This is a genomic window from Mycetocola zhadangensis (genome assembly GCF_003668565.1).
Taxonomy (GTDB): Bacteria; Actinomycetota; Actinomycetes; order Actinomycetales; family Microbacteriaceae; genus Mycetocola_A; species Mycetocola_A zhadangensis.
This window is the reverse complement of record NZ_RCWJ01000003.1, coordinates 286,639-450,000: the sequence shown is the minus strand read 5'-3', so window position 1 is coordinate 450,000 and position 163,362 is coordinate 286,639. Positions and strand designations below refer to the sequence as shown.

Here is a 163,362-nt window from a genome sequence, read left to right as displayed (position 1 = left end):
GAACCCGGGCAAACTGTGATCGCTCACAATCTGATAACGGACCACAACTGAGTCATTGCGCTCGACTGATTGTGAGCGCTAACATTCCAGCCATGACCAGAACGCACTGGTCAACCGGCGACAGACACAGCTCTCGTTCGCGTCACGCCGGCCGAACAAGGAGGTTTGGTTGTGAAGAAGATATTTGGTCCAGTGGCTGCCATTGGAGTCCTGGTCCTCGCGCTCACCGGGTGCGCACAGTCGGGTGGCGGCGAGTCTGATGGGCCCAAAGACCCCGGCGACATCGTCGTTGGATTCGCTCAGGTCGGCGCCGAAAGCGGATGGCGCACCGCGAACACCACTGACATCAAGGCGGCGTTCGAAGAAGCGGGCATTCCGCTGAAGTTCTCGGACGCCCAGCAGAAGCAGGAGAACCAGATTAAAGCGATCCGTTCCTACATCCAGCAGGGTGTCGACGTCATCGCGTTCTCTCCAGTGATCGAGTCTGGCTGGGATGCAGTGCTCAAGGAAGCAAAGGACGCCGAGATTCCGGTCGTTCTGACGGACCGCGCGGTCGACAGCAAGGACGACTCGCTCTATGTCAGCTTCCTCGGCTCCGACTTCATCGAAGAAGGCAAGAAAGCGGGCGAGTGGCTCGTTGAGGAGTACGCCGACTCAACGGACCCGGTCAACATCATCCAGCTCGAGGGCACGACCGGTGCAGCTCCAGCACTCGACCGCGCTGAAGGCTTCGCCGACGTCATCGCGGCCGACGAGAAGTTCCAGGTCGTCGCTTCGCAAACCGGCGATTTCACGCGCGCGGGTGGCAAACAGGTCACTGAAGCGTTACTCAAGTCCAACCCCGATGTGAACGTGATCTACGCGCACAACGACGACATGGGACTTGGTGCGATTGAAGCGATCGAAGCGGCAGGCCTCGTGCCTGGCACCGACATCAAGATCATCACCGTCGACGCCGTGAAGGACGGTATGCAGGCGCTCGCCGACGGCAAGATCAACTTCATCGTTGAATGCTCGCCGCTCCTCGGTAAGCAGCTCGTCGAGATTGTGGAGAAGGTCGTCGCTGGCGAAGAGGTGGAAAAGCGAATCATCACTGAGGAAACCACCTTCACCCAGGAGCAGGCGATCGAAGCTCTGCCCGACCGTCAGTACTGATCACATCTATTAGCACACCTCCCACTGCCGGGACCGGGCACTCCAGCCTGGTTCCGGCAGTGCCGAAATCCCACCCCTCAGCGCAGAGAGCAGGGTCATGATCGATCAGCAGCCAGCCGTCAGCATGGAAAACATTTCCATCGAGTTCCCGGGAGTGAAGGCCCTCGACGGCGTCAATTTCCGGATGTTCCCCGGTGAAGTGCATTCTCTTCTTGGCGAGAACGGCGCGGGCAAGTCCACGCTCATCAAGGCGCTCACTGGCGTGTACCGCATCGACAGTGGGGTCATCACGCTCGCGGGGGACGAGGTGTCGTTTCACAGCACGGCAGAGGCCCAGGCCGCTGGCGTCTCGACCGTCTATCAGGAGGTCAACCTTCTCACCAACCTGACGGTCGCCGAGAACATCATGCTTGGCAGGGAGCCGCGCCGATTCGGTCTCATCGACTGGCGTGCCACCCGGGCGCGCGCCGCCGAGCTGCTCACGAAACTGCACCTCGACATCGACCCGAACTCCCGACTCGGCTCTCACTCCCTCGCCGTGCAACAACTCGTTGCGATCGCACGCGCGACAGGCGTCCACGCACGGGTGCTCATCCTCGACGAGCCGACATCGAGCCTCGACGCCGACGAGGTGCAGGAACTCTTCCGCATCATCCGCGAACTCAAGGACGACGGCGTCGCCATTCTCTTCGTCTCCCATTTTCTCGACCAGGTGTACGAGATCTCTGACCGGCTCACCGTGCTCCGAAACGGCAAACTGGTCGGCGAATACCTGACGGAAGAGATCCTTCGAATCGAACTCGTCCAAAAGATGATCGGCAAGGAGTTGACCGTGCTCGAAGACCTCGAGCGCAAGACCCGCCTGCAAAATCTCGACGAGACGGAACTGACGCCGTACGTTCGTGCGATCGGCCTCGGTCGCAAGGGCTCCATTGAACCGCTTGACCTCGACGTTTACGAAGGCGAAGTCGTCGGACTGGCCGGTCTGCTCGGTTCCGGCCGCACCGAACTGGCTCGCATCCTCTCTGGCGTTGATCGAGCGGATGTCGGCACTCTCGAAGTCGAGGGAAAGGCCAAGCGCATTCGTACCCCACGCCAGTCCATCCGAGACCGGATCATCTACTCGAGTGAGAACCGTCGGGAAGAAGGAATCCTCGACGAACTCACGGTCCGCGACAATATCGCGCTCGCACTCCAGGCGGACCGTGGCTGGTTTCGGCCAATCCCGAAAAAACGACAGGATGAGCTCGCGGAGAGCTACATCCACGCCCTGAACATCCGCCCGGCCAATCCGGATGCGCTGCTGAAGAACCTATCGGGCGGAAACCAGCAGAAAGTGCTCCTCGCCAGGTGGCTCGCGATCGCTCCCCGATTGCTCATCCTCGACGAACCCACTCGCGGCATCGACGTCGGCGCCAAGGCTGAGATCCAGAAGCTCGTCTCAAACCTGGCCGAGAACGGGATGAGCGTCGTCTATATCTCCGCGGAACTCGAGGAGGTGCTGAGGCTCAGTCACCGTATCGCCGTGATGCGCGACCGCAGGATGGTGGCCGACATCGAGAACGACGACCTCACCACAGACAATCTGCTCGCGATCATCGCCGACGGTGCCACGACGGAGGCTGTGGCATGAACGTGAACAAGATTATGGCGAACCGGCTGTTTTGGCCGGTTGTGATGCTCCTCGTGCTCCTGATCATCAACCTTCTCGCCTTCCCTGGGTTCTTCTCCGTACAGATTCGTGACGGGCACCTTTTCGGCAGCCTCATCGACATCCTCCGCAACGGTTCACCGACGCTGATGATCGCCGTTGGTATGACGCTCGTCATCGCAACCCGGGGTATCGACCTCTCGGTCGGAGCGGTCTGCGCCATCTCGGGAGCCGTGGCGTGCTCCATCATTCTCGGCTCGAGTGACCCGGCCAGCCCGGCCACCGTCACGGTCGCAGTCGTGGTGTCCCTGCTGATTTCCCTCGTCCTTGGTCTCTGGAACGGCTTCCTGGTCGCGGTCGTTGGGATCCAGCCGATCATCGCCACACTGATCCTCATGACGGCTGGCCGTGGAGTTGCGATGCTCATCACCGAGGGCCAGATTCTCACGGTGAACAGTCCGCCCTTCAAAGCAATTGGTTCAGGGTTCTTCCTCGGCCTGCCGATCTCTGTGCTCATCGCCGCGGCCATCTTCGTGTTTGCTCTCGTGCTCACGCGCCGGACGGCTCTTGGCCTCATGATCGAATCGGTCGGCATCAACCCGGAGGCGTCGCGGCTTGCCGGGGTCCGGGCCAGGGGCCTGCTAATCGCGGTCTACGTCTTCACGGCGCTGTGCGCTGCCATTGCCGGACTCGTGCTCACGAGTAACCAGACAGCGGCCGATGCCAACAACACAGGGCTGTTCATCGAACTCGACGCCATCCTCGCGGTGGTGATCGGTGGCACTTCCCTCGCGGGAGGCCGCTACTCGCTGCTCGGCACACTGATCGGAGCGCTCGTCATCCAGACCCTGGTCACAACGGTCTACACGGTTGGAATCCCGCCGATTGCCACCATGGTGTTCAAGGCCGCTGTCGTCACTGTGGTGTGCCTGCTCCAATCGCCGCGCACCACCGAACTGATCGAGTCTGCGCGGCGCCGAAACGCACGCCGTCGCGGGAAGGCGGTGACGGCATGAGCGCAACTGTTGTCACTCCGTCGTCTCCGATCGCGACCGCGGCGGGGCGGGTCCGTGACTGGCTGACAAACCCGAAATACGGTCCGGTCATCGTCACGGCCGTGCTGCTCGTCGGTATGTTCGCCGTCGGAGCCACGCGCTATCGCGGCTTCACGAATCCACAGGTGATCGCAAACCTGTTCATCGACAACGCCTATCTCATCGTGCTCGCGGTCGGCATGACATTCGTCATCCTCACCGGCGGAATCGACCTCTCCGTTGGGGCAGTCCTGGCGATGTCGACGATGATTGCCGCGAGCCTGCTCCAGGCTGGCTGGGCTCCAGGGGTGATCATTCCGCTCATCCTCTTGGCGACATCGTTCCTCGGCCTCGCCGTCGGGTTGATGATCCACTACTTCCAGATCCAGCCCTTCATAGCGACCCTCGCAGCGATGTTCCTCGCCCGTGGTCTCTGTTACGTGATCAGCAAGACGACGATCTCAATCACTGACCCGGTGTTCACAGCCCTCGCTCAAACCCGGATCCCGCTCGCACCACGGCTGAGCATCACGCCAAGTGTGATCCTCGCCGTGCTGGTCGTGATCGTCGCCGTTGTGGTGCTGCACTATTCACGACTGGGTCGAACTGTGTACGCGATCGGGGGAAGTGAAGCATCCGGTGTCCTCATGGGTCTTCCGATCGCACGCACCAAGGTGCTTGTCTACGTGATCAGCGGCTTCTGCTCCGGTCTCGCCGGTGTGCTCTACAGTTTCTACACACTGTCGGGGTACGCACTCACCGCGATCGGCACTGAGCTCGACGCCATCGCCGCTGTCGTCATCGGTGGCACCCTGCTCGCAGGCGGCTATGGCTTCGTTCTCGGATCGGTTCTTGGAGTGCTCGTGCTCGGCACCATCCAGACGCTCATCACCTTCGACGGCAATCTGACCTCGTGGTGGACGCGCATTTTTATCGGCGCACTGCTCCTGGTGTTCATCTTCCTCCAGAAGGTGCTGACCGCGAGACGGACGTGACCGGGCGGCCACCGTGTTCTTACCGAGGTCCCTCGAACGAGATAATCGAATGAACGGGCGACAGTCGCCAGGCGGGAGCGGGCCCACGTGGTGACGAACGAGGACGAGAAGGCGCGCGTCGCCAACATCTTCGACGTCGCACGCCTCGCCGGTGTCAGCCACCAGACGGTGTCACGGGTGCTCAACGACCTGCCCAATGTTCGGCCGGCGACCCGCGAAAGGGTCGAGAAGGCGATCAAGCAGCTGCGTTACACGCCGTCTCAGGCGGCACGTGCCCTAGTCACCCGGCGGTCGCGCACGATCGGGCTGATCACGACGGGAAACCCCGACTTCGGTCCCTCATCAACGGCGCTCCATTTCAATGACGCGGCGCGTGACGCCAGGTACGCCGTGAGCATGGCCAGCATGCTTGACTCAGACGCTGCCTCACTTCGAGCGGCTGTCGAACTGCTGTTGCGCCAGAATGTCGAGGCCATCGTGCTCATCGCCGCGCACGCTGGCGCACTCGACGCTATCCTCAGCATCGAGCTGGGTGTTCCGCTGATCGCCGTCGACGCCGGCGGGCGCCCTGGTGTGCACAGCGTTGCCCTCGACCAGTACGCGGGCGCGCGGGCCGCTGTCGATCATCTCATCGGCCTCGGTCACACCCAGATCCGACACATTTCCGGTCCACTCGATTCGACGGATGCCACCGAACGCGTTCGCGGCTGGCGGGACTCACTCGCAGCGGCCGGCCTCGTCGCGCGTGAGCACCTCGTTGGTGACTGGACGCCGGCGAGCGGATACCGGCACGGGCAGGTGCTCGCTGACGATCACGACATGACAGCCGTGTTCGTCGGCAACGACCAGATGTCGCTCGGTCTGATCCACGCGCTCACTTCGGCTGGCCGGAGGGTGCCGGGGGACGTGAGCGTGATCGGATTCGACGACATTCCGGAGGCGGAGCACTTCGCGCCGCCACTCACGACGATGCGGCAGGATTTTGACGGCCTCGGCCGAGACATCATGACGGAACTGCTCGCTGTCCTCCGAGATGAAGAAGCCGCCGACCTGCCCCGCATTTCCCCGACTCTCGTGGTGCGCGAGTCCGCCGGTCCGCCGCCGGTCGCGCGCGCGGGGGCCACGCGGCTTTCTGGCACTGTCGACGTATGACACGCCACACCGTTGTGATCGCGCCCGATTCGTTCAAAGGCACCGCGACGGCCATCGAGGTGACAGACGCGCTCGCCGAAGGGTGGGCATCCGCTCGCCCTGGTGACATTCTCATACGGATGCCACTTGCTGACGGTGGCGAGGGAACTCTCGACGCGTTCGAGATCGCTGTGCCAGGTGCCGAGCGGGTACCAGTGACGGTGCATGGGCCTGACGGACGGGCCGTGAACGCCAGTTGGATTCGCTTGCCTGACAACTCTGCGGTGGTCGAACTCGCCGAAACGAGCGGAATTACGCTGCTGAGCCCGCTGCTTCCGGTCGACGCGCACACGATAGGTTTTGGCCAGGCAATCGCTGCGGCGCTCGATGCCGGCGTAGAGCGGGTCTACCTGGCGATCGGAGGAAGCTCATCGACCGACGGCGGCGTCGGAGCTCTGACCGCGCTGGGTGCGCGCTTTCTCGACGCAGACGATGAACCGATCGCCAACGGCGGGCGCGGTCTCGCTGATCTCGCATCGGTCAATCTCGGCGGGCTCAGGCAGCTTCCTTCGGGCGGCGCTGTCATCCTCAGTGACGTCACATCTGAACTGCTCGGTGCTGAGGGGGCCGCAGCCGTGTTTGGGCCGCAGAAGGGCGCAACGCCGTCCGATGTTGCCGCGCTCGACGCCGGGCTGGTCCGGCTGGCCGGGCTGCTGTCCGCCGATCCGGCCACCCCCGGTGCAGGGGCGGCGGGCGGAACCGGATTTGGCATGCTGGCCTGGGGTGCGACGCTCGCGGCAGGTGCGAATGCGGTTGGTGAGGTGGTGCGCGCGGCGGACGCCGTGGCATCCGCTTCAATTGTCGTGACGGGTGAGGGGCGTTTCGATGGCCAGTCCGATGCGGGGAAGGTGCCGTCGTACGTGCGTGCGCTCGCTGCTGCCGGTTCGGCCCAACCGATGCTTGTCGCCGGTGCCATCAGCGCTGAGCCTGTGGGTTTCGCAGCGACCGTGTCGCTGACCGAGATTGCGGGGAGCTCTGACGCAGCCATGACAGACACGCTGCGCTGGCTTCGCGCGGCGGGGGAGCGGCTCGCGCGCACGCTGTAACGTGCTGTGATTTTCCGCGCTACGGCTCGAGTGTTGGGTTTGCGGCGCGGAGAGCCTCGAGCGCCGCATTTGCCACGGGTGCCGTCGTGCTGAGTGTGTTTGCGTTGCTCATGATCCACAGGTTTGCGGTGAACAGGTGGGTTGCGGCCGTTGTCCCTACCTCGTTCTCGCTGGCCATTTCGAAGCTGATGACTCTTTCGAAGGTCACGTTGGAGAATCCCGCGTCGGAGAGCGCTGTCTCGAGAGTGGTTCGCTGGTCTGCCGTCACCTCCGCCACATGCAGCGTGAAGACGCCATCGGAATTGGGCACACCCCACGAGCATTGCGTCGCCTGGGATGCGGTCGCGAGGGTGGCGTCGATTTCTGCGAGAGGGAACAACCCGTTTGGCGCTGCTGGCGCTCGCTCGCCCAGGAACTCGGTGTCCTGGGCGAAGAACGATCGCGCCTGCTCGATCGGAAGCAGCGTCTCGCATCCGACCATCGTCAACGGTTCCGCACTTGGGCTCGGTGTGGGAAGCGGAGTTTTCGACGGGCTCGAAGTCGGACCCGGGGTCGGCTCGGGCTCGGGCATTGTGCACGCCGAGAGACCAAGCATCATCAGGGTGCACGCAACCGCAAGCACGTGTCTCATGGAACGGATGTTAGACCTCGCGAGGCTCGGCGGATAGGGGATCGACGCACTGGCCGGTCACATCACAACCCCGCCGTGTGGTGACCAGTAGTACGACACGTCGGTCGACCTGATGCGCGAGATCAGCTCTAGAGCGAACTCGGTAGTGGTCGGTCAGGTGCGGCCGTGAAACTCAGCGGCCAGTTTGATGTTGGGCACGGAAGAATGTGCTGCGGCACTGTCCATAAGTGGCGTGACCTGGGCCGGTCATGTGCGGCGGAGTCCGCGAGCAGCTGCCACCTCGAGAAGGCAGCGCGGGTCGCTCGTCGACGGATTCGGCGGTTTCTGGGTCGACGGGTGGGACCTTAGGTTCCCGCTCCACCCGATCCATTCCAGCCAGGCGGGCACGCGAGGGCGTGGGCCTCGTCCACCCTCAACTCACGAAGGCCGCCGAGTACGGCCACGGCGAACTGGCGGAGTGGACTGCTCTCATCGGGATCCATTTGACGCACAGCGTCGAGCTCGATGTGCCCGTTGGCCCCAGTTATGGGGAGCGGAGGGTGTATATACCGCTATGTACCCCGGGTACCCGGGTACATGCGTTCGCATCCATGCTGGGGCTCTCATATACTTTCCCCGGTATTGACGCGGCGACCTCCCCCCACGCCGCGATTTTAGTTCGTTTTGGAAGGCCAATAAGTGAACACGCGACACCGATCTGCCCCCCGCCCGAAAACCGCCCGGGGCGTGATCGCCGCGATCGTTCTCGCGATTCTTACGCTTCCGCTCGTCGCGATGCCCGCACAGGCGCAGCACGCCTCGCAGGGAACGGGGCGATACAACGACTCCGTGTTCTGGTTCGAATGGGAAGCGGTCCCCAATACAGGGACGACGCAGACAAATACCACAACGATCCTCGGTCAGCCGTTCGCCGTGACATGTTCCATCGCCAACATGACTCGGGAGCGCGGGACGGGGGCTGGTGACTGGCTCGCTCCGTACCGACCGGGCGTCTATAGCGGCGACATGCTGGACGACCTGTATAACCGTGGCGGCACAGGAACCTCGAACACCATGCCGATCGGGCTATTCACCCAGCAGGCGAACAGCATCGAGTTTGACTTCTCCTGCTCCGCCAGCCTGGAGGGAAGGCCCTACCCACTCGCGGGTCTCGTAATGGCTGACGCCGAAAGCACCGCTCCCAACGAGTTGATTGCGGCGAGTATCGCACCGAGCGGAACCTGGCGAGTGATCGATCGCGCCAGAAGCACCGCATGCGAATCCAACAGCATCCTCGCTAGCCGCACTGTATCCGATACCGAAAACCGGTTGTCTCTTGCCTCAACGGGGGAGTGCACGGCAGGAAGTCCTGTCAACGTCGCCTTCATGGACGGCGTTACCTCCGCCACCGATGTAACTGTTACGGGAAACGGCCGTGAGGCTATCGCGCTGGGCGTCGTGGCATCTTTTGAGGGTTCCGACGCCCCGGCAAGCTACGGCTCGGCTTCACACGGCCTGACCACGACGTTTACCGGTGGTGAGATTCCAGAGGGACCAGCGGTGCGTACGAATGACGCGGCGTTTGAATTGGCAACGCCTCTGCTGCCGACCCCGAGGCTCGGTGCGAGCGTTGACCCCGACGTGCAGCCGTTCACCAGTGCGGACGCCCGAGCAGATGACCTCGATGTTCAGGTTTCGTATGGCAATGTGAATGATGAGGATGCTTTCGCGGCAGGGACCACAATCTCTGTCGTGCCTGGCCAGATCCACCCGCTGTCGGTTCGCTGCGTTGGAACGGGCACCGTTGGCGGTTGGATCGATTGGGACCGTAATGGCACTTTCGACTCTGACGAACGTGCCCAGGCAACGTGCGCGGCTGGAGCAGCCGCGCTGTCCTGGACGGTTCCCGCTGATGTGCAGGCCACTCCGCCCGGGGCATTCACCTTCCAGCGTCTGCGCATCGCCTCCACCGCGGACGCAGTCGCTTCTCCATCGGGAGCCGCGACAAATGGTGAGGTCGAAGACCACACCCTGAGTGTCAACGTGCCGCAGCCGGCCGCGAACCCCGACACCCGAACAACACAGTTCGGAACGCCCGTCTCTGTCCCTGTCCTCGGTAATGATGTGACTGGCGGATCTCCGTTTGATCCCGCGTCTGTGCGCCTGCTCGACGGCGGCACACCGGTGACCTCCCTCGTGACAGACGAAGGTACCTTCACCGTCAACGAAACAACTGGCGAGATCACCTTCGCCCCGGCCGCGTTGTTTGCCGGCGTGACCCCTGCGGTGCCTTATCGCGTCACAGACGAGGCGGGTCGGTCCGTTGAGTCGACCCTCACGGTGACGGTAGTTGCCCCGACCCCCGTCGCGGTCGATGATGCCACCACGGGCGCGCAGGGTGCGAAACAAACCATTGACCCGGTAGCGAATGACACCGCCGGAGCCCGCGAGGTACCGTTGGACGCGTCGACGCTAACTCTGCTCGACGCCGACGGAACACCACAGTCCGAGATCGTCGTGGCCGGTGAAGGAGCTTACGAGCTCAAGGATGGGCGCATCGTCTTCACCCCCGAGGGTGAGTTCCTCGGCACAGCAACGGGGATCCGTTATCAGATTGCGGATGCCAACGGCACGCTGGTGACGGCGGTGTACACGCCGACGGTCACCGTTCGGCCGATCGTTGTGGTGGACGCCATCCTTGCCGAGGCTGAGCGCGGCGACACCGTGAGTGTTGACCCGAGCGACTCGAAGCCCGATCTCGACCCATCTACCGTTCGAATCATCGACGCGGCTGGCGCTCAAGTGACTCGTTTTGAGGTTGCAGGCGAAGGTGTGTGGACCGTCGACGCCGAAAGTGGCGTGATTACGTTCACGCCGGCCAGTGGATTCGACGGCGATCCGACGCCGATCCGCTACACCGCGGTCACCGCTCAGGGAGTAACTGTCCAGGGGACCGTTGAGATCCGATACTCGGACTCACCTTGGTGGGGACTGGCGGCGACAGGCGCCGCCCTGCCGACATGGACGATCCTTGTCGCACTGGTGCTGAGCCTTGCCGGCGTGAGCCTGGTCGCTCGCTCCCGCCGGACGGCCGTGAGGGCACCTGCTGACGCTACCCGCGAGTAAACGGGATGCCTGTGGGAGCCATCAGATGACGGCTCCCACAGGCACCGTGTCTCGCGCAGCGCCGCTGCCGGTCATCCCACCGATGCTTGGCGCCGGTGGGATGAGCGCTGAGCCTGTGGGTTTCGGAGCGGCCGTGTCGCTGACCGAGATTGCGGGGAGGCCTGACGCGTCCTTGACCGACACGCTGCGCCGGGTTCGCGCGGAAGGGGGAGCGGCTCGCGCTCTCCGTCTCTGACGGGCGACAATGCTCAGCTCAGCCAGTCGCTCTCCGTCTCTAACGGGCGACAATGCTCAGCTGAGCCAGGCGCGAAGGGTGGCGGCTTCGCGATTGAGCAGTGCCGGGTCATCATCGGGGAGGAACTCGAGAAGTGCGTCGGTGACGCTTGGGAAGGTGGCGGTGAATGGGAGGGCGCGGGTCCATAGCTCTGAGCGGCTGGAAAGCGGCAGGCGTTCGTGCTGAGGCCACCAGGAGAAGACGTGCACCGTCGACACCCGGGCGGCCAGCTGTGACAACTCAGCCAGCGCAGCATCGTCGTTCATATCAACTGGCGGTTGCCAGTAGCAGGACACGTTTGTCGATGCCACATCGGACAGAAGCGCGAGCGTTGACTCCGCAGTGTCGGCCAGGGTGCCGTTGTGGAACTCAAGGGCAAGTTCAATGCCGTACTCAGAAGCGTGGGATGCCGCGCTGTCGAGTCGCGTCGCGATTTCCTCACGGTCGATGGGAGTGGCATCCGCTGAACTGATCTCGCCTGCCCAGACTCGTATGCGAGGTGCGCCGAGAGCTGCGGCGGAGGAAAGGACGGGGGAGAAATCTTCAGCCAGGTCGCAGCGATAGTAGGAGCCGAGGGATGCCACGTCGAGACCGGCGGCGCGGGTGCGCTCGCCGACAGATTTGGCGGTGTCTGTGTCGCCAGGTGGAACGTGGACGTCCCCACCCCACTCGATTGATTCCAGTCCGGCAGACGCGGCGAGGCTGAGAACCTCATCGACGCTCGACTCGCGAAGGCTGACCGAGCACAGGCCGGGTCGGACGGATGGAGTTGAGCGGGTTCTCATCGGACCCCTTTCGACGGAAACTTGCGTCGAGCGTACTCCGGATCGCTGGCGGCGTCCCCCACCCCGCCGGGTGCTGATTCGGGCGCTGGTTGAGAGTGGTGCCGATGCGGCTCGGTTGAGTCCGGATGGCGCCCTCCGCTCAGCGCAGTCGAGCGAGGGTGGTGCCGATCCTCTCGAACACCTCCGCCGTTACGCTCACTCCCGCTTCCCGAAGCGCGAGCACCGCTGCTCCGACAACCCCGTCCGGAACCCGACGGACCTCGGGTGTGAAGCCCTGTGCACTCAGAGCATGAGTGACGCCATCGCGGATGAGTGGCTGCGCGGTGAGGATACTTCCGCCGAGCACGAGAGGCCCAGCCAGATCGGGCGACCGGATCGCAGAAAAGAGGCGAGCAAGTTCGAGAACCGCATCGTCCAGAATCGCGCGCGCCACAGCATCCGTCGTCGCTTCAAACGCCAGCGGCGCAAATCGCGAGAGTTCGACAGGTCGCAGCGAATACAGTGCTTCGATCACATCACGAAGCGAGGCCGGACGACCGTCGGGACCGGGCACCTCTGAATGCTCGATGCCGAGCGCGGCGACAAGTAACGGCGCCAAAGCGGTGTTCTCACCCCGGCCATCGAGGCTTGCGATGGCGGCATTGACCACGCGATGCCCGATCCAATACCCGGATCCGACATCGCCGAGTAACCACCCGAGCCCGTCCGCCGTTCGCTCGACCCGCCCTTTGCGCACACGAATTCCCGCAGAACCGGTGCCTGCCACTACGGCATATCCGTTTTGTTGCCAGGTACCGGATGAGAAGATCGCCAACAGATCGGATGCCACGGTGACCGTAACGGGGAAGCCACGCGCTGCTAACAGACCGGTGACCCAGTCGGTGGCCCCTGACACGCTCATGCCCGCCATCGCTATGAGGATCTGCTCGACGTCGGCCGGTTGGCGCCCTGCAGAGTCAGTTGCCGCTTCGGCCGCTGCAAGAATCGACGCCGCCGCTCGCTCGGGCCCGGAAGAGACGGGATTCCCGCCACCGGCGAAGCCGTAGCCGAGGCACTGGCCGGTTTGGTCAAGAATGACGGCACGTGTTGAGGTGCCACCGGCATCTGTTGCGAGCACGTTAATCATTTGTTACCACTTCGTGATCTTCGCATCATTGCCCTTCACCGCGAGTAAGAATACTTTTCAACAAAGCTCCAATCCACTGAAACGGATTTTCATGTCAACGATGACATCGGGTAGAGAGGCATTACGAATGTCGTCTCGCATTCAGGCAAACCTGCCACAGATGTCGAGCGTCATGGTGAAAATTGCCGAGCTCTTGCTCGAACACCCGACGCTTCCTCTGGAGCTTTCCATCACTGAACTCGCCGAGAAGGCGGGCACTTCCGCAGCGACTGTCACACGATTCTGTCGCCTCATCGGTTTCAGTGGCTACGTGCAGTTTCGGGTCGGCGTCGCAAGCGACATCGGCAGGGGAGACGCTCACGAATCGTGGCGGGCGGACATTGGACGCGCATTCGCGCCCGAAGACAGCCCAAACGAGGTTCTGGGCACTCTCCTCAACGCCCACATTCGTTCGCTCGAGACCACTGCTCGGCAGATGGACCTGGATGTCGTTGTCGACATCGCCCAGTCGATCGCAACGGCACCCCACATCGACATTTATGGCATCGGAGGCAGCGCCGGGATGGCGCTCGAACTGCAGGGACGTCTGTACCGCATCGGTATCAACGCCCATTGCTGGTCAGAAGTGCACGGCGGACTCACGAGTGCGGCCATCCTCGGAAGCGATTCTGTGGCCATCGGGATCTCAAACACCGGACGCACCGAAGAGACCATCCAAATGCTGTCCCAGGCAAAGTCATCTGGCGCATTCACGATCTCGCTCAGTAACAGCCCGACCACCCCACTCGCTGAGGTGGCTGACGTCAACGTCATCACAGCGGCTCCCGAACAGTTCCTCCAACCCGATGACCTGTCAGCCAAACACTCGCAGCTTTTCGTGCTCGACATGCTCTACCTTCTGGTCGCCCAGCAGGACTCCATTGACACCGCGGCGAAGCTCGCAGCGAGCGCCATGGCTGTGTCGGAGCACCGCCGTCCCGCTCGACGAGAACTCGTCGCCAACGATTCGAAAGGCAGGGCCCGATGACGGATCTTGTTCACGACTTGCTCACGCAGGCGACCTCCCGATTGGACAGAATCGCGACCCTGGCCGGATCCGGTGGTTTGGATCCCGCCGTCGACCTGCTCGTCGATGCGCTCGATGCGGGCGGTGTGCTGCAGGCATTCGGAACCGGTCACTCGCAGGCGTTCGCCATGGAGATCGCCGGACGTGCCGGCGGACTCATCCCCACCAATCGCATCGCGCTCACCGACGTAGTGCTCTACGGTAACCGCGACGTCTCGGACCTTGGCGGCTCCACTTTGGAACGTGACCCAGCCGTCGTGGACGAACTGCTCGATGTCTCAGTCATCCACCCAGAGGATGTGTTCCTCATCGCGTCGAACTCCGGTGTGAACGGCTCAATCGTCGGCTTCGCACTCGCGGTGAAAGAACGCGGTCACAAACTCATCGCCGTGACAAGCCTCGAGCACACCAACTCTGTGGAGCCCAAACACCCGAGTGGGAAAAGGCTGAGCGACGTCGCCGACGTCGTCATCGACAACCTCGCTCCGTTTGGGGACACAACCCTTGAGCTTCCAGGCGGAATCGGTGTCGGTGCAATCTCATCGATCACCTCAGCGTTCATTGCACAGCTCCTCACCGTCGAGGTGTCACGAAAGATTTCCGAGAGGGACGAGGTTCCACCCCTCTACATCTCGGCAAATATCCCCGCAGGGGACGCCCATAACAGCGCGCTCGAAGAGAGATACCGCGGAAAAATCCGCCGGGTCGCGTAATACCCACCCCCACCGCTGATGAGGGCTCGCCCCAAGTTCAGCAAACACAGCGAAATGGAAGGCACCACAAAATGATGAATCTAGATAACGTGGTCACTGATCGTCGAAATGTGCTCAGAGGCGCGATTGCCGCTGCGGTGCTGATCCCCCTCGGCGGTTCCTTGATGTCGTGCGCTACCGGCGGTCCCTCCGGCGGAGGCGCGGCAGGAACGGTGTCAGCGAAGAACCCGTTCGGCATGGCCGATAACTCCACGATCGACTCGGTCATCTTCGACGGCGGTTACGGCGTTGACTACGTCGAGTACGCCGCGAAGATCCTCGAGAAGAACCATGCGGGTTCCACGGCGAAGGTGGCGTCGAGCACGCAGATCGGTACGGAACTCCAGCCGCGATTCGTTGGCGGCAATCCGCCAGACCTGATCGACAATTCAGGCGCCCAGGCAATCGGGTTCAACACAATCCTCGACCAGCTCGAGGACCTGCAGGACGTCATCGACGCAGACAACCTTGAGGGCGACAAGATCGCGGACACGCTCTACGGAGGAGTGCTCACACCCGGCACCTTCGATGGAAAGCTCGCCGCCATCAACTATGTCCTCACCGTGTACGGCGTCTGGTACTCATCAAGCCTGTTCGAAGAGAACGGCTGGACGGTTCCGACGACCTGGGCTGAAGCACTCGAACTCGGTGCGAAAGCCAAGGCTGCGGGCAAATACCTCTTCGTATGGGGCAAGGAAGCGGCAACCTACTACCAGACCCTCGCCATCGAATCCGCGATCAAGGAAGGCGGCGACGAAGTGCGTCTCGCCCTCGAGAACCTCGAGGAAGGCTGCTGGTCGCTCCCCGCTGTGCAGAGCGTCTTCGAAGCCATGCACCAGGTCATCGCCGCCGGCTACATGAAGCCGGGCGGATCCGGTACGCAGTTCACGGCGGCCCAGGCGCAGTGGAGCAACGACAAGGAAGCGCTGCTCTACCCGTCGGGCTCATGGATCGAGAACGAGATGAAGGACAACACCGCCGAGGGCTTCGCCATGAAAGGCTTCCCCGCCATGGTTGTTTCGGCGAACTCGGCCATGCCACCAGAAGCACTGCACTCAACGGCCGGTGAGCCGTTCATTGTCCCCTCGCAGGGCAAGAACGTCGCCGGCGGCAAGGAACTCCTCCGCACCATGCTGTCGAAGGACGCCGCAACGAACTTCGCCAAAACGAAGCTCGCTCCGACGATCGTCAAGGGACTCGTTCCCGCAGACGGCTTCGGATCAACGGCCCTTGTCTCCCAGACCGACATGCTCGATGCCGCAGGCGAAAACATCTTCACCTGGGGCTTCGTCGACCTGTACGGCACCAACGCTGACCAGCTTGTCGTGTGGAACACGTTCCTCGACGGCAAGTCCGATGTCGCAACCCTCACCTCGAGCCTCCAGGCCATCACCGACAAGGTGAGGGAAGACGACTCGGTCGACAAAATCGAGATCAAGTGATCGATACCGCTCTAGCCAACACGACGCCGGGCAGCCAGTCGGCTGCCCGGCCGCGGAAGCGCAAGCTCACGTTCGACTACGTGACCTTCATGGTGGTCTTCCTCGGGCTGCCTCTGGCGATCTTCCTCATCTTCGTGATCTGGCCGTTCATCCAGGCCGTGTTCTATTCGCTCACGGACTGGTCCGGTTTCACGCCCGACATGAACATCATCGGACTGGAAAACTATGTCCGGCTGTTCAACGACGATATCTTCATGACGGCACTGGGAAACAACGTCCTGCTGGCCATCGTCGTTCCGCTCGTCACCATCGTCCTGGCGCTCGCACTCGCGTCGCTAGTCACCGTCGGCGGGCCGAGCCACGGACCCATCCGTGGCCTGCGTAACTCGAGCTTCTACCGGGTGGTTTCGTTCTTCCCGTACGTCATCCCTGCAATCATCATCGGTATCCTGTGGAGCCAGATCTACGACCCGGCTGGACTACTCAACGGTCTTCTCGGGCTCGTCGGTCTGGACATGTTTGAGTCATTTGCCTGGCTCGGCGATGAACGTACGGCCATGGGCGCGACCATCTTCGTGATCGTCTGGAGCTTCGTCGGCTTCTACATGGTCCTCTTCGTCGCCGCGATCAAGGGCGTTCCCGCTGAGACGTATGAAGCGGCTCGCATCGACGGTGCCGGACGCATGCGAACGGCATTCTCGATCACCATCCCGCTCATCCGCGACAACATCCAAACGGCATACATCTACCTCGGAATCATCGCACTCGACGCGTTCGTCTATATGCAGGCGCTCAACCCTGGTGGTGGACCGAACAACTCCACCCTCGTGATGAGCCAGCAGCTGTTTCGCACGGCGTTCAACAAGGGCGAATTCGGACAGGCCAGCGCGATGGGTGTTGCTCTTGCAATCGTCACACTCATCTTCGCGGCCATCGTGTTCACGGTGAACCGCATCACAGGCGGCAAGGAAGAGAAGGGCCGCTCATGACCACCGAAGCCATCACAACCAGGGGCGCCGCCCGGTCGAATCGCGCAGTGACATCCGCGAAGCGCAAACCGGTAAACACCCCGGGCGACAAAGCGGTCGGTGCCGCGTCGCATACCGTGCTCATCATCTGGTCTCTCGTCGTCATCCTTCCACTGTTGTGGACACTGATGACGAGTTTCAAAACAACAAAGGAGATCTTCGCCTCCCCGTTCTCACTTCCCGCGAACTGGAACTTCAACAACTACGTCTCGGCGTGGACACAGGAAGGCATCGGCAACTACTTCCTCAACACGGTCATCGTCGTCGGTTTCGCACTGGTCATCGTCATGGTGCTCGGCGCGATGTGCGCGTACGTGCTCGCCCGCTACAAGTTCTTCGGCAGCCGCGCGATCTACTACCTCATGCTCGCCGGACTCACCTTCCCGGTGTTCCTGGCGATCGTTCCGTTGTTCTTCGTTCTCCGCAACATCGGTCTGCTCAACACGCTGCCCGGCCTCATCCTCACCTACGTCGCGTTCGCGCTGCCGTTCACCGTCTTCTTCCTGTACTCCTTCTTCAAGGGGCTACCGGATGAGATTGCGGAAGCTGCGGCGATTGATGGCGCGGGAGAGTGGCGCACGTTCTTCCAGGTGATGTTGCCGATGGCAAAGCCGGGAATGGCATCCGTCGCCATCTTCAACTTCCTCGGGCTCTGGAACCAGTTCCTGCTCCCAGTGGCGTTGAACACCAACAAGAGCAACTACGTGCTTTCGCAGGGAATGGCCTCATTCGCATCATCGGCCGGGTACGCCGTCGACTTCGGTGCACTCTTCGCCGCCGTCGTCATCACGATCGTTCCCGTGCTGATCGCTTACGTGATCTTCCAGCGTCAGCTGCAGGGCTCGGTCAGTCAGGGAACGATGAAATAACGGATGCCCGGGGCAGGGTCACCGGGACGGCGTGCCTTCCCGCAGAACCACACTAGTTCGAATCGGATCCTTTGCCCCGGCATCCGTTGACAGCGCGAGAGCGACGGCACGCCGGTCGACGTCGATGCCGTGATGGGGCAACGCTCGTCGTGGCTGTCTGGTTGACTCGAGCCATGGCTGACAATGTGACCGGACCGATGGACTTCGAACCGCCAGTTCGCTTGCGTGGCTGGTGGCCCCGAAATGGTGTGCTGGTTGGCGGGATTGTGCTTGTTGTTCTCGGCGTGATCGTGGCGCTGACCGCGCCGGGCTCAGGCGAGCTCGGCGCCCGCTGACGTAATCGGTGCTCGTGGCATCCGCTACCGGAAGCGCGGAGGGTGGGGCGCGCCGGGCGGTGGTTGAGAGCGCTGGGAGGTGTTCGCCGGCTTTAGCGCACCCGGTACTGCTCTCGGATCACCGGACGGAAGTCGACGTCGGGCGCGGCTGCGATCGACAGTGGCCAGTTCGGACGGGTCCCGGTGAGTGCCCACGCCGCCTGCGCAGCGGTGCCAGCGGCCACGTACTCGTCCGGGGTGGGAATGACGACGGGCACGTCGAACACCTGCGCTGCGATCTGCTGCACGGCCGGGTTTTGCGCCGCGCCCCCAATGATGAGGATGCGCCTGGCCTCGACACCCTTGCCCCGCACGGCATCAAGCCCATCGGCGAGACCGCAGAGCAGACCCTCGATGGCGGCCCGCGCCAGGTTCGGCCGGGTGGTTGAGCCCAGCGTCATGCCGAACAGAGTGGCCGTCGCGTCCGGCCGGTTGGGTGTGCGCTCACCCTCGAAGTACGGCTGCAGTACGAGGCCGTCAGCGCCGGGTTCTGCGGCCAGCGCCAGCTGCCCAAGCTCGGCATGATTCACACCGAGAAGCCCGGCAATCGAGTCGATGATCCGCGCGGCATTGAGCGTCGCGATCAAAGGCAGGAACAGTCCAGACGCATCGGCGAATCCGGCAACCGTGCCAGTGGCATCCGTCGCCGGTGTTTCAGTCACCGCGAAAACCGTGCCGCTCGTTCCGATCGAGACGACCACGTCGCCTGCCCCCGCACCCAAACCGAGCGCGGCACCAGCGTTGTCACCGGCACCGGGGCCGACCAGGGTGCCGCTCGTCATCAGGCCCGCCTGTTCGCCCGGGCCGAGAACGCGCGGCAGGACCGCCGAATGACCGAGCGCCCGCTCGAAGAGGTCGAGCTCGTACGTCCCCGTCACGGCAGACCAGTACGCGGTGCCCGATGCGTCTGACCGGTCGGTGGTCAGCTCATCGAGCACAGGACCGAGCTCAGAATCGTCGAGCGGACCGAAGCCGCGCAGCCGCCAGGTCAGCCAGTCGTGGGGGAGCGCAACGGCGGCAACACGAGCCGCGTTTTCGGGCTCGGCGTCGCGCAGCCAGCGCAGTTTCGTCGCGGTGAACGAGGCGACAGGCACCACACCGATGCGTGACGCATAAACATCGGCGCCGACCTCGGCAATGAGGTCGCGCGCGGCCTGGGCGCTGCGGGTGTCGTTCCAGAGCAGAGCGTCACGAATCACCTCGCCGTTCTCATCGAGAACAACCATCCCGTGCTGCTGACCACCGATCGAGATCGCGGCCACATCCTCGAGCCCCCCAGCGTCGGCGATCGCCAACTGCAACGCCTCCCACCAGGCGGACGGCGCCACCTCGGTGCCAGCCGGGTGCGATGCGCGGCCCTGCCGCACGATTCGGCCGGTGTCGGCATCCGCAATCACGATTTTGCAGCTCTGAGTCGACGAGTCGACTCCCGCGACGAGCGTCATGGCGCGCCTTTCGAATTAAGAGTGCGAACCCCGGCGTCTGGTGCTCGCCAACACGCCGGGACCCGCAACTCGATCTATGTAAGTAGAGCGGATGCCACGGCAGGTCACGTTGTGCCCTCTGCCGCGGCACCCGGGCTCGGGGCTACCGAGCGCCAAGCAGGTGCTCGAGTGCCAGCTGCTGCAGGCGGACGAAGCCGAAGCCCTTGCCGTTGAAGTAGGCGTCGGCGTCGAAGTCCTCGAACGCCGTGCGGTCGGCCAGGAAGTCGTCGTAGCTCTCGCCATCGCCGAGGGTCGGGGTGGACAGTTCGTCGACGCGCGACGCGGCGAGTGCTTCCTGCACCTCGGGGTCAGCGCGGAATGCTGCCGCACGCTCCTTGAGCAGGAGGTAGGTGCGCATGTTCGCGGCCGCGGACTCCCAGACGCCTGTTTCGTCCTCGGTGCGGCTCGGCTTGTAATCGAAGTGACGCGGGCCGTCGTAGGCCGGTCCACCGTTCGGGCCGCCATTCTCGAGCAGGTCGACCAGCGAGAACGCGTTCTGCAGGTCGCCGTGGCCGAAGACCAGGTCCTGGTCGTATTTGATGCCACGCTGACCGTTGAGGTCGATGTGGAACAGCTTGCCTGCGTCGAGTGCCTGGGCGATGCCTGCCGTGAAGTTCAGCCCTGCCATCTGTTCGTGGCCGACCTCGGGGTTCACACCGACGAGCTCGGGGCGTTCAAGAGTGTGAATGAAGGCGATCGCGTGACCGAGTGTCGGCAGCAGAATGTCGCCCCGCGGCTCGTTCGGCTTCGGCTCGATGGCGAATCGGATGTCGTATCCCTTGTCGGTGACGTAGTCGCCGAGCAGGTTGACGGCCTCACGATAGCGCTCAAGTGCGCCGCGGATGTCCTTGGCTGCGTCGTACTCCGCGCCCTCACGGCCACCCCACATGACAAAGGTTTTGGCGCCGAGCTCTGCGGCCAGGTCGACGTTGCGCATCACCTTGCGCAGGGCGAACCGGCGCACATCACGGTCGTTCGACGTGAACCCGCCGTCCTTGAAGACCGGGGCCGAGAAGAGGTTGGTCGTGACCATCGGAACAACCAGGCCGGTGTCAGCGAGCGCGCCCTTGAGACGATCGATCTGGGTCTGTCGCTCGGCATCGGTCGAGCCGAATGCGAAGAGGTCGTCGTCGTGGAAGGTCAGGCCGTATGCGCCGAGCTCAGAGAGCTTCTCTACCGCGTGAACAACGTCGAGCGGCGCGCGGGTCGGTCCGCCGAACGGGTCGGCTCCGTTGTAGCCGACGGTCCAGAGCCCGAAGGAGAATTTGTCGTCGCGGGTAGGGGTGAGACTCATGGTCTTGCTCCGATTCAGCATCGTTGATGATTTGTTGGATACGAGAACATATTACACAACGGATGCCGTCCGGCTAGTCCCGCAGGTGGCATCCGTTCGAAAGAGAATCCCCGTGGTCAATCCACTCGAGCTGTTGATCGGAAGAATTCGAGAGCGCGCATCTCGTCGACAATGCCACCGCCCTCGTGCCCATTGAACTGCCAGAGCGACATCGAGCGTTCGCCGCCGTACACGTTGTAAGCGCCGTGCACCGTGGATGGCGGACAGGTGGCGTCCATCATGCTTGCCGAGAACAGGGCAGGTGCCGTCGCGCGCCGAGCGAAGTTCACACCGTCGAAGTAGGGAAGCACTTCGGCAACCGCGCCAACCTTGTGGCGGTGAACGGCCAGGTAATCGCGCACCTCCTTGTATGGATACGCATCCGTCATCGTGATCGCGCGGGGGAAATCGCACAGGAACGGAACACACGGCGCGACAGCCGCAAGCCCCGGAACCAGCCCGGCCACAGCGAGCGCGATGCCACCGCCCTGGCTGATGCCGAACACCGAGATGCGTGAGGTATCAACTCGGGGAAGTTCGCGCACGGTGTCGATGGCGCGAACCGCATCGGTGAACAGGCGTCGGTAGTAATAGGTTTCGCGGCTGTCGATGCCGCGGGTCATGACGCCGGGGTACTGCGGGCCCGTGCCGTCGGGGTCGGGGGTGTCTCCGAGCGACCAGCTGCTGCCCTGCCCGCGGGTGTCCATCTGGAAGTGCGCAAAGCCAGACGATGCGAAGAGGAGGTTCTCGAGAAAGTGCCCGCGCCCACCGCCGTAGCCGACAAACTGCACGATCGTCGGCAGTGGGCCGGTTGTGCCCTTCGGGACTCGCAGCCACGCCTTCACGCTCTGGCCGTCCCAGCCCGAGAATGTCACGTCGAAGATGTCGATCGTCGTCAGGCCTGAGTCGATCGGTTCAATACGAACAGCGGATGCCGCGGCGCGAGCGGCCGTCAGCGTCGCGTCCCAGAATTCATCGAAGTCGACCGGGTCGATCTGGCTGCTGCGGTAATCGGTGAGCTCGGACTCGGGCATATCGACGTACATCGTTGAACCTCTCGGGGATGGCGGAAAGCGGATCAAGACTAGCGAGTGCGCGAGGTGCGATGATGGACGCGCGCGCTCACCTTCAATTGGCGGAACCCCTCTGGCTGTTCGCTCATCCCTACCCTGGGCTGTCCGTCGAGATCGGGCCGGGTCCTCGTGGCCATCCAGAACACCAGGTCTGGTCGTTTCTCGATAACTTCGAGTGGGGATACGGCTACTCCAAGACGTTCGGTATCGTTCGAGTGAACTATGAAACCCTCGAACGCCTGCCCAAAGACAGTGCCCTCTGGTATGCCCAACTTGCCAGCAGCCACAGAATCCCGAGCTGACAGTGAATAATCGCGGCACCAACCTCGACACAGTGCGTCAGTACAACCTGTCGCGCATCCTCGGGCTCGTGCACCGGGAAGGTGCGGTGTCGCGATCGACCCTCACCCGCGAGACAGGACTCAACCGTTCGACAGTGGCCGCCCTCGTGACGGAGTTGGCTGCCCTGAGGCTCGTCGTCGAGGCGGAACCCGACGTCAATCGTGGCGTCGGGCGCCCATCTCCCGTCGTGCGCCCGCACCCCGATTGTGTGGCTTTCGCAGTCAACCCCGAACAGGACGCCATCAACATCGGCGTCGTTCGCATGAGCGGCGAGGTCGTCGACCGGGTTCGTCACGAGATCGACGAGCCGCTCGGAGTCGCCGAAACCGTGCGGGTCACGGCAGAGCTCATTGCGGCTCTCCGCGCCAAACTCCCAGCAGAAGCGGTCATCGCCGGTGTCGGTGTTGCCGTTCCAGGACTCGTTCGCTCCGGCGACGGACTGGTTCGCCTCGCCCCCCACCTCGGCTGGCTCGACGAGCCGGTTGCGTCTTTATTGACGGATGCCACGGGGTACGCGGCACGTGCGGCAAACGATGCGAGTCTTGGCGCGCTGGCCGAGCACACCTTCGGCGCTGGTCGGGGTGTGGACAACCTCGTCTACCTCAACGGTGGTGCGAGCGGAATCGGTGGGGGAGTCATCGTCAACGGCATTCCGCTCGGCGGGGTCGCCGGCTACGCGGGAGAATTTGGCCACAACCTCGTCACAGCGCCGGACGGGCCGGGGAAACCGTCAACAGGGGGAGCCCTCGAGGACGAGGTCAACCGCGGCAGGCTGCTCGAGCTGCTCGAGCTGCGCTCAGCCGATGCGCCGCAATTTGAGCAGGCACTCCTCACCTCGACCTCAGCCGAGCTGCGCGCGGAAGCCGTGCGTCAGCTCGGCATCCTGAGCATCGCTCTTCGTAATGCGATCAACGTCCTCAATCCGGAACTCGTCGTGCTCGGCGGGTTCCTGGCGTCGCTTCACGCGCTCGACCCCGAGCTGCTCGAGTCGCTTGTGGCGGAGCAGACCCTCGCGGCGGCCTTCGAGTCTGTGCGCATAGTTCGCGCCCAGCTGGGGCCGGACCTGCTCCTCATTGGGGCAGCGCAGCTCGCGTTCGAGCCGCTCATCGACAATCCGGCGCGTTCCGGCTCCTAGCCTGACCGGCTCCTCGCGGAAGCGCCTTGGGCGGGAATACCCGGAACGCAAGCGCTTGCCGGTTCCTCTAGACGCGCCTCGAATCGATTCGATAATCTTTCCGATGTGGGGAATAACCCGCCGATCCGACACGGTTACGGTCAGGGTCCCACAGCTCGTCCATGGGATGCTCGGCCCGCTCGCTTCGATTAGGACTCTCTCTCACGTGACTACCGTTCTTCACCCCGGCGACGCGCTCACCCGTCGTCAGCGACTTGTCTACATCGTTGTTCTCGGCGCCCTCACCGCGCTCGGCCCGTTCACCATCGACCTGTACCTTCCGGCATTCCCAGTGCTCGAAAAGGAGCTGGACGTCCCGGCATCCCTCATCCAGCTGACGCTGACAGGAACCACCATCGGTTTCGCCCTCGGCCAGCTGTTCATGGGCCCGTGGAGCGACAAGGTCGGCCGCCGCCTCCCATTGATCCTGGCGACCAGCGTGCACATCGCCGCGAGTGTCGGCGCTGCCTTCGCCCCAGACATCCTCTGGCTCAGTATCTTCCGTGTGCTGCAGGGTGCTGGCGCCGCCGCAGGTGGAGTTGTGGCCATGGCAATGGTTCGCGACCTATTTGGTGGAAAGCCACTCGTACGGATGCTGTCGCGCCTAGCCCTCGTGAACGGTCTCGCCCCGATCCTGGCTCCGGTGATCGGTTCGCAGCTGTTGCTCTTCCTTGACTGGCGTGGGCTGTTCTTCTTCCTGGCCCTTTACGGCATCGTCGTGATGATCGCCGTGTCCATCTTCATCGTGGAGACTCTGCCACCGGAGCGCAGGCATGGAGCCGGACACTCGACGGTCCGTGACCGATACCGTTCGGTTTTCTCCGACCGGGTGTTTGTCGGCGTTGCACTCATCGGTGGCATGAGCTTCTCCGGGCTCTTCGCCTACCTGTCCAGTTCCTCGTTCCTGTTCCAGGAGTTGTACGGGCTCAACGCCCAGCAGTATGGGTACCTGTTCGGAATCAACTCGATCGGAATCGTCATCGGCGTGCAGGTGTCCTCGCGGCTCATGCGAAGCATTGGCCCGCAGTGGATCCTCGCGGTGACAACGGCTGTGCAGGCGCTCTCCGCCCTCGCCATCATCGTGCTGACCCAATCCGGGGCCGGATTCCTCGGCGTGCTCATTCCGCTGTTCCTCTTCATCATGGCCGCCGGATTCGGTTTCCCGGCAGTGCAGGTGCTCGCGCTCGTCAATCACGGCCACGAGGCCGGCACTGCCGCCTCACTGCTCGGTGCTCTGAACTTCGGACTCGCGGGACTGATTTCCCCGGTCGTCGGCGTGCTCGGCATGGACTCGGCGGTTCCGATGGGCGCTGTCATGCTCGTCACAGCTTCCGTGTCGATCCTGTCTCTGTGGTTTATCGTTCAGCCGAATAAGGTGCCACCGCTCGCCGGATAGCTTGCCCCCGTTCGGGGGATGTAGCATCGGAGCTACCGCACGATGTTGTGCGGCGATAGATCAGCACCAACATTGTGATTCGAGGGGTTCCAATGGGCAACGACGCCGACCGCAGCAGGGCCAAACGCAATAGGGCAAGAGGCAATGGTGATCCCGCCGAAGCGGGAGTCTTGCAGCAGGATCCGGCTTTGCCGCCCATCGCCGTTCCCGATCAGGAGCGTGAAGCGGAAGAGCGTCGGTGGACCCCACCGAAGATCATCCTCTGGGTAGCGATCGCGATTCTCGGTGGTCTCGCGTGGGTGATGCTCGCTGTTGTGCGCGGCGAGACAGTCAACGCCATCTGGTTTGTCTTCGCAGCCGTGTGCACCTATCTCATCGCGTACCGGTTCTACTCGAAGTTCATTGAGCGCGTCATCACGAGGCCGGATGATCGTCGGGCGACTCCAGCCGAATACCTCGCGAACGGTAAGGACTACGTTCCCACCGACCGTCGTGTGCTGTTCGGGCACCACTTCGCTGCGATTGCAGGTGCCGGCCCGCTTGTCGGCCCCGTCCTGGCTGCGCAAATGGGTTACCTCCCTGGCACGCTCTGGATCATTGTCGGCGTCATTCTCGCTGGTGCCGTTCAGGATTATCTCGTCCTCTTCTTCTCCACCCGTAGGGGTGGACGTTCACTCGGGCAGATGGCTCGCGATCAGCTTGGCCGGGTCGGCGGCGTTGCCGCGATCATCGCCACCCTCGTGATCATGGTAATCATCGTCGCGATTCTCGCGCTCGTTGTCGTCAACGCGCTTGGTGAGAGCCCGTGGGGTGTCTTCAGCGTCTCGATGACCATCCCGATCGCGCTCTTCATGGGCGTCTACCTGCGGTTCCTTCGGCCGGGGAAGATCACCGAGATCTCGATCATCGGGTTCATTCTGCTGCTGGCTGCGATCATCGGCGGCGGCATGGTTGCCGACACAGCATGGGGTGCAGCGGTGTTCACCCTCGACCGCACCACCATCGCCTGGGGCATCATCATCTACGGTTTCATCGCCGCCATCCTCCCGGTCTGGCTGTTGCTGGCGCCGCGCGACTACCTCTCCACCTTCATGAAGATCGGAACGATCCTGATGCTGGCGCTCGCCATCATCCTGGTCCGCCCGGAGATCACCGTTCCGGCGTTTAGCGAGTTCGCTGGTAACCCGGCCGGTGGACCGGTCGTGCCTGGCTCGTTGTTCCCCTTCCTCTTCGTCACCATCGCGTGTGGTGCGCTGAGCGGATTCCATGCGCTGATCGCATCCGGAACCACACCGAAGCTCCTCGAAAAGGAACGCCAGAGCCGATTCATCGGCTACGGCGGCATGCTGATGGAGAGTTTCGTGGCCATCATGGCGCTGGTTGCAGCGATCTCGATCGACCGGGGCCTGTACTTCGCCATGAACATCTCGGCGGCAAACACCCTCGGCACCGTTGAGGGCGCTGTTGCGTACGTGAACTCGCTCGGTCTCACCGGCGTCAACCTCACACCGGAGCTTCTCGAAGAAACGGCGCGCAATGTCGGCGAAGAAAGTGTGGTCTCCCGTACCGGTGGGGCGCCGACCCTCGCCGTCGGCCTGGCGCACATCATGCAGCAGCTGATCGGTGGCACCGCCCTGATGAGCTTCTGGTACCACTTCGCAATCATGTTTGAGGCGCTGTTCATCCTTACCGCGGTGGACGCGGGCACCCGGGTGGCCCGGTTCATGCTGCAGGACTCCATCGGCAACATCTTCCCGAAGTTCAAGGACGCGAGCTGGACGCTCGGAGCCTGGATCTGCACGGCGATCATGGTTGCAGCGTGGGGTGCGATCCTCATCATGGGCGTGACCGATCCGCTCGGCGGAATTAACACTTTGTTCCCCCTCTTCGGTATTGCCAATCAGTTGCTTGCGGCGATCGCGCTTGCCGTGTGTTTGGCCATCGTCGCGGACCGCGGTCAGTTCAAATATCTCTGGGTTGTGGCCCTCCCGCTTGCGTTTGCGACAGCTGTCACGGTCACGGCGTCGCTGTACAAGATTTTCTCCCCGGTTCCCGCCGTCGGGTACTGGGCGCAGCACAATGCGTTCAAGGAAGCGCTCGCTGCCGGAGAGGAAACCTTTGGCACGGCGACGAGCCGTGAAGCGATGGAAGCAGTAGTGCGCAACACCTTTGTGCAGGGAACGCTGTCGATTCTTTTTGTCGTGCTGACAGTCATCGTCATTGCTGTGGCGGTGTACCGCACGATCAGGGCATTCTCAAATGGTGGTGGGATCAACACCGAAGATCCGGCTGTTGCGTCACGTATTTTCGGCGCCTCTGGCCTGATTACGACGAAGCCAGAGAAGCGAATCCAGAAGCTGTGGGACGCGCTTCCTGCCGACAAACGACGTGAGAAGTCGAGGCACTGATGAACGCCATCACGATTCGTCGGGGACTGGCGTCCGTTGGCCGGTACGTCCAGGCGGTCATGGGCGACAATGCCTACGAGGTGTACCTGGCGCATCATCGGTCTGCGCATCCCGACGTCCCGCCCATGCCGGAGAAGGAATTTTGGCGAGAACGCGACGACGTTCAGGATCGCGAACCGCAGGGGCGGTGCTGCTGAGGGGGGAGCTCCTACACATCACCTCGCGACACGGCCTTTTCCACAGCGAGTGCGCGCAACGAAAGATCGAGTGCTGCAGCCCTAGCGTGGGATGCGATGCGGGTTCACACTGGAAAGGTGCTGACGTTGACCGAGCTTCAGGTCTGGGTGCTGATTGCCGTCTTCTCTGCGGCCATATTCGCCATGATCGGTATCGTGACAACAAGTTTTAATCGGACATTGACGAGCGCGATCGGTGGGCTGCGGGATCGAATGGACGCGAAGTTCGAATCCATAGAAGCCAGATTCGGAGCGATCGACGCGCGATTCGACGGGATTAACGCTCGGTTTGAGATGATCGACCGGAGATCTGAGGCGATCGACCGGAGATTTGAGGCGATCGACCGGAGTTTTGAGGCGATGGCGGCGAATTTCGACGGGCTCAGACGCGAGGTAAATGGAAAGTTCGAGTCAATTGACGTCAAGCTCGAGAACATGGACAGGGACGTTCAGGCCCTTTCTCGTCGTGTGTTCGGCAGCGAAGCTGGCTAGAGCGGGGTCTCGCTTCTTCCTGGGGGCCACGCGAGATGCATGCAACGTTGTAGGTTCGTGATCAGACGACTGTGCCGAGCAGCGCACCGCGAGAGAAGGGATCTCCATGGCGACAACGCTCCATGACGTCGCTATCCTCGCGGGAGTATCGATCAAGACGGTTTCGAACGTCGTCAATGACTATGAGCACATCCGGCCAGCGACGCGGGAGAAGGTGCTGAAAGCGATTGCGCAGCTCGGCTATCAGCCCAACCTGTCTGCGCGAAGTCTGAGGTCGGGACGGACAGGAGTGATCGGTCTCGCATTGCCGGAACTGAGCCTGAGTTACTTCGCTGAGTTGGCGGATGCTGTCATTCGCGCGGCGGAGAGACACCACCTCGTTGTGCTGGTGGAGCAAACCGGGGGAGGCGATCGGGCACGCGAGATTGAAATGCTGTCGAGTCCCCGCCTGCAGTTGACGGATGGACTCATCTTCAGCCCGCGCGGAATGGATCAGAACGACGCCGCCCTGCTTACTGTGCCTTACCCGCTTGTCTTGCTCGGCGAGCGAATTTTCGGCGGTCCGTCAGATCACGTGACCATGCGCAATACGGAGGCAGCGAAAGCAGCGACCAAGCACCTGATCGACGCCGGTCGTCGCCGTATTGCGGTGCTCGGCGTTCACGAAGGAGAGCTTGTCGGTTCAAGCTCCTTGCGCTTGCAGGGTTACCGCGAGGCGCTCGAGGAAGCTGGCATCGACTTTGACCAGCGTCTGATGGCTCCTGTTGATCGCTGGTACAGGGCGGACGGCGCCGAGGCCATGCGAAGTCTGCTCGCGTCTGGAGTTCAATTCGACGCGGTGTTCGGGTTCAACGACACACTCGCTTTGGGTGCGATGCGCGTTCTACAGGAAGCAGGACTTCGCATTCCACAGGATGTGGCGGTGATGGGATTCGACGGCCTGGACGAGACAAAATACTCCCTCCCGACACTGTCGACTGTGGATCCCGGCCGCGACGAGATCGCGGAAACCGCAGTGCGGGTACTCGCCGATCGAATCGAAAACCGGGATGCACCGCCCGAGCAGTACCTGACGAATTTTTCGGTGGTAGCCCGGGAATCGACAGCGACCGGTTAACCCGAGCGTCGAGTGCTGCCTATTGGAAATAGGGTTTGCGGCGGAGCCGCTCGGCGATGGTGACCTTGGGTTTGCCATTGACCATTTCAACGGTGAAAACTCCGGTGTCGATCATGCGGTGGTGGAACCAGCAGAACAGGGCACCGTTGTCGATATCGGTCGGTCCGCCTTGGCTGTGCTCGGTCACGTGGTGGGCTTCACAACCGGTGGCCGGGATCTGACAGTCAGGCATGGCGCAGGTGGGGCCGTCCCGGGCGATCATGCCCATGCGCTGGGTGCGGTTGAATCGGCGTTGATCGTTGCCGAGGGCAACGATCGTGCCGTCTGGGTCGATGAAAACCGGGACGATGCTGGCGTCGCAGAGGATCTGTTTGATGCTGGAGAACGCGACAGGGGCGTTGATGCCGACGATCTGTCCGGTGCCCTTTTCCCGTTCGAGAACCTCGGCCGTGACCGTCACGACCACGGTGGGTGAGGCTCCGCTGACCGTGGGAACGTCCGTGCCGCGGGCGAGGGCGTCGATCATCGCCGCGAATACATCTGCGCGTTTCTGCCCCGCCGTTCGTCGGTCTTTGACCCTGGCGTCGTGCTCCGCCTCGTCGTGCTCTGCCTCGCTGTGCTTCGTCCCGTCGTGTGCCGTGTCTGGGCCGGCAGCCTCAGCATCGAACAGTGCGGCGCTTCCGGAAACTTGTGCATTCCCATCCTGTGGAGTGGCACTTGCCTCATCGTCTTGAATGCTGGTGGGGTCTTCGGGCGGGAGGTAGCGGCAGTCGGTTCGTGGGCTCAGGATCGCATCCAACAAGGCGTGCAGTTTCGTGCCGACGTCGACGGTGACCTGACCGCCGAACTTCACCAGTCCGTCGGGGGTGGTGGTGCGGGCGATCCAGAAGTCGCGTTTCAGGAACGCTTTCTCGGTGCGCGGTTCGATGCCGTCTTCGTCGAGCCGTTCTCGCCACTGCCGTGCCTGTATCGTGATCAGGTCCGCTGAGAGGGGCAGTCCGTCACGCCATCCTGCGCCGGTGGCCTGTTCCACGAGCGCGGTTTCCGCGATCGCGAGGTGCTCCACCTCGGCTCGGGGTGCGGCGAGAGAGAGTTCACGGGTGATGTTCTCCGCAGCGTCCACTCCGATCAAACCCTCATGCAACGCTTTGCTGACGGCCGGGAACAGGGGCGGCAGCGGCAGTCCGGCGTCGCTGACGCGTTGGGTGGTGCGTTGCCCGACCCGGATCAACCGGCCCGCTGTCGCTGACGACAGCCCGGTGATCACCTCGATCAACTGCGACGGACGCTGATAGGTGTGCTTCGCGGCGAGGCCCTCCCCACCACGGACCGGGTCGGACCGCACCGCCACTTCCGCGCTCATCGCCGCGAGCGCGGCTTCACTGCCGCGCAGCACATGAGCAACCTGACTCATCTGCGTCAACAGTTGGTCCCCGCTCAACCGGTCCAAATGATCCAAATCCAGGACAGTGAGAACGTCACCAAGATGCTGCAACAGGCTGGTGAGCGCAGCCTCTCCCTCCGACCCTACGGCCGGGAGAAGATCACTCACCGCGAGAGTCATAACACCCGGTCACCACCGAACACCGAACCAGCAGCACAACCCGGAAAGCAGCGGCACGGCGGGGCGCCCGCAAAGGTGCGGAACCCTGAGTGTCGAACTGCTTCGTTCATGACTTCAGTACACCACCCACCTCTGACATCGGCATCGATGCCGCAAAGACGCTGGCATTGACGCTGGAATCACCCCGACATAGACATCGATGTCGGCATCGACGCTGACGCTGACGCTGACGCTGACGCTGACGCTGACGCTGACGGGTTGACGGGCTGACGCGCTGACGCTGGCATCGACATAGAGATATATGGATATCGACACCGCCGCCTCGAGATGCCCGGTATCGAGATCGTCATCGAGCTGATCATGTCTCAGCAGATCATCACCCGCCGACACTCAATTCGGAAGCGAATAGTCGCGCCAGGTCGACGTTGTTCGCCTCACCCTTGACCGAACCCACTTCTTCCTTCACTATGAGTCGAGTATTTACAACGTTGTAGAGTGAGGAATCCACCCCGTGACCACCGCACGAATCACCGTCGACCGCACAGCCGTCATCGCCCCCCTCAACCGACGCATCTTCGGATCCTTCGTCGAGCACCTCGGGCGCTGCGTGTATGACGGCATTTACGAACCGGGACACCCGACGGCGAATGAGGATGGCTTTCGCCTCGACGTCGTTGACCTCGTCAAGGAGCTCGGGTCAACCACGATCCGCTACCCGGGCGGCAACTTCGTCTCCGGCTACCGCTGGGAAGACGGCGTCGGACCGAAGGAGAGCCGTCCTGTTCGCCGCGACCTTGCCTGGCACTCGCTCGAGTCGAACCAGGTCGGCACCGATGAGTTCGCTCGCTGGTGCAAACTCACCGGCTCCGAGCTGATGATGGCCGTCAACCTCGGAACCCGCGGCATCGAGGCCGCGCTGGATCTGCTCGAGTACGCAAACCACCCGTCCGGTACCGCGCTCAGTGACCAACGCATTGACAATGGATCGCCGGAACCGCATGACATCCGCTTGTGGTGTCTTGGCAACGAGATGGACGGTCCGTGGCAGACCGGTTACATGACGGCAGACGACTACGGCAAGCTCGCTGCCCGCACAGCGCAGGCCATGAAGGCCGCCGACAAAGATCTCGAGCTCGTCGTTTGCGGTTCAAGCGGCTCGACCATGCCGACCTTCGGTGACTGGGAGCGTACTGTCCTCGAGCACAGCTACGAGCACGTCGACTACATTTCCTGCCACGCCTATTACCAGGAGCGTCAGGGAGACCTCGGATCGTTCCTCGCATCGTCACTCGAAATGCAGTACTTCATCGAGACTGTCGTATCCACCGCTGACCACGTCGGTAACAAGCTTCGGAGTAACAAGAAGATCAAGCTCTCCTTCGACGAGTGGAACGTCTGGTATCTGGAAGAGCACCAGGCGTCCAACGAAGTCAACAACGAGTGGCGTTTCGCGCCCCGCCAGCTCGAGGACGTCTACTCGGTAGCGGATGCTGTCGTGCTGGGAAATCTGCTGATTACGCTTCTCAAGAATCACGACCGCGTGGCATCCGCTTCTCTTGCTCAATTGGTCAACGTGATCGCGCCAATTATGACCGAGCCGAGTGGGGGAGCGTGGCGTCAGACCACGTTCTTCCCGTTCTCGGTGACGTCGCGACTGGCGAAGGGTGAGGTGCTTCGCCCGCGGATAGACGTCGGAACATACGAGACCGCGGCCTATGGTTTGGCGCCTCTGGTCGACGCCGTTGCGACAGCGGATTCCGAGTCGGGCACCGGGTCACTGTTTCTCGTGAACCGGAGCCAGACCGAGGCGATCGAGGTGACCGTCAACCTCGCGTCACTCGACGCCACGACGATTACCGAGGCCGTCACGCTTCACGATGAGGATGTGTACGCCAAGAACACGATTGACGACAGGGAGCGGGTCGGGCTGCGAGAGCTCAGCGGTGCCGTGCTTGCTGGCGGGCTGCTCACCGTGACGCTGCCACCTGTGTCCTGGTCGGCTGTGGGCTTCGCCTGTGAGCGGTAGTGAATAGACAAGCGGCTCCCGGCCGGCGTCTCCGCCAGGCCGGGAGCCCCTTCTTGGTTGCTGTCTGACGGCCGAGGGGAAACCCCGAGACCGGTCAGGCGGGACTACCTGGTGTGCGTGTCAGTGCCGTCCGTGTCGAGTTCGACCTCTTCCTTCCGGACGTTCTCCGTGACGGTTTGCTGCTCAGTGACCGTCTCTTTGTCGAGCTTCACGCGCTCGACGGGGACCGTCTCCTTTTCGACAACGACGCGTTCCTCCGTGAGAACGACCTCGTGCTCTTCCTCACTGATGTCCGGCCCGGAGAGGGCATCGCCCACGTTCGCGTCGGTAATCGGCTCGCGCTCCAGCCGCACCTCTTCGTGAGTGACCGGCACCGTGACATTCTGCTGCTCGGTGACGACGTACTTGCGGAGCCGTGCTCGACCCGTCTGGACCTGCTCAGTTCCCACGTGCAGCTGCTCTTCAGAGCGTGTCATCGCTGAGTCTGTGTTGGGCCCGGATGTGTCGTGGCCGACCGTTGCGTCCGTGGTGTGAGCGTCAGTCTCGTACGTTTCAGTCGCTGGGGTGGTGTATTCCCGGCTGTAGTACCCATAGATCCGCTGCTCTTCCTCTGAGCTGAACGCTCCCTCCGGTTCGATTCGGGGAGCATCTTTGACGAAGCTCTTGTCGTAAGAGACACGGACCTGCTCGCCATCGAACGTCGCATCCTCGAGCGGAACAAAGGACTCGGACGTACCGAAGAGCCCGGTACTGACACTCGCCCACTCGGGGTGACCGTCCTGAGGGTCGACGTAAATCTGCCCGATCTTTCCGATCTTGTCCCCGTTGGGGTCGAAAACGGTGGCGCCGATCAGGCTTCCTGTTGCGTTCGAATCAATCATTTCGTTCCCATCTTCTCGTTTGTCCGCAGCCCGGTGTCGGGCGGCGTCCTCCGTTGAGTGAGTTCCAACGGGTCACCCCCGTCCGGCACCTTCTCGGTGCGCATCGGCAGCCCTCAGGCCGCTGGGTGGCTGGGATGGATTCCGTCGTGGTGAGCCAGTATGCGGTCGCAATTTGAGAAAGTTGCGGGGTTGACGACCACGCGTTTGTGACCAATAATCTGCCGGTGGACGTGGTGCTCCCGAGGATGGCAACGGCGCTGGCGAGCGCGCGATGCGAGTGCGCGTCGTCTACAGTGCGGGGGGAGCGGTCGTGGCCCGACGCACCAGCGCCGTCGGGAGCCGGATGTGCATATCGATGGGCTCCTGGCCGTCCATGAGCGTCAGCAGCAGTTCGACAGCGTCCTCTCCGAGCTTCTGCATGGACTGGCGAATTGTCGTCAGCGGCGTGGACAACTGCGCCGCCTCGGGGATGTCATCAAATCCGATCACTGACAGGTCGCCGGGCACCGTGAGCCCCAAACTGGTTGCCCTCTCGATGACCGCGATCGCAGACAGGTCGTTCGCGGCGAAGATCGCTGTCGGGCGTTCGAGTCCACTCAACAGTGACGTTGTGCTCTCCTTCGCCGTGTCCTGCTGGTACAGACCCACTCGAACAAGATCCTGCCTGAATGGAATCCCAGCCTCCTGAAGCCCCTGCCGGTAGCCGGCCTCGCGCAGTCGGGACGAGCGCAAGTCCGGGCGGCCCGCGACAAAACCCACCCGGCGGTGCCCCAACTGAATCAGGTGCCTGGTGGCGAGCAACGCTCCACCGAAGTTGTCGGACTCGACGGTCGGCAGGTCCATGGGTCCGGCGTGCGGGTCGATCGCGACGATCGGAATGTCTGAGGACGCCTTGATCACCGTCGGAGTGACCATGATCGCGCCGTCGATGAGGGTTCCGCTGAGCCTTGAAAGCGACCGTCGTTCCCAGCCAGTACTGTCGCGCTGCCGGGATCCGCTGTACGCAAGAAGGTCGAGTTCAGAATCCCGGAGGGCGAGGCTCACACCCTTGAGTATTTCTGCGCTGAACGGTTCAAAGTCCGCGACCAGCACGCCGATGACACCCGTACGCCTCGACCGCATGCTGCTGGCGACCAGGCTCGAGGCGTATCCGAGCTTTTCGACAGCTTCCATCACGCGGCGCGACGTCTCGACAGCGATTCCATAGCGCCCATTGACCGCCTTCGACACCGTGGCCACCGAGACACCAGCCTCGTGAGCTACATCATGAATCGTCACTCGTCGTGTCATACCGGTGACATTAGCATCCGGATGGAAAAGGTTTTCGAAAACGTTTGACAGTCGCCGCAGCACTTGTAAAACTTCGAGGGTTCGCTCGTCACATCACGAGAACGATCGGCCCGTTTCGCAGATGAAACGGCCGAAGAGTCCACAGCAAGGACCACGGAACACAAACCGGCACCCAGCCGGTGAAGCACCAACGACACCCTCGACGGGGTGTCGCTCAACGAAGAGAACAGGTGAGTAATGAAGGCAAGAAAAGTCCTCGCCGGGTCCGCAGTCATGATGGCTGCCGCACTCGTGCTGAGTGCCTGCGCTGGCTCCGACAATGGTTCCAGCAGTGATGGATCCGTCGAGATGACGCTTTGGCAGAACTCGACAACCGGCCCAGGGAAAGAGTTCTGGAACAAGACGGTTGCCGATTTCGAGAAGGCGAACGACGGCGTCACCATCAAAGTCCAGTCGATCCAGAACGAGGACCTCGACGGGAAGCTCCAGACGGCGCTCAACTCCGGCGATGCCCCCGACATCTTCCTCCAGCGAGGAGGCGGGAAGCTGGCAGCCATGGTGGCAGCCGGACAGGTCATGGACCTCACCGACAAGCTGTCGGACACGGCCACAGAGGAGATCCCCGAGGGGTCGTTCAAGGCCAACACCCTGGACGGCAAGGTCTATGCGATGCCCGTCGCCGTGCTCCCCGGTGGGCTGTTCTACAGCCAGGACCTTTTCACCGCAGCGGGAATCACTGAGACACCGAAGACGATCGATGAACTCGAGACCGCCGTCGGCCAGCTGCGTGACAGCGGCGTTGAGCCGATCGCTCTCGGTGCCAAGGATGCATGGCCAGCAGCGCACTGGTACTACCACTTCGCCCTTCGCGCCTGCTCGCCTGACACCCTGGCGAAGGCTCAGGACGAGAAGGACTTCAGCGCCCCGTGCTGGGAGGACGCCGCTCAGCAGCTTTCCGACTTTGCCGGAACGGAGCCGTTCAACAACGGCTTCCTCACCACCTCCGCCCAGCAGGGCGCTGGAAGCTCTGCTGGACTTATCGCCAACCACCAGGCAGGCATGGAGCTCATGGGTGCATGGAACCCGGGTGTCATCGCTTCATTGACGCCGGATGAGAAGCCGCTTGCGGACCTGGCCTGGTTCCCGTTCCCCGAGGTTCCAGGTGGAGACGGCGAGCCCGGCTCCGTCCTCGGCGGTGTCGACGGTTATTCCTGCGGTGCAAACGCACCGGACGAGTGCGTCGACTTCCTCAACTACCTCGCGACAGCTGACGTGCAGAAGGAGTACTACGCGGCATTCAACGCTCCTCCGGTGAACACGGTTGCCCAGGAAGCGGTCGAGGAGCCGTACCTGAAGCAGATCCTGGAGACATACAACGCAGCGCCGTACGTCTCCCAGTGGCTCGACACCGTGTACGGCCTCAACATCGGTAACGCCCTGAACGTCGCCGTTGTCGACCTGCTCGCAGGCAAGACCGACCCTGCCGGACTTGTCTCCGCCGTGAACGACGCAGCCAAGAAGGGCTAAGGTTCGCCACACTATGACCACTCGCACCTACTCACCTGCAGAACCACAGGTGACCGCGGGTGACGATTCGACCGGGGGCGGCACACCACCGCCCCTGGTTGGTCGGCGAAAGATGAGTTGGGCGACCCGTATTGAGATCGCCCTCCTCGTCGGGCCAGCACTGATCGTCTTCCTCGCATTTGTCATCTTCCCTGTCGTCATGGCCGCGTACTACGGCTTCTTCCGCTGGCAGGGATACGGCCCCGCAACCGATTTTGTGGGCCTCCAGAACTACGTCACGATCCTCCAGGACCCCACCTTCATCGACGCGGTCCGCCACAACGGCATCATCGTTGTCCTTTCCCTCGTTCTGCAGGGACCGGCCGCGATCCTGCTCGCGCTGCTGCTCAACCGCAAGATGCGTGGTCAGTCGATCATCCGGGTTTTGATCTTCGTTCCATACGTGATCTCCGAAGTGGTCGTCGGCACCGGATGGAGCCTGATGCTCCAGTCCAACGGTGCACTCAACGGCATGCTGGAGAAGCTCGGTCTCGGTTTCCTTCAGGCCGACTGGCTGTCGAACCCCGACATCGCCATGTGGACGTTGATGCTCATCATCACGTGGAAGTACATCGGGTTCGCCGTGATCCTCTTCCTCGCCGGTCTCCAGGGAATCCCGGACGAACTCACCGAGGCCGCCCAGATCGATGGTGCCTCGTTCTGGCAGATCCAACGCCAGATCACGTTGCCGCTCCTCGGCCCCACCCTACGGATCTGGGCCTTCCTGTCGATCATCGGATCGCTCCAGCTGTTCGACCTCGTCTACATCATCTGGGGCCAGTACATCGCCTCAACAGCGGGAACCTCGACCATGGCCACGTACATGGTCGCCAACGGTCGGACCTCGGGCAACTTCGGTTACGGCAACGCCGTCGCCGTCGTGCTGTTCCTGATCTCCCTTGCCGTTGCCCTCGTCTACCAGCGCTTCGTCCTGCGGCGCGACACCGACGGTGCCCTGACCGAGAAGAGCAGCACATGACCTCGACAACAGCTGTCGCGCCAGCGCCGCAGCCCATCCTTTCGAAACTGAAGCCCACACTTCCGTGGGGCCACCCAGGCGTCTATGCGCTCGCCGTGGTCGTCATCATCCTCATGCTGGCGCCGATCGCGTACATCGTCCTCGGCGGCTTCCGCACAAACGCGCAGATCTCCACCGACCCGTCCGGTTTCCCCGCTCCGTGGAACATCGGCAACTACGTCGACGTCCTCGTCGGGTCGGTGTTCTGGCGCCAGGTGCTCAACTCAACAATCGCTGCCGGAGCAACAACCATCGGTGTTGTCACCCTGGGACTCATGGCCAGCTACGTCATCGCTCGGTACAGGTTCCAGGCGCGCGGGCTCCTCTACGCGGTGTTCGCGGCCGGCCTGATGTTTCCGATGACCGTCGCGATCACCCCGCTCTACCTGGTGATCAAGAACCTCGGCCTCATGAACAACCTCGGCGGCATCATCCTGCCGCAGATCGCGTTCGCGCTGCCCACGACGATCATCATCCTGGTTCCGTTCCTCCGAGCGATCCCGGACGAGATCGAAGAAGCCGCATTCATCGACGGATGCTCGCGCATCGGCTTCTTCTGGCGCATGGTTGTGCCTCTTGCGGTTCCCGGTGTCATCACAACGGGCATCCTCGCGTTCATCGCCAGCTGGAACGGATACATCCTGCCGCTGTTCATCCTCAACAACGAGGCGTCATTCACGCTGCCACTCGGTGTGCAATCGTTCGCGTCGCAGTACTCGGTCGACACGGCGAAGGTGCTCGCATTCACGTCGCTGTCGATGATTCCGGCGCTGATCTTCTTCAGCCTGTTTGAGCGCCGCATCGTCGGCGGGTTGACCGGCGCGGTCAAGGGATGATCGACGGTTCGACCGCGACGTCGCCGATGGCATCCGCGAATTCAGAAATAAAGGAAGACAACGTAATGGGATATTCGGGCCTGCCTGAAACGTCGAAACGTGTGCGAGAGCTGCACGCACGCATGACACTGGACGAAAAGCTTGCGCAGCTGGTTGGCTACTGGGTCGACCAGGGCCCCGACATTGTCGCGCCAATGCAGGGTGAGATGGCGTCGAGCAACAGATATGCGGATGCCACGGAGCACGGACTCGGACACCTCACGCGGGTCTATGGCACGCGTCCGGTCGAGCCGATCGAGCGCGCGGCCTGGCTGTGGGCCGAACAACGTCGGCTGAGAGAAGAAACGAGGCTGGGGATTCCGGCGCTCGTGCACGAAGAGTGCCTCACCGGCCTGGCTGCCTGGCAGGCCGCAACGTTCCCAACGCCGCTGGCCTGGGGTGCGGCGTTCGACCCGGAACTCGTTGAGGAGATGGGTCAACTGATTGGACAGTCGATGCGCACCCTCGGCATCCACCAGGGGCTCGCACCGGTGCTCGACGTGATTCGCGACCCTCGCTGGGGACGTGTGGATGAGTGCATTGCCGAAGACCCTTACGTGGTCGGCACGATCGCGACGGCGTATGTTCGAGGCCTCCAGTCGGAGGGAGTGCACGCGACACTCAAGCACTTCGTCGGCTACTCCGCATCACAGAGCGGGCGCAACCACGCGCCAGTGCACGCCGGACCGCGTGAGATCGCCGACATTCTTCTTCCGCCGTTTGAGATGGCGGTGCTCGACGGTGGTGTTCGCTCGGTGATGAACTCGTACGCCGAAATCGACGGTATTCCGATCGCCGCGGACGACACCTACCTCACCGACGTACTGCGCGGGCAATGGGGATTCGACGGTGTTGTGGTCTCCGACTACTTCTCGGTCGCGTTCCTTCAGGTCATGCACGCGGTCGCTGTCGACCTGGGGCACGCGGCCGAGCTGGCTCTTCAGGCCGGCATCGACGTTGAGCTTCCCACGGGCGATGCGTTTCTCGAACCTCTGGCCGAGCGGGTTCGCACGGGGCAAACCGACATCGCCATCGTCGACCGTGCCGTTCTTAGGCTGTTGGCGCAGAAGGAAGAGCTCGGTCTTCTCGATGAGACCTTTGACTCACCACCGGAGTCGATCGACCTCGACTCGCCTGCTCATCGTGACGTCGCTAGACGGATCGCCGAGGAATCGGTGGTCCTGCTCACGAACGATGGAACGCTGCCGCTCCGCCATGGCACAGACGGGCCAGCTCGCATCGCGGTTCTCGGGCCAAACGCGAACTCGGCCGAGGCGCTCATGGGCTGCTACTCCTTCGTGAACCACGTGCTCGCGCACCACCCGGAGGTGCCACTCGGGTTGGAGATTCCCTCGCTGGCCGAGGCGTTGCGCAGCGAGCTGCCTGCAGCTGACATCTCGGTGCTGCGCGGCTGCGACGTCGATGGCGACGACACCTCCGGCATCGACGAGGCCGTGAAAGCAGCGGGCGACGCTGAGCTCGCCATCGTTGTTGCCGGGGACCGTGCCGGCCTGTTCGGGCGCGGCACCGTCGGCGAAGGCAACGACGTCGAGAGCCTCGAGCTGCCCGGCGTGCAGCGAGAGCTGATCGAACGCGTGGTTGCCACTGGGACCCCGGTTGTCCTGGTGCTTCTCACCGGTCGCCCGTACGCGATCGACTGGGCGATCGAAGGGCCAAGCGCCCCGCGAGCCGTTGTGCAGGCGTTCTTCCCCGGCGAAGAGGGCGCTGGAGCGATCGCCGGTGTTCTCAGCGGACGGGTCGTCCCATCCGGTCGCCTACCTGTGACACTGCCCAGATCAGCAGGTGCCCAGCCGTACTCGTACCTCCACCCGATCCTGGGCGGCCCGTCGGAGATCACCAGCGCGTCGAGCGCTCCGGTGCTCCCGTTCGGTCACGGCCTCTCGTACACCTCGTTCGAACACTCCGAACTCACCGTCGACGCGCCGGAGGTTGAGGCGGGTGGCACATTCACCGCTCGCGTTCGGGTGCAGAACACGGGCGATGTCGAAGGTGCCGACGTTGTCCAGCTCTACGCCCGCGACGTTCAGGGCAGTGTGACGCGACCGGTCGCGCAACTGCTCGGCTACGCCCGCGTTCCCCTCGCTCCAGGTGAAGCGGTCAGCGTCGAGTTCCAGGTTCCCACGTCCCGACTGGCGTTTTCCGACAGGAAGATGCAGCGCATTGTGGAGCCGGGCTCCGTCGAGCTGTGGGTCGGGCCGTCCTGTGACACGCGCGAAACGGAGTGCGGAGTCGAGATCACCGGTACCTCCGCTGCCGTGACTCCCGCGTCCGAGCGTTATGTCCGGGTCGAGGTCACGCAGCTCAGCCTGGTCGAGACGGCCAGCTGACCACTCGCGCCGGAGCCAGGTGTCTCCCGAGATGAGGGGAAATACATGGCTCCGGGCGCAATGTCAACGGTTTGGGCGCATCCGCACAATTTCGCTGCCCGGGGCATGATTAACGGATGTCAGAGATTCACGCAGACCCGTCAGCCAAACGGATCACCAACCGCTGGCCGTACATCTCCGGTGGAATCGCGCTATTTCTCGGCGTGGTGCTCGCCTTCCTGATCGTGCAGCGCGGCAACACCCTGCCGTTCATGGTCGACTCTGAGTGGAGCGAAGAGGTCTTCGACGAGAACCGGCTGCCCTTCCTCGAGTGGCTTTCCTACGGAATGAACTGGCTCGGCGGCGGGATCTTCGGAACCTATGTCCTGCCGGTACTCATCGTTATCGTTCTGCTGCTCATCAAACGGCCGTGGGCCTCCCTCTTCTTCGCGGTCGCCTCGATCGCGAGCGTCGGCGTTGCCCAGCTGCTCAAGAGCATCGTTGGTCGAGCACGTCCTGAAGAGATGCTCGTGACAAGCGACTTCGGCTCATTCCCGTCGGGGCATGCAGCGAACGCGGCGACCATGGCCGTTGCGCTCGGGATCATTTTTCCGAGGGTTTGGGTCTGGGCGGCCGGCGCAATCTGGGTGGCCCTGATGATGTTCTCTCGCACCTACCTCGGCGTGCACTGGCTCACGGACACCATCGGTGGAGCGCTGCTCGGAGCCGGCGTCGTCCTCATCCTCTGGGCACCGTTCGCGTCGCGTATCTCGGGCGAACCCAAACATAAAAAATCAGCAGCCGTTCCCGATCGGAAGGAACCCGTTCTGTGACGGATGCCTGGACACAGGCACAAGCAGCAGCGGATGCCGCCACAACCGTTATTCGGTCGGCCACGGCTCTCGACGATTACAGAGCCATCGCGCAGCTGCTCGACGACACCTGGGGGAGAGGCGCAGGAGTTGACCCGTCATTTGTCCAGGCCGTCGCCCACGCGGGAAACACGGTGCTGGTTGCGTGCAGGGGTGACGAAACGATCGGCGCACTCGTCGGTGTCCTCGGCTGGGACGGCGGGCTGCACGTGCACTCGCATGTTGCAGCGGTGCGGCCGTCCGCCCGCGGCGGGGTTGGCTTCGCGCTCAAGCTCGCCCAGCGCGCTGTCGCCCTCGATCACGGGGTGACCGAGGTTCGCTGGACCTTCGACCCGCTGATTCGCCGCAACGCGCACCTCAACCTCGAGAAACTCGGCGCAACGGTCCGCGCCTACCTGCCCGACTTTTATGGGACACTCGACGACGCCATCTCCGGCTCCGACTCGAGTGACCGATTCGAGGTGAGCTGGAAACTCGATTCTCCCCGAGTGGCCGACGCGATCGACAGTGCCATCGCCCGCACAGAACCGACGCATGCGAATTTTGGAATACCAGCCCATGGCATCCGCTTTGATTTGCATTCGGATTATGAACGTCTTCGACGTGAGGATCCGGATGCCGCGGCCGAGCTTCGAGCGGCGTCTCGCGCCGTGTTTGAACCGGCGTTCGCTGAGCGCCTTTCGGTGACCTTCCTGCACGGCGGTTACGTTTTCGTCTAGCGAACCGCAACCCCTGTGTCACTGAAACCGCGGTCGGTATCGTCGATCTCTCGATCAGAGGAGATTTCATGGAATACCGAACGCTCGGCCGCTCAGGCGCCATCGTTTCTGCGCAGGCACTCGGCACTATGACATTTGGTGCTGAAGCCGACGAAGAGACCTCCGGCGAGATGCTCACCGCGTTCATCGAGCGTGGAGGGACTTTTATCGATACGGCCGACGTGTATAGCGCCGGTATTTCTGAAGAAATTATCGGCCGCTGGCTCGCCGCCCACCCGACCGAGGCTGGCCAGGTGGTGCTCGCCACCAAGGGCCGGTTCCCGATGGGAGAAGGACCGAACGACGTCGGGTTGTCGAGGCGACACTTGCGAACCGCCCTGGACGCGTCGCTTCGGCGGCTCGGAGTGGAGCACATCGACCTGTACCAGATGCACGCGTGGGACGCCCTGACGCCGGTCGACGAAACGCTGAGGTTTCTCGACGACGCTGTCGCCGCAGGAAAGATTTCGTACTACGGCTTCTCGAACTACCTCGGCTGGCAGCTGACCAAAGCGGTCGCCGTTGCCTCAGCGCACGGGTTCACCGCTCCGGTGACCCTGCAGCCGCAATACAACCTGCTCGTGCGCGACATCGAACACGAGATCGTGCCAGCTGCGCTTGATGCCGGCATCGGCCTGCTGCCGTGGTCGCCCCTCGGGGGCGGCTGGCTCAGCGGAAAGTACGAGCGTGATGTTGCGCCGACCGGACTCACCCGGCTCGGTCAGAACCCGCAGCGCGGTATGGAGGCGTGGGAGGCTCGGAACGCGAACGAGAGGACATGGCGGGTGCTCGACGCAGTCGCCGAGATCGCTGAAGCGCACTCCGCATCGGCATCGCAGGTCGCCCTCGCCTGGCTTGCGGCACAACCGGCCGTGACGTCGGTCATCCTCGGCGCGCGCGCAGTCGAGCAGCTCACAGACAACATGGCCGCCTCAGGCCTCCACCTCGGTGGCGACGAACTGCGGCGTTTGACGGACGCAAGCGCACCGGAGATGGACGATTACCCCTACGGAGTTGCGGGCGTGGGACAGAGGAACCGGCCGATCACCGGAGGCAGGTGACGTTCGGTCAGGCGTTGACCAGCTCATCGATGACGATCTTCTTCTGGCCCATCATCACCTGGATCTGTTCGGGGCGACCGAGAAGCTCACCCATGTTTGCCGGGATGATCTGCCAGCTGAGTCCGAACCGGTCCTTACACCAGCCGCACTGCTCGGCTTCGGGCACGTGGGACAACGCGGCCCAGTAGCTGTCGATCTCCGCCTGGTCGGCACAGGAGATCACGAACGAGATCGACTCGTTGAATGTGAAGGCTGGTCCACCGTCGAGGCAGACGAAGTCGACGCCGTTCAGGGTGAACTGGCCGTTCAGTACCTTTCCGGACATGCCAGCGAAGTGTTCGTCGAGCGACTCGTCAGGGTATTCGTCGATAGAGGTGATGCGGGAGTTGGGGAACACGCTGACGTAGTACTCCATCGCTTCGCGCGCGTTGTCGTTGAACCAGAGGCAGGGTTGAATCGGTGAAAGCTCGGCCATGGTGATCTCCTTGTTCGGTGTGCTGTTTCGCGGTTCACGATAGTCCGATGGCCTGGCGAGGGCGAGGGGCGGTACTGTCGGCAGATGAAGGTCGAATCGATCACGCTGCACCGGATCGGTATGCCCCTCGTGCGCCCATTCGAGACCAGCTTCGGGCGCGAAACCGCGCGCGACGTCCTGCTCGTTCAGGTTCGCACCGATACCGGCGATGGCTGGGGTGAGTGTGTCGCCGGGTCGACACCGAGCTACAGCTCCGAGTACGTCGACGGTTGTGCCCACGTCATCGAAAACCACCTTGCCCCGCTGCTGTTCGGCGCGAGCCCCCTGAGCGCCACCGACCTCGAGCGACTGTTCGCTCCTGTGGTCGGTCATCGCATGGCCAAGGCGGCGCTCGAGGCGGCCGTCCTCGACGCGGAACTGAGAGCATCCGGAACCAGCTTCGCCCGATATCTCGGAGCCGTTAGGTCCGAGGTGGACTGCGGTGTCTCTGTCGGCATCAGCCCGTCGATCAACGAACTGCTCACCGAGGTGCAGGGCTACGTCGACGCCGGGTACCGCCGCATCAAACTCAAGATCAAACCTGGGTGGGACTGTGAACCGGTGAGGCAGGTCCGCGAGCTTATCGGTGCGGATGTGGCTCTGCAGGTCGACGCGAACACCGCCTATTCGCGCGACGATATCGCCCACCTCGGGCAACTCGACGCGTATGACCTGCTTCTGATCGAGCAGCCGTTCGACGAGGAGGACATCGCCTCGCACATCGCGCTCGCGCGGGCCATCACCACCCCGGTGTGCCTCGACGAGTCCATCGTCTCGGTCGGCGTGGCCGTCGACGCGATCGAGCGCGGTGCGACATCGATCATCAACATCAAGCCGGGCCGGGTCGGGGGATATCTCCCGGCCGTCGCCATCCACGACGCCTGCGTCGAGCGACACATTCCGGTGTGGTGCGGCGGAATGCTCGAAACCGGCATCGGCCGCGCCATGAACGTCGCGCTGGCCGCGCTTCCCGGTTTCACACTGCTGGGAGACACGAGCGCGTCCAACCGGTACTACGCCGAGGACATCACCGAACCGTTCGTCCTCTCGAACGGGCGACTGGCCGTGCCGACCGGCCCGGGGTCAGGCGTCACCGTGCGAGTCGACCTGATTCGACAGTGGGCCACCGAGCAGTCGCGGCACCTGTCCGCCTAGGCCTATGGCGTGTTCCCCGCTTGGGCCGCCAGAATTGGGAGAGTCGAACGAAAGGCCCCCGTGACCCTCACCGTCGGAACCAACTGGTCAGCCAACCACGCCTACCGCGCTCAGCGCATCGAAGCGCCGTCGAGCGTCGAAGAGGTGCAGCGACTGGTCACAGGGGCGAGCGCCGTCCGCGCGCTCGGCACCCGGCACTCCTTCAACCCGATCGCTGACTCCGCCGATCTGCTGCTGTCGACAGCGAACCTCGACTTCGCCCCGCACATCCAGGAGCACGGACGCCTCGTTACGGTCGGCGCCGGCATCCGCTACGGCGAGCTGGCCAGCGAGTTGCAGCGTAACGGCTGGGCACTGTCCAATCTCGCATCGCTCCCTCATATCTCCGTCGGTGGTGCGATAGTAACCGGAACACACGGCTCAGGAAACGGCGTGCGCTCGCTCGCGGCATCCGTCGCAGCCCTCGAAATCGTCACCGCGTCCGGTGACATCCTGCAGTTGCGACGCGGAGACGCCGACTTCGACGGAGCCGTCGTCAGCCTCGGCGCGCTCGGCATCGTCACCCGGGTGGCGCTCGACATTCAGCCCACCTTCGAGATCGCGCAAACCGTGTTCGAGCGCCTCCCATTCGACGCCGCGATCTCGAATTTCGACGCTCTCACCGGTGCCGCGTACAGCGTCTCCCTCTTCACCACCTGGCAGAACCCGGACGTGATCGACCAGGTCTGGCTGAAGAGAAGACCCGAAGCGGATGCTCCGGCGCCAGCGAATCTGTTCGGTGCGGTCCCTGCACCCCAAGACCGCCACCCGTTGCCGGGCATCTCGGCGGTGAACTGCACCGCCCAGAAGGGTGTCCCAGGTGCCTGGCTCGACCGGCTGCCGCACTTCCGGCTCGACTTCACCCCGTCCAACGGTGAGGAACTGCAGTCGGAGTTCCTCGTGCCGAGAGAACACGCCACCGCAGCGCTCGCCGCGGTCCGCGACCTGGCGGGTACGATTTCCCCGCTGCTGCAGGTCTGTGAAGTCCGCACTCTCGCGGCCGACTCGTTGTGGCTGAGCTCGGCTTTCGAGACCGACGCCGTTGGCCTGCACTTCACCTGGTTCCGGAAACAGCCCGAGGTTGAAGCCATCCTGCCCGAGCTCGAGGCGGCCCTCGCTCCGTTTCATGCTCGCCCGCACTGGGGCAAGGTGTTCACCGGCGACCGGGCGTCGCTCGAACGGGTCTACCCGCGGCTCGACGACTTCCGTGCGCTCGCCGCGCGGCTCGACCCGAACCACGTTTTCGTGAACGAGTTCCTGGCGCAGAAGATTCTGCCGGCGTAGCCCCGACCGGCGCAGCACCGCAACCCACGAGCTGCGGTTTCGGCGGTGACTAGGCTTCAGGCATGAGCGACGTTGCCCCGAACTCGACAGACCCGCTGAACTCGACAGACCCTTTGGCCGCGGCACGTGCCGAAGCGGAAGCGCTCGCGGCCGCTGCCGTCAAGGCGCAGGCCGCAGCGGCTGCCGCGCTGCAGCGACTGGAGGACGCAGCGGCCGAGGCCAGGTCGAAAGCCGAAGCACAGGCTGACGACGCGCTCGCACACGCTCACACCGAGACGGATGCCGCGACGGATGCAGCTCGGTCGGCTGCTGACGCGGCCACTCACGCGAAGAACCAGATAACGGATGCCGCGACAGACGCGGCGAGGACAGCATCCGTCGAGGCGACCACCGCTGCAGCCGCCACAACGCATGCCGCCCGTGACGCGGCTGAGCGGTCGGCTGCGACAACTACCGAGGCGGCGACCCGATCTGCGGTCGCCGCGACCGCGTCGGTGCCTGAACCCGAGTTGGCGGCGGTTCCGGTGGCCGTCCCAGATGCACCGTCCGAGGTCGAGGCCAAGGCCACAGGGCCGTTGGGAGCCGACGAGGTGGAACGCATCCGGGCCGGCTACGCCTTCGATGGCGCCGCACTCGAGATGGGTGCGCTCGTCAACGGTGAGCCGCTGCCCGACGTACAGGTGCGCATTCCCCTCGCCATGATGAATCGTCACGGCCTTGTTGCGGGCGCGACGGGCACGGGAAAAACGCGCACGCTGCAGGTGCTCGCCGAGCAACTCAGCGCGAATGGCGTTTCGGTTTTCGCCGCAGACATCAAGGGTGACCTGTCCGGCATGGCCGCCGCCGGCGCGGGCAACGACAAACTTCTTGGCCGCACGGCCGGCATCGGCCAGGACTGGACGCCCGACGCTTTTCCGCTCGAGTACTTCTCGCTCGGCGGCGTCGGCAGGGGAGTGCCAATCCGTGCAACGATCGCTGGCTTCGGGCCCCTCCTGCTCAGCAAAGTGCTCGGCCTCAACAACACCCAGGAGTCGAGCCTCGGCCTCGTCTTTCACTACGCCGATCAAGCGGGGCTTCCGTTGCTCGATCTCACGGACCTGCGCGCCGTCCTGACCTTCCTGGCGAGCGAGGAGGGCAAGCCAGAGCTCAAGGAACTCGGTGGACTCTCCGGCGCAACGGTCGGGGTGATCCTGCGCGAGCTCATCACTCTCGCCGACCGCGGTGCCGATGTGTTCTTCGGCGAACCCGAGATCGACACCGCTGAGTTCCTCCGCACAACCGCCGACGGCAGGGGTGTGATCAGCCTGCTCGAGGTGCCCGGTGTTGGGGACCAGCCCGCGCTCTACTCCACCTTCCTGATGTGGCTGCTGGCCGACCTGTTCAACGACCTGCCCGAGGTGGGCGACCTCGATCAGCCCAAACTGGTGTTCTTTTTCGACGAGGCTCACCTGCTGTTCCGGGACGCGTCAAAGGACTTCCTGGCGCAGATCACCCAGACCGTTCGGCTCATCCGCTCGAAGGGTGTCGGCATCTTCTTTGTCACGCAGACACCGAAGGATGTTCCTGGCGATGTGCTCGCGCAGCTGGGCTCCCGCGTGCAGCACCAGCTGCGCGCATTCACTCCAGACGACGCGAAGGCGCTGCGTGCCACCGTGTCCACCTATCCGACGTCGGGTTACGACCTCGAAGAGACACTGACCATCCTCGGCACAGGCGAAGCCGTCGTCACCGTGATGAACGAGAAGGGTGCGCCGTCGCCTGTCGCCTGGACGCGACTGCGGGCGCCCCAGGGACTTATGTCTCCGAATACGGATGCCGCTATCGAGACTGCCGTGATGGCATCCGCCCTGCTCGAAAAATACGGGACCGCTGTCGACCGCGAGTCGGCACGCGAGATCCTCGCCGCGAAAATTGAGGCCGCGAACCGTGCGGCGGCGGCCGAGGAGGAGGCGCTCGCGCGGGCGAAGGCCGAGGTCGAGTACGCGAAGCAGAAGGCCGCGATGGACAAGGCGGTGGCTGCCGCGCAAAAGAAGGCCGACGCGGAGTACGAGCGGTTGTTGCGGAAGTCGCAGGGCACGACGCGACGCACCAGCACCCGCCAGGAGAGGTCGGTGCTTGAGGAGGTGCTGGGTTCACGGGCAACCAGGACAATTCTCACTGGCGTGGTCGAGGGCATTTTCGGCACACGCCGTCGGCGCTAACCGAGGTTGGCAGTCGTACTGTTCCCCGAATTGCTTTGCGAATCGCGCGCGGCACTGTCGTCCTGTCTCGAATGCTGCGTGGTCAGAGCGAGGTCGATCGTCGAAGTGTTATCGACCCAGCCCCTGTCCTTACTCTTCTGGTGAACCGAGTCCACGACGTGTTGCGCAGCCCTGCGCAGCGACGGAACCCCTGCAAGTGTCATCGCCGCTTCAGCGTACGTGTGGCTCACGTTTTGTCTGACCTCGTCAATGCGGGCCGAAGCCCAGTCGGTGTCGACGCGTATTCTGGCGGCGGCCTTCAAGAGGTGTGCTTTGCCTATTCGCGCGAGTGCATACTCGCCGCCAATCTTCATTGCGGATGCTTCTGGTGGCGAGTTCGGCACGCTCGGGTATGGAGCATGCGAAGCAATGTCGTACAGCGGGGCCAGGGTTTGGCGGTCGCCCGCCAGCAAAATCGAGTAATTTTTCGCGTGCGCGTCTGTCGCCCACGCAGCGATGTTGAACAGTAAGCCGTCGAAAAAACGTGTCCGGCTCTCCTCCCGATCCTTTCTGTTTCTGATTTGCGCGATGAGGTCGGCCATGTGAGCGATTCCCGGACCGCCTCTGTCCTGGTATTTGTGTTCCGGGAGAACCGACAGCGCCTGACAAAAGTCTTCCTGATGAATGCGAGACCACGAGCCTTCTCGTTCGCGGCGGTCATAGCGAGTAGAAACCAAAACCGAAAGGGTGTCGTTCACCATCAGAACATCTGTTTGGGCTGCGGGGATGCCGAAGGCGGCAGCCGCTCGCATAGACAGGTATTCATTCACGTCATGGTTCGCGTAGCCCGCTATTGCCGGTTTCAGGATATGAGTGGTGGGGGTTGAGTCGTGTGGGACCCCCAGCTCTGGTCGGGGAATCGGAAGAGGGCAACTTTGCGTTGTGCCCCTGGGAGGCTCCATTTGCCAGACGCAGGAGGCAGTTCAGAAAGATCAGAGGAGCCGGCAAGATTCACGATCAGCTCCGCGAAATCGGAATCAGAGAGGCGAGTGACATTGCCGCGGTTTGTTGCGGCCTCGTTTGCCTCTTCGCCGGCGGGCAGCACCTGGACGGTTCACTGCTGACGTTTTAGTTGACTTTTATGGTTTGTGGTTTTCAGGCCGCGTGAGCGGCTGGTTTGATTGTCTCAAACTCGATCGGGGTAAGCCGACCAAGTCCTCGGGTTCGACGTCGGCGACAGCGAGAACGAGGGCTTCTGGACCAGCTTCCTGCGCTCGTTGAAGACCCGGGGTCTCGACGGAGTCAAGCTGGTGATGTCTGACGCTCACACCGGGCTGAAGAAAGCCATCGGGACGGTCTTCCAGGGCGCCGGCTGGCAGCGCTGCCGGGTCCATTTCATGCGCAACGTCCTCGCCGTGGTCCCGAAGGGATCCCAGGATATGGTCGCCTCGATCATCCGCACCATCTTCGCCCAGCCCGACCGCGAGCACATCGAGAAACAGTTCCAGGAAGTCACCACGATGCTCGGCCGGTCGCACCCGAAAGTCGCCGTCATGCTCACCGACGCGCAACCCGACCTGCTCGCCTTCGCTGCATTCCCCAGGCGGCACTGGCGACAGATCTGGTCCACGAACCCGTTGGAACGGGTGAACAAAGAGATCAAACGCCGCACCGACGTCGTCGGCGTGTTCCCCAACACCACAGCCCTGCTACGGCTGGCGGGGTCCGTTCTGATCGAGCAGCACGACGAGTGGGAAGCCGGCGAACGCCGCTACTTCTCCGAAGCCTCAATGCTCGAGCTGGCCACCATGAACAACCCCGTCGAGGTCATCGACGAGGCGGTGATCCTCCCCGAACTCGCCGCCGCCTAAACTAGAACAACTGACCCGCACGGTGTTGAGAAACTCCACCACTCAGCGGGACGTGACCAACCGGACCCCGAACACAACCCGATCACACAGGCCCAACAGCCGGTGCCCATCCGAGCCTGGGCCCGCTATCCCGAAGCCGTCGCACGCGTTGAAGGTCGCGCGATCGCCTGGACCAGCAGAGCGGTTCAGATCGAGTGGGAAGACCTCGCGGGTACAACTCACCGAGCATGGGTATGGGCGTCCGCCGTTGACAAAATCTAGGACAAGCCGCGCATGAAGGTCATCGCCACAATTCGCCAGGAAACCCGCCACGTCGAGGCCAAAGATCGCGACTACGCCGCCCGTTCGCGACCGGTCCTGGCGGTGTGTTTGAGCTCCTCGAACACCGCGATCTGTGACCCCGCGGGTGCGTCCAGCCGCGTGTTCAAGGAACTTCAAACGACAACTTGGGAGAGGACTCTCCTGTCACTCGCTTGCGGATGTACGTTCGGACGGTATGGGAGAAAGGAAGAGGGCCGAGAGTATCTCTCGGCCCTCCATCATCTTCAAGCAGTAATACTGATTCGTCGATTAGGGAGCGATCTGGATCGACCATCCGGAGGCGGCCGCGATGGCTGCGACATCGGTGCTGATCACGGTCGCACTGCAGGATCGGCCGCCACCGCCAGGGTTTCCAGTGCAGTTCGTCCCTGAGTTCTGCGGGATCGCGGAGATGATAGTGGTCGCGTATCGCGCTGCCACCCCCGACGCGTTAAGGATCACGTAACCAGGGCCGCCACTGTCGCCGTTCCCCGCCGCAGGCTGGCCGGCTGCTTGTTGAGTTATCAACCCCGAAACGCTGTTCAGGTCACCGCTGTCCAAGGCGTAAGTGAAGTTCCGCTGCTGGACAATGTTGCCGCAGACCACTCCGGACTGTGAGCCCGAGTAGCAGATTTCGGCGCCGAGCGGCGCTGTATATTGCCCTTTGATCGCACCGTAAGCAGTGCTGGTCGGCCCTTGTGTCCACATGTACGGTTGCGAGAAGTTGCTCTTCATGATGGCGCCGTCGTATGCCGGGACCCTCTGGTCGGTCGTACCGTAGTTGTACCAAGAGGTATCCCAGAAACTGTCGTAAGTAACCCAGTACTCACCGGTTCCGCCGCAGTGAGCCGCGAACATTGAGCCCTGTTCGGAGCCTCGTTTGACCGAAAAGCCGCTACTACAACCGCTGCCCATTAAATACGAGTGGATGGATGCGCCACCAAGGTGATAACTCTTGTCGTTCTGACGCGTGTTCGCCGGTGCGAATCCGGCCGACTCCTCGATGACTACCGGGAGCGTACTAAGGCTTTGGATGGCTTCTGAATCGCTTCCCGACCGTTTACTCGCCGGCGAGGAAACCGAGACTTTGAGCGAGGAACCATCTTTGGGAGTGCTGACGCCCACCACGCCGAGGTCAGCTCCGTCGGACATGATCTTTTTCGCAGCTGACTTGAGGTCACCGGGAAGGTACATTGTCTGCGCGATGCTCGTCGTTACAAGTTCATCGGGAGCTTCGTTGACTAGTGCGGACAACTGCTCGGATTCTTCCCCATGCCACCACACGATGACATTCTTGCGGTCCTCCGAGATTTCGACGACATTAAATTGGGGGTTTTCTGCGAGCCCTGCTTGTAGGGAGTCAGTGTATTCGGCCACCTCGAGCGGGATCGCCGGAAGCGTCAAAGCCTCGAACTCATCGCTCGAATCCGCAGAATTGATCTGTGATTCAGTGGCATCGACGAGTTTTCCCCTCTCGTCCTCCGTCGCGCTTACAGCCCCGATACTTCCAAGGACTAGCCCAAGCGAACAGGTAATCGCAGCTGCGCCGCGTGCCAGACTCACTTTTTTCATAGCTTCACCATTTCTCTTCCGGTTTCGTTCGTATATTGGTGGGATGACACTCGGTAATTTGGGGATCCCCTTGCATGCAGGAAGTAACAAGACTTCCCGTGGCCTCCGGGCTGTGGCCGGGGTCGCAGGGAGCGGTCTGCTGCTGCTCGTCGTTGGAGTGCTCGTGCCTCGCACGTGTCCGGCGATGATGCAGATTCTCGATGTCAACGAGATCCAGTGTGGATTGCCCGATTATCGGCCAGCCGTCGCCTGGGGTGCTGGCTTTGGGGTGGTAAGCGGGGCCGTCGTTTCGGCTTTCGCCGCTGTCAGAGGACCGACCATAGGACAGAACGGCAGGACATTTCGCATTGGGATCCTGGTATCCCTCATAGCGAGTGGTCTGGGCTTTGTTGTGATGCTGGCATTGGCTTCCGGACTCGCGCTCGGGACTCTTCGCTGACGCTGCGATGCGTTTAGTTCGTCGATGCGTAGCGATGACGGCCCCCCAGGTTGAGCCTCACACTGGCATAAGGCCAAACGGACCGCGAGACACCAGAACTGAGGTGTTGACTCTATGGGTAGTGCAGGATAGGTTTTACCGGTTCGTTAGCATTCTGGTTTCTGCTTGGCGGGACCGACACTTGCCGCAGCGCCCGATGACTGACCTGGTCGCCATCGTGGGGGAGCCGCACCGACGAGGGATCCAGCTCCGGTCGCTCACTGAGCCGTTCGATACAACCACGGCCGGCGGAGAGCTGTTTTTCCACCTCTGCCGCGTTCGCACGAATGAACAGCCCCACGATCTCCGAGCGCACCACGGCCTACCGTGATGACTCCGGGGCGCATCGCGATCCCCTATCGGACGCCACCCCAGCAAGCTCATGCATCTCTTCGACCAATCGATTCATCGGTCGGCCGCCCGGACAATTGAGACATTTTCAGTATCCGAAACATCGCAGGTCCGCTCCCATTTCTTTCGTTTACAAGAAGTGAGAACTGTGGGTTGATTAGCCAACGAGGGGCAGCCGACAGATTGGAACCGAATGAAATTCACCGATCAAATGACTAAAAGGCGAGGCAACGCCCGTCTTCTCCCCACCCTTATGGTGACCGCTTTCCTCTCAGCCTCTCTGGTGGGATTCGGGGTACAACCAGCTTTGGCTGGTACGGCACAAAGCGCTAATGGCTATTTCACGGCCGGCTCTACCCAGTACTACAACTACGCCTTCGTCAGTACCTCCACAAGTAGGGCCTATGCCGCTACCGGAACCTCGAAGCTCAGCGGATCGACGCCCGCCGGGTGGGCCGGTTCACGGGGCAGGCTCTTCAACAGACAGATAAGAGCGAACGGCGTCTGTTCGGTCGCCAGAGGCGCGCGAATTTGGACGAGCCGCGTGAGCGTCGTTACAACGTCCGAGTGAGCCCGGAAGAGGACGCACAGTTGCGGGCGCGTGCGGTGGTTGCGCGGGTGACGGTTCCGCGGCTGCTGGTCGAATCTGCGATGAACGCACACATTGAGACCGACACCGACCGCAAGGAAGTTATCGCCGAGGTGTTCGCTGTTCGCCGACTGATGGCGAACGTCGCGAACAACGTGAACCAGCTCGCCAGGTTCGCCAACACGGAAAGCACGCTTCCTGCAGAGGCGGAGGCGATTGTGCAGGAGTACCGCGCACTTGTTCCGCGACTCAGTGCGGCTTTGGACAGGCTCGATCAGTCATGATGCCGAACATTACGCGCGGGAACGAGATGACCGGTCTTATGGTCTACCTCGCTGGCGAAGGGCGACACAACGAGCACCAGGAGCAGCACTTGGTGGCGGGCGACTCGGCCATCGTGACGATGTACGGATTCGACCAACTGGACAAGGTGACAGCGCTCAGAATCGCTCGCGACCTCGATGAGCCGCGGACACGGCTCGGGGTCAACGTGACCCGTACAGCACGCGTCACAGATCCGGATACCGGCGTGGTGTCAACGACGCAGGTAGATGCCAATGTGTGGCATTGCTCGCTCTCACTGCGGGCCGAGGAAGGCCAGCTGAGTGACGAGAAATGGGGCGCGATCGCTCAGGACTTCGCCGACCGCATGGGCTTCACCGAAGCCAGCGGGAAGGCACCGTGCCGGTGGGTCGCGGTCCGTCACGGACTCTCCACCAACGGCAACGACCACGTGCACATCGCGGTGTCCCTGGTCCGCGAGGACGGCACCAAGGCGACGACTCACAACGACTTTTCAAGAGCACAGAAGGTCTGCCGTGATCTTGAGCGTGACTACGGGCTGGAACAGCTGGAGAGCCGGGAACAGGTCTGGGGGAGCGGGGCGTCAAGCCCGCGGAACGTGCACGCCAGCAACGCACCGGGGCCGTCGAGGTCGACGCCCACCGGCTCGAACGTACCGTGCGCGCTGCTGCTACAGCGTCGGTAGACGAGGGTGAGTTCGTCCGCCGGCTACGGCGCGGCGGGGTCCTCATTCGGCCCCGTTTCGCCGCTGGACGCGACGACGTTGTGGCCGGCTACTCGGTTGCTCTCCGACCTGCCAAGGGGACCGCACCGATTTGGTACGGCGGCGGGCGGTTGGCTCGCGACCTGACGTTGCCGCGACTGCGCGAAGGATGGCCGGACGCACCCGCCACAGCGCAGGCCGCGGCCGACGAGTGGCGCGCGACCAGCAAAAACCCATGGCAGTACCGACCGGTTGCGCCGGGGCGCGAGGAAACCGCTCCGGATCCGCAACTGTGGAAGCAATACACCGACGAACTGGCGCAGCTCCGCAAGCAGCTGAGGGACGTCCCAGTTTCTGACCGTGCGACGTGGGCCCACGTTGCTCGGGAGACTTCTGGAGTGTTCGCTGCCTGGTCGCAGCGGGTTGAGGCGACGCCTGGACCGCTCGCTGAAACTTCTCGCGAGCTGGCCCGGAGTGCGCACGTCAGGGCGCACCAATCGAAGCCGAAACCAACGCAACTCGGCTCTGCAGCGAACGCCGCAATGATCCTCATGCAGGCCGCCAGTGGCGGGCACGGAACTATGGCCGAAGCCATCATGCTCCGCCAGCTCGGCCGGGTGAGCGTCGCTATCCTCGACGCTCACACCGCAGCCGGCGACGCGCGACGAGCCGAACAGATGACGGCAATGATGCGCGGCAAGTTCGCCCAGGTGCAACAGAGCCTGCCCGAAGTCTCGGCGACAACGACCCGCACAGATGACCGGGTGATGACTTCCGAGAACGAGGCCATGCGCCGCGCGACGGACGGACTTGCCGCGCCCGGCACCGGTTCGCCGTTACCTAACAAGCCGCAACCGAGTAAGCCCAAAACGCCAGTCACGCCACGCGAGCGTGGCGGTCACGGAAGGGATTAGGGGACCGACATGGCCGAAGAAACAGACGGAGTAGGCGAATCGTTTGACGACTCGCTGCGCATCGCGATCACCGTGGCATCGCAGTTCGGAGAGCGAATCTCCCGACTGCGCGAGCAGATGAGCCACACGTGAGAGGCTGCCGCACAGCAGGAGTACCGCGAGCTTGAGAACCGGTTTGAGGCAGAACGTGGCGCAGTTCGCGCCAGCCTCGAACCGGTACGGCACGCCGAGTGGTGGGACAGCGCGAAGGTCGAAGACATTGCCCTGGTCCACGAGACCGCGACCGTGTGGAGAAACCACGACGACGTCGCCCGCGATGCCGGCGACACCATTCGCCGCGAAGTACACGCCCGGTACGGCATCGATGTCGACGCACCAGGCGGCGACGCAACAGCTGTGGCCGCAGTGCTGCGCGAAGCCGAACAAGCTCGCGCTGACGCACGAGCCGAACGGCAGAAAGCGGGGGAGGAGCTAACCGCAAGCCAACTACTTTTCGCCAGCGCGGACCGGCGCGAACGGGAAGCCCAGATCCGGTCGGAGAAAGACAGCAGCAACGTCGACGACGCGGACGTCGCAGACTTCAGCGTAGGTATCAATGAGCGGGACCAGAGCGCGCATGATTACGACAGCTCAGAGCGCCGTCAGCAATTCGCTGCCAGTCTCGAAGAAAGAGGGATTGCAAAAGTCGTGATTGCAGCCAGGCTGCTTGCGGACGGCGAGAACGCGAAACATCCGAGCGAAGCGGTCCGAACGCAAACCGGCAAAGCAGCAAAGGTTCGGAGTAGGCCAATTGGATCAGTACAGGAGCGCACGCGAGGCGGACTTGCTCGCTGAGAGAATCTGCGGGGCGCGATGGTTAGAGTTGTCCAGCAGCATGCTGGACAACTACCGATGGCAGGGGATGCTGAATACGTGAGTGCAATCGAACCGTCTGACTACGGGGCACTGCTAGAAGACCTGAAGCGCCGCGTGCACGGAGCCCGCTACCAGGTGCAACGCAAAGCGAACACGGAGCTGCTGCGGCTGTACTGGCAGATTGGTCAAACCCTCCTGCAGCGCCGAGAAGCGGAGGGGTGGGGGAGTAGAGGCGCAACGAACGCGGCCGTGCGACGGCGTGCTGTGCGTAGAATCGGCACGATGATCACCATTCGCCCGTATCGACCGGATGACCGGCCCGACATCGTCGACGTGTGTGTTCGCACCGGCCGGACCGGCCTGGACGCAACGGGCATGTACTCGAGCGATGACCTGCTGCCTGACATCTATGCACTGCCCTATGTCGACAGCGAGCCCGAGCTGGCGTTCGTCGCAGACAACGGCGAGCGGGTGGTTGGCTACGTGATCGCCGCAGCGAACACCCGCGACTTCGCCTCCTGGTTCTCAAACACCTGGTGGCCGTCGGTCGCCGGGAAGTATGACCACCCGACATCCGACGCTGAAGTCCACACCCTCGCTTCGGCGGGCGACCCGCATCGTATGCTCATCGCCGACGTCGACGACTACCCGGCGCACCTGCACATCGACCTGCTGCCTGAGGCACAGGGGCAGGGGCTCGGCCGCCTGCTCATCGACACGCTGAGGGTGGTGCTGGCCGAACGCGGGATCCCGGGGCTCCACCTCACCATGGGCGCTGACAACACGAACGCCGGTGCCTTCTATCGCCGGCTCGGCTTCACCGAACTCGCCTCGAGCACGCCGACGGCGACAACCTTCGGCATGAGAATCGACAAGCCTTAAGCGAGCGGATGCCACGACTCACGGAAAGCGGATCGGTCGCCGTTCGAACCAGTACAGCATCTCAGGACGCGACGTCTGCAGTTCGTCGAGGGTGACCGGGTGGTCGATGTGCTCGATTGGCGCCGAACTCAGCTGGGCTGCGATGCGGTTGATGCTGTTGCGACTCCAGTACTCGCCGCGCATGCGCAGCAGCGGGCGTCCGTTCGAGTCGAGCACGAACATCTGCAGCCGGGACTGCGACGCCATCGTGCGGTGCATCTCGAGCATGATGACCCGCTCGATGTCCTCGATCTTCGTGTGATTCTCGCCGCCAAAGAACCGAACCTCAACCACCGAAGTCGGCGTCACTGTGACACTCGCCCGGGTGTAACGGTACGCGGCGATCAACACGGCAACGAGGACAACAGCCTGTGCTCCGCCAACCCAGCCCCAGGTTCCCGCAGGAATGGTGAGCCAGTACAGCACAATCATGATCGGAATGCTGAGCGCCAGCAGAGCGGCGATCCCCTGCGCGAGGAGGCTTCGACGAACGTGGACCGTCACTGTGGTCGTGTCTGTAGCCGTCATCGTCCCTGCGTCCCCCGGAGTCAGTCTCTCCTGTTGAGTCGAGTAACACTATCCACAGTTTGGGGGACATGCCAGTTCGGGCCGTAACGCAAAACGCGCCCGTCTGTCGACGAGCGCGTTTTCACATGGCGGAGAATGGGGGATTCGAACCCCCGAGGGCGTTAACCCAACACGCTTTCCAAGCGTGCGCCATAGGCCACTAGGCGAATTCTCCTTGTTCGGTATCTTCGCTACAGCGAATCAACCTCAGCTATCCTATCGTGCCTTTGGGCAGCATCCGACCGCATGGCATCGGCCGCATGGTGCTCGAGCGGCAAACAGCACTGTCCAAAGTCTGTAGAATAGGTGCTGGCTCCTCGCGTGGCGCCATCCAGGCCAACTCCCCCAGGACGGAAACGTAGCAAGGGTAACCGGGCTCTGGCGGGTGCGCGAGGGGTCTTTTACGTTTAAGGCGGCCGAACGCCAGCCCTTTCGGTGGTTCACGCGGGTTCTTAGGATGACCCCATGGTCCCTGACACGGTGAACACCGAGATCCTCGCCCGCATCGACGCATGGTGGAGGGCAGCGAACTACCTTTCCATCGGCCAGATCTACCTGCTCGACAATCCGCTGCTGCGTGAGCCGCTCACGAAAGAACACATCAAGCCGCGGCTGCTCGGGCACTGGGGCACGACGCCTGGACTCAACTTCGTCTACGCGCACCTCAACCGGGTGATCACGGAACGCTCCCAGTCGACGCTGTACATCGCCGGTCCCGGCCACGGAGGACCAGGCATGGTCGCGAACGCCTGGCTCGACGGAACCTACTCCGAGATCTACTCACCGATCACCCGCGACGAAAAGGGGATGAAGCGGCTGTTTCGCCAGTTCTCCTTTCCCGGCGGGATCCCCAGCCACGTCGCCCCTGAGACACCCGGGTCGATCCACGAGGGCGGTGAACTTGGCTACGCGCTCAGCCACGCCTACGGTGCCGCATTCGACAACCCCGACCTCCTCGTCGCCGCGGTCGTCGGTGACGGCGAGGCGGAGACCGGCCCGCTCGCAACGAGCTGGCACTCCAACAAGTTCCTTGACCCGCTGCAGGACGGGGTTGTGCTTCCGATCCTGCATCTCAACGGCTACAAGATCGCCAATCCGACGGTGCTCGCGCGAATCCCTGAAGAGGAGCTGCTCGACCTCATGCGTGGGTACGGCCACCACCCCTACCTCGTCTCCGGCGGGTTCGACGGCGAGGACCCTCTGCTCGTGCACGAGCGCATGGCCAGCACCCTCGACACGGTTCTCGACGAGATCGCCGACATCCGTCGCACCGCCGAGGCGCAGCGTGATGCGGGAGAGGACGTCACCCGGCCGCGCTGGCCGATGATCATCCTTCGAACGCCGAAGGGCTGGACCTGCCCGGCCGAGATCGACGGCTTGCCGGTCGAGAACACCTGGCGGGCACACCAGGTTCCGCTAGCCAACGCGCGAGACACGGAAGAACACACGCGGATTCTTGAGGACTGGCTGCAGAGCTATCGACCGGACGAGCTGTTCGACGGGGACGGCCGGTTGCTCGACGACATCGCCTCACTCGCGCCATCCAGCGAGCTGCGGATGAGTGCAACACCGCACGCGAACGGCGGTGTGCTTCGCCGCGACCTTGAGCTGCCGAACTTCCGCGACTACGCCGTCGATGTTCCCTCGCCCGGCGCGACCACAGCCGAGGCCACCACGGTGCTCGGCATTTGGTTGGCGGACGTGATCCGCGACAACCCCGACAATTTCCGGATCTTCGGGCCGGATGAAACCGCGTCGAACCGGCTGGCACCCTCGGTCTACGAGCACACCGGCAAACAGTGGAGCGCAGAGATCCTCCCGATTGACCAGAACCTCGTCCGCGCCGGTCGGGTGATGGAGGTGCTGAGCGAGCACCAGTGCCAGGGCTGGCTCGAGGGGTACCTGCTCACCGGCCGTCACGGCCTGTTCAATTGCTACGAGGCCTTCATTCATATCGTCGACTCGATGGTCAACCAGCACGCCAAGTGGCTCAAGACCGCTGGCGACATTCCCTGGCGGCGTTCCATCCCGAGCCTTAACTACCTGCTGTCCAGCCACGTCTGGCGGCAGGACCATAACGGATTCAGCCACCAGGACCCCGGCTTCATCGACCACGTCGTGAACAAGAAGGCCGATGTCGTTCGGGTCTATCTGCCACCGGATGCCAACACCCTGTTGTCGACATACGATCACGTTTTGCGGTCGGTCGACTACGTCAACGTCGTCGTGGCTGGCAAGCAGCCACAGGCCAACTGGCTGAGCATGGACGAGGCCATCGCGCACTGCAGCCGCGGACTCGGCATCTGGGACTGGGCCGGAACGGAGAAGCCGGGCACCGAGCCGGATGTGGTGCTGGCGTGCGCGGGAGACGTGCCGACCCTCGAGACGCTCGCAGCGGCATCCGTTCTTCGAAAAAATCTCCCCGACCTGAAGGTTCGGGTGATCAACGTTGTCGACCTGATGCGGTTGCAGGCGGAATCCGAGCACCCGCACGGGTTGAGCGACCGCGAATTCGACGCGCTGTTCACCGTCGACAAGCCTGTGGTGTTCGCATATCACGGGTATCCGTGGCTGATTCATCGGCTGTCGTACAAGCGCAACGGACACGAGAACATTCACGTGCGCGGGTACAAGGAGGAGGGGACGACGACGACGCCGTTCGACATGGTGATGCTCAACGATCTCGACCGGTACCGGCTCGTCATCGACGTGATCGATCGGGTGCCTGGCCTCGGAACGCGCGCGGCCGGGTTGCGCCAGCGAATGCAGGACGCGCGGATCGTGGCTCGGCAGTACACCAGGGATCACGGCGAGGACATTCCTGAGGTGGCGACCTGGCAGTGGTCGGCCGAGGGTTCTGCTGGGGTGTCGCAGGAGGACGCCCAGGAGCGTGTCGAAGAAACGGGGAGCTGAACAGCCCGGAAACCGGAGACGCGCTGCTGTCGGCAGATGCGTGAGACGCGCCGTGAGAAATTCAGGCGAGCGCTTCGGTAATTTGTGGCGGCCAGCCCGTTAGATTCAGTATCAACAAGGAGGATTTCCCGTGACTCTCGATTCGCAAGTGATACGACCCGCCCGTCTGGCCTCCCAGCGCATGCACGCCCTCCAGAACGACATCATGGACCTGATCCTTCGACGGAACCTGGATGTCGGGAACGCTATGCCGACGGAGAGCGAGCTCTGCGCCGAGCTCGGGGTCGGCAGAAACACGGTTCGCGAAGCGCTCAAGGTGCTGCAGGCGCTCGGTGTTGTCGAGATTCGTCACGGCTTCGGCACCTTCGTGGCCGCGACCAGTTTCGCGTCCCTCGGATCGAGCCTCGCCTTCCGCGGCCGGCTGTCGCTTCGGCACGGCGGCCAGGAAGCGCTCGAGCTTGTTGATGTGAGGCAGGCCCTTGAGTCCGGACTTGTGGGCTCAGCCATCGACGCGACAACCGAGGCCGACATCGTCATCCTCGACGAACTGGTGACCGCGATGGAGACCCGCGCACAGCAGGGACTCGCCTTCCTCGAGGAGGACCAGGAGTTCCACCGCCACCTCTACACGCCCCTGCGTAACGAACTTCTGTCCAACCTGCTCGAGGTGTTCTGGAACGTCTACCGCCAGATCCACGAGGAAGTCGGTGTTGAGCAGCACGGACTGATCGAGAGCGCTCAGCAGCACCGTGAGATCCTCGACGCCGTGGTGCACCGCGACAAGATTCTTGCCGCCGAGCGCATCAACCTGCACTTCACCGGCATCCGAACGCACCTGACCGCACTCGGAGGATAACCCGGCGCGTGCGCGGTCGGCGTCGGACGACGCCGCGCCGCGTCGTAGTCTTGAACCGTGGCTCAAAGCATCTACATCACGTCCGCTGAAGGACAGACCGGCAAGTCGACCATCGCGCTGGGTACGCTCGACACCCTGTCGCACGAGGTGGAACGCGTCGGGGTGTTCCGACCGATCGCCCGGTCAACCGAGGAGCGCGACTACGTCGTCGAACTCCTCCGGAACCACGACAGTGTGAGCCTCGACTACGACGAATGCATCGGTGTCACCTACGACGAGGTGCACGCGAACGCTGACGCCGCGCTCGCCACTATCGTGCAGCGCTACAAGGCCGTTGAAGCGAAGTGCGACTCCGTCGTGATTCTCGGCTCGGACTTCACAGACGTCGGCAGCCCAACCGAACTCGGCTACAACGCCCGGATCGCCGCCAACCTCGGTGCGCCAGTGCTGCTCGTGCTCGGCGGCCGCACCAGCCAGGGCTCGGGTGAGCGACTCGGCCAGGCCGACCCCCGGACACCCGAGCAGATGAACGACATCGCAGAACTGGCCCTGCACGAACTCCGCAGCGCACACGCCACCCTGCTCGCCATCATCGCGAACCGCGCAGACGAAGAGCGACTGGCCGAGATCACCGCTGCCATCGAAAAGACGAAGCCGGGCGTGCCGGTGTGGGCGATCCCCGAGAACCCGTACCTCATCGCGCCGAGCATGGAATCGATCATGAAGGCGACAGGTGGAACCCTGCTCAAGGGCGACCCCGCACTGCTGTCCCGCGAAGCGCTCGGCGTTGTCGTCGCAGGCATGGGCATGGTGAACGTGCTTCCTCGACTGATCGAGGGCGCTGTGCTCGTTGTCGCCGGTGACCGCACCGAGGTGCTCCTGGCCGCCATGATGGCCCAGAGCTCTGGAACGTTCCCGTCGATCGCCGGTGTTGTCCTCAACGGAGGATTCGACCTTCCAGAGCCGGTCGAACGACTGCTCGACGGCTTGCCGCAGACGCTGCCGATCATTCGTACCGGGCTCGGCACCTACGACACCATTGTGGCGATCACCCGCACGCGTGGGCGGCTCGCGGCCGATTCGCAACGCAAATACGATGCGGCGCTCGCTCTCTTCGAAAAACACGTCGAAGCATCCGCTCTTCTGAAACTGCTCGAGGTCAGTCGAACAGACGTCGTCACACCGCTGATGTTCGAGTACGGGCTGCTCGAACGGGCCCGCGCGAATCAGAAGCACATCGTGCTTCCCGAGGGAAGCGACGATCGCATTCTGCGAGCGGCACACACTCTGCTCGCTCGCGACGTGGCGAAGCTCACTATTCTCGGCGAGACATTTGAGGTTCGCTCCCGCGCCATCGAACTCGGCCTCGACATCTCGCGTGCCGAGGTGCTGTCGTCACACGACCCGGTGCTCGGGCTCAAGTTTGCCGAGGAGTACGCCAGGCTTCGCGCCCACAAGGGTGTCACGATCGACCAGGCGCGAGACCAGGTCACCGACGTGTCGTACTTCGGCACGATGATGGTGCACATGGGGCTCGCAGACGGCATGGTCTCTGGGGCGATGCACACGACAGCGCACACGATCCGCCCCGGTTTCGAGATCATCAAGACGAAACCCGACGTGAACGTGGTGTCGTCTGTCTTCCTGATGGCGCTGCAGGACCGTGTGCTCGTCTACGGCGACTGCGCGGTGATTCCGGATCCAGATGCGTCCCAGCTCGCCGACATTGCCATCTCCTCGACGGAGACCGCCCTGCAGTTCGGTATCGACCCGCGTGTTGCCATGTTGTCGTACTCGACGGGGGAGTCCGGTTCGGGTGTCGATGTTGAAAAGGTGCGTGAGGCGACTGGGCTCGTGCGATCACGCCGACCCGACCTTCTTGTTGAAGGACCGATCCAGTACGACGCGGCAGCGGATGCCGCTGTTGGAGCGTCGAAGATGCCGGGATCCGAGGTCGCTGGTCGGGCAACGGTCTTCATCTTCCCCGACCTGAATACCGGGAACAACACCTACAAGGCCGTGCAGCGTTCGGCAGGCGCCGTGGCCATCGGACCTGTCCTGCAGGGGCTGAACAAGCCGATCAACGACCTCTCGCGTGGCGCTCTCGTGCAGGACATCGTCAACACCGTCGCGATCACGGCGATCCAGGCACAGGGCGAGACGATCGCATGAGCGCCATCCTCGTCGTGAACTCGGGGTCATCGTCGTTCAAGTACCAGTTGATCGACATGGACACCGAGCAGATGCTCGCCACAGGGCTGATCGAGCGCATTGGTGAAGAATCCGGTCGGTCGGTTCACACCATCCCGTGGGACGCCGTGCCATCCGTCGATCGTTCGGACGCGCCGCAGACCACCGAGCGCACCCTGCCGATTCCGGACCACGCCGCGGGATTCCGCGTCATGCTTGATGCTTTCGAGTCGCACGGGCCGTCGCTGGCGCGGCACCCGCTGCTCGCGGTCGGGCATCGGGTGGTGCACGGGGGTAAGCGGTTCTTTGAGGCAACCCTCGTGAACAACCTCGTCAAGATCAACATCGAGGAACTGGCCGAACTGGCGCCCCTCCACAACCCGGCCAACCTGCAGGGCATCGAGGCCGCACAGAAGGCGTTTCCTGACGTGCCCCACGTTGCGGTGTTCGACACGGCGTTTCACGCCACCCTGGAACCGGCCGCGTACAGCTACGCGATCGATGACAAACTCGCGAAAAAGCACCGGCTGCGCAAGTACGGTTTCCACGGTACCTCGCACAAGTTTGTTTCCGAGGAGGCTGCTGCCTTTCTTGGGCGCCCGCTGGAGGAACTCAAGCAGATCGTGCTGCACCTCGGAAATGGTGCATCGGCCTCAGCGATCGACGGCGGCCGTTCGGTCGAGACCTCGATGGGCCTCACACCGCTCGAGGGTCTGGTCATGGGCACCCGCTCTGGTGACATCGATCCGGCAGTGCTCATCCACCTGCACCGCCGGACCGGAATGGGTTTCGACGACCTGGATGTACTCCTCAATCGAAAGAGCGGCCTCCTCGGCATGTCGGGCGCCGGTGACATGCGCGACGTCCTCGAGCGCGCGGCAAACGGTGACGAAAAAGCGACAGCGGCCTTCGACGTGTACACCCACCGGCTCAAGGGCTACATCGGCAACTACATGGCCCAGCTCGGCCGTGTTGACGTCATTTCCTTCACCGCCGGTGTTGGCGAGAATGCCGCGGCCGTGCGGAAGGCTGCGCTTTCGGGACTGGGAGCATTCGGCATCCGTCTCTCCGATGAACGTAACGAAGAGAGGTCGCGGGATGCGCGGCTAATCTCCGCGGACGATTCCGATGTCGCTGTTCTGGTGATTCCCACGAATGAGGAGTTGGAGATCGCCCGACAGACGCTGGCGTTGTTGTGAGCCCGCGCCGCAGCGCTGAGCTCGGTTCGCCGTGGTTGGGATTCCACCCCGGGGTGGTGATCCAGGTTGCGGATGTGCTCATCGTTGCCGGCTGTGTGCTGCTCGCGCTTCTCATCGACCCGGCTGTGCTTGCAACACCGGCGTTCGCGGTTGCCATCACCATCCTCGGCATCGCGACGGTCTTCGCGTTTCTCCTGGGGCGGACCGATTCGGACCTGCTCTACCTCGTGCCCGTCCTGGACATGCTGGCGCTGATTGTCATGCGTCAGGTGCCGGACCAGCACATTCACGCGATTGGGTTCCTGGCCATCCTGCCGGCGCTGTGGCTGGGCTGGTCGGGGCGACCATCGCTAGCGGCGCTCGCCGTTGTGCTGTCGTTGGGTCTGGTCGAAATCCCCGGCGTCAACGATCATTCAGCACTCACCCTTGAGCTGGCTCTGCGTGACTTCCTTACTCCGACGGTTGTGCTCGTCGCCGCGGCGAGCACCTGCGTGGCAGCGCGGAGGACAAACGCGAGTATCCGGTCGCTGGTCGAGCAGGAGAAAACGACGGCAGCGTCGCTCGAGCGGGAGAAGAGTACCTCGCAGCTCCTCGACCGGATTCTTGACACCGTCGATACGGGCATTCTCTCGTACGACGCGAACGGAACCCAGATTCTTGCGAACCGCACCGTGCAGAAGCATCCGGTGATTGAGATCTCAGGGTTGACCCCGCTCGAACTGGAGCAGCAGGGATACATGCTTGAGGCCGACCGTGTCACCCCTGTTCTCGCCAACGACGGACTCATCTCCCGGGCGTTGCGCGGCGACGAGTACTCCAACCGGATCATCTGGATCACCGTTCCTGGTGCACCTCAGCACGCGCTGTCCGTTTCAGCGCGTCCCGTTCTCGGACCCGATCGAGCGTTCGCGGGAACGGTGATCGCCATTGACGACGTCACCGCATACCTCGAGGCGATCTCGGCCAAAGACTCCTTCGTGAGTTCGATCTCTCACGAATTTCGAACCCCGCTTGCCTCGATCGTCGGCTACCTCGAGCTCACTCTTGACGACCCCGCCGTGACAGACGGCACTCGCGAATCACTCGAGGTGATCGAACGCAACGCCAACCGGCTCCAGCAGCTCGTCAGCGACCTGCTTGCTGAGGCCGGCCGTGAGCGCGGCGCCGTGAAACTCGAACGCGAGCTCGCCGACGTGAGCGTGCTCTGCGCCGAAGTCGTCGAGCGATGCGCGACCGCCGCGCGGGCCGCCGGAGTGCACCTCACCGTCGAGGCGGACGAGCCCGCGATGGCTGTCATCGACCAGCGGCGGATTGCCCAGGCCGTCAACAACCTGATCTCCAACGCGCTGAAGTTCAGCCCGCCAGGCGGCACAGCCACCGTGACCGTCGACACCGATTCCGAGTGGGTTCGAATCGTCGTTCAGGACTCAGGCACCGGCGTGCCTGTTGACGAGATGAAGGCGCTGGCGTCACCGTTCTATCGGCCGACCCAGGCGGGGGAGCAGTTCCCAGGGGTTGGCCTCGCCCTCGTCGTGATCAAGGGCCTCATCGAGGCGCATCGAGGAACGCTGTCGTTCAGTACGACGCCGGGCCCAGGCACAACGGTCACCGTTTTGCTGCCGGTGCGATAGACGCGCGTTTCCTGTGGGTCGCGCCCCGCGGCATCCGTGATCGAGAAGACGAAGCCGCCCGTTGACGCCAGAATCGCGCAGGCGTAGGGTGTGCGGCATCAGGTCGAGGAGTTGAGCTCCATGCCAAAAATCACCCGGGTTTTGTTGACCCTCTTCGCGGCTTTCGCACTGCTCTTCGTCGGTGCGACTGCCGCCGTCGCCGACCACAACGCCGGTGCCGATCTCGACGATGGGGGCGACTGCTACTACGGGCAGATGCTGAGCGGGAGCCCCGCTGTCGACATTCGCACGACGAGCTATCGGCTGGTTCGCCACGGCGAATCGCTGCTCGTCGTGTGTTACTTCACGCTGCCGAAGTTCGTCCCAGAGCCGCCGGACTGCGAGGCAGGCTGCTCGGCCGATGGCAAGGGCGACTGGACGGCACCGACCCGGCCTGTCTTCGTCGTCACACCAGGCGCCTGCGTGGCTCCGGGGGCGCTGAGTCCCGGTGGTGAGTGGCCCGACGGCGCCTCTTCTCCGCCAGCGGCAGACGTGAAAATCGTGTTCTATCGCACGCACGCCGTCATGACCTGCTTCTGGGCCGACGATCCCACAGACGACCCGGGTGCGCCTGGTGGTCCGCCTCTGCCGTAGCGCTTCCGAATCGCGCGTGCTCGAGTCGTCAATCTGACCAACGGATGCCATTCCGCACGCGTGCGAAATGGCATCCGTTTTTCCATACAGAATTACACAAGAAGTATTGCACAAGGACTCTTGTGGAAATAGAGTGGGCCCATGACTGCACCGCAGAAACCTCCCGACGCCCTCACGGACCGGACCGCCATGCGAGCGCTCGCTCATCCGCTGCGGGTCCGTCTGCTCGGTGAACTGCGGGTGTCTGGCCCGCAGTCGGTCGGCAAGCTGGCCGACCTGTTCGACGAGGCTCCCGGTTCAGTCAGCTATCACATGGGTGTGCTCGCTCGATCGGGATTCGTTGTCGAAGCACCCGAAAACGCACGGGATTCTCGAGAGCGCTGGTGGCGCGCGGCCCAGTCGCACACCCGGTACGAGCCGACCCAGCTCAACAGCGACCCGGCGACGCGGATCGCGAGCGCAGCGATGCGGCACACCTTCCTGCAGGCGCTCTCTCGCGAGATGGGCGAGTACATTGACCTCGAGCCCACACTGGAACCTGAATGGGTTGCGGCGGCGACGACGGGCGACACCGCAACGTTTCTGACGTCAGCAGAGTTGCGAGAGATGTCGAACGAGATCGAAGAGCTGGTGACGAAGTGGGCCGCGCGGAGTCGACCCGGTGCCGAGGGGACCCGGCCGACGCGGCTCATCTACAGCGCGTTCGTTCGTCCGCGATTCGGCCAGCGGCCGCCGGAGTCCGGCGAGGCAACACAGCCCAGGGACGAACCGTGAGCACCGCCACGGCCCTCCCGCGCACGAGCCGCTCGCTCACGCCGCTTGTCGGGCTCCTCGCTGCCGAGTTGATCTCCAAGGCGGGCAACGCGATCACCATGGTTGCCGTGCCGCTCTACGTGCTCGGTACAACGGGCTCAGCGCTCGCCACTGGGGTGGCCGGCGTCTTCGCCACGGTTCCTGTGGTGGTCGGGGGAGCGCTCGGTGGAGCGGTGATCGATCGGTTCGGCTATCGAAGTTCGAGCATTGTGGCTGACGTCGCCAGCGGATTGACCGTGCTGCTCATTCCGGTGTTCGCCCTGACGAGCGGGCTGCCGTTCTGGCTCCTGCTTCTGCTGGTCTTTCTCAGCGGGCTGCTCGACACCCCGGGCGACACCGCGAAGACCGTACTGCTTCCCGAGCTGGCCGAGCGAAGTGCAGCGCCGATCGCCCGCGCGGCCGGGGCGCAGTCTGCCGTTCAGCGCAGCGCGTCCATGATCGGAGCGTCGACGGCCGGCATCCTGGTCGCGCTCGCCGGTGCGACGAACTCACTTCTCGTCAACGCCGCGACCTTCGTGGTGTCAGCTCTGCTCGTTGCCGTCTGTGTGCCGCGCACCGTTGCTCGCCCGCTGCGGGAGGACGCTGAGGCGTCGTATCTCAGGGACCTGGCTGATGGCATCCGTTTTCTCGCAAAACAGCCGCTGCTTCGCGGTGTCGTGGTGATGGTGATGGTGACGAACGCGATCGACATTGCCGGCATCACGGTGATCAAGCCCGTTTTCGCGACGGGGCACTCGGAGACGGGATCCCTGCTTGGTTTTATGATCGGATGCTTCGGCGCCGGTGCTCTCGTCGGGTCTGCGGCGTTTGCGGTGTGGGGTCATCGGCTCGCCGGCCGGGCGCTGTTCACCTGGTCGTTCTTCTTCGCCGGCGTGCCGCCGTACGGTGCGATGCTGCTCGATCTGCCGATTCCGGTGTTGCTTGGGGTGTTCATGGCCTCTGGTCTCGCGGCTGGGGCGATCAATCCGATGCTCTCGACGGCCATGTATGCGCTCACGCCGCTGCCGATGCGTGCGCGGGTATTCGGTGCGATGACGGCCGGAGTGGCGGCGGCCATGCCGCTCGGCAGTTTTCTGGCTGGGCTGGCGATCGCGTGGATCGGCTTCGGCCCGACCGTGCTGTTCTGTGCCGTCTTGTATGGGGCGCTGACGCTGCTGCCGCTGTTCGGCTCGCGTTGGAAGGGACTCGACGCCGCCAGGGGTGCTGGGGTTTAGTCGTTGCTTTTTCGTCCAACCGAGCCGTGCACAGGCGAGCTTGGCGTCCGCCGGAGACATTCTGCAACCAGCTGAGCATCCCCATAAAACCAGCTGAGCATCCCCATAAACTGAAGTTTCGCGCCCAAACTGAGAGTGCAGATAGCCCGATGAGTCCAGCCCCCGACGCCGAGCTTGACCAGCTCTTCGCTGCACGCGACCGGAACCACATGGCCCCGACGATCGCCGCGCTCTTGTCGATCTATGAACAACACCCGCAGAACCCGCGGGTCCTATACGAGGTCGGTGGTGCCTACGATACTGCTGGAGAAGAAGCCACGGCGCTCGGGTTCTACGAACGAGCGATGGCCGCCGGGCTCGACGGGGACGTGCGTCGCCGGTGCTATCTGCAATATGGCAGCACTCTCCGCAACCTCGGTCGTTGTGACGAGTCGCTTGCGGTATTCGCTCGTGCTCGAGAAGAGTTTCCTGATTCGGTGGCGCTCGGCGCGTTCGAGTCGTTGACGCTGCACGCGGCCGGTCGCGGTTCGATGGCACTTGGGAGCCTTCTGACCCTGCTTGCCGATCATGTGCACGCTGAAGAACTGGAGCGGTACAAGCCGGCGATACGTGGCAACGCCGAGTACCTGACATCACTCGATTCCGCTCAACAGTAAATAGCGGCTAGTTGACCGGAAGTGGGCGTCCGTCAGACGCCGTCCGACGACGACGGTCGAGGATGGCCGCGTGAGGACGCGTGGTCACCAGCCACCGATCTTGGCTGTGGAGAACCTCCGGTCGCTGTCAGCGGCGGCGACTACGATGAGGGAGTGGTTACAGCCCTGTATCGCCGTTACCGGCCAGAGTCCTTTGCCGAGCTGATCGGTCAGTCTCAGGTGACCGATCCACTGATGACGGCCCTGCGAACAAACCGGGTCAATCACGCTTATCTGTTCAGTGGCCCGCGTGGCTGCGGCAAGACGACGTCTGCTCGCATCCTGGCGCGCTGCCTCAACTGTGTCGAGGGTCCGACCGACACCCCGTGCGGCGTCTGCCCGAGCTGCGTCGAACTCAGCCGCGACGGTGGCGGTTCTCTTGATGTTGTCGAGATCGACGCTGCGAGCCACAACGGTGTTGACGATGCTCGCGACCTTCGTGAGCGCGCGATTTTCGCCCCGGCCCGCGACCGTTACAAGATCTTCATCCTCGACGAGGCTCACATGGTCACGCCGCAGGGCTTCAACGCACTGCTGAAGATCGTTGAAGAGCCGCCGGAGCACATCAAGTTCATCTTCGCGACGACCGAGCCAGACAAAGTCATCGGAACGATTCGTTCGCGCACCCATCACTATCCGTTCCGGCTCATCCCGCCTGCGCAGATGCTCGAGTACGTGCAGTCGCTCTGTGAGAGTGAAGGGGTGAAGGTCGAAGCCGGCGTGCTGCCGCTCGTTGTGCGAGCCGGTGGCGGTTCGGCTCGAGACACCCTGTCGTTGCTCGACCAGCTCATGGCGGGTTCCGAGGGTGACACCGTTGACTATGAACGGGCGGTCGCTCTTCTGGGCTACACCCACTCGGCCCTGCTCGACGAGGTCATTGACGCGCTGTCTGCGCGTGACGCCGGGGCCGCGTTCAGCGCGGTCGATCGCGTGATCCAGACCGGGCAAGACCCGCGCCGTTTTGTCGACGACCTGCTCGAACGACTCCGCGACCTCATTGTTGTTGGCGCAACCGGGTCCGATGCTGCCGCCGTGCTCCGTGGCATCCCGCAAGACGAACTTGATCACATGTCTGTCCAGGCAACGAGCTTCGGCCAGGCCGAGCTGAGCCGCACAGCCGATATCGTCAACACCGCCCTCAGCGAGATGACCGGTGCCACCTCACCTCGCCTGCATCTCGAGCTCATGATCGCGCGCGTGCTCGTTCCGTCGATGGATGACTCGGCGCGCGGCGCGCTCGCTCGTGTCGAACGGCTCGAACGGCGCGTCGGTATGGGCGACAGCGTTCTTGCGCCTCCGGCACAGCCAGGGGCGGCTGCAGCTCCAACGGCTCCGGCCGCATCGGCGCAGCGCTCGTTCGACGAACCCGTGGCGCCGGCGCCAACGCCGAGCCGCTCAACAGCGCCGTCTGCTCCCGCACCTGCGGAGCCTCCCTCTGCCATAGTCCCGGACGAGCCGGTCACCGTTCGCCCGATCGGACCGGTGTCGCTGCAGCAGCTCAAGGATGCCTGGCCCGAGATTCTCGAGCGGGTGGCGAAGGCCAAGCGGTCGTCTTGGCTCGTCGCGACAACGGCGACGATCCGTGGGCTCAGCGACGACCATGTCCTACGCCTGGCGTTCCCCAGCCAGACCGACGTTGACGACTTCAAGAAGCTGACCGCGGGTGACGGTGTCTCATCGCACGTACGGCAGGCGATCCTCGATGTGCTCGGTGTCACCGTGAAGTTCATCGCCCAGGTCGCTCCGCCCGGTGACGGTCCCGGAGGTCCCGCGAGCACGCCGCCGGCCACGCCGCCGGCGAATGGTATACCTCCGGAGCGCCCGGCTCCTGAGATTCCGAGCGGTCCCGGGCGCGCTGACGTCGCACAGGTTCCTGCTGCCGCGGGTTCCACTGCAACTGGCCCTGCCGCCGCAACCACTGCAACGCCTTCGACGGACAAGGCACCGCCGGCCTGGCCGACCGCCAAAGCAGGCAGCCTTGGCCCTGTCGGGGCCGACCCCGAGTCGCGCGCAGCACGCGACGCCATTCCCACCGAGTGGGTTGTTCCCGGAGTTCCACCGCAGCGGGCGCCCTCACCAGGGAACAACGCCGACGTTCCGGCTGGCAGCCCAACCGTCGCCCGGTCGGCTGCACCGATACCGCCAGCAGCCCAGGTACCGTCCGAGCGGCGCGAGATTTCCGCGGCGACTCGCGAGCCGCAGGCCGCACCGGCGCCAACACCCCAGGCCGCTCCCGCGCCGATGTCGGCGCCGGTTGATGCGAACGGGGGATGGGCCGTTGTCAAGATTCCCAACTCCGTCCCCGCTGAAACCTCCACTGAAGTGCCAGCTGCAGCGGTTCCGGCCACTCCGGCGACCGCTCCGACTCGCTCGGCACCTGCACAACCTGCACAACCGGTTTCTGCTCCGGCGCGCCCCGTCGACCCCTCTCTGCCGAGCGACAACGACGCACCTCCCGCCGACGACGAACCGCCGTACCCTGACCCGTACGGCGACCCATACGCCGAACCCGTCGCGATTGGCAACATCGCCGCTGGCATAGCACCCAGCGTCACCCGGCCAGCACAGCAAGCGCCGAGCGTTCCGAACCGGCCCGCGCAGGCAGCGCCCGTCCAGGCAGCTGCCCCTGCGCGGTCGCCGCAGACGCGTGTCACCACGCCGGCGCACCCCAAAGCATCCACTCGCTACGGCGAATCGGTGGTCCGCGAGATCCTCGGTGCCAGCTTCATCGAGGAGCAGCCACACACACCACCCACACGTTTCAACAGGGACTAATCACTCATGTACGAAGGCATAGTCCAAGAACTGATCGACGAATTCGGACGTCTCCCCGGCATCGGACCGAAGTCGGCGCAGCGCATCGCATTCCACATCCTGCAGACCGAGACGTTCGACGTCACCCGGCTCGCCGAACTCCTCACCGAGGTGCGCGAGAAGGTGCACTTCTGCGAGATCTGCGGAAACGTCGCCGAACAGCCCACCTGTTCGATCTGTCGCGACCCACGCCGCAACCCGGCGAGCATCTGCGTGGTCGAAGAGGCCAAGGACGTCGTTGCAATTGAGCGCACCCGCGAATTCCGCGGCCTCTACCACGTGCTCGGCGGCGCTATCAGTCCGATCGACGGCGTCGGCCCCGACGACCTGCGCATCCGCCAGCTGATGCAGCGCCTCGCTGACGGTGTTGTGCAGGAAGTCATCATCGCAACAGACCCGAACCTCGAGGGAGAAGCGACCGCAACGTACCTCAGCCGCCTGCTCACCGTCCTTGAGATCCGGGTCACCCGGCTGGCCTCGGGGCTGCCGGTCGGTGGAGACCTCGAGTACGCAGACGAGGTCACTCTCGGCCGTGCCTTTGAGGGTCGCACCGTCGTTTCGCGTTAACACGCGACGCCTCAGGAACGACACGGTCGCTGAGGCGACACATTGCGTCGTCGGATGAGCCGCTGGACCACGATTTGTGGCAGCTCGGCGCTGCAATCGTGCCCGTCGCGTTGCGACGAGCGTTAGGGAACGGACGACCTTCTGCACGGATACCGTAAGGATCGCCTCCGGCGACCGTCACATAGCATCGCCGGAATACTGCCGCCTTTAGAATGAGTCATCGGGTATCACCCGATCCATTCCCCTCAGGAGTACACGTGAGCCTTATCGTGCAGAAGTTCGGCGGGTCGTCTGTCGCGGATGCTGAAAGCATCAAGCGCGTCGCCAAGCGCGTCGTCGAGACGCACAAGGCCGGAAACGAAGTCGTGGTCGTCGTGAGCGCCATGGGCGACACAACTGACGAGTTGCTCGATCTGGCCGCAGCGGTGTCGCCTCTTCCGCCCGAGCCGCGAGAGATGGACATGCTGCTGTCGAGCGGCGAACGCATTTCGATGTCACTGCTCGCGATGGCCATCAAGAATCTCGGCGTCGACTCGCGTTCATACACAGGGCTCCAGGCCGGAATGCGCACCGACAAGCACTACGGCTCGGCCCGCATCGTCGACGTCAACCCTGTACGCGTGCGCCAGGCCCTCGACGACGGGCTGATCGTCATCGTCGCAGGCTTCCAGGGCTTCAACGACGAGACCGAAGACATCACCACGCTTGGTCGTGGCGGTTCAGACACCACGGCTGTCGCTCTCGCAGCGGCGCTCAACGCTGAGGTCTGCGAGATCTACACGGATGTCGATGGCATCTTCACCTCGGACCCTCGCGTCGTTCCCCTCGCACGCAAAATCGACACCATCACGAGCGAAGAAATGCTCGAGCTGGCCGCGAACGGCGCGAAGGTGCTCTACATTCGCGCCGTCGAGTATGCCCGTCGACACGGTGTCACCCTGCACGTACGATCATCGTTCAACAACAACGAGGGAACCCTCGTTCTTAACCCGAAAGAGGGCGAACAGATGGAACAGCCCATCGTCACCGGCGTCGCAATCGACCTCACCGAAGCCAAAATCACCGTCGTCGGCGTGCCGGATATTCCAGGTAAGGCCGCGCAGATCTTCAAGATCATTGCGTCGACCGAAGCCAACGTCGACATCATCGTGCAGAACGTCTCGGCGGCAGCAACCGGCCTGACAGACATTTCCTTCACCCTCCCGCAGGACGAGGCTCCTCAGGTCATCTCCGCGCTGCTCGAGCGTAAGGACGACGTCGGCTTCGAGTCGCTGCAGCACGACGACCAGATCGGCAAGCTCGTTCTCGTCGGTGCGGGCATGAAAGCCAACACCGGTGTATCCGCTCGCCTGTTCGAAGCGCTGCACCTCGCCAGCATCAACATCGAGATGATCTCGACAAGTGAGATTCGTATCTCGGTGATCACCCGTGCTGACAACGTGAAGGAAGCAGCACGCGTCGTCCACGCCGCGTTCGATCTCGACAGCGTCGAAGAGGCCGTCGTCCATGGCGGCACCGGTCGCTGAGACCCCGCAGCTAGACACTGACAGCCCGGTCGGACCGGAACCGCGCACCAGGACAGAAGGAATTTCAGCATGAGCAACGGAGTGAACGTCGGAATCGTCGGCGCTACAGGACAGGTCGGCGCTGTGATGCGCACACTGCTCGCCGAACGGGACTTCCCCATCGCGAGTATTCGGTTCTTCGCATCGGCCCGCTCTGCCGGGACCACGCTGAATTTCCGAGGTGAGGAGATCGTCATCGAGGACGCCGCAATGGCAGACCCGACCGGACTCGACATCGCACTGTTCTCAGCGGGAGCAACCACCAGCCGCGCGCAGGCCGAACGGTTCGCCGCTTCCGGCGCACTGGTGATCGACAACTCGAGCGCATGGCGTATGGACCCCGAGGTGCCGCTCGTCGTCTCCGAGGTCAACCCCCACGCAATCGATGAGGCGAAGAAGGGCATCGTCGCCAACCCGAACTGCACCACCATGGCCGCCATGCCGGTTCTCAAGGTGCTGCACGCCGAAGCCGGCCTCGCGCGACTCATCGTCAGCACCTACCAGGCGGTTTCCGGCTCTGGCCTCGCCGGAGCACGCGAACTCGCCACCCAGGTGCGCACCGCCGTCCGGGACGAGAACCTCCTCCAGCTCGTGCACGACGGATCCGCTGTGTCCATGCCGGAGCCCACCATCTACGCCCGCCCGATCGCCTTCGATGTTGTCCCGCTGGCAGGTTCCATCGTCGACGACGGCGAATACGAGACCGACGAGGAAAAGAAGCTTCGCAACGAGAGCCGCAAGATTCTCGAGCTGCCGGAGCTGCTCGTCTCTGGCACCTGTGTGCGCGTGCCCGTTTTCACCGGTCATTCGCTCTCGATTCACGCAGAATTTGAGCGCGACATCACCCCCGAGCGCGCGACCGAGTTGCTGTCCGACGCTCCAGGTGTTCAACTTGCCGAGATCCCCACGCCGCTCGAAGCAGCAGGCAAGGACCCCTCGTTCGTCGGACGAATCCGTGCAGACCAGAGCGCACCGAAGAACAAGGGCCTTGCCCTGTTCATCTCGAATGACAACCTCCGCAAGGGCGCAGCACTCAACGCTGTTCAGATTGCCGAACTGGTTGCGGAAAGACTGCGTGCTGCCGCGAACGCCTGACCGGTTGGTTGAGGTCGACCCCCTTCGCGCATCTGCGGTCGCGCCTGTTCCGTCGCTCAGGCGAAGGAGCACGTCAGGATGTTGCTAGTGTCAACACCATGTCACTGCCCCTGACGAAGGCTCCGCCGTCGAGCCGGTGGCGTCTGGAGCGCTCGGTATTTCTCTGGCAGCTGCTCCTGGCTGGTGCCGTTCTGCTTCTCGTCTGCATCGCCATGACGATTCCGCAGGAGCTTGCGCGCCCCGAAATGTTCTTCTTCGGCGTCGTCCTCGTGTTCGCGACGACGGCAGCAGCCGGGGTCATCCCGTGGGGCAGGTTGGGGAAGAAGTGGACGATCCTCGTTCCTGTCTTCGACATTGTTGCCGTCGTCATCCTGCGCACGGGTGAACCCTCGCTCGGCTCGGGATTCTTCCTCGTGCTTCCCGTCCTCTGGATGGCGACCTATTACGGGCTGTTCGGCGCGATCCTGGGCCCAGCCGTGTCGATGGGTGCACTCATCGGCGGGCTTTTTCTCATGGACCAGACCTCCATCACAACGCGAGTCGCCGGCGCCCTGGTGATTCCGATCGTGCTCGTCTTCGTCTCGACGGCTACGTTCCTCGGGACCCGAAAGACGCAGGCGCAGCGGGTTTTGCTCCGTCAACAGGCGGAGCTCCTTGAGAGCGCATTCGATCGGGCCAGACGCGACGAACGAACCCTCGACCAGGTGATGAACACCGTGTCCTTCGGCGTCGTCGCCGTGAACCGGTTCGGTCGGCCGACGATCGTCAACAGCACCTATCGCCGTTGGCTGTCGGCGTTCGGCACACCAGCCACCAGCTATTTCCCGGCGGTCGACTACGGCGAAGACGGCGTCACTCCGCTGGAACCGGGAGAGCGACCACACGAACGGATGCTTCGGGGCGACAGTTTCGAGAACCTCATCGTCTGGTACGGCGAGCCTGGTGAGAAGCGACTGGCGCTTGGAATGACCAGCCGTCCGCTCACCAACGCGGAAGGTCAACGAGAGGGCGCCGTGATGGTGTCTCGCGACCTCACCGCGGAAATCGACGCAATCCGCGCTCGAGACGACCTCGTGGCATCCGTTTCTCACGAATTACGCACGCCGCTCACCTCAATCCTTGGCTACCTCGAGTTGGTGCTCGACGGGGAATCGATCACCGGGCAGGACAGGGAATACGTCGACGTGGCTTTGAACAACGCCGACCGAATGCTGTCAATCGTCAGCGACCTGCTGCTCGCCTCCCAGGAGGAGCACGTTGGATTTTTGCTCAACTTTGCCCCGACCAACCTCGCTGTGCTGGCCAAGCAGTCGATCCAGTCGCTCAAACCGGTCGCGGATGAGCGGCGGATCTCGCTCCTGCTGACTTCGATCGGGTCGCCAATTGTCTATGCCGACGAGTTCCGGGTGCGGCAGGTCATCGACAACCTGCTGTCCAACGCCGTCAAGTACAACCACACCGGCGGGCGCGTGAGTGTTGCTGTGATCGGTGATGAGCGGGAAGTGGAAATCTTCATCTCCGACACCGGCCGCGGAATGACAGCGGAGGAGCAGAAGAACCTGTTCCAGCGGTTCTATCGTGCGGAGTCGGTGCGCAACTCGAGCGTTCACGGAACGGGCCTCGGACTGGCGATCAGCCAGGAGATCGTTCGGGCGCATGAGGGTGATATTCGAATGTCTGCCTCGAGTCCTGCCGGCACAACCATGGTCATCACGATCCCTCGCGAACAGCAGGAGGAGTAAAAATGCACGTTGCACTCGACCCCCTGTTCGCGCTCGACCTGCCGACGCTGCTGCTGTCGAGCGGGCTCGTCGTCGCGATCTGCGGCACGATCTTCGTGCTCAGCACCGTGCTGCAGCACAACGACGTTCCCAGCCGCTTGTGGTCTGCCGCATTCCTACTCGGTTTGCTCACCGCGGTCTCGTTCGCCGTCTGGGCAGTGTTTCCGAACGCTGTTCTGGCGATCGGCATCGGCAACGGCGCGCTGGCGATGTCGATGGGGTTCGCCTGGTCTGGTTGCCGGGCCATGAACGAGCGCAAGCCGCTCCAACTTGTGAGTGCCGCAGGCGGCGTCCTCGTCGCGATCGTCTGCTGGCTCGACGGCGCCGCTGGGAGCTGGGCCGGTGGGCAGGTGTTCCTGATGGCTGTGTCGGTTTACGCGCTGCTCGCTGCTTGTGAGGCGCTGACCGGACGGATGCAACGAAGCCTGAACGGGCGGATCATCGCCGTGGTCATGTTTGTGGTCGGCGGTTTTTATGCGGTTCGCGCGGTCGTATTCGCGACGAGCGGTCCGGACAGCGCTTTGTTTTCAACCTATCTGGACACCGACGTGACGACCTGTGTCACGATCCTGTTCGTGGTCACCGCATCAACAGCGATGGCCGTGCTGAGAACCGAGGGGTTCAACCCCCGGGCTTCGCGCACCATCGACAACGAACGCTGGGAGAACTTCCCATCGACGGACCTTTTCACGACGGCAGTGAACGACCGGCTCAAGCGGCTTGAGCACACAGCGGAGCCGAGCGTGTTCATGCGGATCGACGTCGACAACCTCTCAGAGATGAATACGGCGTTCGGCAGATCGTTCAGCGACTCAGCGATGACCCTCGTTGGCTCGGTTCTGCGGGACTCGGTGTCTGCTACGGCGATTCTCGGACACACTCGGGGCGCAGGCTTCGACGCGTTGCTCTTCGAAAGTCTCGACCAGGCCCTCGATCAGGCGAAACGCATCAGGTCCGCTCTGGTCGACACTCCGATCGATGCCTCGCAGGGCCTGCGGGTGAGCGTCACCATTGCCATCGCCGAGCCGCAACCGGGGGAGAGCTTCCTGGCGTTGGCCGAGCGGGTGGGAGAGCTTGTCTCGGAGGGACACGAGGCGGGCGGCAACGCCATCGTCGGACACCCGGAGGAGCACTTGCATGCTTGATCCGATTGCAGGTCTGAGCGCGGGGGTCGTACTCACCATCGGTGCCGTGGCCATGCTCAATGTGGCCATGACGTCGAAGACGCGACTGATGCAGGCGTGGAGCCTGATGTACGTCTCCGCCATCCTGTCAGCCGTCGCGTCAGCGTTCATCGTCTGGATCGAGAAAGATTCGCTGCTCCAGATCGTGCCAAACGTTGCGGCGGTCGGTACAGTCGGCGGTCTCTGGTGTGGCTGCCTCGCGTTCAACTCCCGACGTCCACGGATCGTTGTGGTCGGTGTCTTCCTCCTGATCACCGCGGTGGTCACTGCCGTCGAGCTTCCACAGTCAGGGCAATGGGCCGGAGCGTCGGTCACGATGGCGGCCGTGATTCTTCTGGCCATTGTCAGTGCCAGGGAAAGCGTTCGAGGAGACCTGGCCACGCTCGTGAACGGCAGGGTCATCGCCATCGTGTGCTGGATGGGGGCGGCGTGGACCACTGCTCGACTGGTCGCGTTCGTCGTTGCGGGTCCGGGCTCTCCGGTTTTTGACGCTAATTTCAACCCGACCAGAACAGTCATCGTTGCGCTCGTCGCCTACATCGCGGTCGCTTTCACCACGGCGATGCTCGCAGCCGGCCGGACCGGTCGGGGAACGCTTCGCGGCACAGCCGCACCGACATTCTCCATGGGTGTTCTGGACTGGGCGGCGTTCGTTCCTGGCGCACGCGACAGGATCGCGCGCGTCCGCTCACACGGTGAGCACTCCGCTGTGAGCGTCGTGCAGATCAACGGGCTCGAAGAAATCAACGTCACCTACGGAGCGGGCTTCGCGGACGAGACGATCCGGACCCTCGCTGACTTCCTGCGCGATCACCTGTACCCGACGACGATCATCGGGCACCGCGGCGGCGGCCGGTTTGTGCTTGTCGGTATCCCTTCAGACCAGCAGGACACCGAACGGCGTGCTCTCGAGTTGCTCGACGCGCTCGTCGGGGTGACGGTCTCAGACAAGAAGGGTTTCCGACTCGCGGTGAGCGTGGGAATCAGTGACTCGTTCGTCGTGGAGCACACCTTCGACGCGCTGTACGACGCCGCGCGCTCCGCCTGCACCCGGGCGCAGGTCGCTGGCGGAAGCAGGGTTGAGACAAGCCCCGCTCGCGGTGCGTAGTACGCGCGACAGTTCGCCGGTTTTCGCCACCTAAACTAGAACCATGACTTCTTCCGGCCCGGTCGATGTCGCCCTCATCGGTGGCGGCATCATGAGCGCAACTCTCGCATCCCTTCTTCAGCAGATTCAGCCGGACTGGAAGATTGTGATCTTCGAGCGGCTCGGGGACGTCGCCGAGGAGAGCTCAAACCCCTGGAACAACGCGGGAACCGGCCACGCAGCTCTGTGTGAGCTCAACTACATGCCGGAGTCAAAAGACGGCTCGATCGACCCGTCCAAGGCGATCAGCATCAACGAACAGTTCCAGCTGAGCCGTCAGTTCTGGTCCTCGCTCGTCCGCAGGGGTGTGCTTCGCGAGCCGTCGAGCTTCATCAACTCCACCCCTCACATGACCTTCGTGCGGGGAGAGAAAGACGTCACCTTCCTCCGCCGTCGCTACGAGGTGCTCAAGAAGCAGCCCCTCTTTGGCGACATCGAGTACTCCGAAGACTCCCGGGTCATTCACCAGTGGGCACCGTTGCTCATGAAGAAGCGCCTCAAGGGTGAAGCGTTCGCGGCGACCCGCACCCCATCGGGAACCGATGTCGATTTCGGCGCGCTCACGCACCAGCTCTTCGATTCTGTGACGGATGCCGGTGCCCAGTTGCGTCTCAACACCGAGGTGCGCGGGCTGAAAAAGCAGAAGGACGGCTCGTGGCTGATCCGTCACCGCGAACTCGTTGGACGTACGCCAGGCGAGACCCGCGCTCGGTTTGTTTTCGTCGGCGCAGGCGGCTGGGCGCTCAAGCTCCTGCAGAAGTCGGGTATCCCTGAGATCAAGGGTTACGGCGTCTTCCCGATCTCCGGCCAGTTCCTCCGCACAGACAACCCGGCGATCGTCGCCCAGCACAAGGCCAAGGTGTACAGCCAGGCCGCTGTCGGCGCCCCTCCGATGTCGGTTCCTCACCTCGACACCCGCGTTGTCGACGGCGAAGCCAGCCTGCTGTTCGGCCCGTACGCCGGCTTCAGCCCCAAGTTCCTCAAGAACGGTTCGCTGCTCGACATCGTCACCCAGGTGCGCCCGACGAACCTCCTGCCGATGCTCGCGGTCGCCAAGGACAACCCGAGCCTGATGAGCTACCTCATCGGTGAGCTCGTGGCCAGCAAGTCGAAGAAGTTCCAGGCGCTCCGCACGTTCATGCCGACCGCGAAGCCCAAGGACTGGTACCTCATCACCGCCGGCCAGCGCGCCCAGGTGATGAAGAAGGATGCCAAGAAAGGCGGCGTCCTGCAGTTCGGCACCGAAGTCATCGCGGCGAAAGACGGCAGCATCGCCGGACTGCTCGGTGCATCCCCAGGTGCTTCGACCGCTGTTCCGATCATGCTCGACGTTCTGAAGACCTGCTTCCCGAACGACTTCGGTCGGTGGGAGCCGCAGCTCAAGACACTGATCCCAAGCTACGGCGTCACACTGAACGACAAGCCAGAGCGTGCCGAAGAAATTCTGGCAGCGACTGCGGCCGTTCTCGAACTGGCCCGCTAACCCGTCGCACAGCCCGGGATCGCGCCAAGCGAATCGAGCGCAGCGGCATACCGCGCGTTCGCCGCGCTGATCGCGGTCTCGGTCACGTCCATGGCAACACCCTGGTCGAATGCCGCAAGCGCGCGATCCATGTCGTCGCGAGCGGCGGCCAGTTCGGCAGCGACGGCCGCAACAGACTGTCGTGACGCCTGGCAGTCTTCCAACGCCTGAGCCGCTGCGGCCAGTTTCACGCTAAGCGCATCGATCTCGTTCTCCAACGCGTCCTCACGACTGCGCGCGGTGAAAACCGATGCCGTCACAATCGCGGCAAGAAGAGCCGTGACGAGAACCGCGAACAGCAGCGTCCCAATCGAGACGCGCCGCCGAGGGCGGCGTGCAGGGGGCGAGGAGGGACTCGACGGCGCGCGGAGGTTCTCGGCTTTCGCCGTGGGCACCGATGAGTCAGCCACGATCCGAGTTCCCCTCAGGTTTATCGCTTCTGCATACTTTGTCATAAATCTGCGGCGGCGTGCGCGGCAGATGTCGCCGCGACAAAAAGTCGGCCGCTGCTCAACGTGACAAAACCTCATGGAGCATTACTGTTGGACGTGAGCTTATGCGCCGCGACCAGCCGTGCGCCGAGAGGAAAAATCGTGAACGGTTTAACCGTCTTCACCGCTCTGCAGCGCGTTCGCGACGCGGCATTCACGTGGAGTGTGCGCTCAGGTTTCTTCCGCTTCGGTTCAAGATCGCGCATTCTCCTGCCATTTCGCGTCGTCCGCGGAGAAAAAATTTCGATCGGCAACGGCTGCCTGATTGGTTCCAACTCGTGGTTCATGATCCCTGTCGACGACTCTCCGACGCCCACCATTCTGATCGGCAACCGGGTGCGGATGAACCAGACGCAGATCTCCGCGGTGTCACGAGTGGTGATCGAAGACGGCGTGGCCATCGCCCGAGGTGTGTACATCTCCGACCACACCCACGGCTTCAACCAGCCAGACGTCTTCATCCGTGACCAGCCGCTCGACCGCATCGCTCCCGTGCACATTGGGCGCGGTGCCTGGATCGGGCAAAGCGCCGTCATCATGCCGGGTGTCACGATCGGCGCCGGCGCCGTAATCGGTGCGCTCAGCGTTGTCCGCGACGACGTTCCGGCACGCACTGTCGTCGCCGGAATACCCGCGCGGGTGATCCGATCGCTGCCAGGGGCCGAGGTTAGAACGGAGCGACAGTCGTGAGCGGAAGCCCGCACGACGTCGTCTTCACCTTCAGTTACGAGACCTGGACGGATGCTGTCACTCGCGGCATGATGCGCCCTCCTGACCGCCTGTTGTCACGCTTGTTCGACAGTCCAGCCGTCGACCGGCTGCTCGTGGCTAACCCGTTTCGCTGGCTGCCGTCTCACGCGGTGCGCTCCCTTGCCCGCTCGCAGTCGCGATTCCCGGCGACGCCGACCCGTGTGCAGCACACCCCGCTGCGACTTCGCCGCTCCGACCCGGAAGGCGTTTCCGCCGTGGCCCGCGACTACCGGGCATACGACCGCTCGCTCGAGCGCGCCTCCAAACAACTCGGGCAGACCGACCCCGTCGTCATTTCAGCCAACCCGATCATCGCCGGGTTCGCTCCGTTTGACTGGGCCGCTGGAACCACGTTCTATGCGCGGGATGACTGGTTGAGCTCGCCAGCGCGACAGGGATACTGGCCCGCGTATCGTGAGGCGTATCGCCGCATCGCCGCTCGCGGTCTCGGTGTTGCAGCAGTCTCGGCGCAGGTGCTTGAGCGGATCAACCCCCAGGGTCCGAGCGCCGTTGTTCCCAACGGGGTCGAACCGGCCGAGTGGCAGGGGCCCGTTCCCCCCGAACCGGCCTGGCTCGCGGGTATTCCGCGGCCGCGGGCGCTCTACGTCGGCACCCTCGACTCCCGGCTCGACGTCGACGGCCTTGCCACTCTCGCGCGTCGACGGCCAGACCTGTCAATCATTCTTCTGGGGCCGCAACCCGAGGGTGGATATCTGGCGGCGATAAATGGCATCCGTTCGATATCTGTGCACCCGAGTGTTGGTCGCACCGAACTGGTCGCAGCGATGCGCAACGTCGACGTGTGCCTGCTCGCGCATCGCGCGACTCCGCTGACCGAGGCCATGAGCCCGCTCAAGGTGTACGAGTACCTCGCCGCCGGGTGCCCCGTGCTCGCGATCGACCTGCCGCCGGTGCGTCGGATCGACGAGCGGGTGCTGCTCACATCGACGGTCGCCGACTTTGCTGACCGGCTGGATGAGGCGCTCGCGCTCGGTCCGGCGGCGGAGGCCGAGCGGCTGCGGTTCGTCTCCGAGAACTCCTGGGCGTCCAGGCACCTGAGGATCCTCGGCACCGCATGGGCGGCCGCCGGGCTGGACTTCCCTTCGATGGAACACCCGGTCTCGCCCACCGTCGAGTCGGAAGGGCAACGGTGACCGTCGAGGTTGTGCACTGGAATCCGCCCCGCCCGGTGTTCTCCGGGCGGATGGGCAGGCTCATTCCGGTGAAACGACCGATCGGAAACTTCGGTGACCTGCTCGGCCCGATGATCGTCGAGCGGATGCGCGAACGGCTTGGACTCGCTGTCGCGGTCGGTCTGCCCGACCGCCGCCTGCTCTCGGTCGGCTCGATTCTGCACTACGCCCGCAACTTCGACGTCGTCTGGGGGAGCGGCATCAATGGCAAGGTCGAACCGCAGTGGGGGTGTATCGACACCCTCGACATTCGCGCCGTTCGTGGGCCGCGCACCCGGGCCAGGCTGATCGAGAACGGCTTCGCGGTGCCCGAGGTTTACGGTGACCCGGCGCTTCTTGTGCCCGAACTTTTTCCCGAGCTCGCCGACTGGGCCGCGGAGCCGAAGCGGTACCCGCTCACGATCATCCCGAACCTGCACGACCTGGCCGAGCTGCGGGGCAGGCCGAACGTGATCTCACCGCGGGCGCCGGTGTGGCGGGTTCTCGAGCGCATTGCGCGCAGCGAACTCGTTGTCGGTTCGAGCCTGCACGGCATCATCGTGGCCGAGGCGCTCGGCGTTCCTGCTCGACTGGTCGCTCCTGCCCGCGAGGACCTGATGAAATACCGCGACTACTTTGAGGCCACCGGGCGCGATGTGCTTCCGCTGGCGTTGACGGTGGACGCCGCAATTACCGCCGGCGGTGCAATGGGGCTCATCTGGAATCCCGCGCCCTTGCGCGACGCCTTCCCTGCAGACCTGTGGCCTTCCGCGCTCTGACCCACCCGCCCACGAAAACGGCCCTGTTGGATGTCCGGCAGATGAACGCGAAAGAACTCCGGGTTACGAGTTCAGTTAAACCTGATTAATCCTCATGTAGTGCGCTAGCGTGGGAAAATGCCCCGATCGGGGGCCAAGCACATCCTGATCCACCGGGGTGTGGCACCCTCCCCATTCCTGTCCTGAACTTCCAGCGACGATTGGTTGTGCGGATGCGTAGCGCACTTGCGACAACACCGAAACCTGCCCAGTTGAAACCGCCCCCATCCTCTGTCGCGCCCGCGCCGCCAGGACCCGGCTCGGCTGCTCTTCAGCCTCGCGCTGCGCTACGGGTTCTGACGCAGCCGCTCAAACTCCGTTGGCCGGTCCGCTACCTGCTCGCGACGACAGCCACCGACGCGATCGCCATCCTGGCTGCCCTCGCCCTCGCCCAACTTGTGCGGTTCGGGCCAGACAGCATCGACGACGCTTCTCGAGCCAGTCTCGAGTACGTCGGCCTGGCTGCTGGAATCGCGGCCGTCTGGCTTCTCACCCTCTCGGCGACCCGGTCGCGGGCACGGCGGCTCGTCGGCGTCGGCTTCGCCGAGTACTCCCGTGTCACCAACGCCACTCTGCTCACCTTCGGCCTGCTCGCCATTATCGCCTTCCTCTTCCAGCTCGAGATCGCCCGTGGTTACCTCGGCATCGCCCTGCCGACGGGTCTTGTCCTCCTCCTCGTCGGCCGCAAGTTCTGGCGCGGACAACTCACCCGCCTGAGGCGGAGTGGCCGGTGCCTCACCGGTGCCCTGGTTGTGGGCTCAATGACCGATGTGCGTGAGGTGGTCTCGCAGCTTCGTGCGAACCTCACGGCTGGATACCGACCGATCGGTGTTGTAATGACGGATGCCACGGCATCCGTTTTCGAAGGACTTCCCACCCTCGACCTCGACGACCTCGCCGAAACATCGAAGTCGTCGCGCACACGAGCGGTGATGGTCGCTGGCAACCTGCCTGGCGGCAGCGAACAGTTGCGTAAGATCGGCTGGTCGCTCGAAAGCTCAAGTACCGAACTGATTCTCGTGTCGAGCCTCACAGACGTCGCAGGACCTCGCATTCACATGCGGCCGGTCGAGGGGCTGCCGATGGTGCACGTGCAGTTGCCGAAGTACACAGGCTTCACCTACTCGGTGAAGCGATTGCTCGACGTTGTGGTGGCCGGGCTCGGACTCGTGCTGTTCGCGCCACTCGCCGGGCTCATCGCCCTTGCCGTCTTCCTCGAAGACGGCGGCCCCGTCCTGTTTCGGCAGCGCCGCATCGGCGTGAGCGGGTCGTCGTTCACGATGCTGAAGTTCCGGTCCATGGTGCCTGACGCTGAGGCTCGGAGGGCGGCCGTCTCCGCACTGGACGAGGGCAACGGTGTTCTCTTCAAGGTGCACGACGACCCGCGCATCACTCGCGTGGGTGCGGTGATTCGGCGGTTCTCGCTCGACGAGCTGCCGCAGCTGATCAACGTGCTGACCGGAGCGATGAGCCTCATCGGCCCGCGTCCGCCGCTGCCCAGCGAGGTCGAGCGATACGAGGACACCGCCGCTCGACGGCTGTTGATCAAGCCCGGCATCACCGGGCTATGGCAGGTGTCGGGTCGTTCGGACCTCAGCTGGGAGGAGAGCGTGAAGCTCGACCTCTACTACGTCGAAAACTGGTCGGTCACCGGAGACTTCATGATCCTTCTTCGGACCGTCCGCGCCGTGTTGAGAAGGAAAGGCGCGTACTAGCACCACCCATTTCTATTGTGCACAATTCGGGAGTTCACAATGTCTCAGTATTTGTTCGTTTGCTCGGGGGGTGGCCACCTCAAGCAGCTCCATACCCTGGCTCGCCGCATCGGCATCCTGCCGAAAGACCAGTTCTGGTTCACCTTCGACAACGGACTCAGCCGCACCCTCACCGCCGGAACCGACCGGGTGTTCGCCTACTTCGCGGCTCCGCGCGACGGCATCAACATCCTTCGAAACTCCGCGCTGGCCGCGAAGGTGATGGCGCATCGCAAGTTCGCTGCGGTGATCAGCACCGGGTCGTCACCCGCGGTGTCCGCGTTCCCCGTGGCGCTCGCCCATGGCATCCCGTGTCATTACATCGAGAGTGCTGCGCGGGCCGAGGGTCCGTCTCTCACGGGCAAGATCGTCGCACGGATGCCACGGGTGAAGACGTACTCGCAATACCCGGTCTGGGCGACGGAAAGCAGTTGGGCGTATCGGGGCAGCATCTTCGACGAGTTCGCCCCGGGGCCCGACCGGGAGCAGCGGCCGATCCGCAAGGCGGTCGTCTCGCTCGGCACGCAAGAGACGTACGGGTTTGACCGGCTGTTCCGCAAGCTCGTTCCTCTGCTCGACGGCTGCGAGGTGCTGTGGCAGGTGGGAGCCGCCGATGTGTCGGGTTACGGCATCGACGGGCACGCAAGCGTGTTGCACTCGGAGCTCGCCGATGCCGTCGCTGACGCCGATGTCGTTGTCGCCCACGCCGGAACGGGCGCTGCCCTGACTGCCATCGAGGCGGGCAAAGTCCCGGTACTTGTGCCACGGCTCGCGCGCTACGGCGAGCACATCGACGATCACCAGGTTCAGATCGCCGCGGAGCTCGCGCGGCGAGGCCTTGCCGTCGACTGCCCGCCGGAGCAGCTGAACGTCGACACCCTCCTCGCGGCGTCGGTTCGATCCGCTCAGCGGGTGGACGCGCCCGACTTCTCGCTCGACGGCCTCGTACCCTCGCTGGCCGCCATGTAGCCGCAGCGCACCACCGTCGGGTCCGTGTTTTCTTGCGGTCCGCGGCCGAAGCCGGTGGCCCGGGCCGTCCGGTCCGGGCCGCCCTTGTTCGCACGGCAGTTCGTCCTCCGCGCCTTACGTTCTACCGATCCGCCGTTGTTCGCGCCGCAGTGCGTACTTCCTTCCCCGCAGCTCTCCCATCCGCGGCTTGGGTGACAGTTGTGGTCGGTGTTGCCGGCGACGACCCGCACAAAGTGTCACCCCAATCACGCTCGTGCCTGACGACGATTTTTCGAGTGACAGTTGCGGCGGGTGCGATCGACCCAGACCGGCAACAAGTGTCACTTATATGCGCGGGTGATCGCCTACGTGGGCGATGAATCAAAACCGTGGGGGTGCCAGGTGAAATCCGCCTGTGGATAACGCTCATGCACGTACGCGTCTGGGCCACGATCGACGCATGACGAGAAGAAAGTCGCTCCCGCCCCAATTACGCACCGGACCCCTCAGCGTGGAGGCTGCGCGTGAGCTTGGTGTCAGCCGCGGCAGATTGAGAGCGTCCGACCTGGAGATGCCGTTTCGTGGAGTGCGTGCGCCATCGGCAATGGTCGTCGAGCCGTTGCAGCGAGCGCAGGCTCTGGCCACCGTCCTTCCCCCTGGTCAATTCTTCAGTCACCAAACGGCCGCGCTTATCTGGGGAATGCCATTACCGTGGTCCCTCGCCAAAGACGTGGTCGTACACGTGGCTGCCTTCAAGCCCAACCGCCCGACGCGTCGGGCCGGCGTAGTTGCTCATCACCTGACGCCGGGGACGGCGACCACACGTCGATCGCGTGGCCTGCCGGTGACCTCGCCCGAGACGACCTGGGTTCAGCTCGCCCCGGTGCTCAACCTCTACGACCTGGTGGCGGTCGGGGACTTCATCCTGCGCGGCACCGACGAACTCGCGAAGTACGGATACAGTCCGGCATACACTCCGCTGGCGACGGTTGCCGAGCTCGAGTCAGCCACATCCTTGTGTCGCCGCGCGGGCGTCGCGAAGTTGCGCGACGCCCTCGGGAGAGTGCGTGACAAGGTCGAGTCACCGAGGGAGACACGGCTGCGGCTGACCCTGATCGATAGAGGCCTGCCCGAACCGGAAATCAACAGCGAGATCTATTCGGCGGCCGGAAAGTTCCTTGCCCGTGCAGACCTGAGCTACCCCGACTTCAAGGTGATCGTCGAGTTCGATGGGGAGCAGCATCGGCAGAGTCGCTACCAGTTCGACCGTGACATCGACCGCATCAGCGCACTCGAGGAAAACGGGTGGCGTGTCATTCGGATTCGCGAATCGTTGCTGCGCGATAACCCGGGCGAAGTTGCGCGCCGTGTGCGGGTCGCGCTGTTGCAGCGGGGCTGGACGCCGTCGGCATAACCTCGGCGGCGTTCTGGCAAGAATGACACTTGTTGTGGGTTGCCGTGGTGCGCACCCGCAACAGGTGTCCACTCGAACCTGCCTTCCGCGCGACCCCGAGGTGGAGTGACACTTGTGGTGGGTGATTTTGCTCGGGACCCGCTATAAGTGTCACTTGAACCGGGGACTGGGGCGCGGAGCGCCGGCCGCGGGTGGGCAGGGCGCTGTGCTCAGGCCAGACTGAGGGCCGGCCGGGCGGCGCGGCTGCGCACCGCGACCCTATCTCGCCGCTGCTCCCGCCACCGCCGGCTCGAGCGGCTCACCGTCGATGTCGGCCCGCGCCTGTACCTGTGGCCCTGCCGGGGTGATCGCCGCACTGCCCGCCTCCGCGAGGTGAAGGTCACCGCCCTCCTCATCCACGTAGAGCACATCCCCGGTGCGATTACCGGCCGAGCCGACCGCATCCGGTTCCTCACAGGACTTCGCATTCCACTTCTCGACGATCGAGTTCGTCATCGGGCTTGTGCAGTCGGCGAGGTACGCCACGATATTGCGGTCGAAGACGAGCCCCGGCAGCGGATCGATACGCACGGACCCACCCGAGAAGGAGTTGTTGCGCACGACCAGGTTCTCCGTTTTCACGTAGCGCAGGTCGGCGGCCGAGCCGCCCTGGCAGTTCGACGACTTCACGATGCAGCCCTGCACAAAGTTGGACTCAATGAGAATGTCCTTCATTCCGGTGCCCTTACCCGACGACAGGATGATGCCAGCGTTGTAACAGTTGCTGAGCTTGTTGGCCCTCAGCGTCACGTTAGTACTGTCGAAAACCTGCACACAGTCGGCGTGCAGCCCGTTGTTCTTGTTCTGGTCGTAGTCGCGCACCTCGTTGTTCTCAATCAGAACATCGGATGCTCCGCCCACCTGAATTCCATCGACGCTCGATCCACCCTCAAACAGACTGTTCGTGACTGTGACGTGGTGCGACCGAAGGAACAACCCGGTTCCAGACACGTGCACCCCCTCAAGTCGCGTGTCGACGGCTGGTTTGTTCACGTACATCACTCCGGTGACCGTGATGTCGCGCCAGGTTACCGATGGCACCGCGATCTTGAGCCGATCGAAGGTCGGCGTCGCGTCCGGTGCCGGGCCGACAAGCACGTTGGACTTCAGCGACTTCAGGTTCGCGCCCCCATTCAGTTCCATGCTGCCGTAGTCACCGTCGGCCAGGGTGATCACGTCGCCCTCACCGGCCTTGCCGAGCGCCGTCTCGAGGGAGCACGGCGACCCAGTCGAGCACGCCGACCCCGATCCTTTCGGTGCCACCTCGAGCGCATCCGAAGCGCCAAGCTTGCCCTTCGCGGTCAGGCGCGATCCGCTCGCACCGGCCGGGTCGAGTTCGTTCTTTACGACATCGAGCTCGGTTGATGGTCGTTCGCCGACCCCAGCGCCCGATGAGGTGGTGAGCTCGCCCGAGTTCGTCAGAACGTCCCACGCCACGGCCGCGAGTTTCTGCTGCCCAGAGGCCGACGGGTGGAAGTAGTCGATCGACGACACGTCATTTCCGGTGAACTCGAGGTCGAACGCCGCATCGTCATCCCAGATGCAATGCGGATGCGTTGCACACGCGTCGGCGAGCACGCCGTTGTAGGTCTCGATCAGCGCGGAGATGGCAGCTCGGCGGTCGACGTCTGCCTGCTCGGTGCTTGTCGCGTTGAACAGGATCGATCGGCACTGGGCGATCTTCTTCCACGTGGCGACGGCAGTGGGGTCGTCCTTCTTGGCGTCGATCAGGCGGACGAGGTTCGGCACCGATGACACGTACACCCGTGCGTCGGGGAGCCCGGTGGCCAGAGCGTTGAACGCCGCCGTGACGTTCTGCGTGAAGACGGGCTCTGGGGTCATTTCGTCGAACGACGGAGCGCAGGCGTCGTTCGCGCCGATCAGTACCGTGACGAGATCGGGCTCCAGTTCAACGGCTCGCACGGCCTGGTCAGGCAGGCTCTCAGCGCTTGCCCCGTCGCTCGCGATGATCTCGGTTGTCGGAACGGCGCCACTCGTTTCGCCAACACGTGCCGCGAGCGACTGCACCTGTGGGTCGGTCCCGGTTGACCAGGCCACCTCGGGGCAGCTTCCGCTGCGGTCGCACGCGTTCACCGCGAGGCTCATGGAGTCACCGAGGGACGCGATCTTTGTGATCTCGAATGGCGCCGCCGTTGTGGTCGGCGTCGCGGTCGGTTCGGGTGCCGGAGCCGAACAGCCCACGAGCACGAGTGCGATCGCGACGCAGGCGACCAGCATCCGTGTCGCGGAAAAAGACGTGGATCGTGTCGCTCGGTTCATGGGGTCCCTCGTTCCATCGGCCGTGCGGGTGGGTTCGGATCGGTGTGGGTTGTGTCTGTTGCGTCGACGGTGGCTGCCTGCCCCTCCGGCGCCGAGGGCTTGCGTGTCTGCTTCACGAAGTCGACGATCTGGGCCAGGTCGCGCCGGTAGGCCGGGATCGCCATGGCCAGCCCGAGCGGAACCAGGCCGGCAAGGCCGCCGGCCAGCACGTGCAGCACCGGGGGCAGGGCGAGCAGTGTTGTGGCCAGCGCCGCCGCGAAGGCGAACGGTACGAGAGCGGCCGGCCGCAGCACAGGAAGCACGACGTCGCGCCCGGTGACGAAGGTGCCGCGAATCGCCCAGGCGAACCCGGGCACGAGCACGGCGAGCGATGCGGTTCCGTAGGCGAGCGCGAGCCCGTTCACGCCGTTCCACCACAGCCCGACGAAGAACGACCCGATGATGATCGGTCGCGACACGAGGTAATACACCAGCTGCCGGTGCGCACGGCCGAGCGAGATGTAGATCCAGCCCTGCACGTTGCCGATCGCCTGAGCGACGCCGGCGATCGTGAGGAGCGCGAAAATCGCGGCCGTTTCGTCCCACTGCGGTCCGAGAAGCAGAAGGACGAGCGGTTGCGCCAGCGCTGCGGCAATCGCAAACGCGGGCAGCGTGAGGTAGGCGATCACCATCAGGGCGGCCCGAATGTACCGCCGGTAGCGTGGTCCGTCATCCTGCAGGCGGCTCAGCACCGGCAGCGCGACGCGACCGAGCGGCCCGTTGAGCTGCTGCAGCGGAAGCATGAACAGGGCGTACGCACGCGAGTACTGGCCAAGCACGTCCGCGCCGAGCTGGCGCCCGATCACCACGTTGTCGACGTTGCGCGCCAGATAGTTGAGCAGCTGCACCCCGAAGATCGAGCCTCCGGTGGTGAGCAGCGGGATCACCTCACGGTCGACGTGCGGCCGACCCCAGTGCGGGCGCGCCGCCGACCAGAGCGCGATCAGCCGGTAGACACTCGCGGCACCGGTGAAGACGACGAGTGACCAGACGCCCCAGCCAGCGAGCGCAGCGGCGATCGACAGGCCGACCCCGAGTGCCATCGAGAGCACGTCGATGCGGGCGAGCACCCCGAACTTGAGGTCCCGCTGCACCTTGGCCTGCAGCGGCATGGCGAGCCCGTTGATCAGCAGCGTCGGCGCCACAGCAATGCTCAGCAGCACGAGCTGCTGCTCGTTGTAGATCGCCGCGATCAGCGGTGCGCACAGGGCGATCAGCACGGTTCCGAGCACGCCGACGGCCGCGCTGAGCCAGAGCACGCTCGACCAGGTGCGGTCGTTCAGTCTTTTGGCCTGGATGATCGCGCCGGTCATGCCGAAGTCGCGCACGAGGTCGGCGATACCGACGATCGCCATGATCATGGCGATGAGGCCGAAGTCCGCGGGGTCGAGCAGCCGCGCGAGCACGATGGTCGACACCGTCTGCAGCAGCGCTTTCGACCAGGTGCCGCCCATCGTCACGAGGACACCGCGGCTGGCCTGATGGCCCAGATTCTCCAGAGAAGCGGATGCCTCGGCGGACGCAGCCGGGTCGGCTCGCGTCGAGTGCGGGGTCGGCACGCGCGGCGGCCTCATGCCCGGCTCGTCTCATCACGGTTCCAGCCGGGGGAGCGGCCGCGCCGCTCGGACACCGCGGCGAGCATGAGGGGAACGCCGTATCCGACGCAGTAGATCAGGAACGATGGCCAGAGTCGTGGCCGGACGGCGACCCGGGCGAGAAGGTTGCGGTATCCGGGGCGCCCGGCTGAGCCGGCATTGCCGCGCCGGGGCGCAGGCACCGGGCTACCCGTCGCCAACGCAACCTCGGCTCGACGCGCGAGCTGCCGGTTGCCGGCGGCGATTCGGGTGGCGCGGCGAATGTGTGCCCGCAGTGTTGCCGGCGCGCGCACGACGAACTCTTCATCGAGAGTGAGCCGTTCGGACGGCGCGAACAGCTGCTGCACAAACCGGTCGTCGGCGATCACCTCGGGGAAGGCGCCGAATCGTGCTCTGCCCTCGGCCGACAGCGCGTAGATTCCCGAGCCGACGTGCCCGGCCCCGCGGTAGTCGCTGAGCTCCCAGACCCGGTAGTGCGCGCGCGCCGCCCAGCTCGACGCCGAGGTGTCGACCCGCAGCCGCGGTGCCGCAACGAGCGGCCCGCCCGGTGTGGTCAGCGCGTTCCGAAGAGCGTGCAGGGTGGCGGCGGAGACCTCAACGTCAGCGTCCAGGTAGGCGCGTGGAAAGAGGTCGCCTGCCGCGGTGTCCCCGGCGTTGAGGGCAACGATCTTCGACGGAATCTGTGTCTCAACCACTCGCAGGCTGTCGCCCGCCGCCGCCCGTGCAACCGCAACGGTGTCGTCGGTGCAGGCGTTGGCTGAGATGACCACGCGCAACGTGGCATCCGCTCGCAAGAATTTCAGCAGCCGGGGGAGCACCGCCTCCTCGTTGTGTGCTGGAATCACCACGCTCATGCTCACGACGTCAGTCCGTCCGGCGACGGCGGGCACGGAGCCCGCCGTCAAGTGGCCGGGCCAGCACCTGCCCCGATGCTGGCCCGACCACGCTTTCGCGCGTCGGTGCCTCGGTGAGCACCCACGCGCCGACCCCAAGCAGGATGAACAGAAGCATGAAGGTCTGGAAAAAGCCGAAGGCGTCGTAGAAGAACATCGCCGTGCCGTACCCGACGATCGAGATGGCAAGCGCAAGCGCGAGCGCCGTGTACTGCGGGGTCTGTGTGGGCTGAAACGCGTAGGTGAACAACCGGAACGTCGGAATGAGCAGCAGGGCGAGCACACCGAGCACGCCGAGGGCACCGACCTCCATCAGCGTGCCGAGCCACTGGTTGTCGAGAATGAACGAGTTCGCCGTGTCACCGATGACGATGCGGGAGCCGAGCCCTGAACCGAAGAACGGCTGCTGGGCCACAATCGCGAGCGCCGGTTCGAGGTCGGCCAGGCGGCCAGCGCCGGTGAACCCCGGCGACGTTTTCTGTGAGGCGATGAGTGAAGCGGGGTCGAGGAATCCGCCGAACATCGCCTCGAACGGCTTGGGGATCACGGCTGCAGCGATCATCACGGCGGGCAGCGCGAAGCTCGCCAGCACGATGCCGAGGATCGGTCGAACGACCAGGAGGAGCACAAACATCACGGCGAGCGTCACGACGGCGGTGCGTGAGACGGCGGCGGCCACACCGAACAGTTGCAGCGTAACGATGCCGCCGAAGAAGATTCTGCGGTTGTAGATGTTGTGCGGCCAGGCCGCGTACTTCGCGAGGTACAGCGCGATCGGGATGAGCATGCAGAGCATGACGCTGAGGGCGATCGGATGCTGCGCTGACGCGTACGCGCGCGCTCCACCCGCGCGGAACGCTTCGGTTTCGTCCCGCAGCATCTCGAGCGGGAGCACGGTGGCGAGCTTCATGAAAATGTTCTGGTGGGTGACCTTTTCGACCAGGGCGAAGAAACCGACGATGCCGGAGAAGATCGTGAGGGCGGTGAGCAGTGTGTTCACCGTGCGTGGTGAGCGCAGCAGCTGCCGGGTGAGATAGAGCAGCGACACCACGATGGCGTAGTTCCCGAGGGCGCCGACGGCACCGGATGCGAGGCCCTCTTCGGTGATCTCTGTTGCGTTGGCCGCGACAGAGACGATCATCGTGAGAAGCCAGATGATCAGCGGGGTGCCGAATGCGATCGGTCGCCAGGTGAAGGTGGGGTCGATGAGCAGCGCGACACCGACGAGCACAACGAGGATGGCGATTGCCAGGCGGTATGGTTCGAGGGCGAACGGCAGCGGGATGGGGATGGCGTAACGCCGCACCGGGATGAACAGCACAACGGCAGCGAGGACGGTCAGGGCGATTCCCGATCGGCTGGGGCGAAAGTTGAGGACGAGATCCCGGACGCGCTCGCCGATGAGCTGTCGTGGGCGTTGCCCATCGAACCCTGGCTCGTCGAACGGTGCCGGGGCGGTCGACTCCCCGGCAGCGCCAGGCGTCGAGAGGGTGGTCATGTCGACCTAGACGAGTGCCGGTTTGTCATCGGACCGCTCCGGTTCGTCACCGGACGGTTCGGCGATGCTGCCGTGCTCTGACGCCCCGCCGACGGCATCGGTCGATGCGGGTTCGCTCGGGTCGACCGCTGGGCCGGTCGCCGGGTCATCAGCGGGCGGGGACCCATCGGCCGGAGCCTCTGCCACAGTTGCGGACCGCGCGCGACCGGCGCGTCGTTTCTCGCGGCTGACCCGCACGTTGTAGAGCACGAAGATGAGTGCGATCACGAGGAGGAGAACGCCGAAGGCCGTGAGGATCACCGGAATCAGCGGGTTGCTTCCCTCAACCTCGGTCGCTTCGCTCTCGCGCAGCGTCTGCAGTTGCACCCGTTCACCCTCGGGAAGTGCCGTGGCGTCCTGCTCGGCGCGGACGTACTCCTGGAAGACGGTGTTCGCTGCCCGGGAGATCTCCTCGGCCCGGGCGGGGGACTGCGCCGAGCCGACGATGTCGAGGATGGGCAGGGTGAGGCGACCGGGGAACTGCTCGTCGCCAGCCGGCTGGGTGGTGCGTCGAACGGCGGTGACCTGTTCCTCATCGGCCAGGGTGCCGACGACGCCCTCAACCCGCGTGCGGATCTCGGAGCCGGACACGATGTACGCGTAGACGACGGTCGTCGAGACGAGGTCGCGGGTGACTGTCGGTGTCACGCCCTCCTGCACCGGAGCGCCAGGGATCACCGACTGGTAGAGCGGTTGTTGCGGACTGCCGACGAGCACCGTCGTCGACGCCCGGTAGGTCTGCACGGCGCGGGGCTGCAGTTGTCCGTCGACGTAGCTGTAACCGACGACGCCGCCGACCACAGCGGCGATGATCACCCCGACGAGGAGCAGCCACTTGTAACTCCAGAGCACCCGCAGGTAGAGAGGAACGTCCATGAAATTTCGGCTTTCTCTAAAGCGGGACGGGGGGCCCCGGCGTTGGACGGGCCGCTGTGCCTGTTCTCCATCGTGCGGGCTGAATGTAAAATTGAGGAACCCTCAGGATTACGAGTATATTAACAAGCGGTCGGTTGTGGTTCAACCGGGCAGCGGGACTTGTATATTTCATGACGGTTGCTCACGTGCCTCTCGAGGATGCGATCGACAGCACCCAGCGGGAGGAAACATGACGCAGTTGGGGAACGACCGCCCGGTGCCGCGAGCAGGCGCCCGTCCGCTGTCTGTGCTGTACAGCTTTCCCCACGCCTTCGGCAGCCCGGGCATCGGAGACACGGCGTGGAACCAGGTCCACGAACTGGTTCGTGCCGGCCACCACGTCACCCTGGTCACCGCGAGTGTCGCCAGGTCGGTTCCCCGGCTGCGCACGCTCGAGCAGACCATGGTTGTCGGTGGGCGTCGGCTGCCACACCGCGCGGTCGGCCGAATGCGAGCATTCGCGTGGCACGATCTTCGAGCGGCCGCGCTGCTGAATCGCGGAACGTTCGACGTTGTACACACCTGGCCACTGGCATCCGCTCGCACGTTGCTCGCCGCTCGCGCCCTTGGAATTCCGGGCATGCGGGAGGTGCCGAACACGCACACCGCGCATGCGTTTGACGTTGTTGGGCGCGAGTACGCCAAGCTGGGACTCGCAGTGCCGAGCGGTTTCTCGCATCACTTCGACGGGGATCGACTCGTGCTCGAGGACCGTGAGTACGCCGCGGCGCACGGGCTGCTCGTTCCGTCAGACGCTGTGGCCGACACCTTTCTCGAGCGCGGCTTTGACGGCTCCCGGCTGATGAGGCACAGGTACGGGTTTGACCCGTCGGTGATCCGGGTGCCGATCCGTGACGACCCGGCGAGGCCGTTCACCGCCGTGTTCCTCGGCCGGTGCGAACCACGCAAGGGACTGCACTACGCGCTCGACGCCTGGCTTGCCTCGAAAGCAAGCGAGACCGGGCGCTTTCTTATCTATGGCAACTTCGTTCCCGGGTACCGCGAACTGCTCGGCCCGCTGCTTGCGCACCGGTCGGTTGAGCTTCGAGGGTTCACCGACCGGCCGGCGAAGGCCTACGCGCAGGCCGACATCCTGCTGCTGCCGAGTATCGAAGAGGGCAGCGCTCTCGTCACATACGAGGCGCAGGGCGCAGGCGTCATCCCGCTCGTGTCGCGGGCGAGCGGCGCCGTTGTCGAACACGCCGTCAACGGCCTCATCCACAACCCGGGCGACGTCGCCATGCTCAGTTCGCAGATCGACCTCGTTTTCGGCAGTGCACGCTGGCGGCGCGCCCTAAAACAGGGTGTGCTCGCGCACGCGCCGACCCTGACCTGGCAGGCCGCGAACGTCGTGCTCGTCGACCTGTACCGGCAGGCCGTCGCCCAGTTCTCACCCGAGGACTATGCGGCACGACCCGGCGAGTTGCACCCGGGCACCGGCGAGTATCCTGAGCTCGCCCACGGGATTCCTGGCACTGTGACGTCGATCGACTCTGCCGTCCTCCCGCGAGCGGAAACACAGCGACCATCGTCGTGGAGCAGGATGCATGACGCTTCCGGCTGACGTCACACTCATTCTCTGCTCGAGGGAGCGTCCCGACCTGCTGAGGGACGCTCTCGCCTCGGTCGCGACAGCAACTCCGGGAGCGGTCGATGTGCTTGTCGTCGATTCCGGATCAACAACGGATGCCACGGGGCGCGTTGCAGGGGACGCCGGTGTTCGCTGCGTGCGCACGAACGTCAGCGGGCTGAGCATCGCTCGAAATGTTGGCCTTCGGGCGTCGGATCGTGAGGTCGTCGTGTTCACCGACGACGACTGCCTGGCAACGGCCGGCTGGATCGACGCCCTGGTGCGGCACTTCGACGCGCCCGACGTCGGTGTTGTCACCGGGCGAATGCTCGACCACACCAAGGTCGGCTCGGACGAGCCCTACCGCCACAAGGCTCGGTTCACCGACGTCGCCGATGGCCTGGACGCCGGCCACGGTGCACTGATGGCGTTCCGGCGCGCGCCGTTGCTCGAGCTCGGTGGTTTCGACGAGGTCCTCGGGGCCGGACGGAAGCTGGCCGGCGCCGAAGACCTCGACGCGTTCTGCCGGATGATCGACGCCGGATGGCGTGTGGTTCACGAGCCCGCCAGTGTCGTTCACCACGTTTACACCCGGGTTGGCGAGAACTATCGCCACCTGCTGCACGGCTACGGCCTCGGCATGGGAGCGCTCGCCAACAAATGGAGCCGCATCGACAATGCCATCGGCCGGGTGATGCTCTCCGTCGTGCTCTCTCGGCAACTGCGCAAAGCTGTCCGCGCTTTGCCACGCCGGCGCGCTCGTGCTCGGGCCGAACTGGCCATGGCGACGGGCATCGTCCGCGGATTTCGGCTCGCCTCCCGGCTGCGGCTCGACGGCAAGCTGTTCACCGATCCGCAACGCCCAGAGCCGATCCTGCTGCCTGGCCGTGCCGAGCGCGAGGCCGGCGGCGACCTCCCCGGGGCGGCATCGACCGCCGTGACCGCGTCCGAAAAGGGGCAGCTCGATGCCTCGTGACCCGTTCGATGACCCGGTGTCGGTTGTGCCGTTGCGGGTGCTCGACGAGAAGTTCCTGGCCAACGAGGTGGCCTTTCGCCTGGCACGCCCCGCGCTCACCATGATCGTGCCAGGGGATACGCTCCGGCGGCCAGACGGCAGCATCGACGCCGAGCTGATCCGGCGGATCGTGGCGGAGCGCCACGTCGCGATCCCCGCGACGTCGCAGCGATTGATGCGGGTCGTGTTCGGCCTGGCCACCCCGGCGTGGGTACCGGCGAACTCGGTCGACCTCGACTGGCACGTCACAGTTCTTCCCGGTGTGCACCCGGCCGGCCCGAACGCGCGCGTGCTTTCCGGCTCGTCCAACCGGCTGGACGCGAAGCGCCCACTGTGGTCGATCATTGCGGCTGACCTCGGTGACGGTCGCATCGCACTGGTCAGCATGATCCACCACTCCGTCGGCGACGGCATCGCTGGGATCACCATGATCTCGGGCCTCCTCGCGGATGAGCCGTCCCTGCCCGGCACAGGTTTTGCCCCAAAGCCCGTGCCGGTCGGCCGGGCACCACGCAACCAGGTCGAGCTGCTGCGCGGGCACTACGCATCGTGGCGGTCGAGGCACAGCACGCGAGCAGACGCGGTTCAGGACTTTCGGCGGAAGCCCCTGCGGAAACGGCTCAAGCGCACCGGCGGGCGCCTGATCCGTCCGCTCAAGAACGCCTACCTCGTGCGCTCAGGGCTCGCCGAACGGATGATTCCAACCCACTCCGCGCGCATGCTCCTCCTTCCGGCGGTCAGGGTTCGGCAGCTGGCCAAACACCTCGGTGCGACCCCGACGGTGCTCACGGTGTCGGCGGCGTTCGTGGCGCTCGCCGCCCTCGACCCGGGCGCGCCGCGGTACGCGCTCACCGTTCCGCTGTCGCTCGATCGTGAGGCCGCCGCACGCAATCACATCTCGATGGTGCGGTTGGTGATCGACGCAACAGACGATCTTGCCGGCCTCGTGGCATCCGTTTCTGAACAATTGGGCAGAGCGGTGAAGTCGGGTGAGACGAACACTGTGTCGCCGCGCGACTGGGCTGGCTACGCCTCGCACCTGCCGATGCACTCCCGGCCGCAATATTTCGGCCCGGCCGAGGTGACGTCGATCACGCTGTGGCCGACCCTCGACCTCGACGACCGCATCGCGGTCTTCACCACAACGTACGCCCGCAGTTTCGCGATCGCCGTGCTCGCGCGGACCGATGTTGACATCGATACCGCGACGGATGCTGTCGCGCGCGTGTTCGACATCCCTCCCGACCCTGCGGACGTCGGCGCAACCCACCAGGAAGAGGTGCCCCGTGGCAGCTAGAGGAGTGCGGGGTGTGCTTCGGTCGGTGCTCGACCCGCGGACGGCGCTGCAGATGGTGCGGGTGGCGCACTTTTACGCGTACAGCCATGTGCAAGAGGTACGGAAGCTCAACCGCGGCACGGCGGTATCGTTTGCGCCGACTGTGTCGTTTCGCAACGCTGAGCGGATCTACCTCGGCTCCGGCACACACATCGGTGAGGGCAGTGTGATCTGGGCAGGCAACTCCACGTCGCGGGTGATCCTCGGCGAGAAGTGCCTGCTCGCACCGAACGTCACAATCACCGCGTCGAACTACGGGATCGTTGAGGGCACGCCCGTGATGGACCAGCCCAAGATCGAGAAGGACATCGTGATCGGGCCCGGCGTCTGGCTCGGCGCTAACGTTGTGGTCACGGCGGGGGTGACCATCGGGGCCGGGGCGATCGTCGGGGCCGGGGCCGTTGTCACGCGCGACCTGCCGGCGAACTGCATCGCGGGCGGGGTTCCCGCGAGGGTGATCGGGCATCGGCCAGCCGCGCCAGGTGAACAAGCGCCGACGGTTCCGGCCGCTGCCTTCGATCGGGCGGTTGCCCCGTGACCGCGCGCCCGTCGGTCTCGGTGATCATCGTCAACTACAACACCCGCGACCAAACCCTCGAGTGCATCGAGTCCGTCTACGCCGAAGCGGGAACATCGTTCCGATCGGGGCCGCCGTTCCCGCCTCCACTCGAGAACCTCACGGTGATCGTGGTCGACAACGGGTCCGTCGATGGCAGCGCCGCTCTGATCCGCGAACGATTCCCGGCGGCGGTCGTGATCGAAGCGGGAGAGAACCTGGGCTTCGCTCGCGGGGTGAACCGGGGTGTTGCGGCATCGGCCGATGAGTACGTTCTGCTGCTCAACCCCGACACCGTCGTGATCCCGGGCTCGCTGCGTGCGCTCGTCTCATTCGCGGTGCGGAATCCGGCATACGGGCTCTACGGCGGACGAACGCTGCGTCCCGACGGATCCGTCGACCCGAGTTCGGCCTGGGGTGAGCCGACGCTGTGGTCGCTCACGTCGTTCGCGCTCGGGCTGTCGACGCTGTTCAAACGATCGCTCCTCTTCGATCCAGAGTCGCTCGGCGACTGGAAGCGCGACAGTGTGCGCGAGGTGCCGATCGTCACCGGATGCCTGGCGCTGATTCGCCGCGACACCTTCTCGGCGATCGGCGGCATGGACGACCGGTTCTTCCTCTACGGCGAGGACGCCGAATTCTCGGCGCGCGCTCGCCGCTTCGGGCTGCGTCCGGTGATCGTGCCGAGTGCGGTCATCGTGCACGACGTTGGCGGGTCGACCGGCGATCCCGGCCGCAAGATGAGCCTCGTGATGGCGGGCAAGGCGACACTGCTGCGTCGGTTGTGGACACCCGGCCGGGCGCGGGTCGGGGTCGTGCTGCTCCAGCTCGGATCGCTCGTGCGTGGTGCGCTCGAAATTGGAATTCGCAGTCGAAAGCGCACCTGGCTGACCGTCTGGCGAGCGCGAGCGGCCTGGCGCACCGGTTACCCCGACGCGGAGGCGGCGCTGTTCGGGCGGACGTCCCCTGCTCGTCGCGACCCGGACCGGCACCACGACCGTAAGCGGGGTGCCCGCCCGCTCCGGGTGGAGGCCGAACCGGCGTTCCGTACCCGACATGCGAACCCGTACAACGCTCGGCTGTACTCGGCGATGTCGCCAATCGACGTCGACGTTCGAGATCTCAGTTACGTGCGCCTGCTGCTTCGGCGCACCGATATCGTGCACCTGCACTGGCCAGACCTCACCTTTCTGTCCGGTCCGCGCCGGTGGCGACAGGTCGCGCGCCTCGCGCTGTTCTTCTCCTTCCTCCGGGTCGCGCGGCTGCGGGGAACAAGACTCATGTGGACGGTGCACAACATCTCGTCGCACGAGAACCGGTCAACCCCGGGCATCCGCGCCTGGTACTCGCGGCTCCTGCTGGGCAACGTCGATGGCATTCTCGCGCTGACCACCGACGGCGTGAGCGCCGCCCGCGCCGCGTACCCCGAACTCGATAGCGTTCCGGCGTTCGTCACTCCGCACGGCGACTACCGCGACAGTTACGACTTCGGAGTGTCGAAAGCCCAGGCCCGCTCGGCCCTCGGAGTTCGTCTTCCGGAGGATGCGACGGTGCTCCTCAGCATCGGCCAGATCCGCAGCTACAAGAACGTGCCGCACCTCGTTGACGTGTTCGCCCGTCGCGCGGTTCGCGTTGCTGCCGGACCCGAACCCGACACCGGCCCGGGAGAGATCCTCGCCATTGCGGGGAAGCCGGCGGATGGTGTTCTGCGGGACGCCATCGTGGCATCCGCTTCGCACTCGGATGCTGTGGTGCTCGACCTCGCGTTTCTCGCCGATGAGCGACTGGCCACCTGGCTGCGTGCCGCCGACGTTGTGGTGCTGCCGTACTCCCGGATTCAGAACTCGGGATCGGCGGTGCTTGCGCTCAGCGCCGACCGCCCCGTCGTCGTTTCGGCGATCGGCGCGATGACCGAGCTGCAGCAGCAGGTCGGCGCGGACTGGGTGTTCACCTTCGACGGTGAGCTCACCGCCGACGTGCTCGACGATGTCGCGGTGTGGCTCCGTGATACCGACCGGGGTGAATCCCCGGATCTCTCCGCCCTGGCGTGGCCCGCCATTGCCGCGCAAACTCTCGCCGCCTACCGCGCGGTCGTGGGCGCCCCGCGCCCACCGAGAAAGGACTGATTTCTCATGACCACCCGCACTGTCGACGGCCGTGCGCCGTCCAAGCCACGCCGCCGCGTGGCATCCGTAATTCTTGGCATTGTGGCGCTGGCGATCCCGTTGGGGATCTCGACTCCAGCGTGGGGTGCCGAGACGATTCCGTCGGTGATCGCGTCGCACGAGGCGAACCTGCCGCCGGTGTCTGCGGGGTCAGCGAATCGGGCGTGGGATGGGCCGGCCGTCGCGGTGATCGATAGTGGCGTGAGCATTCACACGGATCTGAACGTTGCGGCGCAGGTCAATTGCACGGGGACCGGAACGGCGACGGATGCCAATGGGCACGGAACAGGCGTCTCCGGTTTCATCGGTGCGATTGACGACGACAAAGGGATTGTTGGCGTCGCGCCGGGTGTGCCGATCTATTCGATCCGGATCCTGGACGCGAAGAACAGGGGAACGCCGGACATGTTCACCTGCGCGGTGAATTGGTTGAAGGCGAACGCGGCCAGGTACAACATTCGGGTGGCGAACCTCAGCCTCGGGTATCCGGGAGCGGATGACGGAAACTGTGGCCGAAGCAACGGTGATCTGGCGCACGCTCAGATCTGCGACCTCACCGCGGCGGGGATCGTGGTTGTGGCCGGTGCGGGCAACAGCGCCGCTGACCTCGCAGGGACCGTGCCCGCTGCCTACGACGAGGTGTTGACGGCGACCAATGTCGTGAATTACGACGGCAGGCCGGGCGGGGTTGGAACTCCGAACTGCCCTGGCATCACCGCGCCGGACGACAGGCCGGCGTCGAAGAGCAACTATGCGGTGTCTGCGGCCGACAGGGCGCACACGATCGCCGCGAACGGGACGTGCCCGTACACGACCAAGAAGGGCAACGGCTACGACTTCATCCAGTCGGGAACGAGTATGTCGAGTGCGGCGGCGACCGGGGTTGTGCTCAACTGCCTGCGGCCGAGCGGAGCCTGCGTTGGCAAGACGGTGCCCCAGGTGCTGCAGACGGCGATCGGGCAGGGCCAGGCTGCTGCGGCGAACCGTAGTCGGGTCTACGCCGGTGACCCGCTCAGCCAGGTCGGCAACAAGTACTTCGGCTATTTCGCGTCGACGGTGCCGGCGGGGACAGTGCCGACGCCGACGCCGACGCCGACGCCCACACCGACTCCGACGCCCACGCCGACTCCGACGCCCACCCCAACTCCGACGCCGACCGACACAACGAAGCCCACCGTCGCCATCACCTCGCCGGTGTCTGGTGCGACGGTCTCCGGAACGGTGCCCGTCCGGGCAACGGCGAGTGACAACGTCGGCGTCACCGGAGTGACTTTCTGGGTCGGAACCGTGCGGGTGGCGACCGGAGTGCAGGTCTTACCGGGAGTGTGGGAATCCACCATCAACTCGACGGCGTACCCGAACGGAAGCTATCAGGCCACGGCTCGGGCGACGGATGCACGCGGCAATGTCGGCGTGAGCGCAGCGTTGTCGTTCAGGGTCGCTAATTAGCGGGCGAAGGATGCCTATTCTCAAAATCGGCGTGGCTCGGCGGCCCTTCCCGCTCCGTGCTGCGAGCTACCAGCTTGTCGAGCCGATCCCCGAGCATCAGACACTCTCCAGCGTTGCAGCCTCAATCAGGATGCCGCGAGGAACTCAGCCGGCACCCGTCCGATGTCAATAGGAATGTCATAGTCGCTGCTCGGAGGCGACCACGGTGCGCTCGAATTTCCCGGCCTACCGTTGATCCAGTCCGGAACGGGCAGTGCATCGGCGTTGAGGCGGTACTCGCAGAGCGCCGCGATGGCTGTGTCCCACTCTGCCGAGCCCGTTGAAGCGGGCTGAGCCAGGGTAAGGCCAACGCGGGTCGCACCACGCTCAGCCTCGAGGTTGTCAGCGAGCTGCAAGAAATGCCGGAATGCAGCGTGGCTGTTTCTACCCGTCGCCCTGTGCTCGCTACGGAGAACGGCTTGCGGATCGAGCAGCCTGCGCGAGGGTCGATGCGGACATCGGATCACCTCTGACGTTTTACGAATTAGTAAAAGTAGGCCGTGTTTTTGCCTCTTCGGTGATGTGGGGTCCAAATTTGAGGTGCGCTTGTATCGAAGCTAGGGTGCGACGGCCGGAGCCGGCGCGTCAATCGCAAGCTTCACGCCGATCGCCCCGAGGAGTGTGCCGGTAACCCACTTCTGCCACCGAATCCACATCGGCTTGCGCTGCAGGAACGTGGCGATCGACCCCGCGGCCAGAATGATCGCGCCGTTCACCGCGACGCCGACAAGGATCTGAATCGCGCCAAGCTGGAATCCTTGCGCCACGATACTGCCAGCGGCGGGGTCGAGGAATTGCGGAATGAGCGCCAGATAAAGGATCGCAACCTTCGGGTTGAGCAGGTTTGTCAGGAGGCCCATGCGGAAGAGCGTGCCGAAGGAGTCGCGAGGGAGGTCGCTGGTCTCAAACAGCGACGTGCCACCCGGGCGAAGCGTCTTGTAGGCCAGCCAGAGCAGGTAAACGGCGCCAGCAACCTTAAGGACGATGAAAAGCCACGGGACGACGAGGAATACCGCCGCAAGACCCAGGTTGGCCATCACCATGTAGACGACGAAACCTACTGCGGTGCCCGAGAGCGACATCATGCCGGCGCGCCAGCCCTGGCTGATACTGCGCGAGACGAGGTACATCATGTTCGGCCCTGGAGTGAGGGCCAGCCCAAGCTCGACGAGGGCGATGCCGAGGGCTGCGGTCAGCGAGATCATGCGGCTTCTTTCGCGAAGGAGATCGGTGTGAGCATCCCCATCGATGCGAAGTTGCACTCAGTCTGCCACGGGCTGTGACTTCACAGCCTTAAACCAAAGGCCGACTCGTCTTCATGAGTTCTTTCGTGGGGAGCGTCGCGATTCAGCCACTGACTCATCAATTCCACGCCGGTCGCAAATTCGTTCCCGTTCGGGTGATTGAGAAACGCATGCTTAGAACCGCTGATCAGGTGTCGCTCGACCGATGAACCTACAGCTTCCAGCTCGGCTACAAACAGTTCGGCCGATGGACGCATGCCGTCGCGCTCAGCGATGAGGTGGAGAGTCGGCGGGAAACCCGTGAGGTCGCCGCCGCCCGGGAAGGCGTAGCAGTCAGCACTGGCCGGTGCTCTTCCCAGATAGTTGCGGTTCATCAGATTGAGCGCCCAACGCGAATGAGTGAAACGCCGATGCCCTCGCGGTCGGTGACCTTTTTCCATCGTCGCGGGGTGCGTTCGGTGGAAAAAACCGTAGGCGAGGAGCACACCAGACAGTTTGCCGCCCTCGTCCTGATAGCGAAGCGCTGCTCCTGCCGCGATACAGGCGCCCGCGCTGGCACCGCCGAGAACTATCGCATCCCCGACGCTGTTGCTCAGGCGCTGCACCACGGCGAGAACGTCGCCCACTGCAACCGGGTACCGGTTCGAACGCTTCTGTCGAGAACCGAGCCACCCGAGAAGAGGAAGGGGTGCCAGACGATAGTCGACGGTGACGACGGGATACCCCTGCCGAGCCAACGCATGTGCAACGCTGTCCGCCTCCGGTTGGTTGAGGCTGCCTCGAAAAAATCCTCCACCGTGTAACCACACGACGGTAGGCGCCAGAGCGTCGCTTCCCCCGGCCACCGGCGAATAGCGGCGCACCGGAACCGGCCCGAAAGGGCCATCGATCTCGTCGTCCTGCACCGTCACATCCATCCCGCAATTATGAAGGGTCCTCGAGGCGGCACACCGCAGGGCGGGGGAGTTCCGCCACTAAACTGAGGCCCGTGGCAAAACTGTATTTCCGCTACGGCGCGATGAACTCCGGCAAAAGCACGGCCCTCCTGCAGGCGGCGTTCAACTATGAGGAGCGGGGCCACGAGGTGCTCCTCGCCAAGCCCGCTGTCGACACCAAAGGCGACAACAGTATCGAGAGCCGCCTCGGTGTCTCACGTGCGGTCGATTTCATTATTGAACCGGATGCTGACGCCTACGACATCTTTTCCCGTCACCGCGCGAAGACCCTCGCGGAAACAAACACCGACGTGTCGTGCCTGCTCGTTGATGAGGCGCAGTTCCTCACCGACGCCCAGGTCGATGACCTCCTTCGAATCGCGCTGCTCGAGTCGATTCCGGTGATGGCTTATGGCATCCGTACCGATTTTCAGACCATGGCATTTCCCGGAAGCCGTCGCTTGCTTGAGGTCGCTCACAGCCTCGAAGAGCTGAAGACGATATGCCGGTGTGGGCGCAAGGCCATCTTCAACGGGCGCCGACTCGGCGATCGGTTCATCTTTGACGGCGACCAGGTTGCGATCGACGGTGTCGAGGTCGCCTACGAGTCACTGTGCGGGGTCTGCTACCTGCAGGAGTCGGGCGGAAAGCTCGCCCCGCGACCCTCGCGATAACCGCGCGGAGCCGAAGGCCGAGATGTCGCTTCAGCTCAGCGGCTGAAGGGGAACCGCTAGACCGACGCTTTCGCGTGAACGGTCGACGGTGAGACGCCGCCTTCGGCGAACGTGGGCTTCTTGCCGCGCAGTCGGCCAATCAGCAGAACGACTCCGACGACAACGAGGCCGAGCAGCAATCCGGCGATCGCCGAAACCGTTGTGTCGCCCAGCCACACCACGAGGCCGCCCAACGGCTCGAGTGCATGCTCAATGCCGTGGATGAAGTCGCCGATGAACGGCACTCCCACCTCGTCGAGGTTGATGAGGACCAGGTGGCCTCCGACCCAGAGCATCGCGACGGTGCCGACGACGCTGATCACGCGGAAGACCGCTGGCATTGAGCGGACAATTCGCACACCGGTGTGCCGAACGCGTCGGTTATCGTTTTTGACCATCTTCAGACCGACATCGTCGATCTTTACCAGCAGCGCGACGGCGCCGTACACAATGCCGGTCATCAGGAGCGCGATCACCGCGAGCGCGGCGAGGGTCATCCAGAAGCCCATGGCCGGATCGAGGTTGGAGAGGGAGATGAGCATGATCTCGGTGGACAGGATGAGGTCGGTTCGCACGGCGCCACCGACGAGCCTCTTCTCATCGCGTGAGCTCTCATCGACGTGGGCGTGGTGCAGACCGAACCACTCGAGCACCTTCTCAGCGCCCTCGAAGCACAGGTACGCACCACCGACGATGAGCAGGTACGGCAGAACCCAGGGTGCAAACTCCGTCAGCAGAAGCGCGACCGGGATGATGAAGATGAACTTGTTCCGGAGGGAGCCCAGAGCGATTTTGCCGACAACCGGCAGCTCGCGCGCTGGTGTGAGACCCTGCACGAACTGCGGGGTGACAGCGGCGTCGTCGATCACAACACCGGCCGCTTTTGATGAGGCTTTCAAAGCGGCGCTGAGGATGTCATCAACGACAGCGAGCAGACCTACCGACATGTGGCTCCTTATGGGGATCAGGAAGTCAACTCTAATCGACCCGCACCGGGTGCCGGCAGCAAACAGCTCGTCGCGCTATAGTGCCCCAGCATTCCCGGTGGCCGAGTTTCTCCTCGAGTCAGCTGATGGAGAAGTCGATAGTTGCCGACAGCTCACGTGGCCGCAGCTGGTATGGCGGTCGCACGTCCGGGCCGCATGACCGTGACCCCAGGCCGTGCATCGCCAGGTCCAGGATCAGGTGGGCGTGCGTTGGCGTCGGCAACTCGTGCGGATGCGCGGCGAGATCGAGCTCCTGCGGGCTCCACGCACGCAGAGAGAACCCGAGGTCCCCGTGCACACGGCGAATCCGCACGATCGTCTCGGTCGACGGAGAGCTGAGCGCCAGGTCACGAAGGTCCGAGCGGTGTCCAGCTTCCTGTGGGTGCACTTGCGGATCCACAAGCTCGTTCATCGGGCGCTGATGGCGCGACAGGAAGGCACCTGAACGCATGTCCGGGTAGCTCTCCTGCGGTCCCAGCCCAAACCATTCCACATCCCACAAGAGATTCGGCAGCGCGAGGTGCAGACCCACCCGTGGCCAAAACGTGTCCCAGGTGCCACGCGGGCTGATTCGAACGTCGAGCCGGGCTGTGTTCGCGTCGATCTGCGTCCATGAGCGAACGCAGTCAATCGCCGCAGCTGATCCCGCTGCCCCCCACCGTGTGTGGGCGGACGCCGAGAAGTCGGACAGTGTGGACCCCACGGATGACGACACGAGCCGATTCAGTCCGGCATCCTGCCATCGGTCGGCTGAGGACGGACCTCGGAGCCCTGACCCGGCTCCGAGCGTGGCCTCCGGCGCGGCATGAAGGTAGTCGATTGGCCCGTGTCCGCGGTCGTTGTCCGTTGGCGCACGCCATGCGATGAGACCCAGGTCGTTCACGGGCACAGTGCCGATCCTCAGCAGCCCGCCGTTGGCGGGGTCGACAAGCGTTGGGCCGACAACGAGATCCGGCTCCGTTTGTTCGGTTCGCTTCGTCTCCGACGCTCGAACTTCGCCGCGCTCCGAGCCAGACGGGTCCGACACGTACTGGTTCAAGGGTGCTTGGCTGCGGTGGATGAGCGCGCCCGTCAGCCACGCAGGCGCGGTTGCCCCGTGACGAATCTCAAGCGTGAGCCAGTTCTCCCCTGAGGTGCCGCGAGAGGCGTCCGATACCGCAGATGAAAGCTCGCTTGTCGCCGCGAGTCGGCGTCCGGACGAGGGCGGGATGGATTCGAGGGCGAGGACGCCGTCCGCCTGTGCCACGCCGTCGCGCTCGATCCTCCACACGATCTTCAGGGATTCTGTTGTGGTGTGGCGGAGGTCGGAGCTGACGTGAATAGCGCCGTTCTCCCAGCTCGACCGAACGGGCGCGACGCTTTGAGCCCAGTCCAGAAGACCCGATGAGACGAACCCGTCGGCCGAGACGAGTCCGTCGGCAATAAACGTGCCATCGTGTACGACTTCGCCGAAGTCGCCCCCGTATGCGAGGTAGGGGCGGCCGTCCTGTGTTGTGGTTTTCAACGCGTGGTCGCGCCATTCCCACACGAACCCGCCCGCCATACGTTCGTTCGACTCGACGAGGCGCTGATAGTCGGCGGCTCCGCCCGGTCCTGTCCCCATCGCGTGAAGGTACTCCACCATGAGATAGGGGAGTGTTCGCGCGCGAGCGGCCTCCGCCTCGGTCACGTGAGAGGCAGGATGGTGTGAGACGGCGATTGGGCCGTTGTCGGCGAGGAACGCTTCGATTTCCTCAAGGGCCGGGTACATCCGCGAATAGATCTCGGTGTACTCAGCGCGGTGGTCACTCTCGTAGTGCACAAGCCTGTCAGGGTCACGATGTTTGACCCACGCTGCCATCGCTGCGAGGTTGGACCCCTCACCGCTTTCGTTTCCCAGAGACCACGAGAAGATGCTCGGGTGATTCTTGTCGCGCTCAACAGTCCGCTCGATGCGGTCCATGAAGTGTTGCCGCCACGCCGGATCATCGCTGGGGTTGCCCTCCCAGTGTGCGAGCTCGAACCCGTGGGTTTCGAGGTCACATTCGAGCATCACCCAAAGCCCGAGTTCATCGGCGAGATCGAGCAATCGAGGGTGGGGTGGTGAATGCGCCGTACGAATTGCGTTGACGTTGTGTCGCTTCATCAGCTCGAGATCTGCCCGAGCGGATGCTTCATCGAAGACGCGACCGCGTTCGGAGTGAATCTCATGGCGGTTGACACCACGGATGTTCAGCGGCCTCCCGTTGGCGCGAAGGACCCCGTTTTTCACAGTTACGCTTCGGAAGCCGGTCGCGAAGGCGACCGACTCGCCGCTCGACGTGAGGGTGACCTCATACAGAGCCGGACTCTCGTCTGACCAGGGAAGCACGGACGGAATCTTTATCGTATGCACCTGCGAGGGGTCAGCGAAGGTGGCGTCCACCCCGAGGGCCGCAATCTCAAGGCGGATGGGCCAGGCAACGGATTCCGCCCGGATATCTGGGTGCAGAGTTCCGCTGCCGGTTTCGGGGTCGAAGGACGTGCGCACCCAGACATCGTCGATGCAGCCCTCCGGGCGGTGACGCAGGGTGACGTCCCGGAAGATACCCGGGAGCCACCACTGGTCCTGATCTTCGAGATACGTCCCAATCGACCATTGCCGCACGAGGATCCGAACCGAGTTTCTGCCAGGCACCACAAGATCGCTGACGTCGAGCTCGTGGACGAGGCGCGAGCCAAGGCGAGATCCGGCTCGCGTTCCGTTGACCCACACCTCGGCGTGGGATTCGATGCCTTCGGTGCGGAGGAAGACCCGCCCGGTGCCGAACCAGTCCGCCGGCACCTCCACAGAACGCTCGTACTCCGCTGTCGGGTTGTTGTCCGGAACGCTGGGCGGGTCGAGGGGAATCGGGTAGACGAGGTTTGTGTAGATGGGATTCCCGCGGCCGGAGTTCGCTGGAAGAACCCAATGGCTGGGCACCGTGATCGAACCGTCACCCCTGGTACTGCCGCAGTTCAGAAGTTGGAATCTCCACTCTCCATTCAGCGTTATCTCGCCGGCATTGCTGCGCACGTGCGAGGACGGCGCTACGACTCGTGTGTACTCGGGTTGCGGAATCACACGAGCACTCAAGTCGTAGGTTCCTTTTCAGTCCGTTCAAGAGCCACGATGATCACCGGCGCGTTCCCTGGCGGCACAAGCACCACGTTGTCGGCGTCTGCCGAACGAATCGGCAGCACCGTTCCGTCCATAAGCCGTGCTGAGGTGAATTCCCGGGGGAAATGCAGCTCGACCTCGGGCGTGTGCTCGCCAGTTCCGGCGATTCCGAAGGCATAGACAACCTCAGCCCGCCGGGTTGCTGCCCAGCTCAACACGTCCGAGGACAGGGCGACGTCTTCGGCCCGCGAACCGTACACCGCCTTCCCGTTGGCATCGAGCCACTCGCCGAGTTCGGCCAATCGCTGTGCGACGGGACGTGACAGGTGACCTGTCGCGTCAGGGCCAACACCGATGAGGTAGTTGCCCCCGCGAGTCACTACGGCTGCGAGCTCTCGGAGAATATCCGCAAGGGGCCTCGCCGCCTCATCGCGCACGATGGAACACCAGTGATCAGTCATGGGAATGCAGGATTCCCACGGGCTGCTGATCGGCTGCGGCGGGATCACCTGCTCGGGTGTCCGATACAGCTCGTATGGTCCATGCACTGTGCGATCAACAATCAGAAGATCAGGCTGAGCGGTCAGAGCGTTGGCGGCCAGGCTTGGCATATCGATCGGTTCCGCGGGCTCCCGCACCCATCCCGCATCCAGCCACAACACGTTCACTTTTCCGTAGTGAGTCAGCAGCTCCTCAATTTGGGCGTGCGTGTAGTCAACAAAGGAGCCCCACTGCCGTGGGCGCTCGGCGATGTCATAGTTGTGGAAACGATCGGAGATGGGCTCTGCGCGATCCCAATAGCCCGGGTGATTCCAATCAGCTTTGGAGAAGTAGACCCCCACCTCGAGGTTCTCCTCGCGGAACGCGTCGAACGTTTCACGCATGACATCACGTTTGAGGCCGCTGCCCTCTGACGTGGACTTGAAACTGGAGTAGCGCGTGTCATACATCGCGAACCCGTCGTGGTGCTTCGCGGTGAAAATCATGTACTTCGCGCCGCTGCCAGCACATGCAGCAGCCCACTCGGCGGCATCGTAATCCGGGCCGGAGAACGCCCGCATCTGGTTGTTGTACCAGTCGTGGTACTCCGCGTCGGTGCCCTCCCAGTCCGCGGGAGGGTCAGTGAAATCTCCCAGGTGCTCGCGGTGAAGTGACCATGAGCCCGCTTGCCCAATGTGCGAGTAGATACCCCAGTGAATGAGCACGCCGACCTTGAGGTCACGCCAATGCTCGAGCGCAGAAAGTGTTTCCGGGTTAGTCGGCCATTCATAGTCGACCTCATCGGTGCCGAGGTCAATCTCGACACCTTCGATCTGAGGTGCTGTGCTGTGTGAATCGGTCATTAGAACTTCAGGCCTCCTTCTTCCACACCTTTGAAGAAGTACTTCTGGGTGAAGAAGAACACAATTGCGATGGGCACGAGGGCGGCGATCGCTCCCGCGAGGACAACACGGTAGTCGGTGCCGAACGAGGACTGCAGCTGGGCGATCCCCAGCATCATCGTCGTGTTGCCCGAGGACTGTGTGATCAGGAGTGGCCACAGATAGTCCTGCCATGCCGCGATGAACGCGGTGAGTCCGACAACCGTCAGCGACCCCTTCACCTGCGGCAGGAAGATGTACCAGAACCGGTGCCATTCGCCGGCGCCGTCGAGGAGCGCTGCATCCTCGACTTCGTCGGCAATGCCCAGGAACGCCGCCCGCATGAGCAACAGGTGGAAGGGGCCGAGCATCATGGGGAGCCAAATACCGGGCAGCGTGTCATAGAGCCCGAGATCGCGCACCTGTGCGTACAGGGACAACATGATCGACTCGAACGGGAAGATCATCGTGGAAAGCACCACGACGAGGGCGATGCCCCGACCTTTCCAACCGCGGCGTGAAAGCATGTATCCGCCGACTGTCGACAGAATGAGCGCGGACACCACGGTGAGCCCGCAGACGATTAACGAGTTTCCGATGAAGCGGACGATTTCGGTCTGGGTGAACAGCTGGACGAAAGCGTCGAGCGACCACTCGCGGGGGATCAGGCTTGCTCCCTGTCCGAAGACAGGTTCGCCCGGTGCCTTGAACGCGGCCATGAGCGGGAGGAGCAGGGGTCCCAAAAGAAGCACGCCGACAACGCTGAGAATCACGTATCGGAGCGCGAGCGCCTTCCCCTGGACGGTGCCGAACCCGGCACGGCCGCGGCGGCGACGAGATGTGAGCGCGGCAGTTGTCATTGTTCTTCCGCCTTTCGGTTGAGGCGCTGACTCATCAGGAGCAGGCCGAGCGTGAGAAGGAAGAGGAACACGGAGCCCGCAGCGCCCTGGCCGAGAGAACCGTATGTCGGGTCGAGGCCGACAGAGCGAATGTACATAGTGAGCGTCTGCGATTCGCCGCCGATGCCGCCCGATCCGTTCGACAGCAGATGCACCTCGGTGAAGATCTTGATCGAGCCGATCATTGTGAGGATTCCGACGAGCGACATCATGATGCGCACTCCAGGGACGGTCACCGTGAAGAAACGTCTGATCGGTCCAGCGCCGTCCACAGCCGCGGCCTCGTATAGCGAGCGGTCGACGTTGGACAGGGCTGCGAGGTAGAGAACCATGTAATAGGGCAGCCCCTGCCAGAGCGTAACGGCCATCGCAGAGAAGAGAAGGAACCAGCGCCCGGTGAGGAAGGGGAGCGGTTCACTGATGAGTTGCAGATCCATCAGCGTGGTGTTGAGTGTGCCGTTGTCTTTCAGGATGGCGGTCCACGCGAGCGAGACGACCACGAGAGAGCTGATGGCAGGAATGTAGAACAGCGACCGGAAGAAACCGATGCCGGGGATGTGGTCTTTGAGCAGCACGGCCAGCAGAAGCGGGAGCGCCACCATCAGTGGAACCACACAAATTGCGTAGACAACTGAGTTGAGGACCGCGTTCCAGAACACCGGGTCGTTGGCGAGGAACTGGTAGTTCTCCAACCCCACGAAATCCCCGTTGCCGGAGAGCGGGCTCGCGTCGGTGAAGGAGAGGAAAATGATGTTCAGGAACGGGTAGAGGTAGAACGCAGCGACGACGCCAATGGGAGCGAGAAGCCACAGCAACGGCATCCACGCTGGACGGAATCGGGCGGCGCCGTTGAGGTCTTTGCCGCTCGTGCGTGGACGTTTCTTCGTCGCCCGCTCTGTTTGTCGCGGCGGTCGCTTGACATCAGTCAGGGTTGCCATGTTCCTTCATTCGATCGAAAAAGTGGTGGGCGCCGGGAATCCGGCGCCCACCACTCGGATTAGTTGGACAGCTGCTGCCTAGTCAGCCAGAAGCTTCGCGAGAAGCGTGTTCATCTTCGATTCGGCTGCGTCGAGTGCCGCCTGCGGTTCGAGCTGACCGACGATCGCCTGGTTGACGTTGTCGACGAGCGCCTTCTGCACAGCGCCGGTCACATAGAAGTCAGCGGGGTACGCTTCGGCCTGAGTTGCAGCCTCGGCAGCGAGCGTCCGAGCCTGGTCCATGGGGTCGGTGCTCGTGGTGTCAGCGGCCTGAAGGTTGTCGAGTGCCTCGTTCGCGACCGGGAAGATCACCGTGGTGTTCGTCTCGATGCCGTAGTTGACCCAGGCCAGTTCCTGCTCGGCCGAGGCGATGTGCTCAGCCCAGGCGACCGCGAGAGGGGTGTTCTCCGTCGTGACCGACACCGAGATGTACTGGCCGGAGAACAGCGGGTTGCTGCCCTCGGGAACCGTGTCGCTTCCCACCCCGGTCACGTCGTACACCGCGGCGTTGTTTTCCTTGACGCTGCGGAGGAACGAGGCGTTCGGGGTTCCAAAGGCGAGGTTGCCTGCGTTGTACGCCTTCGACTGGTCAAGGTCTCCAATGATCGAGTCCTTCGGGATAGCGCCCTTCTCGTAAAGAGCCGCCATCTCGGTGATCCACTTCAGCGCCTGCTTGTCGTCGCCGAAGGTGAACTCTGTGGTGTCTGAGTTCATCATCTCGACGCCCATGTTGCGCCACTGGTTCAGCAGGTACCAGTCAGTGTTGCCGTAGATGGCGTAGTCGCCGGTCTTGGCATCCGCGATCGTGTGCGCTGCCTCGAAGTACTCGTCCATGGTGGCGGGAGGGGTGTTCGGATCGAGGCCTGCTCGTTCGAACACCTCTTTGTTGTACGTGGTGATGAAGGGTCCCCAGTACCAGGGAAGGGCGGTGTGAGCGCCATCGGCTCCGAGGTCGATCGAGTCCCACACGGTCGGAACAAAAGTCTCACCGAGGTCGGGGGACTTCGTGTCGAAGTCGAGGAGCAGGTTCGCCTTCGAGAGCGCGAGGACGGTCGAGGACGGCACATTGATGACATCGGCCATCGAGCAGTTGGCGGCCTGAGTCACCATCTTCGTGTCGAAGTCAGCGTCGCCACCCATGTCGGTCCAGTTGATCTTGGCTCCGGGGTGTTCCGCCTCGAACTCGGCAATCTGTGCGGTGAAGAAGTCGTCGAATGTTCCCTTGAGCCCCTGCGTCATGAAGGTGATCTCGCCGGTTGCTTCAGACGTGTCAACAGCTTTGTTGTCGAGGTTCGCTGCGGGGACGTCACAACTGACGTCCGGCTTCGGAGCCCCGCCGGTCGAGCTGGACGAGTCGCTCGCTCCGCCAGCGCATCCTGACAACGTGAGGCACGCAACTGCGAAAACGGCAGCGCTCCCCACAATATTTTTCCGCTTCATGGATCTCCCTTTGAGCGCTGAAAGCGCAGTCATATGTCTGATGACCGTCATTCACAGATGACGTCCTTGTCGATCGAGCCGCTAGAGAACACGGTTCGGGCTGGTTTCCACGATACGTGTGAAATCCGAAATTAAGGCCTAAAGATCCGACCTTTCTTCATTACGATTGTATAACCCTGCTACTAGTTATCGCACGCGATGATGGCCCGACGGTCCGAAATCCGCAGTATTCCCTGATGTTTAGGCTTCAACAGGTCAGGAGCCTACTAGAAATACCCACGCCAACGCCACGCGTCGAGCGCACCCGAGAACGGCGGTATTCAGGGGTTCGGCCGACTTCGATTACCTCTCCAGGCGAAGCCGAAGCCGCGGCCAAGCGGAATCTTTGTTCACGGCAGCGCGTAATATTGCGGCTGCGGTGGCTGGTGGGCTCACCCCGCTTGCACCGGTGCCGGTATTCTCCGGGCTAAGGAGAGGGCTGAGGATTGATGTCGAACTACGTTCCGCCAGACGACGTGGCAACCCGTCGCGCGCCCACAATCACGCGCCAGGTGAACGACCGGCTCGCGCTCGACCTCTTCGCGCAGCAGGGGCCACTGAGTCGAACGCAAGTGCGGGACATTCTGGGGGTGTCGCAGCCAACGGCGATCGACCTCATCAAGCGGCTGGAAAGCGCCGGACATATCCAGCCCGTTGGGGAAGAGCGACAGACCCGCCCGGGTCCGCGGGCAGTGTTGTACGGGCTGGTTTCCGGACGCTGGTTCGTGGCAGGGGCCAACATTCGTGACCGAAAGATTTCGGCGGCGATCGGCGACCTTGCCGGTGGACCGGCACTCGAGACGGTCGTCCACACCGTCGATCGTCGGCCGCTTCCCGACCAGATCGTCGACGCCATCACGACATCGATTCGTCAGGCCGGAATTCCGGCCAGCTCGATCGACCGAACGGTCGTTGGCGTTCCCGGGATCGTTGACGAGGCGACCGGCGATCTGGGCTTCTCCTGGGACCTCCCTCGCTGGCGCGGTCGGCTGCTCGAGCCCCTGCGGCAAGGGATCGCGTCTCCACTCCAGTTGTTGAACGGTGTGCAGCTTGCCGCGATGAGCGAGGGACAAGCCGACGACCTGCGTCATCGACGAACGTTCGCCCTGATGTGGGTCGGAACCGGTGTTGGACTGTGCCTCATGGTGAATGGCTCACCGCTGATCGGTGCGTCCGGCGCCGCTGGAGAGATCGGATACACACCAGTTCCAGGTGCGCCGGTTCTTCCGGTGAGACCGGGCGGTGGCGGTTTTGAGGGCGACCTGCAGAGTCTGATCGGTGCGCACGGCCTCCGGTCGCTGATGACCGACATGGGGTTCCCTGCCGGCTCGCCCGGTGTTCTTCTGCGTCGGGCGGGGCACTCACGTGACGAGCGCCTGCAGGGCTACCTCGGTGAAGTGGCCCGCCGAATCGCTGTGGCGTGTGCGTCGATCGCCTCGGTCGTTGATCCGGGACTCTTCGTGCTGCAGGGCTCAACGTCGATTGCCGGGGGAGTACCGCTCGCCGCCCGCGTCGAGGAAGAATTTCGGAAAATGTCGCCGCTCGATGCGACCGTGATTACCGGTCGGCACCACGAGCAGGCCGAACTGGAAGGCGCGCTGCATCTGGGTCGTGCCCTTGCGAGGCGCGAGCGGTGGGGCGGCGACGCCTGATCTTCGTCCCGTACGAGGAGACGGGCCGACCTACTCTTTGCGGAGTCGCAACTCCTGCATGCCGCCGTCAACGGCGATCGAGGTGCCGTTCGTTGATCCCGAGCGCGGGCTTGCCAGATACGCGACAGCGTCGGCCACTTCGGCCGCGTGAACGAGTCGCCCGTGTGGCTGCCGGGCGTTCAGGGCAGCTTTCTCGGCTTCAGGGTCGACAGCGGAGTCGAGCAGTCGACCGACCCACGGCGTGTCTGCGGTTCCGGGATTTACAGCGTTAACACGGATGCCATCGCGCACGTGGTCTGCGGCCATCGCTCGGGTCAGCGACAGCACGGCCCCCTTGGAGGCGCTGTAGAGCGCCCTGGCCGGAAGGCCGGCTGTTGCGGCGATCGACGACGTGTTGACGACAGCAGGTGACGGAGACTTCCGCAGCCAGGGCAGCGCCGCACTGGTGACCCTGGCGATACCCGTGACATTGATGCTGAGCACGCGGGCCCATTCGTCGTCGTCGTTGTCTGCGACGGTGCCCTGGGCTCCGATTCCCGCGTTGTTGATCACGATGTCAATGCGCCCGAACTTCTCAGCGACCCGGGCGATGGCAGCGTGAACCGAGGCACGGTCGGCGATGTCCGCCTCCACGGCGAAGTAGTTCTGGTCGGCGTGGTCGGGATGGAGGTCAAGGATGGCGACTGTTGCGCCCCCTTCGGCCAGGCGCGCGGAAATGGCTGCGCCGATCCCGGACGCCCCTCCGGTGACAACGGCGACGAGGCTGTCGAACTCTGACATGTGTACTCCTTGGGCTGCGGATGTCGATGAGGGGGTCGATCAAGGGAAGGACGCCGGAGGGCGTGCTTAGTGGGCTCGGAACTCCTGGCGCTGGCGGCCGAGGCCCTCGATCTCAATTTCGCAGACATCACCGGCGGCGAGGTAGGGAAAGCGCCCGGACAGCGCCACGCCTTCGGGGGTTCCGGTGAGCACCAGGTCGCCCGGCTCGAGCGCCAGGAACTGGCTGAGGTGCCACACGATGAAATCAACGGGGAAAATCTGGTCCGCGGTCGTCGAGTCCTGCCGAGCCTCGCCGTTGACCCAGCTTTTCAGGGCCAGGTTCTGATAGTCGACATCATCGGGTGTCACCAGCCACGGGCCGGTGGGGTTGAAGCCGGGAGCGCATTTGCCCTTCGACCACTGGCCGCCAGACAGCTCCATCTGGAAGTCCCGTTCGGAGATGTCATTTGCCGCGACGAAGCCCGCGATGTGGTCGATGCTGCTCTCGGGCGAGTCGAGATACGACGCCCGCTTACCGATCACAATGCCGAGCTCAACCTCCCAGTCCGTTTTCGTTGAGTTTGGCGGAATCTCGACGGAGTCGTTCGGGCCGACCACCGTATTGGGTGTCTTGAGGAAGATGATGGGCACCGACGGCGGGAGTGCTCCGGACTCTGCTGCGTGTGCTGCGTAGTTCATGCCGATGCAGATGACCGCGCTCGGGCGGGTGATGGGAGCGCCGATCCGTAGTTCAGAGGCGTTGCTGATCTGCGGGAGCGACCCGACCTCGAGGGCTCGTGCGACCGCGTCGCTCGGGGATGAGGCCAGGAAGTCCCCGTCGATGTCCGCCGTGAGAGACGAAAGGTCGAAGTAGTTTCCTTCGGAAAGGACGGCGGGTGTCTCGGCGCCGATGGGGCCCAGTCGAGCAAATTTCATGGTGCAACTCTCTTCATCGCGCAGGCTGAATTTGGAACGAAGAACGTCCGAGCTTTCTCGCTGATTTGAGAAAGATGGCGAACCAACCTGTCAATTGACATCCTATACATCCGATGTTTATCGTAAGAGGCTACACGAGGAGAAATTTCTGTGAGCACCATCACTGCGCTTGACGTCAGCGACATTCGTTTCCCAACCTCGACGTCTTTGGACGGGTCGGATGCGATGAACCTTGATCCGGACTATTCCGCTGCCTACGTTCGCGTGGTCACCGACGCCAACGATGGACACGAGGGCCACGGCTTCGTTTTCACGATCGGACGCGGTAACGACGTGCAGGTCGCTGGCATTCACGCCCTGTCGCACATCCTGGTCGGTCGAAATCTCGACGAGCTGCTCGACGACATGGGAGCAACCTGGCGCTCGCTCGTCTGGGACTCTCAATTGCGCTGGCTCGGCCCGGAGAAGGGCGTCATGCACATGGCGATCGGTGCTGTTGTCAACGCGCTCTGGGACCTCAAAGCCAAACGCGCTGGCCTGCCGCTCTGGCAGCTGCTCTCCCGAATGAGTCCGGAGGAGATCGTCGACCTCGTCGACTTCCGCTACCTCACCGACGCGCTGACCCGGGACGAGGCGCTCGACATTCTTCGATCCGCGGCGCCCGGCCGCTCCGAGCGGGAGCGCGAGCTGACGGCTGACGGTTACCCGGCGTACACAACGACGCCGGGGTGGCTCGGTTACAGCGACGAGAAACTGGTGCGACTGGCCAAGGAGGCCGTCGCCGACGGGTTCAGCATGATCAAGCTCAAGGTCGGTGGCGATGTTGACGAGGATATTCGCCGGGTGCGGCTGGCCCGCGAGGCAGTCGGACCCGACATCCGTATCGGGGTGGATGCCAACCAGCGGTGGGGTGTGGACGAGGCCATCGAGTGGGTGTCCCGACTCGCGGAGTTCGACGTGGCGTGGGTTGAGGAGCCCACCAACCCAGACGATATTCTGGCTCACGCCGCCATAGCGCGCGGTATCCACCCCATCCCCGTTGCCACGGGAGAACACATGGCCAACCGAGTGATGTTCAAGCAGTTCCTGCAGGCGGACGCCCTGCAGGTGCTTCAGATCGACGCGTCCCGCGTTGCCGGGGTGAACGAGAACATCGCAATCCTGCTGCTTGCCGCGAAGTTCGGCGTGCCTGTGTGCCCGCACGCCGGAGGTGTCGGGCTCTGCGAGGCGGTGCAGCACCTGTCCATGTTCGACTTCGTCGCTGTCTCCGGCTCACGGGACGGCCGCGTGATCGAGTTCGTCGATCACCTGCACGAGCACTTCGTCACGCCGGTGGAGATGCGGGACGGCCGCTACCATGCCCCGACGGCACCGGGCAACGGCATGGAGATGCTGGCCGCGAGCCGCGCCGAGTATGTGTTCAGCGAATCCGACTACATTCTGAGCAAATGAAGGACTTCACGATCCCGCGCCTGGGTTTCGGCGCGGCCAATCTCGGCAACCTCCTCCGGGCCCTGACAGACGACGAAGCGTGGGCGATCCTCGACGCCGCCTGGGATGAGGGTGTTCGCTACTTCGACACAGCTCCGCACTATGGGCTCGGCCTGTCAGAACGGCGCCTCGGCGCCTTCCTGGCAACGAAACCGCGCGAGGAGTTTGTGGTGTCGACGAAGGTGGGCCGTCTGGTGCGGCCCAACCCCGAGTGGCAGGGCGAACTCGACCTTGAGAACGACTTTCTGGTGCCTGCAGAAACGCGGAGGGTGTGGGATTTCTCAGCCGATGGCATCCGTTTGAGTATTGAAGAATCCCTCGAGCGGACCGGACTCGATCGATTCGACGTGCTGTATTTGCACGACCCTGAGCGCGGCGACCTGGATGCCGGTGTGAACCAGGCGATTCCGGCGCTCGCGGGCCTTCGTGACGAGGGAATCACGCGGGCGATCGGTGTCGGATCGATGGACACCGCCGCGCTTCTCGCCTCGGCACGCACCGGCGCGCTCGACCTGCTCATGGTTGCCGGTCGTTATACGCTCGCGGAACAACCGGCGCTGGCCGAGGTCGTGCCGACGTGCCGCGCTCACGGTGTCGGTATCGTGAACGCCTCGGTCTTCAACTCCGGTTTGCTCGCGACAGACAATCCGAGCGCCGGCGACAGGTACGAGTACGGGGGAGTGCCAGACGCGCTCCTCGCTCGGGTACGCGAGATCGCCGAGGTGTGCCACAGCTTTGACGTTTCGCTCCCCACAGCCGCGCTGCAGTACACGCTCCGCGATGACACCGTTCGGTCTCTCGTGATGGGTGCAAGCAGCCCTGACCAGGTCAGGCAGAACGCGGCCCGCATGACGGAAACCATCCCGAACGAGCTGTGGGCTGCCCTCGTCGACAGGGAACTGATCCCCGAATGAACGCTCGGCCGTTGCGCATCGATGCGCACATGCACCTCTGGGATCTCACCGTCTCTGAGTACAACTGGCTCGGGCCCCAGTTTGGGGAGCTGAACACCAGCTGGTCGGCCGATCAGGGCGAGCGGGAGCTTCGCCAGGCGGGTCTGGACGGGGCCATCCTGGTGCAGGCCGAGGACTCTCGGGTCGACACGCAGTTCATGCTTGACGTCGCTGACCTGAACGACTGGGTGTTCGGTGTTGTCGGTTGGATTTCTTTGGAATCGACGGATGCCGCGAGCGCGGACCTTGATCGATGGTCACGTAACCCCAAGTTCAGCGGCATTCGCCATCTGGTGAATGATGATCCTCGCGACGACTTCCTCGACCTGCCCGAGGTGCGTGCATCGCTCGCGCTTGTGGCCGAACGTGGGCTCACCTTTGACGTGCACGACGCCTGGCCACGCCATCTCGACCGGGCCTCACGCCTCGCTTCTGCTCTGCCGCAACTGACGGTCGTGCTTGACCACCTGGCGAAGCCGCCGCGCGAGCAGGAGGGCTTCGTCCCGTGGAAGCGCGGCGTGAAGCGGTTCGCTGAACGCGAGAACACGGTGGGTAAACTCTCGTCGCTCTCTCGGACGAGCACGCCGCCGACAGCTGACGCTCTTCGGGAGGTGTTCGACTTCGCGCTTGAGTCGTTTGGCGCCGACCGGCTGATGTACGGCGGTGACTGGCCGATGACGGTCCTGGCAGGTGGCTACGAGCCGACCTGGACGGCGATAAGCACGCTCATCTCCGAGCTCAGCCCGACAGAACAACACGCTATTCTCGGCGGCACGGCGCACCGCGTCTACGCTGTTCGAGCGAACTGATCAATTCGAGAGGATCAACCGATGCTGCAGGGAATTCATCCACTACTCAGCGGTGAGCTGCTGAAACACCTGGACGAGATGGGCCACTCCGACACAGTCTTTATTGTCGACGCTCATTTTCCGGCGGCACGTCTTGCTCACCGGCTCGTGACTGTCCCCGGTGCAACGTCGCCGGCGGTACTCGAAGCGGTGCGCAGCGTTCTTCCTCTGGACGACAGCCCCGCCGTCGATCTGATGACATCGGCCGACGGAACCGTTCTCGACGTTCAGCGAGAGTTGCTCGCCGCGGCCCGGGTCGAGGAGGGCGACGCGCGATTCGTCGACCGTTTCGATTTCTACGACGCTGCGGAAAACGCCTATGTGATCATCCGCGCCGGAGAGACACGCAAGTACGGCTGCGTCGTTGTCCGGAAGGGACTCGTCGGGCACTAGCCCGGAAGCAGAGTTCAGCTGACCGCGTCACGCAGCCATTGCTCGACACCCGCGATGTGCACGGTCATCAGCGCCTGGGCGAGGCCGGCATCACCGGCTTCGAGCGCATCGACGATCCCGCGGTGTTCGGCGAGTGTTCGCTCCACGGACTTCTCCTGGGTCAGGCCGCGCCAAATCCGTGCTCGCACCGTGTGGCTTGAGAGCGATTCGATGAGGCTGGAGAGATAACCGTTCTCGGCAGCGGCCACAATCGATCCGTGGAACTCGAGGTCGTGGGCGACGAGCCCCTCGACATCGGTCAGGGTGTCGATCGACTCGATCTTGCTGCGCAGCTCTGCGATGGTGGCATCCGTGATTCGTCCAGCGGCGAGCGCAACGGCCGCGGGTTCCAGGATCCGACGCACGGCGAACAGTTCAAGGATTGACGAGTCGCCGTGGAGATCGACGACGAATGACAGGGCCTCGAGAAGGAGTCGCGGTTCCAGGCTCGTTACGTAGGTTCCGTCTCCGCGGCGCACATCGAGAACACGAATCACCTCGAGAGCCTTGACCGCCTCCCGCATCGAGCTGCGCGAGAGACCCAGCCGGTCCGAAAGTTCTTTCTCGGGGGGAAGCCGATCGCCTGGACGGAGCTCTCCAGAGAGAATCATCTCCTTGATCTTGAGAATTGCCTCGTCCGTTACTGCCACGCTGACGAGCATATCTTCCGGGACTCCTCTTATATAGCCGCTCGCAGGACAATCGTGTAGTCGTTCACTGAATGGGTCGAACAGTCGTCGTCGGAGCTGGTCGACAGCGGCAGTTACTCCGGGCTGGTACGGGGTTGCAGTCCCGACTCTCGAATGCCACTGATGAGCCATTCGCCGTCGTGAACGGCTGCCGTGACCTCCCGGATCATGAGATACTCCGCACCGAGGGTGATCCCGTTATCCCGAAGGAACGCTTCATCGCCCGCCGTGAAGACGACGTAGCTTTCGTATTGCACGCTGGCCGTCGAGCGCTCGGCGTCGATGCTGGATTGCATCCAGGCAACCCCACGCTGTTCGACCACTGAGGCGCCCGACGCCACGCGCTCGAGCGCGGTCTCTCGCCAGTCGACGCCGTCCAGAGTCGCCGCAAATTCGGGGGTGTACAGACCGAACTCCTCTTCGAGGGAGGCCTCGATGTTCTCGGGAGAGCGGTTGTCGATGACACCAGAGTGCACGGTGATCAATGTGCGGACCGCCTGCACGTCAGGATCATCGTCTGGGAGTTGTTCGTCGGTGCCCGTAACCGACCACAGCGTTTGGCCCTCTGCGCGAGAAGGCGCTGGTGTGCTTGCCGCTGGGTCACCGCCGATTCCCTCGCCGCCGGCTGAACCGGGAGTGCAGCCAACCAAAAGTGCGCCGACGAGCAGGGCCAGGCAAAGAAGAGGAGGTGTCTGGGTTGTGCGCATGATCGCCTTCGGATTGTGACGGGAGGGGCCGGATGTCGTCCGGCCCCTCCCGCTCAGTTAGTGCGTCGGATCAGCTCACCGGCGCCGGGTTGATTTTCCATTGGCTCGTCCACGACGTGCTCGGGACGTTGCCATACCGCGCGACGTTTTCGGCGGTTTCGGCGTGGAGGTAGCCGTTCGTTTGCCGATTCTTCAACCGGAAATGGCTGTCGACAATCTCCTTCTTCCACTGTGCCGACCACCACCCCGTTCCGGCAGTGCCGGACTGCACGTATCCGGTTGCTCCTTCGGTGTGCATGTACGCACCCGTCCAGCGGTTCTTGAACCGGACGTAGCCGTCGGCCGTGCGTTCCTGAACCCACTGTGCGCTCCACGCCGTCGCCGGAATAGCGGTCGATTCAACGCGGCCAGTCTTGCCCTCGATGTTCAGGAGGCGTCCATTCTGCCGGTCTTTGATCGTCTCGTATTCGTAGTACCCGCCGTTCTTCTTGAAGACCCGGAGGTAGTCCACCTGCCAGCTCTTTGGCCAGACGTTGTTATGAGCTCCCGAGCCGGCGTCGGTGTAGATGTTCAGAATGATGCCCATCGACTGGTTCGGTGCGTCAGCGATTGTCTTGATCAGCGTGCCGTCAAAGTAGAACTTCAGCTCGGTCGGCGTCCACTCCATGCCGTAGTTGTGGAACTCGCCCTTGGGTGTTCCAGGAACGGCGCAGACGCAGGAACGGTCAGCCGGGCTGAAATCGGGGGATCCCCAGGAGTGGGACGCGATCTGCCAGGTGTTCCCATGTGAGAAGAACGACTCGAGCATGTCGATCTCCGGGTTATTCGAGCCGCTCGTCGTGTCTTCCGTTCCGACGAGCCAGAGCGCCTGATGTCCGCCGCCACCGACCGTCGAGAGTTTTGCTCGCAGCTCGATGTAGCCATACTTTGTCTGATATCCGTTGAAGGTCGGTTCATTGCGCTCAAGCTGGCTGTCCGCCCTGAACTTGTGCCACCAGTTGGCGTTGTAAGTCTGCAGAGCCGAACTGCGCACGGTGCCGTCCCAGCTGGGACTCCACGGCTTCTGGTCCTGATCCACACGCTGGGTGAGCACACCGTCAGCAATCGAGTATCTGCCCTTCGCGTCCTCGCGCACGTCTGCGAAGTGCGGCAGGTAGTACGGAGACCACTTCGAGGTGTCGAGGCTCGAGCCTGAAAACTCCTCGGCCCAGTCGAGGGTGTACCCGGATTTTGATGGCGGGTTCGGCGGAGCGTCCGCCGCGTACGCGGGTGTCGCCGTCGAGGTGAGGAGCGCTGCCGTTGCGAGAGCAACTGTTGCGGCGCCGAGTCGGTTCTTCATTGGACCTACCTTTCCTTGGATGGGGTGGTGCTATCTCGGTGGATCGAGCGTGAGAACGGCGCCGGTGTGCCGGGATTTCTCCGCCGCCCAGGCGAGCTGGTGTGAGTACAGGCTCTGGCGGGCGTGTCGAAGCGCGGCATCAACATCGCCCGATTCGAGGGTGTCGAGGAAGTGGGAGATGAGTTCGGCGTCCGCGCCGCCGTGGCCGTCCGCGGCGCTCGCCCCACCCTCCATCGGGACGTCACGCGTGGTGATTTGCGCGGTACGGAAGTCCGTGAGCTCGATTCGGCGTCCGTCGCCCTCGATGCTGCCGAGGGTGCCGAAGATGCGGGTCTTGCGGAAGTCGAGTTCGGTGAAGGCGGTGACCGTGAAGGAAATGGTCGCCCCGTCACGGAGTTCGAAGTTCACCACCTGGTGATCGGCCACGTCGTTCTGGCCGTTGTAGACGCACTCGCCGTATGGGCCCGTCTCCAATGCGCGGTGCAGCCCGTCGGCGCTCACATCGGTGCTCAACACCGACAGTGGCCAGCGCTCGCCCACCGGGTCGCCCAGGAATCGTGAGTAGATCTTTGGCGCCGAGTACGCGCACGACGCGATCAGAGGGCAGTCGAGACAACGGTTGGCCGCATCGACGGGTTTATTGGCCGGCGTGAAATGGCGAAGCCCGCCGAAAGAGCTCACTCGAGTGATGGGCTGGTCGACGATGTAGCTCAGCCAGTCGAGATCGTGGCTCGACTTGGCGAGGATCATCGGGCTTGAGCTCTCCTCGTTGCGCCAGTTGCCGCGAACGTACGAATGAGCGAAGTGCCACCAGCCGATCGGCTCGAGGTGCTCGATCGAGACGATGTCACCGATGTCACCCCGGTCGATGATGTCCTTGACCATCTTTGTGTAGCTGCTGTAACGAAGGACATGGCAGACCTGGAGCATGACGCGGTTGCGCTCCACCGCTTCAACGATGCGCAGGCTTTCCGCTTCCGTCGGTGCCATCGGCTTCTCGAGCAAAATGTGGAAACCAGCATCAGCGAACGCGATGGCCGGCTCAACATGGGCGTTGTCCGGCGTCGCAATGACGACCGCGTCGGCGACGCGTGGATGCGTGAGCGCCTCAGGCCAGGACGAGAACACCATCGATGGGTCGAGTCCGAACTGCCGCGCGAACAGGGTCCGCCGGGTTTCGTCCGGTTCGGCGACGGCGACGACGTTCGCGCGGCCGGACTGGTGAGCGAGGGTCGCGTAGTTGAGGCCACGTGAGCCGGCGCCGACGATCATCAGGCGCATCACTTCAGTGCCCCCTGCAGCATTCCGCTGATGAACTGGCGCTGGAAGGCGAGGAACAGAAGCGCAATCGGGGCGATCACGATCAGGGTGCCCGCCGCGAGCAGGGGAACGTTCTCGCCGTACTGCTGAACGAATGTGCCGAGCCCGGACGGTGCAGTTCTCATGGCTGGGTCCCGAAGCAAGATAAGCGCGAGGAGGAACTGGTTCCACGCCCACATGAATGTCAACAGTCCGAGGGTGGTCAGTGCGGGCCGCGCGGTCGGCAGGAGCACCTGGAACAGGATCCGCATGCGCGATGCGCCGTCGATCTCCGCGGCCTCCGACAGTTCTGCCGGGATGGATTCGAAGTGCGAGCGCATCCAGAAGATACCGAAGGGCATAAACGCACCGATGAGTGGCAGGATGACCGCCCAGTAGGTGTCGATCAGTCCGACGCTGCGCAGATCGAAGTACAGGGGAATGACGATGGCCTCGTACGGGAGGGTGAGTCCGGCGATGAAAAAGGCGAAGAGAAGTCCGCGTCCTCGGAAGCGGAACATCGCCATCCCGTAGCCGGCGAGCGTCGCGAGCACGAGGGTCACAGGGACCACTGTGATGGCGATGAGAAAGCTCGACCGGAGCAGGCTTCCGAACCCGGCTGATGTCCATGCCTCCGCGAAGTTTCCCCACTGCGGGTTGGTGGGCCACTCGAGTCTCGGCACGAGGGTTGTCGTCGGCTGCAGTGCTGCGCTGAGGATGGCGAGGAACGGGATGAGTACCGTCAGGCCGGCAACGACGAGGAAGGCGCGCGAGGTGAGTCGTGATGCGGTCGTCATGAACGTTCCTTTCCGATTCGGCCGATGACCGCGACGATGACCATGATCAGGACACTGAGGACGGTCGCAAGCGCGCAGGCGAGGCCGACCTGGTTTGAGGTGAAGACGAGCCGGTAGATCAGGACGCCGGGGACGATGGTTGCCGTGCCTGGACCGCCGCCGGTCGTGACGAAGATGACATCGAAGCTCGCGAGCGCGGCGATGATGGTGACCGTTGTCGCGACGACAATTTCAGCCCGAACTCCGGGGATGGTGACGTGCAGGAACTGTCGAACGGGTCCGCAACGGTCGAGTTGCGCGGCTTCGTAGAGCGACCTGTCGATCTTCTGCATACCTGTGAAGAGAAGGAGGGTGCAGAGACCGGTGGTCACCCAGGTTCCAACGATTCCGACAGCCAGGAATGCCGTGTCGAAGTCGCCGAGCCACGCACGCGTCACGGCACCGAGCCCGAAGACCTCAAGCACCTGGTTGACAGGGCCATCACCCGAGTAGAGGTAACGCCAGATCACTCCGACCGCGACGAGCGGCATGATCTGCGGCAGGAAGAGCAAGGTGCGCAGCCAACCGCTTGCACGTCCGGGTGCCGCGGCGAAGAGCGCGGCAAGGACGAGGCCGAGGCCAATCGGCAGCACCGTGTAGAAGAAGATCAGCCCGATGCCGTTGCGCAGGGCGCCGACGAGTTCGGGGTCGGTCAGGACCTTGACATAGTTGTCGAGACCCACCCACGTGGACGGGCCAATGCCGTCCCATTCGAAGAGTGAAATCCAGACGCTGTGTGCCCAGGGCGCCGCGATGAAGAGGCCATAGGCGACGAAGGCCGGACCGATGAAGGCGAGCGCCGCGAGGCGGTCCCGCCGTTTGCGGGACCTCCTCGCGGGTGTTGCGGGGGAGCGGCGGGCTGTGCCCGCCGCTCCTGCCGGCTCTCGAACGAGGGCCGCGGGCGCAGTGTTAGTTACCGCCATGAGTCTCGTCCCAGTCAGCCTGGACCGCGGCGAGGAACTCATCCGGGGTAGCGCGTCCGGCGAGCAGCTCCTGGCTGCTTGCCGTGAGAGTGTCGTTCATCGTCGGGCTCGCGTTGTTGTTGAAGCCGACGAGACCGTCAGCTTCCGAGATCTTCGACCATGCGCTGACCAGGTCAGCCTGGAGGGTTCCCTCTTCGGGTGTTGCTGCGGTCGGGTCCAGAGGCATGAAGCCCTGCTCGAACTGATTAGCGGACGCTTCGGGTGAACCGAGGAAGTTCAGGAAGGCTGCTGCAGCGTTCGGGTGCTCCGTGGAGGAGGAAATGGCGTACGCAACGGATGTGCCGATCGCCGTGACGTTGTCGCCGGGGAACGGAACGAATCCTGCGTCGGCTCCGAGGCCTTCCGCAATCTTCGATGCGTCCCAGTTGCCATCAACGAGGAACAGTCCTTTCCCGGAGACGAACGCGTCGACGGCGCCCTGGAGGTTCACTCCGTTGGCGTCAGAGGGGATCCATCCTTTCGCTGCCCAGTCAGCCAGCGCTTCGGCGCCCTTGCGGTTGCCCTCGGTGTCGAAGGTAGATCCGCTCTTGCCGAACGCCCAGTCTGCGTATGCGCCGGCGCCGTCGGTCGACTGGCCGATGCTCTGCACCAGGAAGCTGGCGTGTCCCTCGGCGTTGCCGAGTTGCAGCGGAAGGACTCCAGCGGCCGCCGCAGTGGCGAGCTGTTCCTCGAACTCAGCGAATGTCGTCGGAGCGGTGATGCCAAGCTCGGCCGCGATGCGCTTGTTGTAGTAGAGACCGACCTCGGAGAACCCGGCGGGTGCCGCGTACAGCGGGCCGTCACCAAGTGTCGTTCCGTTTTCGCCAACCCGCCACTGGTTCAGTTGGTTCTCCGGGTACTTGTCGGTCCAGTCGTACAGCCCGGCGTATGGATCGAGGTCAAGCACGAGTCCGTTCTTCACCGTGTTGTTGACACTGTTGAGAAGTGCGATGTCCGGAGCCTTGTCGGAGTTCAGCTCGAGGTTGACGCTCTTGTTGTAGTCGTCGTAGTTGGTCTGCTGGTACTCGACTGTGACGTTCGGGTACTCCTTCTCGAACGCGGCGATCGTCGCCTTGGTTGAGGCGCCTGACTCCGGGGTTGAGATCAGGCTGAGCGTGATTTCTTCGGATCCGAGGTCTGTACTCGGCTTCTCGGCGGAGGCAGGTGCGCTTCCGGCCGTCCCGCCGGGAGCGCAACCGGTGAGAACCAGGGCTGCAGCTGCAAAGGCGAGGGCTGGGTGGAGGATGCGGCGTTGCATGAATCTCGATTCGTCGGTGAGGTGGGGAATGGAAACCCGAATATGAAGGGAAGTTTCGAAATGAAGTTATCTATTATCGATGGTTGTGTCAATATGTGACTTGGAAGCATCCGTTCTAAGCTCTTCGAGCAACAGAGGAGTCTCGTGACGAATGTCCATGGTCCCGGCAGCGATGTGGCTACACTCCGACGCCTCAATACGCGCAGCCTGCTCCGTGGAATGACCAACGAGCCCGACCGTGAATTCACGGTCACTGAGCTCTCCGACCTCACCCAGCTGTCACGGCCGACGGTGTCGAGCGCCCTCGCCGACCTGGTTGAGGAGGGGTGGGTGACTCCAGCATTCGGAGACGAACCCACTCGCGGAGCGGGCAGGCCGGCGCGCCGTTTTCGGTTCGAACGCACAGCGGGAGTTGGCATCGGCGTCGACGCGGGGCCGCACTCAACGACGGTTCTTGTCGCTGACTTGGCGGGCGATATCGTCGTCAGTCGCCGCACCGAGTTCGATGACCTGAGCGATCCGGTCGTCGCCGTCGACGCCATCGACTCGGCTATTCAGCGGGCTCTCGGTGACCTCTCCTCCGTGCCCCCGGTCTACGGCCTGTCTGTCGCGGTCCCGGGTGTGGTGGACCCCGAGGGCAGGCTCCGGCAGTCGACCGTCGTTCCCGAGTGGGTCGGCGCTGACATCGTCGGCGAATTGTCGCGTCGGTATCCGCGTGCCGCCGTTGCACTCGGTAATGACGTGAAGCTCGCGACCGTTGCCGAACTCCGAGCCGGATCATCCCGATCGAGTCATTTTGTTTATCTGTCGGTCGGGCGGCGCATCTCGGCGGGAATTGTGATGGGTGGTTCGCTGCAGATCGGTGCGACGGGCGCGGCAGGGGAACTCGGCGCCTCGCACGCGATTCGGTGGGCCGGAGCTGTCGAGTCCGCCATCAAGAACGACGAGCGGTCGCTCGGGGCCCTGGCTCGTGACGCCCGAGATGGCGAAGCGACGGCTGTTGCCATCATCGAGGAGATCGCCGGGTCGATCGGGGAGGGGCTCGCGCTCCTTGCCCTGGCGGTCGACCCGGAACTTGTTGTGCTTGCCGGGCCGGCCGCGCAGGCCGGGGACGTTCTCGCGCGGCCGCTGCGTGCGGCGCTCGCTGCCGTGTCGCTCGACCCGCCCGAGCTGGCCTTTGCGGCCGTGGATGTAGAGCCATCCGCCCGCGGTGCCGTCGAGGAGTCGCTTGCCGCATTCCGCCGGACGGGCCCGCTCGCCGAGCCCTCGGTTCCCTCCTGATGTCACATTCGCGGCCGGCGCAGCGGACCTAATCGGTACCGGTGCGCATCTCGCGACCTGTCAAGACCCTCCCGCCTCGAAGTTTCGCAGCGTAGGTTCCCTTGGACATTTACCCGTTCAAAGGAGAATAGTTCGATGCCCAGTCGCAACACAGTTGTTCGCAGCATGCACGATGTCGGCCTCGCCGCGTGGTTTGGAGGCACGCTGATGGGAGCCGTCGCTCTCAACGGCGCCACCGCCAAGGCAAAATCGTCGTCGGAGGGGCTTCACCTCGCCTCGGTCGGCTGGTGGCGGTGGTTCCCGGTTGAACTCGCGGCCATTATCGTCCACGGAATCGGCGGCGTCGGCCTCATCCTGAGCAACAAGGAGAGGCTCAAGAACCAGGAAGAGAGCCGCATCAACACGAAAGTGAAGTTCAGCCTCACGATGGCCGCCGTTGGAACGTCCGTCGTCTCCGGCGTTCTCGGCAAGGTGATCGACAACAACGCCGAGGAAGGCGCCGAGGGAATCACCGAGCCGAAGCCCGATGCGCCCGAAGGGATGAAAACTGCCCAACGGATGCAGAAGGTGCTCCAGTGGGTGACCCCGGCGCTGACCCTCGTGATCATCGTGCTCGGCGCGCAGCAGGGTGAGCAGCAGCGTCCGGTGAAGGGCCTGTTCGAGACGACGGCGCGTATGTTCCGCAAGGGGAACTTCTCCTAGCCGTTTCGAGTGAACGTGCCAGTTGTGGCGGGCGGTCAAGCAGGCCGCGCGCGGCAACTGGCACGTTCGCGTTCGTGGCTGACCGCACGCCACGCCCGGGATACCTCGACGTCGAATCAAGCTGAACAGAAGTGAGGTTAGGCATGCCATACTTAGGCAATGCTTACTACGACGGAAGCCCCGATCGCCGCACCAGCGCCTTTCGCATCGCGTGCCGCGCTGCGCGCCTCGGCGATCCCCGTCGGAACGCGGCCCGCCCGTCCGGTCAAACCTGCTGCACGCCCATTCGCGGTCTCGGTCGCACGCATTGAGCGGTTGACGCCCACCTTCCTGCGCATCACGTTCACCGGCGCTGAGCTCGGCGAGTTCGGCACAGACGGACTCGACCAGCGCGTCAAAGTCATGCTTCCGCTCCCCGGGATCGGCTTCACCCCGCTCGACGAGTCCAACTGGTACGACGCGTGGCGACAGCTCCCAGATGAGCTGCGCAACCCGCTCCGCACCTACACGGTTCGTGCGGTCCGCCCCGAGCTGCGCGAGGTCGACATTGACTTCGTGGCCCACGGTGACACGGGTCCGGCCTCACGCTGGGCGACCTCAGCAACACCCGGAGACGAGCTGATCATCGTCGGCCCGACACTCCGCACCGACGGACTGGTCTCCGGAGTGGAGTGGAAGCCTGGCGACGCAACACACGTGCTGCTCGCCGGCGACGAAACCGCGGCCCCAGCCATCTGCTCGATCGTCTCGTCGATGCCCCGCGATGCGAAAGGCTGCGCCTTCATCGAGGTGCCTACCATCGCCGACGCTCTTCCGATTGACGCCCCAGAAGGTGTTCACGTGACCTGGCTGGCCCGCAACGAGGCGCCGCACGGCTCAGCGCTTGACCCAGCGGTTCGTGCCTGGACAGACAGCTTCGTCACAGACGCCCACCGGGGCGAGCGCCTGGCCGATGTCGACATCGAAAACGGCATCCTCTGGGAAGTGCCAGAACCAACCTGCCACTCCGGCGGTCTCTACGCCTGGCTCGCCGGTGAAGCCGGTGTCATCAAAACTCTGCGCCGTTTCCTCGTCTCTGACACCGGTCTCGACCGCTCCCAGGTCGCCTTCATGGGCTACTGGCGTGTGGGTCGCGCCGAAAGCTAAACCAGCCGCAAACCAGCAAAACCCCCAGGACGACAGTGCCACGTGGCATCCGTCTGCTTAAAAACCCCGCATCTCTTCGAAGGGATTCCCGATGCGCACCACCCGATTCACCCGAGGCGCCACTGTCCTGGCCGCTGCAACCGCGAGCGTGCTCGTGCTCAGCGGCTGCTCCGCAAGCGGAGATGAGAAAGCGGATGCTCCGGCATCCGACAGTTCCGCATTTCCGGTCACCATTGAAAGCGCCCTCGGCGACGCGGTGATTGAAAGCGAACCAAAGAACGTGGTCACCATTGGTTGGGGTTCGGCTGACACGGCCATCGCACTCGGTACGACGCCCGTCGGTGTCGAGGCAGCGACCTGGGGTGGCGACGAGGACCTGTACTTCCCGTGGGTCCGCGAGGCGATCGAGGAAAAGGGCGACGAACTGCCGACCACGTTCAACGTGTACCCGGAGATCGACGTCGAGGCAGTGCTCGAGCTCGCACCCGACCTGATCCTTGCCCCGCAGTCCGGCATCTCTGAAGATGAGTTCGCGACGCTGAGCGAGATCGCCCCCGTCGTGGCATACCCCGACTCCGCCTGGCGCACCACCTGGGATGAGCAGATCGAGATCATCGGCAAGGCGCTCGGCAAGAGCGACGAGGCAGCCGACCTCATCACCGGTATCGAAGACGACATCGCCGAGGCCGCTGCGGAGCACCCCGAGTTCGAAGGCGTGAACTTCGCCTACGTCTACACCGCTGAGCCGGGCGCCCTCGCGCTCTACCAGGCGGGCGACTCGCGCGTTGACCTGATCTCGGGCCTCGGCCTGACGATGGACGAGACGGTCGCAGAGGTTCCGCTCACCGAGGGCAGCTTCAGCTCGACCGTCGGGCTCGAACGCGCCGACCTGCTCAACAACGTCGAGGTGCTCTTCACCTGGTACAACGACGAGGAGAACCAGAAGCTCATCGAGGCGCAGCCGCTGTTCGCGCAGATTCCCGCCTTCCAGAGCGGTGCTTACGTGCCGAGCGTCGACAACCAGCTCGGAATGGCGTCGAGCATGATCACGCCGCTGAGCGTGCCGTGGGCTCTCGACAAGTACATTCCGATGATTTCGGATGCTGTCGCGAAGGTCGCCAAGTAACCTCCAGTTGCTGAGACCATGACCGCGACAGTGACGACGACGAGCGCCGGGATTTCCCCCGGCGCTCGTCGTCGTACACCGAGGCTCGCGATCGGGCTCGTCGTCACAACTGTGGCGCTCGTGCTCATCACGATGCTCAGCCTCGCGGTCGGTAACAAGTACATTCCGCTGCCAGACGTGTGGAACGCGCTGTTCGCCCCCGGCGACAGCTATGCCGATGCCGTCATCGCCAGCCGGATCCCGCGCACGATCCTCGGTCTTCTCGTCGGAGCGGCGCTCGCCGTCGCCGGCGGGGTGATGCAGGGCCTCACCCGCAACCCGCTGGCCGACCCCGGCCTCTTCGGTGTCAACACCGGGGCAGCCGCGGCCATCGTCACCGCAACGGCGCTCGGGATCGCCGGGAGCACAAGCGTCTGGGTCGCCCTGCCAGGGGCGTTCCTGGCCGTGATCGTGGTGTACCTGATCGGCACAGGCCGTGGTCGGGCCACCCCGGTGCGTCTGGTGCTCGCCGGTGTTGTCGTCTGGTCGGTGCTTGCCGCTTACATCCAGGCCGTATCGCTCAGCCTGCCCAGGGTGTTCGACGCGTACCGGTTCTGGGTGATCGGCTCGCTGGCCGGCCGTGACCCCCAGCTCATCCTCGACATCCTCCCGTTTATCGTGATCGGGCTCGTGCTCGCCCTCACCCTGTGCGGTTCGCTCAACGCGCTCGCCCTCGGTGACGACACAGCACGGGCGCTCGGCGCCCACGTTGGCCGCACCCGGATCCTCGGCGCTGTCGCAACCACCCTGCTCTGCGCTGCGGCCACCGCGGCTGTCGGACCGATCTCGTTCGTCGGACTCGCCGTTCCGCACATCGTGCGCAGTGTCACCGGCGCCGACCACCGCTGGCTGCTTCCGTACTGCCTCGTCGCTGGCGCAGCACTGCTGCTCGCCGCTGACATCATCGGTCGCATTCTCGTGAGCCCGGCCGAACTGATGGTCGGCGTGATCACCGCGTTCGTCGGTGGACCGATCCTCCTGCTCGCCGTTCGCCGGATGAGGACAGCCGCATGACCGGCGCCACCCTCACCGGGGAAGTGTCCCTCGCTGCCCCGCGCCGGCACCGACCGGTTCTTCGGGTCGGCAGCTGGCTGAGCCTGCCCGTGCGCCCGCGCTCGCTGGTGCTCGGTAGCATCCTGATCCTGGCGGTCCTGGTCACCGGTCTCCTCACCCTCACCCTCGGCAAACTGGGCATCGCGCTCGGCGACTTAGTGCCGACGCTCCTCGGTGAGGGGGAGGGGCGCGACGAGATCGTGCTCACTGCCTTCCGTGGGCCGCGCCTCGTCGTCGGTATCGCCGCAGGCGCAGCCCTCGCCGTGTCTGGCGCCCTGTTCCAGACCGTCACCCGCAACCCGCTTGGCAGCCCCGACGTGATCGGCCTCACCGCGGGAGCCTCGGCGGGCGCCGCAGCGTTCGGCCTGATGTGGCCGGGCATCCTGCCGCTGCCCGTCGGCGCGCTGGTCGGCGCGTTCGTCGCGATGTCCCTCGTCTTCTTCGGAACGGGCACCGGGTTCTCGTCACCCTCACGCATGCTGCTCATCGGTATCGGCGTGTCCGCCATGTCCCTCGCGTTCGTGCAGTGGGTGCTCGTGCGTGCCGGCCGCGAGCAGGCGACGGTGCTCGCGACCTACCTCAACGGCAGCCTGGCCGCCCGCGACTGGGATCACGCCGCCACCATCTGGATTGCGATCGTCGTGCTCATCCCGTGTGCGTTGCTGCTCAGTCGACGCCTGCAGCTGATCGAGATGGGGGACGAGCAAGCGGATGCTCTTGGCGCACGGTCGCATTCCGCTCGAGCCCTGTCGATTGTGGTCGCCATCGGACTCGCCACAGCCGCGGTGAGTGTCGCAGGACCTATTTCGTTCATCGCCCTGGTCGCGCCGCAGATCGCCCGGCGGATCAGCCGGAGCGCCGGACCCAACATCCTGACCAGCGCGCTCATGGGTGCACTCCTGCTGAGCCTCGCTGACCTGCTCACCCAGCAGTTGCCGCTCCCGGTGACGCTGCCGGTCGGGGTGCTCACCGCGATTCTCGGCGGTATCTACCTCGGCTACCTGTTGATCGCCCAGTGGCGGAAAGGGACGATCTAATGACACGCGTGGAGTCCGGACACGGGATAGTGAAGGAAACTGGAGCAATGAGTCGAGGGAAATCGGGAACGGGAAGCGTGGCATCCGCTGTACCGTCCGAAACTCGGCTCGCCGCTCGCAACCTGCGCCTGGCCTACGACAAACGTGTCGTGGTCGAGGACCTGTCGATCGACCTGCCCGATGGCGGGTTCACCATCATTGTCGGACCGAACGCCTGCGGCAAGTCGACCCTGCTCAAGGCGCTGTCGCGCACCCTGTCACCGCAGTCGGGCGCCGTGCTGCTCGGCGGTAAGCCGATCGACTCGTACCGGAGCAAGGCGGTCGCGCGTGAGCTGGCGATGCTGCCGCAGAGCCCGATCGCGCCTGAGGCGATCACCGTTCGGGACCTGGTCGGGCGTGGGCGGTACCCGCACCAGGGGCTGTTGCAGCAGTGGTCGCACGCCGATGAGGTTGCCGTGGTAGAGGCGCTCGCGGCGACCGGGTGCACGGAGCTGGCTGAGCGGTATGTGTCCGAACTGTCTGGCGGGCAGCGGCAGCGGGTGTGGATCGCCATGGTGCTCGCGCAGCAGGCCGACCTGCTGTTGCTTGACGAGCCAACGACGTTCCTCGACATTGCGCACCAGTTCGAGGTGCTCGAGTTGTGTGCGGAGCTGCATCTTCAGGGGCGCACCCTCGTCGCCGTGCTGCACGACCTCAACCAGGCCGCGCGGTACGCCACGAACCTCGTGGTGATGAAAGCCGGACGCATCGTGGCCGAGGGTGACCCGGGCGAGATCCTCTCGGCGGAGCTGGTCGAAGAGGTGTTCGGGTTGCCGTGTGTCATCATCGCCGACCCGGTCACAGGCACTCCGATGGTCGTGCCGCAGGCGGGGCGGGCGCGGCCGTAGTCCGCGTCGATCGAGTCGGCCCAAAGGGTCGCTGCGTCGAACGAGTCGGCCCAAAGGGTCGTTGCCTCGATCGAGTCGGCCCAAAGGGCTGTTCCGGTTCGATCTGAACAGCCACTTGGGACGTCTCGATCTGGTCGGTCGCCATGTGGGTTGGCTCGAGCGAGTGAATCACCCTGAGCCACACGTGGAGCATGCGTCCGCCGCCCCGACCCCCGTCCAACGATGTCGGGGACAGGACGCACTGTGTCGCTCAAATCGCGGTCGAGCGACATAGTGTGGCAACTCAGCGGGCGGCGGCGTCGCGCATGCTTAACGTCACGGCGAGCGGATGCCACGGGCGTGCGTCAGCAACGCGAGCTCCCGTGAGTCGATGGTGCGGAATGTAAATTGCCGATTACCGCTCAGCCGTTGCTCACATCGTGTCGGTTATGGTGGGCCGGTGACCCAACTAGCGCTGATCCGCCACGGAGAGACCGACTGGAATCGTGAACGTCGGTTGCAGGGACGCGCCGACATCGCCCTCAATGACACCGGGGTTGAGCAGGCCGCTGCGCTCGCCGCGAGTCTCGACCCTGCTGAGTGGTCACTCATTCTGAGCTCACCACTCGGGCGCGCATGGGAGACGGCACGTACGCTGAGTGTTGCCAGTGGCATCCGTCTAGGGGATCCGGCGGAAGGCCTGATCGAGCGCAGTTTTGGGCAGGCCGAGGGCGAGATCGTCACCGATGCGAAAGCGCGGTGGGGTGAGGAGCCGTACCCGGGAAGTGAAACCCCCGACGAGGTTGAGGAGCGGGCGGCGCGATACCTGAACGAGGTGATCGTGCGCGTGCCGGGCAATGTGATCTGTGTGTCGCACGGCGCGTTCATCCGGGCGGCGGTGCGGGCGCTCACCGGCGCCGACATCGGGGGTGTCGGCAATGCCGAGATGGTGCGGCTCGAGTACTCCGACGGAAACTGGGACCTGCTGCCGAACCCCGTGGTCACCGCAGCGAGCTGATCCGGAAGGCACCGCGTTTCCGTGCGCGACCGGTCGTCGGGGTAGTCTGGCTCGGTGAGCGCGTCAGTCGTCGCTCAACCTTGGGGGAGGAAACTGGTGGCTGGCACACCCGATCGCAACGCCCGGCAGCCCGTGTCCACGCCGCCCGGCCCGTCGAGCTCGACACCGAGCCCGCTGATTCCGCCGCTGCCGTCGACGCTCAACACCCGTGAAGCCCGGCGCGCGAACGCTGAACTGACCCCGGTGAAGCCGCTCGCCGTGACCGGACGCAAGGCGCGGTCCGCGAAGGCACCCAAGCCTCCGAAAGCTGCCAGACCCTCGAAAGCGCCGAAGCCTCCGAAAGCTGCCAAACCCTCGAAGGCGCCCAAGCCTCGGAACGCGCCGAAGCCTCCCAAAGCTGCCAAGCCCGCGAAAGCGCCCAAGCCCGCGCCTGAACAGCGCAACAAGAAGCGCCCGGCCAAGCCGACGAGGTCGGTGCGGCGACGCCAGCGCACCCCCGGCCGGTATGACGGCAGCCGCACACTCACGATTGTTGTGGCCAGCCTCGCTGTCATCTCGCTGATCGTTGTCGGCGCCCTGCTTTGGAAAAAGAGCCAGGACCCCACCGTTGAGCAGTCGATGTTTGCGGCCTACCAGTCTCAGCAGAAGGAGCTCGACGGTGTTGCAACCGCCGCTGAGACGGACATCGAGGCGTTCACCGCCCTGCACGAGGAGTCGACGGCACTGAACGCGGCAGCTGCGACAGCGCTCGCCGCCGTTGCCGGGATCTCGGATGAGCCTTCCCGCGCCGCAGCCGAGACTGCCCGCGTCGAGTTCGAATCAAGCATCGCGGCCCAGGTTGTGCCAGCACCCGACCTCGACATCCCGGCCGCCGACCAGAAACTCAGCGAGGAATCGACGGTCGAAGAACTCGCTCGCGGCATCAACGGACTCGACGCCGAGGCGCAACTGCTCGAGAGTGAAGCTGAGATCGCCTCCGACGCGCTCGCCTCTCTTACAACGACGCGCGACACCTTCGCCGCGGCGCTCGCGACATTCGGTGCGACCATTCCGGCGACGGCAACAGCGGTGATCGCCGTTAACCCGGATGCGGCGCCCGCACTGGCCGGCGCCGTCACGTCGGCGGTCACCGGTCTGACCGAAGCCATCGAGGCCGGCCAGCCCGGTGTGACCGAACTGCAGGCATACGCCGTCGCCGCGGCGGCACTGCAGGCTGAGCAGGCTCGACTCGACGCGATCGACACCGTCGAGCCGGACACCGATGCTGAAACTGCGCCGCGCGCGACTCCGCGGACGACGCCGCGAACGCCCCCGAGGTCTACCCAACCGTCGAATCCTCCAGCGACAACCAACCCGGTAACCCCGGCGCCGGACAGCCCGGTGCCGCCCGTCGACCCGGCACCGCCTGTCGACACCGAGCCTGCTGCCTGACGATTCCTCCTGCCGTTATAACTCTGTAACGAAGTCCGGGCGCAACCCACCCGGAACCGGTGCGGCCACCGGATAAGCTCGGCTCGCGCGCGGGGCATTATGCGTGCTGAGATCATGCGCGTGCGCGCAGAGCAGTTTTCCTGGCTTCCCGAGAAAGAGCACCTGACATGAACCGACCCGCCGTGCGTTCTGCAACCGGCCCCGTGGCATCCGCAGTTCTGATGGTTTTTGTTGGAGCGATGCTGGCCGGGTGCAGCAGTGCGCCCGAAGCGGCGGCGAATGGGGCGACAGCGGCTCCGGCTGACGCGAGCGTCGAGCTGACCGAGGCGAGTCTGCTCGAGGAGCTTGCGGCGATCGAGTGCGCGGCGTATGAGTCAGGGGTTTACGACCAGAACAAGATCTGGGGCGAGTATGCGGACGTCGCTGGTCGCTACGAGGAGTCGGGGCTCATCGACGACACCGAGGTCGAGGTGCCGGGTGCTGGCAAGACGATCGAGACGATCTCGCTGCGCACGGTGTTGCGGTCGGAGGACGAGTTGCGCGACTACGCCGAGGTTGGTGAGGGTGCGACAACCCGGCTGGACGAGTTGGGGCAGGCGGAATACGACCTGCAAACGAGCCTGTTTTGCACGGTTTTCTCGAACGGTGGAGACATTCCCGACACTTTCGCCGAGGCAAACGGGCTGACCCGCTGACGGTTACCATCGGGGCCCTACCAAAAACACCTGCTCGCCCACAAGGGCTTTTGATGCATTGCGCATCTGTGCAGACTGTGCAAAGGTGAGCGAAGGCGCTATCGGGGGGTGAGTGCAATGGACCAATCAGGGTACCGAGCATTCTCCGTGTTGCGCCTTCTTCTCGCTTCGCTGGGTCTCGCCGTCGTGTGGGTTCTCGCCAGTTGGATGATGACATCCGAATCGGCCAGAGCCGACGAGAACGACAGCCTGCTCGGCGGTGTTGTCGGCGGTGTCGTTTCTGCCGTTGAAGCGCCGCTTGGAGCGGTGACGCAGTCCGCCGGATCCGCGGTTTCGACCGTCGTGAACACGGTGACCGAGGTCACTCCGCAGCCCGTCGATCGCGTCGTCGCCGTCGTTCCGAAGGTCGTGAACACGGTTGACCAGGTCGTTCAGGCCAAGCCGGTCACCGCCATCGTCACCCCGGTTGCGCAGATCGTCGACCCGATCGTTGCCGCGGTGCCCGTTGTATCGGATGTCGTCGGATCGACTCCGGTGGCCGACGTTGTCACCCCGATCACTGGCGTCGTCGACGACTCGCTCGGCAACGTGGTGGGCACCCCGGGAGCCGCGCTTCCGCTGCCCGACGTGACGGTGCCGGGAGACGTGCTTCCCGGCGCGAGCGACCCAAGCGTTGCTCCCGAACTTTCCGCCGCTGAGGCCGCCGCCGCAGCCATTGAAGCGTCCGCATCCGCGACCGCCGAGGCCGCATCAGGCGCCACCTCAGAAGCAACCTTCAACGCAGCCGACTGGGCAGCCTCGCTTCAGACGGCCGCAACGGCGAGCGGTTCGTCCGCGACAGTCGAGCCCACCGCACCGGCCTCAGCGCCGCAGCTGCCTGTGGGCGATGCACCCCTTCCCGCCGCGCCGAACGCAGCGGGTTCAGCTTCTTCTGGCGGGCCGGCCGGTGCCGGATTCGTCGCAACACTTGCAGGGACCGAGACGGCTGCCCTCCTCTCGGGTTCCCTGCTCTCCCGCGCCGGAAATGACGTTATCCCGTCGTTCCCGGTTCGGGACCTCGGCTCAACTCCTGACTAACGGAGGTTCGGTCTGCGCTCTGCAGACACCGAACCATTCCTTTCCTCGTTCGAGGAAGCATCCGTTATTTCACTTAGGAGTATCAGCTCATGAATCGCAACATTGCGAGGTGCCTCTACGGCGTCCTCTTCGCCGGAGGACTCACTGTTCTCGGCGCCACAGCGGCCACAGCGGCCGAATCAACCGGTGATGACAGCATTCTGTCCGGCACCGTCGTCGACGCTCTTGTGTCGGTCCCGGTCACGCTCAATGGAACGTCGGTCAGCCTGCTCGGCGACGCCGCCTCAACCGGAGCGACCACTCCGGCTCCTGCGGCTCCGGCGGCTCCGGCCGCTCCCGCTCCGACAACGTCGGGCAACGACAGCGTGCTCGGTGGCACCAACGCCGCGCCGCTCATCTCGATTCCGGTGAACCTCGGCGGTAACGCCGTCTCGGTCGTCGGCGACACCACGACATCAAATTCGACAACGGATGCTCCGGCGCCGGCTCCCGTCGCAGCTCCGGCTGCATCGGAGACATCGGGTAACGACAGCGTGGGTGGCGGAACGAACGTCGCCCCGGTGGTCACCGTACCGGTCACCGTTGCCGGCAACTCGATCAGCCTGCTCGGCGACTCGACCTCGGCGGGTTCAACCGCCGGCGGCACCGCAGCCCCCGCAGCTGGCAACACCGGGTCGGCGACCTCCGGCGACGATGGCATCCTCGGTGGAAGCCTCGTGGCCCCGTCGGTGACCCTGCCCGTCACGGTCGGCGGAAACGCGATCAGCCTGCTGGGCGACTCGACAACGAACGGATCGCAGGCTAACGCCGGAACCGCTTCGTCGGCTCCCTCTGCCGGAACAACGGGCTCGGGCACGTCGGGTAACGACGGGATCCTCGGTGGCACCCTGGTGTCGCCCGGCGCTGCTCTTCCGGTCACCGTTGGTGGCAACGCGATCAGCGTGATCGGCAACTCGGGCTCGAGCGGTTCGGCTACTGACGTTGCCGGTGCAACTCCTGCTGCTCCTGCGGCGGGTGCTGGTACCTCGGGTAACGACGGCGTTCTCGGTGGCACTCTGGTGTCGCCTGACGCTGCTCTTCCGGTCACCGTTGGTGGCAACGCGATCAGCGTGATCGGCAACTCGGCCTCGAACGGTTCGGCTACCGACGTTGCCGGTGCAACTCCGGCTGCTCCTGCGGCGGGTGCTGGTACCTCGGGTGACGGCGGCGTCCTCGGTGGCACCCTGGTGTCGCCTGACGCTGCTCTTCCGGTCACCGTTGGTGGCAACGGCATCAGCGTGATCGGCAACTCGTCCTCGAACGGTTCGGCTACTGACGTTGCCGGTGCCGCTCCTGCTGCTCCTGCGGCGGGTGCTGGTACCTCGGGTGACGGCGGCGTCCTCGGTGGCACCCTGGTGTCGCCTGGTGTGAGCCTCCCTGTCACGGTTGGCGGCAACGGCATCAGCCTGATCGGCGACTCGTCCTCCGACGGCGCTGCAACCGACGTCTCCGGTGCAACTCCTGCCGCACCCGGTGCGGACGCTGGCACCTCGGGCGACGACGGGATTCTCGGTGGAACGATCATCGCTCCGGTGATCGACCTGCCCATCACGATCGGCGGCAACGCCATCAGCGTGATCGGTGACACGGAAACAACCGGCCCGGTCACCAACCCCACGACGCCGACCACACCGGTCGACCCGACGGACCCGACGACACCGGTCGACCCGACGGACCCGACCACGCCGGTCGACCCGACGGACCCGACCACTCCGGTGAACCCGACCACCCCGGTCGACGAGACCGACCCGGCAGTGCCGGCCGACTCGGCAACAACCGGTGAGTTCGCTGCAACCGCCTCCGCAACGATGAGCACCGACGGTGTAACGGCATCCGCTGCCACCTCGACGGTTCTCGCCACCTCGGGAGCGAACGACGTCGGCGTGTTCATCGCCCTCTCCGCACTCCTCCTGCTCATCGGCGCTGCGGTGCTGATGATCGCTCGGAAGCGCGCCGCTCGCAAGTAAAACGCTGCGCAGCCGACTGGGTGCCGCCCGCACGGGCGGCGCCCTTCCGGCATGTCCGCACGCCGACGTCTACCCGTCGAGGAACCCTGAACGGGGCCTGACGGGAAGCGACGGCATTCGCCTAATGTGTCACGCGTGACGACTCTTGCCGCTCTCGCTGCCACCGTGATCCTGGCCGGTCTCGCCGTGTTCCAAATCGCTCTTGCCGCCGGTGCGCCGATCGGCCGGTTCGCCTGGGGTGGCCAGCACCGCGTTCTGCCAACGAAGCTGCGCGTCGCCAGTGCGGTTTCAGTGCTGCTCTACGCGGCGTTCGCCGTGATCATCCTGCAGCGTGCCGAGGTGATCACCTTGATTTCGGATGTCATCAGTCGCGTTGGCATCTGGATTCTCACCGGCTACTTCACGCTCGGAATTGTGATGAACGGCATCTCGCGAAGCAAGCCGGAGCGCAACCTCATGACGCCGGTCTGTGCGGTGCTTGCCGTGCTGTGCCTGGTCATCGCGCTGTCCTGAGTGCCGAACCGCGCGCCTAACTGAGCGGACCGACCTCATAGGTGGTGACGAGGGTGTGAGTTTCGCCTGCCGGGAGCCGAACCCAGGACGCTCCAACGTTGGCCGTCTCGACGCAGATCATGTCGGTCCACTCGTCGTCGCCGAAGTCCGGCATGGTTGCTGCTTGAGCGTCCCAGGGGTTCCACACGATCGTATTCGCCGCGCTCGAGCGGGTGATGCGAAGCTGCCGCGTGGCATCCGTCATCACCGTGTCACCAGACGCGCCGACGAGGTTGCGGGTCATCGGCCCGGTGAGTTCGAGCGGTGCATCCGGCTGGAAGCCGGTCTCGGTCAGGTCGGAGAAGAGCAGCCCGCGAAGGCCGGTGATCGATGTCTCACGCACGTCGGACACCGCGAGATAGGTATGCAGCGCCTCCTCGAAGGTGACCTCGTCGTCGGTCAGGTTGGTCACCGAGAGCGAGAGCGAGAGGGTGAGCTGCGACCCGACGACAACCTCATAACGGGCCTCGAAGCGGTGCGGCCACGCGGAGGCCCTGGTTGCCGGGGAGTCGGTCAGCCGGAAGACGAGGCGCACGTCGGTGCCGTCGTCCGTGGCGGAGATGAGGTTCCAGTCGGTGATGCGGGCCCAGCCGTGCTGCGGGCCTTCCGGGTTCACGCCGAACCATGGGAAGCAGATCGGAACTCCGCCGCGGATCGGTGTGGCCTCGGCGAAGTTGCTTGAGCGGCTCATCCACAGCACGGGCTCCTCGCCGGTCGGCTGCCAGCAGGTGACGTGTGCGCCCTGCAGGTAGATTTCGGCGGTGGCCGTCGGGGTGTCGACGCGCAGTCGGGGCAACCCGCCCTCGCCGGAATCGAAGGTGACGGAGGGAGGAAGGGTCGTTTCGATCAGCGGATGCAGTTTGGCCAGCGTGGTCATGAAGTCCCCGTTTCGGTCGAAGAGTCGTGCCTTTCCGAACAAAAACGGGTGGCGGCGGTGCTCACTTTCAGCCAGCTTAGGCAGCTCTCTCGAGCTTTGTCAACCGGTTGCCAAGATGGGGCGCGAACGCCGGATGAGGTGTGGACGGGGTTCGAGACGGACGCTCCGCTACAGCAGTGACCAGGTGATAATGAGCCCGTTGTAGGTGATATGCGCGATGATGCCTGCCCCGAGTCGCCCGGTCGTTGCGGCCAGAACGCCGGTGCCGACCCCAACCATGAGCGTGGAGATTCCGACAACGACCATGTCGATTCCGCCGTCCGTCTGCAGCATGTGGACGGCCGCGAACACGATCGATGTCACGATGATCGCGACGACGGCCGGGAGAGTCGAGGTTCTGAGCGCGGGGGACGCATTCGCGAGTGACGCGCGCATGAGCGAACGTTGCAGGAGTCCGCGGAAGAACAGCTCCTCGATCAAGGGCGCGGCGAGCACCGGGGCGAGAATGGTGAACAGCACCCACCAGACGTCGTAAACGACGGGGCCGAACGTGGGGCCCCCACTCGCGACACGGCCGTAGAGGACAATCTCGACCAGGGTCGTTGCCGCGCGCATCATGCCGCCGACGACCAGTCCGAAGAAGAGGTCGATCCAGTGAAAACGCAGTCCGAAGTCGCGGACAAGTGATCGGCGACCGCGCAGGTAGGACGCGACCAGAACAGCTCCGAGCAGCGGGGCCCAGGCGGCAAGGTAGGCGAGCGCCGAACGAAGTTCAGGCGATGCCGGCCAGCCGCGCGTCGCTGCCCAGCTGACGGCCCAGACCAGAACTATCGCGAGCGCAAGGCCAGCAATCGCGTCGGGGAGGCCCCACCGAACGCGGCGGTTGTTGGACGTGCGCGGGGCGGTCGAGCTCATAACTCAAAGATAGGGGTCTGATGGTGCCTCGACCGGGTCACCCCCAGATTGGGCTCTATATGTGCAGTCTCTGCACCGATAGGTTCAAAGCGCACACCCGAATGCCCACTCGTCCATGTAGCGGGCTCGATGACACTGTGCCTTTCTGAGGGGGAAGTAACGGATGCTCCGTTTTGCTCGTCCAATCTCACGCGGCCGATTTGCTGCCGCGGTCCTCGCCGCATCTCTTGTCGCCTCCGCTTCGCTCATCGCGGCGCCTGCCAACGCAGCGCCCGCGACCGGGTTTACCGTGTCCGGAACGGTGAAGATGGCAGACGGCGCGGCGGTGCCCACTGACGCCGAAGTGTCGTTTAGCGGGGCGAACGGATCCGCCCAGCCGACACCGGTCGTCGACGGCAAATTTTCGTTTCCGAACGTCGCACCTGGCGCATACTGGCTGAACCTGCAGGGTGCCGCGCTTTCGGAGTTCACTGACTTCAATGTCTCGGACAGCGATGTGACGGTGAACCTCACCGCTCAGCTCCGCGGAACAGTGACGGGCACGACCGCCGTTGTTGGTGCTTCGGTGGACAACTGGGTGGAGATTGACGCGTACACGCCCGAAGGCGAAAAGGTCCAAACCACCACGGCCAAGCTGAGTGAGGGTGGCGAATACTCCCTGCACATGTTGCCGGTCGGAACGTACAAGGTCGGATTCTCGAAGTCGTCAACCGGCACGTCGTCGATCCCGATGGCCAAGCAGTACTACGACCGAACTCCCGCACTGTCGGACGCGAAGACGGTGACCGTCGCAGCAGGTGGCACGATCCAGGGCGTGGACGCGCGCTGGAACGCCGACGGCTCCATCACGGGATACGTTCCCGAGGTTGAGCTCGGTACCGTCGAAGGAACAGTCACGACCGACCTTCCGAAGGATGGTCTCGAGGTCCTCGTAGAGTTCGAAGCTGTCGAAGGTGGGCACAAGGAAGGCACATTCGCCTTCTTCGCCGACGGCACCGACTGGGATGGCAAGTACCGTGCGGAGCTCGTTCCCGGAACGTACCGTGTCGGGTTCAGCAAGTCATCGAGCTCATCGTCCAGTGTCGAGGTGACACCCACCTACTACGGCGGCGCAACGGCTGAGACAGCGAAGACGATCACCGTCGTCGCCAACAAGACCCTGAGCAACATCGATGCCAAGCTGACCGGCCCGAGCGTGCCGACCGACCCGACGGACCCGACGACTCCGACGGACCCGACGAACCCGACCACGCCGACGAACCCGACCACTCCGACGACCCCCCAGGTCCCGGGTAGCGGCGAAGGGCTCCCGACCACAGGTCCCGCTGCGCCGAGTGGAAGCGTTACGGCTGGCGTGTCCAGCTCAGGAACCGTCACACCCGGCGAGTCCATCGCGGTCGCAGCCATCGGCCTTCAGGCCAGCGCTTCGGTTGACGTGTACCTGCACTCCACTCCGCTCTTCCTCGGCACGCTGAAGACGAACGCGAGCGGCGGGCTCTCCGGAACCGTCAATCTGCCCGCAACCGCTCCAGCCGGTGCGCACCACATCGTGTTGCACTACACGGTCAATGGCGTCGCCACCGAGCTGGCAATCGCAGCGGTGACGATCACGCCAGAGGCCGCGGCCGCAGCCGTCGCCAAGGCTCGCGCGGCGGGCAAACTCCCGGCCACCGGCTCAGACGCGATGTCAACGATGCTGCTCATGAGCATGCTGCTCGCGGCTGGTGTCTCGGCAACGCTCGTCGCTCGCCGCAAGCGCGCGACAGCATCCGTCTAAACTAATTACCATCACAACCGCCGGTGCCCTCGGGTGCCGGCGGTTGTTCTGTCACCTCCACGAACAGGCGAGCGGATGCCACGACCTCCTCACAGCGCACGACCCGTTTCCGAGTCGGGCACGCTGGTTCGGATGATCGCGCCAAGTCGCTGGAGCTTCGTGGCCATCTGGGTGGCGCTGGCAGCCGTCATCGTGTTTCTTCCCGACGGCATGACACGGTGGTTCCTCCCGAAAGACGCGCTGCTCGCCATCGGCGCGGTTCTCGCATCGCTTGCGCCAGCGACCGGGCGGCTGCCCCGATGGTTCCTCATCCTGGTTGGAGCCGGTGTCGCGACGCTTCTCGTCACTGCATTGGTTTCTGTCTCACCGTTGGGTGCGCTCCTCGGCCGTTTCCCCCGGTATGAAGGGTTCGTGAGCCTCGGTGCCTACTTCGCGGCGGCGTGGATCGGTGCTCGTCTGCTCGGGCAGCGGTCGACCCGACCGGCCGTGCTGACGTTCACTCGTGCCGCTGCGGTCGTGGCGATTCTTCTCGGCTTCATCGGTTCCCTCGAAGCATTCGGGCTCCGTCCGATCCCGTCCGACCTGGATCGCCCGGGATCACTCGTCGGAAACGCCACAGACCAGGGCATCGTCGGAGCAATGCTCCTCATGCTTCTCGCGCTGCCCACGCTCCGAGCCTGGCGGCCGCAGCTTTTGCCACCGCGCGGCAGGAGCAAAACGACAGAGTACCTTCATACCTCTCCGTCCGACGTCCTGATTCTCACCAGCGGGCTGGTCGGTGCTGTCCTTGCGCTCGTGCTCTCGGCGTCGCGGGGTGCGCTTCTGGCCGCCGCCGTCGGAATCGTCGCGCTCGTCGTCGTCACCATCGTCGCGGCGCGTCCCGCCGGGGTCCCGCTGTGGAAGCCCATCGTCGCCGGTGCGAGTGGGCTGGCCGCCCTGGCCGTTGTCGCACTTGTCGCGCCTCTCACCCGCTCACGACTGACCGGTGACAGCGCGTTGTCCTCCCAAACGGTGAACGACCGGGTGCTGATCTGGCAGGAATTCGCACGGTTGCTCGCTCCGAACCCCCTGATCGGCGTCGGCCCAAGCGGTTATGCGGATGCCATCGCGCACGCACACACGGACGAATGGTTCTCGACGGTGGGCGCTCTCACCACCCTCGACTCACCGCACAACGTTATCCTCCAGGCGTGGGCAGCCGGGGGAGCGGTTTTCGTTGCTCTCGCCCTGGCGCTTGTCGCGGTGGTCGCGGTGAGCGGAGTCCGAGCGGTCCGTGCGTCAGCTTCCGGTCGATTGCCTCGGGAGCGCGGCGGTTCCGACGCACTCACGGTCCCCATCCGCGACTCACTCGCTCGCGCCGATCTCCTCATCGGAGCCATCGCCGCATGCACCGTCTGGGCGGCGGCGCTTCTGACCCACTTCACGGCGGCCGCGACCAGCATCCTCGGCTGTCTGCTCGTTGGCGTGATCGTGGCGGCCTCACCCGTCGCCGATGCCCGCCGATGGTGGCGAGTCGTTCGCACGGTGCTACTCGTCATCTGGGCTGGCTGGTTGGTAGCTATCGCACTCGCCGAGGTGCCGATGCAACGTGGCATTGAAACCAGCGCGCAGGGTGACGTGGTCGGCGCACAAGCTCAGTTCCAGACGGCTGTCGCGCTTCGCCCGTGGGACGCTGACCTCCGCTCGATTGCGGCCCAGACGTTGGCGGCCGCCGCCGACGGAGGAGTTGAGGGTGCAGCGGAGGCCTCCCTCGCCTGGGCGAAGCAGGCACTCGCGGTGATCCCAGACAATGTCTCGACGCTGAAAGCGTACGCCGTGGCGCTCCAGTCAACGGGCGACACCGACGCTGCCGGCCGCGTGATCGAGCGCATGCTTGAGACCCGGCCGGACGATGCCGATCTTCACTTGAGGTGGGCGATAAACGCCTACCTCGAAGAGGACATCAACATGGCTCGAGAGCGCGCGGCCGAAGCGCAGAGTCTGGCCCCCGACGATGAGGGTGTCAGTTCGTTCGTCACGTTCCTCGAGGATCCCGCGTCCGATTGAACGACTCAGATGTACTGGTTGAGTCCGACGTCACCGATGCTGTCGCCGCGAATCTCTTCCCACAACACGACGGCTGTGGCGTCGGCGACCTCGGTCTGCGTTACTCGGTCAACAACCCGTTCGGCGAGTAGCTCGGGGTCGTTACACTGACCGGCCAGGATGATCGTGACGATGACGTAGGTGCCTACCCGTTGCTCGACCTCCGCCTGAATCGTCTGGCTGACGGAGTCACATGTGGCGATCAGATTGTCCCGAGCGGCTCGTGACATTCGCTGAAGGAACTTCGGCGCACCGATCACCAGAATGATGTGTTGCAGCGAAGGTACGCGCCTGGCGAGCATCATGCACTCCTCGACCCGGGCGTTCAGATCCTCCTTCACCTCATCAGGGTTCTCGGGCAATTCGACGCCGATGACCGCGGCGGCGTATCCGTGGTCGGCCGAGGTGAGATTCCCGGCGACATCGACGTCGGGGCGATCGCTTATCGAGCTGAGGCAGCTCAACCTGTCTCCCAGGAGGAGGATTCTCTGTGACGGCGACTCGTTTTCGACCACATCCGTGGCCGACCGGTCCATTGCTGGTGCTTTTTCCTGCATAACCATGGCGCGCCTGCCTAACACTTCACACAGGCCGCGGCGTGGGGGACTGCTTCCAATCGAGCGGCCGGAATGGGATCGCCGCAGGAAACGCAGCGCCCGTATGTGCCAGCGTCCAAGCGCCCCAGGGCGCTTCGAATCTGTTCTGCAACGGCCTTGGCCGTCCCTGTTGTCGACCACGCGACCGGATCGATGTGCGGGGCAGCCCGGTCGGCGAGTTCGGCGATGAGTGTCTCCGGCTCGGTCAGCTCCCGCTGGAGCTCGAGCCGCAGAGCATCGTTGTTCGTCTCGACGGACGGCGAGATGGTGGGTCGTGCATTCATTGTGAACTCCTCAGGGGAAACAAAAAACGCGCCGTGTGTGCGGCGCGCTCCGGGTGATCGTGACGTGTGATCGTTAACCGATGGAGCACCGCTCGATCGGCGCGATAAGGCGCAGCTCACGTCGGTACCCGAAAACGACAACACCACGGAGGGCGTGGGGGCTCCGCGTTTCGGGGTGCACGAGTTCTGCGATCTTGCTCATGGCCTCACCATAGCCCAGTACCTGGGAAAGGCAAGTCGTGCGCCAGTTCGTCGATTAACGACTGTGGCCGGCCGGGTCTGGCGCGGCTCACATCGGTCAGCGCTGCAGCTCCTCGGGCACAGCCCTGCCCTCGATTTCGGCGGTCAGCCGGTCGATCCCGGCGAGCACGTCATCCAGTTGCTGAACTGTTTTCCAGAGAAGCGGATGCTGCCTTCGAACGTTCTCCAGCGCCTCACCACTCGACGTCAGCGAACCGAGATCGAATCCTATGTTCGCGCGGGCACCGGCGACGGCGGCTCGCAGTGCACCGCAGGCGACGGCGATGTCCGCGACAAGAGCGGGGTTGCCGTGCGTGGCCAGCCATTCGAGGTCGCTGACCGCTTCAGCGCCGGTGATTCCCAAGTCGGCAGAGGACTCCGCCGCCTGAACTGACGCTTCCCGGATGGCGTCCTCGCGACCCGCGCCTGGCTCAATCCGGAACGCACGACCGAATGCCTTCGACGCGGCCGCGTCCTCATCGGCGAGCCGAAGGGCGGTCTTGCGGCCGGTTCTCGCTCGGTCCTTCACGGCGTCGAGTTCGGCTCGCAGGGTGTCGTCGACCTCTGTGTAACCGGCGACCATCGACGTGAGCGAGTACGCGATGGCGAGCATCACTCCGGCCGCTGCTCCGCCGCCTGGCGCCCCGGTTGACTGAGCCAAGGCGGTGGTCCAGTCGTCGATCGTCGAGGTGCGGGCAGAGACCTGCGCAGAGTCATCCATGCCCTCAGTCTGGTCACACCGAGCTCAGTGCGTCACTCCCTTGATTGCGCCGCCTTGATCTGCCAGTGGGCGCACATCGCGCTCTCGACGCGACCGCGTGGCGCGCGACAGCGGATACTTCGCGTCGAGGTGCGGCTCGAGATAGAGGCGACGAAGGGCGACCAGAATCATGGTTCCGCCTACCCAGTAGCCCAGGAACAACACCATGCCCTGTGCGAAGGTAAAGCTGATCAGGGTGACAACGACGCCGACGCCGATGTAAAGCCAGCGCCACGCACCAGAGATTCGGTCGCGGGCCACCTGCTGCTCTTCCGCTCGATCAGCGAGCGAATCCACGCGGCTGCTGAGCGCTGCGTCGTCGATGGTCGAGAAGAGGTCTCGCACCTGGACCCGGAGGGCGTTCGCCACCAGAGACAACGTTTCCAAGCTTGCGTCCTCCCCAGCCTCGAGTCGCTGGACCGTCCGGAGGCCGATCCCGCTCTCATTTGCGAGTCGTTCCTGGGTCCAGCCCTGTGTCTGTCGAAGCTCGGTGATTCGTGTTTTATTCATGACCCCATGCTCACTTTGTTCCGACCGCCAACGCCACGCCAGGAGGACGCCGGTGAGGCGCCATCTGGCCGCCAGCGTGCCGCCAACGCATTTCGCGCTAGGCGCCGCCGGCTCGGTCGTCGAGCAAACTCGGTCAGGCTGTTGAGCCAGGGGAGGGCTTGGCTGGTTCCGCGACCACGTGGGCGCCAGCGTCTTCGGGGGTTCCCCGTACCTCCGTCTTGAGGATTTTCATCGACTGTCCGATGCTTTTCGCGAGCCCAGGCAGCTTGGGTGCGCCGAACAGCAGCAGAACCAGAAAAACAATCACGATTAGGTGCCATCCGCTGAAGGCGTTACCGAGAATTCCCACTGCTATCTCCTTTGAGTTGCTTGCAATATACAGGGCTGCTCGGCATCAACATAGGTTCAGTAGTCATCGATGTTCTTCAGGAGGCACGCAAGGGTCCCATCAACTCAACGAGTCAGATCGAGCAGCTGGCCGGGCCTACTCGCGGTTAAATGCAGGAAGGCTCCCTGCAATGCAGGGAGCCTTCCTCTCAGACAGCCTCAGGCTGTCAGTGAGTCAGTCTTAGCGACGAGCGTCGTGGTTGTCAGCGTCGCGGTCGTAGAACTCGCGGCTTCCCGACTTGGCGAGGCCACGGCTAACCATGTAACCGATGGTGAGGAGGGTGGCGTACAGCCAGACGTGGTCGGCGCCGAAGCCCTGTCCGTCTTCTCCGTTGTCGACCATCGCTGAGGCGATGAACATCGAGATGAGGATCACAACGTATGCGATGAACTCGGTGGTCTTGAACGCTGCCTTGGTCTCCGTGGAGAGGCGAGAGACGCGGCCGTTTGCGGGGGTGTTGCTCATGAGGTGTCCCTCTTTCCTGCTAGTGGTATGTGGGGCGCGGTTGCGCCTCAGCTATGTAAGCAGCAGGTGAGAGAAAGGGGAGAATCCTGAGGGGGCCCTTGACATTGCCTTCGAGATCGGCCATTTTACGCGTGCGCGTACATCAGAGTGCAGTGGCGTCGACTCCGGCCGCCTTATCTGTCTGGTCGAGCGGCTTCTGCTCCTTCGCTGCGACAATCGCAGCACGACCTGACGGCAACAGGATGGCGACGGTCATGACGAGGATCGTCACGATTCCAGCGATGATGAGCAACACCTGCACGCTGATGACATCGGCGAGCGGCCCGAAGGCAGCCATCCCAATGGGCGTGGCCATGGCCATAACGATGCCGACGTAGCTGAACACCCGTCCGTGCATTTCGGGCTCGACGGTTTCCTGCACAAGCGTCATGAACGGTGCGGAGAACAACGGGACCAAGAGGCCGAACCCGAACATGAAGCCGTAAAACACCCACAGGTTGGGCGATAGTCCGAGCGCAATGGTGAGAACCGCAAACCCAAACGTGGCGAAAAGTATCAGCGGGATGCGACCCCGTTTGGCAAGAACTGTCGCGACCAGTACGCCGCCGAGCATCATTCCAACGCTGAACGCGATCTCGAGCACTGTCACCATCCACACCTCGGTGCCGAATGTGCGCGCAACCATGAGGGGAGTGATGAATGACGGTGCCACGGTCAGCAGGAAAATGATGGCGAAGACGCCGAGCAACCACCGCACGACCTTGTGGTGCCAGATGTATCGCATGCCCTCGACCAGGTCCTCGCGGTAGCTCGTGGTTTTCGTCGCGATTGACGCGAGTGTCGGCACCGAGACGAAGAAGAGCAATCCGACCCCGATCACCGCTGTGACGACGTCGATGAAAAACACCGGGACGATCCCGAACACACCGAAGACCGCTCCGGCGGCCGCGGGCGCAAGCAGCGCCATCGCTGACTGGATCGTGCCGAACATTCCGTTCACGCGAAGCAACTGATCGGCAGGAACGATCTGCGGGATCATCGCCTGCACGGCCGGCGTCTGGAAGCCAGCGCCGAGCGATCGGGCACCGACGGCGAGCAGAATCACCCACAGGTCGGTGATGCCGTTGAGCATCGCTATCGCTAGGACGAGCGTGACGATCGCAATCGAGCTGTCAGCGATGATCACCAGAACTCGGCGGTTCATTCGGTCCGCCACCACGCCACCGAAGATCGACACGATGCCCTGCGGCAGGAATGCGACGATCGCATATAGAGCAAGCGCGAGTCCGGACTGCGTCTCGAACGTGACATACCACATCACCGCGTACTGCACGATCATCGAGCCGAACAGCGAGATGGTCTGGCCGCTCAGAAAAAGAGCGACGTTGCGTTTCCAGTGCGAGGGCACGGTGGATGCCGCGTCTTCCGCTGCGACGAGGTCTTCCGCTGATGGTGAGGTTGGCTCAGAATGCACGTCCCCACAGTACCGAGAGTGTGCGACATTGGCATCCGTCTGGAGACGGAAATGAACGCTGGGCCCGTGAACTCAAGCGTCGTGGCATTCCGCCGCCATATTCGACCGGGGGACTGAATCGCTTACGGACCTTCGTCGAGGATGGGTGCCAGAGCGTCGCGGATGGTGTCGAACAGAACCGCGTGCCCCTCGTCGTTCGGCGCGCTGTGTTCGGCGGCTATGAGTTGGGGTTCGCCATCAAGCGGTTGGCCGATGTCGAGGAATGTGCCATCGACCGCTTCGACAGCTGCGCGTACTTCGTCGATGATTTCGGTTAATCGAGGCGGCGTATCGGAAGCGTCCCAGAGCGGGCTGATCGCGACGATCTCTGCTTCAGGCAGTCCCGCGCGAAGTTCTGTGAAGGTCTCCACGATGGCAGCGTTCACGACGGCCGGGCTTGAGCCCGCAGAAGAGTCGAAGAACCCGCCAGACACGAGAACGATGTCGGGTGAGGCAGCGACGATCCCCGGTACGCGTTCGGTATAAGGAAGCGCGTCCTGCGTTTCTCCGGGAGTTCCATATCCCGTTCTGGCTATACCCGCGTTCATCTCGGTCCAGACGTGTTTCGCTGCGAGCTGGCTCGTCCATCGATTGTCTGTCGAAGTCGTGCCTTCGCCCGACGTGGACGAGTCACCGAGAAAGGCCACAGTGAGAGGCGCGCCGGTCGGCGTCGGGGTTGGCGTGGGAGTGGGCATCTCGGTGTCCGCTGAAGTGAGCGGACGAACCGAGCTGTTTGTTGGCGCTGACGCGGGCCGGTTGAATGCGAGCACCACAAGAAAAATGGTGATTGATGCCACGATGACGAGGAGAAGATACTGGCCGAATTCGGCGAACCATTCCCGCAGGGATGCCTGTCGATTTGCGCGTTTAGCCATAAGTTCGACCTTAGTCGGCGATACCGGTGTCATATTCCGGCGCGATGCGTACTGCCGGGCGGGTGAGCACCCACCGAGCGGGACACGCCTTTCTGCGCCCTCACCGGGTACAAAGCATCGTCAGCGATGCGGGTGGGTGTCGGTAAAACAAGTCGCCGCTCAGAGTCGGCGCGGTTGCCTCGCATAAGCCGGATAAACTCGGAATCATCTGTCGGCAGGTACGACAGCCCGGGGGGGAAAATTGTTGGTCGAAAAATTTGCGGGTGGCGCTGTAGAAGCGCGCGGCGAGACTCGCCGAAACGACGTGAGGGATTGGCGCAAACGATACGCGATTCGCCTCGCGATCACAGACCTTCTTGCGGTCATTTGGGTCGTCTACGGGGTTCAATTAGCGTGGCTAGGGTTTGACGTCGAGGCTCGGGGCTTCAACACCGTCGGAAGCGAAATTAGCTATTCCGTGATCTCGAGTGTGATCGTGGTGGCCTGGCTCGCGACGCTTGGTCTGATCGGATCGCGTGCCGACCGCGTGATCGGAGTCGGTTCTTCCGAGTACAAGTTGATTGTGGATGCAAGCACACGACTTTTCGGAATGGTCGCTATCCTGGCTTTCCTTTTCAAGATCGATCTTGCCCGGGGATACATTCTTATCGCCTTCCCACTCGGCGTGCTCGTCCTTCTCGCCTCGCGATGGATGTGGCGGCAGTGGCTCGGAGTTCAGCGCGCGACGGGGCAGTTCTCCTCGCGAGTTTTGCTCGTCGGTTCTGCGACTTCCGCACTTCATATTGCAGATGAGTTGGCTCGCTATCCTTCGGCCGGTTACCGGGTGGTCGGGGCTTGCGTCCCACCCGGGGGGTCGCAGAGCGATCTGCTGCGAGCGTCAGTACCCGTGCTAGGGGACCTTTCCGCTCTCCACAGTGCCTTGGATGCAACAAGGGCCGACACTGTAATCATCACGAGCGCAGAGGAACTCTCGCCTCAACGGGTGAGGGAGTTGAGCTGGTCGCTGGAGCCAGCTCGACAACACTTGGTCGTCGCGCCGAGCCTCACCGGAATCGCCGGGCCGCGAATCCATACCCGGCCCGTGGCTGGACTGCCACTCATCCATGTCGAAACCCCTCGGTACAGCGGCGCTAAGACGCTTGCGAAACGCGGGCTGGACCTATTCGGCTCGCTCTTCCTCCTTCTTCTTCTCAGCCCGCTATTAGTCGGCATCGCGGTGGTCATCAAGCTCACTTCCACTGGACCAGTGTTCTTTCACCAGGAACGCGTCGGCATCGGTGGAAAGCCCTTCCGTATGCTGAAATTCCGCTCGATGGTCGTCGACGCCGAGTCCCTCCTGAAAGAGCTGCAGAAGGCGAAAAGGAGTGACGGTAATCAGGTGTTGTTCAAAATGAAAGACGATCCTCGCGTCACTGCAATCGGCCGGTTCCTTCGTCGGTTTAGCCTCGACGAGCTACCGCAACTTCTGAATGTGTTTAACGGGACGATGGCGCTGGTTGGCCCACGTCCGCCACTTGAGCGCGAAGTTTCGGAATACGAGCGCCACGTACATCGTCGCTTCCTGGTCAAACCGGGGATAACAGGGCTGTGGCAGGTGAGCGGGAGGTCAAATTTGTCCTGGGAAGAAAGCGTTCGTCTGGACCTCTATTACGTCGAAAATTGGTCTTTCACGGGCGACTTGGTCATTCTTTGGCGCACGGCTAAAGCAGTCATGGCGCGCGACGGTGCTTACTGACGCAGCAGCGCTTTCTCCCCGCCCACTCGTACCTCGGAGAAGGCGAGCTGGTGACTCCAATGAGGCGGTTATGAACGCGCGCAGTCGGTCCTGCGTTGCCTTACTTTCACATGCGGAGGGCTCGACAACGGAGCATCGAGCGCGCCGACGGAGGGCTCAGGTCGCAGCGCGCTACGGCACACAACGACAGCTGTAGGGAACAAATCCTAGTTGCTCCGAGGGGTCGGACAGCTAACGGGATGCCTCTAACCAGCTGAAGGTAAGCGACGTGTGGACAGGCCAACGGCCCCAGTCGCGACCAACCGGAATCGCCGGATTGGTCGCGTTCCTCCTGAGGCTGAAAGCCTATGCGAGGCGGAATTAGGCGGGCTTATGCGCGAGCTCATCAGAAAGCACATCGGCTTCGCTCGCCCCGTATCCGTATCCGTATCCGTATCGCCCGTTTCCATATGCGTCTGGCCCGGACGTGGGCATCATAGTGAGCACTATGCCTGACACAGAGGCGCCAACGTTCTCGAGAGCGGTGAGCGCGCCTTTCAGTTGATTCTTGTGTGTGCGACCGGAGGCAACGACGACGATGGCGCCGCCGACGCTCTTCGAGAGGATCGCCGCGTCTGTGACGGGAAGCAGCGGCGGAGCGTCAAATATCACCGCATCGAATTCTCGTTCCAGGATAAGAATCAACTCTGCCATCGCACGAGAGCCCAGTAATTCACTTGGGTTCGGCGGAATTTTTCCGGCGGGGAGTACGAACAGTTTGGACTTTCCCCAAGGTTGCACGACATCAGGCAGCTCAGCGCGCCCGATCAAGACGTCTGTGAGCCCGGCGCCGCCTTCCACCCCCATATATTCGGCCACTTTTGGACGCCGCAGGTCAGCGTCGACGAGAAGCACGCGGGCCCCGGCATCTGCGAGCGTGATAGCCAGATTAGCCCCGGTGGTACTTTTACCCTCGCTCTGAACCGAGGAAGTGATTACGAAAGTCCTGCCCTTTGTACCAACGTCGATGAAGGACAGATTGGTTCGTAGTGTGCGGAAGGACTCGGCACGGGGGCTTCGAGGATTCGCATGAACGATAAGCGGTCGTTGCTTGGCCTTCGGATCGAAGGCAATTGCTCCTATAACTGGTGCCGGGGTGAGCGCTTGAAGATCTCGCTCGTTCCGCACCTTATTGTCGAGCATTTCTCGCAGTACTGCTGCTCCGAGACCGAGCGCCAGTCCCACGAACGCTCCGAGGGCAAGATTGAGGGGCACGCGCGGAGAAACGGGGGTTGAAGGGACATCGGCCTGTTGCACCATGGTCAGTTTGACGGGGGACATCGCATTGCCGGCGTCGGTGGTCTCAATTTCCTCCACGGCCGCCGTCAAGCTTTCCGACACGGTATTCGCAATATCCGCCGCCATGACGGGACTTGCATTGCTAGCAGTGATTTCGATGATCGTCGTATCAACAGCTGCCGAAACCGCGATGTCGCTGGCGAGTGCGTCGGCGCTCATGTTCAATTGCAGCTTGGCGATTACGGGGAGGAGAACAATCGGGGTTTTGGCAAGGTCGGAGTAGGTCTTCACCCGCTGCACAGTAAAGCTGTTCCCTTGAGCCAACTCCTGTGCGCTCTGGCCCGACGATGTCGATACGAAAACTTTCGAGGATGCGCTGTACCTGGGCGGATCCAACAAAGAGTAGCCGGCGCCGGCGCTCACTCCGAGGAGTGTGGCGAGCAGAAGCACTGCCCAGCTCCTGCGGAGGATGCGGACGTAGTCGCGGAGCTCCATGGTACCGGCCTTTCGATAGTCGCAAAGAAGGTCGGCAAAACTAACCCCCAATGTTTATGTTGCCACAATCTCCGTCGGCAACACGACAGCGAGGACGCCCTGTAACTGCGGACTCTTGAGGCAGAGAACGGCGGCAGCGAGTTATTGCACCTGCTTGCTGTCTCTCTCGTGTGCCAACGAGACATATCCGCCATGGTGTCGAACCAACTTCGGCGCCTGACGGTCAGCCCCGGACCTATGCATTGTCCCTAGCGAAATTCCAACGAACAAGAAGATGAACCAACTGACTGGCAGCGTCTCGAGCGAAGCGCCGGTAATGCCCATGCCGAGCAGGACTGCAACGACACCGACGGCTAATCCCGTAGACGGTGCGCCGCGACGTTGTCCCCTGAACGTTGAAACGACGAGCCCGAGCCAAAGAACTGCGCCGATGAGGCCGCCTTCTACTAAAACTTTGAGAGCAATATTGTGAGAGGTGATGTGGTGACCGCTCCACGCGAAGTGCGATTGAAGCGTGTCTCCCGCGGAACCGCTGCCCCACCCATATATGGGTGAGGCGATGATGAGGTTGATTCCCTCCGCGTAGCCGGGAAAGCGGCCCAAGAAACGATTGTCGGTGGAAAACCCAGTAAGCGAGTCAACGACGCTGAGAGCGTCGGCGTTCCATGATGCTATGGCCAAAATTGCGGCGAAACCGATCAAGATTGTCGCTGCGAGGCGTTGAAATACTTTGCTGGCAGATGGTGCAGCGAGGACCAGAGCGACGGCGGCGAGCCCCAGAGCGATATAGGCGGACCTAACCAATGTCAGGTACATTCCCAGCAAGCCAAGGGCGAGCATAAGGGGAGCTAGGCGTCGGTGTGTCCCGAATCGCGCCATACCCCAAACTAGGACGAGCAGACATGCCGTCGCAGCGTGGAACGGCCCCGAGAATATTCCCTGCAGTCGTGCCTCACCGCCCAATACCCCCGTGTACTCGCCAGCGGCTCGAGTTATCGATTGTTCGATCCCTGGAGCGAACTGGTGGACGACGATCGATACAGCAACAGCCGAGGCCAGTACCTTTATTGCTGTCAGCTCCACGGCGGGTATCAAGCGGCGCGGGATCGCAGCGCCCGCCACGACGCCGGCAAGGCAAAACACAGTCTTGCGAAACCCGAGAATTCCCACCTCAAGAGAGGGAATATTCGGGTGAAGTACCAATAGTGCCCAGAAGGCCAAAATCGCGGTAACCCAGCCCACAGCAGCCTTACCCCGGCGCTCGGCCGGCGGGACCGTCAGCCACGCGACATACGCCGCTGCTAGGGCAAGAGCTTGCACCGCGAAGGATACCTGGGTTGGCAAGACCGTTCCGAAGATCATGGCCAGCAGGAAGGCGGTAAGCCACTTCGGGGTCGAATCCACTTTAGAAGGAACGATCAACCAGACCACTGCGGCGATCGCTGCCGCGAGCACTATCGCATATGTCGGCTCGCTGGTCGCGAGATAGGCCGCTGCCCCGGCAAGGACCGCCACGAGACATCCAAAGCCAACCCAAAGGCCGTGAGTTAGCAATACGGGAGAAAGCAGCAAGGGGCGACGTCGCACCCCGGCAGGTCGGAGTCCGGAAGGAAGAGCATCCTCACTTCGATGGGCTTCGCGCAACGGTTCCCTTCCTTTAGCACCGCGAAGTGCTCGCCGGAACTTCGTGAGGTCAGTCAAGCTGAGGCTGCCCTAAACCAAAGAGCAATTTGGCTTTCGATTCCCACGTCGCGTCGTATGGAATCGAGCCAGGAATCCGCGGCACCCTCCCTTGGTGGCTGGCGGCCTCGATCCACTCAAGGTGATCGCCCGCGGCCCTCACAGCGACACCATCCAAGTTGCGGCGACCGGCGCCAGCTATCGGTGTTGTGAGGACCGGCAAGTGGGCGGCGCGATATTCGTACGTTTTGATCACGTCTCCACCCACCTCACCTACCCCTACACGATGGGGAACCCAACCGATATCGAAGGTCTGGAGAAGGGCCGGGACATCCTCGTAGTGGACATCACCGACCAAAGTTATGTTGGGGACTCGTGTCAACGGCTTTCGATACTCGCGATCTAGGATCGGCCCAGCTAGTACGAAGTTCACATGAGGAAGGCTCTTTGCTGTCTCGAGTACAAGCTCGAGGTCCACTCTTCTGCCAATTTTCCCGACATAGCCGACGGTAATCGGTCCGGCGGCTTTTGAACTGGTCAAGAAACGCTCTGGGTCACAGCCATTGGTGACCAATTTTGCATCGTCGCGCCCAAACCTGTGAGCGAGCGCCAGCGTTCCCTCGGCGTTGGCGGTCACATGCGTAGCGCGCGCAAATATTGCCCGGTACGCCTCCTCGGTTTCCCTTTTGATCGAGTCGAAAGCATAGTGCACAGTCCAGTCGTCTAATAGATCGAATACGGTGACCCGACCGTCGAATATCTCGTCCGCCGCCGGTGCCATGCTGACGAACGGATTCCAGATGATCGCGGGGACGGATGCGGGGTCAGTTTGCGGAACTTGGTAGTCTCGCGCCGATTGCAGCCACCACTTTCGGCGATCTCGAATGTTCGGAACCGCCCATGAGTAGCCATCGATCGGCGTTGTATTCGGAGCGAGAGACGCGGGTGATGGCTTCGATTGAAAAGGCTTTGCGAAGCGCGGCTCTGGGCGGCTCAGAACGGCCACCGAGCCAGAATCGCTCGCGAGGCGCCCAAACCACTCGATCATGTGGCCGTCGCGCGTTCGATAGCCCTCAGCAGACAACTTGCGCTGTCCGTGCATCGGGAATGCGAGCCACGAGAATCGGTGATCGGAAGTTGGCTCAGTCATGGGTGTGGCCCTTTCCTTGTGAGATTTGAGTGATGTGCGCGATGAGAGTGGAAGCAAGTGCTGAGGGGGTGAGTTCTCTCAGGAACCGCTCACGAGCCGCGTGACCACGGTCACTCGTCACGGCGGCCATGACCGCGGCATGGATTTCCTCGAGCGTGGTGTGTTGATCGAGCGGGAGGTAGACGCCGCCAGCAATCTCGTCTATGGGGTCCGTGCGCGTGGCCACGATCGGCACCCCGGCCTTCATCGCGTCGATGAGTTTGGCGGGTAGCTGCACGTCTCCGCCGTCAGAGGTTGCGTCCATGACAATGAGGGCCACGTCAACCAAGTCATACGCTTCTTCTAGCGGAGTGTCGGGGGAGATTTCGGTCCAGTTGTCTTGCCCTGGACCAGGGGCACCCATGCCGCTGCCTTGGAACGTGAAGAGCTCGACGTCCTGGTAGGTGGCAATTAGGTTCTGTAGTACAGCCTGGCCCTTGTGAGCACGAATAGTCCCAAACGCCCCGATTCGGACGCGGTCAGACCCCGCGGCCGGAGGTAGCCGCTCTCGCCCTTCCGCACGTGTGTGAGGTATGAGCGTTGCTGGCAGGTTCGCTGGCAGGCGCCGCCGAAGCGCATCAGTAGCGTATGTCAGACCGTCCGCAAGCAAGAAGCTTCTCTGCTGCGACGCTTCAATTCGAAGCGGATGCATCACTCGAAGTGGATTGAGTTTGAATGCGTTCGACAAGGAACGCGCCCGGAACGCACGAGCTAAACCGGCGTCGTCGTCGTCCAGGTCAACTATCACGACAGCGGACGGAACGACACGTCGGATTTCGCCGACCAACCGC

Annotated in this window: 141 protein-coding genes, 1 tRNA gene, 1 other RNA gene and 1 pseudogene (1 of these 144 only partly in view); 91 read left to right on the top strand and 53 right to left on the bottom strand. The window is 63.8% G+C overall.

From position 1 onward, the window contains the following. Positions 1-171 precede the first annotated feature (171 nt). The 6 genes from D9V28_RS12735 (at position 172) to D9V28_RS12710 (ending at position 7,072) form a co-directional block, all read left to right on the top strand. Positions 172-1,155, top strand: coding sequence for an ABC transporter substrate-binding protein (locus tag D9V28_RS12735; RefSeq protein ID WP_220700499.1), 984 nt, complete (start codon positions 172-174; stop codon positions 1,153-1,155). 97 nt (positions 1,156-1,252) lie between these two features. Continuing rightward, a complete protein-coding gene (locus tag D9V28_RS12730; protein WP_121660102.1) occupies positions 1,253-2,788 on the top strand; it encodes a sugar ABC transporter ATP-binding protein in 1,536 nt (511 codons plus the stop codon). Beyond that, positions 2,785-3,822: an ABC transporter permease gene (locus D9V28_RS12725; protein WP_220700498.1), complete on the top strand. Its 1,038-nt coding sequence runs from the start codon at positions 2,785-2,787 to the stop codon at positions 3,820-3,822. Before D9V28_RS12730 ends, D9V28_RS12725 begins: the two co-directional genes overlap by 4 nt. Next, complete coding sequence (gene yjfF / locus D9V28_RS12720) at positions 3,819-4,835, top strand: galactofuranose ABC transporter, permease protein YjfF (RefSeq protein WP_121660101.1); 1,017 nt, start codon at positions 3,819-3,821, stop codon at positions 4,833-4,835. The genes D9V28_RS12725 and yjfF overlap by 4 nt, the downstream gene beginning before the upstream one ends. 87 nt (positions 4,836-4,922) lie before the next feature. After that, the gene (locus tag D9V28_RS12715; RefSeq protein WP_229728003.1) at positions 4,923-5,987 is read left to right on the top strand and encodes a LacI family DNA-binding transcriptional regulator; all 1,065 of its coding nucleotides are present in this window, start codon (positions 4,923-4,925) and stop codon (positions 5,985-5,987) included. Beyond that, positions 5,984-7,072: a glycerate kinase gene (locus D9V28_RS12710; protein ID WP_121660100.1), complete on the top strand. Its 1,089-nt coding sequence runs from the start codon at positions 5,984-5,986 to the stop codon at positions 7,070-7,072. Before D9V28_RS12715 ends, D9V28_RS12710 begins: the two co-directional genes overlap by 4 nt. Positions 7,073-7,091: 19 nt before the next feature. Here D9V28_RS12710 and D9V28_RS12705 read toward each other — a convergent pair whose 3' ends face one another. Beyond that, on the bottom strand, positions 7,092-7,703 hold the full coding sequence (locus tag D9V28_RS12705; RefSeq protein WP_147441001.1) for a hypothetical protein: 612 nt from the start codon (positions 7,701-7,703) through the stop codon (positions 7,092-7,094). Between the two features lie 678 nt (positions 7,704-8,381). Between D9V28_RS12705 and D9V28_RS12700 the strand changes: the two genes are divergently transcribed. Continuing rightward, positions 8,382-10,808 (top strand): CshA/CshB family fibrillar adhesin-related protein, encoded by a 2,427-nt coding sequence (locus tag D9V28_RS12700; RefSeq protein ID WP_147440999.1) that lies wholly within the window; start codon positions 8,382-8,384, stop codon positions 10,806-10,808. Positions 10,809-10,833: 25 nt separating this feature from the next. Next, the gene (locus D9V28_RS15975; protein ID WP_147440997.1) at positions 10,834-11,043 is read left to right on the top strand and encodes a hypothetical protein; all 210 of its coding nucleotides are present in this window, start codon (positions 10,834-10,836) and stop codon (positions 11,041-11,043) included. Between the two features lie 56 nt (positions 11,044-11,099). Here the strand turns inward: D9V28_RS15975 and D9V28_RS12695 are convergent, their stop codons facing one another. Both D9V28_RS12695 and D9V28_RS12690 read right to left on the bottom strand, forming a co-directional pair. Continuing rightward, on the bottom strand, positions 11,100-11,867 hold the full coding sequence (locus tag D9V28_RS12695) for a sugar phosphate isomerase/epimerase family protein (protein ID WP_121660097.1): 768 nt from the start codon (positions 11,865-11,867) through the stop codon (positions 11,100-11,102). 139 nt (positions 11,868-12,006) lie between these two features. Then, positions 12,007-12,993 (bottom strand): N-acetylglucosamine kinase, encoded by a 987-nt coding sequence (locus D9V28_RS12690; protein ID WP_121660096.1) that lies wholly within the window; start codon positions 12,991-12,993, stop codon positions 12,007-12,009. Between the two features lie 127 nt (positions 12,994-13,120). On the opposite strand from D9V28_RS12690, the gene D9V28_RS12685 reads away from it, so the two are divergent. The 6 genes from D9V28_RS12685 (at position 13,121) to D9V28_RS16140 (ending at position 18,485) form a co-directional block, all read left to right on the top strand. After that, a complete protein-coding gene (locus D9V28_RS12685; RefSeq protein ID WP_121660095.1) occupies positions 13,121-14,020 on the top strand; it encodes a MurR/RpiR family transcriptional regulator in 900 nt (299 codons plus the stop codon). Continuing rightward, positions 14,017-14,772 (top strand): sugar isomerase domain-containing protein, encoded by a 756-nt coding sequence (locus tag D9V28_RS12680; protein WP_121660094.1) that lies wholly within the window; start codon positions 14,017-14,019, stop codon positions 14,770-14,772. Before D9V28_RS12685 ends, D9V28_RS12680 begins: the two co-directional genes overlap by 4 nt. Before the next feature lie 74 nt (positions 14,773-14,846). Beyond that, positions 14,847-16,253: an N-acetylglucosamine/diacetylchitobiose ABC transporter substrate-binding protein gene (ngcE, locus tag D9V28_RS12675; RefSeq protein ID WP_121660143.1), complete on the top strand. Its 1,407-nt coding sequence runs from the start codon at positions 14,847-14,849 to the stop codon at positions 16,251-16,253. Between the two features lie 89 nt (positions 16,254-16,342). Then, complete coding sequence (locus D9V28_RS12670) at positions 16,343-17,242, top strand: carbohydrate ABC transporter permease (RefSeq protein ID WP_121660142.1); 900 nt, start codon at positions 16,343-16,345, stop codon at positions 17,240-17,242. Beyond that, entirely contained in the window at positions 17,239-18,150 is a 912-nt protein-coding gene (locus tag D9V28_RS12665) for a carbohydrate ABC transporter permease (RefSeq protein WP_121660093.1), read from the top strand. Before D9V28_RS12670 ends, D9V28_RS12665 begins: the two co-directional genes overlap by 4 nt. 173 nt (positions 18,151-18,323) lie before the next feature. Beyond that, positions 18,324-18,485: a hypothetical protein gene (locus D9V28_RS16140; protein ID WP_183086532.1), complete on the top strand. Its 162-nt coding sequence runs from the start codon at positions 18,324-18,326 to the stop codon at positions 18,483-18,485. Positions 18,486-18,577: 92 nt separating this feature from the next. On the opposite strand, the gene xylB is transcribed toward D9V28_RS16140, so the two are convergent. From xylB to D9V28_RS12650, 3 genes are all read right to left on the bottom strand, one after another. Continuing rightward, positions 18,578-19,969 carry a xylulokinase gene (xylB, locus tag D9V28_RS12660; RefSeq protein ID WP_121660092.1) on the bottom strand — a complete coding sequence of 464 codons (1,392 nt, stop codon included), beginning with the start codon at positions 19,967-19,969 and terminating at the stop codon, positions 18,578-18,580. 142 nt (positions 19,970-20,111) lie between these two features. Then, positions 20,112-21,302 carry a xylose isomerase gene (gene xylA, locus D9V28_RS12655; RefSeq protein ID WP_121660091.1) on the bottom strand — a complete coding sequence of 397 codons (1,191 nt, stop codon included), beginning with the start codon at positions 21,300-21,302 and terminating at the stop codon, positions 20,112-20,114. 116 nt (positions 21,303-21,418) lie between these two features. Then, a complete protein-coding gene (locus D9V28_RS12650; protein ID WP_121660090.1) occupies positions 21,419-22,387 on the bottom strand; it encodes an acetylxylan esterase in 969 nt (322 codons plus the stop codon). Between the two features lie 59 nt (positions 22,388-22,446). On the opposite strand from D9V28_RS12650, the gene D9V28_RS16520 reads away from it, so the two are divergent. The 7 genes from D9V28_RS16520 (at position 22,447) to D9V28_RS12615 (ending at position 29,579) form a co-directional block, all read left to right on the top strand. Next, positions 22,447-22,716 (top strand): family 1 glycosylhydrolase, encoded by a 270-nt coding sequence (locus tag D9V28_RS16520; protein ID WP_425325780.1) that lies wholly within the window; start codon positions 22,447-22,449, stop codon positions 22,714-22,716. Between the two features lie 2 nt (positions 22,717-22,718). Beyond that, entirely contained in the window at positions 22,719-23,891 is a 1,173-nt protein-coding gene (locus D9V28_RS12640) for an ROK family transcriptional regulator (protein WP_121660088.1), read from the top strand. A 166-nt stretch (positions 23,892-24,057) separates the two neighbouring features. Then, positions 24,058-25,326, top strand: a complete 1,269-nt coding sequence (locus tag D9V28_RS12635; protein WP_183086533.1) for a multidrug effflux MFS transporter — start codon at positions 24,058-24,060, stop codon at positions 25,324-25,326. Between the two features lie 92 nt (positions 25,327-25,418). Continuing rightward, complete coding sequence (locus D9V28_RS12630; RefSeq protein ID WP_121660086.1) at positions 25,419-27,734, top strand: carbon starvation CstA family protein; 2,316 nt, start codon at positions 25,419-25,421, stop codon at positions 27,732-27,734. Beyond that, positions 27,734-27,931 (top strand): YbdD/YjiX family protein, encoded by a 198-nt coding sequence (locus tag D9V28_RS12625; RefSeq protein ID WP_121660085.1) that lies wholly within the window; start codon positions 27,734-27,736, stop codon positions 27,929-27,931. The genes D9V28_RS12630 and D9V28_RS12625 overlap by 1 nt, the downstream gene beginning before the upstream one ends. A 126-nt stretch (positions 27,932-28,057) precedes the next feature. Beyond that, complete coding sequence (locus tag D9V28_RS12620) at positions 28,058-28,462, top strand: hypothetical protein (protein ID WP_147440996.1); 405 nt, start codon at positions 28,058-28,060, stop codon at positions 28,460-28,462. A 106-nt stretch (positions 28,463-28,568) separates the two neighbouring features. Beyond that, a complete protein-coding gene (locus tag D9V28_RS12615; protein WP_121660083.1) occupies positions 28,569-29,579 on the top strand; it encodes a LacI family DNA-binding transcriptional regulator in 1,011 nt (336 codons plus the stop codon). A 19-nt stretch (positions 29,580-29,598) separates the two neighbouring features. On the opposite strand, the gene D9V28_RS12610 is transcribed toward D9V28_RS12615, so the two are convergent. Next, complete coding sequence (locus D9V28_RS12610) at positions 29,599-31,131, bottom strand: HNH endonuclease signature motif containing protein (RefSeq protein WP_183086530.1); 1,533 nt, start codon at positions 31,129-31,131, stop codon at positions 29,599-29,601. Positions 31,132-31,654: 523 nt separating this feature from the next. On the opposite strand from D9V28_RS12610, the gene arfA reads away from it, so the two are divergent. Further along, positions 31,655-33,169 (top strand): arabinosylfuranosidase ArfA, encoded by a 1,515-nt coding sequence (arfA, locus tag D9V28_RS12600; protein ID WP_121660080.1) that lies wholly within the window; start codon positions 31,655-31,657, stop codon positions 33,167-33,169. Positions 33,170-33,273: 104 nt separating this feature from the next. Here arfA and D9V28_RS12595 read toward each other — a convergent pair whose 3' ends face one another. Together D9V28_RS12595 and D9V28_RS12590 are read right to left on the bottom strand one after the other, a co-directional pair. Then, positions 33,274-34,050: a DUF2382 domain-containing protein gene (locus D9V28_RS12595; protein ID WP_121660079.1), complete on the bottom strand. Its 777-nt coding sequence runs from the start codon at positions 34,048-34,050 to the stop codon at positions 33,274-33,276. 288 nt (positions 34,051-34,338) lie between these two features. Further along, positions 34,339-35,340: a LacI family DNA-binding transcriptional regulator gene (locus D9V28_RS12590; protein WP_121660078.1), complete on the bottom strand. Its 1,002-nt coding sequence runs from the start codon at positions 35,338-35,340 to the stop codon at positions 34,339-34,341. 237 nt (positions 35,341-35,577) lie between these two features. On the opposite strand from D9V28_RS12590, the gene D9V28_RS12585 reads away from it, so the two are divergent. From D9V28_RS12585 to D9V28_RS12555, 7 genes are all read left to right on the top strand, one after another. Next, positions 35,578-36,867, top strand: coding sequence for an extracellular solute-binding protein (locus D9V28_RS12585; protein WP_121660077.1), 1,290 nt, complete (start codon positions 35,578-35,580; stop codon positions 36,865-36,867). A 13-nt stretch (positions 36,868-36,880) separates the two neighbouring features. Then, positions 36,881-37,885: a carbohydrate ABC transporter permease gene (locus tag D9V28_RS12580; RefSeq protein WP_121660076.1), complete on the top strand. Its 1,005-nt coding sequence runs from the start codon at positions 36,881-36,883 to the stop codon at positions 37,883-37,885. Then, positions 37,882-38,760 (top strand): carbohydrate ABC transporter permease, encoded by an 879-nt coding sequence (locus D9V28_RS12575; RefSeq protein WP_121660075.1) that lies wholly within the window; start codon positions 37,882-37,884, stop codon positions 38,758-38,760. The genes D9V28_RS12580 and D9V28_RS12575 overlap by 4 nt, the downstream gene beginning before the upstream one ends. 65 nt (positions 38,761-38,825) lie before the next feature. Next, positions 38,826-41,147, top strand: a complete 2,322-nt coding sequence (locus D9V28_RS12570; RefSeq protein WP_121660074.1) for a beta-xylosidase/alpha-l-arabinosidase — start codon at positions 38,826-38,828, stop codon at positions 41,145-41,147. Between the two features lie 116 nt (positions 41,148-41,263). Continuing rightward, the gene (locus tag D9V28_RS12565) at positions 41,264-41,959 is read left to right on the top strand and encodes a phosphatase PAP2 family protein (protein WP_121660073.1); all 696 of its coding nucleotides are present in this window, start codon (positions 41,264-41,266) and stop codon (positions 41,957-41,959) included. Continuing rightward, positions 41,956-42,717 (top strand): GNAT family N-acetyltransferase, encoded by a 762-nt coding sequence (locus D9V28_RS12560; RefSeq protein WP_121660072.1) that lies wholly within the window; start codon positions 41,956-41,958, stop codon positions 42,715-42,717. Before D9V28_RS12565 ends, D9V28_RS12560 begins: the two co-directional genes overlap by 4 nt. A gap of 68 nt (positions 42,718-42,785) precedes the next feature. Then, complete coding sequence (locus D9V28_RS12555) at positions 42,786-43,817, top strand: aldo/keto reductase (protein WP_121660071.1); 1,032 nt, start codon at positions 42,786-42,788, stop codon at positions 43,815-43,817. A gap of 7 nt (positions 43,818-43,824) precedes the next feature. Here the strand turns inward: D9V28_RS12555 and D9V28_RS12550 are convergent, their stop codons facing one another. Continuing rightward, entirely contained in the window at positions 43,825-44,292 is a 468-nt protein-coding gene (locus D9V28_RS12550) for a VOC family protein (RefSeq protein WP_121660070.1), read from the bottom strand. Between the two features lie 84 nt (positions 44,293-44,376). On the opposite strand from D9V28_RS12550, the gene menC reads away from it, so the two are divergent. The 3 genes from menC (at position 44,377) to D9V28_RS12535 (ending at position 49,010) form a co-directional block, all read left to right on the top strand. Continuing rightward, positions 44,377-45,486, top strand: coding sequence for an o-succinylbenzoate synthase (menC, locus tag D9V28_RS12545; RefSeq protein WP_121660069.1), 1,110 nt, complete (start codon positions 44,377-44,379; stop codon positions 45,484-45,486). A 60-nt stretch (positions 45,487-45,546) separates the two neighbouring features. Continuing rightward, complete coding sequence (locus D9V28_RS12540) at positions 45,547-46,809, top strand: D-arabinono-1,4-lactone oxidase (protein WP_121660068.1); 1,263 nt, start codon at positions 45,547-45,549, stop codon at positions 46,807-46,809. A 62-nt stretch (positions 46,810-46,871) separates the two neighbouring features. Further along, on the top strand, positions 46,872-49,010 hold the full coding sequence (locus D9V28_RS12535; RefSeq protein WP_121660067.1) for a helicase HerA-like domain-containing protein: 2,139 nt from the start codon (positions 46,872-46,874) through the stop codon (positions 49,008-49,010). On the opposite strand, the gene D9V28_RS12530 is transcribed toward D9V28_RS12535, so the two are convergent. Next, entirely contained in the window at positions 49,007-49,951 is a 945-nt protein-coding gene (locus D9V28_RS12530) for a HipA domain-containing protein (protein ID WP_121660066.1), read from the bottom strand. The genes D9V28_RS12535 and D9V28_RS12530 overlap by 4 nt on opposite strands. Positions 49,952-50,200: 249 nt before the next feature. Between D9V28_RS12530 and D9V28_RS12525 the strand changes: the two are divergent. Beyond that, positions 50,201-50,860, top strand: a pseudogene (locus D9V28_RS12525) (IS256 family transposase); the annotation flags it as partial. Positions 50,861-51,430: 570 nt separating this feature from the next. Here the strand turns inward: D9V28_RS12525 and D9V28_RS12520 are convergent. Continuing rightward, complete coding sequence (locus D9V28_RS12520; RefSeq protein WP_121660064.1) at positions 51,431-52,732, bottom strand: chymotrypsin family serine protease; 1,302 nt, start codon at positions 52,730-52,732, stop codon at positions 51,431-51,433. Positions 52,733-54,011: 1,279 nt separating this feature from the next. Here D9V28_RS12520 and D9V28_RS12505 point away from each other — a divergent pair. The 6 genes from D9V28_RS12505 to D9V28_RS12490 all read left to right on the top strand — a co-directional run bounded on the left by D9V28_RS12505 (position 54,012) and on the right by D9V28_RS12490 (position 57,807). After that, positions 54,012-54,434: a plasmid mobilization protein gene (locus D9V28_RS12505; protein ID WP_121660061.1), complete on the top strand. Its 423-nt coding sequence runs from the start codon at positions 54,012-54,014 to the stop codon at positions 54,432-54,434. Further along, the gene (locus tag D9V28_RS16355) at positions 54,431-55,138 is read left to right on the top strand and encodes a relaxase/mobilization nuclease domain-containing protein (protein WP_229728007.1); all 708 of its coding nucleotides are present in this window, start codon (positions 54,431-54,433) and stop codon (positions 55,136-55,138) included. The genes D9V28_RS12505 and D9V28_RS16355 overlap by 4 nt, the downstream gene beginning before the upstream one ends. Then, positions 55,111-56,070 carry a hypothetical protein gene (locus tag D9V28_RS16350; RefSeq protein WP_229728009.1) on the top strand — a complete coding sequence of 320 codons (960 nt, stop codon included), beginning with the start codon at positions 55,111-55,113 and terminating at the stop codon, positions 56,068-56,070. Before D9V28_RS16355 ends, D9V28_RS16350 begins: the two co-directional genes overlap by 28 nt. A 9-nt stretch (positions 56,071-56,079) precedes the next feature. Further along, positions 56,080-56,202, top strand: a complete 123-nt coding sequence (locus D9V28_RS16450; RefSeq protein ID WP_268234424.1) for a hypothetical protein — start codon at positions 56,080-56,082, stop codon at positions 56,200-56,202. 153 nt (positions 56,203-56,355) lie between these two features. Continuing rightward, positions 56,356-56,904 (top strand): hypothetical protein, encoded by a 549-nt coding sequence (locus D9V28_RS12495; RefSeq protein WP_121660060.1) that lies wholly within the window; start codon positions 56,356-56,358, stop codon positions 56,902-56,904. Positions 56,905-56,982: 78 nt separating this feature from the next. Continuing rightward, the gene (locus D9V28_RS12490; RefSeq protein ID WP_183086528.1) at positions 56,983-57,807 is read left to right on the top strand and encodes a GNAT family N-acetyltransferase; all 825 of its coding nucleotides are present in this window, start codon (positions 56,983-56,985) and stop codon (positions 57,805-57,807) included. Positions 57,808-57,825: 18 nt separating this feature from the next. Here D9V28_RS12490 and D9V28_RS12485 read toward each other — a convergent pair whose 3' ends face one another. Continuing rightward, a complete protein-coding gene (locus D9V28_RS12485) occupies positions 57,826-58,374 on the bottom strand; it encodes a hypothetical protein (RefSeq protein WP_121660058.1) in 549 nt (182 codons plus the stop codon). A 126-nt stretch (positions 58,375-58,500) separates the two neighbouring features. Further along, positions 58,501-58,588: transfer RNA gene (locus D9V28_RS12480), tRNA-Ser, on the bottom strand. A 133-nt stretch (positions 58,589-58,721) separates the two neighbouring features. On the opposite strand from D9V28_RS12480, the gene ffs reads away from it, so the two are divergent. The 18 genes from ffs (at position 58,722) to D9V28_RS12390 (ending at position 82,193) form a co-directional block, all read left to right on the top strand. Then, an RNA gene (ffs, locus tag D9V28_RS12475) (signal recognition particle sRNA small type) lies at positions 58,722-58,818 on the top strand. 60 nt (positions 58,819-58,878) lie between these two features. After that, complete coding sequence (locus D9V28_RS12470; protein ID WP_121660057.1) at positions 58,879-61,326, top strand: phosphoketolase family protein; 2,448 nt, start codon at positions 58,879-58,881, stop codon at positions 61,324-61,326. Positions 61,327-61,456: 130 nt separating this feature from the next. Next, positions 61,457-62,182 (top strand): FadR/GntR family transcriptional regulator, encoded by a 726-nt coding sequence (locus D9V28_RS12465; protein ID WP_229728011.1) that lies wholly within the window; start codon positions 61,457-61,459, stop codon positions 62,180-62,182. A gap of 57 nt (positions 62,183-62,239) precedes the next feature. Continuing rightward, the gene (gene pta, locus D9V28_RS12460; protein ID WP_121660055.1) at positions 62,240-64,354 is read left to right on the top strand and encodes a phosphate acetyltransferase; all 2,115 of its coding nucleotides are present in this window, start codon (positions 62,240-62,242) and stop codon (positions 64,352-64,354) included. Next, positions 64,351-65,571 carry an acetate/propionate family kinase gene (locus D9V28_RS12455; protein ID WP_121660054.1) on the top strand — a complete coding sequence of 407 codons (1,221 nt, stop codon included), beginning with the start codon at positions 64,351-64,353 and terminating at the stop codon, positions 65,569-65,571. The genes pta and D9V28_RS12455 overlap by 4 nt, the downstream gene beginning before the upstream one ends. Next, positions 65,568-67,202: a sensor histidine kinase gene (locus D9V28_RS12450; protein WP_121660053.1), complete on the top strand. Its 1,635-nt coding sequence runs from the start codon at positions 65,568-65,570 to the stop codon at positions 67,200-67,202. Before D9V28_RS12455 ends, D9V28_RS12450 begins: the two co-directional genes overlap by 4 nt. 120 nt (positions 67,203-67,322) lie before the next feature. Continuing rightward, a complete protein-coding gene (locus D9V28_RS12445; protein ID WP_121660052.1) occupies positions 67,323-67,835 on the top strand; it encodes a hypothetical protein in 513 nt (170 codons plus the stop codon). 141 nt (positions 67,836-67,976) lie between these two features. Further along, a complete protein-coding gene (locus D9V28_RS12440) occupies positions 67,977-68,609 on the top strand; it encodes an ArsR/SmtB family transcription factor (RefSeq protein WP_121660051.1) in 633 nt (210 codons plus the stop codon). Then, entirely contained in the window at positions 68,606-69,862 is a 1,257-nt protein-coding gene (locus tag D9V28_RS12435) for an MFS transporter (protein ID WP_183086527.1), read from the top strand. Before D9V28_RS12440 ends, D9V28_RS12435 begins: the two co-directional genes overlap by 4 nt. 149 nt (positions 69,863-70,011) lie before the next feature. After that, a complete protein-coding gene (locus D9V28_RS12430; RefSeq protein WP_121660049.1) occupies positions 70,012-70,518 on the top strand; it encodes a tetratricopeptide repeat protein in 507 nt (168 codons plus the stop codon). 153 nt (positions 70,519-70,671) lie between these two features. Further along, a complete protein-coding gene (locus D9V28_RS12425) occupies positions 70,672-73,332 on the top strand; it encodes a DNA polymerase III subunit gamma and tau (RefSeq protein ID WP_121660141.1) in 2,661 nt (886 codons plus the stop codon). A 6-nt stretch (positions 73,333-73,338) separates the two neighbouring features. Then, the gene (gene recR, locus D9V28_RS12420; protein WP_121660048.1) at positions 73,339-73,938 is read left to right on the top strand and encodes a recombination mediator RecR; all 600 of its coding nucleotides are present in this window, start codon (positions 73,339-73,341) and stop codon (positions 73,936-73,938) included. 257 nt (positions 73,939-74,195) lie between these two features. Further along, on the top strand, positions 74,196-75,464 hold the full coding sequence (locus D9V28_RS12415; protein ID WP_121660047.1) for an aspartate kinase: 1,269 nt from the start codon (positions 74,196-74,198) through the stop codon (positions 75,462-75,464). Positions 75,465-75,533: 69 nt separating this feature from the next. Beyond that, positions 75,534-76,598: an aspartate-semialdehyde dehydrogenase gene (locus tag D9V28_RS12410; RefSeq protein ID WP_121660046.1), complete on the top strand. Its 1,065-nt coding sequence runs from the start codon at positions 75,534-75,536 to the stop codon at positions 76,596-76,598. 98 nt (positions 76,599-76,696) lie between these two features. Continuing rightward, entirely contained in the window at positions 76,697-78,340 is a 1,644-nt protein-coding gene (locus D9V28_RS12405) for a sensor histidine kinase (protein ID WP_121660045.1), read from the top strand. A 2-nt stretch (positions 78,341-78,342) separates the two neighbouring features. After that, a complete protein-coding gene (locus D9V28_RS12400) occupies positions 78,343-79,524 on the top strand; it encodes a diguanylate cyclase domain-containing protein (RefSeq protein ID WP_121660044.1) in 1,182 nt (393 codons plus the stop codon). Beyond that, complete coding sequence (locus D9V28_RS12395; protein ID WP_121660043.1) at positions 79,517-80,671, top strand: GGDEF domain-containing protein; 1,155 nt, start codon at positions 79,517-79,519, stop codon at positions 80,669-80,671. Before D9V28_RS12400 ends, D9V28_RS12395 begins: the two co-directional genes overlap by 8 nt. A gap of 43 nt (positions 80,672-80,714) precedes the next feature. Further along, the gene (locus D9V28_RS12390) at positions 80,715-82,193 is read left to right on the top strand and encodes a malate:quinone oxidoreductase (protein WP_121660042.1); all 1,479 of its coding nucleotides are present in this window, start codon (positions 80,715-80,717) and stop codon (positions 82,191-82,193) included. Here the strand turns inward: D9V28_RS12390 and D9V28_RS12385 are convergent. After that, a complete protein-coding gene (locus tag D9V28_RS12385; protein WP_121660041.1) occupies positions 82,190-82,642 on the bottom strand; it encodes a hypothetical protein in 453 nt (150 codons plus the stop codon). The genes D9V28_RS12390 and D9V28_RS12385 overlap by 4 nt on opposite strands. 183 nt (positions 82,643-82,825) lie before the next feature. Between D9V28_RS12385 and D9V28_RS16445 the strand changes: the two genes are divergently transcribed. From D9V28_RS16445 to D9V28_RS12355, 6 genes are all read left to right on the top strand, one after another. Continuing rightward, positions 82,826-83,413 (top strand): acyltransferase, encoded by a 588-nt coding sequence (locus D9V28_RS16445; protein ID WP_147440989.1) that lies wholly within the window; start codon positions 82,826-82,828, stop codon positions 83,411-83,413. Next, a complete protein-coding gene (locus D9V28_RS12375; RefSeq protein WP_121660039.1) occupies positions 83,410-84,627 on the top strand; it encodes a glycosyltransferase in 1,218 nt (405 codons plus the stop codon). Before D9V28_RS16445 ends, D9V28_RS12375 begins: the two co-directional genes overlap by 4 nt. Beyond that, positions 84,624-85,424, top strand: coding sequence for a polysaccharide pyruvyl transferase family protein (locus D9V28_RS12370; protein ID WP_183086526.1), 801 nt, complete (start codon positions 84,624-84,626; stop codon positions 85,422-85,424). Before D9V28_RS12375 ends, D9V28_RS12370 begins: the two co-directional genes overlap by 4 nt. 251 nt (positions 85,425-85,675) lie before the next feature. Next, positions 85,676-87,178, top strand: coding sequence for a sugar transferase (locus D9V28_RS12365; protein WP_183086525.1), 1,503 nt, complete (start codon positions 85,676-85,678; stop codon positions 87,176-87,178). Positions 87,179-87,217: 39 nt separating this feature from the next. Next, positions 87,218-88,186, top strand: a complete 969-nt coding sequence (locus tag D9V28_RS12360; protein WP_121660036.1) for a glycosyltransferase — start codon at positions 87,218-87,220, stop codon at positions 88,184-88,186. Between the two features lie 439 nt (positions 88,187-88,625). Next, a complete protein-coding gene (locus tag D9V28_RS12355) occupies positions 88,626-89,579 on the top strand; it encodes an endonuclease domain-containing protein (protein ID WP_121660035.1) in 954 nt (317 codons plus the stop codon). A gap of 258 nt (positions 89,580-89,837) precedes the next feature. Here D9V28_RS12355 and D9V28_RS12350 read toward each other — a convergent pair whose 3' ends face one another. The 5 genes from D9V28_RS12350 to D9V28_RS12330 are packed head-to-tail and all read right to left on the bottom strand — an operon-like array spanning position 89,838 to position 96,838. After that, the gene (locus D9V28_RS12350; protein WP_121660034.1) at positions 89,838-91,898 is read right to left on the bottom strand and encodes a GDSL-type esterase/lipase family protein; all 2,061 of its coding nucleotides are present in this window, start codon (positions 91,896-91,898) and stop codon (positions 89,838-89,840) included. Next, complete coding sequence (locus D9V28_RS12345; protein ID WP_121660033.1) at positions 91,895-93,511, bottom strand: lipopolysaccharide biosynthesis protein; 1,617 nt, start codon at positions 93,509-93,511, stop codon at positions 91,895-91,897. The genes D9V28_RS12350 and D9V28_RS12345 overlap by 4 nt, the downstream gene beginning before the upstream one ends. Beyond that, entirely contained in the window at positions 93,508-94,386 is an 879-nt protein-coding gene (locus tag D9V28_RS12340) for a glycosyltransferase family 2 protein (protein ID WP_229728152.1), read from the bottom strand. The genes D9V28_RS12345 and D9V28_RS12340 overlap by 4 nt, the downstream gene beginning before the upstream one ends. Before the next feature lie 10 nt (positions 94,387-94,396). Next, positions 94,397-95,923, bottom strand: a complete 1,527-nt coding sequence (locus D9V28_RS12335; RefSeq protein ID WP_121660031.1) for an O-antigen ligase family protein — start codon at positions 95,921-95,923, stop codon at positions 94,397-94,399. 6 nt (positions 95,924-95,929) lie between these two features. Further along, a complete protein-coding gene (locus D9V28_RS12330; RefSeq protein WP_121660030.1) occupies positions 95,930-96,838 on the bottom strand; it encodes a YveK family protein in 909 nt (302 codons plus the stop codon). Between the two features lie 229 nt (positions 96,839-97,067). On the opposite strand from D9V28_RS12330, the gene D9V28_RS12325 reads away from it, so the two are divergent. From D9V28_RS12325 to D9V28_RS12300, 6 genes are read left to right on the top strand one after another with little or no spacing between them, the layout of a single operon-like run. Beyond that, positions 97,068-98,441: a glycosyltransferase gene (locus D9V28_RS12325; protein WP_183086524.1), complete on the top strand. Its 1,374-nt coding sequence runs from the start codon at positions 97,068-97,070 to the stop codon at positions 98,439-98,441. Next, positions 98,425-99,423 (top strand): glycosyltransferase family 2 protein, encoded by a 999-nt coding sequence (locus tag D9V28_RS12320; protein WP_121660028.1) that lies wholly within the window; start codon positions 98,425-98,427, stop codon positions 99,421-99,423. Before D9V28_RS12325 ends, D9V28_RS12320 begins: the two co-directional genes overlap by 17 nt. After that, the gene (locus D9V28_RS12315; protein ID WP_121660027.1) at positions 99,413-100,759 is read left to right on the top strand and encodes a wax ester/triacylglycerol synthase domain-containing protein; all 1,347 of its coding nucleotides are present in this window, start codon (positions 99,413-99,415) and stop codon (positions 100,757-100,759) included. Before D9V28_RS12320 ends, D9V28_RS12315 begins: the two co-directional genes overlap by 11 nt. Further along, the gene (locus D9V28_RS12310) at positions 100,749-101,336 is read left to right on the top strand and encodes an acyltransferase (protein WP_229728013.1); all 588 of its coding nucleotides are present in this window, start codon (positions 100,749-100,751) and stop codon (positions 101,334-101,336) included. Before D9V28_RS12315 ends, D9V28_RS12310 begins: the two co-directional genes overlap by 11 nt. Beyond that, the gene (locus D9V28_RS12305) at positions 101,333-103,480 is read left to right on the top strand and encodes a glycosyltransferase (RefSeq protein WP_121660026.1); all 2,148 of its coding nucleotides are present in this window, start codon (positions 101,333-101,335) and stop codon (positions 103,478-103,480) included. Before D9V28_RS12310 ends, D9V28_RS12305 begins: the two co-directional genes overlap by 4 nt. Before the next feature lie 6 nt (positions 103,481-103,486). Beyond that, positions 103,487-104,968 carry a S8 family serine peptidase gene (locus D9V28_RS12300; protein WP_121660025.1) on the top strand — a complete coding sequence of 494 codons (1,482 nt, stop codon included), beginning with the start codon at positions 103,487-103,489 and terminating at the stop codon, positions 104,966-104,968. A gap of 125 nt (positions 104,969-105,093) precedes the next feature. On the opposite strand, the gene D9V28_RS12295 is transcribed toward D9V28_RS12300, so the two are convergent. The 3 genes from D9V28_RS12295 to D9V28_RS12285 all read right to left on the bottom strand — a co-directional run bounded on the left by D9V28_RS12295 (position 105,094) and on the right by D9V28_RS12285 (position 107,168). After that, the gene (locus D9V28_RS12295) at positions 105,094-105,363 is read right to left on the bottom strand and encodes a hypothetical protein (protein ID WP_121660024.1); all 270 of its coding nucleotides are present in this window, start codon (positions 105,361-105,363) and stop codon (positions 105,094-105,096) included. A gap of 201 nt (positions 105,364-105,564) precedes the next feature. Beyond that, a complete protein-coding gene (locus tag D9V28_RS12290) occupies positions 105,565-106,212 on the bottom strand; it encodes a LysE family translocator (RefSeq protein WP_121660023.1) in 648 nt (215 codons plus the stop codon). Between the two features lie 80 nt (positions 106,213-106,292). Further along, positions 106,293-107,168 (bottom strand): alpha/beta hydrolase, encoded by an 876-nt coding sequence (locus D9V28_RS12285; RefSeq protein ID WP_121660022.1) that lies wholly within the window; start codon positions 107,166-107,168, stop codon positions 106,293-106,295. 71 nt (positions 107,169-107,239) lie between these two features. Between D9V28_RS12285 and D9V28_RS12280 the strand changes: the two genes are divergently transcribed. Beyond that, a complete protein-coding gene (locus D9V28_RS12280; RefSeq protein ID WP_121660021.1) occupies positions 107,240-107,860 on the top strand; it encodes a thymidine kinase in 621 nt (206 codons plus the stop codon). Positions 107,861-107,916: 56 nt separating this feature from the next. On the opposite strand, the gene D9V28_RS12275 is transcribed toward D9V28_RS12280, so the two are convergent. The 6 genes from D9V28_RS12275 to D9V28_RS12250 form a co-directional block, all read right to left on the bottom strand. Beyond that, positions 107,917-108,846, bottom strand: coding sequence for a DUF808 family protein (locus tag D9V28_RS12275; protein WP_121660020.1), 930 nt, complete (start codon positions 108,844-108,846; stop codon positions 107,917-107,919). A gap of 118 nt (positions 108,847-108,964) precedes the next feature. Further along, the gene (locus D9V28_RS12270) at positions 108,965-111,919 is read right to left on the bottom strand and encodes a glycoside hydrolase family 2 TIM barrel-domain containing protein (protein WP_229728156.1); all 2,955 of its coding nucleotides are present in this window, start codon (positions 111,917-111,919) and stop codon (positions 108,965-108,967) included. A 56-nt stretch (positions 111,920-111,975) separates the two neighbouring features. Further along, entirely contained in the window at positions 111,976-113,346 is a 1,371-nt protein-coding gene (locus D9V28_RS12265; RefSeq protein ID WP_121660018.1) for an alpha-L-fucosidase, read from the bottom strand. Next, positions 113,346-114,224, bottom strand: coding sequence for a carbohydrate ABC transporter permease (locus D9V28_RS12260; protein ID WP_121660017.1), 879 nt, complete (start codon positions 114,222-114,224; stop codon positions 113,346-113,348). Before D9V28_RS12260 ends, D9V28_RS12265 begins: the two co-directional genes overlap by 1 nt. Then, positions 114,221-115,201 carry a carbohydrate ABC transporter permease gene (locus D9V28_RS12255; RefSeq protein WP_121660016.1) on the bottom strand — a complete coding sequence of 327 codons (981 nt, stop codon included), beginning with the start codon at positions 115,199-115,201 and terminating at the stop codon, positions 114,221-114,223. The genes D9V28_RS12260 and D9V28_RS12255 overlap by 4 nt, the downstream gene beginning before the upstream one ends. A 78-nt stretch (positions 115,202-115,279) precedes the next feature. After that, the gene (locus D9V28_RS12250) at positions 115,280-116,680 is read right to left on the bottom strand and encodes an extracellular solute-binding protein (protein WP_121660015.1); all 1,401 of its coding nucleotides are present in this window, start codon (positions 116,678-116,680) and stop codon (positions 115,280-115,282) included. A gap of 488 nt (positions 116,681-117,168) precedes the next feature. On the opposite strand from D9V28_RS12250, the gene D9V28_RS12245 reads away from it, so the two are divergent. Then, entirely contained in the window at positions 117,169-118,371 is a 1,203-nt protein-coding gene (locus D9V28_RS12245) for an ROK family protein (RefSeq protein WP_121660014.1), read from the top strand. A gap of 30 nt (positions 118,372-118,401) precedes the next feature. Here the strand turns inward: D9V28_RS12245 and D9V28_RS12240 are convergent, their stop codons facing one another. Together D9V28_RS12240 and D9V28_RS12235 are read right to left on the bottom strand one after the other, a co-directional pair. Beyond that, positions 118,402-119,151 (bottom strand): SDR family NAD(P)-dependent oxidoreductase, encoded by a 750-nt coding sequence (locus D9V28_RS12240; RefSeq protein ID WP_121660013.1) that lies wholly within the window; start codon positions 119,149-119,151, stop codon positions 118,402-118,404. A 66-nt stretch (positions 119,152-119,217) separates the two neighbouring features. Further along, a complete protein-coding gene (locus D9V28_RS12235; RefSeq protein WP_121660012.1) occupies positions 119,218-120,066 on the bottom strand; it encodes a fumarylacetoacetate hydrolase family protein in 849 nt (282 codons plus the stop codon). Between the two features lie 150 nt (positions 120,067-120,216). Here D9V28_RS12235 and D9V28_RS12230 point away from each other — a divergent pair, with 150 nt between their 5' ends. The 4 genes from D9V28_RS12230 to D9V28_RS12215 are packed head-to-tail and all read left to right on the top strand — an operon-like array spanning position 120,217 to position 123,751. Then, the gene (locus D9V28_RS12230; RefSeq protein WP_121660011.1) at positions 120,217-121,518 is read left to right on the top strand and encodes an L-fuconate dehydratase; all 1,302 of its coding nucleotides are present in this window, start codon (positions 120,217-120,219) and stop codon (positions 121,516-121,518) included. Beyond that, a complete protein-coding gene (locus tag D9V28_RS12225; protein ID WP_121660010.1) occupies positions 121,515-122,471 on the top strand; it encodes an aldo/keto reductase in 957 nt (318 codons plus the stop codon). Before D9V28_RS12230 ends, D9V28_RS12225 begins: the two co-directional genes overlap by 4 nt. Next, positions 122,468-123,319, top strand: a complete 852-nt coding sequence (locus tag D9V28_RS12220) for an amidohydrolase family protein (RefSeq protein WP_121660009.1) — start codon at positions 122,468-122,470, stop codon at positions 123,317-123,319. The genes D9V28_RS12225 and D9V28_RS12220 overlap by 4 nt, the downstream gene beginning before the upstream one ends. A gap of 21 nt (positions 123,320-123,340) precedes the next feature. Next, a complete protein-coding gene (locus D9V28_RS12215) occupies positions 123,341-123,751 on the top strand; it encodes an RbsD/FucU family protein (RefSeq protein ID WP_121660008.1) in 411 nt (136 codons plus the stop codon). 14 nt (positions 123,752-123,765) lie between these two features. Here the strand turns inward: D9V28_RS12215 and D9V28_RS12210 are convergent, their stop codons facing one another. From D9V28_RS12210 to D9V28_RS12180, 7 genes are all read right to left on the bottom strand, one after another. Further along, entirely contained in the window at positions 123,766-124,440 is a 675-nt protein-coding gene (locus D9V28_RS12210) for a FadR/GntR family transcriptional regulator (RefSeq protein WP_121660139.1), read from the bottom strand. A 113-nt stretch (positions 124,441-124,553) separates the two neighbouring features. After that, positions 124,554-125,186: a hypothetical protein gene (locus D9V28_RS12205; protein WP_121660007.1), complete on the bottom strand. Its 633-nt coding sequence runs from the start codon at positions 125,184-125,186 to the stop codon at positions 124,554-124,556. 70 nt (positions 125,187-125,256) lie between these two features. Beyond that, entirely contained in the window at positions 125,257-126,525 is a 1,269-nt protein-coding gene (locus D9V28_RS12200; RefSeq protein WP_121660006.1) for a glycoside hydrolase family 16 protein, read from the bottom strand. 30 nt (positions 126,526-126,555) lie between these two features. Further along, on the bottom strand, positions 126,556-127,806 hold the full coding sequence (locus D9V28_RS12195; RefSeq protein ID WP_121660005.1) for a Gfo/Idh/MocA family protein: 1,251 nt from the start codon (positions 127,804-127,806) through the stop codon (positions 126,556-126,558). Beyond that, the gene (locus D9V28_RS12190) at positions 127,806-128,621 is read right to left on the bottom strand and encodes a carbohydrate ABC transporter permease (RefSeq protein ID WP_121660004.1); all 816 of its coding nucleotides are present in this window, start codon (positions 128,619-128,621) and stop codon (positions 127,806-127,808) included. The genes D9V28_RS12195 and D9V28_RS12190 overlap by 1 nt, the downstream gene beginning before the upstream one ends. Further along, on the bottom strand, positions 128,618-129,583 hold the full coding sequence (locus D9V28_RS12185) for a carbohydrate ABC transporter permease (protein ID WP_121660003.1): 966 nt from the start codon (positions 129,581-129,583) through the stop codon (positions 128,618-128,620). The genes D9V28_RS12190 and D9V28_RS12185 overlap by 4 nt, the downstream gene beginning before the upstream one ends. Beyond that, positions 129,570-130,880: an ABC transporter substrate-binding protein gene (locus D9V28_RS12180; RefSeq protein WP_121660002.1), complete on the bottom strand. Its 1,311-nt coding sequence runs from the start codon at positions 130,878-130,880 to the stop codon at positions 129,570-129,572. The genes D9V28_RS12185 and D9V28_RS12180 overlap by 14 nt, the downstream gene beginning before the upstream one ends. Before the next feature lie 219 nt (positions 130,881-131,099). On the opposite strand from D9V28_RS12180, the gene D9V28_RS12175 reads away from it, so the two are divergent. From D9V28_RS12175 to D9V28_RS12115, 13 genes are all read left to right on the top strand, one after another. Further along, positions 131,100-132,161, top strand: a complete 1,062-nt coding sequence (locus D9V28_RS12175) for an ROK family transcriptional regulator (protein WP_147440986.1) — start codon at positions 131,100-131,102, stop codon at positions 132,159-132,161. Positions 132,162-132,296: 135 nt separating this feature from the next. Then, a complete protein-coding gene (locus tag D9V28_RS12170) occupies positions 132,297-132,863 on the top strand; it encodes a hypothetical protein (protein WP_121660000.1) in 567 nt (188 codons plus the stop codon). A 159-nt stretch (positions 132,864-133,022) separates the two neighbouring features. Beyond that, a complete protein-coding gene (locus D9V28_RS12165; RefSeq protein WP_121659999.1) occupies positions 133,023-134,009 on the top strand; it encodes a siderophore-interacting protein in 987 nt (328 codons plus the stop codon). 91 nt (positions 134,010-134,100) lie between these two features. Then, positions 134,101-135,135: an iron-siderophore ABC transporter substrate-binding protein gene (locus D9V28_RS12160; protein WP_121659998.1), complete on the top strand. Its 1,035-nt coding sequence runs from the start codon at positions 134,101-134,103 to the stop codon at positions 135,133-135,135. A gap of 18 nt (positions 135,136-135,153) precedes the next feature. Beyond that, a complete protein-coding gene (locus D9V28_RS12155) occupies positions 135,154-136,188 on the top strand; it encodes a FecCD family ABC transporter permease (RefSeq protein WP_121659997.1) in 1,035 nt (344 codons plus the stop codon). Continuing rightward, a complete protein-coding gene (locus tag D9V28_RS12150) occupies positions 136,185-137,264 on the top strand; it encodes a FecCD family ABC transporter permease (RefSeq protein WP_121659996.1) in 1,080 nt (359 codons plus the stop codon). The genes D9V28_RS12155 and D9V28_RS12150 overlap by 4 nt, the downstream gene beginning before the upstream one ends. Before the next feature lie 47 nt (positions 137,265-137,311). Next, on the top strand, positions 137,312-138,151 hold the full coding sequence (locus tag D9V28_RS12145; RefSeq protein ID WP_121659995.1) for an ABC transporter ATP-binding protein: 840 nt from the start codon (positions 137,312-137,314) through the stop codon (positions 138,149-138,151). Positions 138,152-138,590: 439 nt separating this feature from the next. Continuing rightward, entirely contained in the window at positions 138,591-139,148 is a 558-nt protein-coding gene (locus D9V28_RS12140; RefSeq protein ID WP_183086523.1) for a histidine phosphatase family protein, read from the top strand. A 54-nt stretch (positions 139,149-139,202) separates the two neighbouring features. Next, positions 139,203-140,579, top strand: a complete 1,377-nt coding sequence (locus tag D9V28_RS12135; RefSeq protein WP_147440985.1) for a hypothetical protein — start codon at positions 139,203-139,205, stop codon at positions 140,577-140,579. Between the two features lie 167 nt (positions 140,580-140,746). Continuing rightward, the gene (locus tag D9V28_RS12130; protein WP_121659992.1) at positions 140,747-141,274 is read left to right on the top strand and encodes a hypothetical protein; all 528 of its coding nucleotides are present in this window, start codon (positions 140,747-140,749) and stop codon (positions 141,272-141,274) included. 117 nt (positions 141,275-141,391) lie between these two features. Then, complete coding sequence (locus D9V28_RS12125; protein WP_121659991.1) at positions 141,392-142,351, top strand: hypothetical protein; 960 nt, start codon at positions 141,392-141,394, stop codon at positions 142,349-142,351. 89 nt (positions 142,352-142,440) lie between these two features. Then, a complete protein-coding gene (locus tag D9V28_RS12120; RefSeq protein WP_121659990.1) occupies positions 142,441-144,357 on the top strand; it encodes a beta strand repeat-containing protein in 1,917 nt (638 codons plus the stop codon). Positions 144,358-144,492: 135 nt separating this feature from the next. Further along, positions 144,493-144,870 carry a hypothetical protein gene (locus tag D9V28_RS12115; protein WP_121659989.1) on the top strand — a complete coding sequence of 126 codons (378 nt, stop codon included), beginning with the start codon at positions 144,493-144,495 and terminating at the stop codon, positions 144,868-144,870. 16 nt (positions 144,871-144,886) lie between these two features. Here D9V28_RS12115 and D9V28_RS12110 read toward each other — a convergent pair whose 3' ends face one another. After that, the gene (locus D9V28_RS12110) at positions 144,887-145,786 is read right to left on the bottom strand and encodes a D-hexose-6-phosphate mutarotase (RefSeq protein WP_147440983.1); all 900 of its coding nucleotides are present in this window, start codon (positions 145,784-145,786) and stop codon (positions 144,887-144,889) included. Positions 145,787-145,954: 168 nt separating this feature from the next. After that, positions 145,955-146,701, bottom strand: a complete 747-nt coding sequence (locus tag D9V28_RS12105; protein WP_121659987.1) for a CPBP family intramembrane glutamic endopeptidase — start codon at positions 146,699-146,701, stop codon at positions 145,955-145,957. Between the two features lie 163 nt (positions 146,702-146,864). On the opposite strand from D9V28_RS12105, the gene D9V28_RS12100 reads away from it, so the two are divergent. Both D9V28_RS12100 and D9V28_RS12095 read left to right on the top strand, forming a co-directional pair. Continuing rightward, positions 146,865-148,478, top strand: coding sequence for an LPXTG cell wall anchor domain-containing protein (locus D9V28_RS12100; RefSeq protein ID WP_121659986.1), 1,614 nt, complete (start codon positions 146,865-146,867; stop codon positions 148,476-148,478). Positions 148,479-148,610: 132 nt separating this feature from the next. Further along, positions 148,611-150,524, top strand: coding sequence for an O-antigen ligase family protein (locus D9V28_RS12095; protein ID WP_183086522.1), 1,914 nt, complete (start codon positions 148,611-148,613; stop codon positions 150,522-150,524). A 5-nt stretch (positions 150,525-150,529) separates the two neighbouring features. Here the strand turns inward: D9V28_RS12095 and D9V28_RS12090 are convergent, their stop codons facing one another. From D9V28_RS12090 to D9V28_RS12055, 9 genes are all read right to left on the bottom strand, one after another. Then, positions 150,530-151,126, bottom strand: coding sequence for a hypothetical protein (locus D9V28_RS12090; RefSeq protein ID WP_147440981.1), 597 nt, complete (start codon positions 151,124-151,126; stop codon positions 150,530-150,532). A gap of 11 nt (positions 151,127-151,137) precedes the next feature. Beyond that, positions 151,138-151,443, bottom strand: coding sequence for a TraR/DksA family transcriptional regulator (locus D9V28_RS12085; RefSeq protein ID WP_121659983.1), 306 nt, complete (start codon positions 151,441-151,443; stop codon positions 151,138-151,140). A gap of 73 nt (positions 151,444-151,516) precedes the next feature. Then, positions 151,517-151,645, bottom strand: coding sequence for a hypothetical protein (locus tag D9V28_RS16440; protein ID WP_268234425.1), 129 nt, complete (start codon positions 151,643-151,645; stop codon positions 151,517-151,519). Positions 151,646-151,741: 96 nt separating this feature from the next. Further along, positions 151,742-152,404, bottom strand: coding sequence for a cyclodeaminase/cyclohydrolase family protein (locus D9V28_RS12080; protein WP_121659982.1), 663 nt, complete (start codon positions 152,402-152,404; stop codon positions 151,742-151,744). A 24-nt stretch (positions 152,405-152,428) separates the two neighbouring features. Beyond that, the gene (locus tag D9V28_RS12075) at positions 152,429-152,953 is read right to left on the bottom strand and encodes a helix-turn-helix domain-containing protein (RefSeq protein ID WP_121659981.1); all 525 of its coding nucleotides are present in this window, start codon (positions 152,951-152,953) and stop codon (positions 152,429-152,431) included. Positions 152,954-153,086: 133 nt separating this feature from the next. Beyond that, positions 153,087-153,302, bottom strand: coding sequence for a twin-arginine translocase TatA/TatE family subunit (locus tag D9V28_RS12070; protein ID WP_371870006.1), 216 nt, complete (start codon positions 153,300-153,302; stop codon positions 153,087-153,089). A 219-nt stretch (positions 153,303-153,521) separates the two neighbouring features. Further along, positions 153,522-153,806 (bottom strand): hypothetical protein, encoded by a 285-nt coding sequence (locus D9V28_RS12065; protein WP_121659980.1) that lies wholly within the window; start codon positions 153,804-153,806, stop codon positions 153,522-153,524. A gap of 142 nt (positions 153,807-153,948) precedes the next feature. Further along, positions 153,949-155,280 (bottom strand): MFS transporter, encoded by a 1,332-nt coding sequence (locus tag D9V28_RS12060; protein WP_121659979.1) that lies wholly within the window; start codon positions 155,278-155,280, stop codon positions 153,949-153,951. 122 nt (positions 155,281-155,402) lie between these two features. Next, positions 155,403-156,194: an SGNH/GDSL hydrolase family protein gene (locus D9V28_RS12055; protein ID WP_183086521.1), complete on the bottom strand. Its 792-nt coding sequence runs from the start codon at positions 156,192-156,194 to the stop codon at positions 155,403-155,405. 304 nt (positions 156,195-156,498) lie between these two features. On the opposite strand from D9V28_RS12055, the gene D9V28_RS12050 reads away from it, so the two are divergent. After that, the gene (locus tag D9V28_RS12050) at positions 156,499-157,929 is read left to right on the top strand and encodes a sugar transferase (protein WP_229728157.1); all 1,431 of its coding nucleotides are present in this window, start codon (positions 156,499-156,501) and stop codon (positions 157,927-157,929) included. 360 nt (positions 157,930-158,289) lie between these two features. On the opposite strand, the gene D9V28_RS12045 is transcribed toward D9V28_RS12050, so the two are convergent. The 4 genes from D9V28_RS12045 to D9V28_RS12030 all read right to left on the bottom strand — a co-directional run. Beyond that, positions 158,290-159,702 (bottom strand): tyrosine-protein kinase domain-containing protein, encoded by a 1,413-nt coding sequence (locus D9V28_RS12045; RefSeq protein WP_121659976.1) that lies wholly within the window; start codon positions 159,700-159,702, stop codon positions 158,290-158,292. Positions 159,703-159,843: 141 nt separating this feature from the next. Continuing rightward, positions 159,844-161,217, bottom strand: coding sequence for an O-antigen ligase family protein (locus D9V28_RS12040; RefSeq protein ID WP_121659975.1), 1,374 nt, complete (start codon positions 161,215-161,217; stop codon positions 159,844-159,846). Positions 161,218-161,395: 178 nt separating this feature from the next. Beyond that, positions 161,396-162,532, bottom strand: coding sequence for a glycosyltransferase (locus tag D9V28_RS12035; RefSeq protein WP_121659974.1), 1,137 nt, complete (start codon positions 162,530-162,532; stop codon positions 161,396-161,398). Then, on the bottom strand, positions 162,525-163,362 hold the 3' portion of the coding sequence (locus D9V28_RS12030) for a glycosyltransferase family protein (protein ID WP_147440979.1). It continues 92 nt past the right edge of the window; the window shows 838 of its 930 coding nt (coding positions 93-930); its start codon lies off the right edge, out of view; the stop codon is at positions 162,525-162,527. Before D9V28_RS12030 ends, D9V28_RS12035 begins: the two co-directional genes overlap by 8 nt.

Excerpts from the sequence above, each read along its gene's own strand:
- D9V28_RS12530 (WP_121660066.1), bottom strand. The coding sequence starts at position 49,951 with ATGGAGCCTCCCAGGGGCACAACGCAAAGTTGCCCTCTTCCGATTCCC.
- ngcE (WP_121660143.1), top strand. The coding sequence starts at position 14,847 with ATGAATCTAGATAACGTGGTCACTGATCGTCGAAATGTGCTCAGAGGC.
- D9V28_RS12630 (WP_121660086.1), top strand. The coding sequence starts at position 25,419 with ATGGGCAACGACGCCGACCGCAGCAGGGCCAAACGCAATAGGGCAAGA.
- D9V28_RS12300 (WP_121660025.1), top strand. The coding sequence starts at position 103,487 with ATGACCACCCGCACTGTCGACGGCCGTGCGCCGTCCAAGCCACGCCGC.
- D9V28_RS12055 (WP_183086521.1), bottom strand. The coding sequence starts at position 156,194 with ATGGCTAAACGCGCAAATCGACAGGCATCCCTGCGGGAATGGTTCGCC.
- D9V28_RS12330 (WP_121660030.1), bottom strand. The coding sequence starts at position 96,838 with ATGGACGTTCCTCTCTACCTGCGGGTGCTCTGGAGTTACAAGTGGCTG.
- D9V28_RS12125 (WP_121659991.1), top strand. The coding sequence starts at position 141,392 with ATGGACCAATCAGGGTACCGAGCATTCTCCGTGTTGCGCCTTCTTCTC.
- D9V28_RS12485 (WP_121660058.1), bottom strand. The coding sequence starts at position 58,374 with ATGACGGCTACAGACACGACCACAGTGACGGTCCACGTTCGTCGAAGC.
- D9V28_RS12455 (WP_121660054.1), top strand. The coding sequence starts at position 64,351 with ATGAGCGCCATCCTCGTCGTGAACTCGGGGTCATCGTCGTTCAAGTAC.
- D9V28_RS12470 (WP_121660057.1), top strand. The coding sequence starts at position 58,879 with ATGGTCCCTGACACGGTGAACACCGAGATCCTCGCCCGCATCGACGCA.
- D9V28_RS12625 (WP_121660085.1), top strand. The coding sequence starts at position 27,734 with ATGAACGCCATCACGATTCGTCGGGGACTGGCGTCCGTTGGCCGGTAC.
- D9V28_RS16440 (WP_268234425.1), bottom strand. The coding sequence starts at position 151,645 with ATGAGCAAGATCGCAGAACTCGTGCACCCCGAAACGCGGAGCCCCCAC.
- D9V28_RS12175 (WP_147440986.1), top strand. The coding sequence starts at position 131,100 with ATGACCAACGAGCCCGACCGTGAATTCACGGTCACTGAGCTCTCCGAC.
- D9V28_RS12390 (WP_121660042.1), top strand. The coding sequence starts at position 80,715 with ATGACTTCTTCCGGCCCGGTCGATGTCGCCCTCATCGGTGGCGGCATC.
- D9V28_RS12695 (WP_121660097.1), bottom strand. The coding sequence starts at position 11,867 with ATGAGAACCCGCTCAACTCCATCCGTCCGACCCGGCCTGTGCTCGGTC.
- D9V28_RS12350 (WP_121660034.1), bottom strand. The coding sequence starts at position 91,898 with ATGAACCGAGCGACACGATCCACGTCTTTTTCCGCGACACGGATGCTG.
- D9V28_RS12650 (WP_121660090.1), bottom strand. The coding sequence starts at position 22,387 with ATGTACGTCGATATGCCCGAGTCCGAGCTCACCGATTACCGCAGCAGC.
- D9V28_RS12440 (WP_121660051.1), top strand. The coding sequence starts at position 67,977 with ATGACTGCACCGCAGAAACCTCCCGACGCCCTCACGGACCGGACCGCC.
- D9V28_RS12145 (WP_121659995.1), top strand. The coding sequence starts at position 137,312 with ATGAGTCGAGGGAAATCGGGAACGGGAAGCGTGGCATCCGCTGTACCG.
- D9V28_RS12665 (WP_121660093.1), top strand. The coding sequence starts at position 17,239 with ATGACCACCGAAGCCATCACAACCAGGGGCGCCGCCCGGTCGAATCGC.
- D9V28_RS12205 (WP_121660007.1), bottom strand. The coding sequence starts at position 125,186 with ATGCGCACAACCCAGACACCTCCTCTTCTTTGCCTGGCCCTGCTCGTC.
- D9V28_RS12290 (WP_121660023.1), bottom strand. The coding sequence starts at position 106,212 with ATGATCTCGCTGACCGCAGCCCTCGGCATCGCCCTCGTCGAGCTTGGG.
- D9V28_RS12635 (WP_183086533.1), top strand. The coding sequence starts at position 24,058 with ATGCTCGGCCCGCTCGCTTCGATTAGGACTCTCTCTCACGTGACTACC.
- D9V28_RS12445 (WP_121660052.1), top strand. The coding sequence starts at position 67,323 with ATGCCAAAAATCACCCGGGTTTTGTTGACCCTCTTCGCGGCTTTCGCA.
- D9V28_RS12730 (WP_121660102.1), top strand. The coding sequence starts at position 1,253 with ATGATCGATCAGCAGCCAGCCGTCAGCATGGAAAACATTTCCATCGAG.
- D9V28_RS12130 (WP_121659992.1), top strand. The coding sequence starts at position 140,747 with ATGAACCGACCCGCCGTGCGTTCTGCAACCGGCCCCGTGGCATCCGCA.
- D9V28_RS12400 (WP_121660044.1), top strand. The coding sequence starts at position 78,343 with ATGCACGTTGCACTCGACCCCCTGTTCGCGCTCGACCTGCCGACGCTG.
- D9V28_RS12195 (WP_121660005.1), bottom strand. The coding sequence starts at position 127,806 with ATGCGCCTGATGATCGTCGGCGCCGGCTCACGTGGCCTCAACTACGCG.
- D9V28_RS12110 (WP_147440983.1), bottom strand. The coding sequence starts at position 145,786 with ATGACCACGCTGGCCAAACTGCATCCGCTGATCGAAACGACCCTTCCT.
- D9V28_RS12335 (WP_121660031.1), bottom strand. The coding sequence starts at position 95,923 with ATGACCACCCTCTCGACGCCTGGCGCTGCCGGGGAGTCGACCGCCCCG.
- recR (WP_121660048.1), top strand. The coding sequence starts at position 73,339 with ATGTACGAAGGCATAGTCCAAGAACTGATCGACGAATTCGGACGTCTC.
- D9V28_RS12690 (WP_121660096.1), bottom strand. The coding sequence starts at position 12,993 with ATGATTAACGTGCTCGCAACAGATGCCGGTGGCACCTCAACACGTGCC.
- D9V28_RS12550 (WP_121660070.1), bottom strand. The coding sequence starts at position 44,292 with ATGGCCGAGCTTTCACCGATTCAACCCTGCCTCTGGTTCAACGACAAC.
- D9V28_RS12105 (WP_121659987.1), bottom strand. The coding sequence starts at position 146,701 with ATGAGCTCGACCGCCCCGCGCACGTCCAACAACCGCCGCGTTCGGTGG.
- D9V28_RS12100 (WP_121659986.1), top strand. The coding sequence starts at position 146,865 with ATGCTCCGTTTTGCTCGTCCAATCTCACGCGGCCGATTTGCTGCCGCG.
- D9V28_RS12085 (WP_121659983.1), bottom strand. The coding sequence starts at position 151,443 with ATGAATGCACGACCCACCATCTCGCCGTCCGTCGAGACGAACAACGAT.
- D9V28_RS12430 (WP_121660049.1), top strand. The coding sequence starts at position 70,012 with ATGAGTCCAGCCCCCGACGCCGAGCTTGACCAGCTCTTCGCTGCACGC.
- D9V28_RS12595 (WP_121660079.1), bottom strand. The coding sequence starts at position 34,050 with ATGATTGATTCGAACGCAACAGGAAGCCTGATCGGCGCCACCGTTTTC.
- D9V28_RS12225 (WP_121660010.1), top strand. The coding sequence starts at position 121,515 with ATGAAGGACTTCACGATCCCGCGCCTGGGTTTCGGCGCGGCCAATCTC.
- D9V28_RS16140 (WP_183086532.1), top strand. The coding sequence starts at position 18,324 with ATGGCTGACAATGTGACCGGACCGATGGACTTCGAACCGCCAGTTCGC.
- D9V28_RS12170 (WP_121660000.1), top strand. The coding sequence starts at position 132,297 with ATGCCCAGTCGCAACACAGTTGTTCGCAGCATGCACGATGTCGGCCTC.
- D9V28_RS12155 (WP_121659997.1), top strand. The coding sequence starts at position 135,154 with ATGACCGCGACAGTGACGACGACGAGCGCCGGGATTTCCCCCGGCGCT.
- D9V28_RS12395 (WP_121660043.1), top strand. The coding sequence starts at position 79,517 with ATGCTTGATCCGATTGCAGGTCTGAGCGCGGGGGTCGTACTCACCATC.
- D9V28_RS12670 (WP_121660142.1), top strand. The coding sequence starts at position 16,343 with ATGGTGGTCTTCCTCGGGCTGCCTCTGGCGATCTTCCTCATCTTCGTG.
- xylA (WP_121660091.1), bottom strand. The coding sequence starts at position 21,302 with ATGAGTCTCACCCCTACCCGCGACGACAAATTCTCCTTCGGGCTCTGG.
- D9V28_RS12520 (WP_121660064.1), bottom strand. The coding sequence starts at position 52,732 with ATGAAAAAAGTGAGTCTGGCACGCGGCGCAGCTGCGATTACCTGTTCG.
- D9V28_RS12555 (WP_121660071.1), top strand. The coding sequence starts at position 42,786 with ATGGAATACCGAACGCTCGGCCGCTCAGGCGCCATCGTTTCTGCGCAG.
- D9V28_RS12320 (WP_121660028.1), top strand. The coding sequence starts at position 98,425 with ATGACGCTTCCGGCTGACGTCACACTCATTCTCTGCTCGAGGGAGCGT.
- D9V28_RS16520 (WP_425325780.1), top strand. The coding sequence starts at position 22,447 with ATGATGGACGCGCGCGCTCACCTTCAATTGGCGGAACCCCTCTGGCTG.
- D9V28_RS12410 (WP_121660046.1), top strand. The coding sequence starts at position 75,534 with ATGAGCAACGGAGTGAACGTCGGAATCGTCGGCGCTACAGGACAGGTC.
- D9V28_RS12120 (WP_121659990.1), top strand. The coding sequence starts at position 142,441 with ATGAATCGCAACATTGCGAGGTGCCTCTACGGCGTCCTCTTCGCCGGA.
- yjfF (WP_121660101.1), top strand. The coding sequence starts at position 3,819 with ATGAGCGCAACTGTTGTCACTCCGTCGTCTCCGATCGCGACCGCGGCG.
- D9V28_RS12165 (WP_121659999.1), top strand. The coding sequence starts at position 133,023 with ATGCTTACTACGACGGAAGCCCCGATCGCCGCACCAGCGCCTTTCGCA.
- D9V28_RS12570 (WP_121660074.1), top strand. The coding sequence starts at position 38,826 with ATGGGATATTCGGGCCTGCCTGAAACGTCGAAACGTGTGCGAGAGCTG.
- D9V28_RS12590 (WP_121660078.1), bottom strand. The coding sequence starts at position 35,340 with ATGACACGACGAGTGACGATTCATGATGTAGCTCACGAGGCTGGTGTC.
- menC (WP_121660069.1), top strand. The coding sequence starts at position 44,377 with ATGAAGGTCGAATCGATCACGCTGCACCGGATCGGTATGCCCCTCGTG.
- D9V28_RS12340 (WP_229728152.1), bottom strand. The coding sequence starts at position 94,386 with ATGAGCGTGGTGATTCCAGCACACAACGAGGAGGCGGTGCTCCCCCGG.
- D9V28_RS12220 (WP_121660009.1), top strand. The coding sequence starts at position 122,468 with ATGAACGCTCGGCCGTTGCGCATCGATGCGCACATGCACCTCTGGGAT.
- D9V28_RS12355 (WP_121660035.1), top strand. The coding sequence starts at position 88,626 with ATGACGAGAAGAAAGTCGCTCCCGCCCCAATTACGCACCGGACCCCTC.
- D9V28_RS12710 (WP_121660100.1), top strand. The coding sequence starts at position 5,984 with ATGACACGCCACACCGTTGTGATCGCGCCCGATTCGTTCAAAGGCACC.
- D9V28_RS16355 (WP_229728007.1), top strand. The coding sequence starts at position 54,431 with ATGATGCCGAACATTACGCGCGGGAACGAGATGACCGGTCTTATGGTC.
- D9V28_RS12615 (WP_121660083.1), top strand. The coding sequence starts at position 28,569 with ATGGCGACAACGCTCCATGACGTCGCTATCCTCGCGGGAGTATCGATC.
- D9V28_RS12180 (WP_121660002.1), bottom strand. The coding sequence starts at position 130,880 with ATGCAACGCCGCATCCTCCACCCAGCCCTCGCCTTTGCAGCTGCAGCC.
- D9V28_RS12160 (WP_121659998.1), top strand. The coding sequence starts at position 134,101 with ATGCGCACCACCCGATTCACCCGAGGCGCCACTGTCCTGGCCGCTGCA.
- D9V28_RS12240 (WP_121660013.1), bottom strand. The coding sequence starts at position 119,151 with ATGTCAGAGTTCGACAGCCTCGTCGCCGTTGTCACCGGAGGGGCGTCC.
- D9V28_RS12035 (WP_121659974.1), bottom strand. The coding sequence starts at position 162,532 with ATGACTGAGCCAACTTCCGATCACCGATTCTCGTGGCTCGCATTCCCG.
- D9V28_RS12075 (WP_121659981.1), bottom strand. The coding sequence starts at position 152,953 with ATGAATAAAACACGAATCACCGAGCTTCGACAGACACAGGGCTGGACC.
- D9V28_RS12065 (WP_121659980.1), bottom strand. The coding sequence starts at position 153,806 with ATGAGCAACACCCCCGCAAACGGCCGCGTCTCTCGCCTCTCCACGGAG.
- D9V28_RS12200 (WP_121660006.1), bottom strand. The coding sequence starts at position 126,525 with ATGAAGAACCGACTCGGCGCCGCAACAGTTGCTCTCGCAACGGCAGCG.
- D9V28_RS12215 (WP_121660008.1), top strand. The coding sequence starts at position 123,341 with ATGCTGCAGGGAATTCATCCACTACTCAGCGGTGAGCTGCTGAAACAC.
- D9V28_RS12315 (WP_121660027.1), top strand. The coding sequence starts at position 99,413 with ATGCCTCGTGACCCGTTCGATGACCCGGTGTCGGTTGTGCCGTTGCGG.
- D9V28_RS16450 (WP_268234424.1), top strand. The coding sequence starts at position 56,080 with ATGGCCGAAGAAACAGACGGAGTAGGCGAATCGTTTGACGACTCGCTG.
- D9V28_RS12580 (WP_121660076.1), top strand. The coding sequence starts at position 36,881 with ATGACCACTCGCACCTACTCACCTGCAGAACCACAGGTGACCGCGGGT.
- D9V28_RS12090 (WP_147440981.1), bottom strand. The coding sequence starts at position 151,126 with ATGGTTATGCAGGAAAAAGCACCAGCAATGGACCGGTCGGCCACGGAT.
- D9V28_RS12045 (WP_121659976.1), bottom strand. The coding sequence starts at position 159,702 with ATGGAGCTCCGCGACTACGTCCGCATCCTCCGCAGGAGCTGGGCAGTG.
- D9V28_RS12705 (WP_147441001.1), bottom strand. The coding sequence starts at position 7,703 with ATGAGACACGTGCTTGCGGTTGCGTGCACCCTGATGATGCTTGGTCTC.
- D9V28_RS12535 (WP_121660067.1), top strand. The coding sequence starts at position 46,872 with ATGAGCGACGTTGCCCCGAACTCGACAGACCCGCTGAACTCGACAGAC.
- D9V28_RS12235 (WP_121660012.1), bottom strand. The coding sequence starts at position 120,066 with ATGAAATTTGCTCGACTGGGCCCCATCGGCGCCGAGACACCCGCCGTC.
- D9V28_RS12190 (WP_121660004.1), bottom strand. The coding sequence starts at position 128,621 with ATGACGACCGCATCACGACTCACCTCGCGCGCCTTCCTCGTCGTTGCC.
- xylB (WP_121660092.1), bottom strand. The coding sequence starts at position 19,969 with ATGACGCTCGTCGCGGGAGTCGACTCGTCGACTCAGAGCTGCAAAATC.
- D9V28_RS12245 (WP_121660014.1), top strand. The coding sequence starts at position 117,169 with ATGTCGAACTACGTTCCGCCAGACGACGTGGCAACCCGTCGCGCGCCC.
- D9V28_RS12325 (WP_183086524.1), top strand. The coding sequence starts at position 97,068 with ATGACGCAGTTGGGGAACGACCGCCCGGTGCCGCGAGCAGGCGCCCGT.
- D9V28_RS12260 (WP_121660017.1), bottom strand. The coding sequence starts at position 114,224 with ATGACAACTGCCGCGCTCACATCTCGTCGCCGCCGCGGCCGTGCCGGG.
- D9V28_RS12575 (WP_121660075.1), top strand. The coding sequence starts at position 37,882 with ATGACCTCGACAACAGCTGTCGCGCCAGCGCCGCAGCCCATCCTTTCG.
- D9V28_RS12255 (WP_121660016.1), bottom strand. The coding sequence starts at position 115,201 with ATGGCAACCCTGACTGATGTCAAGCGACCGCCGCGACAAACAGAGCGG.
- D9V28_RS12680 (WP_121660094.1), top strand. The coding sequence starts at position 14,017 with ATGACGGATCTTGTTCACGACTTGCTCACGCAGGCGACCTCCCGATTG.
- D9V28_RS12360 (WP_121660036.1), top strand. The coding sequence starts at position 87,218 with ATGTCTCAGTATTTGTTCGTTTGCTCGGGGGGTGGCCACCTCAAGCAG.
- D9V28_RS12095 (WP_183086522.1), top strand. The coding sequence starts at position 148,611 with ATGATCGCGCCAAGTCGCTGGAGCTTCGTGGCCATCTGGGTGGCGCTG.
- D9V28_RS12275 (WP_121660020.1), bottom strand. The coding sequence starts at position 108,846 with ATGTCGGTAGGTCTGCTCGCTGTCGTTGATGACATCCTCAGCGCCGCT.
- D9V28_RS12185 (WP_121660003.1), bottom strand. The coding sequence starts at position 129,583 with ATGGCGGTAACTAACACTGCGCCCGCGGCCCTCGTTCGAGAGCCGGCA.
- D9V28_RS12080 (WP_121659982.1), bottom strand. The coding sequence starts at position 152,404 with ATGGATGACTCTGCGCAGGTCTCTGCCCGCACCTCGACGATCGACGAC.
- D9V28_RS12265 (WP_121660018.1), bottom strand. The coding sequence starts at position 113,346 with ATGACCGATTCACACAGCACAGCACCTCAGATCGAAGGTGTCGAGATT.
- D9V28_RS12565 (WP_121660073.1), top strand. The coding sequence starts at position 41,264 with ATGTCAGAGATTCACGCAGACCCGTCAGCCAAACGGATCACCAACCGC.
- D9V28_RS15975 (WP_147440997.1), top strand. The coding sequence starts at position 10,834 with ATGACGGCTCCCACAGGCACCGTGTCTCGCGCAGCGCCGCTGCCGGTC.
- D9V28_RS12345 (WP_121660033.1), bottom strand. The coding sequence starts at position 93,511 with ATGAGGCCGCCGCGCGTGCCGACCCCGCACTCGACGCGAGCCGACCCG.
- D9V28_RS12285 (WP_121660022.1), bottom strand. The coding sequence starts at position 107,168 with ATGGATGTGACGGTGCAGGACGACGAGATCGATGGCCCTTTCGGGCCG.
- D9V28_RS12685 (WP_121660095.1), top strand. The coding sequence starts at position 13,121 with ATGTCGTCTCGCATTCAGGCAAACCTGCCACAGATGTCGAGCGTCATG.
- D9V28_RS12725 (WP_220700498.1), top strand. The coding sequence starts at position 2,785 with ATGAACGTGAACAAGATTATGGCGAACCGGCTGTTTTGGCCGGTTGTG.
- D9V28_RS12585 (WP_121660077.1), top strand. The coding sequence starts at position 35,578 with ATGAAGGCAAGAAAAGTCCTCGCCGGGTCCGCAGTCATGATGGCTGCC.
- D9V28_RS12150 (WP_121659996.1), top strand. The coding sequence starts at position 136,185 with ATGACCGGCGCCACCCTCACCGGGGAAGTGTCCCTCGCTGCCCCGCGC.
- D9V28_RS12250 (WP_121660015.1), bottom strand. The coding sequence starts at position 116,680 with ATGAAGCGGAAAAATATTGTGGGGAGCGCTGCCGTTTTCGCAGTTGCG.
- D9V28_RS12405 (WP_121660045.1), top strand. The coding sequence starts at position 76,697 with ATGTCACTGCCCCTGACGAAGGCTCCGCCGTCGAGCCGGTGGCGTCTG.